Source organism: Burkholderia sp. BCC1985, assembly GCF_905339915.1.
GTDB lineage: Bacteria > Pseudomonadota > Gammaproteobacteria > Burkholderiales > Burkholderiaceae > Burkholderia.
The window spans coordinates 1-186805 of the sequence record NZ_CAJPGY010000017.1; the positions used below are offsets into that span (position 1 = coordinate 1).

166 protein-coding genes and 5 pseudogenes are annotated in these 186805 nt (G+C 68.1%); 81 read left to right on the top strand and 90 right to left on the bottom strand.

What is annotated here, in order from left to right; translation table 11 throughout:
• Window positions 1–28 precede the first annotated feature (28 nt).
• Window positions 29–1858, bottom strand: a complete 1830-nt coding sequence (gene glmS / locus U4Z31_RS18855) for a glutamine--fructose-6-phosphate transaminase (isomerizing) (RefSeq protein WP_321811052.1) — start codon at window positions 1856–1858, stop codon at window positions 29–31.
• Window positions 1859–2014: 156 nt separating this feature from the next.
• Between glmS and U4Z31_RS18860 the strand changes: the two genes are divergently transcribed.
• Window positions 2015–2506 (top strand): Lrp/AsnC family transcriptional regulator, encoded by a 492-nt coding sequence (locus U4Z31_RS18860; protein WP_006761025.1) that lies wholly within the window; start codon window positions 2015–2017, stop codon window positions 2504–2506.
• A gap of 19 nt (window positions 2507–2525) precedes the next feature.
• On the opposite strand, the gene panB is transcribed toward U4Z31_RS18860, so the two are convergent.
• Window positions 2526–3377, bottom strand: coding sequence for a 3-methyl-2-oxobutanoate hydroxymethyltransferase (gene panB / locus U4Z31_RS18865; RefSeq protein ID WP_044848348.1), 852 nt, complete (start codon window positions 3375–3377; stop codon window positions 2526–2528).
• Window positions 3378–3454: 77 nt separating this feature from the next.
• On the opposite strand from panB, the gene U4Z31_RS18870 reads away from it, so the two are divergent.
• Window positions 3455–4273, top strand: a complete 819-nt coding sequence (locus U4Z31_RS18870) for a helix-turn-helix transcriptional regulator (protein WP_321811053.1) — start codon at window positions 3455–3457, stop codon at window positions 4271–4273.
• 28 nt (window positions 4274–4301) lie between these two features.
• Here U4Z31_RS18870 and U4Z31_RS18875 read toward each other — a convergent pair whose 3' ends face one another.
• Both U4Z31_RS18875 and U4Z31_RS18880 read right to left on the bottom strand, forming a co-directional pair.
• Window positions 4302–4835: a methylated-DNA--[protein]-cysteine S-methyltransferase gene (locus tag U4Z31_RS18875; RefSeq protein ID WP_321811054.1), complete on the bottom strand. Its 534-nt coding sequence runs from the start codon at window positions 4833–4835 to the stop codon at window positions 4302–4304.
• 11 nt (window positions 4836–4846) lie between these two features.
• Window positions 4847–5113, bottom strand: a pseudogene (locus tag U4Z31_RS18880) (Ada metal-binding domain-containing protein); the annotation flags it as partial.
• A gap of 342 nt (window positions 5114–5455) precedes the next feature.
• Between U4Z31_RS18880 and U4Z31_RS18885 the strand changes: the two are divergent.
• A complete protein-coding gene (locus U4Z31_RS18885; RefSeq protein WP_321796364.1) occupies window positions 5456–6748 on the top strand; it encodes an MFS transporter in 1293 nt (430 codons plus the stop codon).
• 171 nt (window positions 6749–6919) lie between these two features.
• Here U4Z31_RS18885 and U4Z31_RS18890 read toward each other — a convergent pair whose 3' ends face one another.
• Window positions 6920–8023: a LacI family DNA-binding transcriptional regulator gene (locus U4Z31_RS18890; protein ID WP_321811055.1), complete on the bottom strand. Its 1104-nt coding sequence runs from the start codon at window positions 8021–8023 to the stop codon at window positions 6920–6922.
• Window positions 8024–8136: 113 nt separating this feature from the next.
• On the opposite strand from U4Z31_RS18890, the gene U4Z31_RS18895 reads away from it, so the two are divergent.
• Window positions 8137–8973 carry an NAD(P)-dependent oxidoreductase gene (locus U4Z31_RS18895; protein WP_321796367.1) on the top strand — a complete coding sequence of 279 codons (837 nt, stop codon included), beginning with the start codon at window positions 8137–8139 and terminating at the stop codon, window positions 8971–8973.
• Between the two features lie 24 nt (window positions 8974–8997).
• Here the strand turns inward: U4Z31_RS18895 and U4Z31_RS18900 are convergent, their stop codons facing one another.
• Complete coding sequence (locus U4Z31_RS18900) at window positions 8998–9318, bottom strand: DUF1330 domain-containing protein (protein ID WP_124489268.1); 321 nt, start codon at window positions 9316–9318, stop codon at window positions 8998–9000.
• Window positions 9319–9508: 190 nt separating this feature from the next.
• Complete coding sequence (locus tag U4Z31_RS18905; protein WP_321796372.1) at window positions 9509–9976, bottom strand: MerR family transcriptional regulator; 468 nt, start codon at window positions 9974–9976, stop codon at window positions 9509–9511.
• Window positions 9977–10054: 78 nt separating this feature from the next.
• Here U4Z31_RS18905 and U4Z31_RS18910 point away from each other — a divergent pair, with 78 nt between their 5' ends.
• Window positions 10055–11290 (top strand): NADH:flavin oxidoreductase/NADH oxidase family protein, encoded by a 1236-nt coding sequence (locus U4Z31_RS18910; protein ID WP_321811056.1) that lies wholly within the window; start codon window positions 10055–10057, stop codon window positions 11288–11290.
• A 36-nt stretch (window positions 11291–11326) separates the two neighbouring features.
• On the opposite strand, the gene U4Z31_RS18915 is transcribed toward U4Z31_RS18910, so the two are convergent.
• Window positions 11327–11650, bottom strand: a complete 324-nt coding sequence (locus U4Z31_RS18915; protein ID WP_124489271.1) for a DNA-binding protein — start codon at window positions 11648–11650, stop codon at window positions 11327–11329.
• 633 nt (window positions 11651–12283) lie between these two features.
• Here U4Z31_RS18915 and U4Z31_RS18920 point away from each other — a divergent pair.
• Window positions 12284–12916: a LysE family translocator gene (locus U4Z31_RS18920; protein ID WP_321811057.1), complete on the top strand. Its 633-nt coding sequence runs from the start codon at window positions 12284–12286 to the stop codon at window positions 12914–12916.
• A 108-nt stretch (window positions 12917–13024) separates the two neighbouring features.
• Here U4Z31_RS18920 and U4Z31_RS18925 read toward each other — a convergent pair whose 3' ends face one another.
• Window positions 13025–14653 carry an NADP-dependent glyceraldehyde-3-phosphate dehydrogenase gene (locus tag U4Z31_RS18925; RefSeq protein ID WP_124571427.1) on the bottom strand — a complete coding sequence of 543 codons (1629 nt, stop codon included), beginning with the start codon at window positions 14651–14653 and terminating at the stop codon, window positions 13025–13027.
• A gap of 463 nt (window positions 14654–15116) precedes the next feature.
• Window positions 15117–16070: a LysR family transcriptional regulator gene (locus U4Z31_RS18930; protein WP_044848360.1), complete on the bottom strand. Its 954-nt coding sequence runs from the start codon at window positions 16068–16070 to the stop codon at window positions 15117–15119.
• 227 nt (window positions 16071–16297) lie between these two features.
• Between U4Z31_RS18930 and U4Z31_RS18935 the strand changes: the two genes are divergently transcribed.
• Window positions 16298–17326, top strand: coding sequence for a DUF1338 domain-containing protein (locus U4Z31_RS18935; RefSeq protein ID WP_124489273.1), 1029 nt, complete (start codon window positions 16298–16300; stop codon window positions 17324–17326).
• A gap of 227 nt (window positions 17327–17553) precedes the next feature.
• Here the strand turns inward: U4Z31_RS18935 and U4Z31_RS18940 are convergent, their stop codons facing one another.
• The 3 genes from U4Z31_RS18940 to U4Z31_RS18950 are packed head-to-tail and all read right to left on the bottom strand — an operon-like array spanning window position 17554 to window position 18375.
• Entirely contained in the window at window positions 17554–17751 is a 198-nt protein-coding gene (locus U4Z31_RS18940) for a CsbD family protein (protein ID WP_044849025.1), read from the bottom strand.
• Between the two features lie 55 nt (window positions 17752–17806).
• A complete protein-coding gene (locus U4Z31_RS18945; RefSeq protein ID WP_044849024.1) occupies window positions 17807–18151 on the bottom strand; it encodes a BON domain-containing protein in 345 nt (114 codons plus the stop codon).
• A gap of 59 nt (window positions 18152–18210) precedes the next feature.
• Window positions 18211–18375 (bottom strand): hypothetical protein, encoded by a 165-nt coding sequence (locus U4Z31_RS18950; RefSeq protein WP_167357956.1) that lies wholly within the window; start codon window positions 18373–18375, stop codon window positions 18211–18213.
• A gap of 394 nt (window positions 18376–18769) precedes the next feature.
• On the opposite strand from U4Z31_RS18950, the gene U4Z31_RS18955 reads away from it, so the two are divergent.
• The 4 genes from U4Z31_RS18955 (at window position 18770) to U4Z31_RS18970 (ending at window position 23620) form a co-directional block, all read left to right on the top strand.
• The gene (locus U4Z31_RS18955) at window positions 18770–20305 is read left to right on the top strand and encodes a helix-turn-helix transcriptional regulator (protein WP_124524189.1); all 1536 of its coding nucleotides are present in this window, start codon (window positions 18770–18772) and stop codon (window positions 20303–20305) included.
• A 155-nt stretch (window positions 20306–20460) separates the two neighbouring features.
• Window positions 20461–20652 (top strand): CsbD family protein, encoded by a 192-nt coding sequence (locus tag U4Z31_RS18960; protein WP_321811058.1) that lies wholly within the window; start codon window positions 20461–20463, stop codon window positions 20650–20652.
• A 433-nt stretch (window positions 20653–21085) separates the two neighbouring features.
• Window positions 21086–22237, top strand: a complete 1152-nt coding sequence (locus U4Z31_RS18965; protein ID WP_321811059.1) for a branched-chain amino acid ABC transporter substrate-binding protein — start codon at window positions 21086–21088, stop codon at window positions 22235–22237.
• Between the two features lie 210 nt (window positions 22238–22447).
• Window positions 22448–23620 (top strand): FAD-binding oxidoreductase, encoded by a 1173-nt coding sequence (locus U4Z31_RS18970; protein ID WP_321811060.1) that lies wholly within the window; start codon window positions 22448–22450, stop codon window positions 23618–23620.
• Between the two features lie 154 nt (window positions 23621–23774).
• Here the strand turns inward: U4Z31_RS18970 and U4Z31_RS18975 are convergent.
• From U4Z31_RS18975 to U4Z31_RS19005, 7 genes and pseudogenes are all read right to left on the bottom strand, one after another.
• A pseudogene (locus U4Z31_RS18975) lies at window positions 23775–24101 on the bottom strand (helix-turn-helix domain-containing protein); the annotation flags it as partial.
• A gap of 240 nt (window positions 24102–24341) precedes the next feature.
• A complete protein-coding gene (locus tag U4Z31_RS18980; protein ID WP_321796392.1) occupies window positions 24342–24839 on the bottom strand; it encodes a hypothetical protein in 498 nt (165 codons plus the stop codon).
• Between the two features lie 657 nt (window positions 24840–25496).
• Window positions 25497–25793 (bottom strand): hypothetical protein, encoded by a 297-nt coding sequence (locus tag U4Z31_RS18985; RefSeq protein ID WP_321811061.1) that lies wholly within the window; start codon window positions 25791–25793, stop codon window positions 25497–25499.
• A 279-nt stretch (window positions 25794–26072) separates the two neighbouring features.
• The gene (locus U4Z31_RS18990; RefSeq protein WP_321811062.1) at window positions 26073–26645 is read right to left on the bottom strand and encodes a PAS and helix-turn-helix domain-containing protein; all 573 of its coding nucleotides are present in this window, start codon (window positions 26643–26645) and stop codon (window positions 26073–26075) included.
• 88 nt (window positions 26646–26733) lie between these two features.
• On the bottom strand, window positions 26734–27258 hold the full coding sequence (locus tag U4Z31_RS18995; protein WP_321811063.1) for a DUF5943 domain-containing protein: 525 nt from the start codon (window positions 27256–27258) through the stop codon (window positions 26734–26736).
• A gap of 32 nt (window positions 27259–27290) precedes the next feature.
• Window positions 27291–28262 (bottom strand): dipeptidase, encoded by a 972-nt coding sequence (locus tag U4Z31_RS19000; RefSeq protein ID WP_321811064.1) that lies wholly within the window; start codon window positions 28260–28262, stop codon window positions 27291–27293.
• A gap of 56 nt (window positions 28263–28318) precedes the next feature.
• Window positions 28319–29665 carry an MFS transporter gene (locus U4Z31_RS19005; RefSeq protein ID WP_044849019.1) on the bottom strand — a complete coding sequence of 449 codons (1347 nt, stop codon included), beginning with the start codon at window positions 29663–29665 and terminating at the stop codon, window positions 28319–28321.
• A gap of 214 nt (window positions 29666–29879) precedes the next feature.
• Here U4Z31_RS19005 and U4Z31_RS19010 point away from each other — a divergent pair, with 214 nt between their 5' ends.
• Window positions 29880–30068 (top strand): hypothetical protein, encoded by a 189-nt coding sequence (locus U4Z31_RS19010; protein ID WP_059819600.1) that lies wholly within the window; start codon window positions 29880–29882, stop codon window positions 30066–30068.
• Between the two features lie 343 nt (window positions 30069–30411).
• On the opposite strand, the gene U4Z31_RS19015 is transcribed toward U4Z31_RS19010, so the two are convergent.
• The 3 genes from U4Z31_RS19015 to U4Z31_RS19025 all read right to left on the bottom strand — a co-directional run bounded on the left by U4Z31_RS19015 (window position 30412) and on the right by U4Z31_RS19025 (window position 34497).
• Window positions 30412–30864, bottom strand: coding sequence for a GtrA family protein (locus U4Z31_RS19015; protein ID WP_321811065.1), 453 nt, complete (start codon window positions 30862–30864; stop codon window positions 30412–30414).
• Window positions 30861–32402 carry an NAD(P)/FAD-dependent oxidoreductase gene (locus tag U4Z31_RS19020; protein WP_321811066.1) on the bottom strand — a complete coding sequence of 514 codons (1542 nt, stop codon included), beginning with the start codon at window positions 32400–32402 and terminating at the stop codon, window positions 30861–30863. Before U4Z31_RS19020 ends, U4Z31_RS19015 begins: the two co-directional genes overlap by 4 nt.
• A gap of 70 nt (window positions 32403–32472) precedes the next feature.
• Complete coding sequence (locus tag U4Z31_RS19025) at window positions 32473–34497, bottom strand: hypothetical protein (RefSeq protein WP_321811067.1); 2025 nt, start codon at window positions 34495–34497, stop codon at window positions 32473–32475.
• Window positions 34498–35753: 1256 nt separating this feature from the next.
• On the opposite strand from U4Z31_RS19025, the gene U4Z31_RS19030 reads away from it, so the two are divergent.
• From U4Z31_RS19030 to U4Z31_RS19055, 6 genes are all read left to right on the top strand, one after another.
• Window positions 35754–36953 carry a PLP-dependent aminotransferase family protein gene (locus U4Z31_RS19030; protein WP_124489285.1) on the top strand — a complete coding sequence of 400 codons (1200 nt, stop codon included), beginning with the start codon at window positions 35754–35756 and terminating at the stop codon, window positions 36951–36953.
• A 10-nt stretch (window positions 36954–36963) separates the two neighbouring features.
• On the top strand, window positions 36964–37152 hold the full coding sequence (locus U4Z31_RS19035; protein ID WP_321811068.1) for a hypothetical protein: 189 nt from the start codon (window positions 36964–36966) through the stop codon (window positions 37150–37152).
• Window positions 37153–37239: 87 nt separating this feature from the next.
• Window positions 37240–37848, top strand: coding sequence for a pyridoxamine 5'-phosphate oxidase family protein (locus U4Z31_RS19040; protein WP_321811069.1), 609 nt, complete (start codon window positions 37240–37242; stop codon window positions 37846–37848).
• A 172-nt stretch (window positions 37849–38020) separates the two neighbouring features.
• Complete coding sequence (locus U4Z31_RS19045; RefSeq protein WP_124571420.1) at window positions 38021–39301, top strand: epoxide hydrolase family protein; 1281 nt, start codon at window positions 38021–38023, stop codon at window positions 39299–39301.
• Between the two features lie 289 nt (window positions 39302–39590).
• Complete coding sequence (locus tag U4Z31_RS19050; protein WP_044849013.1) at window positions 39591–40634, top strand: alpha/beta fold hydrolase; 1044 nt, start codon at window positions 39591–39593, stop codon at window positions 40632–40634.
• Window positions 40634–41173: a cytochrome P460 family protein gene (locus U4Z31_RS19055; protein ID WP_321811070.1), complete on the top strand. Its 540-nt coding sequence runs from the start codon at window positions 40634–40636 to the stop codon at window positions 41171–41173. The genes U4Z31_RS19050 and U4Z31_RS19055 overlap by 1 nt, the downstream gene beginning before the upstream one ends.
• 148 nt (window positions 41174–41321) lie before the next feature.
• Here U4Z31_RS19055 and U4Z31_RS19060 read toward each other — a convergent pair whose 3' ends face one another.
• Together U4Z31_RS19060 and U4Z31_RS19065 are read right to left on the bottom strand one after the other, a co-directional pair.
• On the bottom strand, window positions 41322–42803 hold the full coding sequence (locus tag U4Z31_RS19060; RefSeq protein WP_321811071.1) for a virulence factor: 1482 nt from the start codon (window positions 42801–42803) through the stop codon (window positions 41322–41324).
• The gene (locus tag U4Z31_RS19065) at window positions 42800–45112 is read right to left on the bottom strand and encodes a hypothetical protein (protein ID WP_321811072.1); all 2313 of its coding nucleotides are present in this window, start codon (window positions 45110–45112) and stop codon (window positions 42800–42802) included. Before U4Z31_RS19065 ends, U4Z31_RS19060 begins: the two co-directional genes overlap by 4 nt.
• Before the next feature lie 558 nt (window positions 45113–45670).
• Between U4Z31_RS19065 and U4Z31_RS19070 the strand changes: the two genes are divergently transcribed.
• The 8 genes and pseudogenes from U4Z31_RS19070 (at window position 45671) to U4Z31_RS19105 (ending at window position 52331) form a co-directional block, all read left to right on the top strand.
• The gene (locus U4Z31_RS19070; protein ID WP_321796416.1) at window positions 45671–46024 is read left to right on the top strand and encodes a DUF4148 domain-containing protein; all 354 of its coding nucleotides are present in this window, start codon (window positions 45671–45673) and stop codon (window positions 46022–46024) included.
• Window positions 46025–46107: 83 nt separating this feature from the next.
• On the top strand, window positions 46108–46899 hold the full coding sequence (locus U4Z31_RS19075) for an alpha/beta fold hydrolase (protein ID WP_044849026.1): 792 nt from the start codon (window positions 46108–46110) through the stop codon (window positions 46897–46899).
• 74 nt (window positions 46900–46973) lie between these two features.
• Window positions 46974–47183, top strand: a pseudogene (locus tag U4Z31_RS19080) (amidase); the annotation flags it as partial.
• 416 nt (window positions 47184–47599) lie between these two features.
• On the top strand, window positions 47600–48070 hold the full coding sequence (locus tag U4Z31_RS19085) for a rhodanese-like domain-containing protein (RefSeq protein WP_044849009.1): 471 nt from the start codon (window positions 47600–47602) through the stop codon (window positions 48068–48070).
• A gap of 28 nt (window positions 48071–48098) precedes the next feature.
• Complete coding sequence (epsC, locus tag U4Z31_RS19090; protein WP_044849008.1) at window positions 48099–49058, top strand: serine O-acetyltransferase EpsC; 960 nt, start codon at window positions 48099–48101, stop codon at window positions 49056–49058.
• Window positions 49055–49276 (top strand): helix-turn-helix domain-containing protein, encoded by a 222-nt coding sequence (locus U4Z31_RS19095; RefSeq protein ID WP_044849007.1) that lies wholly within the window; start codon window positions 49055–49057, stop codon window positions 49274–49276. Before epsC ends, U4Z31_RS19095 begins: the two co-directional genes overlap by 4 nt.
• 135 nt (window positions 49277–49411) lie before the next feature.
• Window positions 49412–50344 (top strand): family 2A encapsulin nanocompartment shell protein, encoded by a 933-nt coding sequence (locus tag U4Z31_RS19100; RefSeq protein ID WP_034205507.1) that lies wholly within the window; start codon window positions 49412–49414, stop codon window positions 50342–50344.
• Complete coding sequence (locus tag U4Z31_RS19105) at window positions 50319–52331, top strand: family 2A encapsulin nanocompartment cargo protein cysteine desulfurase (RefSeq protein WP_321811073.1); 2013 nt, start codon at window positions 50319–50321, stop codon at window positions 52329–52331. The genes U4Z31_RS19100 and U4Z31_RS19105 overlap by 26 nt, the downstream gene beginning before the upstream one ends.
• Before the next feature lie 93 nt (window positions 52332–52424).
• On the opposite strand, the gene U4Z31_RS19110 is transcribed toward U4Z31_RS19105, so the two are convergent.
• Window positions 52425–53039, bottom strand: a complete 615-nt coding sequence (locus U4Z31_RS19110; protein ID WP_321811074.1) for a LysE family translocator — start codon at window positions 53037–53039, stop codon at window positions 52425–52427.
• 259 nt (window positions 53040–53298) lie between these two features.
• Here U4Z31_RS19110 and U4Z31_RS19115 point away from each other — a divergent pair, with 259 nt between their 5' ends.
• Entirely contained in the window at window positions 53299–54450 is a 1152-nt protein-coding gene (locus U4Z31_RS19115; protein ID WP_044847314.1) for a porin, read from the top strand.
• Between the two features lie 109 nt (window positions 54451–54559).
• On the opposite strand, the gene groL is transcribed toward U4Z31_RS19115, so the two are convergent.
• The 3 genes from groL to U4Z31_RS19130 form a co-directional block, all read right to left on the bottom strand.
• Window positions 54560–56200, bottom strand: a complete 1641-nt coding sequence (gene groL, locus U4Z31_RS19120) for a chaperonin GroEL (protein WP_044847313.1) — start codon at window positions 56198–56200, stop codon at window positions 54560–54562.
• A gap of 13 nt (window positions 56201–56213) precedes the next feature.
• Entirely contained in the window at window positions 56214–56504 is a 291-nt protein-coding gene (locus U4Z31_RS19125) for a co-chaperone GroES (RefSeq protein WP_011356207.1), read from the bottom strand.
• A 124-nt stretch (window positions 56505–56628) separates the two neighbouring features.
• On the bottom strand, window positions 56629–57375 hold the full coding sequence (locus U4Z31_RS19130; RefSeq protein ID WP_321811075.1) for a hypothetical protein: 747 nt from the start codon (window positions 57373–57375) through the stop codon (window positions 56629–56631).
• Window positions 57376–57646: 271 nt separating this feature from the next.
• On the opposite strand from U4Z31_RS19130, the gene U4Z31_RS19135 reads away from it, so the two are divergent.
• From U4Z31_RS19135 to U4Z31_RS19155, 5 genes and pseudogenes are all read left to right on the top strand, one after another.
• Window positions 57647–59602, top strand: coding sequence for an arylsulfatase (locus tag U4Z31_RS19135; RefSeq protein WP_321811076.1), 1956 nt, complete (start codon window positions 57647–57649; stop codon window positions 59600–59602).
• A gap of 10 nt (window positions 59603–59612) precedes the next feature.
• Window positions 59613–60662, top strand: coding sequence for a formylglycine-generating enzyme family protein (locus tag U4Z31_RS19140; RefSeq protein WP_321811077.1), 1050 nt, complete (start codon window positions 59613–59615; stop codon window positions 60660–60662).
• On the top strand, window positions 60659–61468 hold the full coding sequence (locus U4Z31_RS19145; protein WP_321811078.1) for a MetQ/NlpA family lipoprotein: 810 nt from the start codon (window positions 60659–60661) through the stop codon (window positions 61466–61468). The genes U4Z31_RS19140 and U4Z31_RS19145 overlap by 4 nt, the downstream gene beginning before the upstream one ends.
• A pseudogene (locus tag U4Z31_RS19150) lies at window positions 61462–62375 on the top strand (YkgJ family cysteine cluster protein). The gene U4Z31_RS19145 and the pseudogene U4Z31_RS19150 overlap by 7 nt, the downstream one beginning before the upstream one ends.
• A gap of 64 nt (window positions 62376–62439) precedes the next feature.
• Window positions 62440–62766 (top strand): antibiotic biosynthesis monooxygenase family protein, encoded by a 327-nt coding sequence (locus U4Z31_RS19155; RefSeq protein WP_044847291.1) that lies wholly within the window; start codon window positions 62440–62442, stop codon window positions 62764–62766.
• Window positions 62767–62827: 61 nt separating this feature from the next.
• Here the strand turns inward: U4Z31_RS19155 and U4Z31_RS19160 are convergent, their stop codons facing one another.
• Window positions 62828–63760, bottom strand: a complete 933-nt coding sequence (locus U4Z31_RS19160; RefSeq protein WP_044847290.1) for a LysR family transcriptional regulator — start codon at window positions 63758–63760, stop codon at window positions 62828–62830.
• Window positions 63761–63963: 203 nt separating this feature from the next.
• Here U4Z31_RS19160 and U4Z31_RS19165 point away from each other — a divergent pair, with 203 nt between their 5' ends.
• The 4 genes from U4Z31_RS19165 to pdeR all read left to right on the top strand — a co-directional run bounded on the left by U4Z31_RS19165 (window position 63964) and on the right by pdeR (window position 72811).
• Window positions 63964–64737: a putative hydro-lyase gene (locus U4Z31_RS19165; protein ID WP_321796440.1), complete on the top strand. Its 774-nt coding sequence runs from the start codon at window positions 63964–63966 to the stop codon at window positions 64735–64737.
• A gap of 322 nt (window positions 64738–65059) precedes the next feature.
• Window positions 65060–66364, top strand: coding sequence for an MFS transporter (locus U4Z31_RS19170; RefSeq protein WP_044847288.1), 1305 nt, complete (start codon window positions 65060–65062; stop codon window positions 66362–66364).
• Window positions 66365–66494: 130 nt separating this feature from the next.
• Window positions 66495–70133: a hydantoinase B/oxoprolinase family protein gene (locus U4Z31_RS19175; protein WP_321811079.1), complete on the top strand. Its 3639-nt coding sequence runs from the start codon at window positions 66495–66497 to the stop codon at window positions 70131–70133.
• Window positions 70134–70807: 674 nt separating this feature from the next.
• Window positions 70808–72811 (top strand): cyclic di-GMP phosphodiesterase, encoded by a 2004-nt coding sequence (gene pdeR, locus U4Z31_RS19180; RefSeq protein ID WP_044847286.1) that lies wholly within the window; start codon window positions 70808–70810, stop codon window positions 72809–72811.
• Window positions 72812–72862: 51 nt separating this feature from the next.
• Here the strand turns inward: pdeR and U4Z31_RS19185 are convergent, their stop codons facing one another.
• Window positions 72863–73726 (bottom strand): crotonase/enoyl-CoA hydratase family protein, encoded by an 864-nt coding sequence (locus U4Z31_RS19185; protein WP_321811080.1) that lies wholly within the window; start codon window positions 73724–73726, stop codon window positions 72863–72865.
• Between the two features lie 135 nt (window positions 73727–73861).
• Here U4Z31_RS19185 and U4Z31_RS19190 point away from each other — a divergent pair, with 135 nt between their 5' ends.
• The 4 genes from U4Z31_RS19190 (at window position 73862) to U4Z31_RS19205 (ending at window position 77601) form a co-directional block, all read left to right on the top strand.
• Window positions 73862–74161, top strand: a complete 300-nt coding sequence (locus tag U4Z31_RS19190) for a hypothetical protein (protein WP_321811081.1) — start codon at window positions 73862–73864, stop codon at window positions 74159–74161.
• 115 nt (window positions 74162–74276) lie between these two features.
• Window positions 74277–76247, top strand: a complete 1971-nt coding sequence (locus tag U4Z31_RS19195; RefSeq protein WP_321811082.1) for an APC family permease — start codon at window positions 74277–74279, stop codon at window positions 76245–76247.
• 168 nt (window positions 76248–76415) lie between these two features.
• A complete protein-coding gene (locus U4Z31_RS19200; RefSeq protein ID WP_321811083.1) occupies window positions 76416–77417 on the top strand; it encodes an OmpA family protein in 1002 nt (333 codons plus the stop codon).
• A 58-nt stretch (window positions 77418–77475) separates the two neighbouring features.
• Entirely contained in the window at window positions 77476–77601 is a 126-nt protein-coding gene (locus tag U4Z31_RS19205; protein ID WP_321796664.1) for a hypothetical protein, read from the top strand.
• A 135-nt stretch (window positions 77602–77736) separates the two neighbouring features.
• Here U4Z31_RS19205 and U4Z31_RS19210 read toward each other — a convergent pair whose 3' ends face one another.
• Complete coding sequence (locus U4Z31_RS19210) at window positions 77737–77895, bottom strand: hypothetical protein (protein ID WP_185500344.1); 159 nt, start codon at window positions 77893–77895, stop codon at window positions 77737–77739.
• Between the two features lie 611 nt (window positions 77896–78506).
• Between U4Z31_RS19210 and U4Z31_RS19215 the strand changes: the two genes are divergently transcribed.
• Together U4Z31_RS19215 and U4Z31_RS19220 are read left to right on the top strand one after the other, a co-directional pair.
• Window positions 78507–80417: a DUF3857 and transglutaminase domain-containing protein gene (locus U4Z31_RS19215; protein ID WP_321811148.1), complete on the top strand. Its 1911-nt coding sequence runs from the start codon at window positions 78507–78509 to the stop codon at window positions 80415–80417.
• A gap of 76 nt (window positions 80418–80493) precedes the next feature.
• Window positions 80494–80661, top strand: coding sequence for a hypothetical protein (locus tag U4Z31_RS19220; RefSeq protein ID WP_185500345.1), 168 nt, complete (start codon window positions 80494–80496; stop codon window positions 80659–80661).
• Between the two features lie 93 nt (window positions 80662–80754).
• On the opposite strand, the gene U4Z31_RS19225 is transcribed toward U4Z31_RS19220, so the two are convergent.
• Window positions 80755–81789, bottom strand: a complete 1035-nt coding sequence (locus U4Z31_RS19225) for an AraC family transcriptional regulator (RefSeq protein ID WP_124487704.1) — start codon at window positions 81787–81789, stop codon at window positions 80755–80757.
• Window positions 81790–81859: 70 nt separating this feature from the next.
• On the opposite strand from U4Z31_RS19225, the gene U4Z31_RS19230 reads away from it, so the two are divergent.
• Window positions 81860–83071, top strand: coding sequence for an MFS transporter (locus U4Z31_RS19230; protein ID WP_321811084.1), 1212 nt, complete (start codon window positions 81860–81862; stop codon window positions 83069–83071).
• A gap of 158 nt (window positions 83072–83229) precedes the next feature.
• A complete protein-coding gene (locus U4Z31_RS19235; protein ID WP_321811085.1) occupies window positions 83230–83424 on the top strand; it encodes a hypothetical protein in 195 nt (64 codons plus the stop codon).
• An 18-nt stretch (window positions 83425–83442) separates the two neighbouring features.
• Here the strand turns inward: U4Z31_RS19235 and U4Z31_RS19240 are convergent, their stop codons facing one another.
• Window positions 83443–83910 (bottom strand): MarR family winged helix-turn-helix transcriptional regulator, encoded by a 468-nt coding sequence (locus U4Z31_RS19240; RefSeq protein WP_044847277.1) that lies wholly within the window; start codon window positions 83908–83910, stop codon window positions 83443–83445.
• Window positions 83911–83992: 82 nt separating this feature from the next.
• On the opposite strand from U4Z31_RS19240, the gene U4Z31_RS19245 reads away from it, so the two are divergent.
• Both U4Z31_RS19245 and U4Z31_RS19250 read left to right on the top strand, forming a co-directional pair.
• Entirely contained in the window at window positions 83993–84361 is a 369-nt protein-coding gene (locus U4Z31_RS19245; RefSeq protein WP_321811086.1) for a hypothetical protein, read from the top strand.
• 148 nt (window positions 84362–84509) lie between these two features.
• Window positions 84510–85127 (top strand): glutathione S-transferase family protein, encoded by a 618-nt coding sequence (locus tag U4Z31_RS19250; RefSeq protein ID WP_321811087.1) that lies wholly within the window; start codon window positions 84510–84512, stop codon window positions 85125–85127.
• Window positions 85128–85191: 64 nt separating this feature from the next.
• On the opposite strand, the gene U4Z31_RS19255 is transcribed toward U4Z31_RS19250, so the two are convergent.
• From U4Z31_RS19255 to U4Z31_RS19270, 4 genes are all read right to left on the bottom strand, one after another.
• Entirely contained in the window at window positions 85192–85914 is a 723-nt protein-coding gene (locus U4Z31_RS19255; protein ID WP_257771233.1) for an HAD family hydrolase, read from the bottom strand.
• 29 nt (window positions 85915–85943) lie between these two features.
• Window positions 85944–86915, bottom strand: coding sequence for an ornithine cyclodeaminase family protein (locus U4Z31_RS19260; RefSeq protein WP_321811149.1), 972 nt, complete (start codon window positions 86913–86915; stop codon window positions 85944–85946).
• A 169-nt stretch (window positions 86916–87084) separates the two neighbouring features.
• Entirely contained in the window at window positions 87085–88218 is a 1134-nt protein-coding gene (locus U4Z31_RS19265) for a DSD1 family PLP-dependent enzyme (RefSeq protein WP_321811088.1), read from the bottom strand.
• Between the two features lie 113 nt (window positions 88219–88331).
• Window positions 88332–89258: a LysR family transcriptional regulator gene (locus U4Z31_RS19270; RefSeq protein ID WP_321811089.1), complete on the bottom strand. Its 927-nt coding sequence runs from the start codon at window positions 89256–89258 to the stop codon at window positions 88332–88334.
• A 437-nt stretch (window positions 89259–89695) separates the two neighbouring features.
• Between U4Z31_RS19270 and U4Z31_RS19275 the strand changes: the two genes are divergently transcribed.
• The 3 genes from U4Z31_RS19275 to U4Z31_RS19285 are packed head-to-tail and all read left to right on the top strand — an operon-like array spanning window position 89696 to window position 94901.
• Window positions 89696–90286 carry a DUF2760 domain-containing protein gene (locus tag U4Z31_RS19275; RefSeq protein ID WP_124521975.1) on the top strand — a complete coding sequence of 197 codons (591 nt, stop codon included), beginning with the start codon at window positions 89696–89698 and terminating at the stop codon, window positions 90284–90286.
• Window positions 90283–92124 (top strand): Hsp70 family protein, encoded by a 1842-nt coding sequence (locus tag U4Z31_RS19280; protein ID WP_321811090.1) that lies wholly within the window; start codon window positions 90283–90285, stop codon window positions 92122–92124. The genes U4Z31_RS19275 and U4Z31_RS19280 overlap by 4 nt, the downstream gene beginning before the upstream one ends.
• A gap of 5 nt (window positions 92125–92129) precedes the next feature.
• A complete protein-coding gene (locus tag U4Z31_RS19285; RefSeq protein WP_321811091.1) occupies window positions 92130–94901 on the top strand; it encodes an Hsp70 family protein in 2772 nt (923 codons plus the stop codon).
• 152 nt (window positions 94902–95053) lie between these two features.
• Here U4Z31_RS19285 and ctlX read toward each other — a convergent pair whose 3' ends face one another.
• Together ctlX and U4Z31_RS19295 are read right to left on the bottom strand one after the other, a co-directional pair.
• Window positions 95054–96055 (bottom strand): citrulline utilization hydrolase CtlX, encoded by a 1002-nt coding sequence (gene ctlX / locus U4Z31_RS19290; protein ID WP_321811092.1) that lies wholly within the window; start codon window positions 96053–96055, stop codon window positions 95054–95056.
• Between the two features lie 58 nt (window positions 96056–96113).
• Complete coding sequence (locus U4Z31_RS19295; RefSeq protein ID WP_044845387.1) at window positions 96114–97193, bottom strand: ornithine cyclodeaminase; 1080 nt, start codon at window positions 97191–97193, stop codon at window positions 96114–96116.
• 296 nt (window positions 97194–97489) lie between these two features.
• Here U4Z31_RS19295 and U4Z31_RS19300 point away from each other — a divergent pair, with 296 nt between their 5' ends.
• Complete coding sequence (locus U4Z31_RS19300) at window positions 97490–97921, top strand: Lrp/AsnC family transcriptional regulator (RefSeq protein ID WP_044845386.1); 432 nt, start codon at window positions 97490–97492, stop codon at window positions 97919–97921.
• A gap of 54 nt (window positions 97922–97975) precedes the next feature.
• Here the strand turns inward: U4Z31_RS19300 and U4Z31_RS19305 are convergent, their stop codons facing one another.
• From U4Z31_RS19305 to U4Z31_RS19320, 4 genes are read right to left on the bottom strand one after another with little or no spacing between them, the layout of a single operon-like run.
• On the bottom strand, window positions 97976–98569 hold the full coding sequence (locus tag U4Z31_RS19305; RefSeq protein WP_321811093.1) for a peroxidase-related enzyme: 594 nt from the start codon (window positions 98567–98569) through the stop codon (window positions 97976–97978).
• Window positions 98566–99096 carry a hypothetical protein gene (locus tag U4Z31_RS19310; protein WP_321811094.1) on the bottom strand — a complete coding sequence of 177 codons (531 nt, stop codon included), beginning with the start codon at window positions 99094–99096 and terminating at the stop codon, window positions 98566–98568. The genes U4Z31_RS19305 and U4Z31_RS19310 overlap by 4 nt, the downstream gene beginning before the upstream one ends.
• A 46-nt stretch (window positions 99097–99142) precedes the next feature.
• Window positions 99143–100594 carry an NAD(P)/FAD-dependent oxidoreductase gene (locus tag U4Z31_RS19315; RefSeq protein ID WP_321811095.1) on the bottom strand — a complete coding sequence of 484 codons (1452 nt, stop codon included), beginning with the start codon at window positions 100592–100594 and terminating at the stop codon, window positions 99143–99145.
• The gene (locus tag U4Z31_RS19320) at window positions 100591–101613 is read right to left on the bottom strand and encodes a LysR family transcriptional regulator (RefSeq protein WP_321811096.1); all 1023 of its coding nucleotides are present in this window, start codon (window positions 101611–101613) and stop codon (window positions 100591–100593) included. Before U4Z31_RS19320 ends, U4Z31_RS19315 begins: the two co-directional genes overlap by 4 nt.
• A gap of 355 nt (window positions 101614–101968) precedes the next feature.
• Here U4Z31_RS19320 and U4Z31_RS19325 point away from each other — a divergent pair, with 355 nt between their 5' ends.
• From U4Z31_RS19325 to U4Z31_RS19340, 4 genes are read left to right on the top strand one after another with little or no spacing between them, the layout of a single operon-like run.
• Window positions 101969–103162, top strand: a complete 1194-nt coding sequence (locus tag U4Z31_RS19325; RefSeq protein WP_321811097.1) for an ABC transporter substrate-binding protein — start codon at window positions 101969–101971, stop codon at window positions 103160–103162.
• Between the two features lie 40 nt (window positions 103163–103202).
• Window positions 103203–105014 (top strand): ABC transporter permease, encoded by a 1812-nt coding sequence (locus U4Z31_RS19330; RefSeq protein ID WP_321811098.1) that lies wholly within the window; start codon window positions 103203–103205, stop codon window positions 105012–105014.
• Window positions 105015–105025: 11 nt separating this feature from the next.
• The gene (locus U4Z31_RS19335; RefSeq protein ID WP_044845380.1) at window positions 105026–105883 is read left to right on the top strand and encodes an ABC transporter ATP-binding protein; all 858 of its coding nucleotides are present in this window, start codon (window positions 105026–105028) and stop codon (window positions 105881–105883) included.
• Window positions 105880–106644 carry an ABC transporter ATP-binding protein gene (locus U4Z31_RS19340; RefSeq protein WP_044845379.1) on the top strand — a complete coding sequence of 255 codons (765 nt, stop codon included), beginning with the start codon at window positions 105880–105882 and terminating at the stop codon, window positions 106642–106644. Before U4Z31_RS19335 ends, U4Z31_RS19340 begins: the two co-directional genes overlap by 4 nt.
• 30 nt (window positions 106645–106674) lie before the next feature.
• Here the strand turns inward: U4Z31_RS19340 and U4Z31_RS19345 are convergent, their stop codons facing one another.
• Complete coding sequence (locus U4Z31_RS19345; protein ID WP_321796496.1) at window positions 106675–108096, bottom strand: sensor histidine kinase; 1422 nt, start codon at window positions 108094–108096, stop codon at window positions 106675–106677.
• The gene (locus tag U4Z31_RS19350) at window positions 108083–108748 is read right to left on the bottom strand and encodes a response regulator transcription factor (RefSeq protein WP_044845377.1); all 666 of its coding nucleotides are present in this window, start codon (window positions 108746–108748) and stop codon (window positions 108083–108085) included. The genes U4Z31_RS19345 and U4Z31_RS19350 overlap by 14 nt, the downstream gene beginning before the upstream one ends.
• Before the next feature lie 236 nt (window positions 108749–108984).
• On the opposite strand from U4Z31_RS19350, the gene U4Z31_RS19355 reads away from it, so the two are divergent.
• From U4Z31_RS19355 to U4Z31_RS19365, 3 genes are all read left to right on the top strand, one after another.
• A complete protein-coding gene (locus tag U4Z31_RS19355) occupies window positions 108985–110001 on the top strand; it encodes an ABC transporter substrate-binding protein (RefSeq protein ID WP_044845401.1) in 1017 nt (338 codons plus the stop codon).
• Between the two features lie 116 nt (window positions 110002–110117).
• A complete protein-coding gene (locus U4Z31_RS19360) occupies window positions 110118–111428 on the top strand; it encodes an MFS transporter (RefSeq protein ID WP_321811099.1) in 1311 nt (436 codons plus the stop codon).
• 98 nt (window positions 111429–111526) lie between these two features.
• A complete protein-coding gene (locus U4Z31_RS19365) occupies window positions 111527–111802 on the top strand; it encodes a YlcI/YnfO family protein (protein WP_321811100.1) in 276 nt (91 codons plus the stop codon).
• Between the two features lie 104 nt (window positions 111803–111906).
• On the opposite strand, the gene U4Z31_RS19370 is transcribed toward U4Z31_RS19365, so the two are convergent.
• Window positions 111907–113715 (bottom strand): sensor histidine kinase, encoded by a 1809-nt coding sequence (locus tag U4Z31_RS19370; protein ID WP_321811101.1) that lies wholly within the window; start codon window positions 113713–113715, stop codon window positions 111907–111909.
• Complete coding sequence (locus U4Z31_RS19375; protein WP_044845374.1) at window positions 113712–114359, bottom strand: response regulator transcription factor; 648 nt, start codon at window positions 114357–114359, stop codon at window positions 113712–113714. The genes U4Z31_RS19370 and U4Z31_RS19375 overlap by 4 nt, the downstream gene beginning before the upstream one ends.
• A 307-nt stretch (window positions 114360–114666) precedes the next feature.
• Here U4Z31_RS19375 and U4Z31_RS19380 point away from each other — a divergent pair, with 307 nt between their 5' ends.
• Window positions 114667–115119 carry a hypothetical protein gene (locus U4Z31_RS19380; RefSeq protein ID WP_044845373.1) on the top strand — a complete coding sequence of 151 codons (453 nt, stop codon included), beginning with the start codon at window positions 114667–114669 and terminating at the stop codon, window positions 115117–115119.
• 102 nt (window positions 115120–115221) lie between these two features.
• The gene (locus U4Z31_RS19385) at window positions 115222–117240 is read left to right on the top strand and encodes a VTT domain-containing protein (protein ID WP_321811102.1); all 2019 of its coding nucleotides are present in this window, start codon (window positions 115222–115224) and stop codon (window positions 117238–117240) included.
• Between the two features lie 15 nt (window positions 117241–117255).
• Here the strand turns inward: U4Z31_RS19385 and U4Z31_RS19390 are convergent, their stop codons facing one another.
• The 6 genes from U4Z31_RS19390 to U4Z31_RS19415 form a co-directional block, all read right to left on the bottom strand.
• On the bottom strand, window positions 117256–117585 hold the full coding sequence (locus U4Z31_RS19390; protein ID WP_044845371.1) for an addiction module antidote protein: 330 nt from the start codon (window positions 117583–117585) through the stop codon (window positions 117256–117258).
• Window positions 117582–117914 carry a type II toxin-antitoxin system RelE/ParE family toxin gene (locus U4Z31_RS19395; RefSeq protein ID WP_321811103.1) on the bottom strand — a complete coding sequence of 111 codons (333 nt, stop codon included), beginning with the start codon at window positions 117912–117914 and terminating at the stop codon, window positions 117582–117584. Before U4Z31_RS19395 ends, U4Z31_RS19390 begins: the two co-directional genes overlap by 4 nt.
• A 356-nt stretch (window positions 117915–118270) precedes the next feature.
• Window positions 118271–118825 carry a protein tyrosine phosphatase gene (locus U4Z31_RS19400; RefSeq protein WP_321811104.1) on the bottom strand — a complete coding sequence of 185 codons (555 nt, stop codon included), beginning with the start codon at window positions 118823–118825 and terminating at the stop codon, window positions 118271–118273.
• A gap of 187 nt (window positions 118826–119012) precedes the next feature.
• A complete protein-coding gene (locus tag U4Z31_RS19405; RefSeq protein ID WP_321811105.1) occupies window positions 119013–121490 on the bottom strand; it encodes an alpha/beta hydrolase fold domain-containing protein in 2478 nt (825 codons plus the stop codon).
• Entirely contained in the window at window positions 121477–123204 is a 1728-nt protein-coding gene (locus U4Z31_RS19410; RefSeq protein ID WP_321811106.1) for a choline dehydrogenase, read from the bottom strand. Before U4Z31_RS19410 ends, U4Z31_RS19405 begins: the two co-directional genes overlap by 14 nt.
• Window positions 123205–123230: 26 nt before the next feature.
• Complete coding sequence (locus U4Z31_RS19415; RefSeq protein WP_321811107.1) at window positions 123231–124652, bottom strand: coniferyl aldehyde dehydrogenase; 1422 nt, start codon at window positions 124650–124652, stop codon at window positions 123231–123233.
• A 143-nt stretch (window positions 124653–124795) separates the two neighbouring features.
• On the opposite strand from U4Z31_RS19415, the gene U4Z31_RS19420 reads away from it, so the two are divergent.
• Window positions 124796–125839 carry an AraC family transcriptional regulator gene (locus U4Z31_RS19420; RefSeq protein ID WP_124487675.1) on the top strand — a complete coding sequence of 348 codons (1044 nt, stop codon included), beginning with the start codon at window positions 124796–124798 and terminating at the stop codon, window positions 125837–125839.
• A 52-nt stretch (window positions 125840–125891) separates the two neighbouring features.
• Complete coding sequence (locus tag U4Z31_RS19425; RefSeq protein WP_044845369.1) at window positions 125892–126401, top strand: GNAT family N-acetyltransferase; 510 nt, start codon at window positions 125892–125894, stop codon at window positions 126399–126401.
• 8 nt (window positions 126402–126409) lie between these two features.
• On the opposite strand, the gene U4Z31_RS19430 is transcribed toward U4Z31_RS19425, so the two are convergent.
• The 3 genes from U4Z31_RS19430 to U4Z31_RS19440 form a co-directional block, all read right to left on the bottom strand.
• The gene (locus U4Z31_RS19430) at window positions 126410–127363 is read right to left on the bottom strand and encodes a leucyl aminopeptidase (RefSeq protein ID WP_321811108.1); all 954 of its coding nucleotides are present in this window, start codon (window positions 127361–127363) and stop codon (window positions 126410–126412) included.
• Between the two features lie 58 nt (window positions 127364–127421).
• Entirely contained in the window at window positions 127422–127544 is a 123-nt protein-coding gene (locus U4Z31_RS19435; protein ID WP_321811109.1) for a hypothetical protein, read from the bottom strand.
• 367 nt (window positions 127545–127911) lie between these two features.
• A complete protein-coding gene (locus U4Z31_RS19440; RefSeq protein WP_321811110.1) occupies window positions 127912–128367 on the bottom strand; it encodes an Lrp/AsnC family transcriptional regulator in 456 nt (151 codons plus the stop codon).
• A gap of 117 nt (window positions 128368–128484) precedes the next feature.
• Here U4Z31_RS19440 and U4Z31_RS19445 point away from each other — a divergent pair, with 117 nt between their 5' ends.
• Window positions 128485–129030, top strand: a complete 546-nt coding sequence (locus U4Z31_RS19445; RefSeq protein ID WP_321811111.1) for an RBBP9/YdeN family alpha/beta hydrolase — start codon at window positions 128485–128487, stop codon at window positions 129028–129030.
• A gap of 261 nt (window positions 129031–129291) precedes the next feature.
• Complete coding sequence (locus U4Z31_RS19450; protein WP_321811112.1) at window positions 129292–130542, top strand: YbfB/YjiJ family MFS transporter; 1251 nt, start codon at window positions 129292–129294, stop codon at window positions 130540–130542.
• A 61-nt stretch (window positions 130543–130603) separates the two neighbouring features.
• Here U4Z31_RS19450 and hpaC read toward each other — a convergent pair whose 3' ends face one another.
• Window positions 130604–131149 (bottom strand): 4-hydroxyphenylacetate 3-monooxygenase, reductase component, encoded by a 546-nt coding sequence (gene hpaC, locus U4Z31_RS19455; RefSeq protein WP_321811113.1) that lies wholly within the window; start codon window positions 131147–131149, stop codon window positions 130604–130606.
• Between the two features lie 332 nt (window positions 131150–131481).
• Here hpaC and U4Z31_RS19460 point away from each other — a divergent pair, with 332 nt between their 5' ends.
• Window positions 131482–132114 carry a response regulator transcription factor gene (locus U4Z31_RS19460; protein ID WP_044845365.1) on the top strand — a complete coding sequence of 211 codons (633 nt, stop codon included), beginning with the start codon at window positions 131482–131484 and terminating at the stop codon, window positions 132112–132114.
• Window positions 132115–132283: 169 nt separating this feature from the next.
• Here the strand turns inward: U4Z31_RS19460 and U4Z31_RS19465 are convergent, their stop codons facing one another.
• The 5 genes from U4Z31_RS19465 to U4Z31_RS19485 are packed head-to-tail and all read right to left on the bottom strand — an operon-like array spanning window position 132284 to window position 136469.
• Window positions 132284–133027, bottom strand: coding sequence for an SDR family NAD(P)-dependent oxidoreductase (locus U4Z31_RS19465; protein ID WP_321811114.1), 744 nt, complete (start codon window positions 133025–133027; stop codon window positions 132284–132286).
• 56 nt (window positions 133028–133083) lie between these two features.
• The gene (locus U4Z31_RS19470; RefSeq protein WP_321811115.1) at window positions 133084–134208 is read right to left on the bottom strand and encodes an amidase; all 1125 of its coding nucleotides are present in this window, start codon (window positions 134206–134208) and stop codon (window positions 133084–133086) included.
• Between the two features lie 31 nt (window positions 134209–134239).
• On the bottom strand, window positions 134240–134836 hold the full coding sequence (locus U4Z31_RS19475) for a nuclear transport factor 2 family protein (RefSeq protein WP_321811116.1): 597 nt from the start codon (window positions 134834–134836) through the stop codon (window positions 134240–134242).
• 8 nt (window positions 134837–134844) lie between these two features.
• On the bottom strand, window positions 134845–135222 hold the full coding sequence (locus U4Z31_RS19480) for a hypothetical protein (RefSeq protein WP_131931645.1): 378 nt from the start codon (window positions 135220–135222) through the stop codon (window positions 134845–134847).
• 53 nt (window positions 135223–135275) lie between these two features.
• Window positions 135276–136469 carry an acyl-CoA dehydrogenase family protein gene (locus U4Z31_RS19485; protein WP_321811117.1) on the bottom strand — a complete coding sequence of 398 codons (1194 nt, stop codon included), beginning with the start codon at window positions 136467–136469 and terminating at the stop codon, window positions 135276–135278.
• 127 nt (window positions 136470–136596) lie between these two features.
• Between U4Z31_RS19485 and U4Z31_RS19490 the strand changes: the two genes are divergently transcribed.
• On the top strand, window positions 136597–138153 hold the full coding sequence (locus U4Z31_RS19490) for an ATP-binding protein (protein ID WP_321811118.1): 1557 nt from the start codon (window positions 136597–136599) through the stop codon (window positions 138151–138153).
• 107 nt (window positions 138154–138260) lie between these two features.
• Here U4Z31_RS19490 and U4Z31_RS19495 read toward each other — a convergent pair whose 3' ends face one another.
• The 3 genes from U4Z31_RS19495 to U4Z31_RS19505 all read right to left on the bottom strand — a co-directional run bounded on the left by U4Z31_RS19495 (window position 138261) and on the right by U4Z31_RS19505 (window position 140496).
• Window positions 138261–138647: a tautomerase family protein gene (locus U4Z31_RS19495; protein ID WP_321811119.1), complete on the bottom strand. Its 387-nt coding sequence runs from the start codon at window positions 138645–138647 to the stop codon at window positions 138261–138263.
• Between the two features lie 65 nt (window positions 138648–138712).
• Window positions 138713–139213, bottom strand: coding sequence for an aromatic-ring-hydroxylating dioxygenase subunit beta (locus tag U4Z31_RS19500; protein ID WP_321811120.1), 501 nt, complete (start codon window positions 139211–139213; stop codon window positions 138713–138715).
• Entirely contained in the window at window positions 139213–140496 is a 1284-nt protein-coding gene (locus tag U4Z31_RS19505) for an aromatic ring-hydroxylating dioxygenase subunit alpha (RefSeq protein WP_321811121.1), read from the bottom strand. The genes U4Z31_RS19500 and U4Z31_RS19505 overlap by 1 nt, the downstream gene beginning before the upstream one ends.
• Window positions 140497–140635: 139 nt before the next feature.
• Here U4Z31_RS19505 and U4Z31_RS19510 point away from each other — a divergent pair, with 139 nt between their 5' ends.
• The gene (locus U4Z31_RS19510; RefSeq protein WP_321796525.1) at window positions 140636–141553 is read left to right on the top strand and encodes a LysR family transcriptional regulator; all 918 of its coding nucleotides are present in this window, start codon (window positions 140636–140638) and stop codon (window positions 141551–141553) included.
• A 182-nt stretch (window positions 141554–141735) separates the two neighbouring features.
• Here the strand turns inward: U4Z31_RS19510 and U4Z31_RS19515 are convergent, their stop codons facing one another.
• Window positions 141736–142716: a PDR/VanB family oxidoreductase gene (locus U4Z31_RS19515; protein ID WP_321811122.1), complete on the bottom strand. Its 981-nt coding sequence runs from the start codon at window positions 142714–142716 to the stop codon at window positions 141736–141738.
• A gap of 359 nt (window positions 142717–143075) precedes the next feature.
• A complete protein-coding gene (locus tag U4Z31_RS19520) occupies window positions 143076–144479 on the bottom strand; it encodes an MFS transporter (RefSeq protein ID WP_321811123.1) in 1404 nt (467 codons plus the stop codon).
• 410 nt (window positions 144480–144889) lie between these two features.
• Here U4Z31_RS19520 and U4Z31_RS19525 point away from each other — a divergent pair, with 410 nt between their 5' ends.
• Window positions 144890–146020, top strand: a complete 1131-nt coding sequence (locus U4Z31_RS19525; RefSeq protein ID WP_321811124.1) for a porin — start codon at window positions 144890–144892, stop codon at window positions 146018–146020.
• Window positions 146021–146052: 32 nt separating this feature from the next.
• Here the strand turns inward: U4Z31_RS19525 and U4Z31_RS19530 are convergent, their stop codons facing one another.
• Together U4Z31_RS19530 and U4Z31_RS19535 are read right to left on the bottom strand one after the other, a co-directional pair.
• The gene (locus U4Z31_RS19530; RefSeq protein ID WP_044845355.1) at window positions 146053–147084 is read right to left on the bottom strand and encodes a LysR family transcriptional regulator; all 1032 of its coding nucleotides are present in this window, start codon (window positions 147082–147084) and stop codon (window positions 146053–146055) included.
• Window positions 147081–148055 (bottom strand): AraC family transcriptional regulator, encoded by a 975-nt coding sequence (locus U4Z31_RS19535; protein ID WP_124667045.1) that lies wholly within the window; start codon window positions 148053–148055, stop codon window positions 147081–147083. The genes U4Z31_RS19530 and U4Z31_RS19535 overlap by 4 nt, the downstream gene beginning before the upstream one ends.
• A 149-nt stretch (window positions 148056–148204) precedes the next feature.
• Between U4Z31_RS19535 and U4Z31_RS19540 the strand changes: the two genes are divergently transcribed.
• A complete protein-coding gene (locus tag U4Z31_RS19540) occupies window positions 148205–149311 on the top strand; it encodes an NAD/NADP-dependent octopine/nopaline dehydrogenase family protein (RefSeq protein ID WP_321811125.1) in 1107 nt (368 codons plus the stop codon).
• Complete coding sequence (locus U4Z31_RS19545; protein WP_321811126.1) at window positions 149308–150318, top strand: 3-hydroxybutyryl-CoA dehydrogenase; 1011 nt, start codon at window positions 149308–149310, stop codon at window positions 150316–150318. The genes U4Z31_RS19540 and U4Z31_RS19545 overlap by 4 nt, the downstream gene beginning before the upstream one ends.
• Window positions 150319–150425: 107 nt before the next feature.
• Here U4Z31_RS19545 and U4Z31_RS19550 read toward each other — a convergent pair whose 3' ends face one another.
• The 8 genes from U4Z31_RS19550 to U4Z31_RS19585 all read right to left on the bottom strand — a co-directional run bounded on the left by U4Z31_RS19550 (window position 150426) and on the right by U4Z31_RS19585 (window position 158790).
• The gene (locus tag U4Z31_RS19550) at window positions 150426–151763 is read right to left on the bottom strand and encodes an MFS transporter (protein WP_321811127.1); all 1338 of its coding nucleotides are present in this window, start codon (window positions 151761–151763) and stop codon (window positions 150426–150428) included.
• Window positions 151764–151935: 172 nt separating this feature from the next.
• Window positions 151936–152988 carry an ABC transporter substrate-binding protein gene (locus U4Z31_RS19555; protein WP_321811128.1) on the bottom strand — a complete coding sequence of 351 codons (1053 nt, stop codon included), beginning with the start codon at window positions 152986–152988 and terminating at the stop codon, window positions 151936–151938.
• Window positions 152985–154136, bottom strand: a complete 1152-nt coding sequence (locus U4Z31_RS19560) for an FAD-dependent oxidoreductase (protein ID WP_321811129.1) — start codon at window positions 154134–154136, stop codon at window positions 152985–152987. Before U4Z31_RS19560 ends, U4Z31_RS19555 begins: the two co-directional genes overlap by 4 nt.
• Window positions 154129–155574 (bottom strand): NAD(P)/FAD-dependent oxidoreductase, encoded by a 1446-nt coding sequence (locus U4Z31_RS19565; protein ID WP_321811130.1) that lies wholly within the window; start codon window positions 155572–155574, stop codon window positions 154129–154131. Before U4Z31_RS19565 ends, U4Z31_RS19560 begins: the two co-directional genes overlap by 8 nt.
• Complete coding sequence (locus U4Z31_RS19570) at window positions 155571–155918, bottom strand: (2Fe-2S)-binding protein (protein WP_321811131.1); 348 nt, start codon at window positions 155916–155918, stop codon at window positions 155571–155573. The genes U4Z31_RS19565 and U4Z31_RS19570 overlap by 4 nt, the downstream gene beginning before the upstream one ends.
• Entirely contained in the window at window positions 155918–156712 is a 795-nt protein-coding gene (locus U4Z31_RS19575) for an ABC transporter permease (RefSeq protein WP_321811132.1), read from the bottom strand. The genes U4Z31_RS19570 and U4Z31_RS19575 overlap by 1 nt, the downstream gene beginning before the upstream one ends.
• A complete protein-coding gene (locus tag U4Z31_RS19580) occupies window positions 156709–157707 on the bottom strand; it encodes an ABC transporter permease (RefSeq protein WP_321811133.1) in 999 nt (332 codons plus the stop codon). Before U4Z31_RS19580 ends, U4Z31_RS19575 begins: the two co-directional genes overlap by 4 nt.
• On the bottom strand, window positions 157708–158790 hold the full coding sequence (locus U4Z31_RS19585) for an ABC transporter ATP-binding protein (protein ID WP_044845344.1): 1083 nt from the start codon (window positions 158788–158790) through the stop codon (window positions 157708–157710).
• A gap of 294 nt (window positions 158791–159084) precedes the next feature.
• On the opposite strand from U4Z31_RS19585, the gene U4Z31_RS19590 reads away from it, so the two are divergent.
• The 6 genes from U4Z31_RS19590 to U4Z31_RS19615 all read left to right on the top strand — a co-directional run bounded on the left by U4Z31_RS19590 (window position 159085) and on the right by U4Z31_RS19615 (window position 165236).
• Window positions 159085–159975 (top strand): IclR family transcriptional regulator, encoded by an 891-nt coding sequence (locus tag U4Z31_RS19590; RefSeq protein ID WP_321811134.1) that lies wholly within the window; start codon window positions 159085–159087, stop codon window positions 159973–159975.
• 315 nt (window positions 159976–160290) lie between these two features.
• A complete protein-coding gene (locus U4Z31_RS19595) occupies window positions 160291–161406 on the top strand; it encodes a porin (RefSeq protein ID WP_415750291.1) in 1116 nt (371 codons plus the stop codon).
• Window positions 161407–161445: 39 nt separating this feature from the next.
• Window positions 161446–161658 carry a DUF3311 domain-containing protein gene (locus U4Z31_RS19600; RefSeq protein ID WP_124528938.1) on the top strand — a complete coding sequence of 71 codons (213 nt, stop codon included), beginning with the start codon at window positions 161446–161448 and terminating at the stop codon, window positions 161656–161658.
• A complete protein-coding gene (locus U4Z31_RS19605; protein WP_321811135.1) occupies window positions 161655–163133 on the top strand; it encodes a sodium:solute symporter in 1479 nt (492 codons plus the stop codon). Before U4Z31_RS19600 ends, U4Z31_RS19605 begins: the two co-directional genes overlap by 4 nt.
• 103 nt (window positions 163134–163236) lie before the next feature.
• Window positions 163237–164721, top strand: a complete 1485-nt coding sequence (locus U4Z31_RS19610; RefSeq protein ID WP_321811136.1) for an amidohydrolase family protein — start codon at window positions 163237–163239, stop codon at window positions 164719–164721.
• A gap of 131 nt (window positions 164722–164852) precedes the next feature.
• On the top strand, window positions 164853–165236 hold the full coding sequence (locus U4Z31_RS19615; protein ID WP_044845339.1) for a hypothetical protein: 384 nt from the start codon (window positions 164853–164855) through the stop codon (window positions 165234–165236).
• Window positions 165237–165348: 112 nt separating this feature from the next.
• Here the strand turns inward: U4Z31_RS19615 and U4Z31_RS19620 are convergent, their stop codons facing one another.
• The 7 genes from U4Z31_RS19620 to U4Z31_RS19650 all read right to left on the bottom strand — a co-directional run bounded on the left by U4Z31_RS19620 (window position 165349) and on the right by U4Z31_RS19650 (window position 174153).
• Entirely contained in the window at window positions 165349–166911 is a 1563-nt protein-coding gene (locus tag U4Z31_RS19620; protein WP_321811137.1) for a methyl-accepting chemotaxis protein, read from the bottom strand.
• 435 nt (window positions 166912–167346) lie between these two features.
• Window positions 167347–168846, bottom strand: coding sequence for an alkaline phosphatase family protein (locus U4Z31_RS19625; RefSeq protein WP_321811138.1), 1500 nt, complete (start codon window positions 168844–168846; stop codon window positions 167347–167349).
• A gap of 311 nt (window positions 168847–169157) precedes the next feature.
• Window positions 169158–169928 carry an ABC transporter substrate-binding protein gene (locus tag U4Z31_RS19630; protein WP_124571153.1) on the bottom strand — a complete coding sequence of 257 codons (771 nt, stop codon included), beginning with the start codon at window positions 169926–169928 and terminating at the stop codon, window positions 169158–169160.
• A 150-nt stretch (window positions 169929–170078) separates the two neighbouring features.
• Window positions 170079–171308: a cyanate transporter gene (locus U4Z31_RS19635; RefSeq protein ID WP_321811139.1), complete on the bottom strand. Its 1230-nt coding sequence runs from the start codon at window positions 171306–171308 to the stop codon at window positions 170079–170081.
• Between the two features lie 202 nt (window positions 171309–171510).
• Window positions 171511–172887 (bottom strand): FAD-containing oxidoreductase, encoded by a 1377-nt coding sequence (locus tag U4Z31_RS19640; protein ID WP_257770876.1) that lies wholly within the window; start codon window positions 172885–172887, stop codon window positions 171511–171513.
• 226 nt (window positions 172888–173113) lie between these two features.
• Window positions 173114–173689 carry a hypothetical protein gene (locus tag U4Z31_RS19645; protein ID WP_321811140.1) on the bottom strand — a complete coding sequence of 192 codons (576 nt, stop codon included), beginning with the start codon at window positions 173687–173689 and terminating at the stop codon, window positions 173114–173116.
• A complete protein-coding gene (locus U4Z31_RS19650) occupies window positions 173689–174153 on the bottom strand; it encodes a GNAT family N-acetyltransferase (RefSeq protein WP_257770872.1) in 465 nt (154 codons plus the stop codon). The genes U4Z31_RS19645 and U4Z31_RS19650 overlap by 1 nt, the downstream gene beginning before the upstream one ends.
• A 178-nt stretch (window positions 174154–174331) precedes the next feature.
• Here U4Z31_RS19650 and U4Z31_RS19655 point away from each other — a divergent pair, with 178 nt between their 5' ends.
• On the top strand, window positions 174332–174970 hold the full coding sequence (locus U4Z31_RS19655; protein WP_044845331.1) for a LysE family translocator: 639 nt from the start codon (window positions 174332–174334) through the stop codon (window positions 174968–174970).
• A gap of 166 nt (window positions 174971–175136) precedes the next feature.
• On the opposite strand, the gene U4Z31_RS19660 is transcribed toward U4Z31_RS19655, so the two are convergent.
• Complete coding sequence (locus tag U4Z31_RS19660; protein WP_321811141.1) at window positions 175137–176348, bottom strand: hypothetical protein; 1212 nt, start codon at window positions 176346–176348, stop codon at window positions 175137–175139.
• 489 nt (window positions 176349–176837) lie between these two features.
• On the opposite strand from U4Z31_RS19660, the gene U4Z31_RS19665 reads away from it, so the two are divergent.
• The 4 genes from U4Z31_RS19665 to U4Z31_RS19680 are packed head-to-tail and all read left to right on the top strand — an operon-like array spanning window position 176838 to window position 181925.
• Window positions 176838–177587 (top strand): DUF3348 domain-containing protein, encoded by a 750-nt coding sequence (locus U4Z31_RS19665; RefSeq protein ID WP_321811142.1) that lies wholly within the window; start codon window positions 176838–176840, stop codon window positions 177585–177587.
• 10 nt (window positions 177588–177597) lie between these two features.
• Window positions 177598–180645 carry a DUF802 domain-containing protein gene (locus U4Z31_RS19670; protein ID WP_321811143.1) on the top strand — a complete coding sequence of 1016 codons (3048 nt, stop codon included), beginning with the start codon at window positions 177598–177600 and terminating at the stop codon, window positions 180643–180645.
• Window positions 180646–180648: 3 nt separating this feature from the next.
• A complete protein-coding gene (locus U4Z31_RS19675) occupies window positions 180649–181293 on the top strand; it encodes an OmpA family protein (RefSeq protein ID WP_044845327.1) in 645 nt (214 codons plus the stop codon).
• On the top strand, window positions 181290–181925 hold the full coding sequence (locus U4Z31_RS19680; RefSeq protein WP_321811144.1) for a DUF2894 domain-containing protein: 636 nt from the start codon (window positions 181290–181292) through the stop codon (window positions 181923–181925). Before U4Z31_RS19675 ends, U4Z31_RS19680 begins: the two co-directional genes overlap by 4 nt.
• Window positions 181926–181955: 30 nt before the next feature.
• Here U4Z31_RS19680 and U4Z31_RS19685 read toward each other — a convergent pair whose 3' ends face one another.
• The 4 genes from U4Z31_RS19685 to U4Z31_RS19700 form a co-directional block, all read right to left on the bottom strand.
• Window positions 181956–182528 carry an NADPH-dependent FMN reductase gene (locus U4Z31_RS19685; protein ID WP_321811145.1) on the bottom strand — a complete coding sequence of 191 codons (573 nt, stop codon included), beginning with the start codon at window positions 182526–182528 and terminating at the stop codon, window positions 181956–181958.
• 54 nt (window positions 182529–182582) lie between these two features.
• Window positions 182583–183260 carry a histone acetyltransferase gene (locus U4Z31_RS19690; protein WP_321811146.1) on the bottom strand — a complete coding sequence of 226 codons (678 nt, stop codon included), beginning with the start codon at window positions 183258–183260 and terminating at the stop codon, window positions 182583–182585.
• A gap of 586 nt (window positions 183261–183846) precedes the next feature.
• A complete protein-coding gene (locus tag U4Z31_RS19695) occupies window positions 183847–185130 on the bottom strand; it encodes an isoprenylcysteine carboxylmethyltransferase family protein (protein WP_321811147.1) in 1284 nt (427 codons plus the stop codon).
• A gap of 120 nt (window positions 185131–185250) precedes the next feature.
• Complete coding sequence (locus U4Z31_RS19700; protein ID WP_321811151.1) at window positions 185251–186525, bottom strand: collagen-like triple helix repeat-containing protein; 1275 nt, start codon at window positions 186523–186525, stop codon at window positions 185251–185253.
• Here U4Z31_RS19700 and U4Z31_RS19705 point away from each other — a divergent pair.
• A pseudogene (locus U4Z31_RS19705) lies at window positions 186428–186805 on the top strand (highly repetitive protein); the annotation flags it as partial. The gene U4Z31_RS19700 and the pseudogene U4Z31_RS19705 overlap by 98 nt on opposite strands.

Below are 186805 nucleotides of genomic sequence, written 5' to 3' on the forward strand. Positions count from 1 at the left end.
GCACAGCCCGGCCCTCCGCGATATGCCCTCACTCCACCGTCACCGACTTGGCCAGATTCCTCGGCTTATCGATATCCGTCCCCCGCGCGAGCGCCGCGTGATAAGCCAGCAACTGCATCGGCACCGTATGCAGAATCGGCGACAACGGCCCGTAGTACTCATTGAGCCGAATCACCTCGATCCCCTCGCTCGGCATCAACCCGCAGTCCACATCCGCGAACACGAAAAGCCTGCCGTTCCGCGCGCTGACTTCATGCATGTTCGACCTGAGCTTTTCGAGCAGCACGTCATTCGGCGCCACCGCAATCACGGGCATTTCGTTACTGACCAACGCCAGCGGCCCATGCTTCAACTCCCCGGCGGGATAAGCCTCCGCGTGGATATACGAAATCTCCTTCATCTTCAGCGCGCCTTCGAGCGCGATCGGATAATGCATCCCGCGTCCGAGAAACAGCATGTTGTCGCGTCGCGCGAGCAGCTCCGACCAGCCCATGATCTGCGGCTCCAGCGCGAGCACCTTCGACATCGCATCGGGCAGATGCCGCAGCGCACGCAGATGCGCCTTCTCCTCGTCGTCGCTCAACCGCCCGCGCACCTGCGCCAGTGACAACGTCAGCAAGAACAACGCCACGAGCTGCGTCGTAAAAGCCTTCGTCGACGCCACCCCGATCTCGATCCCCGCACGCGTGACGAACTGCAGCGCGCATTCGCGCATCAGCGCGCTCGTCGCGACGTTGCAGATCGCGAGCGTGTGCAGCATCCCGCGCTGCTTCGCGACGTGCACGGCCCCGAGCACGTCAGCCGTCTCGCCGCTCTGCGACACCGCGACGACCAGCGTGCGCGGATTCGGCACGCTGTCGCGATACCGGAACTCGCTCGCGATCTCGACACTCGCCGGCAGCTTCGCGATGCTCTCGATCCAGTACTTCGCGGTCAGCGCTGCGTGATAGCTGCCGCCGCACGCGAGCAGCAACACCGAATCGACGTCGTTGAACACGCGCCACGCGCCGTCGCCGAACAGCTCCGGCATGATCGACCCGACATCGAGCAGCGTATCGGCCACCGCCTGCGGCTGCTCGAAAATCTCCTTCTGCATGTAATAGCGATACGACCCGAGGTCGGCCGCGCCGCTATGCGCGGCCACCCGCTGCACCGCACGCTCGACGCGCTGGCCGGCCGCATCGACGATCCAGTAGCGATGCAGCTGGATATCGGCAACGTCACCGTTCTCGAGGTAAGCGATTCGATCGGTGATACCCGACAACGCGATCGCATCCGACGCCAGGAAATTCTCGCCATCCCCGACACCGACGACGAGCGGCATCCCGTCGCGCGCACCGACGATCCGGTGCGGCTCGTCGCGGCACATCACCGCGATCGCGTAGCTGCCGCGCAGTCGCGCGACCGCGCGGCGCACCGCGTCGAACAGGTCGCCGTCGTACAGGTGATCGATCAGGTGCGCGATTGCCTCGCTGTCGGTCTGGCTCGCGAACACATAACCATGCGCCTGCAGTTCCGCGCGCAGCTGATCGCAGTTCTCGATGATCCCGTTGTGCGACAGCGCGATGCGCGCGTTGTCGTCGCTCGGCGAGAAGTGCGGATGCGCGTTGAGCGTGACGGGCGCGCCATGCGTCGCCCAGCGCGTATGCGCAATGCCGGCGTAGCCCGACAGCGCATGCCCGGCGATCTCGCGCTGCAGGTTGGCGACGCGGTCGACGCTGCGCGCGCGGGCCAGCGCACGATCGCGATAGACCACGACGCCGCACGAGTCGTAGCCGCGATACTCGAGCCGCTTCAGCCCGTCGACGAGGTTCGGCAGGATGTCCCGCTGGGCAACCGCCCCGACAATTCCACACATAGCGCGCTCCGTAAATGTCCTGTCTGGACCCGTGACAGCGATGGTAGAGGCGCACGAATGGAATTAAATTTCAAAATATATAAAAAGATGAAACAGACAGGCGATCGTCTATCATGTTGAAATTAAATTTCACACCCTGACCGGAAGGAGCCGCCCATGGCCGGCATCACGCTCGACGATCTCGACCTGCGCATTCTCGCGATCCTGCAGGACGACGCATCGGTGTCGAACCTGCAACTCGCCGAGCGCGCGCTGTCGTCGCCGCCGACCTGCATGCGTCGCGTGCGGCGGCTGACGGAAGCGGGCGTGATCCGCCGCCAGGTCGCGGTGCTCGATCCGGTCGCGATCGGCACGGCGGTCACGGCGTTGATCGAGATCAGCCTCGACCGGCAGACGGCCGAAGACTACGACGCGTTCGAAGCCTACGTGTGCGCGGAGCCGGCGGTCACGCAGTGCTACCGCGTGTCGCCGGGGCCGGATTTCGTGGTGGTGGCCGACCTGGCCGACGTCGCCGAATACGACGCGTTCGCGCGGCGGCTGTTCACCGGCGCATCGAACGTCCGCAACGTGCGGACGTTCTTCTCGACGCATCGTGCGAAGTTCGAGGCCAACGCGCGGGTCGCGCATGCGATGCGCAAGCGTGCGTAATCGCGCGTAAGCGCAGCCGTCACGCCGCGGCGGCTGCCGCGAGTTGCAGCGGCTTGCCGTACCCGAAGCAGTGCGCCGGCTCGGGAAACACGCGCTGCCGCACGTCGTGCGCGTACTGGCGGATCGCGTCGCGCATCACCGCGTTCGCATCGGCGTAGCGCTTCACGAAGCGCGGCGTGTACGCGTCGAATGCGCCGATCATGTCCTCGGTCACGAGCACCTGCCCGTCGCACGCGGGCGATGCACCGATGCCGATGGTCGGGATCGACAGTGTTTCGGTCAGATGGCGCGCGAGCGCTTCCGCGGTGCCCTCGACGACGACGCTGAACGCGCCGGCCCGCTCGGCCGCGCACGCGGCGTCGAACACCTGCGCGGCCGAGCGCGGGTCCATCCCCTGCGCGCGGAAGCCGCCGGTCGCATTGGCCTGCTGCGGCATGAGGCCGACGTGCGCCATCACCGGAATGCCGCGCTCCGTCAGGAAGCGGATCGTGTCGGCCATCTCGCTGCCGCCTTCGAGCTTGACGCCTTGCGCGCCGGTTTCGGCGAGCAGCCGCGCGGCGGAGCGATACGCTTGCGCGGGCGATTCCTGATACGTCGAAAACGGCAGATCGACGACGACGCACGCCTGCGCGGTGCCACGCACGACTGCCGCGCCGTGCGCGCTCATCATGTCGAGCGTGACGCGTAGCGTATCGGGCATGCCGTACAGCACCATGCCGACGGAGTCGCCGACGATGATCACGTCGGCCACTTCGTCGACGAGCTTCGCCATCGGCGCGGAATAGGCGGTGAGCGAGACGAGGCTGCCGATGCCTTTCGTCGCGCGGATCGCGGTGACGGTCTTGCGGGTGGTGCGGGTATGCGCGCTCATGAACGGAAGCCGTGAGAAAGAAGAGTCGTTACGGTAGCATCGCGATCGTGCATGCAATGACCTTCGGAGGACGTCTTATGTCGCTGGCGGGACAATCGGGTGATCCGTACGCGGTGCCGCCGATGGCGCGCCTGCCGAGGCCGCTGTTCGTGCGCGCGTTCGGGATTCCCGGCAACGCGAGCGTCGACGCGCATAGTCACCCGTGGGCCCAGCTGATGTATGCGACGAGCGGCGTGCTGGAGGTATCGACGCCGTCGGGCCGGCATCTGCTGCCGCCGCACTATGCGATGTGGATTCCGCCGCACGTGCCGCACGCGGTGTCGACGCGCGATTGCGTCGCGTTCCACAGCCTGTATCTCGACGATGCGATCGCGCGCGACGATGCCGCCGACGATTGCATGATCCTCTGCATGACGCCGCTGTTGCGCGAACTGGTGATCGCGACCGGCGAGTTGCCGGTGGACTACGACGAGTCGGGGCCGGACGGTGCGCTCGTGTGCCTGATCGCCGACCGGATCGCGCGGATGCGGCCCGCGCCGCTGACGGTGCCGCTGCCGCACGATTCGCGTCTGCTCAAAATCGCGCGTGCGTTGCATGCGCATCCGGGCGACACGCGCAGTCTGGACGAATGGGGCCGTCAGGTCGGTGCGACGCGGCGCACGCTGTCGCGTCTGTTCCGGCAGGACACGGGGCTGTCGTTCACCGAGTGGCGGCAGGCCGTGCGGCTGCTCGCAGCGCTGCCGCTGCTCGATGCGGGCGAGCCGATCGGCGCGGTGGCCGCACAACTGGGCTACGACTCGACGTCGTCGTTCATCGCGCTGTTTCAGGCGAAGTTCAACGTGACGCCGGGCGCGTATGCGAAGCGTGAAGCGCGTCGGCCAACGCTGAGCGCGTGACGCGGCAACGCGCGCCGCGGATCTTCATTCAGAACGCCAGCGACTGCTGCATCGGATGACGTTCCCCGCGCACGAACCCGGCGCCTTCGAGCGACAACAACGCGCGTTTGCGTTCGATGCCGCCTGCATAACCGGTCAGGCTGCCCGACGCGCCGATCACGCGATGGCACGGCACCATGATCGACACAGGATTGCGGCCAACCGCGCCGCCGACGGCACGCGCCGCGCTCATCGGCAGCCCGACGCGTTCGGTGATGTCGCCGTATGAAACGAGCTCGCCGAACGGAATCGCGAGCAGTTCCTTCCACACGCTGCGCTGAAACGCGGTGCCGTGCAGATTAATCGGCACCGAGAAGGTTTCGCGCGTGCCGGTGAAATATTCGGCGACTTCCTCGGCGACCTTGCGCGCGAGCGGCGACGCGCTGCGTTCGTCCGCGTCCGGCGCGATCGCCAGCGACGGATAGTATTTCTGGCCGACGAAAAAAAGGCCTGTGAGCGCATCGTCCTCGATACGGATGGCGATGTCGCCCAGCGGGCTCGGAATCAGATGAGCGTGCGTCATCGCGAAGTTTCTCCATGAAGGTCGAGCAGCCCGTGGCCGGGCGCGAGCTCGGGCCGGCAGCGCATGCACGGCCGAAAGCCGGCTTTCTCGGCAGCCGCGGCGGTCGGGTAATAACTGCAGTTCCGCGCCTTCGGCGGTTTCACCGGGCAAACGGGGCGGCAATACACGCCGGTCGTCGACACGCCGACGAAGAACCAGCCGTCGAAGCGGCGGTTCCGCGCAAGCAGGGCGTCGTAGCAGGTGTCGGGATCAAGGCGCATGCGACGACTGTAAACCATCCGCGCCGCCGATTCTGGCTGGAATCGGACATGTGTATCGACGCGCCATCCCGCGTCGTGGCCCCGTTTCGCACGCGGGAGAATCCCGGAAAAACGGTTAATGCCACTCTGCGAAACAGTCATCTCTTTTTGCGCGGCCCATTTTGAGATGACTCATCGAAATCCCCGACTGACACGGCACCGGCCCACGCCCTATCCTTTGAAAAACGTTTTCCAGAACTCGACGGACGAGCGGCCGCGCCACGCAAGGGGCGTGGCCGCCGCCCGCCCCGGCGCCCGTCGTCGGTCACGGACAGCACAATCCAGCGGCGCGACGGGCGCGACCGCGTATCGGAGACATTCATGCAATCCGCCGTCGTCGGTGCCGTGCGCACCGCGGCCAGCCGCTACCGCTGGACCGTTTGTGCGCTGCTGTTCTTCGCGACCGTCATCAACTACATGGATCGACAGATCCTCGGCCTGCTCGCGCCGATGCTGCAGCACGACATCGGCTGGAGCCAGGTGCAGTACGGTCGCATCGTGATGGCGTTTTCCGCGTTCTATGCGATCGGCCTGCTCGGCTTCGGGCGCATCGTCGACTGGCTCGGCACGCGCATCTCGTATGCGGTCGCGATGCTGGTGTGGAGCATCGCGGCGATGCTGCACGCGGCGGTCGGCTCCGTGACGGGCTTCGCGGCGGTGCGCGCGCTGCTCGGGATCGGCGAGGGCGGCAACTTCCCGGCCGCGATCAAGACGACGGCCGAATGGTTTCCGCGCCGCGAACGCGCGCTCGCCACCGGCATCTTCAACTCGGGCGCGAACATCGGCGCGGTGTTCGCGCCGGCGATCATCCCGGCGATCGCGGTGGCCTACGGGTGGCGCGCGGCGTTCGTGATCATCGGCGCGATCGGCATCGTGTGGCTCGCGGTGTGGCTGCTGATGTATCGCACGGCCGACACGCGCGCACTCGCCGCGGAATACGACGAGCCGCGCGACGAAGCCGAAGCGCTCGACGCGGCGAACGCGGATGCCGGCGCGCCGCGCTGGGGCGAACTGATCCGCAAGCGCGAGACGTGGGCGTTCCTGATCGGCAAGTTCCTGACCGACCCGGTGTGGTGGTTCTATCTGTTCTGGCTGCCGAAGTGGCTCAACGAGTCGCGCGGGATGGACATGCAGCATATCGGCCTGCCGCTCGTGTGCATCTATGCGCTGACGACGGTCGGCAGCATCGGCGGCGGCTGGCTGTCGTCGGCGCTGCTGCGCGCGGGCTGGAGCGTGAATGGCGCGCGCAAGACGGCGATGCTGTTCTGCGCGTGCTGCGTGCTGCCGATCGCGTTCGTGTCGCAGGTGCATAGCCTGTGGATCGCGGTGCTGATCGTCGGTCTCGCGGCCGCCGCGCACCAGGGCTGGTCGGCGAACCTGTTCACGACGGCGTCCGACCTGTTCCCGCGCCGCGCGGTCGCGTCGGTGGTCGGCATCGGCGGGATGGCCGGCTCGATCGGCGGCGTGCTGTTCTCGGAAGTGATCGGCCAGGTGCTGCAACGCACGGGCCACTACTGGGTGCTGTTCGCGATCGGCGCGCTGGCCTACCTGCTCGCGCTGGCGATCATGCATATGCTCACGCCGAAGATGAAGCCCGCGAAGCTCGACGCGTGATCGCGTGCCGGCAATCGAACGCGCCGCCCGCAGGCGGCGCGTTTTTGTTTGCGAAGCCACGAAGCCACGAAGCCACGAAGCGACGAAGCGACGAAGCGACGAAGCGACGAAGCGACGAATCAACGATACGCCGAAGCAGCGATACAGCGGATATCGAACGCGATGCGCGCTTCAACCCACCGCGGCCGTCGACGCGCGCATGATCAGCCGCGGCTCGAACGTCGAATAGCTCGCCTCGGTACGCCCGGCGAGCGCGTCGATCAGCTTCTGCATCGCGAGCTCCCCCATGTTTTCGCTCTGGATGTCGATGGTGGTCAGCGCGGGCGCCGCGTATGCGCCATACGGCACGTTGTCGACGCCGGCAACCGACACGTCCCGCGGCAGCCGGAACCCGAGCGACGCCGCTTCCTTCATGAAGCCGAGCGCGATCAGGTCGTTGTAGCAGATCACGGCCTGCGGACGCTGCGGCCCGAGCATCACGCGCGAGCATGCGCGCTCGCCGGCTTCGGCGGTCGGCGCGTGCGCGTCGTGCACGTCGAGCGTGAGCCCCGCTTCCGCGAGACAGTCGCGCGCGCCCTGGATCCGTTCGTCGTTCACGCGCGCGGGCCCGAAGCCGAGGTACGCGATGCGCGTATGGCCGAGATTGAGCAGGTGACGCGCGAGCATGTAGGTGGCGAGCCGGTTGTCGATGCCGACGCTCGGAATCGGCAGGCCGGGGCTGCGCCGCAGCAGCACGAGCGGCTTGTGCAGGTCGAGCATCCAGCCGGCCTGGTCGTCGGGCATCCGCGTGCTGACGATCAGCCCGTCGACGCGCTGCGCGAGCGCCTCGATCAGCGAGCGTTCGCGCGCCTGGTTCTCCTCGGTATCGACGAGCAGCAGCGTGTAGTCGTGCTGGAGCGCGACGCGGTTCGCGCCCTTCACGACGTTCGTGAAGTGCGGGTTGCTGATGTCGAGGATCACGAGGCCGATGGTGCGCGTGCGCCCGGTGATCATCGAGCGCGCGAGCGGGTTCGAACGGTAGCCGAGCCGTTCGATCGCTTCCTTGAGCCGCGCTTCGACGGTCGGCGAAAAGCGCTGCGTGCCGTTCACGTACTTGGAGACCGTCGCGACCGACACGCCGGCTTCCGCGGCCACGTCGCGGATCGTCGGGGAAACTTTTTTCATCGGAAGGGTAACGTTTTCGTTCGATTGCACCGGATTGTGGCAGAAAAAGCCGGCGTCCGGCCGCCGGACGATATCGGGAAAGTGCGGATGGGTGCGAACAGGTTCAACCATTGACGTTCGGCTTTTGCCCCGCGTATAGTTGGAAAACGTTTTCCGATTGTTTGCCGGCTCCGCCGGTTTCGGGCAACGTCCAGGACACCTCAGAACAGATTCAAGGAGATTCGATGAACGCCACATCCACCGGCGCACGCAAGCCGTTCGGGCGTCTGCTGCTGACCGGCGCGGCCGGCAATCTCGGCCGTCAGGTGCGCGGCGCGCTGGCGAACTGGGCCGACGTCGTGCGCGTGAGCGACATCGCCGCGCTGGGCGACGCCGCCCCGCACGAAGAAACCCGCGTCGTCGACCTGGCCGACCGGCCGGCGGTGATGGAACTCGTCGACGGCGTCGACGCGATCGTCCACCTCGGCGGCATTTCGGTCGACGCGCCGTTCGACGATCTCGTCGATGCGAACATCACCGGCACGTACAACCTGTACGAAGCCGCGCGCAAGCACGGCGTGAAGCGCGTCGTGTTCGCGAGCTCGAACCATGCGATCGGGTTCCATCCGGTCACGGAAGTGCTCGATGCCGATTCGCCGCAGCGTCCGGACAGCCTGTATGGCGTGACGAAGTGCTTCGGCGAGTCGCTGTCGCGCTACTACTTCGACCGCTTCGGGATCGAGACGGTGTGCCTGCGGATCGGCTCGTCGTTCGAAGTGCCGAAGAACCCGCGCATGCTCGTGACGTTCCTCAGCTATCGCGACTTCATCGAGCTCGTGCGCTGCTCGCTGCTGACGAACCGCGTCGGCCACGCGATCGTCTACGGCGTGTCGGACAACCCGGTGAAGTGGTGGGACAACACGAAGGCCGGCTTCCTCGGCTTCCGGCCGCAGGACAGTTCCGAGCAGTTCGCCGGGCTGTTCCCGGTGACGGCGCCGAGCGCCGAGTACGACGATCCCGCGCAACGCTTCCAGGGCGGCGGGTTCGTCGTCGGCGAGCCGCTGGAGCGCAACGCGAAGTAAGCGAGGCCGGCTCGCGCACGTCGATCAGCGCAGGATGTCGGTCGCCTTGTGCCGCTCGTCCACGCCGTCGATCAGGATCAACGGGCCGCTCGCGTGCCGCGCGCGCAGCGGCTGGATCTGCCGGTACGCGTCCGATTCGTACCACGCGCGCGCCGTATCGAGATCGGGAAACGCGATCGCGATCAGGTCGCCGCGCCACTCGCCTTCGCGCACGTCGGGCCGCGCGCCGTGAATGACGAAACGGCCGTCGAACGGCGCGAGCGTGCCGTCGATGCGTTCGAGGTATTCGACGATGTCGTCGCACATGTGAACGTCGTGCAGGTGGGCGATGGCGTAGGCGGTCATGGCAGGCTCCGGGGTGTCGATGCGATGCGTCGATCGTCGATCGTTCGTCGTTGATCGGTGAAGCCATGATCGATGCGCACGCGGCGCGCGTCGATTACCTGCGACGTAAGCAAATCCGCGCAGCCGTGCGCGCGGGCCGCCCCGCGTGAACCACACCGCAAGACCCGGCGCACGCGTGCGCTCGCCGCGCCTACGCGCGCTTGCGCATCGGCCGAGCGTGCGCCATCGGCGCAGGCGCCGGCACCGACTCGGCTTCCTCCTTGCACAGCTTGTCGAGCATGCGTTGCGCGGCGCCCGCGCAATCCTCGCCGGCCGGCTTGTTCGCGATCTCGTCGATCAGCGTCTGCAGGTTGCGCCGGTTCTGCGCGAGCCGCTGCTCGAGCAACGCGATTTCGTCGACCTTGTGCCGCAACGCCTCCAGCAGTTCGTCGCGCGGCCACGCGCCGAGATCGGGCGGCAGCACCGCGCGGATCTCGTCGAGCGCAAAGCCCGCGCGCTGCGCGCGGTCGATGATCGCGAGCCGCGTCAGCGCTTCCGGCCCGTATTCGCGATAGCCGTTCGCCTGCCGGCGCGCCGGTTCGAGCAGGCCGCTCGCTTCGTAGAACCGGATGCGCGACGCCGCGATGCCGCTGGTGCGCGCCAGCTCGCCGATTTTCATGCTTGTGCTCCAGAGGGGCTTGACCTTGAAGCTGACTTTAAAGTTATGGTTGGGCATCGTCAATCGAGGAAGTCCACCATGAACCTGTTTGCGCCCCTCACGCTGCCCAATGGCGCGGTGATCCCGAACCGGCTCGCCAAGGCCGCGATGGAAGAGAACATGGCCGATGCGGATCACGCGCCGTCCGACGCGTTGCTGCGCCTGTACCAGGCGTGGGCCGACGGCCGGGCGGGCCTGATCCTGACCGGCAACGTGATGGTGGACGGCCGCGCGATGACGGGGCCGAACGGCGTCGTGCTCCACGGCGACGCGCATCTCGACCGCTTCCGGCGATGGGCGCAGGTCGCGCGCTCCGGCGGCGCGCACGTGTGGATGCAGATCAACCATCCGGGGCGCCAGATGCAGGCGGCGCTCGGCCAGACGACGCTCGCGCCGTCGGCCGTGCCGCTCGCGCTCGGCGCGCTGTCGAAGCAGTTTCCGGTGCCGAAGGAGATGACGGAAGCCGACATCGCCGACGTGCAGCAGCGCTTCGTGCGCGCCGCGCAGCTTGCCGAGCAAAGCGGCTTCACCGGCGTGCAGATCCACGCGGCGCACGGTTACCTGCTGAGCCAGTTCCTGTCGCCGCTGACGAACCGCCGGCAGGATGCGTGGGGCGGCAGCATCGAGCACCGCGCGCGGCTACTGCTCGACATCGTGCGCGCGGTGCGCGCGACGGTATCGCCGGCGTTCGTCGTGTCGGTCAAGCTGAATTCGGCCGATTTCCAGCGCGGCGGCTTCAGTGCGGACGATGCGAAGCGCGTCGTCGAACTGCTGAATCCGCTGGGCGTCGATCTCGTCGAACTGTCAGGCGGCAGCTACGAAGTGCCGGCGATGCAGGGCGAGGCGCGCGACGGACGCACGCTGGCACGCGAAGCGTATTTCCTCGAATTCGCACGGGACATCACGGCGGTCGCGGCGATGCCGCTGATGGTCACGGGCGGGATCCGGCGTCGCGCGGTGGCCGAGCAGGTGGTCGCGAGCGGCGTGGCGATGGTCGGCATCGCGACCGCGCTGTCGATCGAGCCGAACCTGCCCCGCGACTGGCAGGCAGGCAAGGACAGCGCGCCGGCGCTGCAGCCGATCCGATGGAAGAACAAGGCGCTGGGCGCGCTGGCGAACATGGCCGTCGTGAAGTTCCAGCTCGCACGGTTGAGCGTCGGGCGGCGTACGCATCCGGGCGTGTCGCCGCTGCGCGCGCTGCTGTCGCAGCAACTCGCCGCGCAGTGCCAGACGCGGCGGTACCGCAAGTGGATGGCGGGGCGGGCGGCGCGCTAGCCGCGCACGCGGCGCGTCGGGCTGCCCGAGGCCCGCTCACACCGGATACGCGTCGTCGACCTTCAGGTTCGCGAGCCGGAACAGCGTGCGCAGCGTCTGCGGATGAATGTCGCGGTGCGCGGCGAGCGACGTCAGCATGAAGTCGAGGACCTTCGCGTAGCGCAGCAGTACGAGGCAGTGCGCGAGATCCGCGCTGCCGCCGCGCATGGCTTCCGCGTAGCTGACCATCCGGGTCGATAGCGTGCGCGCCATCTCGAGTTCCATCTGCTGCTTTTCAGTCCATTCGGGCTGCGGCTGTTCGAGCAGTTTCGCGAGGAAGATCTGGAACGACGTATCGGACGAATTGGGCAGCGCATCCATGATGTGCCTCGCAGCTTGCGTGGATCGTTCGGGCGTATCCGGGGACGGTCCCGATCCGGGTTCGTGTTCGCGCCGATCGTCGGCGCGGCTGTCACTGCAATGCGAATGCAGGTTCCGTACCAGCCCTCGATCCGATTGTTGAGCACTGTTGACGCGGGGCGCGGCAGCGGTCATCGCGTCCCGCCGGCACTGGCTTGCACGGAAAATCGGGCAGGGCGCCCATCCGCCGCGCGCGATCGCGGACGGCCGCGCGACAGGGGCCGGACGGACGAAATGCTTCAGCGATGTAACGTAACGCCGGGTTGAAATCGGTCGAGTGTGTCGATCGACGAAGCGCTGCAAGGTCGCGGAGCATGGGCGTCGGCGGCGTCCCCGCGGCCTCGGGACGGTCTCGCGCGGCGAGCCGCGACGCCACCCGCCGCCACCCGCCGCCACCCGCCGCGCGTTGAAGGCGCGCATCGCATGCGCCGGATGTTTCATATCCGAGACGTTTTTTTCGCGGCCCGCCGGACGCACGTGCAACCGGCGTCACGCGGTGCCATCCAACTGGCCCAGCGAATAACCGGACAACTGTTCATGGGCAGCGGCGCCGGGTTCGCGAACAATCACCGCATCATCCCCGCGAGGTTCGACATGAGCGTCCACGCCTTCTTCTCGGCCAACCTGCTGCTGGCCTACACGGCTTACTTCGTCGGCACGGCCAGCCCCGGCCCGAGCAATCTCGCGATCATGTCGGTCGCCGCGAACCACGGCCGCAAGGCGGCGCTCGCGTTCGCGCTCGGCGTGATCTCCGGTTCGATGTGCTGGGCGACGGTGGCCGCTTTGGGCGTTTCGGCCGCGCTGCTCGCATGGTCGAAGCTGCTGGTCGCGATCAAGCTGTTCGGCGGCGTGTATCTGCTGTGGCTCGCGTTCAAGTCCGGCCGCACCGCGTGGTCGGCGAAGGCGGGCGCCGCGCTGAACGCTGCGCCCGAGCAGACGCTGTCGCGCTTCTTTGCGCGCGGCGCGATGCTGCACCTGACGAATCCGAAAGCGATCCTGGTGTGGGTGTCGATCGTCGCGCTGTCGTCGAACGGCGCGGGCGCGTCGCACGGCGCCGTCGTGCCGGGCTGCCTCGCGATCGGCTGCGCGGTGTTCGGCGGTTATGCGCTGGTGTTCTCGACGGACGGCGCACGCCGGCTGTACGTGCGCGGCCGCCGCATGATGGACGCGTGTCTCGCGGTGGTGTTCGGGCTCGCCGGGGTCCGGCTGCTCGCGTCCAACGTGTGAGCGAACCCGCCGCGGTCACCGGAACCCGAATCCCCGAATCCGAAAACAGACGATCCGCCGCGCGCACACGCGGTGGATCGTCGATCGCACCGTCCGGGCGTCAGCGCTTCAGAAGATGAAGCCCGTATTGATGAACTTCGAGTAGTGATCGGACACGATCGAATCGAGCAGCTGCTTGCTGCCGTCGGTCTGCTTCGCCGCGACCATCGAGCGGATCGAGAACGCGCGCAGCGCGTCGCTCACCGACAGCGTGCCTTCCGCCGAATCCTTGCGCCCGGCGAACGGGAACACGTCCGGCCCGCGCTGGCACTGGCAGTTGATGTTCACGCGGCACACCTGGTTCACGAGCGGATCGACGAGCGCGCCGATCTGCGCCGGATCGGAACCGAAGATGCTGACCTGCTGGCCGTGCTCCGAGGTCGTCACGTAGTCGAGCGCCGTTTCCACGTCGTCGAACGGCGCAACCGGAATGATCGGCCCGAACTGCTCCTCGCGATACAGCTTCATCCCTTCCGACACCGGATACACGACGGCCGGGTAGAACAGCGTCTTGCTGAACTCGCCGCCCGAGTGGTTGACGACCTGCGCGCCCTTGGCCTTCGCGTCGTCGATCGCGTCGGTCATGTACGCGGTGCGATGCATGCCCGGCAGCGGCGTGATGCTCACGCCTTTCTCCCACGGCATGCCGATCTTCAGCTGCTCGAGCGCGGCGGTGAAGCGTTTCAGGAATTCGTCGACGATCGAGCGGTGCACGAGCAGCATCTTCAGCGCGGTACAGCGCTGGCCGTTGAACGACAGCGCGCCGAGCAGGCACTCCTTCACGGTGAGGTCGAGATCGGCGTCGGGCAGCACGATCGCCGCGTTCTTCGCGTCGAGGCCGAGGATCGCGCGCAGCCGGTGCGACTTCGGATGCTGCTTCTTCAGGTGATCGGCGACCTTGCTCGAACCGATCAGCGCGAGCACGTTGATCTTGCCCGACGCGAGCATGTGCGGCACGACCACCGCGCCCGGCGCGTAGATCGTGTTGATCACGCCTTTCGGGAACGCGTCGCGGAACGCTTCGAGCAGCGGCTCGAACAGCAGCGTGCCGTACTGCGGCGGCTTGAACACCACCGTGTTGCCCATCAGCAGCGCGGGGATCAGCGTCGCGAAGGTTTCGTTCAGCGGATAGTTGTACGGCCCCATGCACAGCACGACGCCGAGCGGCGTGCGGCGGATCTGGCCGATCGTGCCTTCCGCGATCACGAAGCGCGAGTTCGCGTTGTCGAGCTCCTTCAGCGCGTCGATCGTCTGCGTCATGTACGTGACGGTGCGGTCGAACTCCTTCTGCGAATCGGCGAGGCTCTTGCCGATCTCCCACATGATCAGGTTCACGACCAGCTCGCGCTGCGCGACCATCCGCTTGATGAAGTCCTGCATGCAGGCGATGCGCTGCTCGACCTTCATCGTCGGCCACTCGCCGCGGCCCGAGTCGTACGCGCGCACCGCGGCGTCGAGCGCCGCGTCGCTTTCCGTCTCGCCCATCACCGGATAGCTGCCGATCTCCATCTGCGCGACGCTGCCGTCCGGCTGGCGCACGCACACGGGCGACAGCACGGTCTTGGTCGTGCCGTCCCACGGGCGCAGCTCGCCGTCGACCAGCGACACGCGCTGGTGGATGGGGGCTGCGAGCCGGAACTCGGCGGGGATGTCCTGATAGGCGGGAAACAGCTGCTGCAGGGAAGCGGAATCGGGCATGACGGTCTCGTTTGACGGGGGTGTCCGGTAAGGACGGGCGATGCGGAATCCTGAGCTGAACGATCCTCGATCCTGAATCGGCATGATGACGCGCGGACGACGGGACGTCACGCGTCGGCATGGCCGAAACGCGGAATGGAACCAGTTCCATTAAAAAGGAACGCCGAGCCGATTGCAAGATTTGCCGAATGCCATCGCACCACGCGTAAACAATTTGAAGGATTGTGTCCGAATGGCGGGTATAAGCCGCTCGGTGCATGCGCAAACGTTTCACTTCGGCCGCATTGAGCGGATAATGACCCGGCGCGGCGAAGAAAAAATTGCCCGGAACCTGAGAGAAAACAGACGCAGTGAAGAAAAGAGAGAAGGTCCGCCGCGCTGCCGAAGCGAGGTCGGCTGCCCGGAGCGCCGGGTCGGGGTTGCCCGGCTCGGCGCGCACCGGACCTCCGGTGACGCGTCGCGATCACTCGACGTCTTCGTCGTCCTCCGCATCCATGTCATCGTCCTCCCTGTCCCGCCCCGGCGCCGCATACGCGCTCGCCTGTTCCAGCAACCACGCCCGAAACGATTCCAGCGGCTTGCTGTGGCTGAACTCCGTCGGATACACGAGGTAGTACGCCGAATCGCCGACCGTCGCCGCGTCGCACGGCACGACGAGGCCGAGCTGCTGCAACTGTTCCTCGACGAAGAACTTCGGCACCAGCGCGACGCCGAGCCCGGCCGCGGCCGCGCTGATCAGCATCGTGTGCAGCTCGTAGCGCACGCCCTGCATCGTGCGGATGTCCTCGACGCCGTGCGTCTCGAACCACTGCGCCCACGCGCCGGGACGCGTGGTCGAGTGCAGCAGCGGATACGCGAGCAGGTCCTCCACGCGTTCGACCGGCCCGTCGAGCAGCGCCGGCGAGCAGATCGGCACGACTTCCTCGCCGAACAGGTAGTCGGACGACGTGCCGGGCCAGGTCGGCTTGCCGTAGTGGATCGCGGCTTCGAAGTGGGTGTCCTCGAACGAGAACAGGTCGGTGCGGCTGCCCATGTTCACGCGCACGTCCGGCGTGCGGTCGTAGAAGCTCTTGATGCGAGGAATCAGCCAGTGCGACGCGAAGGTCGGCAGCACCGCGAGTTCCAGGTAGCCGCCGCCGCTGCCGTGCGCGATGATCGACAGCGTGTCGCGGTCGAGCGCCTCCAGCGCGCGCCGCACCTGCGTGCCGTACAGCTTGCCGGCGCGCGTCAGCACGACGCGCTGCTTCACGCGCGCGAACAGTCGCACGCCGAGGCTCGCCTCGAGCGTCGCGATCTGCCGCGATACCGCGCTTTCGGTCAGGAACAGCTCCTTGGCCGCGTGCGTGAAGCTCTCGTGGCGCGCCGCGGCTTCGAAAGCCACGAGCGCACCCATGTTGGGGATCTTGAATTTGCGCATGATGCTCGTTTTGTCTGACGAAGGGACCGGCCCGCGGCGGGCCGTCGGACGCGTGTGGGGACCGCGAATAATTCCAAAAACTCATCACGTGTCAATTTAATCTCGCTTTACGCCCCGCTGCAACCCTTTGAATAATGCATCCCACGCAAGGCCAGGCGCCCGCTGGGCGGCCGGCCAATCGAGTTGCCGGCACGTTTGCCGGCGGTCCCCCGAACACGAGAATCCTGATGCGCAATCCGAATATCGAGAGCTTGCTGACGAAGCTGCTGGGACAGGCGAAGACCGACGCCCTGTTCGCGACCCTGAACATGCCGGCCATCCTCGACGAATGGGAAACCGACGTCGTCACGCGCGCGGAAATCGCGCAAGCGATGAACATGGCGCTGTTCGAAGGGCTGCTCGAACGTTCGGCGAACGGCCGCGCGTACACGGCCGATGCCATCGAAAACGGCGGCTCGGTCTACTTCGACCACGGCGCGCTGCGCACGGTGCGCTGGCCGCACACGGGCGCGCTGCCGCCGGGCGAAGCCGCGTTCACGCGCATCCTGCGTCCGCTCGGCTTCCGCCTGAACGGCCGCTATCCGCTCGACAAGCTCGGCATGACCGGCCGCGCGTATGCGCACGAAGACGCGCCGGACGAGATCGCGCAGTTCTTCGTCAGCGAACTGCATCCGGAGCGCTTCTCGAAGGAATTCCAGCAGGCCGTGACGAACGTCGTGAGTTCGTCGCGCGATCCGCTGTCGCCGGCGGCCGTCGCGCTTCTGTGGGAGATCGAGCGCGAAGGCTGGCTGTCGCTCGACGCCGCGCACGCGCTGCTGCCCGAGATCGTCGGTGCGTTCGCGCGCCAGCACGATCTGCCGAACGAACTCGACTACGAAACGCTGCTGCTCGAATCGGCCGAGATGGCGTGGATCGCGACCGAAGGCAACGCGTTCAACCATGCGACCGATCGCGTGGCCGACGTGTTCAAGCTGTCCGACGACGAGAAGGCGAAGGGGCGGCCGATGAAGCCGGAAGTCGAGCGCTCGCGTTCGGGCCGTGTGTTCCAGACCGCGTATCGCGCGGACATCGTCGAGCGCGAGTTCCGCACGCGCGACGGCGGCACGGTGAAGCGCAACGTGCCGGGCTCGTTCTACGAGTTCATCACGCGGCGTCGCACGTTCGACCAGGCGGCGCGCCGCTGGGTGACGGACCTGCGTTTCGATGCGGGCAACGCGCAGGGCATCTTCAAGATGACGGCGAACGCGGCGAAGTAAGCGCGACGCCGCACGAAAAAAACGGGCCGGTGGCTGAGCATAGCCACCGGCCCGTTTGCGTTCAATGGGCGCCGCGATCGTCAGAACAGGTGCGTCACCAGATAGAACAGCAGCAGCACGCCGATCGGTACGCCGAGCAGCCAGGCGATCAGATACTTGCCCATGTCGTTGTCCTCTTCATGGCCGCGACGCGGGATGCGCCGCGGAGGGGTGAGACGACCGGCGCGTTACAGCTCGCGATCGAATTCCTTCAACTGCTTCTCGGCTTCGTCGCGCGCAATCCCGTAACGCTCCTGGATCCTGCCGGAGAGGTAGTCGCGGTTGCCTTCGGCGACCTTCAGGTCATCGTCGGTCAGCTTGCCCCACTTCGCCTTCATCTTGCCGGTCAGCTGCTTCCATTGACCCTTGATCTTGTCCTCGTTCATGATGCGCTCCTGTCATAAGGGGAGAAAAAAGTGCGGCACGCGGCCGCGTGATAGCTCAGGCCTTCGCCTTCAGGCCGGCTGCGTCGACGTGCTTCACGCCCTTGATCGAGCGCGTCGCGGCGACGGCCTTCTTCACCGCGATCCTCGACGGCAGCACGCCCGTCAGCGTGACGACGCCGTCGACCGTCTTCACGCTGATGTGCGTACTCTTCACGCCCTCGGTGGTCGCGAGTTCGCTCTTCACCTTGGTCGTGATCCACGTGTCGGTGACGGGCTGGTTCGATTCCGTTTTCATGCCTTCGTCGGACGACGATGCCTGTGCGTTCGTGAGCGGGGCGGCGCAAAGCAGGAACGCCGCGCTGACGGCGAGTAACGCCGACAGGTTCGAGGTCTTGTTCATGGGATGTGCTCCTTCGATTGACGTGATGGATGGGCGAGTCGGTGCAGGCGCGCCGCGCGTCATCGCGCGATCGGCGTGTCGTAGCCGGGCTCGCGCGGCGGCATGTCCGGGCGCGGCACGTCGGGCGGCAGCGGCACCGGCGGATCGGTGCCGGGCGACGGTTCGGGCGGATTGTCCGGAGCCGGCTCGGGCCGCGTCGGATCGGGTGTCTGATGCAGCTTCATCAGTTGGTCCTCCTCTGCGGTATGGAAGGGCAGCGCGTGAGCGCCGATGCAGTACCAGCGTACCGGCGCGAACGCACGCGGGCATCGCGCAAATTCACCGGATCGGCTAGTGCGTTTGCACGGGGACGGAACGGCGAAGCGGGAACGGGAAATGCGTCGTGACACGCGCGATGCGGGACGACAGACGCGGGAGGCGCGCCGCGCGCCGCTTGGCGGGACGGCGCACGCAGGCGGCGCGGCATGCGAATGTACTATTGCGCAGGGTGCATCCGTGCCTGTCGACCGCGTCGACCGCACGCGATCATCGCGGCGCGCGCCGGCCGCACATGTCGGCGCTTATCGGCGCGGCGGCGACCCGCCCCGCAACAATATCGACCACGTGGACCACCGATCAATGGACGAACGAGTCAACGAACAGGTGCTCAAGTCGCATACCGACCGGCGCCAGTTGCATCAGATCATCGCGGGGCTCACCGAGGGCGTGATCCTCATCGAGCCCGACCAGCGCATCGTATGGGCGAACGAGGCCGCGCTCGCGATGCACGGCGTGACCGAGCTCGACGCGCTCGGCGCGGACGTCACCGAGTATCGCGAGCGCTTCCGGCTGCGCTACCGGAACAACCGTCCGGTGCGCGACGGCCACTATCCGATGGACCGCGTGATCGCGGGCGAGGAGTTCAGCGACGTGACGGTCGAAGTCGAATCGGCGGCCGACGAGAACGTGAGCTGGGTTCACCGGATCCGCAGCCTCGTGCTGACGAACGCGGCCGGCGAGCCCGACTGTCTCGCGCTCGTGCTGCACGATGCGACCGAATGGGCGAGCGCCGAGGACCGCTTCGAGCGCACGTTCAACGCGAACCCGGCGCCGGCCGTGATCTGCCGGCTCGACGACCTGCGCTACGTGAAGGTCAATCAAGGCTTCCTCGAGATGACGGGGCATGCGCGCGACGACGTGCTCGGCCGCTCCGTCTACGAACTCGACGTGCTCGAACAGGCCGAGCGGCGCGAACTCGCGATCGAGCGGCTGGGCGAGGGCGCGACGATCCCGCAGATGGAGGCCGTGCTCAAGCGCGCGGACGGCGGCACGAAGGCGGTGGTGGTCGCCGGGCAGCCGATCGACATGAACGGCGAACCATGCATGCTGTTCACGTTCATGGATCTCGAGCCGCGCAAGCAGGCCGAGCTCGCGCTGCGGCAGAGCGAGGAGCGCTTCGCGAAGGCGTTCCGGATGGCGCCGGTCGCGACCGCGATCGTCACGGCCGACGGTTTCGTGCTGCTCGACGTGAACGACGCGTTCGTCGGGATGGCCGGCCATGCGCGCGACGACCTGCTCGGCAAGTCCGCGGACGAGATCGGCCTGTGGGCCGAACGCGGCGCACGGCAGTGCATCGACACGCAACTCGCGCGCGACGGCAACGTGCGCAACGCAGATGTGCAGATCCGGACGCGCGACGGCGACGTGCGCGATTGCGTCGTGTCGGCCGAGCCGGTCGCGATTCACGGGCAGGATTGCCTGCTGATCGCGCTGCTCGACATCAGCGATCGCAAGCGCACCGAGATGGAACTCGTCTATGCGATCGAGACCGCGATGCAGGATGCGTCGTGGTTCAGCCGCACGCTGATCGAAAAACTGGCGAACGTGCGGCGCGCGAATGCGCCGGACGCGGGCGCGCAGCTGTCGGACCTCACCGCGCGCGAGCGCGACGTGTTCGACCTGCTGTGTCACGGCCTCGCCGACAAGGAGATCGCCGGCCGTCTCGGGCTCGCGCCGAACACGGTCCGCAATCACGTCGCGACGATCTACGCGAAGCTCGACGTGCATAGCCGCGGCGAGGCGATCGTGTGGGCGCGCGAGCGCGGGATTGTCGGCACGTCCGACGCGAACGGTGCGCGCGGCGAGAAAGCTGCCGACAAGGACGGCAAGAACTGACGCCGGCCGTCGGGCCATCGGTGCGAATGCACCATGCAGGCTGGTGCATCCGCATCTGCCGCGCGCCGCGCGCGGCTGCGATCCTGTCCACTCGGCGGTGCGGCGCGGGCTGCCGTGCCGTCGTCTCTCTCCCCAACTCATCGCAGGAGACGACCATGGACAGGAATCGCATCGAAGGCAAGCTCAAACAGATGAAGGGTTCGGTCAAGGAAGCGCTCGGCAAGGTGACGGGCGACCGCGAGACGGAAGCGGAAGGCGTGGCGGAGCAGCAGGCCGGCAAGCGTCAGGAGCAGGCCGGCGAGGCGGCCGATGCGGTGCGCAAGCAGACGGGCACCGACCGGCATTGAGCGGCGCCGGGCGCCATTGATCGAATCGCGCGAGGTGCGCTGTGTTGCCGCCGTGTGGCACGGCGATGATTCTCCATCGGCATGACCCGACGCGGCCTTGGGGCAACGGTACGTGCGCGCATCCCGCTCGATGCGTTTGCTTCCAGGCCGCCGTCGCGCGGGCCGCGGATCGGTGGCACGGGCACTTGATGACAATTCCTCACAACATAGTTCCGATATTTCGTTTGCTGCACGCGTATTGGCTACCCACAATCGGTTCACCTCTTTCGCGCTGACAGGTTCCCCGGAGACGGAACCGCGGTGATCGACCGGCAGGCGATGCGCCCTTGCGCGACGACGCTTCCGGCGACTGAAAAAATCACCGGCACGCGAGAGGTCGCCGGCGCGCGATGGTCGCGCGTCGCATCCCGACCCACAGAAGAAGGATTGGCCGATGACGTTCCGCATTCGTTCGCTTTCCGGCATTGCATTGACCGCTGCGATTCTCGCGTTCCAGACGGGCGCGGCCCATGCGCAGGAAACCGTCGTCAAGGTCGGCGTCGCCGTGCCGCTGACCGGCGGCGGCGCCGCGTATGGCAAGGACATCGAGAACGGCGTGCGCATGGCCGTCGACGAGGCGAACGCCGCGCACCCGACGATCGGCGGCAAGCCGGTGAAATTCGTCGTCGCGTCGCGGGACGACCAGAGCGATCCGCGCATCGGCGTGCAGGCCGCGCAGCAGTTGACCGACGCGCAGGTGGCCGTCGTGGTCGGCCACTTCAATTCGGGCACGACGCTGCCCGCGTCGAAGATCTACGCGAAGGCCGGCATTCCGATGATCACGCCGTCGGCGACCAATCCCGACATCACGCGCGCCGGGCTCGGCACCGTGTACCGCGTGATCGCGACCGACGCGCAGAACGCCGGCAATGCCGGTGCGTATGCGGCGAGCGTGACCAAGGCGAAGCGCATCGCGATCATCGACGACCGCACCGCGTTCGGCCAGGGCGAAGCCGACGAATTCGAGAAGGCCGCGAAGGCGAACGGCGGCACGATCGTCGCGCGCGAATTCACGAACGACAAGGCCGTCGACTTCAGCGCGCAGCTCACGAAGATCAAGAGCACGAATGCCGACCTGGTGTTCTTCGGCGGCCTCGACGCGCAGTCCGCGATGCTGGTCAAGCGCATGCGCCAGCTCGGCATCCGCGCGCAGTTCCTGGCCGGCGGCGGCGTGATGAACGCGAACTTCATCAAGCTCGCGGGGAATGCGGCCGAAGGTGCGTCGGTGTGGGAGTACGGACAGCCGCTGTCGCGTCTCGCGAAGGGCAAGCAGTTCGAAACGAAATTCAAGCAGAAGTACGGCGTCGACATGCTCGCGTATGCGCCGTTCGCGTACGACGCGACGTGGATCGCGATCAACGCGATGCAGAAGGCGAACTCGACGAAGCCGGCCGATTTCAACGGCGCGCTGAAGGGCACGCGCTACGACGGCATCACCGGCACGATCGCGTTCACGAACACGGGCGACCTGAAGAACCCGAGTTCGACGCTGTATGAAGTGAAGAACGCCGCGTGGCAGCCCGTCACCACGCAAACGGCGGACTGAGTACCCGAATTACCCGAACGCGCGCGGACTTTCGCGGCGCGCCCGGACGTGCTGAAATAGCCAGAGCGATCGGATGCGATCGCGGCGCATGTCGGGGCGATTCGCCGGGTGGTCACGGTCTGTCGCGCACGGCGCCGCGCGCGACGCGGCACGAACAACCTTCGGGCGCGGCCGGCTGGCCGCGCCTTTCACGTGCAACTGGAGTCAGTCGTGAGTTCTCAAGTCGTCATCGTCGGCGGTGGTGTGATCGGCAGCTCGATCGCCTATTTCCTGCGTGCTACCGATCCGACGGTGTCCGTCACCGTCATCGAACGCGATCCCACCTATGCGAAGTCGTCGTCGGCGCTGTCGGCCGCGTCGATTCGCCAGCAGTTCTCGACGCCACTGTCGATCGAGATGTCGCTGTTCGGGATCGACTTCCTGCGCACGATCGGCGAGCGGCTCGAAGTCGACGGCACGCGGCCGTCGATCGATCTGCATGAAGGCGGCTACCTGTTTCTCGCGACGCCGGCTGGTGACGCGACGCTGCGCGAGAACCACGCGCTGCAGACGAAGCTCGGCGCCGATATCCGGTTGATGGATCGCGATGCGCTGCGCGCGAAGTTTCCCTGGCTGAACGTCGACGATCTCGTGTCGGGCGCCTATGGAGCGAGCGGCGAAGGGTGGTTCGACGGTTACGGGCTCGTGCAGGCGCTGCGCAAGAAGGCGCAGGCGCTCGGCGTGCGGTATGTGCCGGCCGATGTGACCGGCGTCGTGCGCGATGGTCGCAAGATCACGCACGTGGTGACGAACGACGGCGAGCGCTACGCATGCGACACGCTCGTCAACGCGGCCGGTGCGTGGACGCGCACGCTGTCGTCGATGATGGGCATCGACATTCCCGTGTACGCGCGGCGTCGCAGCATCTTCAACGTGTCGTCGCCGGCGAAGCTCACCGATTGCCCGCTGCTGATCGATCCGACCGGTGTGTATTTCCGGCCGGAAGGGCGCACGTACATCTGCGGGACGTCGCCGAGCCCCGATCGCGACCCCGACGACCTGCCGCTCGACGAGGTCGATCACGACCTGTTCGACGAGGTGATCTGGCCGACGCTCGCGAATCGCGTGCCGGAGTTCGAGGCGCTGCGCGTGGAGAACTGCTGGTCCGGGTACTACGAGTACAACGTGTTCGATCACAACGCGATCATCGGGTATCACCCCGAGCTCGACAACGTCGTGTTCGCGAACGGGTATAGCGGGCACGGGCTGCAGCAAGGGCCCGCAACCGGGCGTGGGGTGAGCGAGTTGATCCTGGGCGGGCGATACGAATCGCTCGACCTGTCGTCGCTCGGCTGGGAGCGTGTGCTCGAAAACCGGCCGATCGTCGAAAAGAACGTCGTGTAGCGCGGCGTGACCGCCCGGTGTGTGGTGGGCGGGATTCTCCTTGTGTCTCAATCTGATTGGCCCGGCTTTGCCGGGCTTTTTTTGGTTCATCGCAGATTAACGGGGAACGCGGCGCGGATCTTGAGGAAGACGTACGCCTCGTCGCGGTACCCGTAAGCGTGTGCCAGCCCAGGTCGTAGAAGGCGGCTACCGCCTGCACGCTGGCCGCTTGCAGCAGCTTCTCGCAGGCCTTGGCGAATCGCTCTGTCACCCGCTGGTAGCGGCCCGGCCAGTCAAGCTTCTCCAGCGTCGGCCCACCGCAGCGCTCGCACCAGACCCGGCGTCGGGGCACGTGCAGCACCACCCGGTACTCGAACAACGGCAGATCACGTACCCGCCGTACGGTCGTTTCATGAATCTGCTGGCAACGCGCACCACATTGCTCGTAGTACATGACCTTGCTGACCGGCTTCAGGTAGAGCGACAGCGTGCGGCTATCGCCGACCAATCCTTTCAATTTCGCGGTTCCATTCGTCGGAATTGTGGGCGACGGAGTGCTGGTTCCGATGGCGTTGCATTTGATGATCCGATGTCTTCCGACCCAGCTACAACATCTACACCACAGATGAGGCATAAAACCGGTCAGTCGGCATCTGGCTATCGTCAACAATCGGCAGGCCTCATCGGATTTCCTCTGTCGCCCTTTGTTTGGTGGAGATTTTTAGACCATCGTTAACGGATTTTAATTCCACCAATGAGTAACAATGCCTTTATTGCTAAAGTCAATGAACAACTGGCGCGCATATCCATTTTCTTTCGCTGCCTTTCCATCCTGAGCGGAAGTCGCGACCGTCTTGGCACCGTTAACCCTTCTATTTGCGCCATTAACTTGATCGCTAACGGCGCCCACTGTATTTTGAGCCGTAGATAAGCCCATTTGAGATAAACCGGAAGTAATTCCACTAAGCATCCCTCCCATGCGTTCCATTACATTTGGAGTCGATGCGGTACTTTCATTGTAATACCAAGTTTCTCTGCCATCATCTTTCGTTTGCTTGGAATTTGAATCTCCATATAGCGCAACTACATCGGCCTTCGTGGTTTTTCCTACAACAATGTGTTGCCTAACATAGCTCGGTGAAAATTTATCCATTTGATTGCCGCTGCTTGACGGCATTTGCGTACAGGCTGTGGTGCTTGCCAGAATTGAAATTGCAAAAAGCGAAATCAACGTTTTCATATATTGGGCCCTGAATGGTTCATTCAACCATCATAATGGAAGTGAAATTTGTCTTGCGCCAGACGGTTGCATGAAAATACGAACGACAATTTGATCGAACGTCGGGGTATTAGACCCCTGGATAGTATCGGCCCCAGCCATTTTGCATGTGGTCTCCCGTAATTATTATTCTCGATCGACGAATCGTCGACCGACATCAACTTCATCACCGGTACGACAGATCTAACGCCATGGCAGTAAGACAGAAATTGCCCACCCCAATTCGAATTAAGAAGTTGTTATTTCTAAAATGAAAGAGGGTAATTCGCGGCACCCTCTCTTTGATAAGGTATAGCACTACGTAAGATAGGTGCAATGAAATCGACGGGTACTTTGCAATCCTTGACATTTCACAATAGCTCCCTCGTCGAGCACAAGCTCAATCGATTTCGCCGTTGATACATGCTGCAATGCCGCGCTGGTACATATGAATAGGTGAAGGACTGCGGTTCTACAACCGGCCACGTAGGGCCAATGGCCCGGACGCTGATGACTATCGGCCTTCGTCCATCTATGCCCATGGCTACCGGCTTGAACGAGTCTGAAAGTGAGGTCGCGCTATTCAGCAACGGGGATCGGAGAGGCGCTGCCGAGCTTAATGACGTGTGTCAGCCGCGATCATGCGTCGACCAATCGGGATTGCGCTACGGCCGCCATTTGTGCATCGTGCTCGATCACAATCCGCTCAAGCGAGATCCGCTCATGCTCGCTCGGTCGCCCACACTCCCCCCTTTGCATGCGAGCGACGATGGCGTTCAGAACATCTCCTGCTTCACGATAGGGAGACAGATCGACGTTGTCTGGATCTCGAGGAAAGAAGGCGAGATACACCACATTCAATAACGTCGCTATCGAATCGACGTCGGTACGACGCGTTAGGAGCGTAGCTAGTGCCCGGTGATGCTTGAGCGACAAGCGCTGCACATCCCGAGTCGGTAGCGGGAGAAGTTGTGCTTTCGTCAGGCGTCGACGTACAGCGCGTGGCTTCGTCGCGTTCATTCGTTTGGTGTGGTGACCTGCTCCCCGCGTTTAGTACGGTGACGGTGTAGAGTTCGTTCCAGCCACTGACGCAAGTCAGCAACGATCTTGGCATTTTGCGCGGGCGACACCTGTATGCAAGGCGACACGGTTTCCTGCGATGAACCTTTTTTTATCGGAGCGGGAGGCCGGACGCGTCGTTCCGGCGCGAGCGACTCAGGCCAGCAAGCAAGCGATCAGATCATGCGTCGTGCGCACCTCGTACTTCCGCAGCAAGCTCGCACGATGAATATCGACCGTGCGCGGGCTGATGTTCAGCTCCCTGCCGATTTCCTTGCTGGTGAGCCCGTGAACTAGGAATGCCGCGACGTCGCGCTCGCGATCGGTCAACGTGCTGGCGACGTCGGGATGCTTCGCGTCGCCCGACAGGTCGGTGAAGGTCCAGACGGCCAGCTCGAAAGGCCGCTTCGGGTTGTAGCCGAAGCCGCACACGGTGACCCAGAAATGGCTGCCGTCGACGCGGCGCATGATGCGATCGTCGCTGAACCCAGCACGCTTCGCGAGCAGCGGCGCGAGGCGACGGCCGGTCGTCGCGAAGTCCTTCTGCTGCGGATACAGCTTCGCGAACGACTGGTCGATGATGTCGTCGCGGGTCGCCCTGAACAATTGCAGCGCCTTCTCGTTGCAGTCGATCATGATGCGCTCTTTCGCCACGATCGCGGCGACGGGAAGATGCCTGAAGAGATCTTCGTAGTCGAGGCTTGGCATCGTGGCGGTCATGTTCGGCATCGGGTCGGCGGCTCCGAACCGTGTTCGGACCCAGGCTATCGGGCAGGTTCGCTCCTGTCGGATTGTAGCCGTAGCGCTTGCGGCACATTCAACCGACGTGAAAGACGCAGCAGCCGTGCCCTTCGCCCGCGCACCGGAGTTCGGCCGAATGCGCACGCGGGCCCCTGCTCGCCGTGTCGGGCGCGGTGTCGTTGACCCAGTCCATTGCGCCGGCGAACCAGCCCGCGAACATGTAGCAGAGCTTGCCGTGCTTGTCGGGCCGGGCCAGCACGAAGGACGAGTGATGCAGATGGATGCGCGCGTGCGACGTCGCCGGATCGGCTTCGGCAATGCTGAACACGCCCCAGCCGCGCTGCGACAGCCGCTTCAGATAATGTTCGAACACGGCCATGCCGGCGATGCCGTGCTGCTTCGCCTCCTTGTCGCACCAGTGATAGGCCGACTTGTAGCCGGCCGTGTAGAGAATCGACGCGTAGGCTTCGCGGCCGAGCGCCTCTTCCACGGCGACATGATTGTTCGTGAAGAAATGGCGCGGCACGTACAGCATCGGCAGCGCGTCGGTGGTCCAGACACCGGTGTCCGGATCGACGTCGATCGGCAATTGTGGCTGCATGGCGGGTGCGTGCCGGGTTCGTGTCGTGCGATTCAACCGTTCCAGACTTCGCCGAACACCCGCAGCCAGTTCTCGCCCATCACCTTCCTGATGCGCGACTCGCTCCAGCCGGCGCGTTGCATCGCGGCCGTCAGGTTCGGGAATTCGCCGATCGTGCGGATGCCTTCCGGATTGACGACCTTGCCGAAGTCCGTCAGGCGGCGATAGCGGCCCTTGTCGTGCGTGATCCAGTCGAAGAACTCGGTGCTGTAGCCCTGCGTGAAGTCCGTGCCGATTCCGACCTTGTCCTCGCCGATCACGTCGATCACGTATTCGATCGCTTCGAGGTAATCGTCGATGGTCGCGTCGGCGCCGCGTCGCAGGAACGGCATGAACATCGTGACGCCCACGAAGCCGTTCGCCTCCGCGATCTCGCGCAGTTGCTCGTCCGTCTTGTTGCGCGGATGTTCCTTCAGCGCGGACGGGCAACAGTGCGAGTAGGTGACCGGCTTCTTCGAACAGGCGATCGCGTCGGACGAGGTTTTCGCGCCGACGTGCGAGAGATCCACCATGATGCCGACGCGGTTCATCTCCTGGATCACTTCGCGGCCGTAGCCGGACAACCCGCCATCCGGTTCATAGGAACCCGTGCCGACGAGGTTCTGCGTGTTGTAGCAGAGCTGCACCACATTCACGCCGAGTTCCTTGAACACTTCGATATAGCCGAGGTTGTCCTCGAACGCATATGAGTTCTGGAAGCCGAGGATGATGCCGGTCTTGTTCTCCTTCTTCGCGCGCAGGATGTCGTCCGTCGTGCGCACCAGCGTGAGGATTTCACTGTATTCGCGGATCTGCTGCTTCATCTCCGCGATGTTGTCGATCGTCTTCTGGAAGTCTTCCCACACGGAGACCGTGCAGTTGACGGCCGTGACGCCGCCCTTGCGCATGTCTTCGAACACCGATCGCTCGACGCGGGAAATGTTCAGGCCGTCGATGATGATGCTGGTGTCGTGAAGGCTCGTCATGGTGTTTCTCCATGCGTTCGTTTAGTCGGCCCCGTTTGCACAAGCGGGGCGTGTACTCAAACCGCGCCTTCGACGCCGCGCTTGGCGGACTGGCCGGTTCTCGCGGTTGCCGGACCTGCGTCTTCGAGCGCCGTCTTCGACGTTTCCGGCAGGGACAGGCCACCGATCATCGCCAGGATCGACACGGCGATCAGGTAATAAGCGGGCGACAGGTTGGTCCCCGTCGCCGAGATCAGCCACGTGGCGACGAGCGGTGCGGTACCGCCGAAGATCGTGTACGCGAGGTTGTACGTGATCGCCGATGCGGTATAGCGCGTTTTCGTCGCGAACACTTCCGACATCAGCGGTGCCGTCACGACGCCCGAGAAGACCGCGCCGATCGCAAGCAGCGCGACGCCGGCCAGCGATTGCGACAGCACGCCCGAGCCGCCCAGCGAGAACGCCGGATAAACCGACACGATGATGAAGAGGCCGGTCGTGGCGATCGTCGCGCGGCGGCCGACGAGATCGGAGAAGAAGCCGGCGACCGGGCACAGGGCCGCGGCGAAGAAGAGGGCGAGCACCGTCACCAGGAGCGACGTGCCGCGAGACAGGTGCCCGGCCACTTGAAGGTAGGTCGCGAAATACGTCGTGAACGTGTAGAACGACAGCGCCGTCACGGACACGAACGCACCGAGCTTCAGGATATTCAGCGACTGCGAACGCAGCGTTTCCATCAGCGGCGCATGCGCGATGTCGTGCTTGCCTTCGAGTGCCTGGAACGCGGGCGTTTCATTCAGGTTGACGCGCAGGTACACGCCGATGAGGCCGACCGGTGCCGCGATCAGGAACGGCACGCGCCAGCCCCATTCGACCATCGCCTGCGACGACAATGACGATTCGAGCAGATAGGCGACCACGGCCGCGCAGGCGAACGACGAGAAGGTCGACACCGGCACGAAGCTGCCGAAGAACGCGCGGCGGCGGCGCGGTGCGTGTTCCATCACGTACGCGCATGCGCCGGCGTATTCGCCGCCTGCCGAAAACCCCTGGACGCAGCGGATGATCGTCAGCAGCAACGGTGCCCAGTAGCCGATGCTCGCGTAGGTCGGGAGCAGGCCGATCAATGTGGTCGAGCCGGCCATCATCAGGATCGTCAGCGCAAGCGTGCGTTTGCGGCCGATCCGGTCGCCGATGACGCCGAAGACCAGGCCGCCCAGCGGGCGGAATGCGAAGGCCACCGCGAAGACGGCGAAGGTCTTCAGGAGGCCGACCGTGGGGTCGCCGCTCGGAAAGAATTCGCGCGTCAGGATGGTGGCGAGAAAGCCGTATGCGGCGAAATCGAACCACTCGACGAAATTGCCGATCGAGGCTGCGGCGATCACGCGTCGTAGCGTGCTGGTATCGACGTCCTGGGTGGTCATGGTCGTGTCCTCTTCGTAGGTGTAGTTCGGTTCGCGTCGAAAACATCGTAGGGACGCCAATTACCTAGGTCCATACGTGTCAATTACCTAGGTAATCGGGGGTGGGGCGGGGGGCGCTGGCCGCCCGGCAGGCTGCCGCGCGGCGTTGCCGGAGTTGAATAAGGGAGCGTGGAGGCTAGACTGGAAGTTCCCCATGCACACCATGGAGGGAGACATGACGACCATCTATGTCGTGAAGACCGGACTTCAGTTCCTCTGTACCGGCGAGGACGGCGACATCGGCATGGCACCGGAAATCGAAGAAGCGATGTCCTTTCTTTCGTATGAAGAAGCGAAAAAGGTGGCGAGCGAGAACGCCGATCCGGGGTATGAGATCCTGGCGGTCGATATTGTGTGCCGATGAGGTGGCGTTCGTTGGTAGTCGCGGTGAGGGGAGCGCACGGCGCCGCATGCATCGCGTGCCCGGCACAGTATTGCCCCCGGGCGGCCATGAGGCAGAACCTGGCGTCGCCTTGTCACCGACGAGAAGGAAGGTGGCGACTCAGGATCCGCACGGGCATGGCTTGCCGACGGATCCGCGCCGTTGCCGCCCTCGAGCGCGGACGGCGCGATCGTGCTCGGAATTCACGACGCCTTCCGGCAGCAGGCTTTGATTTTCGTACCGCAGAACCGGTCCGTCCCGTTCGGCTCGTGCCAGCCGATGATCGGTTCACCCCGGATCTGGCTTCTGCTTCATCCCCTCTTACTCAACGAACCGTCGCCTCGACGCAAGCGTCCCCGCGAGCTTCCCGGCGCTCGGTCGCCAGAAAAGCGGCCGGCGCACCCGCACGCGGTACCCGGAATACGGCGACCCTGCGAACCAAATACAGCGTGATGAAGCTGACCGCCACCGCGATCCATTTCGCGGCAATATTGCCGACCGCTGCCGCAGCGATGTGCACGATGCCCGCGGTCAGCAGTGAGCCGAACCCGCAACTTGCCGCGAACAGCAGTGCTTCGCCGATCCGCCGGCGGCCGATCGTGGCCGAGCGGAACACGAAGCGGCGCGACAGCACGTAATTCACGCCACCCCCGACCAGGTACGCCACCCACGCCGATATCCCGGCATCGACCTGTATGGCCGAGGTCAGGGCGAGGAACAGCCCCCAGTCCACGACGAGCGACAGGGCGCTCACGACGAAATAGCTGGAGAACATCATGTCCGCCCCCACTGAACAGTGCGGGTCGGGACCGCGCGCAACCCCGATGCGCCCGCTTGCGGTTCGCTGCCGCTCTCGTGATATTCCGCGTCCTCGTTGACGGCCCAGACGTCGCGAAGCTTGTGCCCGGCGACGATGTTCTCGACGGTCAGCATTGCGGTCATCATCGCGTGATCCTGATTGTTGTACTTGTGCATTCCATTGCGGCCGACGAGATGCAGGTTCGGATAGTGCTCGGCCAGATCGGCGCGGATCTCGTCGACGATGTCGCGATAGTCGTCGTCGTACACGGGGTACGCCTTCGGTTGACGAACGACGCGCGACCCCCGAATCTGGTCGCGCGTCGCCAGGCCAATTTTCTCGAGTTCGACGATCGCGAGGTCGGTGATGTCGGCGTCGCTGCTTTCCCACATCGAGTCGCCGTCGAAGCAAAAGTATTCGAGCCCGAGGCAGCCACCCGTCGTCGCGTCCGGCACCATTTCGGGCGACCACGACGCGAAATTCTGGATGCGCCCGACCTTGACAGACGGGTCGTGAATGTAGATCCAGTTGTCGGTGAACGTGGCGGGCCGATCGAGGATCAGCGCGACCGTGATGAAGTCCCGATATTGCAGCCTTGACGCGGCCGCCGCGGACGACGGACGGGGCGAAATCGCGTTGAGTGTTTCGCGCAGCGGCGCGGTGCACACCACATCACGAGCGCTGATGCGATTCTTCTGTCCGTCCTGGCCGACGGTTTCGACGAGCCAGCGCCGCGTGCGGCTGTCGTATTGCATTGCGCTGGCCGCTTGTCCCATCATCAGCCGTCCACCCTGATCCTCGAATTTCCGGGCGGCGGCTTCCCACAGCATGCCGGGGCCGCGGCGCGGGTAATGGAACGATTCGATCAGGGTCTTGACGTCGGACTTTTTCGACCGGATGCCGAGCGAGCGCTTCACTGCGCTGACGATGGCGGTAGACAGGCTCAGGCCCTTGATGCGCTGCGCGGCCCAGTCGGCCGAAATCTCATCGCACGACATGCCCCAGACCTTTTCGGTGTACGTCTTGAAGAAGATCGAGAAAAGCCGTTCTCCGAATTGATTGGCGACCCACTGATGAAAGGACTTGGGGTTTGGGCAAGGCTTGATGCGGGCTGCGAGGTATGAAAGCACGCAGCGAGTGCTTTCGATGATGCCGAGATTCACCAAAGCCTCGATGCCGTCGAGCGGGTAGCGGTAGAACTTGTTCCGGTAGAAGATGCGCGAGCTGCGCGGCCGCTCGATGAAGTCGTCCGGGAGCAGTTCGTGCCACAGCGCGACCACGTCCGCGGACTTGGAGAAGAAGCGGTGTCCCCCGATGTCGAAGCAGTGGCCGTCGAACCGTTCGGTGCGACTGATGCCGCCGACATAGTGAGGATCTTTCTCGACGATCGCGACCGACAGATCGGTCTGCTTGGTCAGCAGATAGGCGGCGGTGAGGCCGCCCGGCCCCGCGCCGATGATAAGTACGTCAACCGATTGATCCATGTTGTCACCCCGGGTCTCAAATCGCTGGTCCATTGACTGTCGTATCGGCCGCTCCAGCTAAACGGCAAACTGCCATCTCGAATCGATGATCTGGATTTCCTGTTCAGACGTCGTGCGCTTGCGCGTGGCGAGGCGGGGAGGTATCGCCTCGGGCGGCAGTCGGCCGTTGTGCGGAAAGCGCCTTCGTCTTGCTGGCTTGTTGCGTGCGCGCGGACGACGTGTCCTGAGCTGCGGCAGTCGCCCTGATGCTGCGGCAGTCGTATAGCCAGACAGTGTTTTGGGGTTCGGGCGACCAGGCGTAGCGGGTCACCAGCTCCGGGTAGCGCCGATGCGACACGATGAAATCCAGCACCGGGTCCGCACAGATGTGCCGGATGCCCGCTTGGGTGAGCGGCAGGTATTCGTACTTGGTCACGAATACGGTCGACCTTTTGTCCGCGGCATTGCCGCCGCGCGGCCGTGCGGCATTGGGATCTTGCTTGATCAGTTCGACCCGTCGTACTGCCTCGAAGGTAGTGCGGCGGTGGAAGATCAGACCCGCAGCCTGCGTCGACGAGTAATAGCTCGACGTCTTCATCATCAGCCACGGATAGACGACTTCGTCCGCCGGTCCGTCCCAGTAGACGATGTCGCCGCGCGCGACCGTACCTTCGAATGGCGCGAAGTCCGCGCGGTCGGCGCCGGCTTCCATGATCTTGGCGGCTTCCGATCGCTGGTCGATATTGACGAGTCCGTATGCGGCGAATGCGGCCAATACCACCGGCAGACCGATGATCGCGATTCGTTTGCGCGACAGATTGAGCATGACGAGCAACGCGACCAGTATGACGACGAGGCGCGTGTGAATCAGTGTTTCGAGCCACGGGCTATCGAGCATCACGCTGCCGGTCGGATAGGCGACGCGACCGACCTGGTACGCGCACTGGAATACGATCCAGACCGTTGCGGCAATGAGCGTCGTCCCGATCCACGTATGGCGAAGCACCGGGGTGAGCTCGCCAAGCAGCGCTCTCGGAGTGCCGGATGCCGGCCGACGGGCTGCTGCGTGGAGCGCCGCGGCAACGCCCAGCGCGATGAATCCTCCGCCGACGTCGACCAGTAGCCAGCAGATCACGAGCAGCCAGATCAGCGTCTGCCGTGTGTGGCGTTCGCGCCGCACGAGCAAAATGGCCGCGGGCCATTGCAGCAACGTCAGCAGCCACAGCGCGCGCCACGGCTGCAGCTGTATCCAGATGGCGTCCTGTCCGGTCAAGTCCGCGATCGTCGTCAGCGCGACGCCGGCAACACCGATCAGTGTGAGATTCGACCACAGCGCACGGTGCTCCTCGGCTTGGGACGCGCATAACGTCGCAGGAAGTGCGATAGCCCAGCAAACCTTGCTCCATGCAGTGAGCGACCATAAGGTCGGAAACAGGAATGGCACGTTGTATCGTGCGATCGACCGCCATTCCGGATCGAACGGATACAGATGCAGCGCCTTGAACGGCGGCATCTCGACGATTGCGAATGCTACGAGCGCGAGCGGCAATAGCCGCCACCACTTCATACGTGGCATCTGGCCGAGTACGACGAAGACAAGCGAAACGCCGCCGATCAGCGGGTGCATGGCAGTCGCGACGACCGTCAGCGCGATGGCAACGCGATATCGGCGTTCGAGCATCGCGGCAATCGCCCACAGGCCGAGTGCTTCGGCGGGAAGCCGGGCAGTGAGAAATACTTCGTCATACGAAAATAGCAGACCGTCGCCGTAATCTGCCGGCATACAGGCGATGAAGAACAACGCTAGCCAGTGCCACGGAGCAGGCAGCAGTTTCTTCGTCAGGTGCAACATGCCGCTCCACCAGAGTGCCTGAGCTGCAATCAGGCCCACGAGATTGCTCGTGCGGAGCCCGAATGCCGAGATCAGCTGCGAGAAGATCCGACCGTAAATCGTCCAGCGATCCTGGGAGCCGAATTCGAAGAACAGGTCGTGCGAAAAATTCTCGGGATGTGCGTTGTATAGTGCCTGCGCGGTGTACAGGATCGCGTCGTGTCGAATGCCCGTATACGGGTGAGTTAACACGAACAGAACGGCCAACGAAAGCGCAAGTGCGATGACCGAACAAGGGCTTTTCTCAGTCCGCTTCATGATCGAATGGAAGACTTTTATCGACGATATTTCGTGAGCCGGCAATCCACACGCGGCGCAACGGACCATCAGGTTCCAGCTTCGCTGAAGGCAGCGCGGTGCATCCTGGCGGCCCGTGAGCCTTCAGGCGAGATGCCGGGTGCAACTCAGCACGCGCGTTTCGCCTTGTGGTGAATAGGCAGCGGTACGCGGACGCTCATGCCGATGAAGTGAGCGGCGGGATGGTGCGTCCGTGCGCGCACACGGCGCCGCTGCTTGTGATCAGGCGCACATGCCTGTCGGAGCGTTCGACTTGCATCCGGGAGCGGTCCCGGTGTGATCGTTGCTGCGCCGCTGCGCATTCCCGGCGACGCCGCGATCGAGATCGTGGTGCTTGTTTTCATTGTGTCCCCCGATGCGTCCTGCAGCGAAAAAGCGCCATTACCGGTGTGCTGGACGCGGACTTTGTCGAAATATTTGGTGAGGCGCCGGGACGGCTGGTCCCGCGCCTGTGGCGTGGACGCACGGAGCGTGCCACGCGCGTCGGGGCGGTTCGTTCGGGCTGATGAGGCGGCATCGACGCAAGTCGAGATGCCGGTCGTCGCGCGAAATGTGTCGGACTTGAAACGTTCCGGAAGTGCCGGATTGGCTAGGCCGCCCACCGCGGCGCCTGAACGTCGAGCGCGTACACTTCATGACCGGTTTCCTTCTGAAGTGGCGGCAGTCAAGTGCGATGGCGAGACGGGCCCGGCGCGATGGGCGCGTCGGTGCCCGCCAGGGCGCCTATGGCGGGAACCGGCAGCCTTGTCGGAGCGGGTGCGGATGACACGTGACCGGGCAAACGGAATGGGGATTATGTTGCAGATCTGAAACGTCGCGGCAGCCTGGCCGGCGCGGTCGGAGCCGCGATCGATCTGCCGAGTGCCCGCTGCGTCGAGCAAAGGCGGCATACGAAACGCGGCGATTGTTTCGACGGAGGGCAGGTTATGCCAATGGTCGGAGAACTCTGGAAAGTGCGCTTGCGATCCCCCGGGCCAGAAATGCGCAACGGAGCGGGACAGCGAGGACATCATCGGCCGCACGTTCATCCGGCGAATATATTCGCCCCCGGCAATTGATGACCAAACCGCAAGACCTAGTGCATAGATATCGTTTGCCGCAGCGTTAATGACTATCGACAATCGTGGCTCGAATTCCCGCTGTTGGCGCCAGAAGTGCCTTGGCGGGCGGCACCCGTCGGCTATCCCGGCCGTCGCTGCCATCCAGCTCACGACGACATGTACGCGTTCACGCCCTCATTCCAGAATCCTGCCGGTTCGCCGATCCGCGAGCTGTTCAAATACCTCTCCGAGCCGGGGATGATTTCGTTCGCCGGCGGTTACCCGGCCAGCGACCTGTTCGACGTCGACGGCCTGAACGCCGCCGCCGAACGCGCATACGCCCAGCCGGTCCGCTGCCTGCAATACGGCCCGACCGACGGCCTCGCCGAACTGAAGCAGCAACTGATCGCGTTGATGGCGCGCCGCAACGTGACGTGCACGCCCGCCGAACTGCTCGTCACGACCGGCTCGCAACAGGGCCTCGATCTGCTATTGCGCGTGATGGTCGGCCCCGGCGACGTCGTGCTGACCGAACAGCCGGCGTACCCGGCGACGCTGTCGGCGATGCGTCTGCAACAGGCGCGCATCGTCACGATCCCCGTCGACGGCGAAGGGCTCGACGTCGACCGCCTCGCGTCGCAACTCGCATCCGGCGCGATCGCGCAGCCGAAGCTGCTCTACACGGTCCCGACCTTCGCGAACCCGACCGGCGCGACGCTCACGCGCGAACGCCGGCTGAAGCTGCTGCGCCTCGCGGTGCAATACCGTTTCCTGATCGTCGAGGACGATCCCTACGGCGACCTGCGTTTCGCGGGTGAACCGGTGCCGTCGATGCTTGCACTCGCGAACGACGTCGAAGGCGCGCGCGACTGGATCGTGCATTTCGCGAGCCTGTCGAAAATCGTCGCGCCGGGGCTGCGCGTGGGCTGGACGATCGCGCCGGCCGAAATCGCGCGGCGCTGCGTGATCGCGAAGCAGACGGTCGACCTGTGCAGCACGCCGTGGACGCAAGCCACCGCCGCCGAGTATCTCGCCGACGGCGCACTCGAACGCCATCTGCCGCGCATCACGGCGGCCTACCAGCGCAAGTGCGACGCGATGTGCGACGCGCTGCGCGACGGTCTCGGCGACGCGATCACGTTCCATCGTCCCGAAGGCGGGATGTTCGTGTGGGCACGCATCGGCGCGGTGTCGTCGGACGTGCTGCTGCAGCAGGCGATCGCGAACAAGGTCGTCTTCGTGCCGGGCAAGGCGTTCTTCGCGGACAACGTCGACGCGGCATCGCTGCGGCTGTCGTTCGCCGCGCCCGATGTCGACGCGATCCGGGAAGGCGTGGCGCGCCTCGTGCGCGCGTATGGTGCGGCGCTGGCCGCGTGAGGAGACACACATGAACATGATCATCAACCACACCGCATGGACGGACGAAGCGCCGGGCATGGCCGATATCCGTCCCGTCGCGCACAAGTCGTCGCAGATCAGCGCGGGGCCGCAGTACGTGGCCGACGTACTCGGCCGCTTCGGCGCGGAGTCGACCGACACGCGCGACGCCGCACCGGCCGTCCTCGGCTACAACTGAACCGCGCGGCGGCGGGCCTACAAGGAAAGCCCGCCGCCGAAACGGTTAAGCTGTCGCGATCGAATCGCGCAGGATCGCCGCGCCATCATGTCCGACACCGACACCCCTTCCGAATCGCTGACGGAAACGTACGACCGCCTTTGGTCCTGCCTCGAGTCCGGCGTCGGCGCGCAGCGCTCGCCGTTCACGATGCTGCAGGCCGCGACGCTCGGCCTCGATGGTGCGCCGAAGGTGCGCACGATCGTGTTGCGGCAAGTGAGCCGCGCCGATCGCCTGCTGTCGTTCCATACCGATGCGCGTTCGGAGAAGGTCGCGGAATTGCGCCGTGACGCGCGTATCGCCATCGTCGCGAACGATCTCGATTCACTCGTGCAGATTCGCGCGGAAGGCGTGGCATCGATCTGCGACGACGAAGCGCAACGTCGCGCGGTCTGGCAATCGAGCCGTCCGCATACGCTGCTGCTGTATCGCGCACCGCTGCGCCCCGGCACGCCGATCGAGTCGCCCGAAGAGGCGCACGTTGCGGCAGGCGCAACCGCAGGCACATCGGCCATCGACGACGGGTACCGGAACTTCTGCCTGCTCCACGTCACGGTGACGCGCATCGACTGGCTCGAACTCGCGCGCGGCGGCCATCGCCGCGCGGTGTTCGACGTGAACGACGACGGCTACGAAGGCCGTTGGGTCGCGCCCTGACGGCGACGTCCGCGTTTCCGCTACAAACCCGTACAAGTCAGACAAATCCCGGATACATCAGACCTTTCAAATGGGCAACGCCGCGTGACCGGCGCGCGCCCGAATGAAAGCGAAGGCGCGCTCCGACGCGCGGCATGTTCACTTTCCACTTCACGAAAGGAGATGCCGAACGATGTCTTCCACACCGTTTTCCCCGACGCGTCGCCACCTGCTGGCCACTTCCGTGGCCGCCGGGGTATCCGCGATGCTGCCCACCGCCGCGCTGCGTGCGGCCACCGGCGGCAACGGCATACGCCCGTTCACCGCCCATATCCCCGACGACGCACTGGCCGACCTGCGCCGCCGCCTTGCCGCGACGCGCTGGCCGGGCCGCGAGACCGTCGCCGACGAATCGCAGGGCGTGCGGCTCGCTCGCATGCAGGCGCTGCTGCGTTACTGGGGTACCGAATACGACTGGCGCAAGGGCGAGGCGCGCCTGAACGGCTTTCCGATGTTCATCACCGAGATCGACGGGCTCGACATTCACTTCATCCACGTGCGCTCGCGGCACGCGAACGCGATGCCGATGATCATGACGCACGGCTGGCCCGGTTCGATCTTCGAGTTGCTGAAGGCGATCGGCCCGCTGACCGACCCGACCGCGCACGGCGCGAGTGCCGACGATGCGTTCCACGTCGTCGTGCCGTCGCTGCCGGGTTTCGGTTTCTCGGGGCGTCCGGCGAAAACGGGCTGGGGCTCCGACCACATCGCGCGTGCCTGGGGCGAGCTGATGGCGCGCCTCGGCTATACGCGCTTCGTGTCGCAGGGCGGCGACTGCGGCTCGGTGATCTCGCACCGGATGGCGATGCAGCGCGTGCAGGGCCTGGCCGGGATTCACGTGAACATGCCGGCGACGGTGCCGCCGGACATCGCGACGCTGCTCCAGACCGACGCGCCGGCACCGGCGTCGCTGGCGCCGAAGGAGAAGGCCGCGTACGAGAAGCTCGCAACGTTCTATCGCGATAACTGCGGCTACTCGGCGATGATGGTCACGCGTCCGCAGACGGTCGGCTACGCGCTGGCCGATTCGCCGTCGGGTCAAGCCGCGTGGATGTACGACAAGATCTCGCAGTGGACCTACAGCGGCGGCGTGCCGGAACGGTCGATTCCGCGCGACGAGATTCTCGACGACATTTCGTTGTACTGGCTGACCAACACGGCGACGTCCGCCGCGCAGATCTACTGGGAGGATCACTCGAACAACTTCAACGCGGTGGACATCTCGCTGCCGGCGGCGATCACGGTGTTCCCCGGCGAGATCTACCAGGCGCCGCGCAGCTGGGCCGAGCGCAGCTATCACAACCTGATCTACTTCAACGAAGTCGACAAGGGCGGGCATTTCGCGGCTTGGGAGGAGCCGGAACTGTTCGCCCGCGAAGTGCGCGCCGGGTTCCGGCCGTTGCGTCGCGCGTAAGCGTGGCTTGACGGGAAAACGCTGGCCGGTAGTGATGCCGGCTCGTGTCGCGCGCGTCGCGCGCGGCCGACCGCGAACGCCTGTTTCCGCCACGATTTTGAATCGCTGTATGTCGTACCCGAACGCAGATACGTTGGGATACAAAGCGTCCGGACGGTTCGGATATAAAACCGGTGAAGCGATTCACACGGCGGCGCGGTGCGATGCGCCGCCGCCGTGAATGGCGATACCGCATCGCCCGCACGTGCCGCGGGCCCCTTTCTTACCGATCGACAATGGAGAACGCGTCATGCCTGATACCGTCAACACCCGCCGCCGCCTGATTCTGGGCACGACACTCGCCAGCCTGAGCCTGGCCGACCTCGGGTTCGGCTCGCTGGCGCGCGCGCAGTCGGCGCCCGATGCGTCGACGCCGAAGCGCGCGGCCGGCGCGGCGTCGCTCGGCAAGATCCACCAGATCGACGCGGGCGTGCTGAACGTCGGGTATGCGGATCTCGGGCCGAAGAACGGTCCGGTCGTGTTTCTGCTGCACGGCTGGCCGTACGATATCTACAGCTACGCGGACGTTGCACCGCTGCTCACGGCGGCCGGCTATCGCGTGATCGTGCCGTACCTGCGCGGCTACGGATCGACGACGTTCCGCTCGGCCGACACGGTGCGCAACGGCCAGCAGGCGGTGACGGCCGTCGACATCGTCGCGCTGATGGATGCGCTCAAGATCGACCGCGCGGTGTTCGGCGGCTACGACTGGGGTGCGCGCACGGCCGACATCATCGCGGCGCTGTGGCCGCAGCGCGTGAAGGCGCTGGTGTCGGTGAGCGGCTACCTGATCGGCAGCCAGGAGGCGAACCGCAAGCCGCTGCCGCCGCAGGCCGAATTGCAGTGGTGGTATCAGTTCTACTTCACGACCGAGCGCGGCGCGCTCGGCTACGCGGCGAACCGCGACGCGTTCAACAAGCTGATCTGGCAACTCGCATCGCCGAAGTGGCAGTTCTCCGACGAGACCTTCGCGCGCAGCGCCGCGTCATTCCAGAACCCCGACCACGTGGCCGTCGTGATCCACAACTATCGCTGGCGCCTCGGGCTCGCGCAGGGCGAAGCGCAATACGACGACATCGAGCGGCGGCTCGCGGCCGGCCCGGCGATCACCGTGCCGACGATCACGATGGAAGGCGACGCGAACGGCGCGCCGCATCCGCAGCCGGCCGCGTATGCGAAGAAGTTCACGGGCAAGTACCAGCACCGGACGATCACCGGCGGCATCGGCCACAACCTGCCGCAGGAAGCGCCGCAGGCGTTCGCCGATGCGATCCTGCAAGTGGAGCATCTGTGATGCGGGCAGGTACTGCTGGTGTTGTGCATCGCGGCGCGCGCCGTGCACTCGTCGCGGGTGTGCTGCTGGCCGGCGCGCTGGCAGCGAGCGGCCCGGCGGCGTTGGCCGAGCAGCCGAAGCCGGCCGCGTCGCCGATCTACGGCGTGACGATTCCACCCGGCTACCGGAAGTGGGAAATGGTCGCGCCGGCCGAGGAAGCGGCACCGCTCGACGAATTGCGCGTGGTGCTCGGCAACCCCGTCGCGATCCGCGCGCTCGAACAGGCGACGCTGCCGTTTCCGGACGGCGCGATCCTCGTGAAGCTCGCGTACAAGCGCAAGCAGTCCGACGAGTTCGCGCCGGCAACGGTGCCCGGCCAGGCGACGACCGTCCAGGTGATGGTGAAGGATTCGCGTCGCTATGCATCGACGGGCGGCTGGGGCTTCGGGCGCTTCATCAACGGCGTGCCGGCCGATATCGGTCAGCATCAGACCTGCTTCGCGTGCCATCAGGCGCGCGTGAAGAATCACGACTATGTGTTCACGCGGTTTGCGCCTTGAGGGGGCGAGCGTGGCGGAACCGGCGAATGCGTGTCGTGTGGGGTACGCCGTTCGCCATTCACCATCGTTCTGATCGCCGGTGCCGAATTGCGGGTGGAGCGGCGGAGCGAACCCGGTCGCCAACGATTGCGCCGCCGCGTAGATTGCGTCACCACGAATAGCCTTGCATGCCGTAATCGGTGTCGTGTCGGCGACCCCACCAGGGGAGGTACGCGTTGTTGCCGCCGCGTGCGCGGAACCAGTCTTGGTTCGGATCGATCGGCGTGAGCTTCGACGGTGGTTTGATCACGACCGCGACGGGGTGCTCGGGGTCGGTCGTGCCTGCTACCAAGGCGTTGCCGCCAAAGTGGTTGATTCGGCCGATTGCGAGTGCGACGTCGGTCAACGCGCTGCCGGTTCCCATGTCGCCGAGCAGGGCGGCCGTGTTGAAGGTCTGATTCCTGGGGTCGTATTCCGGAAGGGTTTCAGTCAAGGTCTGCGCGAGCGAGACAACGCGTAACGACGCTGCGTCGCTGGGTACACCTGCGTCGTGGACGATGTAGCTCAGGTCCGTGACCGCGACATCGGCGTTGCGTGCTGCTTCGTCGATCGTGGCTTTCCATGCCTGCACCGTTCGCGTCGTGCCAACCTTTGGCGAAAAATCGCGCGTGTTGCCAGTTGCGGCCTTGCCGATCCAGGCGAGTGGTTCGCGCTCGGTGTTGAAGTTCGGGCCGGCGAGAAAAAGCACGACGAGGTTCTCGTTGATCTGCGCATCTGTGGGCGGGAAGTTCGGGGCGTCCCAGTTCATGGCCCATACGGTCTTGTCGGGGTTTTTCTGTAAATAGTCCAGCGCGTTGTTCAGCGATGTGAAGCCGGCGTTTGCACCGCCTTGAGTGATTTGCACGTCGGGAGGTGTGTCGCGGCTCCAAAGCGTCTTCGCTGATGGCGGGCCAATCTCGAAGAAGTTCATCATCCGATCGACCATGCGCGACTTGGCAAAGGCCGGATCGAGTCGGGGCGGAACGGCAACTTCGACGCGTATGCCGGCGAGTTCGCGCCAATCTTTCTGGCTATCGGATTTCACGGTGTAGAAGTATTTCACGTTGCTGAAGTAACGAGCGCGTAGAAGCAGGATGAATTTGTCGATGTACTTGGCATAGAAGCCGTCGAACGTTTCCTCGCCTTCGTTGCCATATGCGATCCCCGCTACCGATTGCAGGGTGGTAAAGGACTTCGGATCGGTGCGGACCATGTCATCGTTTTTGTTCGGTGTCGCAAGCCCTTGCGTCCACAACGATTGCCATTCGGTCGGGTAATCCATACGTTGCAATGGATTCAACCAGACCAGGCCGACAACCTGAGCGACGAATGGCTTCGCCGATTCTGCGGATCCGACTGCTGCACCTTCCTTCGGATCCCCGATAGGTGCGCCTTGTGCTGGACGCGTCATGGCCGTAGTGAACGCAAAAACCATAGCCGCAGTCAGTGCGGGCACGACAAAAAAGCGTTTCATCCAATCTCCGATTTCCAAATGCGCAGGGTCAGGTTGTTCTACGTGCGCCATCAGCCAGGCCATGAGAGCAGTGGTGATCAGCCAGACACAAATAGCGATAGCGATACGTCGCGGCCATGTAGCGATCAGCATCTTCATACGGCCCCCCCAACCTTTAAGTAAAACTGACCTTCACGCTCATTCGAGATTGCGGCCGGCATCTCGCCTTCGCTTTTCTCTGCGTGTACCCATTCCTGGAGAGGCGTTCTAGCGAAAGAGCCAGACGCAAAATAGTCGGCATACTTCTTGTTCGGGGTGTCTTTGGGTATCCCATCGCCCATCCGCCAATCAGCCTCAATGCGCAGCGATTTGAGTTGTTTTTCCGTCAAGTAGCACAGGCCCACGGCCACGTCATACGCAAGCGCCTTTTCGGCATGCTCGGGGTTGGTCATCGTCGTTGAGTGATTCGTCGGGCTGTTGGTCGCGCCGCGATCGAGCCAATTGACAATCTGTTTGTCGCGCCATTCCTTGTAGCCTTCGGGCATCGCGCTTTTGCCGTCCTCGCCGATCACGTGGCCGTCGCCATCGAGCCATTCGTTGTTCAGCGTTCGTCGCGCTTCCATCCGCATCAACGCGCGGTCCTCATAACGCTGCCCGGCCTCCGTGCCTGCCGTACCCTGCGCGACGCTATCTGTGTTCTTCGGCTGGTACTGGTCGTACGGATCATCGGCCCGCTTGTCCGCGTCAGCCTTGTTCGCGTCGCGCCAAGCAGCCGGCGGATCGTTGCCTTCGTTGAAGTCGCTTGTCGCATCGCCGTCCTTCGTCTCGACGGGTTTACCGAATCGCATCGCCTTCGGCGGGAACGGCTCGTCGAGTTCCGGCGCATCCGCCACCACCGTCCAACCCTTCGGCGGGTCAGCGTTCACGCGGAGCATGTTTAACGCCGAACTGATGCCAGTCACGACGAACATGAGCGGCGCGGTCGCCAGCGTTGCGGCTATCCCCAGAACGTTTTCGTTTCCTTTGAGCGCACCGATCAGATTGAATTTGGCCGGCGGTGACGGCGGATACCAGAATCCCGGCTTCGTTCCCTTCTTGTCATATCGCCAATCGTCTTCCCAGTACCGGTAGGGTTTCTGAACGCCGACCGGAAAGCCGGATGCGAACACACGCTGAGTCAGGATGCCAGCGGCACCGATATCGTCGAGTTCGTGCTTGCCGATACCGCGCCAGCCGATGCCTTGAACCGTCACCGCCGAAATCACCTGATCGTGCGGACAGCAATACGCGGTGACGCGGCCATACGTCGATTCATTCAGCCCGTGCCTCGCGCGATCCTCTTGCGCCGCATAAGACCGCTTGCTCGTCGGCGATACCCGCTCGTTCTCCATGTCCTCATCGATTTTGTGGGCAGGCTGTTCGTAAGCTTTTCGAGCGCCGATGATCGACAGGAATTTGCCGAATGTCTTCGTGCGCGCGGCGTAGGTTTGTCGTCCACGCCGGCCGCTGCCGTCTTTCGTCGCGCGCTGCGACCATGTATCCATGAATGTGTCGGACTTGTTCGGGCCGTCGGCATTGGCGAGACTGTACGGCGCGTTCGCCAGCACGTAGGCGTCTGCCACGCAGTGGCCCGTGCGCCCCCACGGATCTTCGACATCGGGAAACGCGTCGCCGAAGAACGCTGCCGTGAGACCGACGATGTTGCCCTGGCTGTGACACACGACGGTAATCGGCACGTCGGCCTGCATGCGGCGGATCGACTCGATCAGTCTGGCCAGTCGCAGCGCCGCGAGCACGCCATACGCACGCGGCGGCGCGCGATACAGCGGGCGGTTGGTTGGATTGATGCCTTGCACGGTCATCCAGCCCATCGTTCGATCGTCCAGACCGCCGTGCCAAAGATCGGGCAGACTTGAACAGCCGTTCGTGAACGGGCCGCCGCCCCAATAGTCCTTCTCGTTCAGAAAGATCTTGTCGCCGTACTCTTTCAATTCCGCTGCGGTCGCGCGATAGCCCCAGCGGAAATGAATGACGGGTGAGAACGACGGATCGGGTTTGATGTAGTTGCCGGACCAGAGCTTCGGGTTCAGAAACCCATTCGGCGTCACACTCTCCGTGTACTTCGCGGGCGTCAATTGCCCCGCATCGATACCGTGATACATCATCTGATCGTCCAGACGCCCGAGCCTGCGGTTCAGGCCTTTGCACAGCCCTTCCTCCGACGCCTCGAACCATTCGCCCTCCGAGTTCACCCCATGCACGAAGATCACGATGCCGGGCAACGGCATCTGCTTGAGACAGATGAGCGGTGTGTTCTTCGCAAACATCGTCACGCCTTCGACGCGGCCGACGACGATCGGCGGCGGTGCCGGCCGATATGCGGGCGCGTCCGGCGCAGCCGCGTGCGAGACGCGTTCGTCATTGCGCGTTTTCGCTTCCGATCGAGAATCGAAAATTGAATCGGTCATCCAGACTCCTCAACATGCGGGATGCGTTCCGCCACCATCGGACCGACACGGAGTGAAAAGATAAGTGTCCGAAGCAAGAGGGAAACGTGATCAGGCGGCGAGCATACTGAATCGGCGCGCGTGAAAGACGCGGTCGCCCGAAAACTCCGCGCGGAGGCCGTGATAACGGACACGGATTGTCAGAATGTGTTTCAGGCCCGAATCGGTCGCATGGCTTCGTTGTTGACGTAGTGCGTGTGGCCTTGCGATCCGCTGTCGTCCGACAGGCGACCATCCGGCGAATTGGCCTCATGACGCGACTGCACACGACATCGCGTCCGTACCTGGAAGCGCTCGAATCGCTATCGTCCGTGTGTTCGTTGCGATGCTGACGGATTTGTATCGCACTGTATCTATCGAGGCTCCGGAAACATCGGATTGCACTGAAGGCGAGTTTCGGAAACAAGCCGGATACGTGAGCGGGTTCTACTGTCGACATGCAGAAAACGTTCGGTGCCAAGCGTTCGCACCGGATGCCGAGTGATCGATACCCCCCACCTTCCTTCAAGGAGCAATCTCATGAAAGCCGCTCGAATCCTCGCAGTTGCCGTACTCGCTTCGATCCCCGCCTTGTCGTTCGCCGATGCCGGCCACGGCCTCACGCGCGCCGATGTGCGCGCCGACCTCGTCAGGCTCGAGCAGGCCGGCTACAACCCGGCCGGCAGCGACGCGCACTACCCGGACGATATCGCCGCCGCACAGAACGTCATCGCAGCGCAGCAGGTCGCGCGCTCCGACCAGAACGGCCCGTCGAAGTCGCAGGACGACAACGTGGCTGCCGCGTCGGCGCCGGCCTCCCGCTACGCCGCGGCCGACCAGCGCGCCGCACGGAACGCGCGCACGGACGCGGACGATCTGTACGCGCACTCGTGATCCGCGGCCGCGCCCGGGAGACGAGCGGCGCGGCCGCATCGGAAACACTTCAGATGCACAACACGATGAAAAGGAGCATGACGATGGTCGGTTTGACGAAACGGGTTCTGGTGTCCGCTGCGGTGCTCGGCGGCCTGTTCGGTGCGGTCTCGGCGCAGGCGGCGCCCAAGGAAGACCTGAAGGGCACGAACGTCGTGCTGGTGCACGGTGCGTTCGCCGACGGGTCGAGCTGGAACCGCGTGATTCCGCTGCTCGAAGCGCGCGGCCTGCATGTCGTATCGGTGCAGAACCCGCTGAGCTCGCTCGCCGCCGACGCCGCCGCGACGAAGCGCGCGATCGACGAGCAGAAGGGGCCCGTCGTGCTGGTCGGCCATTCGTGGGCCGGTGTCGTGATCAGCGATGCGGGCAACGACGACAAGGTGAAGTCGCTCGTCTACGTCGCCGCGTTCGCGCCGGACAACGGCCAGTCGATCGCCGACGTCACGCAGGGGCTGCCGGCACCGTCGTGGGCCGGCGAGTTGCGCAACGATGCGGGCGGTTTCGCGACGCTGTCGGACAAGGCGATCGCACAGGATTTCGCGCCGGACCTGCCGCCCGCGCAGCAACGTGTCGTCGCGGCGACGCAGGGGCCGTGGTACGGTGGCTGCATTTCGGAGAAGGTCGCGCAGGCCGCGTGGCATGCGAAGCCGTCGTCGTTCGTCGTCGCGACGCAGGACCGGATGATCGATCCGAAGCTGCAGGAGGCGATGGCGAAGCGGATCGGCGCGACGGTCACGCGTGTGAACGGCAGCCACGTCGCGATGCTGAGCCAGCCGAAAGCCGTGGCCGACGCGATCATCGCGGCCGCGGAACGTGCGAAGCAGGATGCGCAGTGAGTGAAGGCGGCGGCGCGGCGTGCGTGACGCGCGGCGCCGTCGGTGATTGTGAAGTCCCTTGACGAGGAGAATTCATGACGCAGCAACTCTGGCAACTGTCGGCGACCGAAATCGCGCAGCGCGAGCAGCAACGTGAAGTGTCCGCGCGGGAAGTGGCGGATGCCGCGCTGGCCCGCCTCGAAGCGGTGAACCCGGCGATCAACGCGGTGGTCGAGCATCGTCCCGACGACGTGCGTCGGCAGGCCGACGAGGTGGGTCGCGCGATTGCCCGCGGCGACGATCCGGACCGCTGATGCGGTGACGGGCGTGGTGCGTCGGCGATGCACCGCGCCGGCCGCTTGCCATTCGCCGATTCATCGAAGCGTGCGCCGTTCGACCCGGCGCACGATTCCATCACGACGTGCGGCGCGCGTCGCATGCGGCATCGTTCCCGGCTTCGCCGCCGCCGATCCTTTCAAAACACCTTCGATGCGCGACATCGAACGGCCATCGCTCCCCGTCCTCCGCACGAAACCGCCCCAATTGCGCGCGTCTGCTATTGCATTTCACGCGCTGCTGATTAGGAAATGAATTTTTATTGGTTCTGCTTCCCCGAGCGCGCTCGCATAGTGGGGCTGACGGCTATAGACAGCACGCAAGCTGCACCGGCCGCATTCCCGGCATGTTTGATCATACGAATTTGCGAGAACAAGGAAGCGTGATGACGTTTGCATTGGAAGAACGAACCGCCGCCCAGCAGGCGCTCGAAGACGCCCGCGCGGCGGCCGCAGCGGCGGGCACGCCGTACGCGGGCGGCGTGGCGCCGGAAGCCGCGTGGGCGCTCTTTTCCGCCGGCGACGCGTTGCTGGTCGACGTGCGCACCGCGGAAGAACGGAAATTCGTCGGCCACGTGCCGGAGTCGCTGCACGTGCCGTGGGCGACCGGCACGAGCCTGACGCGCAACCCGCGCTTCGTGCGCGAACTGGAAGCGAAGACCGGCAAGGACGCGGTCGTGCTGTTGCTCTGCCGCAGCGGCAACCGCTCCGCGCAGGCAGCCGAGGCCGCGGCCAAAGGCGGCTTCACGCAGGTATTCAACGTGCTCGAAGGGTTCGAGGGCGACCTCGACGAACAGCAGCATCGCGGCGGCAGCAACGGCTGGCGCCATCGCGGCCTGCCGTGGGCGCAGGACTGAGTCACGGCCGTTACGGGGAGAAGTCAGCATGGCCGCATTCGATATCGACGACATCGTTCAGTCGCTCCAGACCGTGCGCCGCGCGTGGCGCGAGAAGCAGCGGCGCTCGCTCGAACCGGGCGGGCGCGACCTGCCGGCGCGCGAGGCCCTCGCACAGATCATCGGCGCGCTCAAGGGCGTGCTGTTCCCGATGCGGCTCGGGCCGCCCGACCTGCGGCAGGAGAGCGAGAACTTCTATGTGGCCCACGCGCTCGACGCGGCGCTGAACGCGCTGCTTGCGCAGGTGACGCTCGAGTTGCGCTACGCGGCGCGGCAACGCAACGCCGACGCGCAGATCGACGAAGCGGCCGCCACCGCCGTGCAGGCCTTCGCGGCACGCCTGCCCGACATCCGCCGGCTGCTCGACAGCGACGTGCTGGCCGCGTTCCACGGCGATCCGGCGGCGGGCAGCGTCGACGAAGTGCTGCTGTGCTATCCCGGCATTCTCGCGATGATCCACCACCGGCTCGCGCACGAGTTGTACCGGCTCGGGCTGCCGCTGCTCGCGCGGATCATCGCCGAGCAGGCGCATGCGGAAACCGGCATCGACATTCACCCGGGCGCGCGGATCGGCGGCGGCTTCTTCATCGACCACGGCACGGGTGTCGTGATCGGCGAGACCGCGATCATCGGCGAGCGCGTGCGCGTGTACCAGGCCGTCACGCTCGGCGCGAAGCGCTTCCCGCGCGATGCGGCCGGTCATCTGGAGAAGGGGCTCGCGCGCCATCCGATCGTCGAGGACGACGTGGTGATCTATGCGGGCGCAACGATCCTCGGCCGCGTGACGATCGGCCGCGGCGCGGTGATCGGCGGCAACGTGTGGCTCACGCAGGACGTGCCGGCGGGCGCGAACATCACGCAGGCCGTGCTGCGCAGCGAGGCGAATGCCGCGCCGCGCGCGCGGAGCGAGCCGGCCGAGCCGGTGCCCGACGCACAGGTGACGACATGAGCGACCTGATCCAGCACTTCGGCGCCAACGTGCGCAAGCTGCGCGAGGCGCGCACGTGGTCGCAGGAGCAGCTCGCCGAACACGCGGGGCTGAACCGCTCGTACGTCGGCGAGATCGAGCGCGGCGAGGCGATCGCCTCGATCGTCACCGCCGACAAGATCGCGCGCGCGTTCGACGTGTCGATCTCGACGCTGTTGCCCGGCGTGTCCGTCGCCTGACGCATTCCGCTTCCTTTCCCGTTCGGTGGTGCCGCGTGACGGCTATAGCATGTTGAGCCGGCAGGTGCGTGCTTCCGATAATCACCCAGCGTCATAAGCAATCCCGTTTTTCATCTTAAGAACCCGGAGCCACACATGTCGACCGTTGCAAGCGGCACGGCCGCGCTGAGCGATCACGCCGCCCGCCAACTAGCGAACGCTACCAAGACCGTCCCGCAGCTTTCCACGATTACGCCGCGCTGGCTGACCCATCTGCTGCAGTGGGTGCCGGTCGAGGCCGGCATCTACCGCCTGAACCAGGTGAAGAACCCGGAAGCCGTGCGCGCCGCGTGCACGCAGCTCGAGGACGAAAGCGTGCTGCCGCAGACCTTCGTGCCGTACGAGGAACAGCCGCGCGAGTATTTCCTGAACGCGGTGAGCACGGTGCTCGACGTACATACGCGGATCTCCGATCTCTATAGCAGTCCTCATGACCAGATCAAGGAACAGCTGCGCCTGACGATCGAGACGATCAAGGAACTGCAGGAAAGCCAGCTGATCAACAACCCGGACTACGGGCTGCTCGCGAACGTGACCGACGAACAGCGGATTTTCCCGCTGACGGGCGCGCCGACGCCGGACGACCTCGACGAACTGCTGACCAAGGTATGGAAGGAACCGGCGTTCTTCCTCACGCACCCGCTCGCGATCGCCGCGTTCGGCCGCGAATGCACGCGGCGCGGCGTGCCGCCGCCGACGGTCAGCCTGTTCGGCTCGCAGTTCCTCACGTGGCGCGGCATTCCGCTGATCCCGTCGGACAAGGTGCCGGTCGCGGACGGCAAGACCAAGATCCTGCTGCTGCGCGTCGGCGACAAGCGCCAGGGCGTGGTCGGCCTCTATCAGCCGGGCGTCGCGGGCGAGCAGGGGCCGGGCCTGTCGGTGCGCTTCATGGGGATCAACAACCAGGCGATCGCGTCGTACCTGATCTCGCTGTACTGCTCGCTCGCGGTCCATTCGCCGGATGCGCTGGCTGTCCTCGATGACGTCGAAATCGCCAAGTACCATGACTATCCCGACACCTACCGTTAATCCCGGCTCGGCCGGCAGCGACGCGCTCGCGTTGCCGCACGCGCCGCTGCCGGCCGGCCTGCCCGACCCGGCGGCGCTCGCGCGGCTCGCGTCCGAGTTCTTCGCGACGCCGCCCGGGCAGGCCACCGCGCCCGGGCTGTCGGCGGGCAGCGGGGCGGTCGGCGGCGTGCCGTCGGCGCTGCCGGCTGCCGCGCCGATCCTCGCGTCGGTGAGCAATCCGGCGCCGGGCGGCTCGCCGCTCGCGGGGCCGGGCGGCACGGGCACCGGCGTGCCGGGCCTCGCGCTGCCGCAAGGCAAGGCGCCCGGCACGAACCTCGCGCCGTCCGCGCCGACGCACGTGCTGTCGCTCGGCAATCGCGTGCCCGCGCTCGCGCCGCACGCGGCCGCGCAGAACGGGCTGCCCGACAACGCGGTGTCGATCGCGCCCGCGTTCGAGCCGCGCGTCGGCGGCGCGGCGCTCGGCGTGCCGCAGGCGCAGGCGGCGGTGTCGGAGGGCGCGGTGCCGGCCGCGCCGGCCGCGTCGCCGTTTTACTTCACCGACGGCTCGCGGCAGGGCTGGCAGGCGACGCCGCAGGACATCGTCGTGCCGTCGAACGGCCTCGCGTCGCCGGAAGCGTTCGGGCTTCCGGGCGACGATGCGCTGCGCGAACTGCTCGCCGTGCAGCGCGACGTGCCGGTGTCGCGCGCATCGGGCGGCGAGGTGCCGCGTTACTTCATCGACGATACGCGCGCGGCCGAGCCGCAAGGTCAGTTGTATCGCGGCGCACACCCGCCGTTCGACGTGAACGCGATCCGCCGCGATTTCCCGATCCTGCAGGAGCGCGTGAACGGCAAGCAGCTCGTCTGGTTCGACAACGCGGCGACGACGCACAAGCCGCAGGCCGTGATCGACCGACTCGCGTATTTCTATGCGCACGAGAACTCGAACATTCACCGCGCGGCGCATGCATTGGCCGGCCGTGCGACGGATGCGTACGAGCATGCGCGGGAAACGGTGCAGCGCTTCATCGGCGCGTCGTCGCCGGACGAGATCGTGTTCGTGCGCGGCACCACCGAGGCGATCAACCTGATCGCGAAGACGTGGGGCGTGCAGAACGTCGGCGAAGGCGACGAGATCATCGTGTCGAACCTCGAGCATCACGCGAACATCGTGCCGTGGCAGCAGCTTGCCGCACTCAAAGGCGCGAAGCTGCGCGTGATTCCGGTCGACGATTCGGGGCAGGTGCTGCTCGACGAATACCGGAAGCTGCTCAACGACCGCACCAGGATCGTGTCCGTCACGCAGGTGTCGAACGCGCTCGGCACGGTCGTGCCGGTGAAGGAGATCGTCGAACTCGCGCATCGCGCGGGCGCGAAGGCGCTGGTCGACGGTGCGCAGTCGATCTCGCACATGCGCGTCGACGTGCAGGCGCTCGATGCGGACTTCTTCGTGTTCTCCGGACACAAGATCTACGGGCCGACCGGGATCGGCGTCGTGTACGGCAAGCGCGCGATCCTCGACGACATGCCGCCCTGGCAGGGCGGCGGCAACATGATCGCGGACGTGACGTTCGAGCGCACGGTGTTCCAGCCGCCGCCGAACCGCTTCGAGGCCGGCACCGGCAACATCGCGGATGCGGTGGGGCTCGGCGCGGCGCTCGACTACGTGAGCCGCGTCGGCATCGAGAACATCGCGCGTTACGAGCACGACCTGCTCGCGTATGCGACGAGCGTGCTCGCGCCGGTGCCGGGCGTGCGGCTCGTCGGCACCGCGCGCGACAAGGCGAGCGTGCTGTCGTTCGTGCTGAAGGGCTATGAGACCGAGGAAGTCGGGCAGGCGCTGAACGAAGAGGGCATCGCGGTGCGCTCCGGGCATCACTGCGCGCAGCCGATCCTGCGGCGCTTCGGGCTCGAGGCGACGGTGCGGCCGTCGCTGGCGTTCTACAACACGTGCGATGAGGTCGATGCGCTCGTGAGCGTCGTGAGAAGGCTGGCGGCACGGCGCTGAGGCGAGCGGCATGCGGAAAGGCCGCTTGCGACTCCCGGCAACGGGGTGTCGCAAGCGGCCTTTTTTCGTGGCGATGCGACAGCGCGGCGGCGCTCAGCGCCCGGCCAGCATGCGCCCGCCGAGCCCCATCAGCAGCAGCCCGGCCGTCGTGTCGAGCACGGCCTTGCGCCGGATCAGCAGCCGGCGCACCGACGGATGCGATGCGAGCAGCGCCATCGCGCAGTACCACGCGCCCGAAATCCCGATCGACAGCACGACGACCGTGAGATCGAGCCACACCGGCGTATGCGCCGGCACCATCAACGCGAAGATGCTGCCGTAGAACGCGACGGATTTCGGGTTCGTCATGCTGACCACGTAGCCCTTCTTCGCGGCCTGCCAGCCGGAGGACGCGGGCGGCGCGGACACGGCGAGCGGCTTGCGTGCGCTCAGCACCATCTTCAGGCCGAGCCAGATCAGGTACGTGGCGCCTGCCAGTCGCAGCGCGGTGTGCACCCAGGCGACGTGGGTCACGAGCAGGCCGACGCCGGCAATCGCGATCGCGGCCCAGGTGCCCGATGCGGCGGCGAGGCCGAGCCCGGTCATCACGCCGGCGCGGCGCTGCGCGAGCGCGGTGGACGTGACGATCACGAAGTTCGGGCCGGGGCTGGCCACGCTGAGCAGCAGGACGCCGGCGAGCGGCAGCAGGGTGTTGATGGTGGTCGACATGGCGCGGGCGGCGAAGCGGCGGAAGGAGCGTTCATCTTACCCCGGCGTGCCGTCGATGGCGCCTCGCGGTCGTTTCGGCACCGGCCGGCGAGCGTGCGCCGCACGCCGCCGTCATTGTTGAGCGCGTTGGAAAGGTGCAATCCGGAATCGGCAATAGGTGTCGCGAATATGACCGATTATTCTCCCGAGCGCAGTACCGTCCGCCAGCCGCAAATGCTGTCGGAGTGCTTACAAAATCAATCGCTCAGGGAGGCCTTTCATGAACCGCATCGTCGTATCCGGTGGTGTCGGCGCGGTGTTCGCCGTAGCAGCGGCATCACCCGCCTTTGCGCAGAGTTCCGTCACGTTGTATGGCCTCGTCGATACGGCGATCCGCTATCAGACTAACGCCGGCCCCGACGGCCGGGACCTGGTCGGCATGACGGTCGGCCCGGAAACGCACAGCCGCTGGGGCTTGCGCGGCAGCGAGGATCTCGGCGGCGGCCTCGCGGCGATCTTTCGTCTCGAGAACGGCTTCGAGCTCGGCGACGGCAGGCTGCACGTCGCGAACACGCTGTTCAGCCGGCAGGCGTACGTCGGCCTGGCGAGCGACCGGTACGGCTCGCTGACCTTCGGCAACCAGTACGCGCCGCTGTACGACACGATGGGCGACGTGTTCGACCCGATGACCGTCGGCGACTACTGGCAGGACAGTTGGGCGTACAACGGCATCGGCAACTACCTGACGGTGGCGAACTCGGTGAAGTACAAGTTCTCGACCAACGGCTTCAGCGTCGATGCGATCTACGGGTTCGGCAATCATGCCGGTGCGATGGGTCTCGACAGCACGTACGGTGTCGAGCTGACCTACGCGCAAGGGCCCGCGTCGATCAACGCCGGCTTCCAGCAGACCTCGGTGTCGTCCGTGAACGGCAGCGCGGTCAACGGCGCGAAGGTGAACTTCCTGCACGTGAGCGGTGCGTACCAGGTCACGCCGTCCGTGCGCCTGCTGGCCGGCTGGCTGCACGGGCAGGACAAGACGGGCACGACCGACTTCAACATGCAGCAGGCCGGCGCGCCCACGCTCGGTGGCGGCAGCCCGAATCGTATCGACGATACGTTCTACGTCGGCGCGAACTGGCAGGCTACCGCGCCGCTGCTGATCACGGTGGCCGGCTATTACGGCCACGCGCGCAATGCGGAGCGGCTCGACGGCACGCTCGGCTCCGGAATCAACTACTCGGCGACCGTGCTGGCCGAATATGCGCTGTCGAAGCACACCGAGGTATACGGCACGGTCGATTTCGCGCGCGGCAACGGCGCGTTCGCGGCCGACTATCCGGGCGCCACCAACCGGCTCACCGGCAAGGTCGACCAGATCGGCAGGACCAACAACGTCGGGGCCGCGATCGGCCTGCGCCAGATGTTCTGACGACGGCGCGCGCGGCGTTCACGCATGAAAAAACGCGTGGCGACCGGTGCCGCCACGCGTCGTGGATCGAAGCGCGGTCGCCCGGTTCGGGCGGCCGCGCACAGCGATGTCAGAAATCGAACCCGGGCCCGCCCGCACCCGGGCCGCCCGGCACCGCGGCCGGCGCCGCATCCTTCGGCGCTTCGAACACGGTCGCGTCGGTCGTCAGCAGCAGCCCCGCGACCGATGCCGCGTTCTGCAGCGCGGTGCGCGTGACCTTGGTCGGATCGAGCACGCCCGACTCGACGAGGTCACCGTATTCGCCGGTCTGCGCGTTGTAGCCGAAGTTGCCCGTGCCTTCCGCGACCTTCGCGACGACCACGCTCGCTTCCTCGCCCGCGTTCGTGACGATCTGGCGCAGCGGTTCCTCGAGCGCGCGCAGCACGATCTTGACGCCCGCGTCCTGGTCGGCGTTCGCGCCCTTGAGTGCGCGGATCGCCTGCCGCACGCGGATCAGCGCGACGCCGCCGCCCGGCACGATGCCTTCCTCGACGGCCGCGCGCGTCGCGTGCAGCGCGTCGTCGACGCGGTCCTTTTTCTCCTTCACTTCGATCTCGGTCGCGCCGCCGACCTTGATCACCGCGACGCCGCCCGCGAGCTTCGCCACGCGTTCCTGCAGCTTTTCACGATCGTAGTCGGAGGTCGCTTCCTCGATCTGCACGCGGATCTGCTTCACGCGCGCCTCGATGTTCTTCGCGTCGCCCGCGCCGTCGATCACGGTCGTGTTTTCCTTGCCGACCTCGATGCGCTTGGCCTGGCCGAGTTCGGCGAGCGTCGCCTTCTCGAGCGTGAGGCCCGTTTCCTCGGCGACGACCTGGCCGCCGGTCAGGATCGCGATGTCTTCCAGCAGCGCCTTGCGGCGATCGCCGAAGCCCGGCGCCTTGACCGCGACCGTCTTCAGGATGCCGCGGATGTTGTTCACGACGAGCGTCGCGAGCGCTTCGCCTTCGACGTCTTCCGCGATGATCAGCAGCGGCCGGCCCGACTTCGCGACCTGCTCCAGCACCGGCAGCAGGTCGCGGATGTTCGAGATCTTCTTGTCGTGCAGCAGGATGTACGGGTTCTCGATCTCGGCGATCTGCTTGTCGGCGTTGTTGATGAAGTACGGCGACAGGTAGCCGCGGTCGAACTGCAGCCCTTCGACGACGTCGAGCTCGTCGGCGAGCGACTTGCCGTCCTCGACGGTGATCACGCCTTCCTTGCCGACGCGGTCGATCGCCTCGGCGATGCGCTGGCCGATCGATTCCTCGCCGTTCGCGGAGATCGTCGCGACCTGCGCGATTTCCTTGCTGGTGGTGGTCGGCTTGCTGATCTTCTTCAGCTCGTCGACGGCCGCTGCCACCGCCTTGTCGATGCCGCGCTTCAGGTCGAGCGGATTGAGCCCTGCCGCGACGTATTTCTGGCCTTCACGCACGATCGCCTGCGCGAGCACGGTGGCCGTCGTCGTGCCGTCGCCGGCGGCGTCGCTGGTGCGCGACGCGACTTCCTTCACGAGCTGCGCACCGATGTTCTGCAGCTTGTCCGCGAGTTCGATTTCCTTCGCGACCGACACGCCGTCCTTGGTGACGACGGGTGCGCCGAAGCTGCGTTCGAGCACGACGTTGCGGCCCTTCGGCCCGAGCGTGACCTTCACCGCGTTCGCGAGAATGTTGACGCCTTCGGTCAGCTTCGCACGTGCGACGTCGCTGAAAATGATTTCCTTCGCTGCCATGATTTGCACTCCGTTATTGATTGACGACCGCGACGATGTCTTCCTCGCGCAGCACGAGGAATTCATTGCCGTCCACCTTGACCGCCTGGCCCGCGTACTTGCCGAACAGCACGCGTTCGCCGACCTGCAGGTCGGGCACGATGCGCTGGCCGTCCGCGTCCTTGCGGCCGGGGCCGACGGCGATCACTTCGCCCTGGTCGGGCTTTTCCGCGGCGCTGTCGGGGATCACGATGCCCGAGGCGGTGGTGGTTTCCTGGTCGAGTCGTTTCACGATGACCCGGTCGTGCAAGGGGCGTAGGCTCATCTGTCCGTCCTGTTCTGTTGTGTCGAAATTGGCTGGCACTCTTTAGCAGAGAGTGCTGACGAGTATAAAAACGCGTGGCGGCGCGATCCAATAACGGATTCCGAAATGCATTTGCGTGGATGCGCTATGGACGATCACCCGACAGCGCTGCTGAACGCTGTGTGTTCTTTTCCGCGTTCTCCAACGTTCGCCGCAACAGCGTCAGTTCGATTAGCTCGAGTTGGTAAGCGAAGCGCGACTGGACGCGCTTCAGCATCATCGAGCCGACGGACAGACCGAAAACCAGCGCGATACCCCAGAGAATCGCCGTATTGCTGAAGTTTCCGGAGACGAATCCGTTCGTCAGCGTGTTCCGCAGCCACGGCAATCCGCCCGCATCTTTGATATTGGTGAGCGTGATGGCAAGAAGCGCATAGGCCGCCGTACCTCCGCCGAAGAATGAAACGACGCGTGAGTCGAGGCGCTTCACCTTGAGTTGCAGGCAATGCTGCGCGTATTTCAGTGTGTTGTCGGCATAGCTGTTCAGAAGCCGGGCGCTTTTCTCATCAGTCTCTATCTCGCGAATGAGCGTATCCAGCGCTTCCTGTTTCCAGCGAAACATCTGCATGACGCCGACGATGGGCTCAACGATGAGAGAGAGAAGGCTCAGGACCACGGTGAACGCATAGAGCGCCAAGGCCGGCGCCTTTTGCCACTCTGCAGGCGCCAGTTTGTGCCATGCCACCATCAAGAGGAGCAGCAGGAAACAAATGCCGCCGCCAGCAAGCAGAAGTATCGAGCCCTTCCGCGCTCGCTCAATCGACAATGCTTTTGCCGGCCGGTAAGGCTCGAGCGTAGAGAGGGTTTCCAGTAGTTCCTTGATTTTCAACATGAGGTCTCCGATGAACATTTCACGGTCGGGCGGCATACACGCGTTGTGCTTTCGACCGACAACGATATGCGGTCGCATGCTTTCATCGCGGTATGCGATCGGATTATGCGTTCGGAATTTCATTTCCTATCTCGATATCGGGGATGAGCAGCACGGGCCAGCGTGGGCCGCCGTGCATATTCCTGCTCCCCGTTAGCATGTGACGAATCCGACTTTGGGCGCCGCGCGAGCGCCGCTAAGATCGCCGATCCGTAATCGAGCGTTCGACAAAATGAAAAAGTCCGCGTCGCCGTTGCATGCCTTCCGTTTCCGTGTCGTCTGCGCCGCGATTGCCGGCGCGTTGTCGCTCGCATCGTGCGGGGGCGTCGACAGCGATGCGCCGTCGCAGTCCGCCGCGACACCGCCGCAGGCCGCGAAGCGCCCGAACATCCTGTACATCATGGCCGACGATCTCGGCTATTCCGACATCCATGCATTCGGCGGCGAGATCAACACGCCGAACCTCGACGCGCTCGTCGCGTCGGGCCGCATCCTGTCGAACCACCACACGGGCACCGTCTGCGCGATCACGCGCGCGATGCTGATTTCCGGCACCGATCACCACCTCGTCGGCGAAGGCACGATGGGCGTGCCGACCGACGAGCGGCGCGGGCTGCCCGGCTACGAGGGCTACCTGAACGATCGCGCGCTGTCGTTCGCACAACTACTGAAGGACGCCGGCTATCACACGTACATCGCCGGCAAGTGGCACATCGGATCGGGGATCGTCGGCAGTGCGACGGGCAGCGGGCAGACGCCCGACCAGTGGGGCTTCGAGCGCAGCTACGTGCTGCTCGGCGGCGCGGCGACGAACCATTTCGCGCACGAGCCGGCCGGCTCGTCGAACTACACGGAAGACGGCAGCTACGTGCAGCCGGGCCAGCCCGGACAGCCGGGCGGCGCAGGCGGCAATCCGGCCGTGTTCTACTCGACGGACTTCTATACGCAGAAGCTGATCTCGTACATCGATGCGAACAGGCAGGACGGCAAGCCGTTCTTCGCGTACGCGGCCTACACGTCGCCGCACTGGCCGCTGCAGGTGCCGGATCCGTGGCTGCACAAGTACGCGGGCGTATACGACGCCGGCTACGATGCGATCCGCAGCGCGCGGATCGCGCGGCAGAAGGCGCTCGGCCTGATCCCCGCCGACTTCAAGCCGTTCGACGGCCTGCCCGAAACGACGGCCGCGTCGCCGGCAACGGCGAACAACGGCACCGCGAACGCGAAGTACATCAGCGCCGTGCATTCGGCCGCCGACGGCTACAGCGACTACGGCACCGGCAAGGTCGACAAGCTGTGGGCGAGCCTGAGCCCGGCCGAGCGCCGTGCGCAGGCGCGCTACATGGAGATCTACGCGGGGATGGTCGAGAACCTCGACTACAACATCGGCCGCTTGATCCAGCACCTGAAGGACATCGGCGAATACGACAACACTTTCATCATGTTCCAGTCGGACAACGGCGCGGAAGGCTGGCCGATCGACTCCGGCGCGGACCCGACGGCGACCGACACCGCGAACGGGCAGGATCCGGTCTATTCGACGCTCGGCACCGACAACGGCAAGCAGAACGCGCAACGGCTGCAGTACGGGCTGCGCTGGGCCGAAGTGAGCGCGACGCCGTTCCGGCTCACGAAGGGCTATTCGGCCGAAGGCGGCGTGTCGACGCCGACGATCGTGCGGCTGCCGGGGCAGACACGCCAGTTGCCGACGCTGCGCGCGTTCACGCACGTGACCGACAACACGGCGACCTTCCTCGCGGTCGCGGGCGTCACGCCGCCGTCGCAGCCGGCGCCGCCGCTCGTGAACACGCTGACGGGCGTCGACCAGAACAAGGGCAAGGTCGTCTACAACAACCGCTACGTCTATCCGCCGACGGGCCAGTCGCTGCTGCCGGTGCTCACCGGCTCGGCGACGGGCGAGGTGCATACCACGCCGTTCGGCGACGAAGCGTACGGCCGCGCATACCTGCGCAGCGCCGACGGTCGCTGGAAGGCGTTGTGGACCGAACCGCCGCTCGGGCCGCTCGATGGCCACTGGCAGCTGTACGACCTTGCGGCGGACCGCGGCGAGACGACCGACGTGTCGGCGCAGAACCCGTCGGTGATCAGCACGCTCGTCGACCAGTGGAAGACGTACATGAGCAACGTCGGCGGGGTGGAACCGCTGCGTCCGCGCGGCTACTACTGAGGACGGCACGATGCGGTTCCGCTTCCGGACACTCGGCGCGGCGCTCGCGGCCACGCTGTTCGCGGCTGCGTTTGCCGTCGGCTACGCGAGCCCGTCGGCGTCGCCCGCCGGCGCCTTCGACGACGCGAATCGCGGCCGCCCGCTCGTGCCGCTCGGCTCGGAGCGGCAGTGCGAGCGCTACTCGGGCCTGCCCGCGAAGTGGCGCGACGACCCGAAGGCCGGGATGGTGCACCTGAGCGGCGGCGCGTTCGTGTTCGGCAGCACACGCGGCTATGCGGACGAGCGTCCGGCGGGCGACGGCAAGACGCGCGTCGGCGGCTTCTGGATCGACCAGACCGACGTGACGATCGCGCAGTTCGCCGCGTTCGTGCAGGCGACCGGCTATGTGACCGAGGCCGAGCAGCAGGGCGGCGCGGCCGTGTTTCATGTGCCGACGCGCGACGAGCTGAACGCGCGCGACCTCGCGTGGTGGACCTGGGTGAAGGGCGCATCGTGGCGGCAGCCGCGCGGCCCCGGCAGCAGCGTCGACAGGCTCGGCAACCTGCCCGTCACGCTCGTCACGCAGCGCGACGCGCTCGCGTATGCGCGCTGGCTCGGCCGCGATCTGCCGACCGAAGCCGAATGGGAATATGCGGGCAAGGCCGGTCGCGACGACGCGTCGCTCGATGCGGCGCCGCGCGACGCGCAGGGCAAGCCGGCCGCGAACTACTGGCAGGGCGCGTTCCCGGTGCTCGATACGGCCGAGGACGGCCACGCGGGCCTGGCACCGGTCGGCTGTTATGCGGCGAACGGTTTCCACCTGTACGACATGATCGGCAACGCATGGGAATGGACGAAGGACACGTACACGGGCCCGCATCAATCGCACACGAACGGCGACACGGCGGCCGTCGCACCGCCGACGCGGCGGCACGACACGCCGATGGTGATCAAGGGCGGCTCGTTCCTGTGCTCGCGCGATTACTGCGTGCGCTATCGCGCGTCGTCGCGCGAGCAGCAGGAAGCGGATCTCGGTGCATCGCATATCGGGTTCCGCACGATTCTGAGGGATGCGTCATGAAGCGGGTGATGCATTGCGTTGCCGCGTCGCTGATCGTTGCATGCGGTGTCGCCCATTCGGGCTGGGTCGTTGCGGCCGAAACCGTCACGTCGACGATCCGCGTCGGCGTGACACGCGGCGTGCATGCGGACATCCTGGACGAGGTGAAGCGTGTCGCCGCCACGCGCGGGCTGAGCGTCGACGTCGTCGAATTCGACGACGCGTCGCGCATCGATACTGCACTCGCCGACGGCAGGATCGACGCGGCGAGCTTCGAGGACGCGCAGCGCCTTGCCGCGACGCGCACGGCGAAAGGTCATGCACTGAACGCCGTCGCGCCGACCGTCACGCTGCCGATGGCGCTCTATTCGCGCAAGATCAGGAGTCTGAACGAACTGCAGCCGGGCGCGACGGTCGCGATCCCGGCCGATTCGCGCGGGATGGCTCGCGCGCTCGTGCTGCTGCAGAACGATACGCTGGTGACGCTGCGCGACCAGGCCGGCCTGCATGCGACGCTGCGCGACGTGACGGGCAACCGGCTCGCGCTGAAGTTCGTCGCGCTGCGCCGCGACCGGCTGCATGCGGCGCTCGACTCGGCCGCGTTCGTCGCGATCGACTACGAGGACGCCGCGCGCGCGGGGTTGCAACCGGCGCGCGACAGCATCAATCTCGAGGATGCGCGCTCGCCGTATGCGAACGTGCTGACCGTGCGCGACGCCGACCGCACGAAGCCGTGGGTCGCGCAGCTCGTCGCCGCGTATCACTCGGACGACGTCGCGCATTTCATCCTGACGCGCTACCAGGACTCGGTGCGGCGGCCGTGGTAGACGACTATCGCCTCGCGTGCAATGCGTGCGGCCGCTGCTGCAACAGCGCGCCGACGCTGTCGTTGCGCGAACTGTTCCGGCATCGGCACCGCTTCGTCGGCGCGCTGACGATCCATCGTGTGCCGAAGCGGCGAATCGGTGAACGAACGCGCGCGGGCGGACGCGAGCATGCGCTCGACGCGGACGACATCGCCGCCTGCGATGCGCTCGCGAACGCGTTGTTCCACCGCGCACGCAGCGCGAACGACGAATGGATTGCGCTGACGCTTCAGGGCTACGACTATCCGTCGCTCGGGCGCTGTCCTGCATTGGCCGACGACGGCCGCTGCAGCGTGCATGCGGACAAGCCTTCGATCTGCGGCGCCGTGCCGCTCGATCCGATGCTGCCGGACCGCCTGCAATCCCGCGTGCTCGCCGGGCGGCGCGACGAGACGGCGTGGCTCGGTGCGAATTGCATCGTCGGCGCGGACGGCGGCACGGCTTCCCTCGATATGGCGTCGGCGCTGCCGCTCGTGACGGCAGGGCAGGTCGCGGACCGCGCGGCGCTCGACACGTTTCGCGATGCGCTCGCGTTCGAGCGTGCGGTATGGCGTGACGCGGTGTTCGCATCGCTGATCGACGGCGGACCGCAGGTGCGCGCGGCGTTGGCGCGGCTTGCGCCCGGCGGTTACCTGACGATGTCGATCGTGCCGGTGCTGCTGGCCGTCGCATCGGTGTCCGCGCATTGCCGCGCGTTGTGCATCGACTTCATCGACGCGCAGCGCGCGTTGATCGACGCACGTATCGAGGCGGCACTCGCACGCCGTCGTCTCGACGATCGGCCGCCACGGCGGGCACGCGCACCGACGCCCCGCGCATCGACGCGTGGCTCGACGATCGGCACGCTTCCACCGCGCTCACCGCGTGACACCGGCGGCACGCCGCGCGTGCCTTACACTTGCGCTCTTTCAACCGTCTCCGATGGGGCGCGCATGTACGCATCGACCTTCATTTTCCGTGCAGGGCAATACGACGACGAATTCCACCGCCTCGACCGGCAGATCGCCGACATGGCGCGCGCGACGCCCGGCTACCTCGGCGAGGAGACGTGGGAGAACGCCGAGGCGGGGCTGATCCAGAACGTCTACTACTGGGAATCGGAGGCGGCGCTGCGGCAGTTGATGCAGCATCCCGCGCATCTGGAAGCGAAGGCGAAGCAGGCGCGCTGGCTGGACGGCTATCGCGTGGTGATCTCGCAGGTGCTGCGCGAGTACGGCGACGGCAAGCTTGCGCAGCCGCATGCGCGGCAGCCGGCGTAAGGCGATCGCCGAACGGGCGCTTCAGGCGCCGTGCGTGACCGCCCGGCATTCCCACACCACATCAAAGCGCCTCGACCAGCAGCCGGTTGCTCTTCTCGCAATACTCGTGACACGCGGCGCGCGCCGCGATCGACGCGCCATGCACGAACTTCGGCGCGTCCGCCCGCCGCGACATCGACACGACGATCGACGGCGGCGACGGCTGCAGCGGCAGCTCGACGACCTCGCCGCTCGCGATCAGCGCATCCACGAACAGCACCGGAATCGCGGCGACGCCGAAGCCGTCGCGCACGAGCTGCACGATCACCGAGATCGACGGCGAGCCGGTGATGCGCGTCTCCGACAGCGGCACGCCATGCGCGTGCGCGAGCGTGCGCACGATGTCCTCGAGCGCGCGGTGCGGCGCGGTACCGCGCCCGTAGGTCAGGATCGGCTGGCGCAGCACCTGCCGCGCGAGGCCGGTGCGCGCAGTCGGCAGCAGCCCCGCGCGCGCGATCCAGCGCACCGGATAGTTCGCGAGCGCGTCACAGACGACCGACGCCTCGTCGCTTCCCTCCACGCGAATGATCAGGTCCAGTTCGCCGGCCATCAGCCGGCGCTGCAGCACGACGCTGACGTCGACGGTCAGGTCGATCTCCAGTTGCGGATAGTCGGCGGCGAGGCGGCGCAGGTAATGCGGCAGCCAGCTGTGCACGACCGTCTCGATCACGCCGAGCCGCAGCTTGCCGCGCAGCGCGCTTTCGCCGGCCGCGGCGGCCTGCAGCTCGTGCGTCGCCTCTACGACGGCCTTCGCATAGCCGAGCAGGTACTCGCCGTTCGGCGTGAGCCGGAATTCGCGGCTGTCGCGATCGACGAGCACGGTCTGCAATTCGTCCTCGAGCGCCTTCAGGCGCTGCGAGATCGCGGCCGGCGTCGCATGCAGCGCGGCGGCCGTCGTGCGGAAGTTGCGCAGCTTCGCGAGCGTGACGAAGGTTTCGAGGAAACGCGTGTTCATGGCGGTCGGCAAGGCGTTGGGCGCGCAGCTTGCCCCGCTGAAAAAATGAACGGGACTGGGGAAAACCCGGCTTCGTGTAAAGAAATTCTATACACGCGGCGCAAAAAAACTCGTTGGCGACAAAATTTTTTCTTTTCTATTCTTCGCCGTATCCGCTGACGCAACCGTCATTCCGACGACCTATCGATCTGCCCGCGACCATCATGACGCCTTCCGAATTCCGCCAGTCCGTGCGCAACGGCACGTTCCGCAGCCCGACGGCCGGCCAGTGCGGCCCGTTCGCGCAAGCGAATCTCGCGATCCTGCCGAACGCGTACGCGCACGATTTCCTGCGCTTCTGCCAGGCGAACCCGAAGGCGTGCCCGCTGCTGGGCGTCGGGGAACCCGGCGCGTTCCGGCTCGACGTGCTCGGCGAGGATCTCGACATCCGCACCGACGTGCCGAGCTACAACGTCTACCGCGACGGGCGCCTGACCGAGCGGGTCGAATCGCTCGAAGCGCTGTGGCGCGACGATTTCGTCGTGTTCGCGATTGGCTGCTCGTTCTCGTTCGAGGACATGCTGGCGCGCGAAGGGATCGGGCTGCGCCACATCGAGGAGGGGCGCAACGTGCCGATGTACCGTACGACGATTCCGAACCGGCGCGCGGGAATCTTCGGCGGCCAGCTGGTCGTGTCGATGCGGCCGCTGCGCGGCGCCGACGCGATCCGCGCGGTGCAGATCACGAGCCGGTTCCCGGGCGTGCACGGCGCGCCGGTCCATATCGGCCATCCTCAGGAACTGGGCATCGCCGATCTCGGCGCGCCCGATTTCGGCGACGCGGTGACGGTGCGCGACGGCGAACTGCCGGTGTTCTGGGCGTGCGGCGTGACGCCGCAAACCGCGCTGATGGACGCGAAGCTGCCGCTCGCGATCGCGCATACGCCCGGCTACATGCTGATGACCGACATCACGAACGCGTCGCTGGCCGTGTTCTGACCCGACCGAAGCCGGCGGCCCGCACGGGCGCCGGTCCGGCCCCGACGCGGCGGCATGCCGCGACCGCAGACGATCCGCCCGGCCGGAGGGCGGCGCGCAGCCGCAGCGCGACGCGCGCAAGCAACGCACGACGCAAGCAACGCACGACGCAAGCAAACGCACGACGCAAGCAACGCACGACGCAAGCAACGCACGACGCCGACACACCACGCGAACACACGACGCAAGCAACACACGACGCAAGAAGCGCACGACAAACACGACACGCACGACACGCACCACACGCACGGTCTCGACCGCATATTTCGACAGGAGCTTCACCATGGAAAGCAAGACCCTCGCGGCGCCCGCCGCCGACCCCGCGGGCCCCGCACGCAACGGCCTGTTCGGATGGTATGCGGACGCGCAGCCGCGCGAACGCCGCGCGTTCTGGAGTTGCAAGGTCGGCTACATGCTCGACGGGATGGATACGCAGATGCTGTCGTTCGTGATCCCGACGCTCGTCGCGACCTGGGGCATCTCGCTCGCGGACGCCGGCTTCATCGGCACGATGACGCTGCTCGCGTCGGCGCTCGGCGGCTGGATCGCGGGCATCCTGTCCGACCGGATCGGCCGCGTGCGCACGCTGCAGCTGACGGTGCTGTGGTTCGCCGTGTTCACCGCGCTGTGCGGGCTCGCGCAGAACTATCACCAGCTGCTCGCGGCGCGCGCGCTGATGGGCTTCGGCTTCGGCGGCGAATGGACGGCCGGCGCGGTGCTGATCGGCGAAGTGATCCGCGCCCGCGATCGCGGCAAGGCGGTCGGCCTCGTGCAGTCGGGCTGGGCGATCGGCTGGGGGCTGTCGGCGCTGCTGTATGCGCTGCTGTTCTCGGTGCTGCCGGCCGAACAGGCCTGGCGCGCGCTGTTCCTCGTCGGCCTCGCGCCGGCGCTGCTGGTGGTCGTGATCCGCCGCTACGTGAAGGAGCCGGACGTCTACGAGAAGGAGAAGGCCACGCAGGCGAAGGTAGCCGACGCGCCGCGCCTCACCGAAATCTTCGCGCCGAAACTGCTGTCGACGACGCTGCGCGCGGCGCTGCTGACCACCGGTGCGCAGGGCGGCTACTACGCGATCACGACCTGGCTGCCGACGTTCCTGAAGACCGAGCGGCACCTGACCGTGATGGGCACCGGCGGCTATCTCGCGATGATCATCTTCGGCTCGTGGGTCGGCTACCTGACGAGCGCGTACCTGACCGACCGGCTCGGCCGCAAGCCGAACTTCATCCTGTTCGCGCTCGGCTCGATGGTGATCGCGTTCGCCTACACGTCGCCGGTGCTGCACCTCACGAACGCGTCGATGCTGTGGCTCGGCTTCCCGCTCGGTTTCTTCGCATCGGGCATCTTCTCCGGGATGGGGGCGTTCCTCACCGAGCTGTTCCCGACGCGGGTGCGCGGCTCGGGCCAGGGCTTCTGCTACAACGTGGGCCGCGCGATCGGCGCCCTGTTCCCGTTCCTGATCGGCGCGCTGTCGAAGCACTACGGGCTCGGCGCGAGCATCGGGATCTTCGCGGTCGCCGCCTACGGCGTGTTGATCGTCGCCGCGCTGACGCTGCCCGAGACGCGCGGCCGCGAACTCGACGCCGCATAACGCCGCATGGGCGGGCGCCCGCCCGCCGCCTTTCTACCGCTCCCTTTTCATCGAAGCCCTCACGCGGCGCGCGACGCGCGCCGTGCGGCGGCGCTCGTCCTTCGTTCAACGACGCATCGAGTTCATCGCCATGACTGACCGACACACTTTCCCCGTTTCCTCCGACGCCGCGCGCTGGCAATTCTGGATCGACCGCGGCGGCACCTTCACCGACATCGTCGCGCGCCGGCCCGACGGCTCGCTCGTCACGCACAAGCTGCTGTCGGAGAATCCCGAGCAGTATCGCGATGCGGCCGTGGCCGGCATCCGCCACCTGCTCGGCCTCGCCGACGGCGAGCCGATCACGCCCGAGCGTGTCGACATGGTGAAGATGGGCACGACGGTCGCGACCAACGCGCTGCTCGAACGCAAGGGCGAACGCACCGCGCTCGCGACGACGCGCGGCTTTCGCGACGTGCTGCGCATCGCGTACCAGAACCGGCCGCGCCTGTTCGATCTCGACATCGTGCTGCCCGATGCGCTGTACGAGACCGTCGTCGAGGTGGACGAGCGGATCGGCGCGCACGGCGACGTCGTCGTGCCGCTCGACGCGCAACGCGCGGAAGCGGCGTTGCGCCGCGTGTTCGAATCGGGCGTGCAGGCGCTGGCCATCGTGCTGATCCACGGCTATCGCTACACCGCGCACGAGCGCGCGCTGGCGGACCTCGCGCGCCGGATCGGCTTCACGCAGGTGTCGGTGTCGCACGAGGTGTCGCCGCTGATGAAGATGGTGTCGCGCGGCGATACGACGGTGGTCGACGCGTACCTGTCGCCGATCCTGCGCCGCTACGTCGAGCAGGTCGCGCACGAGATGCCCGGCGTGAACCTGCAGTTCATGCAGAGCAGCGGCGGCCTGACACGCGCCGACGCGTTCCAGGGCAAGGACGCGATCCTGTCCGGCCCGGCCGGCGGCATCGTCGGGATGGTGCGCGCCGCGCGCGCGGCCGGCTTCGAGCGCGTGATCGGCTTCGACATGGGCGGCACGTCGACCGACGTGTCGCACTACAACGGCGAATTCGAGCGCGTGTTCGAGACGCAGGTCGCCGGCGTGCGGATGCGCGCGCCGATGATGAGCATCCACACGGTCGCGGCCGGCGGCGGTTCGGTGCTCGGCTTCGACGGCGCGCGGCTGCGCGTCGGGCCCGAATCGGCCGGCGCGAACCCGGGGCCGGCCGCCTACCGGCGCGGCGGCCCGCTGACGGTGACCGACTGCAACGTGATGCTCGGCAAGATCCAGCCCGATCACTTCCCGCGCGTGTTCGGCCCGCATGCGGACCAGCCGCTCGACCGCGACGGCGTGGCCGCGAAATTCGCGGCGCTCGCCGACGAGATTCACGCGGCGACCGGGCGGCGCGACACGCCCGAGGCGCTGGCCGAAGGGTTCCTGGAAATCGCGATCGGCAGCATGGCGAACGCGATCAAGAAGATCTCGGTGCAGCGCGGCCACGACGTGTCGCGCTACGTGCTGACGACGTTCGGCGGCGCGGGCGGCCAGCACGCGTGCGGCGTGGCCGACGCGCTCGGGATGACGCAGGTGTTCGCGCATCCGCTCGCGGGCGTGCTGTCCGCTTACGGGATGGGGCTCGCCGACCAGACCGCGATGCGCGAGCGCGCGGTGGAAGCCGTGTTGTCCGATGAATCGTTGCCGGCGCTGAACGCGGCGCTCGACCGGCTGGCCGACGACGCGGTCGGCGCGCTGCTCGAACAGGGCGTGGCGCCGGAGCGCATCGCGACCGAGCGGCGCGTGCACCTGCGCTACCAGGGCACCGATTCCGCGCTCGACGTGCCGGCCGGCAGCGTCGTCGCGATGCAGCAGGCGTTCGAGGCCGCGTACCGGCAGCGCTATGCGTTCCTGATGCCCGGCACGCCGCTGGTCGCCGAGCTGGCATCGGTCGAGGCGATCGGCCGCTCGGATGCGCCGGTCGAGATCGCACCGCTCGTGCCGCGCGACGCGGGCGCGGCGCCGGGCGCGCACAGCGCCGTGCGTTTCCATTCCGGCGGGCAATGGCACGACGCGGCGCTGTACGTGCGCGACTCGCTGCTGGCCGGCGACACGATCGACGGCCCGGCGATCGTCGCGGAGAAGAACGGCACGACCGTCGTCGAACCCGGCTGGCGCGCGCAGATGACCGCGCAAGGCAACCTCGTGCTGACCCGCACGACGCCGCTGCCGACGCGCCGCTCGCTCGGCACCGATGCCGATCCGGTGCGGCTCGAGATCTTCAACAACCTGTTCATGTCGATCGCCGAGCAGATGGGGCTGCGGCTGCAGAACACCGCGTATTCGGTGAACATCAAGGAGCGGCTCGACTTCTCGTGCGCGATCTTCGACGGCGACGGCAACCTGATCGCGAACGCGCCGCACATGCCCGTGCATCTCGGCTCGATGGGCGAGAGCATCCGCACGGTGATCGAGCGCAACCGCGGCCGCATGCGCGACGGCGACGTGTTCATGCTGAACGACCCGTATCACGGCGGCACGCACCTGCCGGATGTCACCGTCATCACGCCGGTGTTCGCGGACGGCTCGGACACGCCGCTGTTCTACGTCGGCTCGCGCGGCCACCATGCGGACATCGGCGGCACGACGCCGGGCTCGATGCCGCCCGATTCGACGCACATCGACGAAGAGGGCGTGCTGATCGACAACTGGCAACTCGTGTCGGCGGGCGTGCTGCGCGATGCCGACACGCGCGCGCTGCTCGCATCGGGCCGCTATCCGGCGCGCAACGTCGAGCAGAACATGGCCGACCTGCGCGCGCAGGTCGCGGCGAACCAGAAGGGCGTCGACGAGCTGCGGCGGATGGTCGGGCAGTTCGGCCGCGACGTCGTGCTCGCGTTCATGGGGCACGTGCAGGACAACGCGGAAGAAGCGGTGCGGCGCGTGATCGGCGCGCTGCAGGACGGCGCGTATCGCTATCCGCTCGACAACGGCGCCGAGATTCGCGTCGCGATCCGCGTGGACCGCGCCGCGCGCCGCGCGGAGATCGACTTCACCGGCACGTCCGCGCAGCTCGACAACAACTTCAACGCGCCGAAGGCCGTCTGCATGGCCGCGGTGCTGTACGTGTTCCGCACGCTGGTCGGCGACGACATCCCGCTGAACGCCGGCTGCCTGAAGCCGCTGACGGTGATCGTGCCGGCGCGCTCGATGCTGAACCCCGAGTATCCGGCGGCCGTGGTATCGGGCAACGTCGAGACGTCGTCGGCGATCACCAACGCGCTGTACGGCGCGCTCGGCTGCGTCGCATCGAGCCAGGGGACGATGAACAACTTCACGTTCGGCAATGACCGCTACCAGTACTACGAGACCATCGCCGGCGGCAGCGGCGCGGGCGACGGCTTCGCGGGCGTCGGCGCGGTGCAGACGCACATGACGAACTCGCGGCTGACCGACCCGGAGGTGCTCGAATGGCGCTATCCGGTGCGGCTCGACTCGCATCGACTGCGCGCGGGTTCCGGCGGCGCCGGGCGCTGGCGCGGCGGCGACGGCGCGGTGCGGCGGATCCGCTTCCTCGAGCCGATGACCGCGTCGATCCTGTCGAACAACCGGATCCACGCGCCGTTCGGCGCGGCGGGCGGCGAGGCCGGCGCGCTCGGCCGCAACACGATCGAGCGGGCGGACGGCACGGTCGAGACGCTCGAGCATATCGGCCGCGCGCAGATGGCGCCGGGCGACGTGTTCGTCGTCGAAACGCCGGGCGGCGGCGGGTACGGCGCGGCGGGCTGAGCGACGGGGTGTGACGTACGCGGAAAGCGGTGCGGCGGGGCGCTCGCCGCACCGCTTTCTATGGATTCCGGGCCGCGATCGCACCGGTTCCATGCATGCTGCTGCATCGGCTGCGCGGTCCGGCGATCTATTCGCTCGCATCGATCGACGCGATGTTGCAACAGCGCTGGGAATAAGGGCGCGCATTCACGCACGAACGGGCAACGAGAATCCCCGATTCCGCGCGCGGCGCAATGCGATCCGACCCCGCCGAAGTGCCGTGCCGACACATCGCTGCCGGGATGCCTCGATTTCCCGCAAACCGCCGTCCGGCGGGGCGCTCCGGCGATTCCGCAGTTCTGGTCCAGCGCGCTCGCCACCGGCTTCGCGCCTCCCATCGATCACGAAAAATCCGTCATGCCAACCGAGTTCCGATTCCTTGACACCCCGTTCCAAATGTGAGTGCCAATCTTCTTCGTCATTTGATAAGATGGGTTCCATCATTCGTTTGGAAAACCTGCGCGCGAGATGCGCGAACGCCGGTTCGCATTGGTTGGAAACAAGTACGGAACGAGGGCCACTGGCACGGTCATCACGACTGCCCCACCGGGTACGCGCACTGCGCGCGCGGGGATCGGGGGCGGCCGGCTCGCCTCCGTCTACACTGTGCGTTTTTTCTGGATCGGGGCGTGTCCATGGATGACGAAAACGATCGCGCCGTGCTCGAAGCGCATCTCGGTACGCATAGCCCGTGCTGGCGGCTCGGCAGCGACAGCAATGCACTCGAGCTGGCCGCCGTTCGCGGCCTGACCAATGTCGCGGTGGCACTGACCGGCGAGCAGGCCGCGCGAATCCGCGCGCTCACCGGCGTCACGTCGCACCTCGTGCTCGAACTCGCGCTGTTCGGCGATCCGGTCAGCCTCCACCTAGTCGGCAGGAAGGTCGACACCGCCAATTGGGCCGGCACCGCCTCCGCCTATTCCGATACCGCGTCCGTCGCGGGCGACCTCGCGCACGGGCTCGCGTTCGCCGAGCAGGTCGTGTCCGAGGTGAATTCGCTCGTCGTGATCCTCGACCGCAACGGCATGGTGCAGCGCTTCAACCGCCTGTGCGAGGAAGTGACCGGCAAGCGCGAGGTCGACGTGATCGGCCGCAGCGCGTTCGAGCTGTTCATGAGCCCCGACCAGGGTGCGCAGTCGCGCAGCAACATCACCGGCTTTTTCGCGAGCAACCGGGCGTTCGAGGTCGAGCGCTACATCAACACGGTCAACGGCCCGCGCCTGTTCCAGTTTCGCAACAAGTTCGTGCAGAGCGGCAGCGGCGCCGACGAGCAGTTCCTGATCTGCTCGGGCGTCGACGTCACCGAGGAGCGCAACGCGCAGCAGCGGCTCAGCGAACTCGCGAATTCCGACGTGCTGACCGGCTTGCCGAACCGTCATGCAATCAGCGAGCGCATCCGCGTCGCGCTGGCCGCGGACCGCACCGACGTGCGCGGCCAGGTCGGCATCCTGTTCCTCGATCTCGACAACTTCAAGCGCGTCAACGACCACTACGGGCACATCACCGGCGACCGCCTGCTGCAGGACGTGTCCGCGGTCATCGGCGGCTGCCTGCCGTCCGGCGCGACGCTCGCGCGGCTCGGCGGCGACGAATTCCTGGTGCTGTTCGAGCACGGCACGCGGCCGCTGCTCGAGGCGACCGCGCAGATCATCCTCGAGCGGCTGCGTACGCCGATCCACCTCGGGCTGGTGGAGGTCTACACGAGCTGCTCGATCGGCATCGCGATGTATCCGCAGCACGGCGATTCGCTCGAAACGTTGATCCGCAGCGCCGACACCGCGATGTACGTCGCGAAGGAAGAGGGCAAGCATACGTACCGCGTGTTCTCGCTCGAGATGAACCAGAAGGTCGCGAAGTACATGTGGCTCGACACGAACCTGCGCAAGGCGCTCGAGGAAGAGCAGTTCGTGCTGCACTACCAGCCGGTCGTCGACATCGCGACCGGCGACGTGCACGCCGTCGAGGCGCTGATCCGCTGGCAGTCGCCGGATCGCGGGCTCGTCGCGCCGATCGAGTTCATCCGCTTCGCCGAGGAATCGGGGCTGATCGCGCCGCTCGGGCGCTGGGTGATGCGCACCGCGGCCGCGCAGGCCGCCGCGTGGAAGGCGAAGGGGCTCGACGTGCGGATCGCGGTGAACGTGTCCGCGCGGCAGTTGCAGGACATGAACATCGTCGATCAGTTCGCGTCGATCCTCGACAGCGCCGGGTTGAAGCCGAGCCTCGTCGACATCGAGCTCACCGAAAGCAGCTTCATCGAGGACGAAGAAGCGGCGCACGAGCTGATGAAGCAGTTCCGCCAGCTCGGCGCGGAGGTTCACCTCGACGATTTCGGCACCGGCTATTCGTCGCTGTCGCAACTGTCGCGGCTGCCGCTCGATTCGATCAAGCTCGATCGCAGCTTCATCACGGGCATCGACCGCAACCCGCGCTCGCAGGCGCTGGTGCGCTCGGTCGTGTCGCTCGCGCGGGCGCTGAGTTTCTCGGTGGTCGCCGAGGGCGTCGAGACGCACGCGGAAGCCGAATTCCTGAAGCAGATCAACGTCGACCACGCGCAGGGTTTCTACTTCGCGCGGCCGATGCCGGCCCAGGCCTTCGAGGCCTGGCTCGCGGAAACCAGAAAGCTCAGGCTGATCGCCTGAGCCTCCCCGCATGACGGGCGCCGCCGCATGCGCGGCGGCGCGCCGCTGACGTCACACCGTGCGCAGCTTCGATACGCGCCGGTTCTGCAGCATCACCAGGCGTTCCATGTACGCGAGATCCTTCGGCTCGATCGTGAACGCCGCGTGCACCCATTCCTCGGTGATGTCCATCAGCTCGGAACGCGTGAGATGGAACACGCGTTCGCGGGCGCGCAGCATCGCGCGCACGCCGTTCAGCTTCGGCTTCATCACGTCGATGAAGGTGCGTGTCGCGAGATACGCGTCGCCCGCGTCGAACGTCTGGTCGATCAGCCCGCGATCCTCGTACCACTCGGCCGCATGCGCCTCGCCGGACGAGATCAGCGCTTCCGCGAGCCCGCGGTCCGCCTTGCGCGCGACCAGCGAATAGCCGCCCATGCCCGGGAACAGGTTGAACGCGATCTCGGGGAAGCCGAGCTTCACGCCCTTCTGCGCGAGCATGTAGTGGTGCGCGAGGGCGGCCTCGAAGCCGCCGCCCAGCGCGCTGCCCTCGACCATCGCGATCGAGATCGCCCCGGTGCCGAAGCCCGTGTAGATCTCGTATACGCCGTCGATGCACGAGCGCGCGTAGGCCATCAGCTGGTCGCGGCGGCCGCAGCGGATCGCGTCGACGAAGAAGCTCAGGTCGCCGCCGACGTTGAACAGCTCGGGGACGAGCGAGCCCGTCACCCAGAAGTCGAACGGCAGGCCCGAGTCGCGTGCGACGCGCGCGAGATGGATGATGTCGGTGACGAGTTGCTGGTTGAAGCACGGCCGCGGCTCCGATCGCAGCATCATCCACATGACGTTGCGGCCTTCTTCGTAGAACGCGGTCAGTTGCGTGAGTTCGCCTGCTTCGTAAAACGGACGGCACGCCGGATGGGATTGGAGTTGCATGGTATGTCCTCGAGAGATGTGGTTTTTCAGAGACCGACGCGGCCGGCGACGTGGAAACCTGCCCCCGCACGGCGCCGGCCGCGAGGCACCGCCATTGTTGCGCGCGCACAAATGTCGAATTGCGGGGAACAACGCATGACGGGGGCGCGGGCGGGTATCGCGTCCGGCGCGAACCGTGCGGGTCATGCGGGCGATGCGAACGATGTGGTCGATGTGATCGCCCGGCGGGAGAACCGTGATGAGAGGTGGGCGGGATCGGGCCGGTGGTCGTCCGGGGCGGTGAAGGTGGTGAAGGCAGCGAAGGCGGCGAAGGCAGCGAAGGCAGCGAAGGCGGCTGCGATGACGATGCCGTGCGCGATCCGCGCGATCGGCCGGCGGGCGGTACGGGCACGCCGCTTCGGCCGACGCGCGGCGTGCCGGACGCTTACGCGGTGAAAGCGACGCCGTGCCGCCGACCACGTCTCATGGATTGTGCGGACTGGTGCAGCGGCCGGGCGTCGGCTAGCTTTAGAAGATGACGCCGCCGCGCCCGGCGTCCCGGGAGGGGACCGTGACCGCATTCCAGAAGATGTGGCAGCTGCTCGTCGGAAAGCCGCTGGACCCGCTCGATCCGCGCACGCGCCATGCGATCGCGGTGACGCCGTTGCTGGCCTGGGTCGGGCTCGGCGCGGACGGCCTGTCGTCGTCGTGCTACGGCCCGGAGGAGGCGTTCCTCGCGCTCGCGCACCACACGCCGCTTGCGCTGTTCCTCGCCTGCGCCACCGCGGCGACCGTGTTCATCATCGCGCTCGGCTACAACCAGGTGATCGAGCTGTTCCCGACCGGCGGCGGCGGCTATCGCGTCGCGACCTCGCTGCTCGGGTCGAAGCCGGGGCTCGTGTCGGGCGCGGCGCTGCTGGTCGACTACGTGCTGACCGTCGCGACGTCGCTCGCGAGCGGTGTCGACGCGTTCTTCAGCCTGCTGCCGGTCGGTGCGCAGGCGTTCAAGCTCACGACCGAGATCGTGCTGATCCTGCTGATGACGGGGCTCAACTTCCGCGGGATGCGCGAATCGATCATGGTGCTGCTGCCGATCTTCATCGGCTTCGTCGTGCTGCATTTCGGGCTGATCGTGTACGGCGTCGCGGTGCACGGCAGCGCGCTGGCGACGATCGTGCCCGACGCGGTGCACGAGGCGCACGGGATGTCGCAATCGCTCGGCGTGTTCGTGATGCTCGCATTGCTGATGCGCGCGTTCTCGCTCGGCGGCGGCACCTATACGGGCCTCGAGGCCGTGTCGAACAACGTGAACATGCTCGCGGATCCGCGCGTGCCGAACGGCAAGGCGACGATGTGGTACATGTCGACGTCGCTCGCGTTCACGGCCGGCGGCATCATCCTGCTGTACATGCTGTGGCACGCACGGCCCGTCGAAGGCGAGACGCTCAATGCGGTCGTGTTCGGCAGCGTGATCGATCATCTCGGGCTCGGCTCCGCGTTCGCGCGCCACGCGCTGCTCGCGGCGGTGCTCGCGTTCGAGGCAGGGCTGCTGCTGGTCGGCGCGCAGACGGGTTTTCTCGACGGGCCGGCGGTGCTGTCGAACATGGCGTCGGACTCGTGGGTGCCGCGCCATTTCCGCGACCTGTCGACGCGCCTCGTGCGGCAGAACGGCATCATCGTCGTCGGCCTGTCGGGCCTGCTGATCCTGCTGTGGACGCACGGCAGCGTCGACGTGCTCGTCGTGCTGTACAGCATCAACGTGTTCCTCACGTTCAGCATGTCGCTGCTGGGGCTGTGCACGTACTGGTGGCGCCATCGCAGCGAGCGCGGCTGGTTCAAGCACTTCTTCCTGTCGGCGCTCGGGTTCAGCGTGACGTCGACGGTGCTCGTCATCACGCTGATCGAGAAGTTCACGGCCGGCGGCTGGCTCACGGTGCTCGTGACGAGCGCGGTGATCGCGCTGTGCGTCATGATCAATCGCCACTACGCGTACACGCGCGCGCAGCTCGCGAAGGAAGACGCGCTGTTCTCGGGGCCGCCGCCGGAAGTCGACGAGGCGACGGCGCCGGGCAAGCCCGATCCGTCGCAGCCGACGGCCGTGCTGCTGGTCGGCAAGCATCGCGGCGCGAGCATGCATGCGCTGCTGTGGGTCAACCGGCTGTTTCCCGGGCACTTTCGCAACGTGATCTTTCTCGCGGTGGGCGAGGTCGATGCGAAGGCGTACGACGGGCACGAGCATCTCGAGCGGCTGCGGCACACAATCACCGAAGCGCTCGACTATTACGTCGCGCACTGCCGCCGCAACGGCATCGCGGCCGACTACCGGATCGCGTTCGGCACGAACCCGGTCGTCGAATTCATGAACCTCGCGTCGTCGACGCTCGATGCCTATCCGAACGCGGTGTGCTTCGCGAGCAAGCTGATTTTCAGGCGCGTGAATTTCCTGACCGCGTGGCTCCACAACCAGACGCCGGTCGAACTGCAGGCGCGGCTGCACGTCGAGGGGCGGCAGATGGTGTTGTTGCCGATGAACGTCGGGTAGCGATGCACGCGGGAGACACCCGCGCACGCTTGGAAACGATTCAACATGACGTGGCGCGTCAGAACGTTCAGTATTCGAAAGCTTTTGCCCGTTTTCCCGGAAAGATTTGATAAGATGCGCGCGCTTCGACGCCATCAACAGAACGACAAATCCTTTCCGAGGGGCTCAATGAAGAACGCAGCATCGTCCGTATTCCATGTCGCGCGCCGTGGCCGCAACGCACTGTTCGCCGCCGCGCTGCTGTCGCTTTCGTCGCTGGCGAGCGCCGGCGGCGACAAGCCGGGTGCGAAAGATCATCCGTTGCTCACGCGTTTCGCTGGCGCGACCATCACCGCATATTCGCAGACGCCGTTCGACGAGGCGTTCCTGCCGAACCAGCCGATCGACGACGAGAGGACCGCCAAGGGCCTGAATCTCGAAGGCAAGATCACGCGGATCTCGTACGCGATCGACGGCGGCCGGTCGACGCTGGAAGTCGAGCGCAACTATCTCGACGCGCTGCAGAAGGGCGGCTTCCAGATTCTGTTCCGCTGTACGGCGGAGCAGTGCGGAAAGAGCGGCGGCAGCGACTTCCAGAGCGTCGTGATCAATTCCGGCCGGCTGCGGCAGGCGGGCGGCGGCGACGCGAACTTCGGCGACAAGCACCGCACGATCCTCGCGAAGCTGCCGCGAGCGTCCGGCGATGCGTATGTGTTCCTGCACATCATGGACAATTCGGCATCGAACAAGCGCACGCTCGTCTACGAGGAAGTCGTCGAAGTGAAGCCGATGCAGACCGGGCAAGTCAAGGTGCTCGATTCCGGTGCGCTGCAGAAGGGCCTCGTCGCGACGGGCAAGGTCGCGCTGTACGGCATCTACTTCGACACCGACAAGGCGCAGGTGAAGCCCGAGTCGAAGCCGCAGCTCGACGAGATGGCGAAGCTGCTGACGGCAAACCAGGCGCTGAAGGTGTACATCGTCGGCCATACCGACAATCAAGGGCAGTTCGCGCACAACGCCGACCTGTCGCAAAAGCGTGCGGAGGCCGTCGCACAGGCACTGGCGACGACCTACAAGATCGCGCCGGCGCGGCTCGTCGCGAAGGGTGTCGGGTCGCTGTCGCCGGTTGCGTCCAACGGCGACGACGCCGGCCGCGCGCAGAACCGCCGCGTCGAACTCGTGCAGCAATAACGCACGCCGGACCGGGCGCACGCGCTGCGCGAACGAACAGGGCCGCGGCAACGCGACCGTGACGGGCGATGTGACGCCGACGCGCTACGACCTCAACGGGCAATTGCACGGGCAGCATGCACAGGCCGGCGCATACACGCTCGCGTGGACGTGGCGCGGCAAGCACGTCGGCGATTGCCATTGAACGCAACGACGCTCGACGCGCAAGCAGCCGGACCGCGAGCGCCCTTCTGCGCCCGTTGATGTCCTCGAGAAACATGTGCCGCCATTCCGGGGCTGTACGCTTGAAGGGGCTCGACGTGCGCGGCGCGCTTTCCGCTTACGAATGGTGATGCGTATGCGAGCGTGCCGAGCGCTGCGACGAGCGGTGCAGCAGCCGGTCGCGCGTGCGGTCGCGGCTGCGCCGTTCCGCGAAGAACAGCACCGCGAACACGAGGACCGCGAGCATCAGGATGATCGCGACGATAGCGTTTTCCATGTCGCCTCCGGCAGGTAGGGGCCGGTGCCGGTCGTTCCGACCCCGGGCCGCGAACGCGCACACGGCGCAGCGGAAACGGGGGGCAAGAACGAGGGCCAGGCCGCGTTCGCGTCAGCATCGGCATCGCTTCGATCAGCGCGATTCCGAGCCGCGCGCCGATCGCGGCGCCGACACGTTCAGGATGCCACCGTTCGAGATGCAGCGCACCGATCGGGATCACGCCCGGCAGCGCGAACGCGATCACGAGATAACCGATTTCGAATTCGTGTCGATCGGCACGATGTCTCCATCCCCATGTCGGCGTGTCGAATTCACCCGATCGTCATGCGTTTCGGCGACCTCGCACGCGCGCGTTACGCGCCCAAATAATATGTCGCGACATGACATAAATGGCGATCGCGCAGCCAGCAGGGCGCGAAAGTGCGACAGTCATGCCTGCATGACGCAGGCGTGCTTCCTCGTGCGCCCGGTGCATGGCGGCGCGGGCCGCCGCCCCGTGGCTTGACGCTCGCGGGCACGTCACCCACACTGGGTTGAACGACGGGGCGCGGCGCGCCAATGCGTGCCCGTTGCGTCCCGACCTGAGCACGAAACGCGCGGAGAGCTTCGACGTGGTGCGTTTTCCGTTCCGATCGACCGGCAGGCTGCCGGGTCGCGCCGCAACGCTCGCGGTTGCCGTGACCGCGGTCGCGCTGGCGTTCGTGCGTCCCGCGTTCGCCGACGCGGGCGATGCAGCGCCCGTCACGCTCGTCAGCGACGTCCATGTATTCGTGATCCAGCACGACGGCTCGCTCGACGAGGAAGACGATTCGACACTGCGCGCGAACGATGCGAACGGGATCGATGCGATCGCGCAGCGTTACGTGTGGTTCGACAAGAACCTCGAGAAGGTCGACCTGGTCGCGGCCGAGACGATCGATCGCGACGGCGTCGCGCATCCGGTCGGTCCGGAAGGCATCCGCGATGTGCAGGAGCCGCGCTCGGCCGGCGCGCCGACGTTCCAGGACGGGCTGTTGCGCACCGTCGTGTTTCCCGGCGTCGAAGCCGGATCGAGCACGCGCATCGCGTTCCGCAAGTCGCGCACGAAGCCGGTCAATGCAGGCTACTTCGGCTACTACGTCGAACCGTCGCGCGAGCCGGTGGAGAACCAGCGGCTGATCTTCGACGTGCCGGCCGACATGCCGCTGCATGCGGACGCACGCGGTTACGTCGCGCTGCCGCCGGTGACCGCGAACGGCCGCACGCGCTACGCATTCGAATACCGGCACGGTACGTACGACCGGATCGAGAGCGGCTCGGTCGGCTATCCGACCTACGGCGACCGGCTCGTGGTGTCCACGCTACCCGACTACGCGGCGTTCGCCGCGCGCTACCGCAACGCGGCCGTCGACCCGGGCGCAAACGATCCGGCCGTCGTGCAACTGGCGCGCGCGCTCACCGCCGGCACCACCGATCCGCGCGAGCGCGCGCGCATCCTGTACGACTGGGTGCAGGCGAACGTGCGTTACGTCGCGCTTTTTCTCGGCGAGACGGCGGCCGCGCCGCACCGCGTGACCGACATCCTGCGCAACCGCTACGGCGACTGCAAGGACCACGTCGCGCTGTTCGGCGCGTTGCTCGCGGCGGCCGGCATCCGCAGCGAAGCGGTGCTGATCAATCTCGGCTCCGTGTACACGCTGCCGTCGGTGCCCGGTTACGGCGGCGGCGCGATCAATCACGCGATCACGTGGCTGCCCGATCTCGGCGTCTACGCGGACACCACGACGGCCGGCATCGCGTTCGGCTACCTGCCGCCGATCGTGATGGACCGGCCGGCGCTGCTCGTCGACACCGGCGTGCTGTCGCGCACGCCGGCCACGCAGCCGAAGCACCGCGCCGCGCGCGTGGAGATCGATGCCGCGCAACCGGGCGCCGCGCGGTTTCATGCGCGCGTCGAGGACGACGGCTGGACCGCGGAACTCGAACGCACGCTGTTTCGCCGGGCGGCGCCCGACCGCGTCCGGCAGCTCGCGAACGAACGCCTGCGGCAAAGCGGGCTGCGCGGCCGCGCGCAGATCGCGACGAGCGATCGCCGTGCGACGGACGGGCCGTTCGACGTCACGTATGCCGGCACGCTCGATCACTTCGTGTGGCCGGACGGCACGACCGCCGTGCCCGCGTTGTCGAGCCTCACGGGCGGCATCGCGACGCAGGTCGAGGGCTGGCTGGCCGAGCCCGTGCGCACGCAGCCGTGGGCATGCATCGGCGGCACGTTCGACGAGACCGGCCAGGTCGCGCTGCCGGCCGACGTCGCGGTGACCGACCTGCCGGCCGATACGGCCGTGCACGACCGTTTCGTCGAGTTCACGTCGCATTACGTATTCGATGCGGCCGCGCATGTCGTGCAGGTCACGCGGAGGATGAAGGCCGAGTTCGGCCGCCAGGTCTGCACGCCCGACGCGTTCACCGCGCTGCGCGCGTCGCTCGAACGCATCGAACGCGATACGCAGGCGCAGATCGTCGTGCGGGCCAGGCAACGTTGAAGGTCGGGCGCGGCGCACGCGGCGCCCGGTGCAATCGCGCGTGCGGCCGAAGCCGGCCGGCGCGCAGGAGACGAACATGACGGAACGGGAACACGAGATCGCCGACCTGTCGAAGGAATTGCTGGGCCGGATCGTGCAGGGTGCGGTGACGAACGGCGCGCCGGTGGATGCGCAACAGTGCGCGGCGCTGGCCGTGAAGTGCGCGACGGCGCTGATCGACGAACTCGACGCGCGCAGCGGCTGAGCAGGATCGTCACGCGCGGCGACCGATCGTGCGATGCCGGGGCGACCCGGCAGGCGTTCGCTGCGCCGTGCGTTGCGCGTGACGCGTTACACGTCACGCATCGGCGTGCGTGTCGCCTTCGGCACGCACCGCGCCCGGCGGCCTGCCGACCACGCGCTTGAACGCGCGGCTGAACGCGGCGAGCGACCCGTAGCCGAGCCGGTACGCCACCGCTTCGATCGTCTCGCCCTCGCGGGCGATCCACTGCGCGGCGAGCCGCATCCGCAACTCGGTCAGGTAACGCACCGGCGTCATTCCGGTGGCCGCGAGAAAGCGCTCGGCGAATACCGAGCGCGACACGCCCGCTTCGGCGGCGAGTTCCGCGACGCTCCAGTTGCGCCCCGGATCGCGATGCAGCGCGACGATCGCGCGGCCGAGCTTCGGCTCGCGCAACGCCTGCACCCAGCCCGTCGCGTCGCCGCATCCGCACTCGACCCAGCCGCGCACGATGAACGCGGCGACCACATCCGCGAGCCGCGCGAGGATGCCCGCGAAACCCGCGCGCGCGGCGCACGATTCGCGCTCCATCGCGTCGAGCATCGGGCGGATTTCCGGGTAACGCGCGAGCAGCGTGCCGACGTGCATGAATGCCGGCATCGTCCCGACGAGCGGCTGCATGCCGCCGAGATCGAGCTCCATGCACGCGCTGAAGATCAGCGCATCGCCGGCGGCCGGCTCCGTCGCGGCGCAGGTCGTCGCGCCCACCGACGCGACCGTGTCGCAGATCTTCGCGGCCGCGAAGCCGCCGATCTCGCGGCACGGCGCGTCCGGATCGGACACCAGCGCATGCGTGCGGCCGTGCGGCAGCAGGATCGCGTCGCCGGCCTCGAGCCGCACCGTCGTGCCGTCCGCGTCGCGCAGCAGCACGGGCCCGCGCCCGACGAAATGGAACTGCGCGCGGCCCGGCGCATGGCCGAAGCTCAGCCCGAACGGCCGCGGCACCTGGATCCGGCGGTACTGCACGCCGCTCAGGCGCATCCCCAGCAGCAACTCGCTGACGAGGTCGTGTACGTCGGGCACGGGGGGAAGCAAGGGCTCGGACATCGCGAGATTCGGACGATCGATCAACAAGAACGGATTGTATGTCATAGACCGTCCTGTCGCTGTTCCTTACGATACGCCCTCATCAGTACTTTCCCTAACCGACACGGAACCCCGCATGAATCCCGGAATCTCCTCGGCCGCTTCGACGGCGGCCCCCCGTGAACCGGCCTGGGGCGCGGTATTCGCGATGACGCTCGGCGTGTTCGGCCTCGTCACCGCCGAATTCCTGCCCGCGAGCCTGCTCACGCCGATGGCCGACAGCCTCGGCGTGACCGAAGGCGTGGCCGGCCAGGCCGTCACGGCCACCGCGACGGTCGCGCTCGTCACGAGCCTGCTGATCTCGGCGCTGACGCGCACGATCGACCGCCGGCGCGTGCTGCTCGCGTTCTCGGTGCTGCTCGTCGCGTCCAATCTCGCGGTCGCGTTCGCGCCCGACCTGACGACGCTGCTGATCGGCCGCGTCGTGCTCGGCGTCGCGCTCGGCGGTTTCTGGACGATGGCGACGGCCACCGCGATGCGGCTCGTGCCGACCGCGATGGTGCCGCGTGCGCTGTCGATCATCTTCAGCGGCGTGGCGGTCGCGACGATCGCGTCCGCGCCGATGGGCAGTTATTTCGGGCACCTGATCGGCTGGCGCAACGTGTTCCTGATCGCGGCCGGGCTCGGCGCGCTCGCGTTCGTGTCGCAGGTCATGACGCTGCCGTCGATGCCGCCGAGCGGCACCACGCGGCTGCGCACGCTCGTCGACGTGCTGCGCCGGCCGACCGTCGGCCTCGGGATGTTCGCGACGATCCTCGTGTTCACCGGGCATTTCGCGTTCTTCACGTATCTGCGGCCGTTCCTCGAACAGGTCGCGGGCGTCGGCGTGAACGGGCTGTCGGCGATCCTGCTCGGCTACGGGATCGCGAACTTCGTCGGCACGTCGCTCGCCGGGCGCGTGCTCGAGCATCGGCTGCGGCCGATGCTGATCGGGATGCCCGCGCTGATGGTCGTGCTCGGCGTCGCGCTCGTCGCGCTCGGCCGCGCGCCGATGATCGACGCGGTGCTCGTCGCGTTGTGGGGGATGGCGTTCGGCGGCGTGCCGGTCGCCTGGTCGACGTGGGTCACGCGCACCGTGCCCGACGAAGCCGAGAGCGCGGGCGGGCTGATCGTCGCGGCGATCCAGCTCGCGATCGCGACGGGCGCGGCGGCCGGCGGCGTCGTGTTCGACGCGAACGGCGCGGGCGGCGTGTTCCTGGGCGCGGCGGCGGTGCTGGCCGTGGCGGTCGCGACGATCGTGACCGGCGTGCCGAAGCGGGTCGGCGTGGCGCCGGCGCTGGCCGAGTGACGGATTGCGGCACGCCGATGCGCGCGGTCGCGCATCGGCTAGTGGCGCGGCGAGGTCGCGCACTAGCCGGCCCGAGTTATGCGGCGTGGCGTTGCCGAGTCGGTCGCGTTCGGCGGATAGCGGGACAGGACGCCTCCTGGGCGATGTGCGCCGCCGGCATGGCGGCGCGACGCCCGAAGCGTGCTTTCGGCATCTGCTCGCTGTCGACGAAACCGCCGGAAACCTACGCGCTGTGGCTCGCGACCGTCATCGACGGCGCGCTCAGCGGCGGGCCGGCACTGCATGCGCACAGGCGCGTGCGCTTCCTGCAGGAATGCGCGCAACTGCTGATGCCGAAGAAGGGCCGGAAGTGAATGACGTGACGCGCCGCTTCAGCCGCGCGTAGCCGGATCCTCCGACAGCGCGCGCAACTGGCCGCGCAACACATCGACTGCTTCCGGCGCGAACGGCCGTTCGATCTCGGTATGGGTCTGCTGCCAGAGCGGGAACGCTTCGGCCAGCAACTGATGACCGGCCGGCGTGAGTTCGAGCAGGCGGCTGCGCTTGTCGTCCGGATCCGTCGTGATCGTGAGCAGCCCGCGCCGCTCGAGCGGCTTGAGCGCGGCGGTCAGCGTGGTGCGATCCATCGCGAGCAATGACGCGACCGATTTCATCGCGGCCGGCTGCGGCCGGTTCAGCGACATCAGCAGCGAGAACTGGCCGTTGGTGAGATCCAGCGGACGCAGCACATCGTCGAAGATGCGCGCGAGATTGCGCGCCGCGCGCTGCATGTGCAGGCACAGGCAGCAATCGCGCACCATCAGCGTCGTTTCGAAAGGGAGCTTTTCTTTGCGTGCCATGTTGCAATTGTGTTGATATCAACCTATTGTGTCAAGGGCGAGGTGCGGCAGCCCGCCGTGCCCGCCATCGGACGGAGGAAGCATGAGTGCTCAACAGCAGTTGTATCTCGCGGTATTCCTCGGCAGCAAGGATAGCCCGGGGATGAAGGCGTGGATGGCGTTGCCGGAGGACGAGCGGCGCACGCGGGAGCGCGAAGGGATCGCCGCGTGGCATGCGTGGGTCGAGCGGCATCGCGACGCGATCGTCGAGCCCGGCGGGCCGCTCGGCAAGACCAAGACGATCGGCAAGGGCGGCGTGACGGACACTTCCAATGCGATGAGCGGCTTCACGGTCGTGCGTGCCGCATCGCACGACGCGGCCGCCGCGCTGTTCGAGGGCCATCCGCATTTCACGCTGTTCCCGGGCGATGCGATCGACGTGATGCCGGTGCTCCCGGTACCCGGCATGTGAGCGGCGACAGGCGCTGCATGCGTGGGCGAAGCGGCCGAAGTGATCGAAGCGTTCGAAGCATTCACATCATTCAAAGCATTCGAAGCGGCCGATTGGCCGTCGCCTGCGCGCGGCGATTTTTCCCGACATTATCGATGGAGACATTGCGATGAAGCTTTACGGATTCGCCGGCACGCGCACGCAACGCGCGCTCTGGGGGCTCAAGGAACTGGACGCGGATTTCGAGTTCGTGTCGGTCAACCTGCTAAAAGGCGAGCACAAGCGGCCCGAATTCCTGCGCCTCAATCCGGCCGGCAAGGTGCCCGTGCTGGTGGACGGCGACCTCGTGATTCCCGAGTCGGCCGCGATCGTGCTGTATCTCGCGGACAAGTACCCGGAGAAGGCGCTGCTGCCCCTCGATCTCGCTTTGCGCGCGCAGGCCTATCGATGGGTCATGTTCGCGGTGACGGAGCTTGAGCAGCCGCTGTGGCGGATTACGCGCCATTCGTTCCTCTATCCGCCGGAAAAGCGCTCGCCGGCCGATATCGAGCTGGCACGCGAGGATTTCGCGACGATGGCCGCGATCCTCGACAAGCATCTGGAAGGGCGCGAATTCATCGTCGGCGACACGCTGACGGTGGCCGATTGCGTGACGGTCTACCTGATCGACTGGGCGAGCGAATGCCACCTGATCGAACCGTTCCCGCAATTGCGTGCGTATCTCGAGCGGCTTTATGCGCGGCCGAAGGCGCCGCAACGGATCGCGGACGCACGCAAGGCGGCGTGAAGCGGCGGTCGGTCATGTCGACGGGCGTGATCGACCGCGGCCGCGCGATCTCGCGGGCTTGCGGTTACGACACCGCGTCAGGCGCACCCAGCGCGCGACACAGCACCGACAAGTCGCGAACGGTCAGATGCGGCGACGGGGCACGATGCGCAGCGTGCTCCGCTTGCGACCCCGCGTCACGTACGACCCACGCCGCCTGAAGCCCCGCATTCAACGCGCCGACGATATCGAGGTGAAAGTCGTCGCCGACGTGCAGCAGTTCCGCCGCAGGCACGCCGAGCGTCGCGGCGGCCGCATGGAAGATTTCCGGCTCGGGCTTCGCGAACCCGAACGCACGCGCGCTGAGCGTTTCACGGAAGAACTCGCCGCCGCCGGTCAGTTGAAGGTCCGCATTGCCGTTCGTCACCGCGATCAGCGGAAACCGCGCGCTCAGCCACGCGAGCGCCGGCAATGCATCGTCGAAGAACTCGACCTGGTTTCGCGCCGAATAGAACACGTCGTAGGCGCGGTCGGTCAGTGAGACGTCTTCGTTCGCGCGCTCCAGCGCCAGCCGGATCGATCCGATGCGCAACGCGCGATAGTCGCCGACGAGATCCGGCCGCGAGCGTTCGTATTCATCGCGCAGTTGGGCCAGCGTCTGCGACGTCGGCAGCACGCTCGCGGTATCGGGTGCGTGCGCGATCAGCCACGCATGCAGCGACGCCTCGGCCCGTGCGACGGAAGGGCCGAACGGCCATAGCGTGTCGTCGAGATCGAACGAGATGGCGGAAACTTTGGATAGACGCATGGCGATGGAAGATATCACGCCGTTGCCGTTCACCACGGCCACGGGATCGAGCGTCCCGTGCCGCGCTCGACGGCGTGCCGATACAGGAAGCGCGCCACGGTCAGGTCCTGCAGCGCGAGCCCCGTCATGTCGAATACGGTGATCTCGCTCGGCGAGCGATCGACCGACACGGTCCCGGCGAGCACGTCGCCGATTTCGGTGCGCGGCAGATCGGGCGCCCATTGGCACTCGCCGATGCCGCGCGCCTGCTCGTGATCGTCCACGAAAATGCGCGCGCGCTGCAGCACGCCTTCGGGAAGCTCGCGCTTGCCCGCGGTGTCCGCGCCGACGCAGGTCAGGTGGGTGCCGGGCTGAACCGCGTCCGCATCGAACAGCGGGCCGCCGCCCGGCGTGGCCGTGATGACCACGTCGCTGTCGGCCACCGCATCGTTTCGGTCTCGTGCGACGCGGATGTCGCAGCGTTCGCGGAATGCCGATTCGAACACCGCGTCCGCTTCGCCGCGCGCGTTCACGTACTGCACCGCGCACCGTTGCGGCAGCAGCCTGAGCGCATGGTCGAGCTGGACGCGCGCCTGCACGCCGGTGCCGAACACGCAGATGCGCGTACTGTCGCGGCGGGCCAGCGCCTGCAGGCCCAGGCCGCCGGCCGCGCCGGTCCGGGCGGTGGTGATCGCGTTGCCGTCCATGATGCAGAGCGGGCGGCCGGTGGCCGGATCGAACAGCGCGATCGTCGCCTGGTGCGGCTCACCGCCCAGGCTGCGATTGCCGGGCCAGAATCCGGCCGCCTTGAAGCCGAGCAGATCCTGGCTCGCGACGTCGCCCGACTTGATGCCGAACACGCCGCCGGTATGCAGCTTCTCGCGCACGACCGGGAACACGCGCCCTGCGCGTTGGCTGTGCAGCACGAAGGCTTCGCGGACCGCCGCCATCACGTGTTCGGCTTGAAGGGCCGGTTCGACGACATCCCGGTCGAGAAGAAGGAGGTGGGCGTCTGTCGGCATGGTGGGGAGCCTGTGCAGGTGCAATGTGAATCGCGGCTTTATAGTTTGTATAGATTTGGACAAATAGTCAATGTCGGGAGGGAGGGCGGGCGCGCGGCGGCCGATTGCATCGCCGGACATCGGCGTATCACTTCGCCGCACCGGCGAACGCCACCGCGCCGCCTCGTGCTTACCACCCGTAGAAGCGCGGCCAGTTCCGCACGGTGCCGTCGTCGCCGAGCGCGTGATATTCCGGATGTTGCGCGCCGGTTGCGCACGCGTGGTTCGGCAGGATCCGTAAACGGCTCCCGATCGGAAACCGCGTCGCGATATCCGTGTCCGGCGTCCCGATGCGGGACACGATGCCGTGCTCCTGATTGGCGGCGCTCATCACGTATTCGCCGAGCACGTCGCCGTCTTCGCTACACACCTGCCCGTAGCCGAAATCCCGCGCCTGCCGCTGCGTGCCGCGATCGCGGCTCATCGCCATCCAGCCCGCGTCGACGATGACCCAGCCTTTTTCTTCCTGGTGCCCGATGACGGTGGTCAGCACCGACAGCGCGATGTCGGACAGTGCGCACACGCCGACGTTGTGCATCACGAGGTCGAACAGCACGTACACGCCCGCGCGGACTTCGGTCACGCCGTCGAGGCGCTCCGCGGACAGCGCGGTCGGCGTCGAACCGATGCTGACGACCGGACAGGGCAGCGCGGCGGCCCTGAGGCGATCCGCGGCGTGCACGGTCCGGCTGCGCTCCTGTTCGGCGATCGCGACCAGCGCGTCGCGGGTGTCGTATTCGTAGCTGGAGCCGGCGTGCGCGAGCACGCCGCCGAGCGTCATGCCGCCGTCGACCAGCGCGCGGCCGACGTCGATCAGCAGATCGTCGTCGGGGGCGATCCCCGAGCGATGGCCGTCGACGTCGACCTCGATCCAGACTTCGAAGCGCTCGCCGTGCGCGCGCCCGAATTCGGCGATCGCGTGCGCGGCCGGCAGGCTGTCGGCGACGATCTTCAGGTCGCACCCCAGCCGGCGCAACGCGAGCGCCTGGCCGAGCTTCGCGGGAATCATGCCGACCGCATAGACGATGTCGCGCACGCCGCCCGCGAAGAATTGCTCGGCTTCCTTCAGCGTCGAAACCGTGATGCCTCGCGCACCGGCCGCGACCTGCGCGTCGACGACGTGCTGGCACTTGGTGGTCTTCACGTGCGGTCGGAACCGGACGCCGAGCGCGTCCAGATGCGCCTGCATGCGCGCGATGTTGTCACGCATGCGGCCGACGTCGATCAATGCGGCGGGGGTATTGAGAAGGAGGGGAATGCCCATGATGCGTTGCCTCGGTGGATTGCCGACAGCGAACACAGTAGGACGTTTGGCGCGCAGCGTGTTTAACGCGTGACAAATCGAGCATTAAGCAGCATTTAATCCGGGGACCGCGCTCATGCCTTGCCGCGCCACGGCGGCGCAGCGAGGAACTGCGTCGCGGCTTCGAGGAAAACCCGCTGCCGCGCGGAGCGGCCCGTGCGTGACGGCAGCAGCGCGGTCACGGGCGCGGGCGGCAGATGCCAGTCGGGCAGCAGCCTGACCAGCTTGCCGTTCGCCAGCAGCGGCGCGACGTCCCACTCGGAGCGCTCGACGATGCCGAGCCCGGCCAGTGCCCAATCGGTGATGACGGTGCCGTCGTTCGACGACAGCGCGCCCGTGACGCGAATCACCGCCGATCGTCTGGATTCCCCCTTGCCATCGCCGGCTTGCGAGAAGCGCCAGCGCGGCACGTCCTCGTCGTTCTCGCGCAGGCACAGGCAGTCGTAGCGCGCGAGGTCGGACGGATGGTCCAGTTGCTTGATGCGCCGCGCGTAACCGGGGCTCGCGCACAGGAAGCGCTCGTTGGGCGCGAGCGGATAGCCGATCCACGACGACGACTTCAGGCTGCCGACATGGATGACCACGTCGGCCCCCGACGCGCTGGTCAGCGGACTCTCCGACAGGTGCAGCGAGATTTCGAGCTTCGGATGCGCGCGTTGCACGTCGCGCACGATCCGCGCGACGTACTTGCGTCCGAAGCCGAACGGCGCGACGACGCGCAGCGTGCCCTGCACGTCACCGTGATCGCCCGCGATGTTGTTCGGCAGCGCGTCCACGCGCTCGAGAATCTCCACGGCTTCCCGATAAAGCCGCTGACCTTCGTCGGTCAACTCGATCCCTTTCGGTTGCCGCACGGCGAGCCGGACGTCCAGCCTCGCCTCCATCCGCTGCAGGCGGATCGTGACCGCGGGCGGGGTGAGGTCGAGCAGGCGCGCGGCGGATGCCAATGAACGCGACGCGCCGATCGCGCGCACGAGGCGAAGGTCGTCGAGGTCGAGCATTTCATGTCCTTTAATGCTGGCGTTGCCGGGCATTAAACATCACATTGCATCAAGCATGTAGCGCTACGCCGCCGCGGTCCCCATGCGGGGGGCATGCGTTTCACGTCGCGCGCCCGAATTCGCGCGATTTTCGGGTGGAGGCGGCACGCCGCCGCAAGCCGCGCTGACGCGCCGCAACATCGCGGCCGACGCCCGGCCGACCCCCGATAGCCGGCAGTCCGATGCAATCCGGCGCCGCGCAAAACCCGCGCGTCGTTGTGTTCTGTCCCCCAACTTCTGCCCGGTTCGCCCGCCACAGGGCAAAATACGGGTTTTCCGCACCCGAGAGGGCGCGTCCGAATCACGCGCCGGGCGGCGGCAGTGCGCAATCGCACGCCGCCGCCGGGCGCCCAGGCAAGCTGCTCGCCGTGTCGCGAGCCCACAGGAGTCCAGACCCCATGCCCGAATCCAACCTGTCCTTCTTCGGCCGGCTATCGCTGGCCGTCGGCACGTTCTTCTCCGTGATCGGCAACCGCGAGTTCGCGGCCGGCGTGCTGCGCGTGCGCGACGGCGCCCCGGCACCGGTCGCGCCGGCGCCGGTTGCGCCGGCCCCCGCGGCAGCCCCGGCGCCTGCGCCCGTGAAGGCGCCGGCCCCCGAGCTGCGCGAAGCGAGCCCGCAAGCCGCGCTGCAACTGCTCGGCCTGCTGCAGCGCGATGCGCGCTTCATCGACTTCGTCGAGGAAGACATCGCCGGCTATGCGGACGCCGACATCGGCGCCGCCGCACGCCTCGTGCACGACGGCTGCCGCGCCGCGCTGCGCGAGCATTTCACGATCGTGCCGGTGCGCGATGAAGCCGAAGGCAGCCGCGTGACGCTGCCGGCCGGCTTCGACGCGACGGCCGTGCGCGTGACGGGCAACGTGGTCGGCGCCGCGCCGTTCACGGGCACGGTCAGCCACCGCGGCTGGCGCGTGGCCGACGTGCGCCTGCCGAAGCTGACCGGCAGCCACGACGCCTCGGTGGTCGCACCGGCGGAGGTGGAACTGTGAACGATCCGCGCTATTCGATCGGTATCGACCTCGGTACGACCCACTGCGCGCTGTCGTACGTCGACAGCGCCGCGAGCGACGGCGAAACGATCGCGCAGCAGGTGCTGCCGATCGCGCAGCTGACCGCGCCCGGCGCGCTGGAGTCGCGCGACCTGCTGCCGTCGTTCCTCTATCTTCCGCATGAAAGCGAACTGACGCAGGGCGACCTGACGCTGCCGTGGACGGCCTCGCGCGCGTTCGCGGTCGGCGAGATGGCGCGCACGCGTGGCGCGGGCACGCCGATTCGCCTCGTGTCGAGCGCGAAGAGCTGGCTGTGCCACCCGGGCGTCGATCGCCGCGCGGCGATCCTGCCGAGCGATGCGCCGCCCGAAGTGGCGCGCGTGTCGCCGCTGGAAAGCTCGATCCGCTACCTGACGCACCTGCGCGAAGCGTGGGACCACGCGCATCCCGACGCGCCGTTCGCCGACCAGGACGTGACGGTCACGATCCCCGCGTCGTTCGACCCGGCCGCGCGCGAACTGACGGCGGAAGCCGCGCGTGCCGCCGGCTATTCGCGCATGACGCTGCTGGAAGAGCCGCAGGCAGCGCTCTACAGCTGGATCCAGAAGAGCGAAGGCGGCTGGCGCAAGCAGGTGCAGGTCGGCGACCTGATCCTGTGCGTGGACGTCGGCGGCGGCACGACCGACCTGTCGCTGATCGCGGTGGTCGAGCGCGACGGCAATCTCGAACTGCATCGCGTGGCGGTCGGCGAGCACATCCTGCTCGGTGGCGACAACATGGACCTCGCGCTCGCGCACGTGGTCGCACGCAAGCTCGCGCAGCAGGGCACGCAGCCCGATCCGTGGCAACTGCGCGCGCTGACCTACGCGTGCCGTTCGGCGAAGGAAACGCTGCTGTCCGACCCGACGACCGACGCGGTGCCGCTCGTCGTGCCGAGCCGCGGCTCGAAGCTGATCGGCGGCTCGATCCGCACGGAGCTGACGCGCGCCGAACTCACGCAGACGATCCTCGAAGGCTTCTTCCCGCAAGTCGATGCGGCGGCGCGCCCAGTGAGCCGCGCGCGCGTCGGCCTGACGCAGCTCGGCCTGCCGTATGCGCAGGACGCGGGCATCACGCGCCATCTCGCGGCGTTCCTCGGCCGCCAGGTCGCGGCGCTCGACGCGCTCGAAGGCGTGCAGCGCACGCTGCCGCAAGGCGCGACGTTCCTGCATCCGACCGCGGTGTTGTTCAACGGCGGCGTGTTCAAGTCGACGCTGCTCACGCAGCGCGTGCTCGATACGCTCAACGGCTGGCTCGCCGCCGAAGGCGCACCGGCCGCGCGCCTGCTCGAGGGCGCGGACCTCGATCTGGCGGTCGCGCGCGGCGCGGCTTATTACGGCTACGTGAAGCGCGGCCGCGGCGTGCGCATTCGCGGCGGCACGGCGCGTGCGTACTACGTCGCGATCGAGTCGGCGATGCCCGCGGTGCCGGGGCTGGAGCCGCCGGTGCAGGCGCTGTGCGTCGCGCCGTTCGGGATGGAGGAAGGCTCGGATGCGGCGTTGCCGCCGCAGGAGTTCGGCCTCGTCGTCGGCGAACCGGTGCAGTTCCGCTTCTTCGGGTCGTCGGTGCGGCGCCAGGACCAGGTCGGCACGCTGCTCGACTACTGGTCGCCTGAAGAGCTGCAGGAACTCGAGGAAATCCAGGCCACGCTGCCCGCCGAAGGGCGCACGGTCGGCGAGGTCGTGCCGGTGAAGCTGCATGCGCGCGTGACCGAAGCCGGCACGCTCGAGCTCGAGGCGATCCCGAGCGGCACGAACGAGCGCTGGAAGGTCGAGTTCGACGTGCGCGGCGCCGCCTGAGCGCGATGAAGCGCTATACGGTCGGCATCGACCTCGGCACGAGCAACACGGTCGTCGCGTACGTCGAGGCCGGCTCCGACGCGATCCGCGTGTTCGACGTCGAGCAGCTGGTCGGCCCCGGCGCGGTGGCGGCGCAGCCGCTGCTGCCGTCGGTGCGTTATCACCCGGCGGCGGGTGAACTGCCGCCGGACGCGCTGCGGTTGCCGTGGGCGGCCTCTAACGCAGGTGCGAAGGCTGATCCGAAGGCCAACGCGAATGCGGCCGGTGCACCGCCGGCCGTGATCGGCCGCTATGCGCGCACGCTCGGCGCGCAGGTGCCGGGGCGGCTCGTCACCAGCGCGAAGAGCTGGCTGTCGCACGCATCGGTCGACCGGCTTGCGGCGATCCTGCCGTGGGGCGCGGCCGACGGCGTCGACAAGGTGTCGCCGGTCGACGCGAGCGCGAGCTATCTCGCGCACGTGCGGGCCGCGTGGGATGCGCGTTTTCCCGATGCACCGCTCGCGAAGCAGGACGTCATTCTGACGGTGCCGGCGTCGTTCGACGACGGCGCCCGCGCGTTGACGGTCGAGGCGGCCAAACGCGCGAAACTGCCGGCGCTGCGCTTGCTGGAAGAACCGCAGGCCGCGTTCTACGACTGGTTGTACGGCCAGCGCGCGACGTTGCGCGACACCTTCGCCGCACCGCGCCGCGTGCTGATCTGCGACGTCGGCGGCGGCACGACCGACCTCACGCTGGTCGACGTCGCGCCGGGCGACGACGGCGAACCGGCCTTCACGCGCGTCGGCGTCGGCAATCACCTGATGCTCGGCGGCGACAACATGGACCTCGCGCTCGCGCGCCTGGTCGAGACGCGGCTGACCGAGCCCGGCACGCGGCTGTCGGCCGCGAGCCTGTCGCAGCTCGTCGAACGCTGCCGCGCGGCGAAGGAGCGGCTGCTCGGCGACGACGCGCCGGCCTCCGTCACCGTGACGCTGCTCGGCGCGGGCAGCAAGCTCGTCGGCGGCGCACGCTCGGCCGAGCTGACGCGTCAGGAAGTCGAGCAGATCGTCGTCGACGGCTTCTTTCCGCAGGTCGAGGCCGGCGAGCTGCCGCGCCGCGCGCGGGCCGCGATCGTCGAATTCGGCTTGCCGTATGCGAGCGACCCGGCCGTCACGCGCCACGTCGCCGCGTTCCTGAATCGTCACGCGGAAGGCCCGCTGCCCGACACGCTGCTGCTCAACGGCGGCGTGTTCCGCGCGGGGGCGCTGGCCGGCCGTCTCGCGCAGACGCTCGGCGCGTGGCGCGGCGCGCCGCTCGACGTGTTGCACAACGCGCATCCGGACGTGGCGGTCGCGCGCGGCGCGGTGGCCTATGGCCTGGCGCGGGCGGGGCATGCGCCGCGCATCGGCGGCGGTTCCGCGCGCAGTTATTTCCTCGTGCTCGACGATGGCGAGGGCGCCACGGCGGCGCGCGGCGTCTGCCTGCTGCCGCGCGGTGCCGAGGAAGGCCGCGAGATCCGGCTCGAGGAACGCACGTTCGCGCTGCAGCTCGGGCAGCCGGTGCGTTTCCACCTCGTGTCGACGGTCGCCGACACCGCGTACCAGCCGGGCGATCTGGTCGAGCTGGACGGCGGCGACTTCGTGCGGCTGCCGCCGATCGCGACGGTCGTCGACGCGAAGGCCGGTAGCGATGCGCGCGAAACGCCGGTGAAACTCACCGCGTCGCTGACCGAGGTCGGCACGCTCGAAATGCACTGCATCGCGACCGACGATGCAGCGCGCCGCTGGCGGCTCGAATTCCAGTTGCGCGGCGATGCGCCCGCGCAAGGCGACGATGCCGCGTTCGCGCGCCATCCGCGCGTCGATCACGCGATCGAGCTGATCGACCGCTCGTTCGGCAGCAAGGCCGCGGACGTCACGCCGAAGGACACGCGACGGTTGCGCGCGCAACTTGAACAGGTGCTCGGCCCGCGCGACGAGTGGGACGTCGCGCTCGCGCGCGAGCTGTTCGACGCGTTGCTTGCGCGCGCGCGTCGCCGGCGGCGCTCGGCCGATCACGAACGCGCGTGGCTGAACCTCGCCGGCTATTGCCTGCGCCCGGGCTTCGGCCATCCGCTCGATGCGTGGCGCATCGAGCAGCTGTGGCCGCTGTTCGACGACGGGATCCAGTACGTGAACGACGCGCAGGTGTGGTCCGAGTGGTGGACGTTGTGGCGGCGCGTGGCCGGCGGCCTCGACGACGACGCGCAGACGCAGGTGCGCGATGCGATCGCGTTCCTCGAACCGTCCGACGACAAGCGCCGCAAGCTGCCGTTCGACCCGGCCAAGGTCGGCCCGGCCGACATGACGCGCCTGTCCGCATCGCTCGAACGATTGCCGGTCGAGCGCAAGGTGGAACTGGCCGAGCGGTTGATCGTGCAATTGCAGAAGCCGGCCGAGCGCACGCTGTGCGCATGGGCGCTCGGGCGCATCGGTGCGCGCCGGCCGTTCTACGGCAGCGCGCACAGTGTCGTGCCGGCCGACGTCGCGAACCGCTGGCTCGACGCGCTGTTCGCGCTGGACTGGAAGCAGGTCGAACCCGCGGCGTTCGCGGTCGCGCAAATCGCGCGGATGACGGGCGACCGCGAACGCGATTTGCCGGATGAAACGCGCGAGGCCGTGATCAAGCGCCTGTCTTCCGCGAATGTGTCGGCCGCGTGGATCGACATGGTGCGCGAGGCGCTTGCGTTCGACGAAGCCGACACCGCACGTGTGTTCGGCGAAACGCTGCCGGCCGGGTTGAAGCTGCTGGCGGGGTGAGCCGCGCGGCGGGCTCCGGTATCGTTCGGATGCCGGAGCATTCTGCGGCGTTGACGATGCGGGCCGACGCTCGCCGATTCAATCCCCTTCGAACAAACAGTGGCTTCCGTTGCATCGCATCGGCAGCCATTTGCGCTTTGTGAGCCTGCCGGTCAGATTTGCGGCGTCGTCTCGCGTGGCACTGCGGCCGATTCCACGGCGATCGCATCCGGCGCGGTTGCCCGCCGCGCGAGATGAATCCCCGCGAGCATGCAGCGCACCGAGCCGCCGGCCAGCTCGATCGTCGGCACGTCGAGCGGCAGCAGCCGCGCGGAGCGTTCGATCGTCGCGCGCTGGCCGCCGGTGAGGCAGTCGAACGCGCGCCGCGACAGCGCGAGCACGCGCCCGTCCTTGCCCGACAGCTCCAGCGTATTGCCCGCGAAGTTCGCGATCTGCGCATGATCGAGCGCGATCACGGTGCGGCCCGTTTCGGTCAGGCGTTGAGCGATTTCGTCGCGGCGCTGGCGCTCGGCGATCAGGTCGAGGCCGATCATCGCGAACTCGGTGGCGACGCTCATCATCACGTTCGTATGATAGATCGGGTTGCCGTTCGCATCGGCCGTATCGAAGCAGATCGGCTCGAAGTTGAAGTGCGTGCAGAAACGCTCGAGCGCGACCGGATCGGCGCGGCGCGAACGCGCGGTGTACGCGATTCGGGCGACGTGGTCGAGCACCATCGCGCCGGTGCCTTCCAGGAACACGTCGTCGTATTCGAGCCCCGAGTAGTCGATCACGTCCTGCACGCGGTATTCCGCTTTCAGCATCTCGACGATGTCCGCGCGTCGCTCGCGGCGGCGGTTCGGGCTATGCATCGGAAACAGCGCGATATGCCCGCCCGGATGGGTCGAGAACCAGTTGTTCGGGAACACGGAGTCGGGCGTGTCGCGCTCGCCGTGATCGTCGAACACGTGCACGCGCACGCCTGCATCGGCGAGTGCGCGCGCGGCGGCCGTGACTTCGTCGCGCGCGGCGGCCGACACCGACAGCGTGTCGTGCGCGCCGCCGACGGCCGTGCGCTGGAACGCGTTGTCGGCCGCGGTCTGCGGATTCGGCAGGAAGCGGTGCGGCCGGATCATCACGACGGCGGCCGGCGCCTGGATCGATACGAGATTCATGAACGTTTGAAGAGACAGGCGGAGAATCGGGCGGCGCGCACGCCGCCCGGGATGACGATCAGCGTGCGAACGCGGCGACGGCTTCGGTCACGAATGCCGCGTGACCCTGCGCGATCGCGGCCGGATCGTCGATCAGCGCGAACAGGTTCTTCGGATCGACGGCCGGCGGAATCAGCGCGATCTCGACGCCCGCGTTGTGCTGCTGCGCGAGCGCATACAGGTAGCGCAGCGCCGAGTAGTCCTCGAGCGCGAAGCCGACCGAGTCGAACACCGTGACTTCGTCCGCGCGCTCGCGGCCGGTCGTCTCGCCCTGCAGCACGCGCCACAGTTCGGTCACCGGGAAGTCGGCCGGCATCTGCTGGATCTCGCCCTCGATGCGCGACTGCGGCTCGAATTCGACGAACACGCGGCCCGCCTGCAGCACGCCCGCGTCGAGCTCGGTCTTGCCCGGGCAATCGCCGCCGACCGCGTTCAGGTGCATGCCGGGCTCGATCATGTCGGCCGTGACGATCGTCGCATACGCCTTGTCGGCGGTGACGGTCGTCACGATGTCGGCGCCACGCACGGCGTCGGCGGTCGACGCGGCGCGCACGACGCGCAATTCAGGGTAAGCGGCGAGGTTCTTCACGAGCTTGTCGGTCGCGAGCGGATCGACGTCGAACACGCGGATCTCGTCGATGCCGAGCAGCGTATGGAATGCGATCGCCTGGAATTCGCTCTGCGCGCCGTTGCCGATCAGCGCCATCGTGCGCGCGTCGGGGCGCGCGAGCGCCTGCGCGGCCAGCACCGACGTCGCGGCGGTGCGCAACGCGGTGGTCAGCGTGAGTTCGGCGAGCAGCAGCGGGTAGCCGGTGTCGACTTCGGCGAGCGCGCCGAACGCCATCACGGTGTGCATCCCGCGCGCGGCGTTGACGGGGTGGCCGTTCACGTACTTGAACGCGAACAGCGACGCGTTCGCGACGGGCATCAGCTCGATCACGCCGTCGCGCGAGTGGCAGGCGACGCGCGGCGACTTGTCGAAGTCGGCCCAGTGCAGGTAATCGGCGCGCAGCGTGTCGACGAGCGCGCGCAGGAACGGCGTGACGCCGGTCTGGGCGATCAGTCGGGCGGTGGCGGGAACGTCGAGGAAGCGGGTCATCGGTCTGTCTCCATTTTGTTGCCCGGACGGGTGTCCAGGCGTTCTGGTCGACCGGGGCGGGCGTGTCGGCCCGGGCCCCGGCTCCATCAAAAGCGGCGTCGCGGCCCATGCGGCCGGTCGATGGAGTCATTATTTCCGTGAGTCGAGCCAACAAAAAGACGGCAAAAATGGCAGATTTCTCGATAGACTTGGCAGATTGCTGGCCGGATATGGCAGTTTGTTCAAATCATGCTGGTCGAAATGCGTGCCGTCCGGCACGCTGGCGGCCGTGTCACGTTCAACAGGAAGGTCCGTTCATGATTACGCTCGACGACGTCGACCGGCAGCTCATCGCGCTGCTGCGCGACAACGCGCGGATGCCCGTCGTCGCCCTTGCGAAGGCGTTGCGCGTCGCGCGCGCGACCGTGCAGAACCGGCTGACGCGGCTGGAGAAGAACGGCGTGATCGTCGGCTATACGGTGCGGCTCAAGCCGGCCGCCGAGCGGCACCGGATCCGCGCGCTGATGTCGATCGCGGTGCAGGGCAATCGCGGCGCGGAAGTGGTGAAGGTGCTGCGCGGGCATCCGAACGTCGCGTCGATCCACAGTACCAACGGGCGCTGGGATCTGGTCGCCGAGCTGCACGCCGATTCGCTCGAGCATTTCGATCGCGTGCTCGGCGCGATCCGGTTGATCGACGGGATCGCGAATACGGAGACGAGCATTCTGTTGTCGACGCACAAGGCATAACGCGCGGCAGCGCGCGTCGGCCGATGTGCTCGCCCGCGCCGGCGCGGCGGCGTGTCAGTCGCCCGCTGCGGGTTCGGGAAACACCGGTTCGCCCAGCGTCAGCATCAGCCGGTTCGCCCACGCGAAGATCGCGACGGCGTGCGACAGGTCGAGAATTTCTTCGTGGGTGAGCCCTTCGGCTTCGAGCGCGGCGATGTCGCGCTCGTCCACCGTGTCGGGCCGTTCGGTCAGCGCGACCGCATAGCGGATGATCGCGCGTTCGCGCGCGGTCGTGCCGGCTGTCGACGGATCGTCGAACACCTGGTCGATCGCATCGGTGCGTTTCGCGAGCTGCGCGAAGCGTTGCGCGTGCACCGATGCGCAATACACGCAGCCGTTCACGCGCGACACGGCCGTGCTTGCCAGCTCGCGTTCCGCGCGTGACAGTCCGCCGGGACCATACATGATCGCGTTGAACACGCCGGAACGCTGCCGCAGGATGTCGGGCAGGTGGACGAGCAGCAGGTAGTAGTCCGACGTTTTCGCTTGCGGATGGCTCGCTTCGAGCACCGCGAGCTGGTCGGCCGTGGCGCGCTCGAGCGGCACCGTGTCGAGCCATGCACGCCAGCCGAGCGTGGCGGACGTGAAACCGTGCGTGGCCATCGTCATGCGGCCTCCCGGGCGGCACGCGCCTGCAATGCTTGCGCCGCTGCCGCGACACGCAGCTGATACGAGACGAAGGCGACGAGCTGCGACAGCGCGACGATCGCGGGTGTCGTGAACCCGGCCGACTTCAGTGCGTCGAGATCGGACGGGCGTGCGTCGGCGGGCGAGCGCGTCAGGCGCCGCGCATGCGCGAGGAGCGCGCCGAGGCGCGTGGGCAGTGCGTCGAACGCATCGGCGTCCGCGCGGGCGATGTCGTCGGGCGTGCCGCCTGCATCGATCAGTCGTGTTCGGTAGACCGCGGCCAGCGCGTGCGCATTCGAGCGCTGCGCGACATAGCGTGCCGCATGCAATCGTTCGATTAACGAAAGATCGGGCAGCGCGGTGTCGAACAGCGCGGCTTCGCTGAGCCGCGTATGGAGCAGCACCTTGTCGCGTGCGCGACGCAGCGTGGCCACGGCATCGCCTTCGCGCAGGCCGGCGACGGCGTCGATCGTATCCGGCGCGGCGGCCGGCGGGATGGGTTCGGTCATCGTGATGGATTCCAGTCGTCGTGAGTAGCGTGGATCGCGGCGGCGCTCATGCGTCGGCGTCGCGCCATTCGTCGCCCTGCAGCTCCGCGGTCGCGAACGCGACGAGCGCGTCGTAGTGGCGGTCGCGATCGGCGTCGAACAGCCGGCTCGCGATGCCGCGCGCGAGCCGCCCGGCGCCCGCGCTGATCGCGGGGATGTCGCCCGACAGCTTGCCGTGGCTCAGGCTCGCCGCATGGTTGAAGCAATGGATGCGCGTGACGGCCGGGCAGGCGCCGCGCTCGCGTTCCTGGAACGCGAACGCGGGGCCGAGGTCGGGCGACTCGGCGAGCTCGTCGAGCCATGTGCCCGGTTCCGGTTGATAGCGATCCTTCCAGCGCCGCACATGCGGCCCGAACGACGCGAATTCCGCGCGTGTCGTCCAGTCGGAATGAAAGCCCGTCGCGAAGATCAGGAAGTCGACCGTGTAGCGGCCGCGCGGCGTGACGACGTCGAGGCCGTCCGCGTGTTCGACCAGCGTTTCGATCGGGCTGGCTGCATGGAAGTGTGCGTGAGCATGCCGCGACACGCGCAGCACGCTGTCGCGCGGCGGCGGTGTCTGCGACGTCAGCGCGTAGTGCATGAAGCGCCACTTCGTCGCATCGTCGAGATCGGCGTAACCGTGCACGAGACCCGGGCTGCCGATGCCCGTCAGCTTGTTGATGCGCGGAATGTCCGCGCGACGGAAGAACAGGTCGACGCGCGCGGCGCCCGCTTCGAGCGCGGTGCCCGCATTGTCGAACGCGGACGCGCCCGCGCCGACCACGCCGACGCGCTTGCCGGCGAGCGAAGCGAAATCGATCGGATCGGACGAATGGGCCCAACGCGAGCGCGGCGCGCGTTGGGCGACGGGCGGCACGTACGGGCCGCCGAGCCCGTCGCGGCCGGTCGCCAGCACGGCGTGTCGCGCGAGCACGGTCTGCGCGTGGCCGTTCGCGCGCAGGTCGAGCGCGAGCAGGCCGTCGTCGCGCGGACGCAGTGCCACGAGCGCGGTGTCGTTGCGCACCGGCAGGTCGAGCACGCTGCGATACCAGCGCAGGTATTCCATCCATTGCGTGCGCGGAATCTTGTAGAGCGCATCCCACGCGTCGCGGCCGTATCGTGCTTCGAACCACGCGCGGAACGTCAGCGCGGGCAGGCCGAGCGCGGGGCCGGTGAGCTGCTTCGGCGAGCGCAGCGTCTCCATCCGCGCGAACGTGATCCACGGGCCTTCGTAGCCGGCCGGTGCGCGGTCGATCACGCACTGGTTGTCGATGCCGAGCAGGCGCAGTTCGGCGGATGCCGCGAGCCCCGCCATTCCGCCGCCGACGATCGCGACGTCGAGCACGCGCGTGCCGTCGACGTCGCGCGGCGGCACCCACGACGGCGCGGGCAGGTCGAGCCAGCGCAGGTCCTGGGCGAGGCGGGCTTCGAGTGCGTCGAGCGTGTCGGGTGCGTCGGGTGTGTCGGGCGTCGCCGTCATGCGGCCTCCGGGCGGGTACCGCGTGTGCGTGCGGTTCGTGTGGCGCGCGTCGCGCGAGGCGGGCGATCGATGCGCAACCGGTCGCCTCGCAGCAGCGCGTCGTGCACGGATGCATCGTGAAAGGTCACGTCGTCGAGCAGCGCTTGCGTCGTGTGCTGCAGCGCGTCGAGCAGCGCCTCGACGGCGGCCGTGCGCGTCTTGCCGGCGGGCGTCGCGACACCGAATGCGAACGGGATGTCGACATCGAGCGGTCGTGCGACGACGCCGTCCACCGGCAGTGCCACGCCGGTCGCCGGGTCGACGATGCCGATCCCGACGCCCGCGCGCGCGGCCATCACCGCGTTCAGCGATGCATTGGTTTCGATGAACACGTGCGCGTCGACGCGTGCGGCCGCGAATGCCGCATCGATCCGCTGGCGCAGCCGGTGCCGGTTCGCGACCGTCACGATGCGGCGGCCCGCGAGATCGCGCAGCGCGATGCGCGGCTTGCCCGCGAGCGGATCGTCGGCCGGCAGCACGGCGACGCAGGGCGTTTGCGCGATCCAGTGCACGTCGAGCCCCGCATGCGCCATCGGCAGCGTGACGACGCCGATATCGGCCGTGCCTGCCAGCACTTCGTGCACGACGTGTTCGGCCGACTCGCTGCGCAACTGGTAGTGCGGCGCGTGCGCGCCGTCGGGCAGTGCGGCGAGCGCGGCCGGCACGAGCGTGGCCGCGAGTGAAGGCGTGGCCGCGATGCGCACGGGTTCGGCGGTTTCTTCGCCGAGTGCGCGCGCCCGCGCTTCGATCGCGCGCAGGCCGACGAGCGAGCGTTCGACTTCCTCGTAGAGCAGGAATGCACGGCGCGTCGGCGTGACGCGCGGGCCGTGCCGGTCGAACAGCGCATAGCCGAGATCGGCTTCGAGCTCCTGGATCTGTCGCGTGACGGCCGGCTGCGAGCGGCCGAGCAGTTCGCCCGCGCCGGTCACGCTGCCGGCCGACATGACCGCGGAAAAGGCTTCGAGTTGATGCAACTCCATGACGCGTTCCGATGATGCGATTTGCGCATTGTAGGAGTGCGAGCATGCACGATTCATATAATGATTTTTGCTATCGACAGTGCCAAACATGCGAAGCGCACGCGCGCCGGGACGACGTGCCGTGCATGCATGCGCGTCGGCCGGCAGCGATGCTCAACGGCAAACGTCAATCGAATCAATGCGCTGCAGCGCATGCCGATGCGTCGCGCGGGACGCGCCGTGCAGGAGACCGTGGCAGTGATGTTGCGCTTCGCGCCGCGCACGATATCGATATGCGCAAAACTTCGTTGGAACGCCCTGAACCGGATGGTTACATGCCCTCACTCTTTTCGACTGACTGAAGCTGGGGGGACGCATGAACGTTTCGGGGAACGACGCACGCGGCGCATGGCGGCGCGTGCTGGGCACGGTGGCGGCACTGGCTGCCGCATGGGGCTTGTCGACGGGCGGCGCGCTCGCGGCGGGCGTGTCCGGCGAGCCGGTGGTGATCGGCGTGAGCGGGCCGCTCACCGGGCAGGACGCGCAATACGGCGAACAATGGAAGCGTGGCTTCGATCTCGCGCTCGACGAGATCAACGGCGGCGGCGGCATCCACGGCCGGCCGCTCGCGGTCGACTTCCAGGACAGCCGCAGCGATCCGCGTCAGGCGGTGGCGATCGCGCAGAAATTCGTCGCGGACCCTCGCGTCGTGATCGAGCTCGGCGACTTTTCCAGCGCGACGTCGATGGCCGCGTCGCCGATCTACCAGCGCGGGCAGCTGATCCAGTTCGGCTTCACGAACTCCCATCCGGATTTCACGAAGGGCGGCGACTACCTGTGGAGCACCGCGCTGAGCCAGGCCGAGGAGCAGCCGCTGCTCGCGCGCTACGCGGTGAAGGAACTCGGCTTCAAGCGGATCGCGGTGCTGTACCTGAACACCGACTGGGGCCGCACCAGCAAGGACATCTTCGCGAAGGCGGTGACGGGGCTCGGCGCGCAGGTCGTCGCGGCCGAAGGCTACCAGCCGGCGGAGAAGGATTTCCGCTCGACGCTCGTGCGGATCGGTGCGTCGAAGCCCGATTCCATCGTGCTGATTTCCTACTACGCGGACGGCGCGCAGATCGTGCGGCAGGCGCGTACGTCGGGGCTCACGCTGCCGATCGCGGCGGTCGGCTCCGTGTATTCGCCGAAGTTCCTCGAACTCGGCGGCACGGCCGTCGAAGGCGTCTATACGGAATCGAACTTCTTCCCGGCCGAACCGCGCCCGGAGGTGCAGGCGTTCGTGCAGCGCTATCGCGCGAAATTCCATGCCGATCCCGATTCGTTCGTCGCGCGTGCATACGATGCGCTGATCCTGTCGGCCGAGGTGCTGCGCCGCTACGGCGTGACGCGCCAGGCCGCGCACGACGGCTTCGAGAAAGTGAGCGACGTGCCGAGCGTGATCTTCGGCAAGGTGCGTTTCGATCCGCAGACGCGCCGCGTCGCGGGCGCACGCACCGTGTATCTCGTCGTGAAGCAGGGGCAGTGGGCGCTGTGGGACGGCGCGAAGCCGCAGCTCGCGGCGCGCTGACCCCGACCCGGAACCGCATGCAAATGACGGACGCATCGTGATGGCTTCCTGGCTCGACTACACGCTCAACGGCCTCATCGTCGGCAACATCTACGCGCTGCTCGCGGTGGGGCTCGCGCTGATCTTCGGCGTGTCGCACCTGATCAACTTCGCGCACGGCTCGGTCTACATGGTCGGCGCCTTCATCGGCTGGCTGTGCCTGACGCGCTTCGGCTTGCCGCTGCCGGCCGCGCTCGCGGCGGTCGTCGTCGGCTGCGGCGCGCTCGGCATCGCGATCGAGCGGGTCGGGCTGCGGCCGTTGCGCCACGCCGCGCGCATCGCGCCGCTGCTCGCGACGATCGGCATCAGCTTCATCCTCGACCAGCTCGCGCAACTCGCGTTCGGCGCGGACCCGCGTGCGGTGCCGACGCCGCTGCCCGACTGGCACCTGCGGATCGCCGGCGCGACGCTCGGTGCGCTCGACCTGCTGATCGCCGGCATCGGCCTCGCGGCGGCCGCGCTGCTGTACGGCTTCCTGCGCTTCACGCGGCTCGGCTGGGCTGTGCGCGCGACCGCGCAGGATCGCGATGCGGCGCTGCAGATGGGCGTCGACGTCGATCGCGTGAACCAGACGGTGTTCGCGATCGCGTGCGCGCTCGGCGGTGTCAGCGGGCTGCTGGTCGGCATGTACTACAACAGCATCGATCCGGCGATGGGCTTCCAGGCGACGCTGAAGGGCGTGGTCGCGCTGCTGATCGGCGGGCTCGGCAACGTGCCCGGCGCGATCGCCGGCAGCCTGCTGCTCGGTCTCGTCGAAAGCTACGGCGTCGCGCTGTTCGGCACCAGCTATCGCGACCTGTTCGCGTTCGGACTGCTGATCGTGTTCCTCGTGTGGCGGCCGAATGGCCTGTTCAGCGGGAAGCGCGCGCTGCCGCCGGAGCCGATGACGGGCACCTTCCTCGCAGCCGCGAAAGCCGTGCGCGTGCCACGCCCGGTGCTCGTCGTGCTGATCGTGGCGGCGGCCGTGCTGCCGTGGCTCGGTGCATCGCCTTATGTGCTGCAGACGCTGACCAACGCGTGGCTGTACGGGCTGCTCGCGCTGAGCCTCACGCTCGTCGCGGGCACGGTCGGGCAGATCTCGCTCGGCCACGCCGCGCTGCTCGTGATCGGTGCGTATGCGTCGGCGCTGCTGTCGTCGGATCTCGGCTGGTCGCCGGCCGTGACGATTCCGTGCGCGGGCGCGATCACCGCCGTGTTCGGCACGCTGCTCGTCTATCCGGCGTTCCGGCTGCGCGGGCACTATGTATCGATCGCGACACTCGGGATCGGCGAAGTGGTGAGCCTCGTGATCCTGAACTGGGACGGCCTCACGCGCGGCCCGCTCGGCATCACCGGCATCGCGCCGCTGCCGTGGGCGACGACCGCGCGCGCCGCGTACTGGTTCACGCTCGCGGTGCTCGTCGCGTTCGCGCTCGTGCAGGTGCGGCTGCTGCGCTCGCATCTCGGCCGCACGCTGCGCGCGGTGCGCGAGGACGACGTCGCCGCGCGCGCGCACGGCATCGCGCCGAACCGCTACAAGGCGATCGCGTTCGCGGTCGGCGGCGTCGCGGCCGGCGTGAGCGGCGGCATCGCCGCGCACCTGTACAGCTACATCAATCACCAGACCTTCGATTCGCAGGTGTCGATCCTCGCGCTGACGATGGTGATCCTCGGCGGGCTCGGCAACGTGCTCGGCGGCGTCGTCGGCGCGATCGCGCTGATCGGGCTGCCCGAGCTGTTCCGCTGGGCGGCCGACTACCGGATGCTGATCTACGGCCTCGTGCTGCTGCTGCTCGTCCGGTTCCGGCCGCAGGGCCTGCTCGGCACGGTATGAGGAGGAATGCGATGACCACCACTCGCCCCTTGCTCGACGTACGGGGTTTGACGCGCCGCTTCGACGGCGTGACCGCGCTCGACGCGGCAAGCCTGACGCTCGCCGACGGCGAGCTGCTGAGCGTGATCGGCCCGAACGGCGCGGGCAAGTCGACGCTGTTCAACCTGATCGCGGGCGCGGACCGCCCCGATGCCGGCCGCGTGACGTTCGACGGCCGCGACATCACCGGCACGCCGCCGGAACGGCTCGCGGCGCTCGGCATCGCGCGCACGTTCCAGCACGGCCGCGTGTTCGGCAACCTGAGCGTGCTCGACAACGTGCTGATCGGCGCGCACGCGCGGTTGCGCGCGGCGCGGCCGGGCTGGCCGGCGCTCGGCGCGGCGGCCGAGGTGTGGCGCGCGCTCGTGCGGCCCGCGTCGGTGCGGCGCGAAGAAGCGGCGCTGCGCGACGAGGCGCGCGACATCATCGCCGGGTTCGGCGAGCGGCTCACGCCGCGCATCGATCATCCGGCGCACAGCCTGTCGTATGCGAACCGGCGGCGTGTGGAGATCGGCCGCGCGCTCGCGCTGCATCCGCGCCTGCTGCTGCTCGACGAGCCGACCGCCGGGATGAACGAGACCGAGACCGCCGAGATGCTGCAACTGATCCAGTCGCTGAAGACGCGCGGCCTGACGATCCTGCTGATCGAGCACAAGCTCGAACTCGTGATGCGCGTGTCCGACCGCGTGATGGTGCTCGACAACGGCGTGAAGATCGCCGAAGGCGCGCCACGCGACGTGCGGCACGATCCGCGCGTGATCGAGGCTTATCTCGGTCGCCGCCATGCAGGCGGCACGACGGCCGAGCGCACCGTGCAGGCGGCCGCATGAGCGCACCTTCTTCCGGACCCGACACGACCATGACCGACGCGCTGCTGAAACTCGAACACCTCGACACGTTCTACGGCCCGGTGCAGGTGCATTTCGACGTGAACGTCGAAGTCGGCCGCGGGCAGATCGTCAGCCTGCTCGGCGGCAACGCGAGCGGCAAGTCCACGACGATGAAGCTGATTCTCGGGCTGATGCGGCCGCGTCGCGGCGTCGTGCGTTTCGACGGCGACGACGTGACCGCGCTCGCGACGCCGCAGCGCGTGCGGCGCGGGATCGCGGCCGTGCCCGAGGCGCGGCGGCTGTTCGGCGACATGAGCGTGCGCGAGAACCTGCTGATGGGCGCCTATACGCGCGGCGATCGTACGGCGGTGGCCGACGACTACGCGCGCGTGCTCGAACTGTTTCCGCGCGTGCGCGAGCGGCTCGCGCAGCGCGCGGGCACGCTGTCGGGCGGCGAGCAGCAGATGCTCGCGATGGCGCGCGCGCTGATGGCGCGGCCGAAGCTGATCTGCATGGACGAGCCGACGATGGGGTTGTCGCCGCTCTACGTCGACAAGGTGCTGGAACTGATCGACACGATCAACCGGCAGGGCGTGACGGTGTTCATGGTCGAGCAGAACGCGAGCCTCGCGCTGGAGATCGCGCATTACGGATACGTGCTGCAGACGGGGCGCGTCGTGCTCGAAGGGCCCGCGAAAACGCTGCTCGACGACGAACGCGTGCGCGATGCGTATCTCGGCGGGGAGGCGGTCGCGGCGTAGTCGACGGAAGGGGCGCCGCGTCCCGCCGATTCATGCGTGACCGGCGTGCGCCGTTGCCGGCCGCGGAAACGTCAGCACTACCGCGAACCCGCCCGCATCGGGAAACGCGAACCCGACGCGCCCGCCGTGCGCCTTCATCACTTCCTGCACGATCGCGAGCCCGAGCCCCGACCCGGTGCGGCGTTCGCTGCCGTCCGGCGCGATCCGCACGAACGGCTGCAATGCCGCGTCCCAATGCTCGCGCGGAATGCCGCGCCCGTTGTCGGTGACGGTCAGCGTCACCGCCCGATCCGCGTTGCCCGCGGTGGCGACCGACACGACGATATCGTCCGCATGCCCGTGCAGCAGCGCGTTGTGCAGCACGTTCGACAATGCCTCCTGCAGACTGATCGCATCGCCGTCGATCCACGCATGCGGCGCGTCGCTCGCGAACGCGACGGCCACGTCGCGCGCGTCCGCGAGCGGAATCGTGCGGCCGAGCACGTCCTTCGCGAGCGCGACGAGATCGACGGGCTGCAGCGGCACCACCTCGGTGCGATGAATCACCATCGCATGATTGAGCAACTGCCCGGTGAGACGCCCGACATCCGAGCAGGTCGCGCGCAACGCATCGAGCCGCGCCGCATGACGCGCGGGATCGGCTTCGCCGTCGAGCAGTTCGATCTGCGCGTCGAGCCGCGCGAGCGGCGTGCGCATCTGGTGCGCGGCGTCGGCGATGAAACGCTGCATCGCGTTGATCCGCTCGGCGAGCCGCCGCATAAGCCCGTTGATCGACCCGATGATCGCGTCGATCTCGCTCGGCGTGTCGACGGCCACCGGCCGCAGGTCGGCCGGGTCGCGCGCGGCGATGATCGTGCCGATCTGCGCGAGCGGGCGCAGCCCGCGCCGGATCGCGAGGCCGCTCGCGCCGATCGCGAGCACGCTCATCAGCAGGATCAGCGTCCACACCTTGATGCTCATGTCGTTCGTCAGCTGCTGCCGCGCATTGGTTGTCTGCGCAACCGTCACGAGCGCCCAGCCCGGCGTGCTTTCCTCCGGCATGTAGCGCGCGATGGTCGCGGTGCGGATCCGGTGCCCCTGGTAGACGGCGTTCGCGAACGACGGGCCCTGTTTCGCGGCCGCGAGCGTCGCGGGGCTCGCGAGATCGTTGTAGCCGGCCACGACGACGCCGCGCGAATCGACCACCTTGTAGTAGACGAGGTCGTAGCGCGACAGCGTCGACAGCGCGGCGACGGGCGGGTTCAGCGCGAGCACGCCGCCTTGCACGTACAGGTTCTCCGCGACCTGGATCGACGCGCCGGCGAGCAGCTGGTCGTACGCGCGCTCGGCCGCGACGCCCGCGTAATAGCGCGCGATCGCGGCCAGCGCGAGCGCGCCGGTCGCGACCACGAGCGCGATGAACAGCAGCGTGCGCCCGAACAGCGTCTTCGGGAACCAGTCAGTGCGCGGCAATCTGATACCCCATCCCGCGTGCGGTGCGAATCTCGACCGAGCTGCCCTGAAGCTTCCTGCGCACGCGCGTCACGTATTGCTCGACCGCGTTCGCGGTCGGCTCGTTGCCGAAGCTGAACAGCTGGTTCAGCAGTTCGTCCTTCGAGAAGATCCGCTGCGGACGGCTCGCGAGGATCTCCAGCAGCGCGAATTCCTGGCGCGACAGCGACAGCGGCCGGCCGTCGAGTTCGGCAAGCCGGCTGCTGCGGTCGATCACGAGGCCGCCGAGCGTCAGCACGTCGTTCGCATGGCCGCTGTTGCGGCGCAGCAGCGCCTGGACGCGCGCATCGAGCTCGCGGTAGTCGAACGGCTTCACGAGATAGTCGTCGGCGCCGAGGCCGAGGCCGCTCACGCGGTCGTCGATCGCCGAGCGCGCGGTGACGAGCAGCACCGGCGTCGTGCTGCCCGACGCGCGCAGGTTGCGCAGCACCGCGAAGCCGTCGAGGCCGGGCAGGTTCGCATCGAGCACGACGAGGTCGAAGCGCTCGACGCGCAGCAGGCCGTTCGCGGTCGAGCCGTCGGTTTCGAGATCGACGGCATGCCCGAGCCGCGCGAGGCGGCTGCGGATCGCCGCGCCGATTTCGGCATCGTCCTCCACGACGAGAATGCGCATGGTGCCGTTTGCAGGGTGAGGGGTTAGGGGTTTTCCCGGGGGCGGGATGTCAGTATTTTCTCAGACTCGCTCGATAACCTGTGTTCAGCCGGAGCAAGCGACGACGGCATTAATACCAGAGGAGACGGCAACATGCAGCATGTCACGGGCACGACGAAGGCACGGCCGGATGCACGGCGTAGCCTGACGCCGGCTGCCGCGTTGCCGCTGGTCGCGCGCCGCATGGAGGCATGCGCATGAAGACGTCGCCGCGCCGCCGCGCGTTGCTCGCCGCCGGCCTCGGCATGCTTGCCGCACCGTCGCTGGTGCGCGCGAAGCCACGCACGGTGCGGATCTCGAAAGGCTATGGCGTGTTGTACCTGCCGCTGCTCGTGATGGAGAAGCAGCGCCTGTTCGAGCGGCATGCGGCGCGGCACGGCCTGCGCGACGTCGCGGTCGACTGGGTGCTGCTCGACGGCGGCAATTCCGTCAACGACGCGATGATGGCCGGCACGCTCGATTTCGCGGGTGCCGGCGCGCCGGGCTTCATCGAGCTGTGGGCGCGGGCGCGCGGGATTCCGAACGTCGAGGTGATCGGCATCAGCGGATTGTCCACGACCTCGCTGTCGCTCAATGCAAACCGTCCGGGCCTGACGTCGCTGCGCGACTTCACGCCGTCCGACCGGATCGCGGTGCCGGGCATCCGCACGTCGCTGTCGGCGGTCGTGCTGCAGATGGTCGCGAGCCGGCAGCTCGGCGCGCGGCATTTCGCGCAGCTCGACTCGATCACCGTGAACCTCCCGCATCCGCAGGCGATGCAGGCGCTGATCCGCCGCGAGAACGGCGTCACGGCGCACTTCACGTCGCCGCCGTTCTCGACCCTCGAATTGCGGCAGCCGGGCATTCATCGCGTCGTGAATTCGGTCGACGTGCTCGGCCCGCTGACGCTCGACGTCGTGTTCGCGCCGAAGCGGCTCGTCGATACGGAGCCCGCGCTGGCCGCGGCGTTTCTCGGCGCGCTCGACGAAGCGAACCGCCTGATCGCGCAGGACCCGCGCGCGGCGGCCGCGCTGTATGCGGCGTCGTCGGGCGTCGCCGTGTCGCACGACGATGTGATGCAGATGCTCGCCGCGCCTGACACGCGTTTCTCGGTGCGGCCGAACCAGCTGATGGACTACGTCGAATTCCTGTATCTCGCCGGCACGATCAAGGCGAAGCCGCGCGCGTGGCACGAGATGTTCGCGCCGATGCTCGACGACTACCGGACCGGCTGACGACGGCGGTCATTCGTTTCCGGATCCCGATTTCCTCGAACCCAACCGCGCCCGCGCATGCATCGCGCGCGGCGCCGATTCAACCGACAAGCAACCGCTTCACGGAGGAGCCCGCAGTGAATGCCACCGAAACCCTGGACCCCGCGTCCGCCGAAGAGCAGCGCATCATGTCGAAGATGGCGCGGCGCCTGATGCCCATCCTCGTCGTGATGTTCCTGATCGCGTTCATCGACCGGCAGAACGTCGGCTTCGCGAAACTGCAGATGGTGCACAGCCTCGGGATGACCGAGGCCGCGTTCGGTCTCGCGTCGTCGCTGTTCTTCATCGGCTACCTGCTGTTCGAGGTGCCGAGCACGCTCGCGCTGCATCGCTACGGCGCACGCGTGTGGCTCGCGCGGATCATGCTGACGTGGGGCCTCATCACCGTGCTGATGGGCTTCACGACATCGATGCCCGCGTTCTGTTCGCTGCGCTTCCTGCTCGGGATCGCCGAGGCCGGCTTCTATCCGGGCGTGATCTATTACCTGACGCTGTGGTTCCCGCAGAGCTATCGCGCGAAGGTGCTCGGTATCTTCACGCTCGGCAGCGCGCTCGCGAACATGCTCGGCTCGCTGGTCGGCGGCGTGCTGCTGAGCCTGAACGGCGTGTGGGGGCTCGCGGGCTGGCAGTGGGTGTTCGTGGCGACGGGCATCCCGGCCGTGATCGTCGCGATCGTCGTGTTCCGCGTGCTGCCGGCGTCGTTCCGCGAGGCGCCGTTCCTCGACGAACGCGAGAAGCAGATCGTCGCGGCCGCGCTGGAGCGCGAGAAGCCGGCGCAGGCCGAGCATGCGCAGCCATGGAAGGCGCTGCTCGATCCGCGCGTGATGCTGTTCGCGGCGACCTACATGCTGATGTCGACGTCGCTGTACGGCGTCACGTACTGGCTGCCGACGCTCGTGAAATCGTTCGGTGTGTCGAGCAGTACGAACGGTTTGCTGAGCATGCTGCCGTGGGCGCTCGCGGTGGTGCTGCTGGTGTGGCTGCCGTCGAAGCTGCGCCGCGCGAAGAGCATCCTGCGCACGATCGCGATCGTCGCGGCGCTCGGCGCGCTCGGCTTCCTGCTGAGCCTCGTGCTGCCGCCGACGCCGCTGCGCTTCGTGGCGCTCGTGCTCGGCGGGGCGTGCATCCCGCTGCTGTATCCGTGCTTCTGGTCGATGCCGCCGCGTTATTTCACCGGCGCGCGTGCGGCGGCGAGCGTCGCGGCGATCAACTCGATCGGCAACCTCGGCGGCTTCTTCAGCCAGAACCTGATGCCGTTCGCGGGCAAGGTGACGGGCACGGCGTTCGGGCCGATGATCGTGCCGATCGTGTGCCTCGCGCTGCTCGGGATCGGCGCGCTCGTCGCGTGGACGCGCTCGGAGCGGGGGATGGTGGCGGCGCGGGTGTGATGGGCGGCGGCGGCCGGGGGCTGCGGTATCGCGCAGTCCCTGCTGCCGATTGGGCCGATGTGCTACCGTGCATGCGTTCTGCATGCATGGAGAGCGAAATGAAAACGACGGCGATGTCCGTGCTTCGAGTCGATCGCAAGTTGCTGGAGGCAGCGGAAAGCGTGTTGGAGGAAAACGAGACGCTGTCCGCGTTCGTCGAATCGACGCTGCGCGCTGCCGTCGCACGCCGACGAACGCAGCGCGAGTTTGTCGCGCGAGGCCTGGCGTCGGCCGATGAGGCGCGGCGTACCGGTGAATACGTCGATGCCGCAGAAGTCCAGACCCAACCTGTGACGATGCTGAAAGCCGCACGTGTAGCGTTGGCAACTGATTAGACGAGTGGTGGCGATCGACGGGCACGGTCGAACAAGTCACGATCCTCACCGTTCGGCATCAGCGGGAAGAGGACTACCACTGCCCCCGCAGCAGCACACCGCCGCTACTGCTTCGCCTTTACCTCTTCCGCCCGCGACGTCCCCCGTCCGTCATGCGCGATCGCCACATGCGCCGACGCCACCGGAATATCCACCTCCACCGTCGTTCCTTCGCCGAGCGTCGTATCGATCCGCAGCGTGCCGCCGACGAGATACGCGCGCTCGCGCAGGCCGACCAGCCCGAACGATCCCGACTTGCGCGGCGCACCGGGATCGAAGCCCGCACCGTCGTCGCGAATCGTCAGCGCGATCGTCTCGTCACGGTAGACGAGCGCCACGGTCGCGCTCGACGCGGCCGCATGCCGCGCGACGTTCGCGAGCGCTTCCTGCGCGATACGGAACACGGCCGTCGCATACGGTTCGTCGAGCAGCAATTCGCCCGGCTCGACGTGCAGCGCGCACGCGATGCCGTGACGGCGCTGGAAATCCTCCACGAGCCATTGCATCGCGGCCGCGAACCCGAGGTCGTCGAGCATCAGCGGACGCAGGTCGGACGCGATGCGCCGCGTGGCCGTCACCGCGCCGCGCGCGAGCGCATGCATCGCCGCGATCTTGCGCGCCAGCGGCGCGTCGTCCTGCGGCACGCGGTCAAGCAGCCATTCGAGATCGTTCTTCAGCGCCGCGAGCGTCTGCGCGAGTTCGTCGTGCAGTTCGCGCGCGATGCGGCGCTGTTCGGCCTCGCGTGCGCTCGCGCTGATCGCCGCGATCTCGCGCAGCTCCTCGCGCGACGCCTGCAGCGCCCGCTCCGCGCGCACGCGCTCCTCGACTTCGCGCCGCAGGTCGCGGTTCGACGCGCTCAACTGCGCGGTGCGCGCCGCGACGCGCTGCTCGAGCCGTTCGTTCGCCTCGTTGAGCTGCGCGCTCTTCTGCACGACGAGCAGGTGCTGATAGCGCGCGCCGGCCAGCGCGCGCACCGTCTGCGCATGCAGCCGGCCGTTCTCGAACAGCAGCGCGAACAGCACGACGCACGATGCGACGAGGCCGTAGGTCCGCCCGGCGTAGAAGCCCAGGTCGAAGCGACCGTGGTTCAGCATCGCCGACAGCGCGATGTCGAACAGCCAGGCGACGAGCACGATCATCACCCACAGATCGAGCACCGAATGACGACGCCGCAGCCGCCACATCAACACGAGCGCGGCGAGGTTCAGGGCCCAGACGATCGTGATCGCGTGCGTCATCGTCGACGCCATCCGGTTGCCCTGCATGATGCGCGGCAGCAGGTCGTGGCCGGCGGTCGCGAGCAGCGCGAGCGCGACGGTCGCGCCCGCGGCCGACGCGATGCAAAGCAGGATCGGGATCGCCGCGCGACGCTGCTCGAGCGACGGCGGTCGCGCGCGCGCCGCCGCGCGCAGCAGCACGTACGCGATGACCGTCAGCGGAAAGCCGCCGTGCCAGAACAGATAAAGCCACGCGGTGGTCTGTTCGCCCGCGCCGAGCAGGCCAGTCGGCGAGAACAGCCCCGGAAAGGTCAGCATGTGCGTGCCGGCCATGAAGCCCGTGAACAGGTAGCCGCCCGCGAGCGCGAGCAGCGATTTCTCGCGCAGGATCGCGTACTGGCCGAGCAGCAGGCCGGCCGTCACCATGTCGTTGATCACGATCGCCGACTGGTACACGGGAATGAAGCCCAACACGCGCGCGAGCGGCACGCCCGCGAATGGCGCGAGGGCGGCGAAGATCACGGCCGACACGATCACCGTCGCGATCGCGAGCCGCCGCTCGCGCCGGTCGGGCGGCAGCGACGACATGAACAGGCGCGACGGATCCGACGCGTCGTCGTCGGGGGCGGCGGAGCGGACGCGGAACGCGGGCATCATGCGTCGTCGACGCCGAGGTCGAGATCGTGGCGCATCGCGTAGCGCACCAGCGCGGCTTCGTGCGGCAGTTCCATCTTCTCGAGGATGCGGGTCTTGTAGGTGCTGACCGTCTTCGCGCTCAGCGTGAGTTCCGCCGCGATCCGCGTGACTGTCTGGCCCGCGACGATGCGGCGCATCACGTCGAGTTCGCGCGCGGACAGCCGCTCGTGCGGCAGCATGTCGGCCGGCGTGCGCAGCGTGCGCGCGAGGCTCTCGGCCGCCGACCGGCTCACGTACACGCCGCCCGCCGCGACCTTGGTGACGGCCTCGACGAGTTCGGCGGTCGCGCTGTCCTTCGTCAGGTAGCCGGTTGCGCCGGCCTTGAACGTGCGCGCCGCGTACTGCGCCTCCGCATGCATCGTCAGCACCAGCATGCGCAGCGACGGCGCATGCGTCCTGACCAGCCGGATCAGCTCGATACCGGTCGGCGCGGGCATCGACAGGTCGAGCAGCAGCACGTCGGCGGCGCGACGCTCGGCCAGCGCGAGCGTGGCCGCGCCGTCGCTCGCCTCGCCGACGATTTCGAAACCGCCGGCCGTTTCCAGGATGTGACGCAGTCCGTCCCGCATGACTGCGTGATCGTCAGCCAGCATTACCCTGATCATCTAGCGGTCCTCTTCGGGATGATGCCGCGGGCCGCTCCGCCGGTAGCCGCCGCGGCCGTTCTTCTGACCAATATATTCCGCCGAAACCAAAAATGGTGCACCTGCGGGAAATTTTTGAGATACGAGAGTGTCGAATCTGTCTCAAAGAGAAATAATCGGCGTGAAATGGTACAGGCGATAGGGCCAGATGGGGCGGGTATTCCCGAGGAATGGTCGCCGTCGGGCGGGCGGCATGCGTCGCGGACCGCCCTGATTCAGAGATAAACTGGTGCCCGATTGCACCGTCCCGACCCGAGGAGCCGCCACGATGATCGATCTCGCCGACATCCTGCCGTCCGCGTTGCCCGACGCCGTCGCGTGGGCTGACGCGCAGGCAGCCCACGGGCTCGCGCAGGGCGTGCCGCTGACGCCCGCGCAGGCCGACGACGCGCGCACGGTGGGCGTCGCCCGGCCGGAGCGGATCCGCGTCGTGGTCGCCGACCGGCTGCCGTTCCCGGACACGCCGGCGCTGGGCGCGATCGCGCGCGACACCGGCCTGTTGTCGCCGGGGACGATCGGCCTCACGCTCGGCCATGCGGTGTTCGTGCTGCGCGGCCACGACACGCGACGCCTCCTTACGCACGAATTCCGCCATGTGCATCAATACGAGGAAGCCGGGTCGATCGGCGCGTTTCTCGCGCGCTATCTGCACGAGATCGCGACCGTCGGCTACCACGACGCGCCGCTCGAGGCCGACGCGCGCCAGCACGAGTTCGACTGACACCGCCCGCCGGCGCGACCGCGCGCACACGCCGATGAACCTTCCCCACGCCACCGCCGGCCCGGTGCAGACACGCCGCGCCGCCACGCCGCGCGGCCTGCGATGAGCGACACCATCCACGCATGGCTCGGTGCGATCGGCGCGCATCCGGCGCTCGTGCTGGCGATCGTGTTCGCCGCCGCCTGTGCCGAGGCGATCGCGCTGATCGGCACGGTCGTGCCGGCCGGTGCCGTGCTGTTCGCGGCCGGCACGCTGATCGGCGCGGGCGCGCTCGACGGCTGGACGACGATCGGCGTCGCGGCCGCCGGCGCGATCCTCGGCGACGGGATCAGTTACGAGCTCGGACGCCGCTACCGCGGCGCGATTCGAAACGGGTGGGTCCGGCTGGGCTACGCGGATGCCTATGCGCGCGGCGAGCAGTTCGTGCTGCGCCACGGGACGAAGAGCATCGTGCTCGCGCGTTTCCTGGCGCCGGTGCGCGCGGTCGTGCCGGTCGTGGTCGGCTGCGCGACGCTGCCGCGCCGGTCGTTCTATCCGGTCAATGTCGTGTCGGCGCTGATCTGGGCGCCCGTGCACGTCGTGCCGGGCATCCTGTTCGGCGCGTCGGCGGTGCTGGCCGCCGCGATCAGCGTGCGGGTCGCCGCGATCCTGCTGGTGATCGCCGCGCTGGTCGCGCTCGTGTGGATCGGCGTGCGCGTCGCGCTGCGGCGCGGCTGGCCGTTGCTGCGCCGCGCGGCCGGCGCGGCCGTGCATGCATGCGCGCGCCGCTGGCCGCGCGTCGGCGGCTGGCTGCACGACGCGATCGAGAAGGGGCGCCGCCTGCCAGGCGTGGTGCCCGTCTTCGCGCTGCTGTTCGTCGGCTGCGTGTGGCTGCTTGCCGGCATCGTGCGGGACGTCGTCGCGAACGATTCGCTGATGCACGCCGACATCATGGTGTATGCGTTCCTGCAGGACCTGCGCACGCCGCCGGTGGATGCCGCGATGCGCGCGCTCGCGGTGCTGCACGGACACGATACGGGGCTGATCGTCGCGGCCGCGTTCCTGGTCTGGCTGATGATTCATCGCTGCTGGGTGACGTCCGCGTGGTGGCTCGCGACGGTCGGCATCGCGGTCGTGCTCGTGCCGGCGTTCGGCACCGGCGTGCCCGGCATGACGCCCGCGAGCCTGCCGCCCGGCGCGCCGCACGTGCCGCTGCCCGACGCCGACGCGGCGTTCGCGATGCTCGCGAGCAGCGGCATCGGCTGGGTGATCACACGCGACCGGCCGGCGCTGTGGCGCATTCCGGTCGTGACCGCGGTCGTGTTGTGGATCGTGCTCGGCGGCTTCGCGCGGCTTTACGTCGGCGATACGTGGCTGTCGGGTCTGCTCGGCGGCTGGAGCCTCGGGCTCGCGTGGTTCGCGGTGCTGGCGGGCGCCTATGCGTACTGGCAGGTGCGCGAGCATGTGCAGCCGCGGGGCGCGCTCGTCGCGGTGCTCGTCGTGCTCGCGACGGCCGGCGTCTGGACCGTGCCCGCGCAATGGCAGCTCGATCGCGCGGCGCGTCCGCACGTGGGCGACGTCGTCGCGATGACCGTCGATCAATGGATGCGCGGCGGGTGGCCGCGCGTGCCGACGCGGCGCACCGAGATCGGCGGCGATCGCGAGGAATATCTGCCGCTGCAATGGTGCGCGACGTCGGACACGCTCGATCGCCATCTTTCGCTGGCCGGCTGGCAGCGCGCGACGCCGTGGTCGGCCGCCGCCGCGCTGCGGTGGCTCCTGCCGCAGGGGCCGGCCGATGCGCTGCCCGTGCTGCCGCGCTATACGCACGGCGAGAGTACGCGCCGTGTGTTCGTGCGTGTCGATCCGGCCCGCCCGGACAGCCGCCTCGTGCTGCGGCTGTGGCGTTATCCGTACGCGCTGCAGGATGCGCTCGGCACGCGGCCGCTGTGGTACGGCGCGCTGTATCGCGAGACGCTGCATCGGCCCGCACGGCTGATGACGGTCGTGCGCACGACGACGATCGACGATGCGGCGACGATCGCGCAGGCGCTGCAGGTCGAGCCGACGCTCGCGCGGCCGCCGGCGGGGACGAGTGGGGCGCCGGCCGCGGTGCTGCTCGTGTGGATGGTGCAGCCTTGAAGCGCGTGCGCCGCGTTATGCGTGCGACGGTTGCGCGGGGACGACGGACAGGCGCAGGCCGACCGTCTTGAGCACCGCGAGCAGGGTTTTCAGCGTCGGGTTGCCGTTGGGCGACAGCGTGCGATACAGCGATTCGCGGCTGATGCCGGCGTCGGCCGCGACCGCGCCGAGCCCGCCATACGCTTCCGCGACCGTGCGCAGCGCGAGCAGCGCGGCCGCGCGGTTGTCGGGGTCGTCGAGCGATTCCATCGCGACGCGCAAATAGGCCACCGCGAGCTCGCGGTCCGCGCCGAGTTCGGCGACTTCCGCGTCGTGGTGCGATACCGCGCCTTTGAGCTTGTTCATGCTTGCCTCCGTTTCCAGTCCAGCCAGTGTTCCTTCGCATGCCTGATGTCGTCGGACTGGCTGTGCTTGTCGCCGCCGTACAACAGCAGCACCAGCGCAATGCCGTACCGGCCGAAGTACACGCGATAGCCGGCACCGACGTGGATGCGCAGTTCGATCACACCTTCACCGACGGGCTCGCAATCGCCGAAATTTCCGGTCTGCACGCGACGCAGCCGCTCGCGAATCCGCGCCTGGGCGACCTTGTCGCGCACGGCGTTCAACCATTCGGTGAAAGGCTCGCGACCGTCGGCGCGCTGATAGCGAAGCAGTTCGAACTTGGAGAGCATTGTAGCTTATAAGTTACATAAAGGCATGGATATCGACGTGATTGCGTTGTTGGCCCGATGAGGCGGATGACGTGAAACGCACGCGGGCCGACTGCCGAATCGAGACGAAGCAAGACGCGAAGACGCTGCGCGGGAATGCCTGCAGTGCCTTCGTGGCTCGGGGTGTCAGGCGGCGAGACCCGTTACCCGAACGAAAATCATTCTTTCATTCGGGGCGTGGGATGACGATTCGGCCGAACGGCTGATCTCGTCGGCGCGTACGGGAAACGCGCCGTGCGGGGGAGGGACTGCTCAAACGATCGGACCGCCGGTGCCGCCGCGTGACGCGACGGTCGACCCGGCGAGTCCGGCCTGCGTTACTGCTTCGCCGGCGCGGCCGTCGCGACCTTGTCGAGCGCGGCCGGGATGAACGTGTCGAGCTGCGCGGTCACCGATTCGTAGAAGTCGATCGGCTTGCCCCACGCGTCGGGTACGTCCTTGTGCACGCCGGTCGCGTATTCGGCAAGCGTGAAGACCTTGCCGGCGGCAGACGGATAGAGCGTGAGCACCTTCTCCTTGTGCTTGTCGGTCATCGTCAGGATCACGTCGGAGTGCTTGACGTCGTTCGCATTCAGTTGCACCGAACGATGCGCGGACGTGTCGATTCCGCGCCGCTTCATCAGGATCACACCGTTTTCCTCGGGCTTTTCGTCATACGGATCCTCGTCGACCGCGCGCGAGATCACGGCGAGATGCGCGTGCCGTTGCGCGATCAGTTGTCCGGCGATCGCTTCGGCCATCACGCTGCGTCCGGTATTGCCCGTATCGACGAACGCGACCTTCTTCGGTTCCTCCGCGAATGCCGACGTCGCGCACTGGACGCCCAGGCAACAGAGCAGCGCAAGCGTCTTGAGGATGGGGCCTTTTTTCATTGGTGTCTCCGCCAGGGTGGGGTGGTCGTCGCCGCGGCACGACGCCGAGGCTGGCGGAGATGATGCCGGCCGCGCATGCCGGAAAAAAATAAACGGCCGGTTTTGGCAAGAGGGTGTCGCATTGTTGCAAGCGGGTCGATCGAGGCAGTCGCGCTCCGCAGCCTCGATCGCCGGCATCACCGGATCGTCACGTCGCGACCGCCGTCGCCGCCACCCGCCGCGCGGCAAATCCCGCCAGCGTCCGCAACGCGTCCCGCCCCGAGCGCAGATAGAACGCCTGCAGATGAAACACATGCCAGCGCGCGGCATGAATCTCCAGCCGGCACGGCACGCCGCAGGCGAGCGCATGCGACGCGAGTCGCTGCGCGTCCGACAGCAGCACTTCCTGGTCGCCAGCCTGCACCAGCATCGGCGGCAGTCCACGCAGGTCGGTGTCGAGCGGGCCGGGCGCTGCAGCCGAGCCCGCGCCGTGATACCAGCGCAGCCCTTGTTCGAGCCAGCCGCGACGGATCATCGGATCGTCGTGGCGGCGCGATGCGAGCGTGTCGCCGCCGAGCGTCGGGTCGGTCACGGGCGAGATCAGCAGCAGCGCGGCCGCGGCGGGTTCGCCGCGCTCGCGCAGCGCGATGGCGAGCGCCAGCGCGAGCGCGCCGCCGGCCGAATCGCCCGCAATCACGATCCGGTGCGGCGCGTAGCCTTGCGTGCGCAGTGCATCGTATGCGGCCAGCGCGTCGTCGAGCGCCGCCGGGCTCGGGTGCTCGGGCGCGAGCCGGTAGTCGGGCACCCACACCGGCAGGCCGGCTTCGGTCGCGAGCCGCGTCGTCACGCCGCGATGCGTATGCGGGCCGCCGAGACAGAACGCGCCGCCGTGCAGATAGAGGATCGCGCCGCCCGCCTCGCCGCGCTTCGGCGCGATCACTTCGACCGGCACGCCGGCGGCGGCCGTCCGGTAGCGCAGCGTGTCGCCTGCGCCCGGCATCAGCGGCGACAGCAGCGCGACGACGCGGCGCTGCATGCGCGCGCCGAACGGCGGCCCGATCAGCGGCCGGAACGCGACGCGCAGAAAGCCGCGCAGCGACGCCGCGGCGAGTGCTTCCACGCGGCCGGCGGGCGGCGCGACGACGGCACCGTGCGTCGTCGTCGGGGTTGATGTGGGTGTCGCCGTGCCGGGCAACGGCTGCGTGAAGCGATACGCGGACAGCCCCGTGAAGCGCGTGATCCATCGATAGGTCAGCGTGAAGCCGGGCCAGTTCGTACTGTTGTGGCCCGACGCGTCGACGTACCAGCTCTTGCAGCCGCTCCACACCGAGCCTTCGAGCCGCTGCTGCACATGCGTGTTGTAGCGCCGGTAGCGGCGCGGATCGACGTCGATCGCGCACGCGCCGTCGCGCCGCATCGCGCGCACGCAGCGCATCACGTGCGCGATCTGGCTTTCGAGCATGTAGACGATCGAGTTGTGGCCGAGGTTGGTGTTCGGGCCATACAGCATGAAGAAGTTGGGGAAGCCCGGCACGGTGAGCCCGAGATACGCCTGCGCGCCGCGCCGCCAGGCGTCGTTCAGGCCGAGCCCGTCGCGGCCGGTGATGCGCATCGGCGACAGGAACGCGGTCGCCGCGAAACCGGTGCCGTAGACGATCGCGTCGACCGGATGGTGCACGCCGTCGTCGGTCTCGATGCCGGTCTCGGTCACGCGCCGGATGCGCTGCGTGACGAGCGCGACGTTGTCGCGGCCGATCGCGGCGAGGTAGTCGCTCGACAGCAGGATCCGCTTGCAGCCGATCGGATAGTCGGGCGTGAGCCGTTCGCGCAACGCCGGGTCGCGCACGTCGCGCGCGAGCAGCTTGCGGAACGGCCGGCCGACCGCGATGTCCATCAGCCCGTGCAGCCGCGTGAACGCAATCGCACGCGACTCGTAGCGCACGTAGATCGACGCGCGATGCAGCTTCATCGCCCACGGCAGCCGGCGGAACAGCGCCCGCTCCCACGGACGATAGGCGCGGTCGGGACGCGGCATCACGTAGGCCGGCGAGCGCTGGAAAACGACGAGGCGCTCGACGTCGCCGGCGATCGCGGGCACGAACTGGATCGCCGACGCGCCGGTGCCGACCACCGCCACGCGCTTGCCCGCGAGCGGATAGTCGTGATCCCAGTGCGCGGAGTGGAAGGCGCGGCCGCGAAACGTGTCGATGCCGGGCAGGTCCGGCATCGCGGGGCGGCTCAACTGGCCGGTGCCGCTGACGAGCACGGCAGCGCTGAGCGTCGTGCCGTCGGCGAGCGTGACGTGCCACAGCGCACGGGCCTCATCATACTGCGCGCGTTCGACGTTCGCGCCGAAGCGCAGGTAGCGTGCGAGGCCGTACTTGCGCGCGCAATGCTGCAGGTACGCATGGATTTCAGGCTGCGGCGCGAACACGCGCGACCAGTCCGGGTTGGGCTCGAACGAGAACGAGTACAGATGCGACGGCACGTCGCACGCGGCGCCCGGGTAGCGGTTGTCGCGCCACACGCCGCCGACGTCGTGCGAGCGCTCGACGATCACGAAGTCGTGAATGCCGGCGCGCTGCAGCGCGACGGCCATGCCGATGCCGGCGAAGCCGGCGCCGATGATGATCGCCGACAGCGGCGCGGCCGGTGCGGCGGGACGGGATGCTTCAGGCGACGACATGGCGGTTTTCCTCGGGCAGGATCGCATCGTGCGGCGCGCACGACGCGGGAACAGTGTCGCGATGTGCCGGCACGGCGGCCGGTTCACGTTCGGTGTCGGCCGCGGCGTGTAGCGGCACACGCCGCACGCCGCGGATCAGGTCGACGGCCTTCTCGGCGATCATGATCGTCGGCGCGTTGGTGTTGCCGCCGATCAGCGTCGGCATGATCGACGCATCGACGATGCGCAGCCCCGCTACGCCATGCACGCGCAATTGCGGATCGACGACCGCGAGCGCGTCGCGCCCCATCCGGCACGTGCCGACCGGGTGATACACGGTGTCGGTGCGCCGGCGCAGCACGTCGCGGATCTCGTCGTCGGTCGTCACGTTCGCGGTGAACAGGTCGCGCGTGATCCATTCGGCGAGTGCCGGCGCCTCCATCAGCCGGCGCGTGATGCGGAAGCCGGCGACCATGTCGTCGAGATCGCGCGGATCGTCGAAGAACGCGGGGTCGATGCGCGGCGCGGCGAGCGGATCGGCGCTGTGCAGCGTGACCGAGCCGCGGCTGCGCGGCCGCAGCAGGCACACGTGGCACGACAGTCCGTGGCCGGCGTGCAGCCGGCGCGCATGATCGTCGACGAGCGCGACGACGAAGTGCAGCTGGATGTCGGGTGCATCGAGGTCGGCTCGCGTCTTGAGGAAGCCGCCGCCTTCCGCGAAATTCGACGTCAGCATCCCGCGCCGCTCGCGGCGAAAGTGCGCGAACTCGCGCAGCATGCGCAGCCCGCCGCGCGCGGACACGCCCATCGTGTCGACGCTGCGCGCGCGGTAGCCGAGGATGAAGTCCGGATGATCCTGCAGGTTGCGGCCGACGCCGGGCAGGTCGGCCCGCACCGGGATGCCGAGCCCCTGCAGTTCGCGGGCCGGACCGACGCCCGACAGCATCAGCAACTGCGGCGTCTGCAACGCGCCGGCCGCGAGTACGACTTCGCGCCGTGCGCGCAGCGTGCGAACCTCGCCGCGCTGCCGCACCTCGACCCCCGTCGCGCGCGTGCCGTCGAACAGGATGCGCAGCACCTGCGCGTGTGTCTCGACCGTCAGGTTGTCGCGGCGGCCGACGTGCGGCAGCAGGTACGCGCGCGCCGCACTCCACCGCTCGCCGTGCTTCTGCGTGACCTGATAGAGGCCGACGCCTTCCTGCCGCGCGCCGTTGAAGTCGTCGGTGAGCGGCAGGCCGGCCTGTCGCGCCGCTTCCAGGTAGCGCGCATGGAACGGGTTGCCGGTGCGCAGGTCGCTGACCCACAGCGGGCCGTCGCGGCCGTGAAAGGCGTCGTCGAAGCGCTCGTTGTGCTCGCTCAGGCGGAAGTAAGGCAGCACGTCGTCGTAGGACCAGCCTTCGTTGCCGAGCGCGGCCCAGCCGTCGTAATCGACGCGATGGCCGCGAACGTAGACCATCGCGTTGATCGCGGACGAGCCACCGAGCGCCTTGCCGCGCGGCTGATAGCCGATGCGCCCGCCGAGCCCCGGCTGCGGCACCGTGTCGAATGCCCAGTTGTTCATGCGGGTCGGCAGCATCGCGACCGCGCCGGTCGGCACGTTGACGAGCGCGTTGTCGCCGCGGCCACCGGCCTCGAGCACGCAGACGGTGACGGCCGGCTCCTCGGTGAGGCGCCCCGCGACGACGCAGCCGCCCGATCCGCCGCCGACGACGATGTAGTCGAAAGTCTTGCTCATGAAATCGTCTCCCGATGGTCGATGGGTCAAGCGATGCGCGTGAGCACGCGCAGCAGCAGGTCGAAGGTTTTGCCGTACGGCGGGTGGAACAGCGCGGTGCCGCTGCGACGCGCCTGGTGGAACACGGGCTTGTGATGGCTGAACGTGTCGAAGCCCCATTTGCCGTGATACGCACCGATGCCGCTCGGGCCGACGCCGCCGAACGGCTGGTGTTCCTGTGCGAGATGCCACAGGCAGTCGTTTACCGTGACGCCACCCGACACCGTTTCGCGCAGCACGCGATCGCGGCGCGCGGCGTCGCGGCCGAACCAGTACAGCGCGAGCGGGCGCGGCCCGCGGTTCACGCGCTCGATCGCTTCGTCGAGATCCGCGTATTCGACGATCGGCAGCACGGGGCCGAAGATCTCCTCGCGCATTACGCGCATCGTGTCGCGCGCGCCGAGCACGAGCGTCGGCGCGAACTTGCGCGAGCCGGCGGGGAAGCGTTCGCCGGCCGGATTGACTTCGAGCACGCGTGCGTCGCCTGCGCGCGCATCGTCGACCAGGGCCGCCAGACGGTCGCGGTGGCGCGCGCCGATGATCGCCGTGTAGTCGGGGTTGGCGAGGAGGGTCGGGTAGCGGCGCGCGATCGCGTCCGACAGGCGCGCGGCAACGATCGGTGCGGTGCCCGCCGGCACCAGCAGATAGTCGGGCGCGATGCAGGTCTGGCCGGCATTGAGCAGCTTGCCGAACGCGATGCGCCCGGCCGCGTGTGCGACGTCGCACGACGGATCGAGGATCGCCGGCGACTTGCCGCCGAGCTCGAGCGTGACGGGCGTGAGGTTCGCGGCCGCAGCTTGCGCGACGTCGCGGCCGACCGCGGTCGAGCCGGTGAAGAACAGATGATCGAACGGCAAGCGCGCGAACGCCTTCGCCGTGTCGACGTCGCCGGTGACGACCCGCAGCTCGTCGGCTTCGAACGCGTCGGCGACGAGCGTCTCGAGCAGCGCCGACAGCTGCGGTGTCAGTTCCGACGGCTTGACCAGCACGCGGTTGCCGGCAGCGAGCGCCGCAACCGCGGGCCCGATCGCCAGTTGCAGCGGATAGTTCCACGGGGCCATCACGCCGACGACGCCGCGCGGTTGCGGCGCGATCCGGTTGTAGCCGGGCCGGAAGTGCGCGGCGGTCGGCACGCGGCGTTCGCGCATCCAGTGCCGCAGATGCGCGCGTGCATGGCGCAGGCCGCTTCGAACCACGAACAGTTCGGCGAGCCGCGTTTCGTGCGCGGAGCGTCCGCCGAAATCGGCGTCGATCGCACGCACGAGCGCGGCTTCGTGCGTATCGAGCAGCGCGCACAGGCGATCGAGCCGCGACAGGCGGATCGCGAGCGGCGGGGCGGGATCGCGGGCACATGCCTCGCGCTGGTGTTCGAAGCGGGCGGCGAGGTCGGGTGGGCGACTCGGTCGCATGGTGTCTCCTCCGGGGGCGTTGACGTCGTTCGGGCGACGACTGATGACGCCGATGGTGCGGGCCGCATGGGAAAACACCAATGCTGCTTCGGGACAATTGTTTTAGTATTTGGGCCAAATCGGCGCTTCGAGGGTTTCTCCGCATGAGCTTCTGGGACTTCACCCGGAGTCCGGCCAGCGCGCGGCTGCTGGTCGATTTCGGCGACGAACGCGGCGTGCCGCGCGCGAAGTTGCTGGCCGGTACAGGGCTCGCGGACGCGCAGCTCGACGATCCGAACGTCGAGGTGACGGCCGCGCAGGAACTGCGGCTGACCGGCAACCTGCTGCGCGCGCTCGGGCGCGCGCCGGGCCTCGGGTTCGAAGTCGGGCAGCGCTATCACTTCTCCGCGTACGGCGTGTGGGGCTACGGGCTGATCGCGAGCGCGACCGCGCGCGACGCGCTGGCGCTCGCGATGCGCTTCCTGCCGCTCACGTATGCGTTCACGGTGATCACGTACCGCGAGGAACCGCAGACGGGCGTGCTCAATTTCGGCGCGCCGGAGCTCGATGCCGACCTGAGCCGGTTCCTCGTCGAACGCGACATGGCGGCTGCGGCCGTGCTGCTGCAGGAAATCGGCGGCGGCGATTTCGCGTTGTCGCGCTTCACGATGCAGGCCGCGAGCGCGGCGAGCGCAGCCGCGTTCGCACCCGCAGCGCGCATCGCGGGCGTCGAACCTGCGTTCGGCGCCCGCGCGAACAGCCTTGCATTCGACCGTGCGTTTCTCGACCGGCCGCTGCCGCATGCGAACCCGCTGACGGTCTCGATGTGCGAGCAGATGTGCAGCCAGCTGGTCGAAACGCGGCGCGCGCGGCTCGGCACGTCGGAGATGGTGCGGCAATATCTGACGGCGACGCCCGGCAACGTGCCGTTCTCGCTCGAGGACATGGCGCGGCTGATGAACACGAGCCCGCGCACGCTGAAGCGCCGGCTGCAGGAAGAAGGCACGACGTTCCGGGTGTTGCTCGCGCAGGCGCGCGGCGCGATGGCCGAGACGCTGCTCGGCGATGCGCACCTGTCGCTAACCGAAGTGGCCGAGCGGCTCGGCTTCAGCGACCTGTCGAGTTTCTCGCAGGCGTTCAAGCGCTGGTATGGTGTGCCGCCCGGCACGTATCGCAGCGGCCTGCTGCGCGACGGCGGCTCGCCCTGACGCAGTGTCGCGCCACGCGCGCATTCCCCAACCCCTTCACGAGAGTACCCGCATGATCACGCTTCGCCCGATGACCGAAGACGACTTCCCCCGCTTCTGGCCCACGTACCACGCGATCGTCGCCGCGCAGGAGACCTACGCATTCGATCCGGCGCCCACACGCGAAGCCGCCCGCGCGCTGTGGCTCGATGCGCCGCTTTGCACGTGGGTTGCCGAAGAGGATGGCGTGCTGCTCGGCTCGTACTTCCTGAAGGCGAACGCGGCCGGCCCCGGCAATCACGTGTGCAACTGCGGTTACATGGTCAGCGAGGCCGCGCGCGGCAAGGGCGTTGCGCGCCTGATGTGCGAGCACTCGCAGCAGGTGGCGCGCGAACGCGGCTTCCTCGCGATGCAGTTCAATTCGGTGGTCGCGACGAACGAGGTGGCGGTCGCGCTGTGGCAGAAGCTCGGCTTCGAGATCGTCGGCCGCCTGCCGCGCGCGTATCGTCACGCGCGGCTCGGCTTCGTCGACTGCTTCGTGATGTTCAAGTGGCTCGGCGACGCGGCGGCCGCCGACGCCTGATGCCAAGGTCAGACGGCGAACGTGCCGTCGAACACGATCCGCTCGTCGAACGCGAGCGTGCCGCGCGCGAAGATCAGGTCGAGGTGGTGGCTGCCGTTCGCGCCGCCGCCGAGGCCGAGATGCAGGCCCGGATGGCGTTCCTCGAAGCCGGCGTTGCGGCCGTATAGCCCGCGGATGCCCAGGTTCGTGCCGATGCCGAATTCCTCGATGCGCCGGTGATTGTCGTGCCGGTCGAGGTACGACGCGAAGTCGCGCCGGAAGCCCGCGTCGTCGCAGTCGAAATCGACGATCAGGCTGTCTTCGACATGCAGCGTCGCGAGCCGCTCCGTCACGCGGTACTTGATCGCGAACGGCACGGTGCCGAGGAACGTGCCGCTGAACACGATCGAGCCGCGCAGGTCGGTGACGTGCGTCGCGATCTCGCCGGGTACGACGTCGAGATTGCCCATCCCGTCCACGCTCGTCCATTTCTGGTCCGGCGCAAGCGAGCCGGTCAGCGTGTTGCCGGCTTCGTCGATGAAATGGACCCGCGATGCGCGCGCGGCCGCTTCGATCAACCGGCCGTTGCGCGCGGCGATGTCGTCGAGCGATTCGGCGAACGCCTCGTCGAGATGCGGGCCGTAATCCTTGAACAGCACCGACTTGCTCCAGTGCCTGACGATCGCGGGACGGATCGCGGCCAGGAACGGCGGGCCGCTCGGCGACGGCGTCGGCAGGCACGACGAGTCGTACAGCAGCACGAACAGGTCCGCGTGCGTGAGCGCGGCGGCGATGTCGGCGGGCGGGGTGGTGTCGAGGCAGAGGATCGTCGCGTCGAGCGAGTCGGGCAGGGCGGAAAACGCGCGCAACGCGGTGTCGCGGTTGCGGCTGTCGTAGCCGACCAGCAGTTTGCCCGTCTCGCCGCGTGCGAGCTTGTCGCGCAGCGCCGGGTGATACCCCAGCGCGCGGTGCAGGTTCAGCATGCGTGTCTCCGGAAGCGGCGGAAGGGCCGCGGCCCTTCCGCGGGAACGGGCTGGCCGCTCAGACCGGCCAGAGCGCGGTGCCGAACGGCACCACGGCATCCTCGACCATCATGTCGACGGCCTCGGGGTGCGTGTCTTCCTGCATCCAGTCAAGCGATTCGATCTGCCGGGTTTCCTGCATGTCAATTCTCCTGTGGTGAACATGAGCGATTCAACATGAAAGCGCGGTAACGGGATTACCGCCGCTCATCCGGAATTTTTTGAATACCGGACGAGTGGCGTCGATATTAGTATGATGATTTTGCGAATGCAATGCGGTGCAAGTTTTTTAGCCGCGCTGTGCTAAACATGCGTGCCAGTCAGCGGCACATTGCGCAATGAAGGCGAATCAATCGAATCGCGAAGTCCCGGATTTTTTATCGAATATCGGGCCGTGGCAGATTAATCGGGTTATAGATTTTTTAAATCATTAAACCAATTGCGCGGATCATTTCGATTTGCATCGTTCGCGATCGATTCCGACGCGACGCCGCACCATTGCCCCGGCTTCAGCCCAGCAGCGCCTTGCCGAGCGGCTTGACCGGCTCGGACCGGAGTACCAGTGAAGTCGTGACCGCGCCGAAGCGGGCAATCGTGTCGATGATGGTTTCGAGCTGGCCGGGTGTCGGCACGAGCACCTTCAGCAGGAAACAGTCCTCCCCGGTCATCCGGTGAACCTCGATGACGTGCGGCATCCCGGCAAACGCACTCAACGCGGGCTTGATGTGCTCGTGCGTCGTTCTCAGCCGGATGATGGCCGTCATCCCCAGGCCGAGCGCAGCCGGATCGATCCGCGCGGTGTAGCCGGCGATGATGCCGCGCTCCTCCAGGCGCTTGACGCGCTCCGACGTCGCCGGCTGCGACAGGCCGATGCGCCGGCCGACTTCGGACAACGGCGTGCGCGCATTCTCCTGCAGCGCTTCGATGATCGCAATATCCAGGCGATCCAGTTCTCCGTCGGGCATCTCCGCTTTCCTGTTCCGTCAATTCATCGGAATTCTGTCTCATTATCCGATGACTTGCCATTCCGTGCGGCAGTCCCGCGGAGCAGACTGGGCGCTCACATCTTCATGGAGGCGGGAATGGATCGAAGCATCGTCATCGTGCCGGGGATCGGCAACTCGGGCGCGGATCACTGGCAGACTCACTGGGAGACGGCGCTTGCGGGCGCCACACGCATTGCGCCGGCGTCGTGGGATACGCCCGACCTGGCCGACTGGATCGCGGCGCTCGATGCGGCCGTCGCGCAGGCCCGGACGCCGCCGGTCGTGGTTTGCCATTCCCTCGGGTGCCTGTTGTTCGCGCATTGGCGTGCCGTTGCAACGCGCCCGGTGCACGGGGCGTTTCTGGTGGCGGTGCCGGATCCGGACGGTCCGCGTTTTCCGGTTGCCGCGCAGGCGTTCGCGCATGTGCCGGACGCGGATTTCGGCGCCCGGCCGGCGGTGGCGATCGCCAGTTCGGACGATCCGTACGACCCGTCCGGGCGAGCTGTCGCATGGGCGGCGCAACGCGGCGCGAAACCGCTGGTGCTCGGCGCGCGCGGCCATTTGAACGCGGCTTCCGGGTTGGCGGAGTGGGACGAGGGGCGCGCGCTTTTCACCGCCTTTACCGCCGGACTGGGGGCGTAGCGGAGGCCGGATGTCGGCGCGCCGCGGTTTCCGGGCGGTGCGCACGGCATCTCCGCCACCGGCGCACGCCGGGCGCATGACCGGTCAAGTATCATCGGCCGATCGGCGCACCGGTTTCGGCATCGGGATCGGTGCCCGGCTACGACACGGGTTCCGCGTCGACGACGCCACGGCCCGCGGCCGTCAAGCCGCGTTGACGTTGCGGGCCCCGTGGCCGGCCCCGTACCCGTACCGGCCTCGAACCACGATGGAGACACCGCGATGCGCGCAGCGCCGCAACCGGAGCACGCCGGCCCGGCACGACAGGACGCCGGCGCCACCGAACCCGACCGCATGACCGCGTGGCGGCTCGCGATCTGCCTGTCGCTCGGCAGCGCGATCGCGCTCGGTCTCGCGCGCTTCTCGTACGCACTGCTGCTGCCGCCGATGAAGGCCGATCTCGGCTGGACCTTCGCGCAGGCAGGCGCCTTGAACACGGCCAACGCGGCCGGCTACCTGATCGGCGCGCTCGTCTTCCCGTTCCTGTCCCGCCGCTGGCGCACCGGCACGCTGCTGGCGGCCGGCTGCGCGCTGACCGCGGTGCTGATGGCCGCATGCGGGCTCACGTCCGGCATGAACGCGCTGCTCGTCGAGCGGCTCGCGACCGGCGTCGGCAGCGCGCTGATCTTCATCAGCGGCGGCGTGCTGGCCGCGCGGCTCGCGTCCGCAGCGCCGCGCGACGCGGGGCTGCTGCTCGGGCTCTATTACGGCGGCACCGGGTGGGGCATCGTCGCGTCGTCGCTGCTCGTGCCCGCGACGCTCGTGCAGCGCGCGCACGGCTGGCAACCGGCATGGTTCGCGCTCGCGTTCGCATGCGTGCTGTTCTCGGCGATCGCCGTGTCGGCGGCGCGTCGCATCGAGCATGCGCACGCGGCACCGGCCGCGCGGCGTCACGGTGCCGCGCCGGCGGCGACCGCGAGCCCCGCGCGCTTCGCGCTCGCGCTCGCGGGCTACGGCCTGTTCGGCGTCGGCTACATCGGCTACATGACGTTCATCGTCGCGCTGCTGCGCGGCGCGGGAATGAGCGGGACGGTCGTGTCCGCGTTCTACGTGATGCTCGGCGTCGCGACCGTCGTGTCGGCGCGGCTGTGGTCGGGGCTGCTCGACCGGATGCGCGGCGGCCAGGCGCTGGCCGTGCTCAACGCATTGCTCGGCGTGGCGACGCTGATGCCGGCGCTGTTCGTGCATCCGGCGGCCGCGTTCGCGTCGGGCGTGCTGTTCGGCGCGACGTTCCTGTCGGCGGTCGCGTCGACGACCGCGTTCGTGCGCCACAACCTGCCGCCGGAAGGCTGGGCGAAGGGCATCAGCGCGTTCACGACGATCTTCGCGTTCGGGCAGATCGCCGGGCCGGTCGCGATCGGCTGGGTGTCCGACAGCGCGGGCCTTGCGCGCGGGCTCGTCTATTCGGCGCTGACGCTGTTCGCGGGCGCGGCCCTCGCGGCCGGACAGCGTGCATTAAGGGCGTCGGCGTAGCCGATCGGGCCTGCAACGACCGGCGGGCGCGACAACGTGACCGCGACCGTTCCCGTTCCCGTTACCGCACGCAGGCCGTGCGCGACACGCGATGAAACGCGCGGCTGAAGTAGATGAGGCTGTCGCCGTCGTTGCGCACGCGAATCGACGTCGCCTCGATGAACATCACCGAATGCGAGCCGACTTCCTTCATCTCGGCGATCCTGCCCTGCAGGCTCGCGAGCGCATCGCGCAGCACGGGGACGTCCTGCTCGCCGCGATCCCACACCGGCAATTCGAAGCGGCGTTCCATTGGCAGCTCGGTCATCCCCGCGAAATGGCGCGCGAGCAGTTCGTGCTCGGCCGGCAGCACGTTGATGCAGACCTGACGATTGCGCTCGAAGATCGCATGCATCGCGCTCGACCGGTTCAGGCACACGAGCAGCGTCGGCGGCGCGTCGGTGACGGAGCAGACGGCGCTCGCGGTGATGCCGCAGCGGCCGTGCGGCCCCGCGGTGGTGATCACGTTGACGGCCGCGCCGAGGTGGGCCATCGCTTGCCGGAAGGCCAGTTGCGCGTCGGTGGGGGCGGCGCGCGCCGGTTGCGGGGTATCGGTCGTTGCGGACATGGGCGCTCCTGGGTGAATGAGGGCGGCGATCGCGCGCGTTGTCGATGCGGCAGCGGATCGTCGACGATGAACCAAGCGTACGTCGCGAAAAAGCCGGCGAACATTCGCACGATTGACGACGAAGATGGCGTTCCCGCCAACGCATCTAAAGGTTCTACCTAGATACGCGGCACGACGCGCGAAAAAAGTGCGATCGGGCGTTCGAGCGGTACGTAAAGGGGTATTCAGCGCATTTCCGGCTCGTTATGATGTGCCGCACACCCCCGACGAACGACGCTTGCCTCACCCGCGGCGCGTGCGATACCGATACCGATATCTTGCGAGACACCCCGATGACGTCACCCGCTCCGATCGTATACATCGTCGACGACGACAGCGGCATGCGGACCTCGCTCGCGTGGTTGCTCGAATCGGTCGGCATCGCGTCCGAGGGATTCGCGAATGCCGCCGATTTTCTCGCGCGCTTCGACGTGAACCTGCCCGCGTGCCTGGTGCTCGACGTGCGAATGCCGGAGAAAAGCGGATTCGACGTGCAGGCGGAACTGAACGCGCGCGGCGCGACGCTGCCGGTGATCTTCGTCAGCGGACACGGCGATATTCCGATGTCGGTGCGCGCGCTGCAGAACGGCGCGATCGACTTCGTCGAGAAGCCGTACAACTCGCAGCAGATGCTCGAGCGCGTGCAACGCGCGCTGCGGCTCGCGCAGCAGCGGCACGCGGTCGGCCAGCGTCACCGCGAGCTGCGCCAGCGGCTCGATGCGCTGACCGCGCGCGAGAAGGAGGTGCTGCGCGGCGTCGTCGACGGCAAGGGCAGCAAGCAGATCGCGTCGGACCTGTCGATCAGCGTGAAGACCGTCGACGTGCATCGCGCGAGCATCAAGGAGAAGCTCGGCGCAACGTCGATCGCCGCGCTGGTGCGCGACGTGATGGTCGTGTGGGGCGACGACGGGGAGTCGTCGCGCTAGCGCAGGGTGGTTCGCACGCGAATCGGGCCGTGCGTGTAAGCGTAGTGCCCGCACGCACCGCACGCACCGCACGCACCGCGCACACCGCATACACCGCATACACCGCGCGCGGTACCGGCCAGCACCGGCCGGCATCAGTCTGCACCGCACGCTCGACGCATGCCGCCGCTCAACGCATGTACAACCCGCCGTTGATGTCCCAGCACGCGCCGTTCGCGAAATGCGCGTCGCCCGACGCGAGCAGCACGGCCGCATCGGCGACGAAGCCGGCCGACCCGAGCTTGCCGCCCGGCAGGTTCGCGAGCACCTGCCGCAGCTTGTCCGGCGCGACGCTCTCGTACACGATCGGCAGGTCGAGCGGCCCCGGCGAGATCGCGTTGACGGTCACGCCCTGCGCGGCGAGGTCGCGCGCGAACACCTTGGTCAGCGTCAGCGTGCCGCCTTTCGCGGCCGCGTAGTGTGCGCCCGTCGCCGAGCCGCCGTTCTGCCCGGCGAGCGACGCGATGTTGACGATGCGGCCCGCGCCGCGCGTCGCGAAGTACTGGCCGAACACCTGGCAGCCGAACAGCACGCTGCGCAGGTTCACGTCGATCACCTGGTCGAACTGCTCGGCCGTGATCTCCATCGCGGGCACGACCTTCGATGCGCCGGCATTGTTGACGAGCACGTCGATCGCGCCCCAGCGCGCGACGAGCGCATCGCGTGCGGCTTCGAAATCGCGTTTCGACGTGACGTCGAGCGGCAGCGCGACTGCGCGTGCGCCGCTCGCGTCGAGGTCGCGCGCATGCGCGTGAATGGCGTCGACGGCGATGTCGGCCAGCGCGACGCGATAGCCGGCCGCATGAAATCGTTCGGCGATGACGGTGCCAAGCCCGCGCGCGGCGCCGGTGACGAGGACGACTCGGTCTGACATGGTGCGTGATTCCGTTGGTTCGCGGATCGTGGCCACAGCCGCGCCCGCATCGTGGTTCATGCGGCGAGCGCCGCTTCGAAGTGCGCGGCGACCGCGCACACCTGTTCGTCCGCGCCCTTGCGTCCGACGATCTGCAGCCCGGCCTTCAGCGGCGTTTCCGCGAGCGGCAGCGGCAGGCTGAGCGCCGGATGGCCGCTCAGGTTGAACGGCCGGATCAGCGACGACATCGCGATGACCGATACGCCGTCGCGTGCCTGCCGAAGCGTGATCGGCAGCGCGGGCAAGGTCGGCAGCACCAGCACCTCCGCGCGCGCGAGCGCGGCATCGACCTGCGCCGTGAAGCGCGCGCGCACGGCTTCGGCTTGCGCGAGCGCGGCCGGTGTCGTTGTCGCGGCCGTGCGCAGCCGTGCATCGAGATCCACGCCGAGCTTGCCGGTTTCGACGAGATGACCGAATGCACGCGACGTTTCCGCATTGATGACGGCAAGCCCTGCGGCGAACGCATCCTGCATCGCATCGAGCACGACGTCGTGCGTACGCAGGCCCGACGCGCCAATCGCCGCGTCGAGCGCGGCCGCGATGGCCGGCTCGGCTTCGACGATCACGCGTGCGACCGTGCAGCCGGCAACGGGTGCCGCAGTGCGCGCCCGGTCGAAGCCCGGCGCGATGGCGGCCATCACGGCGGCGAGCGTGCGAACGTCGCGCGCGAACGGCCCGACACAGTCGAGCGTGGTGACCACCGGCGCGACGCCGCGTCGCGACACGCGGCCGAACGTCGGCTTGAGCCCGGCCACGCCGCAGCAGGCGGCCGGCCCGCGGATCGAGCCGCCGGTATCGGTGCCGAGCGCGGCGTCGACGGCGCCGAGCCCGACGAGCGATGCCGACCCGCTCGACGAGCCGCCCGGGATGCGCGTCGGATCCTGCGGATTGACCGGCGTGCCCGTGTAGTCGTTGATGCCGGTCATGCCGAACGCGAGCTCGTGCATGTTCGCCTTGCCGGCGATCTGCCAGCCGGCGTCGAGCAGCAGGCGGACCACGTCCGCGTGCTGCGCGGCGGGCGCTGCGTCGGCAAGCGCGCGGCTGGCCGCGCGGGTCGGATGGCCGGCGATGTCGATCGTGTCCTTGATCGCGATCGTCGGGCCCGGGCCGCCCAGCGTGAAGGTGTCGATGAAGCCTGTCATGGTCGATGGCGTGCGAGTGCGGTGAAGGGGTTCAGGCGTGCGGCGCGGCGGCGAGCGGCCACGGGCCGTCGAGCACGCGCTCGGTGCGGAAATGGCGGATCAGCCAGGTCGCGCCGTCGGGGGCCGGCGCGAAATCGATGGTCAGCCGCGCGGCGATCAGCTCGGCCGTGCCGTCCGCGTAGCGCGACGCCTGCAGCATGATCCAGCGGCCGCGCGCGCTTGCATGGTCGGCGCCGACGTCGATCGACTCCGACGTCAGGAAGTGCAGGTTCGCCGAGAAATGCGGTTCGGGCGGCAGGTAGCGGCGCAGCATCGCGACGATCGCGTCCGTGCCTTCGAGGCGGCCGAACTTGCGCGCGTACTGCGGGCCGATGCCTTCCCACACCGCGTCGGCCGTGAACAGCGCGGCGAGCGCCGGGCCGTCGCCGGCATCCTCCGGCACGTCGCACAGCGCCATGTAGCGCGTGATCGTCGCGCGCACCGCGCGTTCGGCGTCGAGCGTGGCCACGCGTCGCGCGAGCGCGTCGAGCGCTTTGACGGCTTCGCGTGCGTCGGGCGCTTCGCTTGCGTCGCTTGTATCGGGCGCGTCGCGCGCTTCGAGCGCGCGCGTCGAATCGGGTCCGGTCATCGCGCGCCTCACGCCGCGGATTTCGCGGCCGGCGGCACGGTCAGCGCACGGCCGACCCGCGCCTCGATCTTGCCGTAGCGCCACAGGTTGTATTCGCCGACGGGCGTCGTGCGATACAGGTTGCATACCGCGACCGTCGTGTCGAAGTCGGCGACGTCGGCCATGATGTAGAACGTCCACGGCGCACCGTCGGCCTGGCCGACGACGAGGCGGTCGTCATCCATCACGCCGAGCACGCGCACGCCGGGCATCGCCTCGACGGCGGCGAGCATCGCGCCGTACGCTTGCCACACTTCGCCGATCTTTTCGCGCGGCAGGTCGAAGAAGTTTTGCGACACGCCGCAGCAGAACAGCACGCGCAGCGGCAGCGGATTCGAATCGGACATGACAGGTTCTCCTGAACAATGCGTTGTGCGGCGTCGAAGCGAATCGACGCGGATTACAGATAGCCGGGAAACGGCGTGACGCCGGTGAACACCGCACCCGCGCCGTCGAAGTTGCCTTCGCCGAGAAACGCGTGCTGCGTGACGACCATCGCGTCGCGCAGCAGGCGCTGCAGCGGATGCGTGCGATAGATCGCGGCCGTGCCGCCGAGGCGGTACGCGCGCTCGACGACGCTCGCGCCTTCGCGGGCGATATGCGTGGCCGCGAGCCGCAGCAGGCTGACCTGCTCGGGCGTGACCGGGTCGCCGGCCAGGATCGATTGCCAGACCGAGTCGGTCGCGTCGTAGAAGAACGCGCGCGCCGAGCGCAGCTGCGCTTCGGCCTTCGCGAGCTCGATGCGGAAATACGCGCGATCGGCGAGGCGCGGGGCGCCGGTGGTCGTCTGGCGGCCACCCGACATCCGGTTCGCGACGTCGAGCGCCGCGCGGGCCAGCCCGAGGTTGACCACGGCGAGCACCTGCGCCGCATACGCGACGGTCGGATAGCGGTACAGCGGCTCGTCGACGGTCGGCTCGCCGCCGCGCACGAAGGTCCACGCGTCGGGCACGAAGCGGTCGTCGACGCGCAGGTCGTGGCTGCCGGTGCCCTGCATGCCGACCACGCTCCAGTTCTCGACGATCTCGACGTCGGCGGCACGGAACACGGCCGTGCGCGGCTTGTTCGGTGCGGCGTCCTGCGCGCCGGGCACCGCGATGCCGACGCCGAGCCAGTCGGCGCCCTTGCAGCCGCTCGCGAATTTCCACGTGCCGTTCACGCGCCAGCCGCCGGGTGCCGCCTGCGCCGGCTGGACCGGGAACAGCCCGCCCGCGAATACCTGGTCGGGGCCGCTCGCGTACAGCTCGGCCTGCGTGGCCAGCGGCAGCGCGGCGAGATAGACGTTGGCCGAGCCGAAGCTCGCGACCCACGCGGCCGACCCGTCGGCGGTCGCGATCCGCTCGATCATGTCGAGGAACGCGGTGGGCGCGAGCGCATCGCCGCCGAAGCGGCGCGGCGTGCCCGCGCGATAGATGCCGGCCTCCTTGAACAGCGCGATCACGTCGCGCGGCACGTGCGACAGGCGGTCGAATTCATCGCGGCGCGCGGCGACGGTCTCGATTACCGCGTCGAGCGGCGACACCCGCGCGGCCGCTTCGCGGACCGCATGCGGCGAGGGGGACGCGGCGTCGACGGCGAGGGCGGCGTTGGGCATGAGTGGCTCCTGGGAATGGGGTTCGAAAGACGATGCAATCAGTCTAGAAACGCCGAAAACACGCAGCAATTGGTGCGTAAGGCCGCGCGACTGGTGTGGCTCCGTGCCGGACTAAAGAAATCTTCAGATGCGGGCCGTGCACGCCGGTGCTATGTTGGACATCCGGCCGCGCGACGCCGCGCGCCTTCAACCGAATCCGCTCATGAGCTTCCCCGACGAAGACGATTTCCACCGGCTGCTCGACGCATTGACGACCTGCGTGCTGCTGCACGACGCGCAGACCAAGGCGATCGTGTGGGCGAACCGCGCCGCGTGCATCGCGCTCGGCTTTTCCGTCGAGGAGCTGCTGCCGCTGAAGGCGCCTGACATGACGCGTCCCGAACCGAAATACCGGCGCGAGATCGGCGTGGGCGCGATGGATCGCGCGATCGCCGAAGGGCGGCCGCAGGTGTACGAGTGGTGCTATCGGTCGCGCACCGGCGTCGACATGCTGTCGGAGGCGATCGCGACGCACGTGCCGCTGCGCGGGCGCGACGTCGTCATGGTGCAGTTCCGCGACATCAGCGCAGAGGAGGCGATCCGTCAGCAGTTGCGCCGCTACGAGGCGCGGCTGCGCGAATTCATGCAGGACCTCGACGAAGGCATCGCGGTCGTGACGCCGAACGGCGGCGCGCAGTTCATCAGCGAGTCGGGGCGCCGCGTGCTCGGGCTCGCGCCCGACGATGCGCTCGGCGGCGTGCTCGACTACTGCACCGCGGCCGATCGCGACCGGCTCGTCGCGCAGCTGCGCGATGCGCCGTCGACGTGCCCGTCCGAGCCGCAGCGCTACCGCTTCGTGCGGCGCGACGGCTCGGCGTGCTGGCTGCGCATCACGTGCCGGCAAGTCGAGATCGAAGGCGACCTCGACGGTTTGCTCGTGCATTTCCGCGACGTCAGCGACGAGGTCGCGATCGAGGAGGCGCGCCGCGCCGAAGCGCGCATGCTCGAATACGCGGGCCGCTACAACGCGATGGGCGAGATGGCGACGGTGATCGCGCACGAGCTGAGCCAGCCGCTCGCGGCCGTGCGCAACTTCATCGAGGGTGCGGTGCAGCGGCTGAACACGCGCGGCGCCGTCGACGATGCGATCTGGGGGCTGCGCAGCGCGGACCGGCAGGCCGAGCATGCGGCGCTGATCATCAAGAGCGTGCGCGAGTTCATCGTGAAGCGCGAGCCGGTCGTCGCGCTCGCCGACCTGCGCGAGATCCTCGCCGACGTCGCGTATTTCATCGAGCTGCGTGCGAAGGAAGCGGGCGTGACGGTCGCGATCGTGCAGGCCGACAAGCCGCTGCCGATTCGCTGCGAGCGTGTGCTGATCGGGCAGGTGATCCTGAATCTGGCCTTCAACGCGATCGAGGCGTTCGCCGGCTGCGCGCGCGCGCCGTGCACGCTGACGCTCGGCACCGCCGACGTCGGCGGCCACGCGGAGCTGCGGGCGATCGACAACGGGCCCGGTATCGCCGAAGGGGCGCACGACCGGCTGTTCGACGGTTTCTCGTCGTCGAAGGCCGGCGGCAACGGGATCGGGCTGTCGCTGTGCAAGAGCATCGTCATGCGTCATGGCGGGCGCATCGGCGCGAGCCCGGCCAAAGGCGGCGGGCTCGACTGTCGCGTGACGCTGCCGCTTGTCGGTACGCAGGCGTAAGCGGTGCGTCGCGGCGCAAGCGTAACGGGCGCCATGCACGTCGCGCGCATCACTCGTATCACGCACATCGCGCACATCGCGACTGGGCAGCGACGCGCGGCACACGATCAGCGCCCCAGCGCCCGCGCGGTCTGGCCGCCGATCCCGAAGTCGGTGTTCGGGATGTCCTTGATGATCACGCGCGTCGCCTGCAACGGCGCATCGAGCACGTTCGCGCCGGCGTCCGACAGCGCCGCGATCAACGCGCGTTTCTGCTCTTCGGTGCGGCCGGCGATCAGGATCGCGACGATCACCGGCAGCGACGGCGGTGCGCCATCGGCGGCCGTGCGGCCGCCAAGGCCGATGTGCGTGGCGGGCAATTCGGTGAGCAGTACGCGCACCGATTCGAGCGGTGCGCCGATCGCGTCGACGGTCGCGCTGCTGAGCCGCGCGATCAGCTCGGCCTTGCGCGCGTCGTCGTGGCCGGCCGGCAGAAAAACTTCGAGTGTGGGCATGGTCGTCCGGAAAGGTGAAGGTGACCGGTTCACCGTTGCAGATTCGGCGGCGAACCGGCGGCCGCTTACAGAAGGAAGCCGATCGCGCTGAGCGCTTCGGTCGAGTCGATCAGCCGCACGACCTTCTCCGCGATCCGCATTTCGCCGTCCGCGTCGATGTGCAGCTTGTGCGCGACGTCCGCCGCGAACAGCGTCGCGACGCCGCGCTTGTACGCGACGACGACCTGCGCGGATTTCAGCTCGACCATGCCGGCGCTGCTGCTCTCCAGCGTGAAGCGCGACACGGTACGCACCGTGCGCGCCGCGTCGGTCGCCGACGCCGAGTAACCGGACAGCATCCGCTGCACGCGCTTCTCGCGCATGTCCTGGTCGTCGAACACGTAGTTGAGCGTCGCCGCGAAGTCGGTGGTGTCGGGATCGATCGGCACCACGTAGTGACCGGCCGGATCCCACAGGTCGAGCCATGCGCGATAGTCGCGGCGGTCGAGCAGCTCGGCTTCGCGCCACACGAATTCGACCGCGCGGGCGAAGGTCTGCTCGGAAAAGAGGGCGTTGCGGTCGTCCATTACTGTTGCTCCATCATCTTGCGCCATTGCTGATAGGCCTCGCGCATGCCCGTCTCGTCGGTCGCATGCGCGGTCTTTTCGCCGTTCGCGGCGGTCGTCTCGCGGTTCAGCCCGCGGTTCACGAGGATCGGCACGTCCGGCCCCGCATGCGCGCCGCGCTGCACGCGCTCCCACGCTTCCGCGTCATCGGGGCTGCCGAAGCCGAACGGGCCCTGGAAATGCTCGTGAATCCGCAGCCGCTCGCGATTCGCTTCGTCCGGGCCGCCATCCATCGCGAGCGCGACGTGACGGATCTCGGTTTCGTTCGCGGAGATCGGCCGCAGCACGCGGAAGAACGCCATCGACAGCGCGAGGTTCGGAAACAGGTTCAGGTTGAAGCCGACCCCCATCAGCGAGCGCACGATGCGGCGCACTTCGTCCGGCGTATGGCGCTCGGCGAGCTTCGCCGCGAGCGGCGCGAAGCGTTCGGGCAGCGGCGCGCCGTCGTCCTGGTCGAGATCGATCAGCTCGGGCATCAGCACCGCGAGGCTGTGACCGTTGCCGAGCCCGCGACAGAAGGCGTCCTCGCTCGTCATGAAGCTCGTGATCGCGGCCGCCGTTTCGTCGTCGATCGACTTCATCCACGACTTGTGCACGACGGGGAAGTGATAGAGGTCGGTCGTGTTCTCGAGCTGGATCTTCCAGTTGCCCTTGAACTTGAACTTGTGCTCGCCGTTCGCCTTGATCGGGTAGCCGGCACCCTGTTTCATGAACAGGTCGATCCACGGCTTCGCGCCGCCGAGGAAATCCTCGAGCGGTTCGATGGCGTCGTTGAAGCTCGCGAAGATCAACCCCTGGTACACGCCCACGCGCAGCTTCACGAGCGGCAGGTCGCCTTTCTCGCACACGCCTTCGTAGCCGTCGCCGTACGGCAGCGCGCGCAGCGTGCCGTCGAGCGCGTACGACCAGCTGTGATACGGGCACGTGAAGCCCTTCGCGTTGCCCTTGTGCGATTCGCACACGGTCGCGCCGCGGTGGCGACAGCGGTTCTGCAGCACGTTGATCTCGCCGGTCCTGTCGCGCACGACGATCACCGGCTGGCGGCCGATCGTCGTCGTGACGAAGTCGCCCGGGTTCGGCAGCTCGCTCTCGTGCGCGACCCAGATCCAGGTGCGGTAGAAGATGCGGTCGAGTTCGGCCTCGAACAGCGCGGGGTCGTGATACATCGCGGGCGCGATGCGGTCGGGCTGCGCGAAGCCGCGCAACGCGCGGGTGTCGATCGTCTGGGTGGGAATGTCGCTCATCGTCGTCGTGGGGAAAGAGTCGCGAAATCGGGCCGCGTCGCGCGCGGCATCGGGTACCCAGTCTCGTCTTCCGCTACATATCCGTCAAATTGATCTAAAATTGCCAATCAAATAAATGCGGCAAATGATGGAGGTCACGATGACATCGGTCGATCATCTCGATCTGAACCTGTTGCGGGTGTTCCAGGCGATCGTCGAGGAGCGCAGCCTGACCAAGGCCGGCGAGCGGCTCGCGCTGTCGCAGCCGGCCGTCAGCTACTCGCTCGGGCGGCTGCGCACGCTGTTCGACGATCCGCTGTTCGTGCGCACGCGCGCGGGGATGCAGCCGACGCCGGTCGCGCTCGAACTCGCGGGGATCGTCGGCAAGGCGCTCGACATGGTGCGCGTCGCGCTGCGCTATGCGGAACGTTTCGATCCGGCGTCGAGCACGCGCACGTTCCGGCTGTCGCTGTCGGATGCGGGCGAGATGGCGTACCTGCCGGCGATCTGCCAGGCGCTGCGCGAACGCGCGCCGCGCGTGACGCTCAGCGTGCAGCCGCTGCCGGTGGAGGAAATCGAGGAGGCGCTGCGCGCGAGCCGGCTGGATTTCGCGATCGGCAACCTGCCGGAGCTGATGCCGCGCACGCGCCACCAGTTGCTGTTCGAGGAAACCTACGTGTGCATGACGGGGCGCCGGCGCGGGCTGCCGGCCGGTGCGGCGCTGAGCCTCGAGCAGTTCGTGCGCGCCGCGCACGTCAACGTGAAATCGGTCGAGCACAGCCACCACGCGCTCGACGACGCGTTGCGCGCGCAGGGCGTGGGCCGCAACATCGCGCTCGAAGTGCCGCACTTCGTCGCGCTGCCGAGCGTGCTGTCGGTCACCGATCTCTATGCGACGCTGCCGAAGCGGCTCGCGCGGATCCTGAACCGCGACAACGCGTTCCGGCTCTACGAACTGCCGGTCACGCTGCCGCCCGCGCCGGTCACGATGCACTGGCACGAGCATTTTCACGAGGACGAGGGGATCGCGTGGATGCGCGCGCTGCTCGCTGAGATCGTCGAGCGGTTCGACGCGTGACGGCGGGGCGGCGTGCTGGGGCGGCTCTGCGAGTCGCCAGCGCATCGGCGCATTGGTCGATCAGTCGATCAGCGCCGCAGCACGTCAGCGCCCGCCGCGCCGCAGCACGTCAGCACCTCAGCACCTCGGCACCTCAGCACCTCAGCACCTCAGCACCTCAGCACCTCAGCGCCCGCCGCGCATCACAGATCGAGAACGAGCACCGCCGAGCGCGCCCGCGACACGCAGCAGCAGATCACCGTGTTGCTCGCGCGCTCGGCCTTGCTGAGGCAGTGGTCGCGATGATCGGGCTCGCCGTCGAGCACCGGCACCATGCAGGTGCCGCACACGCCTTCGCCGCATGACGTATCGACCTCGACGCCGATGCGCGCGAGCGCGTCGACGATCGACGTGCCGGGTGCGACGTGCACCGCTTGACCGCTGCGCTGCAGGCGCACTTCGAACCCTTCCGCCGGGGCGGCGTCGACAGCGGCGTCGGCCGCGACGGGTTCCGCCGCGAAGCGTTCGAGATGAATCGCGTCTTCCGGAAGCCGCGTGGCCGCCGCCGCGACGACGGCATCCATGAACGGCCCCGGCCCGCACGTATAGACGTGCGCTTTCGCGTCGATCGACTCGACGCAGCGGCCCAGTTCGGCCGCGAGCGCATCGGGTGCGATCCCGTAATGGAAGGTCACGCGCGACGCGAACGGTTCGGCCGACAGTTCGTCGACGAAAGCCGCGTGTTCACGACTGCGCGCGAAGTAGTGCAACCGGTAACGCGCGCCGCGCTGCGCGAGCGCGTACGCCATCGACAGCAGCGGCGTGATGCCGATCCCGGCCGCGACCAGCACATGCTCGCTCGCGTCGTCCGCCAGACGAAACAGGTTGCGCGGCGCGCCGATCGACAGCTCGGCACCGACGCGCACGTCGTCGTGCAGCGAGCGCGAGCCGCCGCGCGACTGCGCTTCCTTCTTCACCGCGAACAGGTAACTGCCGCGCTCGTCGGGGCGGCCGCACAGCGAGTATTGCCGTGTGACGCCGGACGGCGCGGTGACGTCGATATGGGCGCCCGGCTCGTACGCGTCGAACGGCTGGCCGTCGACGCGCGAGACCCGGAAACAGCGGATGTCCTGCGCCGCGTCGATCAGCGCGTCGATCCGGACCTGGTGGCGGTTCGCTTGCATGGGGTGTTCCGTGGGGTAGGAGAAACCGGCGCGGCTAGTGCAGCGCCGTCATGCAACCGAGAATAAGGACGGGCATCGCATAAATCAAATCGATAAAAAAGCGATACCAGAATCAGTGAGGTGGATGATGGTCGGCGACCAGCATGGCGGCCGCGGCGTCGACGATCGCGCAGGCGGTGCGCCGAACACGCGATCGCTGAACAGCGCGACTTCAGCGTGCGGCAACGGCGCTGCCGCCGTCGACGGCCGCGTCAGCCGAAGCCGACGCCGACGCTGACCACCGCGACTTCAGCGTGCGGTAGCGGCGCTGCCGCCGTCGACGGCTGCGTCAGCCGAAGCCGACGCCGACCAGCGCGACTTCAGCGTGCGGCAACGGCGCTGCCGCCGTCGACGGCCGCATCGGTCGAAGCCGACACCGACGCATGACCGCGTTCGCGCTCGAGGCTGCGTCGATACTGCCGGCAGCCGACGGCCAGCAACAACGCGGCGAGCGTGGCCGCCGCGACGTTCACGATCGACATCGAATGGCCGACCGCCGCCGGCGCGCCGAACACGCGATCGGTGAACAGCGCGACGACGGTCGTGCCGATCCCGAGCGCGATCAGGTTCGACACGAGCAGGAACAGCGCGGAGATCTGCGCGCGCATCTGGTTCGGCGCGAGCGTCTGCATCGCGGCGGTCGACGTCGGCATCGGGAACGACGCGAAGAACATCGCGACGACGAGCATCGCGAGCGATGCCGGCAGGCTGTCGAGCTGCGTGAACAGCGTCGCGGGGATTACCATGCACGCGGCGCCGATCGCGCCGGCGCGCATCGGCGCATCGCTGCGGCCGCGGCGCAGCAGCCAGTCGTTGAGCCAGCCGCCGCAGAACACGCCGGCGGTATTCGCGACGAGCAGCACGATGCCGAGCGTGTAGCCGGCTTCGACGGCCGTCATCCCGAAGCGGCGGATATAGAACGCGGGCGTCCAGCTCAGCAGGCAGTACAGCGTCATCGCGTAGAACGAGAAGCCGAGGTAGTGGCACGCGAAGGTCGCGCGATGCGTGCCGACGAAGCGCAGCGAATCGCGCATCGACACGCGCCGCACGGCGCCCGAGCGGTCCTGCGCGAGCCCCTTGCGCTGCGGGTCGCGCACGGTCGCGGCGAACAGCAGCGCGACGAGGATCCCCGGCAGCCCGACGATCAGGAACGTGACCTGCCACGCGTGCACCTGCCCGACGACCGGCAGCGTGAACGCGCTCGCATGCTTGAGCAGCGCGATCACGTAGCCGCCGATCAGGAACGCGACGCCGCCGCCGATGAACGAGCCGAGCGAATACACGGCGATCGCGCGGCCGAGCTTCTCCTTCGGGAAGTAGTCGGCGAGCATCGAATACGCGCCGGGCGACAGCGCGGCCTCGCCGACGCCGACCCCCATGCGCGCGACGAACATCTGCACGAACTGCTGACTGAGCCCGCACGCGGCGGTCGCGACGCTCCACAGCGCGATGCCGAGCGCGATGATGCGCGGGCGCGCGTAGCGGTCGGCGAGATACGCGACGGGCAGGCCCATCACCGCGTAGAACAGCGAGAACGCGAAGCCGTTGAGCAGGCTGAACTGCGTGTCGGTCAGGTGCAGGTCGCGCTTGATCGGTTCGATCATCAGGACGAGCACCTGGCGATCGACGAACGAAAAGACATACGCGAGCATGCAGATGACGACGACATACCATTCGTACGTATAGCGCTTGCCGTCGGCAGCGCGGGCCGTGGGTGCGGACATGCGGATTCTCCAGGAGCGGGCGGTGGAAAAGCGCGGCGCGGGCCTCGCGGGCCGGGTGCCGTCGCGGTGCGAAAGCGTGCGGGTGACACGATCGGAGACGCAGCGTAGTCGGCCAAATTCGGCCGCCATAGCCGGAGTGACAGCCGCGCCACACGGACATTTACCGACGCGGATAAAGAAAACACCGAGGCCGTGCGCGCGGGCCGCCGCGCGGCGCATGTGCGGCGGCGCGTACGCGCATCATGCGGCGCGTCTATAAGCGTTATAGAGCGCATTGCGTCGACGTCCGAAATTGTCGTTCCTAGACTCGGCCCGTTTTTGATCGGCAGCGTTCGCATCCGAATGCGAACGCGCTTCATGTCAAACGGCGCGTTGCCGACACGCGCCGGCATTTCCACGGGACGACCAAGATGAACCATTTGAACGGGCGGGCCGACCGGCTTGCCGTACCGCTTGCCACGCTGGCGGCCGCGCTCCTTGCGTGCGCATCGCTGCCGGCTGTCGCGCAATCGAGCGTGACGCTCTACGGCCGCATCGACACCGCGATCGAATATGCGAACGCCGGGCCGAACCACGTGACGCGCATGGGCAGCGGCAATCTGTGGGCGTCGCAGTGGGGGCTGAAGGGTGTCGAGGATCTCGGCGGCGGCTACGCGACGATCTTCAAGCTCGAGGACGGCTTCAACGCGGCGAGCGGCGCGCTGTCGAACGGCAGCGCGCTGTTCGGCCGCGAGGCGTGGGTCGGCATCACCGGGCCGTTCGGCGGCGTGCAGTTCGGCGAGCTCTACACGATCGTGCACACGACGCTCGTCACGTACAGCCTGCCCGGGCTCGGCGCGGGCCTCGCATGGGGCAACGCGACGAACAACTTCGTCGGCCCCGCGTTCCTGCGCGTGCGCAACTCGCTGCGCTACACGTCGCCGCGCTACGCGGGCTTCATGCTGCGCGCGATGGCCGCGCGTGGCACCAACGGCGCGGCCGGCCAGCCGGCGACGCTCGGCGACACGTACGGCGCGGGCCTCAACTACGTGCGCGGCGGGTTGTCGGTCGACGTCGACTACATGCAGCAGAAGTTCAGCCCGGTGGCGGCATCCTCGCTCGGCGTCACCAGTTCGGCCGCGAACGGCAACTACACGGTCGGCGCGATCTCGTACGACTTCAACGTCGTGAAGGTCGCCGCGCTGTACATGCGGCATCGCGGCGGCCCCGACGTCGCGACCGCGATCGACAGCCAGAGCGCGTATCCGCACAGCGACACGATGGAACTCAGCGCGACGGTGCCGATCGGGCGCGCGTCGCTGCTGCTGAGCATCGGCCACTACCGGAAGGTCGCCGACAGCGACGGCAATGCCGATTCGTACGGCATCCGCTTCGACTATCCGCTCTCGAAGCGCACGGTGCTGTACACGGGCGCCGCGATGGTGCGCAACGGCGCGCACGCGCGCTTCGTCGTCAATGGCGCGGCGGGCGGCGGCGTCGCGGTCGCGAAACCCGGCGCGACCGCCAGCTCGATCGTCGCGGGCATCCTCACGGCGTTCTGATCGCCGAGGTCGGCCTGCGCCCGCCCGCGTCGCTATGCGCAGGCGGGCGGCTGCGGCGCGAGCCATGCGTCGAACGGCGCCTGCCGGCCGATATCGAACAGCTCCAGCAGCAGCGCGCGCAGCCACCGATGGCCCGGGTCCGCATCGAAGCGCCGGTGCCAGTACGCGTTGACGGCCCATTCGCCGGCGCCCGCGATCTCGTACAGCGTGCACGGCTGGCGCGCCGCGAACGTGAGCGCGACGGTCTCCGGCAGGATCAGCGCGTAATCGCCGTGTTCGAGCAGCGCCGGCACCACCAGGAAGTCGGGCAGCGCCGCCCGCACGCGCGGCATCAGGCCGTGCCGCTCCAGCAGCTGCATCGATTGCGGATGCGCGGTCACCGCGACGAAGCGCAGCGCGTCCGGCGCGTCGCCGTCGAGCACGAAACCGCCGGGTAGCGCGAGGCGCTGCGCGGTGCGGCGCGGCATCAGCAGCACGCAGCGTTCGTGCAGCAGCGCGGTCCGCTGGAAATGGCTCGATGCATCCGCGAAATGACCGAGCGCGAAGTCGATGCGGCCCGATTCGAGCGCGACGTTGAGCTGGCATTCGTCGACATGCAGCGTCTCGATCACCGCGCCCGGCGCGCGTCGGTCGAATGCCGCGAGCAGCGTCGGCAGGAACGCGCTCGCCGCGAAGTCGCTCATATGCAGCCGGAACACGCGCTGGGTGCTGTCCGGCGCGAAGCGCGAGCCTTCGTCGAGCACGTCCTGCAGGATCGCGAGCGCCTTGTCGACCGATAGTGCGAGCCGTTGCGCGCGCGGCGTCGGCTCGACGCCGGTGCCGGTGCGCACGAACAGCGCGTCGCGAAACATCAGGCGCAGCCGGCCGAGCGCGTAGCTCACCGACGGCTGCGTGACGCCGAGCCGCAACCCTGCGCGGCCGACGTGCCGTTCTTCGTACACCGCGCGAAACGTCTTCAACAGGTTCAGGTCGAGGTCCTGCACGCGCAGGCCGTCGGGCGCGTCCGCGTCGTGCGCCGCGGGTTCGGGGCGGGCCGGCGGCCGGCCGGTGGCGGAGTGCGTCATGGTGCTTGCCTCGCGGTGACGGAAGGCAGGTGGCCGTAACGCCGCGCATACGCCTTCGCGAAATGGCCGAAGCCGTGAATGCCGTGCGCGATCAGCACGTCGGTCACGCTGCGCGCGTCGCCGCGCTGCAGCGCGGCGTGCACCGCGGCCAGCCGGCGCTCGCGCACGTAGGCGGCCGGCGTGGTGTTCAGGAACGCGCGGAACGCATGCTGGAGCGTGCGCGGCGCGACGCCCGCGACGGCCGCCAGCGCGGCGAGCGCGAGCGGGTCGCCCAGGTGCGCGTCGACGTGGTCGCACGCGCGGCGCACGTGCGCCGGCAGCGGCGGCGTGCCGCGCGCGAGCGCGGCACTGTACGAATGTGGCAGGTGCGTGAGCAGCAGCGCCATCAGCCACGCGGTGAGATCGGCGCCGAACGTCGTGATCGACGTGCCGATCCCCGGCTGCGCGCCGAGCCGGCACAGGTATTCGAAGGTCGGCAGCACGAGCGCCGCGCCCGCACCGTTGCCGCCGGCCGCGAGATCGAACTGCAGCGGCCGCGTGAGCGTCGTGTGCAGCATGTCCTGCAGCTTGCGCTCGAGTGCGCCGCGTTCGAGCCGCAGCACCAGGTTGCGGCAATCGGGGCTCGTGCTCAGGCGGCTCGCGAGCGCCGGCGACGACACAGTCAGCTGGCCCGGCCCGGCGCGTGCGACCACGTCGCCGGCCTGCAGCTCACATGCGCCCGACAGCGTCAGCCGGAACAGGAAATGCCCGGCATCGTCGCCGAACTCGATGCGCGTCTCGCGGCCGTAGCAGAGCTCGAGCAGTGCGCCGTGATGCAGTGGCACCTCGTACAGCTCCGCATGAAACGGATCGCGGCCGTGCGCGGCCATCCGGTGCGGCCCGAGCCGGTGCGCGACCGCGCGTTCGACTTCGTCGGGCGCATGCAGCGTGCCGAGCCGGTTCGGCGCATGTCGGGAAAGGGCGATATCCATGCGGTGGCCTCGTGTCGGATGGATGGATGCGACGTCGTGCGCATCGCCGCGATTGCGTTGCGCGAACGGGCGCGCCGTTGCGCGTTTTGAAGCGACGCGACGTGCGCCGCCGCGTAGTCTCGGCAACACTCACTCACCGGGAGACGACGATGAAGGTATGTGTACTGGGCGGCGGCCACGGCTGCCATGCGGCCGCGATCGACCTGTTCGAGAAGGGCCACGACGTGACGTGGTGGCGGCGCGACCGCGAACCGCATGCGCGGCTGCGCGAGCTCGGCGCGTTGCAGGTGACCGACTATCGCGGCAGGCGTGCCGTGCCGCTCGGCGACGCACCCGGCGCGATCCGCCTGAGCGACGATCTCGCGGCCGCGCTGCGCGGCGCGCGGCTCGTCGTGGTGCCGCTGCCGGCCGTCTCGCACGATGCGCTCGCCGCGCAGGTCGCGCCCCTGCTCGAGGACGACCAGGTCGTGTTCCTGCCGCCCGGCACGTTCGGCAGCGTCGTGTTCGCGCGTGCGGCGGCCGATGCCGGCAACCGCGCGCGCGTCGCTTTTGCCGAGACCGGCACGCTGCCGTACCTGGTACGCAAGCATGGCGACAACGCGGTCGTGATCAGCGCGTATGCGACGCGCCTGCCGACCGGCGTGTTTCCCGCGAACGCGGCGACCTGGGCGTTCGACGTGCTGCGCGCGGGCTACCCGTCGGTCGAGCCGGTCGAGGATGCGCTGTCCGGCGCGCTGATGAACGCGGGCCCGGTGATTCATCCGCCGCTGATCCTGATGAACGCCGGGCCGCTCGAACACTTCGACGCGTGGGACATCCACAACGAAGGCACGCAGCCGTCGATCCGCCGCGTGACGAATGCGCTCGATGCCGAACGCATCGCGGTGCGCGAGGCACTCGGCTACCGCGCGCCGCATTTCCCGCTGGCGGACCACTACGCGACCGACGGCGACGAATGGATGTACGGGCGCGGCGCGCACGGCAAGCTGACCGACAGCGGCGACTGGCGCGAGAAGATCGATTTGCGCACGCATCGCTACATGCTCGAGGACACCCGGCTCGGGCTGTCCTTCATCGTGTCGTGCGGGCGCTGGGCCGACGTGCCGACGCCCGTTGCGCAGGGGCTGCTGAGCGTCGCGTCGGCGGTGACCGGCCGCGACCTGTATGCGCAAGGGCGCACGCTGGAGGCGCTCGGCCTCGCCGCGCTGTCGCGTGACGCGATGCGCGCGCTGCTCGATGCGGGGTACGCCGCATGACGCCCGCCGCCGACGTGACGCGCGTGCACGTGCTCGGCGCGGGACGCATGGGGCAGGGGATCGCGCTCGTCTTTGCGTTCGCGGGCCTCGACGTGACGCTGATCGACTTCAAGCCGCGCGACGCGCAAGGCTGGCGCGTATTCGAGGATCGCACGCGCGGCGAGATCGCGCGGCCGCTGCATGCGCAGGTGGCACTCGGCCGGATCGATGGCGACCAGGCCGCGGCCGTCGTCGCCCGCATCGCGCTGGTCGCGCGTGAGGGCGCGGCGCCCGCCCTGCGCGACGCCGGCATCGTGTTCGAAGCGCTGCCCGAAGTGCTCGACGCGAAGGCCGACGCGCTGCGCTGGCTCGGCGCACATGTCGATGCGCGTGCAACGATCGCGTCGACGACGTCGACGTTCGTCGTCACCGAGTTGCAGCGCCATGTCGCGCATCCGGAACGGATGCTGAATGCGCACTGGCTGAACCCGGCGCTGCTGATGCCGCTCGTCGAGATCAGCCGCAGCGACGCGACCGATCAGCGGGTCGTAGACGCACTGGCCACGCTGCTCGAACGCGTCGGCAAGAAGCCGGTGATCTGCGGGCCGGCGCCCGGCTACATCGTGCCGCGCATCCAGGCGCTCGCGATGAACGAGGCGGCACGCATGGTGGAAGAGGGCGTCGCGAGCGCCGAGGACATCGACACGGCGATCCGCACCGGCTTCGGCCCGCGCTTCGCGGTGCTCGGGCTGCTCGAGTTCATCGACTGGGGCGGCTGCGACATCCTGTACTACGCGTCGACGTATCTCGCCGGCGAGATCGGCCCGCGCTTCGCGCCGGCCGACAGCGTCGTGCGCAACATGGCGGCCGGGCGCGACGGCGTGCGTAGCGGCGCCGGGTTCCACGACTATGCGCAGGTCGACGTGCCGGCCTACATGCGGCAGCGGCTCGGCGAATTCGCACGGCTGCTCGACCACCTGGGACTGGCGCCGGTGTTCGACGGCGCGCGGCGCAGCACGGACGCATAGGACGGTCGTCGCGGCCCGGTGCGATCGTGCAGCGCACGCGTGCATGCGGTACCGCAAACCGGTGTGTCGTTCGCCGGCCGGAAGCGTCGCGTGCGCGGCGGCTACGCTCATGCCGCGTCGCCGCGCGTGTCGGCAGCAGGCGCGCCGCGCGTCTCGCGCATCACGCACAGCGTCGCGACGGTCACGAGGCCGAGCGCCACGAGGAACAGCGACACGGGCCACGACGCGTGATAGCGCGCGAGCAGTGCGGTCGCGATCAGCGGCGACATGCCGCCCGCGAAGATCGACGCGACTTCATGGCCGAGCGCGACGCCCGAATAGCGCACCTCGGTGCTGACCAGCTCGCCGACCAGCGCGGGCAGCGTGCCGATCATCGCGCCGTGGCTCACCGCGGTGCCGACCGTCAGCGCGAGCCACACGAGCGGCGTCGCGCGCGTGTCGAGCAGCCAGAAGAACGGAAACGCGCACGCGACGAGGCTCAGCGCGCCGATCAGGTACACGGGCTTGCGGCCGATCCGGTCGGACAGCCGGCCCCACGCGAGCATCGCGCCCATTTCGACGATCATCGCGATCATCACGCCGGTCAGCATCACGCCGTTCGGGATGCCGACGTATTTGCCGTAGACGAGCGAGAACGCGAGGAAGATGTACGCACCGCCGTTTTCGGCGACGCGCAGCCCCATCGCGAGCAGGATTTCCTTCGGATGGCGGCGGATGCATTCGACGATCGGCAAGTGCGTGTGCGCGCCGCGCTTGCCGGCCTGCTCGTAGTCGCGGCTTTCCGGCAGGTGGCGGCGGATGTAGATGCCGATCGCGAAGATCGCGATGCTCGCGAGGAACGGCAGCCGCCAGCCCCAGGTGCGGAACGCGTCGTCGGGCAGCGCCTGGGCGGCGAGAAACGCGGCCGACGACAGCACGAAGCCGCCGCCGACGCCGAGCTGGCTCCACGCCGCGTAGTAGCCGCGCTGCTCGGGCGGCGCGTTCTCGCTGATCATCAGCACGCCGCCGCCCCATTCGCCGCCGGACGCGATGCCTTGCAGCAGCCGCAGCACGACGAGCGCCGCCGGCGCCCACAGGCCGACCTGCGCGTAGGTCGGCAGCAGGCCGATCGCGAACGTCGACGCGCCCATGATCAGCAGCGTCCATACGAGCGACGCCTTGCGGCCGTAGCGGTCGCCGACATGCCCGAACACGATCCCGCCGAGCGGCCGCGCGACGAAGCCGAGCGCGAACGCGGCGAACGCCGCGAGGCTGCCCGCGAGCGGCGACGCGCCGGGCGGAAAGAACACGTGGCCGAACACGAGCGCGGCGGCCGTGCCGTAGACGAAGAAGTCGTACCACTCCATCGCGTTGCCGGCGACGGAGGCGATGACGATGCGGCGAAGCTGCCGGTCGGCGAGCGGCCGGGCGGCGCTCGGGGATTGCATGGTGTCGGTCGGGTACATGGCGGACTCTGAAGGGGGCGGGTGCGTGCCGTCTCTGCGACGCATGCGGCACTGCGGGCTAGTGTTGTCGGCACCGCCGCCCCGGTCAAATCCGCAGAAAAAGGGGAGTGTCATCACTCCCGCAAATGATGGTCGCGGCGCGCACGGCCGTACCCGCGCGCGCCGGTGCCCGTCACCGCTCGATCTGCCGGTTCCAGCGCGTGTCCCACTGCGCGCGGCGGGCGTTGATCGCCGTCCAGTCGACCACCGTCAACTTGCGCACCAGGTCGTCGACGTTGCCGAGGCTTTGCTGCATCGTCGCGGGCATTTTCGCGAGGCGGTTGGTCGGGATCTGCTTGCCGGCTTCGGCCGCCTTCGTCTGCGCGGGTGCGGACAGCAGGAACTGCGCGAGCTTCTGGGCCAGTTGCGGATCCGGGTTGTTCGCGACCACGCACAGGTCGACGAGCAGCAGCACCGGGCCTTCCTTCGGGTTCGCATACGCGACCGGAATGCCCTTGTCCTGCAGGTCGCCGACACCGGTCGGCGTCAACGGGAACAGGCCGGCTTCGCCGGTCTGCACCATCTCGGAGATCTTTGCCGAGTTCGGGATGTACTCGACGACGTTCGGCCCGACCGTGCTCGCCCACTTGCTGAAGCCGGGCTCGACGTTCTGTTCGCTGCCGCCGAGCAGCCGGTTGATCGCGAGAAATCCGTGCAGCCCGAACGTGCTGCTCGACGCGGACTGGAACACGACCTTGCCCTTGTATTTCGGGTCGGCGAAATCCATCCACGACGTCGGCGGCGCCCAGCCTTTCTCCGCGAACAGTTTCTTGTTGTACGCGATGCCGGTCATGCCGAGCTGCACGCCGGCGCCGATGTCGTCCTTCATCCGCGCGAACGGATACAGCTCCTTCAGCACCGGCGAATCGTCGAGCTTCTGGCACACGCCGAGGCTGACCGCGCGCGCCATCACGCCGTCGTCGAGGAACGCGACGTGGATTTGCGGCTTGTTGCGGTTCGCGAGCAGCTTCGCGAGCACGTCCGACGACGTGCCGGGCACGACGACGACCTTCACGTTGTTCGCCTTCTCGAAGTCGGGCAGCACCTGGCTCGTATAGGCTTTTTCCATCGGGCCGCCGTTCATGCCGACGTAGATCGTCTTCGTTTGCGCGAAGGCGGGCGCGGGCACGCCGGCGCCTGCGATGCAGAGGGCGGCAGCCGCCGCGATCGTTCCGAGCAGTTTCATCGTTGGGTCTCCTCTTGACGGAAAGGGGCGGTCGGCGCGGCTTGGGGGAAGAAGCGGCCGATCGAGAATGCATCGAGTGGCGTGGCGGTTTCGCCGATTGTGACGAGCTCGGCGAGCACTTCGCCGACGCCCGGCGCGAGTAGGAAGCCACCGCCGGAAAAGCCGAACGCATGCAGCAGGTTCGGCGTGGTACGGCTAGCGCCGATGATCGGGTTGTGGTCGGGCGTGCAGCCTTCGACGCCGCTCCACGTGCGGATCAGCAGCGCGTCGCGCAATGCGGGCAGCAGCGCGCACGCATCGCGCATCACCGCGCGCGTCGTGTCGACCGACGGCTGGCCGAACTCGCCGTCGCCGCGGCCGCGCCCGCCGCCGATCACGCAGTTGCCGCGCGCGACCTGCCGCGCGTACACGCCGCCGCCGTACACGCCGAGGTTGTGCGTGATGAACGGCGGCAGCGGTTCGGTCACCCACATGTTCGGGTAGATCGGCTCCATCGGCACGGCTTCGCCGAAGCGCTCGGCGATCGTGTTCGCCCATGCGCCGGCCGAGTTGATCAGCCACGTCGAACTGAACGCACGGCCGCCCGCAACGACATGAAAACGCGTGCCGTCGTGCCGGGCGTCGTCGACCGGCGTGTGCTCGAACACGTCGGCACCCGCTGCGCGGGCCGCGCGCGCGAACGCGGGCGACACGACGCGCGGGTTCGCGTGCCCGTCGGTCGCGCACAGCGAGCCGCCGACCGCCGCGCGGCCGAGCCACGGGTAGCGGCGGCGGAACGCGTCGCCGCGCATCACCTGCAACGGCAAGCCGTGCTCGCCGGCAAGCGTCGCGTAGGCATCGAGCGCCTCGAGATCGGCGTCGCTGCGCGCGAGCCGCAAATGACCCGACACGACGAATTCGCCGTCGATGCCGAGCAGCTCGGGCAGGCGATCCCAGATGCGCCGCGCGCGCAGCGCGAGCGGCAGTTGTTCGACGGGGCGGCCCTGGCAGCGCACGCCGCCGTAGTTCACGCCGCTTGCCTGCGCGCCGCAGTCGCGGCGCTCGAACAGCGCGACGCGCAAGCCGTGCCGCGTGAGCGCCAGCGCAGCCGAAGCGCCGACGAGCCCGCCGCCGACGATCGCGACGTCGTAGTGACGGCGTTCACTCATCGCGTGCCTCGTCGGGAATCGCCGCGACATCGTCGCCCGCGAGTGCGGCGGAGATCGGGAACGGCTTCACCGGCGGTTGCGCGCGCAACCGGCCGACGTCCGCGAGCGCGCGGCCGGTTTCCGCGGCGAGCACGAGTGCGGTCGCGTCGCCGCACATCCGGCCCTGGCAGCGGCCCATCCCGGCGCGTGTCAGCGCCTTCAGCCGGTTCAGCTCGGTCGCTTCGCCACCGCGGATGCAGCGTCGCAGCGTACCCGCGTCGATTTCCTCGCAGCGGCACACGATCGTGTCGTCCGGGCAGCGCGCGGCGAGTGCGGCGGGCGGCGCGAACGCCGCTTCGAGGCCGGCACGGAACGCGCCGAGCCGGGCGAGCGTGCGATCGAGCGTCGCTACATCGGGCTTGCCGGCCAGCGACGGCGACGACGACGGCATCGCGATTCCCGCATCCGCGAGCAGCGCGAGCGCCGCGCGTCGCCCGGACGCCTCGGCCGCGTCGGCGCCTGCGATGCCGGCACCGTCGCCCGCCACGTAGATGCCGCGCACCGACGTGCGGCCGGCCGCATCGCGTTCGGGCAGCCATGCGCGGTTGAGCGGATCGAAACGGAACCGGCAGCCGGCGAGATCCGCGAGCTGGGTCTCGGAACGCAGCCCGAAGCCGAGGCCGAGCGCATCGCAGTTGAGCATCCGCGGCGGCGCGTCGCCGCCGGCCGCGCGCCATGCGAGGCCCGTTACGTGCCGCTCGCCGAGCACGCGCTCGAGCGTGACGCCGGTTTCGATCGCGACGCCGTGCGCGCGCAGCCAGCCGATGTAGTACAGCCCCTTCGCGAATGTGGACGGCATGCGCAGCAGGGCGGGCGTCGCGGCAGCCTGCCGGCGCAGCGGGCTCGTGTCGAGCACGGCCGCGACCTGCGCGCCGGCCTTCGCGTACTGATAGGCGACGAGATACAGCAACGGCCCCGTGCCCGCGAACACGATGCGGCTGCCGATCGCGCAGCCCTGCGCCTTCAGCGCGACCTGCGCGCCGCCGAGCGTATAGACGCCCGCGAGCGTCCACCCCGGTACCGGCAGCATGCGATCGGTCGCGCCGCTCGCGACGATCAGGTGCGAGAACGGCACGGTCGTTTCGCGGCCGTCCTGCAGCGTGTCGACGCGGCCCGCGCCGCACGCCCAGGCGAGCGTGTCCGGCCGATAGTCGATGTGCGGCAGCAACGCGGCCATCGTGCGGTGCACGGCATCGGCCTTCGCGGCCTCGAAGCCGTACAGCACGCGCTTGCCGCGCGCGAACGCGCCGTCGGCCGGCGGCTGGCGATAGATCTGCCCGCCCCAGCGCGCGTTCTCGTCGATCACGACGGGGCGCAGCCCCGCGTCGACCAGCGCCTCGGCCGCGCGCACGCCGGCCGGCCCCGCGCCGACGATCACCGGCCGCAGTGCGTCGCTCATGATGCGTCTCCGGCCGTGTCAGGCTGCGCGCCGGTGAGAATCCGCATGCCATTGGCGATCGGCGTCGAGCAGGCGCGCACGCGGGCACCGGCCTCGGTGCGGACCCAGCAGTCCTGGCACGCGCCGATCAGGCAGAAGCCCGCGCGCGGCTTGCCGCTGAATTCGCTCACGCGCACGCGGCGCTGCGCGACGAGGATCGCGGTGAGCACGGTGTCGCCGGCGAGCGCGTGCGCGGGCCGGCCGTCGAGCGTGAACGCGACGGCGGCGCGCTCGCGTTCGGCGACGCGCACGAATTGCGCACCGTCGTCCGCGTTGTCGGTGGAGCGAGAAACGAATGTCGTCATCAGTGTTGGCCGATCAGGATGCGGTTCAGGCCGTACACGCGATCGAGCAGCAGCATCGCGGCGGCGGTGATGAAGATGACCAGCGCCGATACCGACGCCATCATCGGATCGATCGATTCGGTCGCATACATGTACATGCGCACCGGCAGCGTGACTGTCTGCGGCGACGTGACGAAGATCGACATCGTCAGTTCATCGAAGCTGTTGATGAACGCGAGCAGCCAGCCGCCGGTGATGCCAGGCAGGATCATCGGCAGCGTGATGCGGCGGAACGTCGTCCACGGGTCGGCGCCGAGCGAGCACGCGGCCTGCTCGATGCTGCGGTCGAGGCCCGCGACGGACGCGAGCACGAGCCGCATCACGAACGGCGTGATGACGATCATGTGTGCGAGCACCAGCCACGCGAATGAGCCGGTCGCGCCGATCAGCGCGAAGAAGCGCAGCAGCGCGATGCCGAGCACGAGGCCGGGAATCACGAGCGGCGACAGCAACAGGCCGTTCAGGAACGCGCGGCCGGGAAAGGTCGCGCGGCCGATCGCGAGCCCGGCGGGCAACGCGATCGCGAGCGACAGCGTCGCCGACGCGAATGCGAGCTTCACGCTGTTGGCGAACGCGGTGACGAAGTCCGGATAGTCGAGGATCGCGCGGAACCAGCGCAGCGACATCCCGTGCGTCGGCAGCGTCAGCGTTTCGTCGGGCGTGAACGCGACCAGCACGACGATCGCGAGCGGCGCGAGCACGAACAGGATCACGAGCGTATGGAACGCCAGCGCAATGGGGCCGTTCTTTCTCATCGGGAAGCGCCTCCGAGGCTGCGCGCGTAGCGGCGTTCGAGCACGCGGTAGTAGGTGAGCATCACGACGAGGTTCGCGACCAGCAACAGCACCGCGATCGTCGCGCCGAGCGGCCAGTTCAGCGAGCCGAGGAATTCGTCGTAGACGGCGGTCGCCGCGACCTTCAGGCGGCGTCCGCCGAGCAGGCCGGGAATCGCGAAGGCGCTCGCCGACAGCCCGAACACCATCAGGCTGCCCGACAGCACGCCCGGCATCAGCTGCGGCACGACGATGCGGCGCAGCGTCGTGAACGGCGACGCGCCGAGCGACAGCGCCGCGTGCTCGGTCTGCGGATCGAGCCGCTGCAGTGCCGTCCAGACGGGAATCACCATGAACGGCAGCATCACGTGGACGAGCGCGATCACGATCGCGAACGTTGTGTATTCCAGCTTGTACGGCCCGAGGCCGACGAGCCCGAGTGCCTGGTTGACGAGCCCGCTCGTGTTCAGCAGCATGCTCCAGCCGAACGCGCGCACGACGACCGACACGAGCAGCGGAGCAAGGATGACGAGCAGGAACAGCGAGCGCCACGGATCGCGCATCTTCGACAGCACGTACGCTTCGGGTGTGCCGATCGCGACGCAGATCGCGGTGGTCAGCGCGGCGATGCCGAACGTGCGCGCGAAGATCGTGTGGAAGTACGACGAGCCGAGCACCTCCGCGTAGTTGCCGAGCTGGAAGGCGGCGATCGGGCCGGTGGCCGGGTCGTAACGGTAGAACGTGAGCGCGAAGGTCATCGCGAGCGGCACGAGCACGAGCGCCGCGAACAGTGCGAACGCGGGCGCGCACATCAGCCACAGCGGCGCGTGCGCACGCCACGTCGCGCGCAGCGCAACGCCGCCGGTGCGAAGCGGAACGGCGTCGGCCGCGTTGGCCGCCGCGGTCGCGGTCGCGCCCGATGGCGCGAGCCCGGCCGGCGCGCCGTCGGTCGAAAGCGGACGGGTAGGCTGTCGCATTCAGGCCTCCCGGCGCATCACGCGCACCGCGTCGCTGTGCCAGTCGACGCCGACCGGCGCGCCTTCCGCGAGCGGCTCCGCGCCTTCGTTCTGGCAGCACACGAGCACTTCGCCGAGCGCGCTGTCGACGCGGTACAGCCACTGGCTGCCGAGGAAGAAGCGGCTCGTGACGGTCGCGGCGAAGCGGCCCGCGCCGGGTGCGCACAGTCGTAGCTTCTCGGGACGGATGCACACCGACACGGCATCGCCGATGCGCACGTCGCGCTCGCGCGCCGGTAGGTGCACGGTGCGGCCGGTCTCCGCGAGATCGTGGCCGAGATCGATGCGGATCGCGTCGCCGTCGTGCGCGACGATCGTGCCGGGCAGCAGGTTCGCCTTGCCGATGAACTGCGACACGAAGTGGTTCTCCGGGCGTTCGTACGCGCGGTACGGCGTGTCCGTCTGCGTGATGCGGCCGGCTTCCATCACGACCACGCGATCGCTGATCGACAGCGCTTCCGATTGATCATGCGTGACCATGATCGTCGTCGTGCCGATCTTGCGCTGGATCGCGCGCAGTTCGAACTGCATCTCTTCGCGCAGCTTCGCGTCGAGGTTCGACATCGGCTCGTCGAGCAGCAGCACCGGCGGCTCGATCACCACGGCGCGCGCGATCGCGACGCGCTGCCGCTGCCCGCCGGACAATTCACGCGGAAAGCGGTGCGCGAGCGCATCGAGCCGTACGAGCGCGAGCGCCGCGCGGATGCGCTCGGCGCGCTCCGCCTTGTCGACGCCGCGCATGTCGAGCCCGAAGCCGACGTTCTCCGCGACGCTCATGTGCGGAAACAGCGCATAGCTCTGGAACACGATGCCGAGCCCGCGGCGGTTCGGCTTCATGTGCGTGATGTCCTGCCCGTCGAGCGCGATGCGGCCGCGGGTGACGTCGACGAAGCCGGCGATCATCTGCAGCGTCGTGGTCTTGCCGCAGCCCGACGGCCCGAGCAGCGACACGAATTCGCCTTGTTCGACCGACAGGTTGACGTCGGCGACGGCGGTGAGCGCGCCGAACGATTTCGTCAGATCCGTAAGCGTGAGAAACGACATGGAGCACTCCGGGTTCGCACACCGCATGGCCGGTGCGTCATTGACGCGGACTCTAGCCAGCCATATTTCGGAGCGTCAATTTGGAATTCTGCTCAACGAGATGAATTTCAGAAAAATTCCAGTGAACGGAATGCTTTGCCGAGTCGCCGGCAAATCGTTCCGTTGAATGAAGGGCGGGCAGGTGGTGAAAGACGCGCGTCAATCCCGTGCACACCCGGATGCCGCGCGCATTTTGGCGACACGACAATGGTGGCTGATGTATTCCGTTCAATGAAATCATCGAGGAGAATCCGCATGCAGGAACCGCATTCGCGTGGAACGTCGCGTGCCGCACGCATGCCGGCCGCGGACGAGGACGCCGCCGTCGATGCGGCCGGCGCGCCGGGCACCGGCATGCTGCAGCGTGCGTTCGCGATCCTGCGCGCGCTGGCCGGCATGCAGCAGGACGGCGTGCGCGTCACGCACCTTGCGAAGGCCGTCGGCCTCACGCAGGGCACCGCGCACCGGATCCTGCAATCGCTGATCGCCGAAGGGATGGTCGAGCAGGACGAACAGTCGAAGCTGTACCGGCTGAGCGTCGACTTCTTCGCGCTCGCCGCGCTGGCCGGCAACCCCAGCAGCATGCGCACGCTGTGCCGGCCTGCGCTGCTGCGGCTGTGCGCAAGCCTCGGCGAGACGATCTTCCTGCTCGTGAAGAGCGGCTTCGACGCGGTGTGTCTCGATCTGTGCGAAGGCCCGTTCCCGATCCGTTCGTTCACCGGGGACATCGGCGGGCGCATTGCGCTCGGCGTCGGGCAGGGCAGCCTCGCGATCCTCGCGTTCCTGCCGGAAGCCGAGCGCGAGGAAGTGATCCGCTTCAACGTGCCGCGCATTCGCGGTTACGGCGTGCTCGACGAGGTCTACCTGCGCACCGAGATCGAGCGCGTGCGCGAGCTCGGCTACGCGGGCCGCAACAGCGGCGTGCTCGACGGGATGGCCGGCGTCGCGGTGCCGATCCTCGATCGCACCGGCTACCCGGTCGGCGCGCTGAGCGTTGGCACGCTGGCGTCGCGGCTCGGCGACGACCGGATGCCGATGGTCGTCGAGCTGCTCCGGCGCCAGGCCGATGCGATCGGCCCGCGCACGAATCCGTTCGACGCCGCGTTGCGGCGGCCGATGCACGGTCTATCCGGGAAAACCGCATAGGCGCGTCGCGTGTTACCGTTTCGTCAGCTTGCTTACGCGAGCCATTCATGTCTGAGCAGAATGCGCCGCGTCCGGCGGGCTTCCACGCTTTCTATCGGCTTGCAGACGCGCGCATTCGCCGCCCGCCTCCCCTTCATCCGTCTCCATTCGATTTTCAACTGCCGCCCAGTTGAACATTTCATTTCTTGATGCGACTGCGGCTGGATACCATCCAGCCACTGTCTATACAAGCCGACCGGCGCGTATGGCCAGCATCAACAAAACACAACATCGACAAGACGGTTTGGAGAGGAGATGACGGAGATGGTGCGAACGATGAGCAGGAAGACGGGCGTCGCGTGCATGAGCGCAGCCATGGCGATGAGTTTCGCCGGCGCCGCGCACGCGCAGTCGACGGTAACGCTGTACGGGATCGTCGACGCCGGCGTGACCTACACGAACAATTCGAAGGGCCATGCGCTGTGGCAGTTCACGGGCGGCAACGAATCGGGCCCGCGCTGGGGCTTGATCGGCAGCGAGGATCTCGGCGGCGGCCTGAAGGCGAACTTCCGGCTCGAGAACGGCTTCAACGTCGCGAACGGCGCGCTCGGGCAGGGCGGCCGGATGTTCGGCCGCTCCGCGTGGGTCGGCCTGAGCGGCGCGAACTGGGGCGCGGTGACGCTCGGCCGCCAGTACAACTCGACGCAGGACATTCTCGGCTCGCTGCAGATGAGCAGCTTCCTCGCGCAGTACTCGACGCACCCGTTCGACAACGACGACATCAACAATAGTTTCCGCACCAACAACGCGGTCAAGTACGTGTCGCCGACGATCGCGGGCCTGCAGGCGAACCTGATGTACGGGTTCTCGAATTCGACGGGCTTCTCGAACGACAACTCGTGGAGCGCCGGCATCACCTATACGCACGGGCCGCTCAATGCAGGCGCCGCCTATGCGCGCGTGAACCATCCGGCGGCCAGCGCGACGGGCGCCGTTGCGTCCGACAACTACTACCCGGGCTCGGCGTCGGTGTTCGGCGCCGGCCTGTCGAGCGCGGTGCGCCAGCAGATCTGGGGCGCGGGCGGCAATTACACGATCGGCGCGGCGACGCTCGGGCTGCTGTACACGGGCTCGAACTTCGGCCAGGCGACGGGCGGTGCGCTGCGCTTCAACAACTACGAAGGCAGCGTGCGCTACCTGATCACGCCCGCGCTGATGGCCGCGGCCGGCTACACCTATACGAAGGTCGCGCGCGGCGCCGACGACGGTCACTACCAGCAGGTGTCGGCCGGCCTGCAGTACCTGTTGTCGAAGCGCACCGACGTGTACGTGAACGGCTTCTACCAGAAGGCGTCGTCGGGCGTGGGCCACGCGTGGATCGACGGGACTGACGGGCCGTCGTCGACGACGTCGCAGGTGGCGGTGGTGGTCGGCATCCGCCAGAAGTTCTGATGCGCTGACGCGTTCGCGCGTCTTCCGGAGGAGACATAGATGAAATTCAGACTGTTGCTGGCGGCGCTGCCGTTCGTCGGGATGTACACCGGCGGCTCGATCGCCGAGGTGCGGCCGCTGCTGTTCGGCCTGCCGTTCCTGCTCGTGTGGAACCTGATCTGGATGGCGGCGACCGCCGCGATCCTCGCGATCCTGTTCCACCTCGACGAGCGCGACGCGGCCCGCGACGGCCGCACGGGAGACGCGCGATGAACGCCTCGATCATCATCATCGCGGCGTTCGCCGTGTTCGCGCTCGCGATCGGCGTGATGGCGCGGCGCGGCCGCAAGCTTACGCTCGAACAGTGGGCGGTCGGCGGGCGCGGCTTCGGTTCGCTGCTCACGTTCCTGCTGATGGCCGGCGAGGCGTTCTCGACGTTCTCGTTCCTCGGCGCGAGCGGCTGGACCTACAGCAAGGGCGTGCCCGCGTTCTACATCCTGTCGTACGGCTGCCTCGCGTTCGTGATCGGCTACTGGATGCTGCCCGCGGTGTGGCGCTACGCAAAGGCGCGCGGGCTCGTGTCGTTCGCCGACTACTTCGCGTCGAAGTACGACAGCCGCGCGATCGGCGTGCTGGTGTCGGTCGTGGCCGTGTTCGCGATGGTGTCGCTGCTGATGATCCAGCTGCGCGGCCTCGGCGTGATCGTGTCCGAGATGTCGTACGGGCTGATTCCGCAAGCGGCCGCGATCTGGATCGCCGCGACGCTGATGGCCGTGTACATGGTCGTGTCGGGCATCCACGGTTCGGCGAGCATCGCGATCTTCAAGGACGTGCTGATCCTCGCGATCGCGATCTTCCTCGGCCTGTACCTGCCGATGCACTACTACGGCGGTCTCGGCGAGATGTTCGCGAAGATCGACGCCGCGCATCCCGAACTGCTGCGCATGCCCGAGCACGGCTTCAACCTGAGCTGGTACAACTCGACGATCCTGCTCACGTCGCTCGGCTATTACCTGTATCCGCACGGCTTCACGGCGATCTACGTCGCGAAGGACGAACGCGCGCTGCGCCGCAACGTGATCCTGATGCCGCTGTATCAGGTGCTGATCGCGTTCCTGTTCCTCGTCGGCTTCGCGGCCGTGATGACGGTGCACGGGCTCGAAGGCGCGCAGACCGATCTCGCGCTGCTGCGTCTCGTGAAGCAGACGTTCCCCGCGTGGTTCGTCGGCATCGTCGGCGGCACGGGCCTGCTGACCGCGCTGGTGCCGGGCTCGCTGATCATGCTGAACGCCTCGACGACGATCGCGCGCAACATCTACCGAGAAGGCTTCGCGCCGAACGCGACCGACCGCGAGGTGACGCGCGTCGCGCGGATCGCGCTGCCGATCTTCACGCTGGTGGTTGTCTACTTCGTGCTGCGCGGCGGCGCCACCTTCGTGACGCTCGCGATCTTCTCGTCGAGCCTGCTCACGCAGCTCGTGCCGATGCTCGCATCGAGCTTCCTGAAGCGGCCGTTCGGCACGCGGGAAGGCGCGTTCGCGGGGATCGCCGCCGGTGCGATCGTGATCGCGCTGACGAACTACTACGGCGTGACGCTCGCGTCGCTATTCCCCGGCGCGTCGAGCACGCTGACGTCGATCAACCCCGGACTCGTCGCACTCGCGGTGAACGCGGTGGTGTTCATCGCGATCAGCGCGGCGCAGCGCAAGCTGAAGGCACGCGTGGCTGCGCCGGCCCGCTCCGCGTGACGACCCGATCGGCGTGTCGCCGCCGAACCGCCGGGCGACTGCCCGGCGGTTTTTCCGTGCGGCGGCGCCCGGACCCTTCTAACTACAACAGGATACCGAAACGATGACGACCGAGAACAAGGCCGACGCTCAGGCCGACGACCGGCGCGAAGCAATCGACACCCTGATCGCGAACGGCTGCGTGATCACGATGGACCCGCAGCGGCGCGTGATCGAGAACGGCGCGGTTGCCGTGACGGGCGATCGCATCGTCGCCGTCGGCGACACCGCCGAATTGCAGGCGCGCTTCCGTGCCGCGCGCACGATCGACGCACGCCGCAAGGCCGTGCTGCCGGGCCTGATCGATGCGCATGCGCACGCGGGCCACGCGATGCTGCGCACGATCGGCGGCGCGGACGGCGATGCGTGGTCGGCCGCGGCCGAGACGATCTATACGCGCGCGTCGGACGAGGCGTTCTGGGAAACCGAATCGCATCTCGCGGCGCTCGAACGGCTGAAGGCCGGCGTGACGACGGGCGTGTCGCTGCTCGGCGGCGGCAACTCGATCATGCGCGTCGACGATCCCGTCTACGCGCGGCGTCATTGCGATGCCGTGGTGCGCACCGGCACGCGCTCGATCGTCGCCGTCGGCCCGTCGCGCCCGCCCGCGCCGCGTGCATACACGCGCCACGCGCCGGACGGCAGCGACACGCGCGACATCGATTTCGACACGATGTACGACGTGTGCGAACGCATCGTCGACGAATGCCACGGCGACGCCGACGGGCGGATCCGGATCGCGATCACGCTGCCGGTATACGGTCCCGAGCATGACCCGGAACTCGCGCAGTACGAGCGGGATTTCCGCGATCAGGCCGCACGCTACGGCGCGCTTGCGCGCGAGCGCGGCCTGACGTTCACGCAGGACGGGCACCGCGCCGGCACGCTCGCGTTCGCGCATCGCGAGCTCGGACTGCTCGGCCCGACGTCGTTCATGTCGCACAGCATCGACCTGACCGACGCCGACATCGCCGCGTGCGTGGAGACGGGCACCGCGATCGTCCACAACCCGAGCGCGATCATGTCGATCATCGGCCGCTGCCCGGTGCCCGAGCTGATCGATGCGGGCGTGACGGTCGCGATCGCGTCGGACGGCGCGGCGCCCGATCGCGGCTACGACATGTTCCGTCACATGTGGCAGTGCATGCACTACCATCGCCGCCATTTCCGCGACCCCGACGTGCTGCCGCACGGCAAGGTGCTGGAGATGGTGACGATCGACGCGGCGAAGGCGCTGTCGCTCGATCACGAAATCGGCTCGCTCGAAGCCGGCAAGCTCGCCGACCTCATCCTCGTCGACCTGTTCCGTCCGCACATGATGCCGATGAACATGCCCGTGTATCGCGTCACGTGTTTCGCGAACGCGGCCGACGTGTGCATGACGATGGTCGGCGGCCGCGTGCTGATGGAGGATCGGCGCGTGCTGTCGGTCGACGAGAACGCGATTCTCGAGCGCGTGATGGAAGTCGCGGAGACGATGATCGAGCGCAGCGGGTTGCGTCGCCTGCTCGACGAACCGAAGACGCTGTGGGGGCGCAGTCACTACTGAGCGAGGCCGCGCGGGCAGGCATTTGCGCGGTGCGATGTCGGCGAGGCCGGTCCTTTCGGGGCCGGCTTTTTTTCTGGTTTCGCCGCCGACGGACATGCTAGGATTTCTCTCAAACAACTTCGGAGACAGCTATGCCGTTCATCTGCGAAAACGTTGAATGTCGTGCCGTGCTGGCGCGCGGGCAGGTCAAGTCTCGCCAGGATGATGCGGGATGGTGCTTCTACTGCCCGGACTGCAAGGCCAGGAACGAGTTGATGGCGATCGGCACGGCCGATGGCTCCGTCGAGCTGGTTCAGCCGGAGCGAGCGAGCCCGCCGCACAAGGTCGTCGCGACGGCCCGGCCACTGGACGACGGTAAATACGCGGCGCAGTTGCGCGTTCAGCGGGCGCTGGCGGTGAGGGGAACCTACGCGGCCGAAGAGCACTGGGAGCAGCTCGGTGTATTCCCCGATGCGCAGGAGGCCGTCGAGCATGCGAAGTCGTTCGCAACCGACCTGCTGGAGCGGGCGGTCTAGTCACACACGGCACACCGCACACCGGCGATCCACCTGTTTCCCGTCACGACACCGGGCTGCGGCCCGGGTGTCGTGACGGGCCGGCCAGCCTGCCACGGGCCGGGCCGTTACATCACGCCGCCGCCGCTTCTCGCAGACGGAATTGCGCGACGGCATCGCTGAGCCGCGCGCCCTGATCCTCGAGCGACAGCGCCGCGGCGGCCGCTTCCTCGACCAGTGCGGCGTTGCGCTGCATCGTCTGCTCCATCTGGATGACCGCGGCATTCACCTGCTCGATGCCGGCGGACTGCTCGTCGAAGGCGATGCTCGTTTCGCCCATGATCGCGTTCACGCGCTCGACCGCGACGACGAGCTCGGTCATCGCCGAACCGGCGAGCGCGACGAGACCGCTGCCGTCTTCGACGCGCTGCGCGGAATTGCCGATGAGTTCGCGAATCTCCTTTGCCGCCGATGCGCAGCGCTGCGCGAGCCCCCGCACCTCGGTCGCGACGACGGCGAAACCGCGCCCCTGTTCGCCCGCGCGCGCCGCTTCGACGGCGGCGTTCAACGCGAGGATGTTGGTCTGGAATGCGATGCTTTCGATCACGCCGACGATGCCGGAAATCCGCGCGGAGCTGTGCGAGATCGCCGACATCGTCTCGACGACGCGCTGCATCGCGTCTCCGCCTTTTGCCGCGATGCCGGCCGCCCCCTCGGCGTAAGTGCGCGCATCGCGTGCGTTGTCCGCGTTCTGGCGTACGGTTGCCGTCAGCTGCTCCACGCTCGCCGCGGCTTGCTGCAGCGAGACGGACTGCTGCTCGGTGCGCGCGGACAGGTCGACGTTGCCGCTCGCGATCGTGCGCACGTCGCCGACGATCGTCTCGGTGCTCGTGCGCACCTGGCTCACGGTTTCGACGAGGCCGTCCTGCATGCGCTTCAACGCATTCAACAGATACGCCATTTCGTTTTCGCCCGGAATGACGACCGCGCCGGTCAGGTCGCCTTTCGAGATCCTGTCGAAATGCGCGACGGCGAGATGGATCGGCGCGATGATCGCCTTCGCGAGCACGCGCTGCGCCAGGAAGCCGACGACCAGCGCGAAGGCGGCGACCGCCGCCATGGCCCACACGATCCGGTGGAAGCGTTCGCCGGCCGCGTCGTAGCGCGCCTTCTGGCGCGCGACCTGGAACGATTCGAGCGCATCGATCGCTTCCTGGTAGGCGGTGAAGAGGGCCGGCGGCGCGGTGCGGTGCGTGTCGAGGAAGTCGAAGGCGTTGTCGTGGTCGAGTTGCGACATCGCTTTCAGGAAAACCTGATCGAGCAACATGCGACGGCGCTGCTGCAGCGTATCGAACAATGCCTGCTCGTCGGTGTCGCGTGCGTGCAGCCGCGAGTACGCGTCCAGTTCGTCGTCGCTCTGCTTGAGGAGCGTGTGGAGCTGCGCGATTTCCGCCTTCGCGGGCTGGCCGGCGCTGATGATCTGCGCGACGTCGCTGACGCGTTCGCGCAGCACGAGCATGCGCTCCGAGCTGGTTTTCAGGTGCAGCAGCGACGCGGTGTCGTCGCGGTACATCGCTTCGAGCGAGCCGTTGCCGGCGTAGAGCGCGGCGATGCACGCGCCGACGACCAGGACGAGCAGCGCCGTATAGCCGGCGACGGTCGCGACGAGGCCGCCGCGGATGGTGAGTTTTCGCATGACGTTCCCTTGCCGGCGGCCCGACGGGCGGCCGACGGCGGATGTGGATTCCGGATCACGAACGACGACGGGCGCCGCGTTGCAAGACGGGGCGCCGGGACTGCGAACGGGTTAACGGCGGGCCGGGTGAGGAGGTTTTATCTGCACGCGACGCGAATCTGAATGATTGCGACAGCGGGGGACGGAGGGTGGATGCGCGCGCGTGAAGCGCGCCGCGCCGATCGTCGAGGCCACGTCGCATGCGCCGCTCGGGATGCACGCGAATTGTCCGTGGCCCCGGCCATCTGCTAGTTGCCATCACCCAGTCGCGACCGGATCTCGGCGATCGACCGATCGCGCTGATGCGTGGCGAACTGCCAGGTATTGCCCTACGGATCCCCGGCCATCGCTCGCCTGTCGCCGTATCGCGTGTCGGCCGTCGCCTCCACGCGGCCGTCAGCCTCCGGTCCTGAACCCCAGTGCCGCAGCCTTCGCGCGCAACTCGGCGAAGCGGTCGACCGCCGGATTGGTTGCGGGATTGGCCGCCGGATTGGCCGCCATTTGCGACGGATCCACGCCGGTAACCGAACCGGGCGACGACGGCGCGGTCGTCCCCGGACACGTTCCGCCGAACGGACCTTGCGGGACCGTGAACGCCGGCGCGTCCGTGCGCGGCGCGTCGTTGAAATCGAGCGCGTAAGCGAGATTGAAGGTCGCCGGATCGCTGCCGCGCACGCCGAGCGGTTTCAACCCGAAACGCCATTGCAGCAGCGCGTGAATCGAACTCGGGTCGAACGGGTAGCGCGTCACCGAGCCTGCCCGCACGCGCGGGCCGAGCAGGGCGAGCGGCACGCGAAAGCCGAGCTTGCCGTCGTTGCCGAGCGCGAGCTCGTTGTTGCTGATCGGCCGGATCGGCGGCACCACGTGCTCGAGAAACCCGCCCCACTCGTCATATACGACGATCATCAGCGTGCGGTTCCAGGCGGGACTCGTGCGCAGCGCGTCGTACACCTGGTTGAGAAATGCCTGCCCGTCGCGGATGTCCGCATGCGGATGGTCGTCCGCGGACGCACCTTGCAGCTCGCCCGCGAAAACCGGGTCGACCATGCAGAACGGCGGCAGCGTTCCCGCCGCCGCATTCGCCAGGAAATCCGCGAACGCATGCGAGATGCCGAGATAGCGCGTGCCATACAGCGCGGTGAACGGCACGTCGTGGTAGTAGTAACTGCAACCGATGCTGGCGTCGCTCAGGTTGTCCCAGATCGTGCGCAGCGACGAATTGTCGGGGGTATCGGTGAGGCGGTCGGTGGCGCCGCTGTGCAGGTAGAGGCGATTCGGAAACGTATTGGTCAGCACGCCGCTGAAGTAGAAGTCGCCGATGGTGTAGCTGCTTGCCGCCGCGCTGAAGAACGGCAGGTCGGCCGACGTGTAATAACCGATGGGCAGCAGGTCGCCCTGGGTCAGGCTCGTCCCGGGCGTCAGGAGCCAGCCGTTCATCTCGCCCGAAGCCAGTTGCGTGCGCGCACCCTGGTAGGTGTGGTTCGGGTCGTGGTACGCGCATGCCTGATAGCCGTAGGCGGGATTGGTCGACAGCGGAAACGGTGCGTTGGTCCCGCCGAACGCGTCCCTGAACTGCCGATTGGCGGGCATCCCCTCGGCACCCGGCACCCAGCTCATGAAATGGTCGAACGATCGATTTTCCATCGTGACCAGCACGATGTGGTCGATGCCGGAACTCGCCGGATCGGGCAACGCCGGCCGCGGCAGGCTGTAGCGATTGCCGCCGTTCGGCGACGGCGTGTCGCCGATCGATGGGGCGCGCGCATTGCCGTCCACGGCCGATATTCCGTCCCCTCCGCCGCCGCAACCCGGCAGTGCGACACTACCGGCCACCGCGGCAACGCCGGCGAGAAAGCGGCGGCGATCGTAGCGGCGATATGCATTCGTCTCGTCCATGACAACGTCTCCTTCGTTATTGAATGCGGCGCTGACCAGCCGATCACGCATCGCGGCAGCCGCGAAGCGACGCGCGCTCGCCGTTCGAACAGGCGAGCGGGCGCAAGGCGCAAGCTTCGTGCCTGTCGCTGAACAGGTGGCACTTCGTCGGTGATTGCGAATAGCGAAGCCGCCGTCAGACGATGGGTCGATGCCATTGCACCGGGCGTGGGTCGAAAGGAGTTGACGAACCGGTTCCGGAAAAGAAGAAAGGGGCGTCGCACTCGCATGCGCCGCCCCTTTCGGCCACCGGCCGCAACCGGCCGAGTCCGTCAGTTGTAGATATCGAACGAGAAATACTTCTTCGCGATCCGCTGATACGTGCCGTCCTGGATCAGGCTGGCGAGCGCCTGGTTGATCTGCGTGCGCAGCGCGTCGTCGTCCTTGCGCACGCCGATCGCGGAACCGACGCCGAGCGTCTTCGGATCATGCAGCGGCGGCCCCGCGAACGCGAAGTTCGCGCCCTTCGCGGTCTTCAGGAAGCCGAGATCGGCCTGTACCGACGACTGCAGCGACGCGTCGAGACGACCGGCAATCAAATCCTGATAGACGAGGTCCTGCGTCTGGTACGTGCGCACGATCACGCCCTTCGGTTCCCAGTACGTGCGCGCATAGGTCTCCTGCGTCGACCCCTGTTCGACGCCGACGCTCTTGCCGGCCAGCGACTCGGCCGTCGGCTGCAGGTTCGCGCCGCGTCGCGCGACGAGGCGTGGCGGCACGTTGTTGATCTTGTCGGTGAACGCGATCTGCGCGAGGCGCTTCTCGGTCACGCTCATCGACGACAGCACGCCGTCGAACTTGCGCGCCTTCAGCGCCGGGATCATCCCGTCGAAGGCGTTCTCGACCCACACGCAGCGCACCTTCATGCGTTCGCAGATCGCGTTGCCGAGGTCGATGTCGAAGCCGACGAGCGTGCCGTCGGGTGCGAGCGATTCGAACGGCGCGTAGCTGGGATCGACGCCGAGGCGCAGGACGGCCGGGTCTTTCGCGGCGGCGGCGCCGGCCGTCAGCGCGAGCGCGACGGCGATGACGAGCTTTTTCATGATTGTCTCCTTACCGATTGATGTCGTTGTGGGGTGAAGCGAATGGCGGCCGATGGGCGTGACGGCCCGCGCCCGGCCATGCGCGGGCGGCTGGACGAGCGCCGCAAGCGGCCGGCGATCGTCCGGATCAGGGAATCCGGTGCTGCGGTGTCAGCGCGCGGCGCCGGTGACGTGCGCCATGCTGCGCCGGTAGCCGGCGGGCGAGAACGTGGCGTTCAGCGCGGCCATCGACGCGATCACGCCGAGATGCATCCACCACGCGATCGCGAAGCCGCCGCCGGCGTCGCGCAGCCAGCCGATCAACCACGGGCTCGCGGCGACGGTCAGGAAGCCGACGCCTTGCACGAACGCGGCGAGCGCACCCGCGAGCCGCGCATCGGGCAGGTGATCGAGCGTGACGATCAGGCTCATCGAGAAGAAGCCGCCGAGCCCGATGCCGACGCTCGCGACCCACATCCACGGCGCGAGCGCGGGCATCGTCGCGAAGCCGGCGAAGCCGGCCGTCTGCAGCGCGAGCGTGAGCCACAGCACCGGGCGGCGATCGTGCGAACGTTTCGCGAACATCGGCATCGCGAGCGCGCCGGCCGCCTGGAACAGCGCCATCCACGCGAGCAGGTTGCCGCTCGCCTGCGGGTTCATGCCGACGCTGCGATAAAACGCGGGCAGCCACGCGACGAGGCTCGCATAGCCGCTGTTGCTGAGGCCGAAGAACAGCGCGAGTTGCCATGCGCGCGGAATGCGTACGAACGCGGCGACGGGCGCCGATGCCGCCGCCGCATGCAGCGCGTCGCGCGGCGCCTTCGCGCGCCACAGCGCGAGCGTGACGAGCGCGGGCACGGCCCACACGGCGAGCGACAGATGCCAGCCGCCGCGCGCGGCGAGCCACGGACTCGCGACCGCGCCGAACGCACCGCCGCCGACCAGCGCGGCCGAATAGAGGCCCATCGCGAGCGGCAGCCGGTCGACGAACCAGCGCTTGGCGAGGCCCGGCGCGAGCGACTGCACCACGGCGACGCCCGCACCCGCGACGATTGCCGTGACGGCCAGTCCGGTGCTGCCGTCGCTCCACAGGCGCGCGGTACAACCCGCGGCGATCAACGCCAGCGCGGCGAGCAGCGCGCGCTGCTCGCCGACGCGCCGCGCGAGCCCGACGCCGATGCCGGCGACGACACCCATCAGCACGAACGGCAGCGTGGTCAGCAGCGCCGCCGCGCGGAAACCGAGGCCCGTGTCGGCACGCACGAGGTCGAGCACGGGGCCGAACGCGGTCAGGAACGGACGCAGGTTGAGCCCGGCCAGCACCAGCAGCGCGAGCGCGCCATAGGACACGGAAGCCGCATGCGGGCGGGAAACGGCTTGCGCGGTGCCGGGGTCGGTCATCGGAATGCTCCAGAGGGGGCCGGTGGCCCTGTGATGCGATGCCGAAAGGGTAAAGGCGCGCTCGTCCAGGTGAAAATTAAATATTCGACTGGCAATCAGTGCGGTTTGCGATGGTGCGGCGCCGCGTGACGGGGCCGGATGGGCAATGTGCAGCGCGCGTGCATGACGGGCGCGCAGGATGCACGCCCGTTTCCGCGATCCTTCATTCGACCGGATGCAGATCCTGCAGCAAGGTCGGCACGAGCTCCGACACGGTCGGGTGGATGTGCATCGTGCGGCTGATCGTCGTGTACGGCGCGCCGGCGGCCATCACGTCGAGCATGCCGTGCACGACCTCGTCGCCGGTCACGCCGAGGATCGACGCGCCGAGAATCGCATGGCTGTCCGCGTCGACGATCACCTTCATGTAACCCAGGCTCTCGCCTTTTTCCACCGCGCGGCCGACGCGCGTCATCGGCCGCGTGCCGACCAGCAGCCGGCGGCCGGTCTGCTTCGCTTCCGCGAGCGTCATGCCGATGCGGGCGAGCGGCGGATCGATGTACATCGCGTACGCGTTGATGCGGTCGGACACCTTGCGCGGATCGTTGTCGAGCAGGTTGGCCGCGACGATCTCGTAGTCGTTGTACGCGGTATGCGTGAACGCGCCGCGCCCGTTGCAGTCGCCGAGCGCCCAGATGCCGGGCACGCTGGTGCGCAGCTGGTCGTCGACCGTGATGTAGCCGCGCGCGTCGGTCGCGACGCCGGCCCGCTCGAGCCCGAGATCGTCGGTGTTCGGCACGCGGCCGACCGCGAGCAGCAGGTGCGAGCCCGCGACCTCGCGGCGGCCGCCGGTGCAGTCGAGACCGACCGCGACACCGTCGCCGTCGCGCCGTGCGCTCAGGCAGTTCGCGTCGAGCTGCACGTCGATGCCTTCGTTCTCGAGAATCTCGCGCACGGCCTGCGACACGTCCTCGTCCTCGCGATGGATCAGGCGCGCGCCTTTCTCGACGATCGTGACCTTCGAGCCGAAGCGGCGGTACATCTGGCCGAATTCGAGCCCGACGTAGCTGCCGCCGATGATCACGAGATGCTCCGGCAGGAAGTCGACGTCCATCATCGTCGAGTTGGTCAGATAGGGCACCGAGTCGAGGCCCGGCATCGGCGGGATCTGCGCGCGTCCGCCGACGTTGATGAAGATGCGTTCGGCCTCGAGCACGTCGTCGCCCACGCGCACCGCATCGGGCCGCTCGAATCGGGCATGACCCTGAAACACCGTCGTGTGGTCGAGCCCGCGCACCCATTGCTCGACGTTGTGGTTCGAGCGGCCGGAGATCCGGTCCTTGCGCGCCTTCACGGCCTTCATGTCGACGCTGACGGGGCCGACCGACACGCCGTATTCTTCCGCGCGCCGCGCGAGTTGCGCCGCATACGCGCTTGCGATCAGCGTCTTGGTCGGGATGCAGCCGGTGTTCACGCAGGTGCCGCCGAAGCGGCCGCGTTCGACGATCGCGACTTTCATGCCGGCGCCGGCGAGCCGTGCGGCGAGCGGCGGCCCGGCCTGGCCCGTGCCGATGACGATCGCATCGAAGTGTTGCGTCATGACGTCCTCCTGCGCTGGTGCAACGTGGGAAGGGACCACGCGCAAGCCGCATGCCGCGCCGGCGCGCGCCCGAACGACGACGAGCGCTTATGGTAGACCGGTTGGCGGGGGGAGGCGAGTCGTACGGATGCGGGCGACGCGGAACATTGTTCATGACGGCCGGCAGGCTTCATGGCCGGCGGCAACGCGGCTGCGCGCCGGTTGAGGATTGCGCTGCGCGGGTCCTTCAATCCTTGCGCCGCCATTGCCCGAACGACACCGGCCGGTGCGCGTCGGCGCGCGTGACGGTGACTTGGTCGGGCTGGTCGTCGAGCGGAAACGATTCGGTGTAGATCTCGCTGGAGAACAGCCAGCCGCGGGTGCGCGGGTCGTAGCGGAACGTCACGAAGTCGCTCCAGTGTTGCCCGCAGGCGACGAAGTTCTGCACGGTGAAATAGCGGCCTTTCACCGCGAGGCCGCTGTCGGGGGCGTCTTCGGGATCGAACGGATCGCACTGGCCGCCTTCGTTCGCGCGCAGGACGACGTGGTCGTTGCGCGCGGCGAGCCGGTATGCGCGATCGGGCTGCTCCTCGAAGATCAGCAGCGGGCGCGGCGACGGCTGCGCGCGCGTATCGGCGTCGCGATGCACGACGACGAGCAAGCTGCGCCGTCCGTTGCCGAGGTCCGGCCCTTCCTGCGCGACGAGCGGCCGGTAGCCGGACGGCAGTTGCGTCGCGACCGATGGCGGCAGGCCGCCGGCGCGTGCGCCGGACGACAGCGCGGCGAGCAGCGCAACCAGGGCGCAGCGTGCGGTGGCGCTCATCACAGATCCCGCCCGAGGAACTCGGTGCCCGGCACCGGATTGAACGCGACCGGTGGCGCGGGCGTGAAGCCGAGCGAACCATACAGTTGCCTTGCGGCGACGAACTCGGGCAGCACGTCGAGGCACATCCGCGCATAGCCGGCCGCCTTCGCGTCGCGCAGCAGCCGTTCGACGAGCTGGCGGCCGGCGTTCAGCCCGCGCGCGTCGGGACGCACGTAGACGCGCTTCATCTCGCACGTCGTCGCGTCGATTTCCCGAAACGCCGCGCAGCCGACCGCGCGCTCGCCATGCCATGCGAGCAGCAGTTGCCCGCGCGGGGCCGCGTATTTGCCCGGCAGCGCGGCGAGCTCCGGCTCGTAGTCCTGGAACGCGAGGCTGACGGTGGGGCTTGCGATGTACTCGCGGAAGATCGCTTCGACGACGGCGGCATCGTCGGGATAGCGGGCGGCGCGGATCTCGATCATGGGGCGGGGCGCGAGGGCGGGAACGGCAGCCAGCATAGCAGCGCGCGGGCGCTTTCGGCGGGCGGCGAAGCGTGCCAGAATCGTCGGCTTCAGCGTCGGCGATCGATGCAATGCGACTCGATTCTCGACGCGACACGCAGGCACCGGTGTTTCGGCGCCGTCGACCAAGGAGACTTCGATGACTGCATCGGCTGCCGTACTCGCCATTCTGGCCGCGCTGTGGCTTGGCGCAATGATTCCGGGCCCGAGTTTCGTGCTGGTCGCGCGCAATTCGATCGGGCTGTCGCGCCGCGACGGGCTCGCGACCGCGCTCGGCATGGGCGTCGGCGGGATCGCGTTCGGCGGCGTCGCGCTGGCCGGGCTCTACACGCTGCTGCAGGCGGTCGAATGGCTGTACGTCGGGCTCAAGGTGGCCGGCGGCGCATACCTGATCTACATGGCGTCGAAGATCTGGCGCGGCGCCGATCGGCCGATCGCGATGGACGACCCGCAGGCCGTCGTCGCCGGCAGCGCGCGCAAGTCGTTCTGGACCGGCCTCACGACCCAGCTGAGCAATCCGAAGACGGCGATCTGGTACGGCAGCATCTTCGCGGCGCTGTTGCCGCAGCATCCGCCGCTGTGGTGCTACCTGGCGCTGCCGCCGCTCGTGTTCGGCGTCGAATTCGGCTGGTACACGATCGTTGCGCTGTGCTTTTCGACCCGCCGGCCGCGCGAACTCTACCTGCGCGCGAAGAAGTGGGTCGACCGCGTCGCGGCCGGCGCGATCACGCTGCTCGGCCTGCGGCTGATCCTGAACGCGCCGAAAGCGGGGATCTGACGGCAGGCGATGCCGCTCGCGCGCACCGCCGTTTCATTCCCGACGGGCATGCCGGTGCGGCCGGTCAGTCCGTCCGGTGGCGGGACGGTCCGAGCCGGGCGATTCTTTTGGGCCCATCCGCCCCGTCCATCCGCCCATCCGCCCAATCCGCCCGCGCGAGCGCGCGTCACACCGCCGGAAACCGCTCCAGCAGCGCCGCGAACCGCGCCTCGTCCGGAAACGTCTTCACTTCATACCGCACCGGCCGATGCGCGGTGGCCGTCATCAGGTCGCCGCACGCGTTCCGCAGCGCGGCCATCGGCACGTGCGCCGACTGCCGCGTCGCTTCCCGGTAGAGCACGACGATGTCCGTCTCGGGCAGCAGCGTCGGCACGCCGTCGCTCCACACGCTGACACTGAACAGCTCGCCGTTCTGCCGTCGATACACGGTGTAGGTCGCCACGAAGATGTCGGTGCCGTCCCGCTTGTGCAGCTCGTCCAGCTGCGTGCGCTGATCCTGGTAGTCGCCGGCGAGTTCGTCCACGCGCAGCGCGTGCAGCTTCGCCTCCAGTCCTGCCGGGATGAAGTTCCGCCATGCGGCGCCGTCCCAGCGCAGCATCAGCGGCGGCAGCGGACGCGGCTGCGCGCGCGCGTGTTCGGCGAGTTCGACCATCGTCGCGAGCCCGGCCGTGTTGCGGTCGCCGGTGAGCAGCAGCACGGCCCGGTTCGGCGCCATCACCACCGGCGCGCCGGAGATCGGCTGGCGATGCAGCAGGTCGGTCAGCAGCAGCCGCGCCGCGTCGTAGTAGTCGCCGAACTGCGACAGGAACACGCCGTCGCGCAACGCGACCCACGGTGCCGACGACGCGCCGCGCAGGTTGTCGATCGCGATGTCGCAGGCGGCGTCGAAGCTGACGCCCCATTCGGCGAGCCGCGCGCTCGTCAGCCGCGCGACGCTGAATTCGCCGTCGTACGCGATGCCGATCTCGAGGTTCTCGCACAGTGGCCGGAACGCCACCTCCGACGCTTCGGGCTGTCCGGCGAGCTGCAGCGCGACCGTGCCGCGCTCGGTCGCGCTGCGGATCACGGGGCGCAGCCGCGCGCGCACGTCCGCGAAGTTCGCCGGAATCTCGTGCTGCATCATCGCGTTCGCCTGGCGCAGCAGCGTCGCTTCGCGCTCGGTGGGCTTCGCGTCCGCGTAATCGCGGAACAGGTTGTGGAGGTTGATGATGTTCGACGGGGCATCGGCTTGTACGAGACGGCCCTTGTCGTGTTCGTGAAGCCACTCGCGCGTGTCGCCGGTCGCGCGCAGCGCGGCGATCAGGCGTTCGGCGAAGTCCTGCCGGCTGGGCGGTTTGCTGAAGCGCTCGCGCAGGCGCGCGACGAAGTCGGAAATCATCGTATGCGGTCGGGCGGGCCCGTCTGTTATTGATCTCTCGTTGTCATGGGCGGCGCCACCCGTCTCCCTTGGGGGCGCGCGCTGCGACCCGCCGATATCGGCCGGATACCCGGAATGCGGCCGGTGGCGGCCCGCGCGCCGGCTGCATGGCGGCGCGGGCCCGCGTCGGACGCGATTCGCGTGGCGGGTGTCGCGATGGTACCGCACGTCCGTGATGGAAACGCGTGTGGGTGAACGTTTGTTGATGCACAGGCGAGAGCACCGAACCCCGAACCGGCCCGCGCCCGCCCGCTCCGGCTCTGGAACGCGGCCCGACTCGTCGCCTGAGCGACGCCGGCGCTGGCGAAAACCCCGACGACCGCCCCGCGAGCCTTGTACGGCGGGCGTTCGCGCCGGTTGCGCGGCGTGCCGTGCCGGGCCGCTTCCCCGATTCTGGCGGCCGACCTCCCGACGACGTGTAAACTGCTGCCTTTTTTGACGGTTTGCAGCATGGTGCAAGCACCCCCGCGCCCGGCACTGAGCGGCCCGACGCTCGTCCGGCTGCTCGCGCGCCTGACCGATGCCGACGTCGCGGAATCCCGGCAGACGCTGTCGGACCGCCTGAGCCAGTGGCTCGGCTGGACCGACGCGATCACGCTGTCGTCCGCGCTGAATGCGAGCCCGCCCGGCGTCGCGGCCGGCGTGCGCGGTTACGACGCCGAGCGCGACTGCGCGCGCGTGCGCCACGACCTCGCGCAGGCGATCACGGCCGCCCATCGTCCGCGTACGCGGCGGCGCCCCGGCGAAATGCCGCCGCCGCCCGCCGACACGGCGGACTTCGCGGATTTCCGCCAGAGCTGTCTGTCCCTGCAGCAGGAAATGGAAACGGCGATCGGCCAGTTGCGCGGCCGCCTGCGGGTCGCGCTGGCCGCGCGCGCGTCCGGGATGGCGCGGCTCGCGGCGCTCGACGCGATCATGGAGCGCGTGCTCGGCGCGCGCGAGCGCAGCCTGCTGTCCGCCGTGCCCGCGCTGCTCGGCACGCGCTTCGAGCGGCTGCGCGACGCGGAACGGCAGGCGCTGGCCGACGCGCAAGCGGCGGCCACTGCCGATCCCGACGGCGACGCACCGCCCGCCGCGGCGATCGTGCCCGGCACGTGGCTCGACACGTTCCGCAACGAGATGCAAAGCATCCTGCTCGCCGAACTCGAAGTCCGGTTTCAAACGGTAGACGGGCTGCTCGCGGCCCTTCGTACCTGCTAATCCCTACGCTATGTCCAGAATTCGTCTTAATCTCGTTGTCTTCATCGCCGGCCTGCTCGCAGTGTGCTGGATCGGCGTCGGCTATGTCGCGTCGAACCCGCTCGCGACGGCCGTCACGCTGCTGATCGGCGCGTGCTACGTCGCCGGTGCGTGGGAGCTGCGGCGCTACCGGCAGGCGACCGCCACGCTGTCGCGCGCGGTGGCCGGGCTCACCGAACCGCCGGCGCAGCTCGACACCTGGCTCGACACGCTGCCCGCGGGCCTGCGCGGCGCCGTGCGGGCGCGCGTCGAAGGCGCGCGCGTCGCGCTGCCGGGCCCGTCGCTGACGCCGTATCTCGTCGGCCTGCTCGTGCTGCTCGGCATGCTCGGCACGCTGCTCGGGATGGTCGTCACGCTGAAGGGCACGGGCGCCGCGCTCGAAAGCGCGACCGACCTCGACGCGATCCGCGCGTCGCTGATCGCGCCGGTGAAGGGCCTCGGCTTCGCGTTCGGCACATCGATCGCGGGCGTCGCGACGTCGGCGATGCTCGGCCTCCTGTCCGCGCTCGTCCGCCGCGAACGGCTCGACGCGGGCCAGCAACTCGACGCGAAGATCGCGACGACGCTGCGCGTGCATTCGTCCGCACACCAGCGCGACGAATCCTTCCGGCTGCTGCAGCGCCAGGCCGACGTGATGCCGGCCCTGGTCGACCGGCTGCAGACGATGATGACGACGCTCGAGGCGCGCAGCGTCGCGCTGCACGATCGCCAGATCGAAAGCCAGCAGGCGTTCTTCGATCGGACCGAGCGCGCGTATGCGGGCCTGGCGTCGAACGTCGGCGATGCGCTGAAGGAAAGCGCCGCCGAGAGCGCACGGGTGGCCGGTGCCGCGCTGCAGCCGGTCGTCGCGGCGACGATGACGGGGCTCGCGCAGGAGATGGCCGCGCTGCGCGACACCGTGACGGGCGCCGTGCAGCGTCAGCTCGACGGGCTGACCGACGGTTTCGAGAAGACCACCGGGAACGTGACGTCCGTCTGGAACCGCGCGCTCGACGAGCAGCGCCGCGCGGGCGACGCCGTCGCGCAGCAATTGCAGACGACGCTCGGCCAGTTCACCGACACCTTCGCGCAGCGGTCGACGGACCTGCTCGACGGCGTCGCGACGCGCCTCGAATCGACCGAAAGCCGGCTGTGCGACGCGTGGCGCGATGCGCTCGCGCGCCAGGAGCAGGTCGGCGCGACGCTGGCCGGCCAGCATGCGCAGGCGCTCGGCGAAGCTGCCGCGACCTTCGAGCGGCATTCGGGCGCGGCGCTCGCCGCGATGCGCGAGTCGCATGCGGGGCTGCAGACGCAACTGGCCGCGCGCGACGAGGAACGCCTGGCGGCGTGGAATGCGTCGCTGACGGCGATGGCCGCGAAGCTCGGCGACGAATGGCAGCGCGCGGGCGCGCACAGCGCGGGCCGTCAGCAGGAAATCTGCGATGCGCTGGCGCAAACGACGCGCGATCTCGCGGCACAGGCGTCTACGTTCGGACAACGTTCGAACGATTTGCTGTCGACGATCCGCGACTCGCACACGGGGCTGCAAACGCAACTCGCGGCACGCGACGAGGAACGTCTGTCCGCATGGAACGACTCGCTCGTCGCAATGGCGACGAAGCTCGGCGACGAATGGCAGCGTGCCGGCGTGCACAGCGCGGGCCGTCAGCAGGAAATCTGCGATGCGCTGGCGCAAACGACGCGCGATCTGACCGCACAAGCAGCGACGTTCGAGCAACGTTCGAACGACCTGCTTGCGACGATTCGCGATTCGCACACGGGGCTGCAAACGCAACTGGCCGCACGCGACGAAGAACGCCTGTCGGCATGGAACGATTCGCTGGCCGCGATGGCTGCAAAGCTCGGCGAAGAGTGGCAGCGCGCGGGCGTGCACAGCGCGGGCCGTCAGCAGGAGATCTGCGACGCCCTGGCACAAACCACGCGCGATCTGACCGCACAAGCAGCGACGTTCGAGCAACGTTCGAACGACCTGTTGTCGACGATCCGCGATTCGCATACGGGCTTGCAGACGCAACTCGCGGCACGCGACGAGGAACGCCTGTCCGCATGGAACGACTCGCTGGCCGCGATGGCGACGAAGCTCGGCGACGAGTGGCAGCGCGCGGGCGTGCACAGCGCGGGCCGTCAGCAGGAAATCTGCGACGCACTCGCACAAACGACGCGCGATCTCGCGGCACAAGCGTCTACGTTCGAACAACGCTCGAACGACCTGCTGTCGACGATCCGCGATTCGCACGCCGGCCTGCAAATGCAACTGGCCGCGCGCGACGAAGAACGCCTGTCCGCATGGAACGACTCGCTCGCCGCGATGGCCGCCGCGCTGCGCGACGAATTGGCGCAGACGAGCGCGCAGGCCGCGACGCGCCAGCAGGACATCTGCGACACGCTGACCCGCACCGCGAATGACATCACCGCGCAGGCGCAGGTGCATGCAAGCGACACGATCAACGAGATCTCGCGCCTCGTGCAGGCCGCATCGGAAGCGCCGAAGGCCGCGGCCGACGTCGTCGCCGAACTGCGCCAGCGCCTGTCCGACAGCATGGTGCGCGACACCGCGATGCTCGAGGAGCGCAGCCGCCTGCTCGCGACGCTCGAGACGCTGCTCGGCGCGGTCAATCACGCGTCGACCGAACAGCGCACCGCGATCGACGCACTCGTGAGCACGTCGGCCGACCTGCTCGAGCGCGTCGGCGCGCGCTTCAACGACACCGTCGATGCCGAAACGCGCAAGCTCGATTCGGTCGCCGCACAGGTCACGGCCGGTGCGGTCGAGATCGCGAGCCTCGGCGATGCGTTCGGCGCGGCCGTGCAGGTGTTCGGCGAGTCGAACGACAAGCTGCTGAACCACCTGCAGCGCATCGAGGCCGCGCTCGAGAAATCGCTCGCGCGCAGCGACGAGCAGCTCGAGTACTACGTCGCGCAGGCGCGCGAGGTGATCGACCTGAGCATGATGTCGCAGAAGCAGATCGTCGAGGACCTGCAGCAGATCGCCGGTCGGCGGGCATCGGTCGGAGCGTAACGCATGCACGACGAAATCGACGACGGCGCGCCTTCCGCGCCGGTGTGGCCCGCGTTCGCCGACCTGATGTCGGTGCTGCTCGGCGCGTTCGTGCTGGTCCTCGTCGGCGTGATCGGCATGCAGTTGCAGCTCACGTCGAAGCTCGAGGAAGCCGTGCGCGCACGCCAGCAGGAAGCGCAGCAGCGCAAGTCGCTCGAGGAGGCGCTGGCCGGGCCGCTCGCGGCCGGCCGCGTGACACTCGTGAACGGCCGCATCGGCATCAGCGGCAACGTGCTGTTCGCGCTGAACTCCGACCAGTTGCAGCCCGAGGGCCGCGATCTGTTGAAGACGCTGGCTGCGCCGCTGGCCGCCTACCTGAAGACGCGCGACGAGATCCTGATGATCAGCGGCTTCGCCGACGACCAGCAGGTGCGTGCCGGCAACCGCCAGTTCGCGGACAACTGGGAACTGTCGGCCAAGCGCGCGCTGACGGTCACGCGTGCGTTGATCGACGCCGGCGTGCCGGCGAAGTCGGTGTTCGCGGCCGCGTTCGGTTCCGAGCAGCCGGTCAGCTCGAACGCGGACGATGAAGGCCGCGCGAAGAACCGCCGCGTGGAGATCGCGCCGGTGCCGCGCAAGACCGCGTCGAGCGGAGGGAAGGCGAAGTGACGGACGACGCGACGCACGTGCGCGCGACGCTCGACGCGTGGCGCGAGCAGGGTGCCGACCGGCTCGATCCGGTGCACTTCCATCGGCTCGACGCGCTCGAGAAGCGCGCGGCCGCGCTCGACGGCGATGCGCGCGCGTTGCTCGATGCGCGGCTCGCGATGCTGCTGGAAGGGTTTGCGCAGATCGTCGCGCGAGCCGGTGAAGCGGCAGCCGCCGGCTCGGCGGCGCAAGCGAACGCGCAGGCGCCTGCGCGTGGTGCGATCGGCGGGCTCGTCGAGCGCCTCGCGCGCGACGCACAGGCCGATCGTCGCGGGATCGATCCCGCGCTGATCGACTACTTCCGCGCGATGTGGTCGAAGGTCCGCACCGAACAGCAGTACCGCCAGTCGCTCGACCAGGTGCCGCGCAACGCGGGACCGCTCAATTCGAACAGCCTCGTGCACCGGTCGCTCGCGACGATGCGCGAGCTGTCGCCGGAATACCTGCAGCAGTTCCTGTCGTACATCGATGCGCTGGCGTGGCTCGAGGATCTGGCCGGCGGCGGCGCGCAGCCGGAGAAGGAGGCGCCGCGCGCGAAAGCCGCGAAGACGCTGAAACCGGCGAAGAAGACCACGCGCACCAAGGCGCGATAACGCACGCGATTGCGTCGTGCCGATCGTTGTCTAGCGAGCGGTCGCCTGCTCGTCGATCGCCGCGCGCAGCGCGTGCAACGCGTCGGTCAGCGCCGATGCGAACGGCGGATGCGCGGCGATGCCCGCCGCGTCGAGCCGGCTGCCGAGGATCGGCAGCGCGATCGACGCGCGCTCGACGATGCACGCCGACATCACCGACAGCGTTTCCCGCAGCGCCGCGTCCGCATGCGTCGCGCGCGGCGACGCGTTCAATACCGCGACCGGCTTGTACACGACGGCCTCGCATCCCACGACCCAGTCCAGCGCGTTCTTCATCACGCCCGTCACGCCGTGCGCGTATTCCGGGCTCGCGATCAGCACGCCGTCTGCGGCGTTCAGCCGCTCGATCAGGTCGCGCACCGCGGCCGGCGAAGGATCTTCGATATCGGGGTTGAACAGCGGAAACTCACCGAGACGATCGAAACGCGTGATGTGCATCCCGCGCGGCGCAACGCGGGCGGCTGCGTCCAGCAGCGCCGCGTTGTACGACTGCGCACGCAGGCTGCCGCACAGCGCGACGATGTCGATGCGGCGCTCGGAATCGGTTCGGGTTTCGGTAGCCATCGAGGAGCGTAGGGGTGGGAGTCTTGCGCGGCGACGGCGCGCGGATCCGCCGGATTATCGCATCGGCGCGCGAGCAACGTGCCGCGCGTCGGCGACGCGGCGCAGGTGATGCGATTCGCGTCCGGTCCGCGGCAACTGCGGGTCCTGACGCCGGGTGGCAACCGTGTCGCGCATCCCGGTTGCCCGTGCCAGGTCACCGAGTGTCCATCCGTTGCCGAGCAACAGGCGGCGCGTATGCAGCGCACCGTAGACGTCGTCCGCGACGGTTTCGCCGAGATAGCGCAGCGCGCGGCCTTCGACGTCGACGAAGCCGTGCCGGTAGTCGTGCGCGAGCGCGGTCCACAGCTGCGCCGCGCCGAGCGATTGGCGTGCGCCACTGATCAGGCAGAGACCCGCGTCGAGTCCCCATCGATACAGCGTCGTCGCAAGCCCCTTGCGTTGCGCGGACCCGCGCAGCCGCGTATGCGGCGCGCGCAGGTAGCGGTCCGCGCGGCGCGGCAGTTCGGGAAGGCGGTTGAAGATCGTGTAGCCGGCGAGCTGACGGGCCGACGGATCCTCGACGTAAAGGAAATATTCGCCGTCGGCCTCGCGGTGGCGGACGATCAGGCCCGAGTCGCCGAGCGCGACGGCCGGCAGGCCGTGCAGGCGATGGCCCGGCTGGTTCAGACGCGCATGGAGCATGTCGAGTTCATCGTCGATGTCGTGCTGGGAATGCTGTACGTCGATACGCATGGCAAAAGGCGCCCGTCCCGGGCGCATCGAGAAAGGGGTTCATCGCAAACGGGAAAGGAAATGGCAGCGGCCCCCGGGCTCGACGTGCGAGCCGGGGCCGCGAATCAGCTGGGGATGTGCTGGAAACCGGCGGCGATCGCGGCGAGGCCCGCGATGCAAAGTGCGAACAGGATCAGGACTTTGTGGATCACGCCTCTCTCCTCATGTACGCGCGGCGCCGAACGGCGGTGCCACGGAGACGGTGATGGCGGGCACGGCCCGCGCGGCCGTCGTGCGGGACGACGGTCGAAGGTCCGGGCGGCAGGCGCGCGGACGGTCAGCACCATACGCGACGGGAACGGGGCGGGCAACCGGACGGCGGGAGAAAAGCGACGAAACGCGGGGAATCGAGGGTGTTTCGCGACAATCGGTCGCAAGGGGCGGGCGTGTCGACGTCGCGTGCCGGCGTTTGTCTCGAAATCACGTCCGCTTCATGGCAAACGGATTTCACCAGGATCGGACCACGGGAGCGGGCCCGTCCACGGATCGCCGAGCCGCAACGACCTTCTTCACCCGGTGGTTGCGGCGATCTCCTGGTGTTGCCGCCTCACCCCGCCTTCCGCACCCCGAACGCCTGCCTGATCCGCGCGAACAACCCATGCTGCGCGATCCATTCCGCATACGCGCGATAGTCAGGATCACGCATCAAATGACGTTCCTCCGTCTTCGCCCGCGTGTAGTAGATCAGATTGACCGCGACGAGCCCCGCGCAGTGCATCAGCCCGACCTGCCAGCCGAGCGGCTCGACGAACGGCACCGACACCATCCAGTACGACAGGTTCTTCGTGATGTACGCCGGATGCTTCGTGAAACGATACGGGCCCGACGTGATGATCCCGCGGTTCGTGAGGTTCGAGAAACGCAGCCCGAACGAGATCGTCGACAGCGCATAGGTCATGAGCAGCAGGATGATCACCGCGCCCCAGATCACGCGCAGCGTCGGCGCGGACAGCAGCCAGTTGTCCCAGAACAGCGAGCCTTCGTAGCGGATGTAGTTGTTCGAGATCAGCGACCAGAACGGCTGGTAGCACATCAGCGCGGCGACCCAGCCGAGCGTGGTCGGCTCGACGGTGCGCACGTGGCTGTCGAGGATGCGGAACGTGCACAGGTAGCCGACGGTGCCGAACATCAGGTCCATCGTGAACGACAGGTCGTACAGGAACACGAAGGTCGCGATCGTCATCGGCGCGTTCACTGCGTGCGCAAGCGATGCGCTCAGGTGATCGGCGTCCTTCGACAGGTAGACCGTCATCAGCGGCAGGAAGAACGCCTTCACGCCCCAGCCGGCGAGCATCTCGCGCACGGGCTGCCAGCTCGCTGGCGGCTCGCGGCGGAACAGGTAGCGGCCCCACAGCAGGTACGCGTCGTCGGTCTCGCGCTGGTGGCGATCCATCCACGCGAAGTAGAACGGCGCGGCGACGATCACGTACGGCGCGAGCGAGCGCAGCAGCGACCAGAACGGCAGGTAGAACGCGCCGTGATATTCGGGCAGCAGCCAGTAGATCGCGGCGATGCCGGCGTAGATCGACGTCAGCGCGCCGAGCCGCGTCGCGACGCGAGCGAGCCCGAGCGGGCGCACGGCCTGGCGCGACAGTCCCGCGCTCGGGCGCAGATAGACGCGCGAGATGAAGATTTCGTGCAGCGCGATCGTGCCGATGATCGCGAGGCTGGCGACGACCGCGCGCGTGGCCGCATCGAGGCTCGGCTGGTCGCGCGTGATCCACAGCGCGAAGAGACCGGCCGCGATGCCGAGCAGGCCGGCGCGGAACGGCGTGGCGGAACGGGGCGGGCGGTCCTGGACCGCGGCGATGCCGTCGAGCGTGGAATTCATGATCGGATCCTCGTCGGGATGACGGCCGGCGCCCCCGCTTGGCGGGTGGCGCCGGCCATCGGCCGGGCTTTGGATTGGTATGTGCCCGGCCATTGGCCTGTGGTTCTGATACGTGACGCGTTACTTCTTCGGGGCGGTGCCGAGCAGGCCGCCGAGCAGGTTCGTCACCGGTGCCAGCAGGTTGGTCGCGCCAGCCGCGGTGCCGCCGTTCGAACTGCCGGTCAGGCCGGCCGTGACGGTGCCGCTGCCGGACGGCGTCGTCACCGTGCCGGCCGCGCCGCCCGGGCTGGCCGTGCCGACTGCGCCGAGCGTGCCGGCCGCCGACGTCAGCGAGCCCGTCAGCGTGCCGACCGGGCCGCTCGTCAGCGCACCGCCGAGGTTGCCGGTCAGGTTGCCGCCCGGCGTCGTGACCGTGCCGGTGAGGCTTGCGCCAAGCGGCGTCAGCGAATTGACGAGGCCGGTGACCGGTGCCAGCAGGCTGCCGGCGCCCGAGCTGCTGGTACCGCTCGTGCCGCTGGTGCCGCCCGTACCGCTCGAACCGAGGCCGCCGAGGGCGCCCGTCACCGTGCCGAGCAGGCCCGTGATCGGCGCGAGCGGGCCGCCGCTGGTGCCGCTCGTCCCGCTGGTGCCGCCGGAGCCGCTCGAACTGCTGCCGCCGCCGAGGGCGCCCGTCAGCGAACCGAGCACGCCCGTGATCGGGGCGAGCGGGTTGGTGCCGCTGCTGGAACTGCCGCTGGACAGCAGGCCGCCGGTCGACGACACCGTGTTGCCGAGCTGGGACACGCTGCCGCCCGCGCTCGTGCCGACCGGGTTGCCGGTCGCGTTGCCGACCTGCGTACCGGCGAGGCCGAGGCCGCTGCCGAGCGTGTTCAGCAGGCCGCTGAGCGGGGCGCCGAGCAGGGTCGCGTTGCCGAGCGTCTGCGTGGCGCCAGGCGTCGTGACGCCGCCGGTCAGCGTGTTGGTGATCGGGTTGATCACGCTGCCGAGTTGCGTTTCGAGTTGCTGGACCGGCGCGCTGTTCAGCGCCGTGTTGAGCGCCGATGCGGTCGAGTTGACCGCGGTGCCGACCGTGTTGACGAGACTGCCGACCAGGGTCGTCGCCGGCGCGAGCGGCGCCAGCGGACCGGTGCCGAGGCTCGTCACCGCGTTGCCGAGGTTGTTGACGGCGCCGCCGGCGCCGGTCAGCAGGCCGGTGGTCGACGTGAGCGTCGGGCCGAGCGGGTTCGGCGACACGCCGATCGAGCCAAGGCCGGCCGCGACGCCGTTGCCGAGCGACTGCACGCCGCTGCCGAGGCTGGTGACCGCATTGCCGATGCTGGTGGCCGTCGTCGGGTTCGTGCCGGGGACCTGTACGCCGCCGATCTGCGACCCGCCGTTCGCGACCGTCGTGCCCAGTGCCGTGACGAGCGTGCCGGTTTGCTGGAGGACGTTGCCGAGCGGGGTGGCGGAAGTGCCCGACGTACCGGACGTGCCTGACGTACCGGAAGTGCCCGACGTGCCGGAAGTGCCGGAAGTGCCGGAAGTGCCGGAAGTGCCGGACGTGCCCGACGTACCGGAAGTGCCCGAAGTACCGGAGGTGCCCGACGTACCGGAGGTGCCCGACGTGCCGGAAGTGCCCGACGTACCGGAGGTGCCCGACGTACCGGAGGTGCCCGACGTGCCGGAAGTGCCCGAC

Excerpts from the sequence above, each read along its gene's own strand:
- U4Z31_RS19585 (WP_044845344.1), bottom strand. The coding sequence starts at position 158,790 with ATGTCGTTTCTCACGCTTACGGATCTGACGAAATCGTTCGGCGCGCTC.
- U4Z31_RS19490 (WP_321811118.1), top strand. The coding sequence starts at position 136,597 with ATGCGGGCCGTGCACGCCGGTGCTATGTTGGACATCCGGCCGCGCGAC.
- U4Z31_RS18980 (WP_321796392.1), bottom strand. The coding sequence starts at position 24,839 with ATGAAAACGTTGATTTCGCTTTTTGCAATTTCAATTCTGGCAAGCACC.
- U4Z31_RS19220 (WP_185500345.1), top strand. The coding sequence starts at position 80,494 with ATGACGGAACGGGAACACGAGATCGCCGACCTGTCGAAGGAATTGCTG.
- U4Z31_RS19695 (WP_321811147.1), bottom strand. The coding sequence starts at position 185,130 with ATGAATTCCACGCTCGACGGCATCGCCGCGGTCCAGGACCGCCCGCCC.
- U4Z31_RS19370 (WP_321811101.1), bottom strand. The coding sequence starts at position 113,715 with ATGATGCCCGCGTTCCGCGTCCGCTCCGCCGCCCCCGACGACGACGCG.
- U4Z31_RS19035 (WP_321811068.1), top strand. The coding sequence starts at position 36,964 with ATGAACATGATCATCAACCACACCGCATGGACGGACGAAGCGCCGGGC.
- U4Z31_RS19165 (WP_321796440.1), top strand. The coding sequence starts at position 63,964 with ATGACGCCTTCCGAATTCCGCCAGTCCGTGCGCAACGGCACGTTCCGC.
- U4Z31_RS19235 (WP_321811085.1), top strand. The coding sequence starts at position 83,230 with ATGGCGGCGCGACGCCCGAAGCGTGCTTTCGGCATCTGCTCGCTGTCG.
- U4Z31_RS19545 (WP_321811126.1), top strand. The coding sequence starts at position 149,308 with ATGACGCCCGCCGCCGACGTGACGCGCGTGCACGTGCTCGGCGCGGGA.
- U4Z31_RS19580 (WP_321811133.1), bottom strand. The coding sequence starts at position 157,707 with ATGCGACAGCCTACCCGTCCGCTTTCGACCGACGGCGCGCCGGCCGGG.
- U4Z31_RS19100 (WP_034205507.1), top strand. The coding sequence starts at position 49,412 with ATGTCGACCGTTGCAAGCGGCACGGCCGCGCTGAGCGATCACGCCGCC.
- U4Z31_RS19060 (WP_321811071.1), bottom strand. The coding sequence starts at position 42,803 with ATGAAGATGCTGATCGCTACATGGCCGCGACGTATCGCTATCGCTATT.
- U4Z31_RS18900 (WP_124489268.1), bottom strand. The coding sequence starts at position 9,318 with ATGACCGCCTACGCCATCGCCCACCTGCACGACGTTCACATGTGCGAC.
- U4Z31_RS19420 (WP_124487675.1), top strand. The coding sequence starts at position 124,796 with ATGAGCTTCTGGGACTTCACCCGGAGTCCGGCCAGCGCGCGGCTGCTG.
- U4Z31_RS19495 (WP_321811119.1), bottom strand. The coding sequence starts at position 138,647 with ATGCCCACACTCGAAGTTTTTCTGCCGGCCGGCCACGACGACGCGCGC.
- U4Z31_RS19380 (WP_044845373.1), top strand. The coding sequence starts at position 114,667 with ATGATCGATCTCGCCGACATCCTGCCGTCCGCGTTGCCCGACGCCGTC.
- U4Z31_RS19320 (WP_321811096.1), bottom strand. The coding sequence starts at position 101,613 with ATGGAGTTGCATCAACTCGAAGCCTTTTCCGCGGTCATGTCGGCCGGC.
- U4Z31_RS18915 (WP_124489271.1), bottom strand. The coding sequence starts at position 11,650 with ATGGATGCGCTGCCCAATTCGTCCGATACGTCGTTCCAGATCTTCCTC.
- U4Z31_RS19145 (WP_321811078.1), top strand. The coding sequence starts at position 60,659 with ATGAAGCGGGTGATGCATTGCGTTGCCGCGTCGCTGATCGTTGCATGC.
- U4Z31_RS19285 (WP_321811091.1), top strand. The coding sequence starts at position 92,130 with ATGAAGCGCTATACGGTCGGCATCGACCTCGGCACGAGCAACACGGTC.
- U4Z31_RS18910 (WP_321811056.1), top strand. The coding sequence starts at position 10,055 with ATGAACCTGTTTGCGCCCCTCACGCTGCCCAATGGCGCGGTGATCCCG.
- U4Z31_RS19200 (WP_321811083.1), top strand. The coding sequence starts at position 76,416 with ATGAAGAACGCAGCATCGTCCGTATTCCATGTCGCGCGCCGTGGCCGC.
- U4Z31_RS19485 (WP_321811117.1), bottom strand. The coding sequence starts at position 136,469 with ATGCCCAACGCCGCCCTCGCCGTCGACGCCGCGTCCCCCTCGCCGCAT.
- U4Z31_RS18885 (WP_321796364.1), top strand. The coding sequence starts at position 5,456 with ATGCAATCCGCCGTCGTCGGTGCCGTGCGCACCGCGGCCAGCCGCTAC.
- U4Z31_RS19640 (WP_257770876.1), bottom strand. The coding sequence starts at position 172,887 with ATGACGCAACACTTCGATGCGATCGTCATCGGCACGGGCCAGGCCGGG.
- U4Z31_RS19480 (WP_131931645.1), bottom strand. The coding sequence starts at position 135,222 with ATGTCCGATTCGAATCCGCTGCCGCTGCGCGTGCTGTTCTGCTGCGGC.
- U4Z31_RS19615 (WP_044845339.1), top strand. The coding sequence starts at position 164,853 with ATGCCGTTCATCTGCGAAAACGTTGAATGTCGTGCCGTGCTGGCGCGC.
- U4Z31_RS19075 (WP_044849026.1), top strand. The coding sequence starts at position 46,108 with ATGGTCGGTTTGACGAAACGGGTTCTGGTGTCCGCTGCGGTGCTCGGC.
- U4Z31_RS19315 (WP_321811095.1), bottom strand. The coding sequence starts at position 100,594 with ATGACGGCGACGCCCGACACACCCGACGCACCCGACACGCTCGACGCA.
- U4Z31_RS19625 (WP_321811138.1), bottom strand. The coding sequence starts at position 168,846 with ATGGACGAGACGAATGCATATCGCCGCTACGATCGCCGCCGCTTTCTC.
- U4Z31_RS19135 (WP_321811076.1), top strand. The coding sequence starts at position 57,647 with ATGAAAAAGTCCGCGTCGCCGTTGCATGCCTTCCGTTTCCGTGTCGTC.
- U4Z31_RS18875 (WP_321811054.1), bottom strand. The coding sequence starts at position 4,835 with ATGACGCACGCTCATCTGATTCCGAGCCCGCTGGGCGACATCGCCATC.
- U4Z31_RS19025 (WP_321811067.1), bottom strand. The coding sequence starts at position 34,497 with ATGAAGCGGACTGAGAAAAGCCCTTGTTCGGTCATCGCACTTGCGCTT.
- U4Z31_RS19240 (WP_044847277.1), bottom strand. The coding sequence starts at position 83,910 with ATGGCACGCAAAGAAAAGCTCCCTTTCGAAACGACGCTGATGGTGCGC.
- U4Z31_RS19085 (WP_044849009.1), top strand. The coding sequence starts at position 47,600 with ATGACGTTTGCATTGGAAGAACGAACCGCCGCCCAGCAGGCGCTCGAA.
- U4Z31_RS19175 (WP_321811079.1), top strand. The coding sequence starts at position 66,495 with ATGACTGACCGACACACTTTCCCCGTTTCCTCCGACGCCGCGCGCTGG.
- U4Z31_RS19070 (WP_321796416.1), top strand. The coding sequence starts at position 45,671 with ATGAAAGCCGCTCGAATCCTCGCAGTTGCCGTACTCGCTTCGATCCCC.
- U4Z31_RS19430 (WP_321811108.1), bottom strand. The coding sequence starts at position 127,363 with ATGCTGAACCTGCACCGCGCGCTGGGGTATCACCCGGCGCTGCGCGAC.
- U4Z31_RS18860 (WP_006761025.1), top strand. The coding sequence starts at position 2,015 with ATGGCCGGCATCACGCTCGACGATCTCGACCTGCGCATTCTCGCGATC.
- hpaC (WP_321811113.1), bottom strand. The coding sequence starts at position 131,149 with ATGTCCGCAACGACCGATACCCCGCAACCGGCGCGCGCCGCCCCCACC.
- U4Z31_RS19515 (WP_321811122.1), bottom strand. The coding sequence starts at position 142,716 with ATGCAAGCGAACCGCCACCAGGTCCGGATCGACGCGCTGATCGACGCG.
- U4Z31_RS19675 (WP_044845327.1), top strand. The coding sequence starts at position 180,649 with ATGCACGACGAAATCGACGACGGCGCGCCTTCCGCGCCGGTGTGGCCC.
- U4Z31_RS19245 (WP_321811086.1), top strand. The coding sequence starts at position 83,993 with ATGAGTGCTCAACAGCAGTTGTATCTCGCGGTATTCCTCGGCAGCAAG.
- U4Z31_RS19500 (WP_321811120.1), bottom strand. The coding sequence starts at position 139,213 with ATGGACGACCGCAACGCCCTCTTTTCCGAGCAGACCTTCGCCCGCGCG.
- U4Z31_RS19300 (WP_044845386.1), top strand. The coding sequence starts at position 97,490 with ATGATTACGCTCGACGACGTCGACCGGCAGCTCATCGCGCTGCTGCGC.
- U4Z31_RS19445 (WP_321811111.1), top strand. The coding sequence starts at position 128,485 with ATGGATCGAAGCATCGTCATCGTGCCGGGGATCGGCAACTCGGGCGCG.
- U4Z31_RS18895 (WP_321796367.1), top strand. The coding sequence starts at position 8,137 with ATGAACGCCACATCCACCGGCGCACGCAAGCCGTTCGGGCGTCTGCTG.
- U4Z31_RS19520 (WP_321811123.1), bottom strand. The coding sequence starts at position 144,479 with ATGTCCGCACCCACGGCCCGCGCTGCCGACGGCAAGCGCTATACGTAC.
- U4Z31_RS19005 (WP_044849019.1), bottom strand. The coding sequence starts at position 29,665 with ATGACCACCCAGGACGTCGATACCAGCACGCTACGACGCGTGATCGCC.
- glmS (WP_321811052.1), bottom strand. The coding sequence starts at position 1,858 with ATGTGTGGAATTGTCGGGGCGGTTGCCCAGCGGGACATCCTGCCGAAC.
- U4Z31_RS19055 (WP_321811070.1), top strand. The coding sequence starts at position 40,634 with ATGCGGGCAGGTACTGCTGGTGTTGTGCATCGCGGCGCGCGCCGTGCA.
- U4Z31_RS19225 (WP_124487704.1), bottom strand. The coding sequence starts at position 81,789 with ATGACATACAATCCGTTCTTGTTGATCGATCGTCCGAATCTCGCGATG.
- U4Z31_RS19185 (WP_321811080.1), bottom strand. The coding sequence starts at position 73,726 with ATGCAACTCCAATCCCATCCGGCGTGCCGTCCGTTTTACGAAGCAGGC.
- U4Z31_RS19540 (WP_321811125.1), top strand. The coding sequence starts at position 148,205 with ATGAAGGTATGTGTACTGGGCGGCGGCCACGGCTGCCATGCGGCCGCG.
- U4Z31_RS19575 (WP_321811132.1), bottom strand. The coding sequence starts at position 156,712 with ATGAGAAAGAACGGCCCCATTGCGCTGGCGTTCCATACGCTCGTGATC.
- pdeR (WP_044847286.1), top strand. The coding sequence starts at position 70,808 with ATGGATGACGAAAACGATCGCGCCGTGCTCGAAGCGCATCTCGGTACG.
- U4Z31_RS19425 (WP_044845369.1), top strand. The coding sequence starts at position 125,892 with ATGATCACGCTTCGCCCGATGACCGAAGACGACTTCCCCCGCTTCTGG.
- U4Z31_RS19465 (WP_321811114.1), bottom strand. The coding sequence starts at position 133,027 with ATGTCAGACCGAGTCGTCCTCGTCACCGGCGCCGCGCGCGGGCTTGGC.
- U4Z31_RS19655 (WP_044845331.1), top strand. The coding sequence starts at position 174,332 with ATGACTGCATCGGCTGCCGTACTCGCCATTCTGGCCGCGCTGTGGCTT.
- U4Z31_RS19260 (WP_321811149.1), bottom strand. The coding sequence starts at position 86,915 with ATGCCGACAGACGCCCACCTCCTTCTTCTCGACCGGGATGTCGTCGAA.
- U4Z31_RS18870 (WP_321811053.1), top strand. The coding sequence starts at position 3,455 with ATGTCGCTGGCGGGACAATCGGGTGATCCGTACGCGGTGCCGCCGATG.
- U4Z31_RS19045 (WP_124571420.1), top strand. The coding sequence starts at position 38,021 with ATGTCTTCCACACCGTTTTCCCCGACGCGTCGCCACCTGCTGGCCACT.
- U4Z31_RS19000 (WP_321811064.1), bottom strand. The coding sequence starts at position 28,262 with ATGACGAGCCTTCACGACACCAGCATCATCATCGACGGCCTGAACATT.
- U4Z31_RS19115 (WP_044847314.1), top strand. The coding sequence starts at position 53,299 with ATGAACCGCATCGTCGTATCCGGTGGTGTCGGCGCGGTGTTCGCCGTA.
- U4Z31_RS18965 (WP_321811059.1), top strand. The coding sequence starts at position 21,086 with ATGACGTTCCGCATTCGTTCGCTTTCCGGCATTGCATTGACCGCTGCG.
- U4Z31_RS19535 (WP_124667045.1), bottom strand. The coding sequence starts at position 148,055 with ATGGATATCGCCCTTTCCCGACATGCGCCGAACCGGCTCGGCACGCTG.
- U4Z31_RS19305 (WP_321811093.1), bottom strand. The coding sequence starts at position 98,569 with ATGACGATGGCCACGCACGGTTTCACGTCCGCCACGCTCGGCTGGCGT.
- U4Z31_RS19570 (WP_321811131.1), bottom strand. The coding sequence starts at position 155,918 with ATGACGACATTCGTTTCTCGCTCCACCGACAACGCGGACGACGGTGCG.
- U4Z31_RS19030 (WP_124489285.1), top strand. The coding sequence starts at position 35,754 with ATGTACGCGTTCACGCCCTCATTCCAGAATCCTGCCGGTTCGCCGATC.
- U4Z31_RS19355 (WP_044845401.1), top strand. The coding sequence starts at position 108,985 with ATGAAGACGTCGCCGCGCCGCCGCGCGTTGCTCGCCGCCGGCCTCGGC.
- U4Z31_RS19265 (WP_321811088.1), bottom strand. The coding sequence starts at position 88,218 with ATGGGCATTCCCCTCCTTCTCAATACCCCCGCCGCATTGATCGACGTC.
- U4Z31_RS19415 (WP_321811107.1), bottom strand. The coding sequence starts at position 124,652 with ATGCGACCGAGTCGCCCACCCGACCTCGCCGCCCGCTTCGAACACCAG.
- U4Z31_RS19460 (WP_044845365.1), top strand. The coding sequence starts at position 131,482 with ATGACGTCACCCGCTCCGATCGTATACATCGTCGACGACGACAGCGGC.
- U4Z31_RS19650 (WP_257770872.1), bottom strand. The coding sequence starts at position 174,153 with ATGATCGAGATCCGCGCCGCCCGCTATCCCGACGATGCCGCCGTCGTC.
- U4Z31_RS18945 (WP_044849024.1), bottom strand. The coding sequence starts at position 18,151 with ATGAACAAGACCTCGAACCTGTCGGCGTTACTCGCCGTCAGCGCGGCG.
- U4Z31_RS19255 (WP_257771233.1), bottom strand. The coding sequence starts at position 85,914 with ATGCGTCTATCCAAAGTTTCCGCCATCTCGTTCGATCTCGACGACACG.
- U4Z31_RS19685 (WP_321811145.1), bottom strand. The coding sequence starts at position 182,528 with ATGGCTACCGAAACCCGAACCGATTCCGAGCGCCGCATCGACATCGTC.
- U4Z31_RS18920 (WP_321811057.1), top strand. The coding sequence starts at position 12,284 with ATGAGCGTCCACGCCTTCTTCTCGGCCAACCTGCTGCTGGCCTACACG.
- U4Z31_RS19670 (WP_321811143.1), top strand. The coding sequence starts at position 177,598 with ATGTCCAGAATTCGTCTTAATCTCGTTGTCTTCATCGCCGGCCTGCTC.
- U4Z31_RS19620 (WP_321811137.1), bottom strand. The coding sequence starts at position 166,911 with ATGCGAAAACTCACCATCCGCGGCGGCCTCGTCGCGACCGTCGCCGGC.
- U4Z31_RS18990 (WP_321811062.1), bottom strand. The coding sequence starts at position 26,645 with ATGCCGAACATGACCGCCACGATGCCAAGCCTCGACTACGAAGATCTC.
- U4Z31_RS19600 (WP_124528938.1), top strand. The coding sequence starts at position 161,446 with ATGAAATTCAGACTGTTGCTGGCGGCGCTGCCGTTCGTCGGGATGTAC.
- U4Z31_RS19555 (WP_321811128.1), bottom strand. The coding sequence starts at position 152,988 with ATGAAACTGCTCGGAACGATCGCGGCGGCTGCCGCCCTCTGCATCGCA.
- U4Z31_RS19395 (WP_321811103.1), bottom strand. The coding sequence starts at position 117,914 with ATGCTCTCCAAGTTCGAACTGCTTCGCTATCAGCGCGCCGACGGTCGC.
- U4Z31_RS19110 (WP_321811074.1), bottom strand. The coding sequence starts at position 53,039 with ATGTCGACCACCATCAACACCCTGCTGCCGCTCGCCGGCGTCCTGCTG.
- ctlX (WP_321811092.1), bottom strand. The coding sequence starts at position 96,055 with ATGAATCTCGTATCGATCCAGGCGCCGGCCGCCGTCGTGATGATCCGG.
- U4Z31_RS18955 (WP_124524189.1), top strand. The coding sequence starts at position 18,770 with ATGGACGAACGAGTCAACGAACAGGTGCTCAAGTCGCATACCGACCGG.
- U4Z31_RS19340 (WP_044845379.1), top strand. The coding sequence starts at position 105,880 with ATGAGCGCACCTTCTTCCGGACCCGACACGACCATGACCGACGCGCTG.
- U4Z31_RS18960 (WP_321811058.1), top strand. The coding sequence starts at position 20,461 with ATGGACAGGAATCGCATCGAAGGCAAGCTCAAACAGATGAAGGGTTCG.
- U4Z31_RS19015 (WP_321811065.1), bottom strand. The coding sequence starts at position 30,864 with ATGATGTTCTCCAGCTATTTCGTCGTGAGCGCCCTGTCGCTCGTCGTG.
- U4Z31_RS19630 (WP_124571153.1), bottom strand. The coding sequence starts at position 169,928 with ATGAAAAAGCTCGTCATCGCCGTCGCGCTCGCGCTGACGGCCGGCGCC.
- U4Z31_RS19325 (WP_321811097.1), top strand. The coding sequence starts at position 101,969 with ATGAACGTTTCGGGGAACGACGCACGCGGCGCATGGCGGCGCGTGCTG.
- U4Z31_RS18905 (WP_321796372.1), bottom strand. The coding sequence starts at position 9,976 with ATGAAAATCGGCGAGCTGGCGCGCACCAGCGGCATCGCGGCGTCGCGC.
- U4Z31_RS18950 (WP_167357956.1), bottom strand. The coding sequence starts at position 18,375 with ATGAAGCTGCATCAGACACCCGATCCGACGCGGCCCGAGCCGGCTCCG.
- U4Z31_RS19310 (WP_321811094.1), bottom strand. The coding sequence starts at position 99,096 with ATGACCGAACCCATCCCGCCGGCCGCCGCGCCGGATACGATCGACGCC.
- U4Z31_RS19690 (WP_321811146.1), bottom strand. The coding sequence starts at position 183,260 with ATGCGTATCGACGTACAGCATTCCCAGCACGACATCGACGATGAACTC.
- U4Z31_RS19565 (WP_321811130.1), bottom strand. The coding sequence starts at position 155,574 with ATGAGCGACGCACTGCGGCCGGTGATCGTCGGCGCGGGGCCGGCCGGC.
- U4Z31_RS19130 (WP_321811075.1), bottom strand. The coding sequence starts at position 57,375 with ATGTTGAAAATCAAGGAACTACTGGAAACCCTCTCTACGCTCGAGCCT.
- U4Z31_RS19450 (WP_321811112.1), top strand. The coding sequence starts at position 129,292 with ATGCGCGCAGCGCCGCAACCGGAGCACGCCGGCCCGGCACGACAGGAC.
- U4Z31_RS19525 (WP_321811124.1), top strand. The coding sequence starts at position 144,890 with ATGAACCATTTGAACGGGCGGGCCGACCGGCTTGCCGTACCGCTTGCC.
- U4Z31_RS19020 (WP_321811066.1), bottom strand. The coding sequence starts at position 32,402 with ATGGACCAGCGATTTGAGACCCGGGGTGACAACATGGATCAATCGGTT.
- U4Z31_RS19140 (WP_321811077.1), top strand. The coding sequence starts at position 59,613 with ATGCGGTTCCGCTTCCGGACACTCGGCGCGGCGCTCGCGGCCACGCTG.
- U4Z31_RS19210 (WP_185500344.1), bottom strand. The coding sequence starts at position 77,895 with ATGGAAAACGCTATCGTCGCGATCATCCTGATGCTCGCGGTCCTCGTG.
- U4Z31_RS19095 (WP_044849007.1), top strand. The coding sequence starts at position 49,055 with ATGAGCGACCTGATCCAGCACTTCGGCGCCAACGTGCGCAAGCTGCGC.
- U4Z31_RS19550 (WP_321811127.1), bottom strand. The coding sequence starts at position 151,763 with ATGTACCCGACCGACACCATGCAATCCCCGAGCGCCGCCCGGCCGCTC.
- U4Z31_RS19410 (WP_321811106.1), bottom strand. The coding sequence starts at position 123,204 with ATGAGCAAGACTTTCGACTACATCGTCGTCGGCGGCGGATCGGGCGGC.
- U4Z31_RS19365 (WP_321811100.1), top strand. The coding sequence starts at position 111,527 with ATGAAAACGACGGCGATGTCCGTGCTTCGAGTCGATCGCAAGTTGCTG.
- U4Z31_RS19595 (WP_415750291.1), top strand. The coding sequence starts at position 160,291 with ATGAGCAGGAAGACGGGCGTCGCGTGCATGAGCGCAGCCATGGCGATG.
- U4Z31_RS19295 (WP_044845387.1), bottom strand. The coding sequence starts at position 97,193 with ATGACCCGCTTCCTCGACGTTCCCGCCACCGCCCGACTGATCGCCCAG.
- epsC (WP_044849008.1), top strand. The coding sequence starts at position 48,099 with ATGGCCGCATTCGATATCGACGACATCGTTCAGTCGCTCCAGACCGTG.
- U4Z31_RS18890 (WP_321811055.1), bottom strand. The coding sequence starts at position 8,023 with ATGGTTGAACCTGTTCGCACCCATCCGCACTTTCCCGATATCGTCCGG.
- U4Z31_RS19475 (WP_321811116.1), bottom strand. The coding sequence starts at position 134,836 with ATGACCGGACCCGATTCGACGCGCGCGCTCGAAGCGCGCGACGCGCCC.
- U4Z31_RS19375 (WP_044845374.1), bottom strand. The coding sequence starts at position 114,359 with ATGATCAGGGTAATGCTGGCTGACGATCACGCAGTCATGCGGGACGGA.
- U4Z31_RS19660 (WP_321811141.1), bottom strand. The coding sequence starts at position 176,348 with ATGATTTCCGACTTCGTCGCGCGCCTGCGCGAGCGCTTCAGCAAACCG.
- U4Z31_RS19160 (WP_044847290.1), bottom strand. The coding sequence starts at position 63,760 with ATGAACACGCGTTTCCTCGAAACCTTCGTCACGCTCGCGAAGCTGCGC.
- U4Z31_RS19530 (WP_044845355.1), bottom strand. The coding sequence starts at position 147,084 with ATGACGCACTCCGCCACCGGCCGGCCGCCGGCCCGCCCCGAACCCGCG.
- U4Z31_RS19040 (WP_321811069.1), top strand. The coding sequence starts at position 37,240 with ATGTCCGACACCGACACCCCTTCCGAATCGCTGACGGAAACGTACGAC.
- U4Z31_RS19610 (WP_321811136.1), top strand. The coding sequence starts at position 163,237 with ATGACGACCGAGAACAAGGCCGACGCTCAGGCCGACGACCGGCGCGAA.
- U4Z31_RS19390 (WP_044845371.1), bottom strand. The coding sequence starts at position 117,585 with ATGAACAAGCTCAAAGGCGCGGTATCGCACCACGACGCGGAAGTCGCC.
- U4Z31_RS19050 (WP_044849013.1), top strand. The coding sequence starts at position 39,591 with ATGCCTGATACCGTCAACACCCGCCGCCGCCTGATTCTGGGCACGACA.
- U4Z31_RS19190 (WP_321811081.1), top strand. The coding sequence starts at position 73,862 with ATGACGGGGGCGCGGGCGGGTATCGCGTCCGGCGCGAACCGTGCGGGT.
- U4Z31_RS19335 (WP_044845380.1), top strand. The coding sequence starts at position 105,026 with ATGACCACCACTCGCCCCTTGCTCGACGTACGGGGTTTGACGCGCCGC.
- U4Z31_RS19170 (WP_044847288.1), top strand. The coding sequence starts at position 65,060 with ATGGAAAGCAAGACCCTCGCGGCGCCCGCCGCCGACCCCGCGGGCCCC.
- U4Z31_RS19270 (WP_321811089.1), bottom strand. The coding sequence starts at position 89,258 with ATGCTCGACCTCGACGACCTTCGCCTCGTGCGCGCGATCGGCGCGTCG.
- U4Z31_RS19510 (WP_321796525.1), top strand. The coding sequence starts at position 140,636 with ATGACATCGGTCGATCATCTCGATCTGAACCTGTTGCGGGTGTTCCAG.
- U4Z31_RS19400 (WP_321811104.1), bottom strand. The coding sequence starts at position 118,825 with ATGAAAAAAGGCCCCATCCTCAAGACGCTTGCGCTGCTCTGTTGCCTG.
- U4Z31_RS19385 (WP_321811102.1), top strand. The coding sequence starts at position 115,222 with ATGAGCGACACCATCCACGCATGGCTCGGTGCGATCGGCGCGCATCCG.
- U4Z31_RS19250 (WP_321811087.1), top strand. The coding sequence starts at position 84,510 with ATGAAGCTTTACGGATTCGCCGGCACGCGCACGCAACGCGCGCTCTGG.
- U4Z31_RS19230 (WP_321811084.1), top strand. The coding sequence starts at position 81,860 with ATGAATCCCGGAATCTCCTCGGCCGCTTCGACGGCGGCCCCCCGTGAA.
- panB (WP_044848348.1), bottom strand. The coding sequence starts at position 3,377 with ATGAGCGCGCATACCCGCACCACCCGCAAGACCGTCACCGCGATCCGC.
- U4Z31_RS19470 (WP_321811115.1), bottom strand. The coding sequence starts at position 134,208 with ATGACAGGCTTCATCGACACCTTCACGCTGGGCGGCCCGGGCCCGACG.
- U4Z31_RS19635 (WP_321811139.1), bottom strand. The coding sequence starts at position 171,308 with ATGACCGACCCCGGCACCGCGCAAGCCGTTTCCCGCCCGCATGCGGCT.
- U4Z31_RS19505 (WP_321811121.1), bottom strand. The coding sequence starts at position 140,496 with ATGAGCGACATTCCCACCCAGACGATCGACACCCGCGCGTTGCGCGGC.
- U4Z31_RS19560 (WP_321811129.1), bottom strand. The coding sequence starts at position 154,136 with ATGAGTGAACGCCGTCACTACGACGTCGCGATCGTCGGCGGCGGGCTC.
- U4Z31_RS19155 (WP_044847291.1), top strand. The coding sequence starts at position 62,440 with ATGTACGCATCGACCTTCATTTTCCGTGCAGGGCAATACGACGACGAA.
- U4Z31_RS19590 (WP_321811134.1), top strand. The coding sequence starts at position 159,085 with ATGCAGGAACCGCATTCGCGTGGAACGTCGCGTGCCGCACGCATGCCG.
- U4Z31_RS18935 (WP_124489273.1), top strand. The coding sequence starts at position 16,298 with ATGCGCAATCCGAATATCGAGAGCTTGCTGACGAAGCTGCTGGGACAG.
- U4Z31_RS18940 (WP_044849025.1), bottom strand. The coding sequence starts at position 17,751 with ATGAACGAGGACAAGATCAAGGGTCAATGGAAGCAGCTGACCGGCAAG.
- U4Z31_RS19010 (WP_059819600.1), top strand. The coding sequence starts at position 29,880 with ATGACGACCATCTATGTCGTGAAGACCGGACTTCAGTTCCTCTGTACC.
- U4Z31_RS19440 (WP_321811110.1), bottom strand. The coding sequence starts at position 128,367 with ATGCCCGACGGAGAACTGGATCGCCTGGATATTGCGATCATCGAAGCG.
- U4Z31_RS18930 (WP_044848360.1), bottom strand. The coding sequence starts at position 16,070 with ATGCGCAAATTCAAGATCCCCAACATGGGTGCGCTCGTGGCTTTCGAA.
- U4Z31_RS19065 (WP_321811072.1), bottom strand. The coding sequence starts at position 45,112 with ATGACCGATTCAATTTTCGATTCTCGATCGGAAGCGAAAACGCGCAAT.
- U4Z31_RS19645 (WP_321811140.1), bottom strand. The coding sequence starts at position 173,689 with ATGAGCGCCACCGCACGCTGCGCCCTGGTTGCGCTGCTCGCCGCGCTG.
- U4Z31_RS19605 (WP_321811135.1), top strand. The coding sequence starts at position 161,655 with ATGAACGCCTCGATCATCATCATCGCGGCGTTCGCCGTGTTCGCGCTC.
- U4Z31_RS18925 (WP_124571427.1), bottom strand. The coding sequence starts at position 14,653 with ATGCCCGATTCCGCTTCCCTGCAGCAGCTGTTTCCCGCCTATCAGGAC.
- groL (WP_044847313.1), bottom strand. The coding sequence starts at position 56,200 with ATGGCAGCGAAGGAAATCATTTTCAGCGACGTCGCACGTGCGAAGCTG.
- U4Z31_RS19330 (WP_321811098.1), top strand. The coding sequence starts at position 103,203 with ATGGCTTCCTGGCTCGACTACACGCTCAACGGCCTCATCGTCGGCAAC.
- U4Z31_RS18995 (WP_321811063.1), bottom strand. The coding sequence starts at position 27,258 with ATGCAGCCACAATTGCCGATCGACGTCGATCCGGACACCGGTGTCTGG.
- U4Z31_RS19405 (WP_321811105.1), bottom strand. The coding sequence starts at position 121,490 with ATGTCGTCGCCTGAAGCATCCCGTCCCGCCGCACCGGCCGCGCCGCTG.
- U4Z31_RS19665 (WP_321811142.1), top strand. The coding sequence starts at position 176,838 with ATGGTGCAAGCACCCCCGCGCCCGGCACTGAGCGGCCCGACGCTCGTC.
- U4Z31_RS19125 (WP_011356207.1), bottom strand. The coding sequence starts at position 56,504 with ATGAGCCTACGCCCCTTGCACGACCGGGTCATCGTGAAACGACTCGAC.
- U4Z31_RS19105 (WP_321811073.1), top strand. The coding sequence starts at position 50,319 with ATGACTATCCCGACACCTACCGTTAATCCCGGCTCGGCCGGCAGCGAC.
- U4Z31_RS19435 (WP_321811109.1), bottom strand. The coding sequence starts at position 127,544 with ATGCAGGAAACCCGGCAGATCGAATCGCTTGACTGGATGCAGGAAGAC.
- U4Z31_RS19275 (WP_124521975.1), top strand. The coding sequence starts at position 89,696 with ATGCCCGAATCCAACCTGTCCTTCTTCGGCCGGCTATCGCTGGCCGTC.
- U4Z31_RS19350 (WP_044845377.1), bottom strand. The coding sequence starts at position 108,748 with ATGCGCATTCTCGTCGTGGAGGACGATGCCGAAATCGGCGCGGCGATC.